Source organism: Micromonospora sp. BQ32, assembly GCF_059358895.1.
Genome location: NZ_JCADBI010000009.1, coordinates 57672 through 272625, shown reverse-complemented (window position 1 = coordinate 272625; position 214954 = coordinate 57672). Strand labels below are relative to the sequence as shown.

General features: G+C 72.0%; 198 protein-coding genes, 3 tRNA genes and 2 pseudogenes (1 of these 203 running past the window's edge). 77 read left to right on the top strand and 126 right to left on the bottom strand.

Translation table 11 applies throughout. The annotated features are described in order from the left end of the window. Nucleotides 1–803: 803 nt before the first annotated feature. Entirely contained in the window at nt 804–1643 is an 840-nt protein-coding gene (locus AC5L30_RS19450; protein ID WP_494868913.1) for a GNAT family N-acetyltransferase, read from the bottom strand. Further along, entirely contained in the window at nt 1573–2913 is a 1341-nt protein-coding gene (locus AC5L30_RS19445) for an MFS transporter (protein ID WP_494868911.1), read from the bottom strand. Before AC5L30_RS19445 ends, AC5L30_RS19450 begins: the two co-directional genes overlap by 71 nt. A 112-nt stretch (nt 2914–3025) precedes the next feature. On the opposite strand from AC5L30_RS19445, the gene AC5L30_RS19440 reads away from it, so the two are divergent. Further along, nucleotides 3026–3613 (top strand): PadR family transcriptional regulator, encoded by a 588-nt coding sequence (locus tag AC5L30_RS19440; protein WP_494868909.1) that lies wholly within the window; start codon nt 3026–3028, stop codon nt 3611–3613. Nucleotides 3614–3833: 220 nt separating this feature from the next. Here the strand turns inward: AC5L30_RS19440 and ispG are convergent, their stop codons facing one another. The 7 genes from ispG to AC5L30_RS19405 all read right to left on the bottom strand — a co-directional run bounded on the left by ispG (nt 3834) and on the right by AC5L30_RS19405 (nt 9740). Next, nucleotides 3834–5006 carry a flavodoxin-dependent (E)-4-hydroxy-3-methylbut-2-enyl-diphosphate synthase gene (ispG, locus tag AC5L30_RS19435; RefSeq protein ID WP_112588507.1) on the bottom strand — a complete coding sequence of 391 codons (1173 nt, stop codon included), beginning with the start codon at nt 5004–5006 and terminating at the stop codon, nt 3834–3836. A gap of 9 nt (nt 5007–5015) precedes the next feature. Next, nucleotides 5016–6266, bottom strand: a complete 1251-nt coding sequence (locus AC5L30_RS19430; RefSeq protein ID WP_494868906.1) for a M50 family metallopeptidase — start codon at nt 6264–6266, stop codon at nt 5016–5018. Continuing rightward, nucleotides 6266–7477, bottom strand: coding sequence for a 1-deoxy-D-xylulose-5-phosphate reductoisomerase (dxr, locus tag AC5L30_RS19425; protein WP_494868904.1), 1212 nt, complete (start codon nt 7475–7477; stop codon nt 6266–6268). Before dxr ends, AC5L30_RS19430 begins: the two co-directional genes overlap by 1 nt. Nucleotides 7478–7520: 43 nt before the next feature. Then, nucleotides 7521–8165 (bottom strand): Uma2 family endonuclease, encoded by a 645-nt coding sequence (locus AC5L30_RS19420; RefSeq protein ID WP_494868903.1) that lies wholly within the window; start codon nt 8163–8165, stop codon nt 7521–7523. A gap of 105 nt (nt 8166–8270) precedes the next feature. Then, a complete protein-coding gene (locus AC5L30_RS19415; protein WP_494868901.1) occupies nt 8271–8450 on the bottom strand; it encodes a hypothetical protein in 180 nt (59 codons plus the stop codon). Between the two features lie 221 nt (nt 8451–8671). Next, nucleotides 8672–8869 carry a DUF397 domain-containing protein gene (locus AC5L30_RS19410; RefSeq protein ID WP_494868900.1) on the bottom strand — a complete coding sequence of 66 codons (198 nt, stop codon included), beginning with the start codon at nt 8867–8869 and terminating at the stop codon, nt 8672–8674. Further along, on the bottom strand, nt 8859–9740 hold the full coding sequence (locus tag AC5L30_RS19405) for a helix-turn-helix domain-containing protein (protein WP_494868899.1): 882 nt from the start codon (nt 9738–9740) through the stop codon (nt 8859–8861). The genes AC5L30_RS19410 and AC5L30_RS19405 overlap by 11 nt, the downstream gene beginning before the upstream one ends. Before the next feature lie 267 nt (nt 9741–10007). Here AC5L30_RS19405 and AC5L30_RS19400 point away from each other — a divergent pair, with 267 nt between their 5' ends. Then, nucleotides 10008–10193 carry a hypothetical protein gene (locus tag AC5L30_RS19400; RefSeq protein ID WP_494868898.1) on the top strand — a complete coding sequence of 62 codons (186 nt, stop codon included), beginning with the start codon at nt 10008–10010 and terminating at the stop codon, nt 10191–10193. A 40-nt stretch (nt 10194–10233) separates the two neighbouring features. Continuing rightward, complete coding sequence (locus tag AC5L30_RS19395; RefSeq protein WP_494868896.1) at nt 10234–10551, top strand: hypothetical protein; 318 nt, start codon at nt 10234–10236, stop codon at nt 10549–10551. On the opposite strand, the gene AC5L30_RS19390 is transcribed toward AC5L30_RS19395, so the two are convergent. Together AC5L30_RS19390 and AC5L30_RS19385 are read right to left on the bottom strand one after the other, a co-directional pair. Then, the gene (locus tag AC5L30_RS19390; RefSeq protein WP_494868894.1) at nt 10541–14509 is read right to left on the bottom strand and encodes a CARDB domain-containing protein; all 3969 of its coding nucleotides are present in this window, start codon (nt 14507–14509) and stop codon (nt 10541–10543) included. The two genes, AC5L30_RS19395 and AC5L30_RS19390, sit on opposite strands and share 11 nt — an antisense overlap. A 446-nt stretch (nt 14510–14955) precedes the next feature. Then, a complete protein-coding gene (locus AC5L30_RS19385; protein ID WP_494868892.1) occupies nt 14956–15507 on the bottom strand; it encodes a GNAT family N-acetyltransferase in 552 nt (183 codons plus the stop codon). Nucleotides 15508–15558: 51 nt separating this feature from the next. Here AC5L30_RS19385 and AC5L30_RS19380 point away from each other — a divergent pair, with 51 nt between their 5' ends. Next, nucleotides 15559–16416 carry a YhjD/YihY/BrkB family envelope integrity protein gene (locus AC5L30_RS19380; protein WP_494868890.1) on the top strand — a complete coding sequence of 286 codons (858 nt, stop codon included), beginning with the start codon at nt 15559–15561 and terminating at the stop codon, nt 16414–16416. Nucleotides 16417–16481: 65 nt separating this feature from the next. Here AC5L30_RS19380 and AC5L30_RS19375 read toward each other — a convergent pair whose 3' ends face one another. Next, the gene (locus AC5L30_RS19375; protein ID WP_494868888.1) at nt 16482–17645 is read right to left on the bottom strand and encodes an alkaline phosphatase PhoX; all 1164 of its coding nucleotides are present in this window, start codon (nt 17643–17645) and stop codon (nt 16482–16484) included. 146 nt (nt 17646–17791) lie between these two features. On the opposite strand from AC5L30_RS19375, the gene AC5L30_RS19370 reads away from it, so the two are divergent. Further along, nucleotides 17792–19387, top strand: a complete 1596-nt coding sequence (locus AC5L30_RS19370) for a phytoene desaturase family protein (protein WP_494868886.1) — start codon at nt 17792–17794, stop codon at nt 19385–19387. Nucleotides 19388–19479: 92 nt separating this feature from the next. On the opposite strand, the gene AC5L30_RS19365 is transcribed toward AC5L30_RS19370, so the two are convergent. Beyond that, complete coding sequence (locus tag AC5L30_RS19365; RefSeq protein ID WP_494868885.1) at nt 19480–21060, bottom strand: Rieske 2Fe-2S domain-containing protein; 1581 nt, start codon at nt 21058–21060, stop codon at nt 19480–19482. A 198-nt stretch (nt 21061–21258) separates the two neighbouring features. On the opposite strand from AC5L30_RS19365, the gene AC5L30_RS19360 reads away from it, so the two are divergent. After that, nucleotides 21259–21480, top strand: a complete 222-nt coding sequence (locus AC5L30_RS19360) for a DUF2631 domain-containing protein (protein WP_130408195.1) — start codon at nt 21259–21261, stop codon at nt 21478–21480. Between the two features lie 85 nt (nt 21481–21565). Here the strand turns inward: AC5L30_RS19360 and AC5L30_RS19355 are convergent, their stop codons facing one another. The 8 genes and pseudogenes from AC5L30_RS19355 to AC5L30_RS19320 form a co-directional block, all read right to left on the bottom strand. Then, complete coding sequence (locus tag AC5L30_RS19355; protein WP_494868883.1) at nt 21566–22744, bottom strand: DivIVA domain-containing protein; 1179 nt, start codon at nt 22742–22744, stop codon at nt 21566–21568. Nucleotides 22745–22775: 31 nt separating this feature from the next. Then, nucleotides 22776–23933, bottom strand: coding sequence for a dual-specificity RNA methyltransferase RlmN (gene rlmN / locus AC5L30_RS19350; protein ID WP_357754494.1), 1158 nt, complete (start codon nt 23931–23933; stop codon nt 22776–22778). Between the two features lie 104 nt (nt 23934–24037). After that, nucleotides 24038–25429, bottom strand: coding sequence for a phosphatidate cytidylyltransferase (locus AC5L30_RS19345; RefSeq protein WP_494868880.1), 1392 nt, complete (start codon nt 25427–25429; stop codon nt 24038–24040). 500 nt (nt 25430–25929) lie between these two features. Beyond that, nucleotides 25930–26487: a ribosome recycling factor gene (gene frr, locus AC5L30_RS19340; RefSeq protein WP_494868878.1), complete on the bottom strand. Its 558-nt coding sequence runs from the start codon at nt 26485–26487 to the stop codon at nt 25930–25932. A gap of 82 nt (nt 26488–26569) precedes the next feature. After that, complete coding sequence (gene pyrH, locus AC5L30_RS19335) at nt 26570–27337, bottom strand: UMP kinase (protein WP_030335195.1); 768 nt, start codon at nt 27335–27337, stop codon at nt 26570–26572. A 161-nt stretch (nt 27338–27498) separates the two neighbouring features. Beyond that, a complete protein-coding gene (gene tsf / locus AC5L30_RS19330; protein ID WP_112588474.1) occupies nt 27499–28326 on the bottom strand; it encodes a translation elongation factor Ts in 828 nt (275 codons plus the stop codon). A 134-nt stretch (nt 28327–28460) separates the two neighbouring features. After that, a complete protein-coding gene (gene rpsB, locus AC5L30_RS19325) occupies nt 28461–29363 on the bottom strand; it encodes a 30S ribosomal protein S2 (RefSeq protein WP_357289459.1) in 903 nt (300 codons plus the stop codon). A 403-nt stretch (nt 29364–29766) separates the two neighbouring features. Continuing rightward, a pseudogene (locus tag AC5L30_RS19320) lies at nt 29767–30883 on the bottom strand (hypothetical protein). A gap of 280 nt (nt 30884–31163) precedes the next feature. Between AC5L30_RS19320 and AC5L30_RS19315 the strand changes: the two are divergent. The 5 genes from AC5L30_RS19315 (at nt 31164) to AC5L30_RS19295 (ending at nt 36858) form a co-directional block, all read left to right on the top strand. Next, nucleotides 31164–31523, top strand: a complete 360-nt coding sequence (locus AC5L30_RS19315) for a YraN family protein (protein ID WP_494868875.1) — start codon at nt 31164–31166, stop codon at nt 31521–31523. A gap of 30 nt (nt 31524–31553) precedes the next feature. Then, complete coding sequence (locus tag AC5L30_RS19310) at nt 31554–33074, top strand: YifB family Mg chelatase-like AAA ATPase (protein WP_494868873.1); 1521 nt, start codon at nt 31554–31556, stop codon at nt 33072–33074. Beyond that, on the top strand, nt 33071–34291 hold the full coding sequence (gene dprA, locus AC5L30_RS19305) for a DNA-processing protein DprA (RefSeq protein WP_494868871.1): 1221 nt from the start codon (nt 33071–33073) through the stop codon (nt 34289–34291). The genes AC5L30_RS19310 and dprA overlap by 4 nt, the downstream gene beginning before the upstream one ends. 324 nt (nt 34292–34615) lie before the next feature. Further along, nucleotides 34616–35602, top strand: a complete 987-nt coding sequence (locus AC5L30_RS19300) for a tyrosine recombinase XerC (RefSeq protein WP_494868869.1) — start codon at nt 34616–34618, stop codon at nt 35600–35602. A gap of 74 nt (nt 35603–35676) precedes the next feature. Further along, nucleotides 35677–36858, top strand: coding sequence for an aminotransferase class V-fold PLP-dependent enzyme (locus AC5L30_RS19295; RefSeq protein WP_494868867.1), 1182 nt, complete (start codon nt 35677–35679; stop codon nt 36856–36858). On the opposite strand, the gene AC5L30_RS19290 is transcribed toward AC5L30_RS19295, so the two are convergent. Beyond that, entirely contained in the window at nt 36779–37453 is a 675-nt protein-coding gene (locus tag AC5L30_RS19290) for a murein hydrolase activator EnvC family protein (protein ID WP_494868865.1), read from the bottom strand. The two genes, AC5L30_RS19295 and AC5L30_RS19290, sit on opposite strands and share 80 nt — an antisense overlap. Before the next feature lie 233 nt (nt 37454–37686). On the opposite strand from AC5L30_RS19290, the gene AC5L30_RS19285 reads away from it, so the two are divergent. Further along, a complete protein-coding gene (locus tag AC5L30_RS19285; protein ID WP_494868863.1) occupies nt 37687–38829 on the top strand; it encodes a sulfite oxidase in 1143 nt (380 codons plus the stop codon). Nucleotides 38830–38892: 63 nt separating this feature from the next. On the opposite strand, the gene AC5L30_RS19280 is transcribed toward AC5L30_RS19285, so the two are convergent. The 12 genes from AC5L30_RS19280 to proS all read right to left on the bottom strand — a co-directional run bounded on the left by AC5L30_RS19280 (nt 38893) and on the right by proS (nt 47156). Then, on the bottom strand, nt 38893–39216 hold the full coding sequence (locus tag AC5L30_RS19280) for a DUF2469 domain-containing protein (protein ID WP_007075222.1): 324 nt from the start codon (nt 39214–39216) through the stop codon (nt 38893–38895). Next, nucleotides 39213–40025 (bottom strand): ribonuclease HII, encoded by an 813-nt coding sequence (locus tag AC5L30_RS19275; RefSeq protein ID WP_494868861.1) that lies wholly within the window; start codon nt 40023–40025, stop codon nt 39213–39215. Before AC5L30_RS19275 ends, AC5L30_RS19280 begins: the two co-directional genes overlap by 4 nt. Further along, nucleotides 40019–40504 (bottom strand): NUDIX hydrolase, encoded by a 486-nt coding sequence (locus AC5L30_RS19270; RefSeq protein ID WP_494868859.1) that lies wholly within the window; start codon nt 40502–40504, stop codon nt 40019–40021. Before AC5L30_RS19270 ends, AC5L30_RS19275 begins: the two co-directional genes overlap by 7 nt. A gap of 47 nt (nt 40505–40551) precedes the next feature. Further along, on the bottom strand, nt 40552–41187 hold the full coding sequence (gene lepB / locus AC5L30_RS19265) for a signal peptidase I (RefSeq protein WP_494868857.1): 636 nt from the start codon (nt 41185–41187) through the stop codon (nt 40552–40554). Between the two features lie 10 nt (nt 41188–41197). Further along, nucleotides 41198–42067 (bottom strand): signal peptidase I, encoded by an 870-nt coding sequence (gene lepB, locus AC5L30_RS19260; protein WP_494868855.1) that lies wholly within the window; start codon nt 42065–42067, stop codon nt 41198–41200. 181 nt (nt 42068–42248) lie between these two features. After that, on the bottom strand, nt 42249–42605 hold the full coding sequence (gene rplS, locus AC5L30_RS19255; RefSeq protein WP_030335223.1) for a 50S ribosomal protein L19: 357 nt from the start codon (nt 42603–42605) through the stop codon (nt 42249–42251). A gap of 143 nt (nt 42606–42748) precedes the next feature. After that, nucleotides 42749–43522, bottom strand: a complete 774-nt coding sequence (trmD, locus tag AC5L30_RS19250; protein ID WP_124817732.1) for a tRNA (guanosine(37)-N1)-methyltransferase TrmD — start codon at nt 43520–43522, stop codon at nt 42749–42751. 11 nt (nt 43523–43533) lie between these two features. Beyond that, nucleotides 43534–44088 (bottom strand): ribosome maturation factor RimM, encoded by a 555-nt coding sequence (gene rimM, locus AC5L30_RS19245; RefSeq protein ID WP_494868853.1) that lies wholly within the window; start codon nt 44086–44088, stop codon nt 43534–43536. Further along, nucleotides 44088–44348, bottom strand: coding sequence for an RNA-binding protein (locus AC5L30_RS19240; RefSeq protein ID WP_172862164.1), 261 nt, complete (start codon nt 44346–44348; stop codon nt 44088–44090). Before AC5L30_RS19240 ends, rimM begins: the two co-directional genes overlap by 1 nt. Further along, entirely contained in the window at nt 44323–44850 is a 528-nt protein-coding gene (rpsP, locus tag AC5L30_RS19235) for a 30S ribosomal protein S16 (RefSeq protein ID WP_494868851.1), read from the bottom strand. The genes AC5L30_RS19240 and rpsP overlap by 26 nt, the downstream gene beginning before the upstream one ends. A gap of 229 nt (nt 44851–45079) precedes the next feature. Further along, entirely contained in the window at nt 45080–45700 is a 621-nt protein-coding gene (locus tag AC5L30_RS19230; protein WP_494868850.1) for a ribonuclease FAU-1 family protein, read from the bottom strand. A 49-nt stretch (nt 45701–45749) separates the two neighbouring features. Next, on the bottom strand, nt 45750–47156 hold the full coding sequence (gene proS / locus AC5L30_RS19225; protein WP_494868848.1) for a proline--tRNA ligase: 1407 nt from the start codon (nt 47154–47156) through the stop codon (nt 45750–45752). Between the two features lie 277 nt (nt 47157–47433). Between proS and AC5L30_RS19220 the strand changes: the two genes are divergently transcribed. Further along, nucleotides 47434–48039 carry a TetR/AcrR family transcriptional regulator gene (locus AC5L30_RS19220; protein ID WP_494868847.1) on the top strand — a complete coding sequence of 202 codons (606 nt, stop codon included), beginning with the start codon at nt 47434–47436 and terminating at the stop codon, nt 48037–48039. Nucleotides 48040–48447: 408 nt separating this feature from the next. On the opposite strand, the gene AC5L30_RS19215 is transcribed toward AC5L30_RS19220, so the two are convergent. The 9 genes from AC5L30_RS19215 to ftsY all read right to left on the bottom strand — a co-directional run bounded on the left by AC5L30_RS19215 (nt 48448) and on the right by ftsY (nt 59894). Continuing rightward, a complete protein-coding gene (locus AC5L30_RS19215; protein ID WP_494868845.1) occupies nt 48448–49527 on the bottom strand; it encodes an amidohydrolase family protein in 1080 nt (359 codons plus the stop codon). A 114-nt stretch (nt 49528–49641) separates the two neighbouring features. After that, a complete protein-coding gene (gene ffh, locus AC5L30_RS19210; RefSeq protein WP_494868843.1) occupies nt 49642–51201 on the bottom strand; it encodes a signal recognition particle protein in 1560 nt (519 codons plus the stop codon). A gap of 114 nt (nt 51202–51315) precedes the next feature. After that, nucleotides 51316–51972 (bottom strand): response regulator transcription factor, encoded by a 657-nt coding sequence (locus AC5L30_RS19205; protein ID WP_124776265.1) that lies wholly within the window; start codon nt 51970–51972, stop codon nt 51316–51318. Beyond that, on the bottom strand, nt 51969–53132 hold the full coding sequence (locus AC5L30_RS19200; protein WP_494868840.1) for a sensor histidine kinase: 1164 nt from the start codon (nt 53130–53132) through the stop codon (nt 51969–51971). The genes AC5L30_RS19205 and AC5L30_RS19200 overlap by 4 nt, the downstream gene beginning before the upstream one ends. A gap of 364 nt (nt 53133–53496) precedes the next feature. After that, entirely contained in the window at nt 53497–55773 is a 2277-nt protein-coding gene (locus AC5L30_RS19195; RefSeq protein WP_494868839.1) for a [protein-PII] uridylyltransferase, read from the bottom strand. Between the two features lie 17 nt (nt 55774–55790). Continuing rightward, complete coding sequence (locus AC5L30_RS19190; protein ID WP_172862163.1) at nt 55791–56129, bottom strand: P-II family nitrogen regulator; 339 nt, start codon at nt 56127–56129, stop codon at nt 55791–55793. A gap of 25 nt (nt 56130–56154) precedes the next feature. Continuing rightward, nucleotides 56155–57567 carry an ammonium transporter gene (locus AC5L30_RS19185; RefSeq protein WP_494868837.1) on the bottom strand — a complete coding sequence of 471 codons (1413 nt, stop codon included), beginning with the start codon at nt 57565–57567 and terminating at the stop codon, nt 56155–56157. A gap of 275 nt (nt 57568–57842) precedes the next feature. Then, complete coding sequence (locus AC5L30_RS19180) at nt 57843–58706, bottom strand: phosphotransferase (protein WP_181539524.1); 864 nt, start codon at nt 58704–58706, stop codon at nt 57843–57845. Nucleotides 58707–58712: 6 nt separating this feature from the next. Continuing rightward, the gene (gene ftsY, locus AC5L30_RS19175) at nt 58713–59894 is read right to left on the bottom strand and encodes a signal recognition particle-docking protein FtsY (RefSeq protein ID WP_494868835.1); all 1182 of its coding nucleotides are present in this window, start codon (nt 59892–59894) and stop codon (nt 58713–58715) included. Between the two features lie 182 nt (nt 59895–60076). Between ftsY and AC5L30_RS19170 the strand changes: the two genes are divergently transcribed. From AC5L30_RS19170 to AC5L30_RS19150, 5 genes are all read left to right on the top strand, one after another. Continuing rightward, nucleotides 60077–61804, top strand: coding sequence for an alkaline phosphatase D family protein (locus AC5L30_RS19170; RefSeq protein ID WP_494868833.1), 1728 nt, complete (start codon nt 60077–60079; stop codon nt 61802–61804). 10 nt (nt 61805–61814) lie between these two features. Further along, entirely contained in the window at nt 61815–62255 is a 441-nt protein-coding gene (locus AC5L30_RS19165; RefSeq protein ID WP_238681244.1) for a MarR family winged helix-turn-helix transcriptional regulator, read from the top strand. A gap of 251 nt (nt 62256–62506) precedes the next feature. Further along, the gene (locus AC5L30_RS19160; protein WP_494868926.1) at nt 62507–64099 is read left to right on the top strand and encodes an MDR family MFS transporter; all 1593 of its coding nucleotides are present in this window, start codon (nt 62507–62509) and stop codon (nt 64097–64099) included. A gap of 9 nt (nt 64100–64108) precedes the next feature. Continuing rightward, entirely contained in the window at nt 64109–64603 is a 495-nt protein-coding gene (locus AC5L30_RS19155; RefSeq protein ID WP_494868830.1) for a universal stress protein, read from the top strand. Nucleotides 64604–64648: 45 nt separating this feature from the next. Beyond that, on the top strand, nt 64649–65179 hold the full coding sequence (locus AC5L30_RS19150) for a DinB family protein (protein WP_494868828.1): 531 nt from the start codon (nt 64649–64651) through the stop codon (nt 65177–65179). A gap of 7 nt (nt 65180–65186) precedes the next feature. Here the strand turns inward: AC5L30_RS19150 and AC5L30_RS19145 are convergent, their stop codons facing one another. The 3 genes from AC5L30_RS19145 to AC5L30_RS19135 form a co-directional block, all read right to left on the bottom strand. After that, nucleotides 65187–65807, bottom strand: a complete 621-nt coding sequence (locus tag AC5L30_RS19145; RefSeq protein WP_494868826.1) for an HAD family hydrolase — start codon at nt 65805–65807, stop codon at nt 65187–65189. Beyond that, nucleotides 65807–69421, bottom strand: coding sequence for a chromosome segregation protein SMC (smc, locus tag AC5L30_RS19140; protein WP_494868824.1), 3615 nt, complete (start codon nt 69419–69421; stop codon nt 65807–65809). Before smc ends, AC5L30_RS19145 begins: the two co-directional genes overlap by 1 nt. A 347-nt stretch (nt 69422–69768) precedes the next feature. Further along, nucleotides 69769–69963, bottom strand: a complete 195-nt coding sequence (locus AC5L30_RS19135; protein ID WP_030487463.1) for a hypothetical protein — start codon at nt 69961–69963, stop codon at nt 69769–69771. Nucleotides 69964–70355: 392 nt separating this feature from the next. Between AC5L30_RS19135 and AC5L30_RS19130 the strand changes: the two genes are divergently transcribed. Both AC5L30_RS19130 and AC5L30_RS19125 read left to right on the top strand, forming a co-directional pair. Further along, nucleotides 70356–71489: a CAP domain-containing protein gene (locus AC5L30_RS19130; protein ID WP_494868822.1), complete on the top strand. Its 1134-nt coding sequence runs from the start codon at nt 70356–70358 to the stop codon at nt 71487–71489. A 119-nt stretch (nt 71490–71608) separates the two neighbouring features. Further along, nucleotides 71609–72454 (top strand): endo alpha-1,4 polygalactosaminidase, encoded by an 846-nt coding sequence (locus tag AC5L30_RS19125; RefSeq protein WP_494868820.1) that lies wholly within the window; start codon nt 71609–71611, stop codon nt 72452–72454. 134 nt (nt 72455–72588) lie between these two features. Here AC5L30_RS19125 and AC5L30_RS19120 read toward each other — a convergent pair whose 3' ends face one another. From AC5L30_RS19120 to rsmD, 9 genes are all read right to left on the bottom strand, one after another. Next, entirely contained in the window at nt 72589–74808 is a 2220-nt protein-coding gene (locus tag AC5L30_RS19120; RefSeq protein ID WP_494868818.1) for an MMPL family transporter, read from the bottom strand. Nucleotides 74809–75028: 220 nt separating this feature from the next. Continuing rightward, nucleotides 75029–75886 (bottom strand): bifunctional DNA-formamidopyrimidine glycosylase/DNA-(apurinic or apyrimidinic site) lyase, encoded by an 858-nt coding sequence (mutM, locus tag AC5L30_RS19115; RefSeq protein ID WP_494868816.1) that lies wholly within the window; start codon nt 75884–75886, stop codon nt 75029–75031. Further along, entirely contained in the window at nt 75879–76802 is a 924-nt protein-coding gene (rnc, locus tag AC5L30_RS19110; protein ID WP_494868814.1) for a ribonuclease III, read from the bottom strand. Before rnc ends, mutM begins: the two co-directional genes overlap by 8 nt. Continuing rightward, nucleotides 76799–77782, bottom strand: coding sequence for a phosphate acyltransferase (locus AC5L30_RS19105; RefSeq protein ID WP_494868813.1), 984 nt, complete (start codon nt 77780–77782; stop codon nt 76799–76801). Before AC5L30_RS19105 ends, rnc begins: the two co-directional genes overlap by 4 nt. A gap of 114 nt (nt 77783–77896) precedes the next feature. Next, the gene (rpmF, locus tag AC5L30_RS19100; RefSeq protein ID WP_030335284.1) at nt 77897–78070 is read right to left on the bottom strand and encodes a 50S ribosomal protein L32; all 174 of its coding nucleotides are present in this window, start codon (nt 78068–78070) and stop codon (nt 77897–77899) included. 5 nt (nt 78071–78075) lie between these two features. Continuing rightward, complete coding sequence (locus AC5L30_RS19095; protein WP_110562455.1) at nt 78076–78639, bottom strand: YceD family protein; 564 nt, start codon at nt 78637–78639, stop codon at nt 78076–78078. A gap of 109 nt (nt 78640–78748) precedes the next feature. Next, complete coding sequence (locus tag AC5L30_RS19090; protein ID WP_030335287.1) at nt 78749–79246, bottom strand: SPFH domain-containing protein; 498 nt, start codon at nt 79244–79246, stop codon at nt 78749–78751. 261 nt (nt 79247–79507) lie between these two features. Next, nucleotides 79508–79990, bottom strand: a complete 483-nt coding sequence (gene coaD / locus AC5L30_RS19085; RefSeq protein WP_357261432.1) for a pantetheine-phosphate adenylyltransferase — start codon at nt 79988–79990, stop codon at nt 79508–79510. Continuing rightward, nucleotides 79987–80550 (bottom strand): 16S rRNA (guanine(966)-N(2))-methyltransferase RsmD, encoded by a 564-nt coding sequence (gene rsmD, locus AC5L30_RS19080; protein ID WP_494868810.1) that lies wholly within the window; start codon nt 80548–80550, stop codon nt 79987–79989. Before rsmD ends, coaD begins: the two co-directional genes overlap by 4 nt. A 397-nt stretch (nt 80551–80947) precedes the next feature. Here rsmD and AC5L30_RS19075 point away from each other — a divergent pair, with 397 nt between their 5' ends. Next, complete coding sequence (locus AC5L30_RS19075; protein ID WP_494868809.1) at nt 80948–81910, top strand: LPXTG cell wall anchor domain-containing protein; 963 nt, start codon at nt 80948–80950, stop codon at nt 81908–81910. A gap of 182 nt (nt 81911–82092) precedes the next feature. Here the strand turns inward: AC5L30_RS19075 and recG are convergent, their stop codons facing one another. Both recG and AC5L30_RS19065 read right to left on the bottom strand, forming a co-directional pair. After that, on the bottom strand, nt 82093–84291 hold the full coding sequence (recG, locus tag AC5L30_RS19070; RefSeq protein WP_494868807.1) for an ATP-dependent DNA helicase RecG: 2199 nt from the start codon (nt 84289–84291) through the stop codon (nt 82093–82095). Further along, on the bottom strand, nt 84288–85901 hold the full coding sequence (locus AC5L30_RS19065) for a DAK2 domain-containing protein (RefSeq protein ID WP_494868805.1): 1614 nt from the start codon (nt 85899–85901) through the stop codon (nt 84288–84290). Before AC5L30_RS19065 ends, recG begins: the two co-directional genes overlap by 4 nt. A 287-nt stretch (nt 85902–86188) precedes the next feature. Here AC5L30_RS19065 and rpmB point away from each other — a divergent pair, with 287 nt between their 5' ends. Next, the gene (rpmB, locus tag AC5L30_RS19060; protein ID WP_007456456.1) at nt 86189–86380 is read left to right on the top strand and encodes a 50S ribosomal protein L28; all 192 of its coding nucleotides are present in this window, start codon (nt 86189–86191) and stop codon (nt 86378–86380) included. A gap of 126 nt (nt 86381–86506) precedes the next feature. Here the strand turns inward: rpmB and AC5L30_RS19055 are convergent, their stop codons facing one another. Together AC5L30_RS19055 and AC5L30_RS19050 are read right to left on the bottom strand one after the other, a co-directional pair. Then, a complete protein-coding gene (locus tag AC5L30_RS19055) occupies nt 86507–86968 on the bottom strand; it encodes a GNAT family N-acetyltransferase (RefSeq protein WP_494868804.1) in 462 nt (153 codons plus the stop codon). 29 nt (nt 86969–86997) lie between these two features. Beyond that, nucleotides 86998–87987, bottom strand: coding sequence for a thiamine-phosphate kinase (locus AC5L30_RS19050; protein ID WP_494868802.1), 990 nt, complete (start codon nt 87985–87987; stop codon nt 86998–87000). A gap of 96 nt (nt 87988–88083) precedes the next feature. Here AC5L30_RS19050 and AC5L30_RS19045 point away from each other — a divergent pair, with 96 nt between their 5' ends. Further along, nucleotides 88084–88317: an Lrp/AsnC ligand binding domain-containing protein gene (locus AC5L30_RS19045; protein ID WP_030487446.1), complete on the top strand. Its 234-nt coding sequence runs from the start codon at nt 88084–88086 to the stop codon at nt 88315–88317. Between the two features lie 9 nt (nt 88318–88326). Continuing rightward, nucleotides 88327–89007 carry a DUF3515 family protein gene (locus AC5L30_RS19040; RefSeq protein WP_494868799.1) on the top strand — a complete coding sequence of 227 codons (681 nt, stop codon included), beginning with the start codon at nt 88327–88329 and terminating at the stop codon, nt 89005–89007. A gap of 72 nt (nt 89008–89079) precedes the next feature. Here AC5L30_RS19040 and AC5L30_RS19035 read toward each other — a convergent pair whose 3' ends face one another. Together AC5L30_RS19035 and AC5L30_RS19030 are read right to left on the bottom strand one after the other, a co-directional pair. Next, on the bottom strand, nt 89080–90180 hold the full coding sequence (locus tag AC5L30_RS19035) for a D-alanine--D-alanine ligase family protein (RefSeq protein WP_355418280.1): 1101 nt from the start codon (nt 90178–90180) through the stop codon (nt 89080–89082). A gap of 196 nt (nt 90181–90376) precedes the next feature. After that, nucleotides 90377–90595: a hypothetical protein gene (locus tag AC5L30_RS19030; RefSeq protein ID WP_145786786.1), complete on the bottom strand. Its 219-nt coding sequence runs from the start codon at nt 90593–90595 to the stop codon at nt 90377–90379. A 278-nt stretch (nt 90596–90873) separates the two neighbouring features. Here AC5L30_RS19030 and AC5L30_RS19025 point away from each other — a divergent pair, with 278 nt between their 5' ends. Both AC5L30_RS19025 and AC5L30_RS19020 read left to right on the top strand, forming a co-directional pair. Continuing rightward, complete coding sequence (locus AC5L30_RS19025; RefSeq protein ID WP_433267623.1) at nt 90874–91719, top strand: helix-turn-helix domain-containing protein; 846 nt, start codon at nt 90874–90876, stop codon at nt 91717–91719. Nucleotides 91720–91724: 5 nt separating this feature from the next. After that, complete coding sequence (locus tag AC5L30_RS19020; RefSeq protein ID WP_494868796.1) at nt 91725–91925, top strand: DUF397 domain-containing protein; 201 nt, start codon at nt 91725–91727, stop codon at nt 91923–91925. A 41-nt stretch (nt 91926–91966) separates the two neighbouring features. Here the strand turns inward: AC5L30_RS19020 and AC5L30_RS19015 are convergent, their stop codons facing one another. The 5 genes from AC5L30_RS19015 to AC5L30_RS18995 form a co-directional block, all read right to left on the bottom strand. Then, nucleotides 91967–93016: an ROK family protein gene (locus AC5L30_RS19015; RefSeq protein ID WP_494868794.1), complete on the bottom strand. Its 1050-nt coding sequence runs from the start codon at nt 93014–93016 to the stop codon at nt 91967–91969. Nucleotides 93017–93201: 185 nt separating this feature from the next. Then, a complete protein-coding gene (locus AC5L30_RS19010; protein WP_494868793.1) occupies nt 93202–93987 on the bottom strand; it encodes a putative protein N(5)-glutamine methyltransferase in 786 nt (261 codons plus the stop codon). Nucleotides 93988–93995: 8 nt separating this feature from the next. Beyond that, nucleotides 93996–95114 carry a cystathionine gamma-lyase gene (locus tag AC5L30_RS19005; protein WP_494868792.1) on the bottom strand — a complete coding sequence of 373 codons (1119 nt, stop codon included), beginning with the start codon at nt 95112–95114 and terminating at the stop codon, nt 93996–93998. A gap of 8 nt (nt 95115–95122) precedes the next feature. Further along, nucleotides 95123–96130: an NAD(P)H-dependent glycerol-3-phosphate dehydrogenase gene (locus AC5L30_RS19000; protein WP_494868790.1), complete on the bottom strand. Its 1008-nt coding sequence runs from the start codon at nt 96128–96130 to the stop codon at nt 95123–95125. Beyond that, entirely contained in the window at nt 96127–96864 is a 738-nt protein-coding gene (locus AC5L30_RS18995; RefSeq protein ID WP_494868789.1) for a lysophospholipid acyltransferase family protein, read from the bottom strand. The genes AC5L30_RS19000 and AC5L30_RS18995 overlap by 4 nt, the downstream gene beginning before the upstream one ends. A 128-nt stretch (nt 96865–96992) precedes the next feature. Between AC5L30_RS18995 and cofC the strand changes: the two genes are divergently transcribed. Genes cofC through AC5L30_RS18970 form a run of 5 tightly spaced genes read left to right on the top strand, consistent with a single transcriptional unit; the run spans nt 96993 to nt 102725 of the window. Further along, nucleotides 96993–97640, top strand: a complete 648-nt coding sequence (gene cofC / locus AC5L30_RS18990) for a 2-phospho-L-lactate guanylyltransferase (protein ID WP_494868788.1) — start codon at nt 96993–96995, stop codon at nt 97638–97640. A 58-nt stretch (nt 97641–97698) separates the two neighbouring features. After that, entirely contained in the window at nt 97699–97896 is a 198-nt protein-coding gene (locus AC5L30_RS18985) for a cold-shock protein (protein ID WP_030335323.1), read from the top strand. Nucleotides 97897–97950: 54 nt separating this feature from the next. Then, nucleotides 97951–100314 carry an RNA degradosome polyphosphate kinase gene (locus AC5L30_RS18980; protein ID WP_494868786.1) on the top strand — a complete coding sequence of 788 codons (2364 nt, stop codon included), beginning with the start codon at nt 97951–97953 and terminating at the stop codon, nt 100312–100314. 24 nt (nt 100315–100338) lie between these two features. Beyond that, nucleotides 100339–101859, top strand: coding sequence for a CYTH and CHAD domain-containing protein (locus tag AC5L30_RS18975; RefSeq protein ID WP_494868785.1), 1521 nt, complete (start codon nt 100339–100341; stop codon nt 101857–101859). Continuing rightward, nucleotides 101847–102725 (top strand): NUDIX hydrolase, encoded by an 879-nt coding sequence (locus tag AC5L30_RS18970; protein ID WP_494868784.1) that lies wholly within the window; start codon nt 101847–101849, stop codon nt 102723–102725. The genes AC5L30_RS18975 and AC5L30_RS18970 overlap by 13 nt, the downstream gene beginning before the upstream one ends. Nucleotides 102726–102753: 28 nt before the next feature. Here the strand turns inward: AC5L30_RS18970 and AC5L30_RS18965 are convergent, their stop codons facing one another. The 4 genes from AC5L30_RS18965 to leuC all read right to left on the bottom strand — a co-directional run bounded on the left by AC5L30_RS18965 (nt 102754) and on the right by leuC (nt 107744). Further along, nucleotides 102754–104700, bottom strand: a complete 1947-nt coding sequence (locus AC5L30_RS18965; RefSeq protein WP_494868783.1) for an endonuclease/exonuclease/phosphatase family protein — start codon at nt 104698–104700, stop codon at nt 102754–102756. 140 nt (nt 104701–104840) lie between these two features. After that, entirely contained in the window at nt 104841–105524 is a 684-nt protein-coding gene (locus AC5L30_RS18960; RefSeq protein WP_196921482.1) for an HU family DNA-binding protein, read from the bottom strand. Nucleotides 105525–105696: 172 nt separating this feature from the next. Beyond that, nucleotides 105697–106284: a 3-isopropylmalate dehydratase small subunit gene (gene leuD / locus AC5L30_RS18955; protein WP_494868782.1), complete on the bottom strand. Its 588-nt coding sequence runs from the start codon at nt 106282–106284 to the stop codon at nt 105697–105699. Nucleotides 106285–106298: 14 nt separating this feature from the next. After that, on the bottom strand, nt 106299–107744 hold the full coding sequence (gene leuC, locus AC5L30_RS18950; RefSeq protein WP_494868780.1) for a 3-isopropylmalate dehydratase large subunit: 1446 nt from the start codon (nt 107742–107744) through the stop codon (nt 106299–106301). A gap of 49 nt (nt 107745–107793) precedes the next feature. On the opposite strand from leuC, the gene AC5L30_RS18945 reads away from it, so the two are divergent. After that, nucleotides 107794–108480, top strand: coding sequence for an IclR family transcriptional regulator (locus tag AC5L30_RS18945; RefSeq protein ID WP_007456408.1), 687 nt, complete (start codon nt 107794–107796; stop codon nt 108478–108480). Between the two features lie 196 nt (nt 108481–108676). On the opposite strand, the gene AC5L30_RS18940 is transcribed toward AC5L30_RS18945, so the two are convergent. The 4 genes from AC5L30_RS18940 to AC5L30_RS18925 all read right to left on the bottom strand — a co-directional run bounded on the left by AC5L30_RS18940 (nt 108677) and on the right by AC5L30_RS18925 (nt 110114). Next, nucleotides 108677–108749 (bottom strand) — tRNA-Glu (locus AC5L30_RS18940). 174 nt (nt 108750–108923) lie between these two features. Further along, nucleotides 108924–108996, bottom strand: a tRNA-Glu gene (locus AC5L30_RS18935). Between the two features lie 134 nt (nt 108997–109130). Then, nucleotides 109131–109202, bottom strand: a tRNA-Gln gene (locus tag AC5L30_RS18930). Nucleotides 109203–109310: 108 nt separating this feature from the next. After that, nucleotides 109311–110114: a fumarylacetoacetate hydrolase family protein gene (locus AC5L30_RS18925; RefSeq protein ID WP_494868778.1), complete on the bottom strand. Its 804-nt coding sequence runs from the start codon at nt 110112–110114 to the stop codon at nt 109311–109313. Between the two features lie 174 nt (nt 110115–110288). On the opposite strand from AC5L30_RS18925, the gene AC5L30_RS18920 reads away from it, so the two are divergent. Both AC5L30_RS18920 and AC5L30_RS18915 read left to right on the top strand, forming a co-directional pair. Continuing rightward, nucleotides 110289–111773 (top strand): hypothetical protein, encoded by a 1485-nt coding sequence (locus AC5L30_RS18920; RefSeq protein ID WP_494868776.1) that lies wholly within the window; start codon nt 110289–110291, stop codon nt 111771–111773. A 34-nt stretch (nt 111774–111807) separates the two neighbouring features. After that, nucleotides 111808–112674 (top strand): 3-methyladenine DNA glycosylase, encoded by an 867-nt coding sequence (locus AC5L30_RS18915; RefSeq protein WP_494868774.1) that lies wholly within the window; start codon nt 111808–111810, stop codon nt 112672–112674. Nucleotides 112675–112697: 23 nt separating this feature from the next. Here the strand turns inward: AC5L30_RS18915 and arfB are convergent, their stop codons facing one another. From arfB to AC5L30_RS18880, 7 genes are all read right to left on the bottom strand, one after another. Next, entirely contained in the window at nt 112698–113123 is a 426-nt protein-coding gene (arfB, locus tag AC5L30_RS18910; RefSeq protein WP_091393146.1) for an alternative ribosome rescue aminoacyl-tRNA hydrolase ArfB, read from the bottom strand. Between the two features lie 34 nt (nt 113124–113157). Next, the gene (locus tag AC5L30_RS18905) at nt 113158–113454 is read right to left on the bottom strand and encodes a hypothetical protein (RefSeq protein WP_494868772.1); all 297 of its coding nucleotides are present in this window, start codon (nt 113452–113454) and stop codon (nt 113158–113160) included. 98 nt (nt 113455–113552) lie between these two features. Then, complete coding sequence (locus AC5L30_RS18900; protein WP_494868770.1) at nt 113553–114422, bottom strand: S1C family serine protease; 870 nt, start codon at nt 114420–114422, stop codon at nt 113553–113555. 38 nt (nt 114423–114460) lie between these two features. Then, complete coding sequence (locus tag AC5L30_RS18895; protein WP_494868768.1) at nt 114461–115420, bottom strand: VWA domain-containing protein; 960 nt, start codon at nt 115418–115420, stop codon at nt 114461–114463. Further along, nucleotides 115417–116430 (bottom strand): DUF58 domain-containing protein, encoded by a 1014-nt coding sequence (locus AC5L30_RS18890; RefSeq protein ID WP_494868766.1) that lies wholly within the window; start codon nt 116428–116430, stop codon nt 115417–115419. Before AC5L30_RS18890 ends, AC5L30_RS18895 begins: the two co-directional genes overlap by 4 nt. Continuing rightward, nucleotides 116427–117476, bottom strand: coding sequence for an AAA family ATPase (locus AC5L30_RS18885; RefSeq protein WP_494868764.1), 1050 nt, complete (start codon nt 117474–117476; stop codon nt 116427–116429). Before AC5L30_RS18885 ends, AC5L30_RS18890 begins: the two co-directional genes overlap by 4 nt. A gap of 412 nt (nt 117477–117888) precedes the next feature. Further along, nucleotides 117889–118395 (bottom strand): hypothetical protein, encoded by a 507-nt coding sequence (locus tag AC5L30_RS18880; RefSeq protein ID WP_494868762.1) that lies wholly within the window; start codon nt 118393–118395, stop codon nt 117889–117891. Nucleotides 118396–118708: 313 nt separating this feature from the next. Here AC5L30_RS18880 and AC5L30_RS18875 point away from each other — a divergent pair, with 313 nt between their 5' ends. After that, complete coding sequence (locus AC5L30_RS18875; protein WP_494868924.1) at nt 118709–119692, top strand: endonuclease/exonuclease/phosphatase family protein; 984 nt, start codon at nt 118709–118711, stop codon at nt 119690–119692. A 203-nt stretch (nt 119693–119895) separates the two neighbouring features. Here the strand turns inward: AC5L30_RS18875 and cimA are convergent, their stop codons facing one another. Then, nucleotides 119896–121479 (bottom strand): citramalate synthase, encoded by a 1584-nt coding sequence (gene cimA / locus AC5L30_RS18870; RefSeq protein ID WP_494868761.1) that lies wholly within the window; start codon nt 121477–121479, stop codon nt 119896–119898. A gap of 316 nt (nt 121480–121795) precedes the next feature. Here cimA and AC5L30_RS18865 point away from each other — a divergent pair, with 316 nt between their 5' ends. The 4 genes from AC5L30_RS18865 (at nt 121796) to AC5L30_RS18850 (ending at nt 123923) form a co-directional block, all read left to right on the top strand. Next, nucleotides 121796–121993, top strand: a complete 198-nt coding sequence (locus tag AC5L30_RS18865) for a hypothetical protein (protein ID WP_494868759.1) — start codon at nt 121796–121798, stop codon at nt 121991–121993. Between the two features lie 2 nt (nt 121994–121995). Further along, on the top strand, nt 121996–122526 hold the full coding sequence (gene ahpD, locus AC5L30_RS18860) for an alkylhydroperoxidase, AhpD family (protein WP_494868757.1): 531 nt from the start codon (nt 121996–121998) through the stop codon (nt 122524–122526). Between the two features lie 127 nt (nt 122527–122653). Then, nucleotides 122654–123112, top strand: a complete 459-nt coding sequence (locus AC5L30_RS18855) for a PRC-barrel domain containing protein (RefSeq protein WP_387379675.1) — start codon at nt 122654–122656, stop codon at nt 123110–123112. A gap of 55 nt (nt 123113–123167) precedes the next feature. Next, on the top strand, nt 123168–123923 hold the full coding sequence (locus AC5L30_RS18850) for a tyrosine-protein phosphatase (protein ID WP_494868756.1): 756 nt from the start codon (nt 123168–123170) through the stop codon (nt 123921–123923). Nucleotides 123924–123990: 67 nt separating this feature from the next. On the opposite strand, the gene AC5L30_RS18845 is transcribed toward AC5L30_RS18850, so the two are convergent. Beyond that, nucleotides 123991–125088, bottom strand: a complete 1098-nt coding sequence (locus tag AC5L30_RS18845; RefSeq protein ID WP_494868755.1) for a branched-chain amino acid aminotransferase — start codon at nt 125086–125088, stop codon at nt 123991–123993. A gap of 164 nt (nt 125089–125252) precedes the next feature. Further along, on the bottom strand, nt 125253–126284 hold the full coding sequence (locus AC5L30_RS18840; protein WP_494868754.1) for a 3-isopropylmalate dehydrogenase: 1032 nt from the start codon (nt 126282–126284) through the stop codon (nt 125253–125255). A 228-nt stretch (nt 126285–126512) separates the two neighbouring features. Here AC5L30_RS18840 and AC5L30_RS18835 point away from each other — a divergent pair, with 228 nt between their 5' ends. Next, nucleotides 126513–127355 (top strand): FAD:protein FMN transferase, encoded by an 843-nt coding sequence (locus tag AC5L30_RS18835; RefSeq protein ID WP_494868753.1) that lies wholly within the window; start codon nt 126513–126515, stop codon nt 127353–127355. A 412-nt stretch (nt 127356–127767) separates the two neighbouring features. Continuing rightward, nucleotides 127768–128124 carry a hypothetical protein gene (locus tag AC5L30_RS18830; protein ID WP_124774447.1) on the top strand — a complete coding sequence of 119 codons (357 nt, stop codon included), beginning with the start codon at nt 127768–127770 and terminating at the stop codon, nt 128122–128124. 75 nt (nt 128125–128199) lie between these two features. Here AC5L30_RS18830 and serA read toward each other — a convergent pair whose 3' ends face one another. From serA to AC5L30_RS18805, 5 genes are all read right to left on the bottom strand, one after another. Continuing rightward, nucleotides 128200–129798 carry a phosphoglycerate dehydrogenase gene (gene serA, locus AC5L30_RS18825; protein ID WP_494868750.1) on the bottom strand — a complete coding sequence of 533 codons (1599 nt, stop codon included), beginning with the start codon at nt 129796–129798 and terminating at the stop codon, nt 128200–128202. 391 nt (nt 129799–130189) lie between these two features. After that, the gene (gene ilvC, locus AC5L30_RS18820) at nt 130190–131203 is read right to left on the bottom strand and encodes a ketol-acid reductoisomerase (RefSeq protein WP_112625850.1); all 1014 of its coding nucleotides are present in this window, start codon (nt 131201–131203) and stop codon (nt 130190–130192) included. Nucleotides 131204–131297: 94 nt separating this feature from the next. After that, complete coding sequence (gene ilvN / locus AC5L30_RS18815; RefSeq protein WP_124815780.1) at nt 131298–131813, bottom strand: acetolactate synthase small subunit; 516 nt, start codon at nt 131811–131813, stop codon at nt 131298–131300. Continuing rightward, on the bottom strand, nt 131813–133693 hold the full coding sequence (locus AC5L30_RS18810) for an acetolactate synthase large subunit (RefSeq protein WP_494868748.1): 1881 nt from the start codon (nt 133691–133693) through the stop codon (nt 131813–131815). The genes ilvN and AC5L30_RS18810 overlap by 1 nt, the downstream gene beginning before the upstream one ends. A gap of 188 nt (nt 133694–133881) precedes the next feature. Continuing rightward, a complete protein-coding gene (locus tag AC5L30_RS18805; RefSeq protein ID WP_494868922.1) occupies nt 133882–136236 on the bottom strand; it encodes a putative bifunctional diguanylate cyclase/phosphodiesterase in 2355 nt (784 codons plus the stop codon). 129 nt (nt 136237–136365) lie between these two features. Here AC5L30_RS18805 and ilvD point away from each other — a divergent pair, with 129 nt between their 5' ends. Together ilvD and AC5L30_RS18795 are read left to right on the top strand one after the other, a co-directional pair. Next, nucleotides 136366–138213: a dihydroxy-acid dehydratase gene (gene ilvD / locus AC5L30_RS18800; RefSeq protein ID WP_357261389.1), complete on the top strand. Its 1848-nt coding sequence runs from the start codon at nt 136366–136368 to the stop codon at nt 138211–138213. Nucleotides 138214–138409: 196 nt separating this feature from the next. Continuing rightward, complete coding sequence (locus tag AC5L30_RS18795; protein WP_494868746.1) at nt 138410–139255, top strand: SCO4651 family lipoprotein; 846 nt, start codon at nt 138410–138412, stop codon at nt 139253–139255. A 117-nt stretch (nt 139256–139372) separates the two neighbouring features. On the opposite strand, the gene AC5L30_RS18790 is transcribed toward AC5L30_RS18795, so the two are convergent. Next, nucleotides 139373–140200, bottom strand: a complete 828-nt coding sequence (locus AC5L30_RS18790) for a DUF3152 domain-containing protein (RefSeq protein WP_494868745.1) — start codon at nt 140198–140200, stop codon at nt 139373–139375. Between the two features lie 112 nt (nt 140201–140312). Beyond that, the gene (locus AC5L30_RS18785) at nt 140313–141485 is read right to left on the bottom strand and encodes an ROK family transcriptional regulator (protein ID WP_494868743.1); all 1173 of its coding nucleotides are present in this window, start codon (nt 141483–141485) and stop codon (nt 140313–140315) included. A 163-nt stretch (nt 141486–141648) separates the two neighbouring features. Here AC5L30_RS18785 and AC5L30_RS18780 point away from each other — a divergent pair, with 163 nt between their 5' ends. From AC5L30_RS18780 to AC5L30_RS18755, 6 genes are read left to right on the top strand one after another with little or no spacing between them, the layout of a single operon-like run. Beyond that, nucleotides 141649–142377 carry an amino acid ABC transporter ATP-binding protein gene (locus AC5L30_RS18780; protein ID WP_494868741.1) on the top strand — a complete coding sequence of 243 codons (729 nt, stop codon included), beginning with the start codon at nt 141649–141651 and terminating at the stop codon, nt 142375–142377. Between the two features lie 19 nt (nt 142378–142396). Next, nucleotides 142397–143365 (top strand): glutamate ABC transporter substrate-binding protein, encoded by a 969-nt coding sequence (locus AC5L30_RS18775; RefSeq protein ID WP_494868739.1) that lies wholly within the window; start codon nt 142397–142399, stop codon nt 143363–143365. A 16-nt stretch (nt 143366–143381) separates the two neighbouring features. Further along, on the top strand, nt 143382–144026 hold the full coding sequence (locus AC5L30_RS18770) for an amino acid ABC transporter permease (protein ID WP_387167925.1): 645 nt from the start codon (nt 143382–143384) through the stop codon (nt 144024–144026). Continuing rightward, nucleotides 144023–144892 carry an amino acid ABC transporter permease gene (locus AC5L30_RS18765; RefSeq protein WP_494868737.1) on the top strand — a complete coding sequence of 290 codons (870 nt, stop codon included), beginning with the start codon at nt 144023–144025 and terminating at the stop codon, nt 144890–144892. The genes AC5L30_RS18770 and AC5L30_RS18765 overlap by 4 nt, the downstream gene beginning before the upstream one ends. Next, entirely contained in the window at nt 144889–145908 is a 1020-nt protein-coding gene (locus AC5L30_RS18760) for an asparaginase (RefSeq protein WP_494868735.1), read from the top strand. Before AC5L30_RS18765 ends, AC5L30_RS18760 begins: the two co-directional genes overlap by 4 nt. Next, nucleotides 145905–146648 carry a copper homeostasis protein CutC gene (locus tag AC5L30_RS18755; protein ID WP_494868734.1) on the top strand — a complete coding sequence of 248 codons (744 nt, stop codon included), beginning with the start codon at nt 145905–145907 and terminating at the stop codon, nt 146646–146648. Before AC5L30_RS18760 ends, AC5L30_RS18755 begins: the two co-directional genes overlap by 4 nt. Nucleotides 146649–146815: 167 nt before the next feature. Here the strand turns inward: AC5L30_RS18755 and AC5L30_RS18750 are convergent, their stop codons facing one another. Together AC5L30_RS18750 and AC5L30_RS18745 are read right to left on the bottom strand one after the other, a co-directional pair. Continuing rightward, nucleotides 146816–147373 (bottom strand): hypothetical protein, encoded by a 558-nt coding sequence (locus AC5L30_RS18750; protein ID WP_494868732.1) that lies wholly within the window; start codon nt 147371–147373, stop codon nt 146816–146818. Nucleotides 147374–147594: 221 nt separating this feature from the next. Further along, nucleotides 147595–150045: a glycoside hydrolase family 2 protein gene (locus tag AC5L30_RS18745; protein WP_494868730.1), complete on the bottom strand. Its 2451-nt coding sequence runs from the start codon at nt 150043–150045 to the stop codon at nt 147595–147597. 138 nt (nt 150046–150183) lie between these two features. On the opposite strand from AC5L30_RS18745, the gene AC5L30_RS18740 reads away from it, so the two are divergent. Then, nucleotides 150184–151203 (top strand): LacI family DNA-binding transcriptional regulator, encoded by a 1020-nt coding sequence (locus tag AC5L30_RS18740; RefSeq protein ID WP_494868728.1) that lies wholly within the window; start codon nt 150184–150186, stop codon nt 151201–151203. Nucleotides 151204–151209: 6 nt separating this feature from the next. On the opposite strand, the gene AC5L30_RS18735 is transcribed toward AC5L30_RS18740, so the two are convergent. Beyond that, nucleotides 151210–153585 (bottom strand): EAL domain-containing protein, encoded by a 2376-nt coding sequence (locus AC5L30_RS18735; RefSeq protein WP_494868727.1) that lies wholly within the window; start codon nt 153583–153585, stop codon nt 151210–151212. 217 nt (nt 153586–153802) lie between these two features. On the opposite strand from AC5L30_RS18735, the gene AC5L30_RS18730 reads away from it, so the two are divergent. Further along, the gene (locus AC5L30_RS18730; protein WP_494868726.1) at nt 153803–154195 is read left to right on the top strand and encodes a PH domain-containing protein; all 393 of its coding nucleotides are present in this window, start codon (nt 153803–153805) and stop codon (nt 154193–154195) included. Here the strand turns inward: AC5L30_RS18730 and AC5L30_RS18725 are convergent. Continuing rightward, on the bottom strand, nt 154189–155115 hold the full coding sequence (locus AC5L30_RS18725) for a 2-hydroxyacid dehydrogenase (RefSeq protein ID WP_494868725.1): 927 nt from the start codon (nt 155113–155115) through the stop codon (nt 154189–154191). The genes AC5L30_RS18730 and AC5L30_RS18725 overlap by 7 nt on opposite strands. Before the next feature lie 187 nt (nt 155116–155302). On the opposite strand from AC5L30_RS18725, the gene AC5L30_RS18720 reads away from it, so the two are divergent. The 3 genes from AC5L30_RS18720 (at nt 155303) to AC5L30_RS18710 (ending at nt 160044) form a co-directional block, all read left to right on the top strand. Further along, nucleotides 155303–157120, top strand: a complete 1818-nt coding sequence (locus tag AC5L30_RS18720) for a SpoIIE family protein phosphatase (RefSeq protein WP_494868724.1) — start codon at nt 155303–155305, stop codon at nt 157118–157120. A gap of 92 nt (nt 157121–157212) precedes the next feature. Beyond that, entirely contained in the window at nt 157213–158385 is a 1173-nt protein-coding gene (locus tag AC5L30_RS18715; protein ID WP_494868722.1) for a PQQ-dependent sugar dehydrogenase, read from the top strand. Nucleotides 158386–158445: 60 nt separating this feature from the next. Further along, nucleotides 158446–160044: a metallophosphoesterase gene (locus AC5L30_RS18710; protein ID WP_494868721.1), complete on the top strand. Its 1599-nt coding sequence runs from the start codon at nt 158446–158448 to the stop codon at nt 160042–160044. A gap of 13 nt (nt 160045–160057) precedes the next feature. Here the strand turns inward: AC5L30_RS18710 and AC5L30_RS18705 are convergent, their stop codons facing one another. The 6 genes from AC5L30_RS18705 to ligA all read right to left on the bottom strand — a co-directional run bounded on the left by AC5L30_RS18705 (nt 160058) and on the right by ligA (nt 171013). Further along, a complete protein-coding gene (locus tag AC5L30_RS18705) occupies nt 160058–162415 on the bottom strand; it encodes a thiamine pyrophosphate-binding protein (RefSeq protein WP_494868720.1) in 2358 nt (785 codons plus the stop codon). A gap of 122 nt (nt 162416–162537) precedes the next feature. Next, nucleotides 162538–164037, bottom strand: coding sequence for an Asp-tRNA(Asn)/Glu-tRNA(Gln) amidotransferase subunit GatB (gatB, locus tag AC5L30_RS18700; protein WP_210781079.1), 1500 nt, complete (start codon nt 164035–164037; stop codon nt 162538–162540). A 13-nt stretch (nt 164038–164050) separates the two neighbouring features. Next, nucleotides 164051–165526, bottom strand: coding sequence for an Asp-tRNA(Asn)/Glu-tRNA(Gln) amidotransferase subunit GatA (gatA, locus tag AC5L30_RS18695; protein WP_494868718.1), 1476 nt, complete (start codon nt 165524–165526; stop codon nt 164051–164053). A gap of 76 nt (nt 165527–165602) precedes the next feature. Further along, nucleotides 165603–165908: an Asp-tRNA(Asn)/Glu-tRNA(Gln) amidotransferase subunit GatC gene (gene gatC, locus AC5L30_RS18690; RefSeq protein WP_238657840.1), complete on the bottom strand. Its 306-nt coding sequence runs from the start codon at nt 165906–165908 to the stop codon at nt 165603–165605. A gap of 145 nt (nt 165909–166053) precedes the next feature. Next, entirely contained in the window at nt 166054–168720 is a 2667-nt protein-coding gene (locus tag AC5L30_RS18685) for a putative bifunctional diguanylate cyclase/phosphodiesterase (protein ID WP_494868716.1), read from the bottom strand. Nucleotides 168721–168877: 157 nt separating this feature from the next. Further along, the gene (gene ligA, locus AC5L30_RS18680) at nt 168878–171013 is read right to left on the bottom strand and encodes an NAD-dependent DNA ligase LigA (protein WP_494868715.1); all 2136 of its coding nucleotides are present in this window, start codon (nt 171011–171013) and stop codon (nt 168878–168880) included. Nucleotides 171014–171239: 226 nt separating this feature from the next. Between ligA and AC5L30_RS18675 the strand changes: the two genes are divergently transcribed. Beyond that, entirely contained in the window at nt 171240–171776 is a 537-nt protein-coding gene (locus tag AC5L30_RS18675; protein WP_494868714.1) for a type II toxin-antitoxin system PemK/MazF family toxin, read from the top strand. Between the two features lie 179 nt (nt 171777–171955). Here the strand turns inward: AC5L30_RS18675 and AC5L30_RS18670 are convergent, their stop codons facing one another. The 7 genes from AC5L30_RS18670 to AC5L30_RS18640 form a co-directional block, all read right to left on the bottom strand. After that, nucleotides 171956–172966: an ADP-ribosylglycohydrolase family protein gene (locus AC5L30_RS18670; RefSeq protein ID WP_494868713.1), complete on the bottom strand. Its 1011-nt coding sequence runs from the start codon at nt 172964–172966 to the stop codon at nt 171956–171958. Nucleotides 172967–173068: 102 nt separating this feature from the next. After that, nucleotides 173069–173434: a VOC family protein gene (locus AC5L30_RS18665; RefSeq protein ID WP_181539234.1), complete on the bottom strand. Its 366-nt coding sequence runs from the start codon at nt 173432–173434 to the stop codon at nt 173069–173071. 36 nt (nt 173435–173470) lie between these two features. Further along, nucleotides 173471–174475: a methionine synthase gene (locus tag AC5L30_RS18660; RefSeq protein ID WP_494868712.1), complete on the bottom strand. Its 1005-nt coding sequence runs from the start codon at nt 174473–174475 to the stop codon at nt 173471–173473. 37 nt (nt 174476–174512) lie between these two features. Then, complete coding sequence (gene mnmA / locus AC5L30_RS18655) at nt 174513–175586, bottom strand: tRNA 2-thiouridine(34) synthase MnmA (RefSeq protein WP_494868711.1); 1074 nt, start codon at nt 175584–175586, stop codon at nt 174513–174515. 188 nt (nt 175587–175774) lie between these two features. Then, nucleotides 175775–176950 (bottom strand): cysteine desulfurase family protein, encoded by a 1176-nt coding sequence (locus AC5L30_RS18650; RefSeq protein WP_494868710.1) that lies wholly within the window; start codon nt 176948–176950, stop codon nt 175775–175777. 104 nt (nt 176951–177054) lie between these two features. Beyond that, nucleotides 177055–177708, bottom strand: coding sequence for a class F sortase (locus tag AC5L30_RS18645; protein WP_494868708.1), 654 nt, complete (start codon nt 177706–177708; stop codon nt 177055–177057). After that, nucleotides 177705–178535, bottom strand: coding sequence for a DUF4397 domain-containing protein (locus AC5L30_RS18640; RefSeq protein ID WP_494868706.1), 831 nt, complete (start codon nt 178533–178535; stop codon nt 177705–177707). The genes AC5L30_RS18645 and AC5L30_RS18640 overlap by 4 nt, the downstream gene beginning before the upstream one ends. Before the next feature lie 230 nt (nt 178536–178765). Between AC5L30_RS18640 and AC5L30_RS18635 the strand changes: the two genes are divergently transcribed. Then, the gene (locus AC5L30_RS18635; RefSeq protein WP_494868705.1) at nt 178766–179368 is read left to right on the top strand and encodes an RNA polymerase sigma factor; all 603 of its coding nucleotides are present in this window, start codon (nt 178766–178768) and stop codon (nt 179366–179368) included. Continuing rightward, nucleotides 179322–180155, top strand: coding sequence for an anti-sigma factor (locus AC5L30_RS18630; protein WP_494868704.1), 834 nt, complete (start codon nt 179322–179324; stop codon nt 180153–180155). The genes AC5L30_RS18635 and AC5L30_RS18630 overlap by 47 nt, the downstream gene beginning before the upstream one ends. Nucleotides 180156–180250: 95 nt before the next feature. Here AC5L30_RS18630 and AC5L30_RS18625 read toward each other — a convergent pair whose 3' ends face one another. The 4 genes from AC5L30_RS18625 to AC5L30_RS18610 all read right to left on the bottom strand — a co-directional run bounded on the left by AC5L30_RS18625 (nt 180251) and on the right by AC5L30_RS18610 (nt 183400). Further along, nucleotides 180251–181210 (bottom strand): electron transfer flavoprotein subunit alpha/FixB family protein, encoded by a 960-nt coding sequence (locus tag AC5L30_RS18625; RefSeq protein ID WP_494868702.1) that lies wholly within the window; start codon nt 181208–181210, stop codon nt 180251–180253. A 15-nt stretch (nt 181211–181225) separates the two neighbouring features. After that, a complete protein-coding gene (locus AC5L30_RS18620) occupies nt 181226–182005 on the bottom strand; it encodes an electron transfer flavoprotein subunit beta/FixA family protein (RefSeq protein ID WP_366613441.1) in 780 nt (259 codons plus the stop codon). Nucleotides 182006–182192: 187 nt separating this feature from the next. Beyond that, complete coding sequence (locus AC5L30_RS18615; RefSeq protein WP_210781064.1) at nt 182193–182606, bottom strand: hypothetical protein; 414 nt, start codon at nt 182604–182606, stop codon at nt 182193–182195. Then, nucleotides 182603–183400, bottom strand: coding sequence for a GNAT family N-acetyltransferase (locus AC5L30_RS18610; protein WP_494868699.1), 798 nt, complete (start codon nt 183398–183400; stop codon nt 182603–182605). The genes AC5L30_RS18615 and AC5L30_RS18610 overlap by 4 nt, the downstream gene beginning before the upstream one ends. A 42-nt stretch (nt 183401–183442) precedes the next feature. Between AC5L30_RS18610 and AC5L30_RS18605 the strand changes: the two genes are divergently transcribed. Genes AC5L30_RS18605 through AC5L30_RS18595 form a run of 3 tightly spaced genes read left to right on the top strand, consistent with a single transcriptional unit; the run spans nt 183443 to nt 184572 of the window. Further along, nucleotides 183443–183835, top strand: a complete 393-nt coding sequence (locus AC5L30_RS18605) for a YidH family protein (protein ID WP_494868698.1) — start codon at nt 183443–183445, stop codon at nt 183833–183835. Further along, complete coding sequence (locus AC5L30_RS18600; protein ID WP_494868696.1) at nt 183832–184137, top strand: DUF202 domain-containing protein; 306 nt, start codon at nt 183832–183834, stop codon at nt 184135–184137. The genes AC5L30_RS18605 and AC5L30_RS18600 overlap by 4 nt, the downstream gene beginning before the upstream one ends. A gap of 27 nt (nt 184138–184164) precedes the next feature. Next, the gene (locus AC5L30_RS18595) at nt 184165–184572 is read left to right on the top strand and encodes a PLD nuclease N-terminal domain-containing protein (protein ID WP_494868694.1); all 408 of its coding nucleotides are present in this window, start codon (nt 184165–184167) and stop codon (nt 184570–184572) included. A 49-nt stretch (nt 184573–184621) separates the two neighbouring features. On the opposite strand, the gene AC5L30_RS18590 is transcribed toward AC5L30_RS18595, so the two are convergent. Together AC5L30_RS18590 and AC5L30_RS18585 are read right to left on the bottom strand one after the other, a co-directional pair. Continuing rightward, nucleotides 184622–186244: an acetolactate synthase gene (locus AC5L30_RS18590; RefSeq protein WP_494868693.1), complete on the bottom strand. Its 1623-nt coding sequence runs from the start codon at nt 186242–186244 to the stop codon at nt 184622–184624. A gap of 121 nt (nt 186245–186365) precedes the next feature. Further along, nucleotides 186366–187139 carry an enoyl-CoA hydratase/isomerase family protein gene (locus AC5L30_RS18585; protein WP_494868691.1) on the bottom strand — a complete coding sequence of 258 codons (774 nt, stop codon included), beginning with the start codon at nt 187137–187139 and terminating at the stop codon, nt 186366–186368. 98 nt (nt 187140–187237) lie between these two features. On the opposite strand from AC5L30_RS18585, the gene AC5L30_RS18580 reads away from it, so the two are divergent. The 4 genes from AC5L30_RS18580 to AC5L30_RS18565 all read left to right on the top strand — a co-directional run bounded on the left by AC5L30_RS18580 (nt 187238) and on the right by AC5L30_RS18565 (nt 189498). Next, nucleotides 187238–187717 (top strand): DUF6232 family protein, encoded by a 480-nt coding sequence (locus AC5L30_RS18580; RefSeq protein ID WP_494868690.1) that lies wholly within the window; start codon nt 187238–187240, stop codon nt 187715–187717. Nucleotides 187718–187853: 136 nt separating this feature from the next. Further along, the gene (locus AC5L30_RS18575) at nt 187854–188336 is read left to right on the top strand and encodes a DUF6232 family protein (protein ID WP_494868688.1); all 483 of its coding nucleotides are present in this window, start codon (nt 187854–187856) and stop codon (nt 188334–188336) included. Next, the gene (locus AC5L30_RS18570; RefSeq protein ID WP_494868687.1) at nt 188333–188722 is read left to right on the top strand and encodes a DoxX-related protein; all 390 of its coding nucleotides are present in this window, start codon (nt 188333–188335) and stop codon (nt 188720–188722) included. The genes AC5L30_RS18575 and AC5L30_RS18570 overlap by 4 nt, the downstream gene beginning before the upstream one ends. A 47-nt stretch (nt 188723–188769) precedes the next feature. After that, complete coding sequence (locus tag AC5L30_RS18565) at nt 188770–189498, top strand: hypothetical protein (protein WP_494868686.1); 729 nt, start codon at nt 188770–188772, stop codon at nt 189496–189498. Nucleotides 189499–189509: 11 nt separating this feature from the next. On the opposite strand, the gene AC5L30_RS18560 is transcribed toward AC5L30_RS18565, so the two are convergent. Together AC5L30_RS18560 and AC5L30_RS18555 are read right to left on the bottom strand one after the other, a co-directional pair. Next, nucleotides 189510–190406, bottom strand: coding sequence for a ribokinase (locus tag AC5L30_RS18560; RefSeq protein WP_494868685.1), 897 nt, complete (start codon nt 190404–190406; stop codon nt 189510–189512). 23 nt (nt 190407–190429) lie between these two features. Continuing rightward, on the bottom strand, nt 190430–191272 hold the full coding sequence (locus tag AC5L30_RS18555; protein ID WP_494868684.1) for an ABC transporter ATP-binding protein: 843 nt from the start codon (nt 191270–191272) through the stop codon (nt 190430–190432). Nucleotides 191273–191403: 131 nt separating this feature from the next. Here AC5L30_RS18555 and AC5L30_RS18550 point away from each other — a divergent pair, with 131 nt between their 5' ends. Further along, nucleotides 191404–192402, top strand: coding sequence for an ABC transporter ATP-binding protein (locus AC5L30_RS18550; RefSeq protein WP_494868683.1), 999 nt, complete (start codon nt 191404–191406; stop codon nt 192400–192402). Then, the gene (locus AC5L30_RS18545; RefSeq protein WP_494868681.1) at nt 192399–193412 is read left to right on the top strand and encodes an ABC transporter permease subunit; all 1014 of its coding nucleotides are present in this window, start codon (nt 192399–192401) and stop codon (nt 193410–193412) included. The genes AC5L30_RS18550 and AC5L30_RS18545 overlap by 4 nt, the downstream gene beginning before the upstream one ends. Nucleotides 193413–193539: 127 nt before the next feature. Here AC5L30_RS18545 and AC5L30_RS18540 read toward each other — a convergent pair whose 3' ends face one another. Further along, nucleotides 193540–194715: an ROK family transcriptional regulator gene (locus tag AC5L30_RS18540; protein WP_238659066.1), complete on the bottom strand. Its 1176-nt coding sequence runs from the start codon at nt 194713–194715 to the stop codon at nt 193540–193542. Nucleotides 194716–194884: 169 nt separating this feature from the next. Between AC5L30_RS18540 and AC5L30_RS18535 the strand changes: the two genes are divergently transcribed. Continuing rightward, nucleotides 194885–196339: a glycoside hydrolase family 3 N-terminal domain-containing protein gene (locus tag AC5L30_RS18535; protein ID WP_494868680.1), complete on the top strand. Its 1455-nt coding sequence runs from the start codon at nt 194885–194887 to the stop codon at nt 196337–196339. A gap of 263 nt (nt 196340–196602) precedes the next feature. On the opposite strand, the gene AC5L30_RS18530 is transcribed toward AC5L30_RS18535, so the two are convergent. Further along, nucleotides 196603–197265, bottom strand: coding sequence for a GNAT family N-acetyltransferase (locus AC5L30_RS18530; protein ID WP_494868679.1), 663 nt, complete (start codon nt 197263–197265; stop codon nt 196603–196605). A gap of 169 nt (nt 197266–197434) precedes the next feature. Here AC5L30_RS18530 and AC5L30_RS18525 point away from each other — a divergent pair, with 169 nt between their 5' ends. Further along, nucleotides 197435–197629, top strand: coding sequence for a DNA repair protein (locus AC5L30_RS18525; protein WP_494868678.1), 195 nt, complete (start codon nt 197435–197437; stop codon nt 197627–197629). Between the two features lie 163 nt (nt 197630–197792). Continuing rightward, nucleotides 197793–198311 carry a hypothetical protein gene (locus AC5L30_RS18520; protein ID WP_494868677.1) on the top strand — a complete coding sequence of 173 codons (519 nt, stop codon included), beginning with the start codon at nt 197793–197795 and terminating at the stop codon, nt 198309–198311. A gap of 10 nt (nt 198312–198321) precedes the next feature. Here the strand turns inward: AC5L30_RS18520 and AC5L30_RS18515 are convergent, their stop codons facing one another. Continuing rightward, nucleotides 198322–199050 carry a Clp protease N-terminal domain-containing protein gene (locus AC5L30_RS18515; RefSeq protein WP_494868676.1) on the bottom strand — a complete coding sequence of 243 codons (729 nt, stop codon included), beginning with the start codon at nt 199048–199050 and terminating at the stop codon, nt 198322–198324. 60 nt (nt 199051–199110) lie between these two features. Next, nucleotides 199111–200121: a glycosyltransferase gene (locus tag AC5L30_RS18510; RefSeq protein ID WP_494868675.1), complete on the bottom strand. Its 1011-nt coding sequence runs from the start codon at nt 200119–200121 to the stop codon at nt 199111–199113. Nucleotides 200122–200221: 100 nt separating this feature from the next. Here AC5L30_RS18510 and AC5L30_RS18505 point away from each other — a divergent pair, with 100 nt between their 5' ends. After that, nucleotides 200222–201061 carry a DUF72 domain-containing protein gene (locus AC5L30_RS18505; protein ID WP_494868674.1) on the top strand — a complete coding sequence of 280 codons (840 nt, stop codon included), beginning with the start codon at nt 200222–200224 and terminating at the stop codon, nt 201059–201061. Between the two features lie 9 nt (nt 201062–201070). Here AC5L30_RS18505 and AC5L30_RS18500 read toward each other — a convergent pair. Together AC5L30_RS18500 and AC5L30_RS18495 are read right to left on the bottom strand one after the other, a co-directional pair. Next, nucleotides 201071–201310 (bottom strand): annotated as a pseudogene (locus AC5L30_RS18500) (glycoside hydrolase family 15 protein); the annotation flags it as partial. Then, nucleotides 201311–201637 carry a hypothetical protein gene (locus AC5L30_RS18495; RefSeq protein WP_494868673.1) on the bottom strand — a complete coding sequence of 109 codons (327 nt, stop codon included), beginning with the start codon at nt 201635–201637 and terminating at the stop codon, nt 201311–201313. 199 nt (nt 201638–201836) lie between these two features. Here AC5L30_RS18495 and AC5L30_RS18490 point away from each other — a divergent pair, with 199 nt between their 5' ends. Beyond that, a complete protein-coding gene (locus AC5L30_RS18490; RefSeq protein WP_494868672.1) occupies nt 201837–202262 on the top strand; it encodes a VOC family protein in 426 nt (141 codons plus the stop codon). 13 nt (nt 202263–202275) lie between these two features. Here AC5L30_RS18490 and AC5L30_RS18485 read toward each other — a convergent pair whose 3' ends face one another. Both AC5L30_RS18485 and AC5L30_RS18480 read right to left on the bottom strand, forming a co-directional pair. Continuing rightward, nucleotides 202276–203490, bottom strand: coding sequence for an FUSC family protein (locus AC5L30_RS18485; protein WP_494868671.1), 1215 nt, complete (start codon nt 203488–203490; stop codon nt 202276–202278). 64 nt (nt 203491–203554) lie between these two features. After that, entirely contained in the window at nt 203555–203851 is a 297-nt protein-coding gene (locus tag AC5L30_RS18480) for a DUF6582 domain-containing protein (RefSeq protein WP_494868670.1), read from the bottom strand. Between the two features lie 144 nt (nt 203852–203995). Here AC5L30_RS18480 and AC5L30_RS18475 point away from each other — a divergent pair, with 144 nt between their 5' ends. The 3 genes from AC5L30_RS18475 to AC5L30_RS18465 all read left to right on the top strand — a co-directional run bounded on the left by AC5L30_RS18475 (nt 203996) and on the right by AC5L30_RS18465 (nt 206055). Continuing rightward, entirely contained in the window at nt 203996–204310 is a 315-nt protein-coding gene (locus AC5L30_RS18475; protein WP_494868669.1) for an amphi-Trp domain-containing protein, read from the top strand. Between the two features lie 139 nt (nt 204311–204449). Continuing rightward, nucleotides 204450–204671 (top strand): hypothetical protein, encoded by a 222-nt coding sequence (locus AC5L30_RS18470; protein WP_238659622.1) that lies wholly within the window; start codon nt 204450–204452, stop codon nt 204669–204671. A gap of 193 nt (nt 204672–204864) precedes the next feature. Beyond that, nucleotides 204865–206055, top strand: coding sequence for a DUF1996 domain-containing protein (locus tag AC5L30_RS18465; RefSeq protein ID WP_494868668.1), 1191 nt, complete (start codon nt 204865–204867; stop codon nt 206053–206055). A gap of 43 nt (nt 206056–206098) precedes the next feature. Here AC5L30_RS18465 and AC5L30_RS18460 read toward each other — a convergent pair whose 3' ends face one another. Further along, complete coding sequence (locus AC5L30_RS18460) at nt 206099–208768, bottom strand: ricin-type beta-trefoil lectin domain protein (protein ID WP_494868667.1); 2670 nt, start codon at nt 208766–208768, stop codon at nt 206099–206101. Between the two features lie 832 nt (nt 208769–209600). Here AC5L30_RS18460 and AC5L30_RS18455 point away from each other — a divergent pair. The 3 genes from AC5L30_RS18455 to AC5L30_RS18445 are packed head-to-tail and all read left to right on the top strand — an operon-like array spanning nt 209601 to nt 213111. Then, nucleotides 209601–210200 carry a DUF4956 domain-containing protein gene (locus tag AC5L30_RS18455; protein ID WP_494868666.1) on the top strand — a complete coding sequence of 200 codons (600 nt, stop codon included), beginning with the start codon at nt 209601–209603 and terminating at the stop codon, nt 210198–210200. Further along, nucleotides 210197–211018 (top strand): polyphosphate polymerase domain-containing protein, encoded by an 822-nt coding sequence (locus tag AC5L30_RS18450; RefSeq protein WP_494868665.1) that lies wholly within the window; start codon nt 210197–210199, stop codon nt 211016–211018. Before AC5L30_RS18455 ends, AC5L30_RS18450 begins: the two co-directional genes overlap by 4 nt. Further along, nucleotides 211015–213111 carry a CotH kinase family protein gene (locus AC5L30_RS18445; protein ID WP_494868921.1) on the top strand — a complete coding sequence of 699 codons (2097 nt, stop codon included), beginning with the start codon at nt 211015–211017 and terminating at the stop codon, nt 213109–213111. Before AC5L30_RS18450 ends, AC5L30_RS18445 begins: the two co-directional genes overlap by 4 nt. Before the next feature lie 52 nt (nt 213112–213163). Here AC5L30_RS18445 and AC5L30_RS18440 read toward each other — a convergent pair whose 3' ends face one another. Then, nucleotides 213164–214954, bottom strand: the 3' portion of a protein-coding gene (locus AC5L30_RS18440; RefSeq protein WP_494868664.1) for a glycoside hydrolase family 3 protein. 1194 nt of this gene lie beyond the right edge of the window; the window shows 1791 of its 2985 coding nt (coding positions 1195–2985); the start codon falls outside the window, past its right edge; it ends in the stop codon at nt 213164–213166.

The window sequence follows — 214954 nt, the reverse complement described above, 5'->3', positions numbered from 1 at the left end:
TCCACGACCGCGTTCCTCAAGGGCCTCAAGCAGGTCGACGGGTGGCAGGACATGCCGCTGACCGACGCCGCGCAGACCGTACAGGTCTCCGCCTACCCCGACGCCTACGCCCAGTGGGAGCAGCAGGCCACCGACCTGGTCGCCCAGCACTGGAACAGCTGACCCCGCACCACGCACGCACCGCACGACCGCACGACCGCACGACACCGACCGCTGGCCGGCACCCCCAACCCGGGGTGCCGGCCAGCGGCCTCTTGCCGCCGTTGACCGCTGACCCTTGACCGCTGCCCCTTAACCGCTGCCCCTTGGCCGCTGGGCCTTGACCGCTGCCCCTTGGCCCCTTGGCCGCTGGGCCGCTGGGCCGCTAGGCCGCTAGGCCGCTGGGCCGCTGGGCCGCTAGGCCGCCGCTGGCCGCTGACGCTGGGGACGCCGCGCTGCGCGGAGCCGTGCGGGAGGCGGATCGCGCCATCTGGTCGGCGGCTGCCCGCAGATCTTGGACAGTTACCGTTCCGCGCGAACGGAAACTGTCCAAGATCTCGCGGCGCATGGCCGAAACGCCACCCGATGCGGAGTAGATGTCATGGTCGAGAGGCCACCCACGGCGCAACGACGGGACCCGGCGGCGCAACGGCCCGGCGCGACGGCCCGGCGGAGGCGGAATGGCCCGGCCCCAACGGCTCCGGCGGAATGGCCGGCGAACAGCATCGCCCAACCAACTTCGCCCGCGAATCTTTGACACCTTCATCCGGCGCGAACGGCAACTGTCCTGCCGGGTGCACCACCCATACCCGCACCTGCGGCGGTCAGAAGAGCACCGTGGCCAGGGTGCCGATCGGCTGGAAGCCGCAGCGCTCGTAGACGCGGCGGGCCGGGAGGTTGAAGTCGTTGACGTACAGGCTGACGGTGGGGGCGACCCGCAGCAGCGCGTCACGGACCACGGCTGCCATGGCGGCGGTGGCGATTCCCCGGCCTCGCCACTCCGGTGCCACCCAGACGCCCTGAATCTGCGCTGTCCGCTTGGTCACCACGGCCAGTTCGGCCTTGAACACGACCTTGCCGTCGACGATGCGGGCGTACGCGCGGCCGGTCCGGACCAGGTCATTGACCCGTCGGCGGTAGCTGCGGCCGGCGTCCTCGACCAGTGGGGAGACGCCGACCTCTTCGGTGTACATGGCCACCGCCGCCGGGAAGAGCCGGTCGACCTCGCCGGAGCGAACCTGGCGTACCTCCGGGTCGGCCGGTACGGGCGGCAGCGTGTCGGTGACCAGCAGCGGCTGATTGGGGCGGACGTCTCGCGCTGGCCCCCAGGTGTCGGAGAGGCGGTCCCACAGCCCGAGGACGGCATCGGCCCGGCCGACGATGGAGGAGCAGAGCCGTTCCTCGCCCGCGAGCAGGTCGGCGAAGGCGGCCACCGCGGCATCGCTGGCCAGCACCGGGGTCAGGTTGCCGCCGAGCCAGCAGAGTGACTCGAGGTTGCGGCGGGCGCCGTACCCCAGGATTCTGCCCTCGGCCCGCCACCAGGAGAGTCCGCGCGCGGCGATCCGCTCGGCGACCTGCGCGCCCGCGAACGGGTCATGGTCGAGCAGTCGCTCGACCGCGCGGCGCTCCGATTCCCCCAGTTGGCGTACCGGCACCGTCAGCACGACTATCAGCCTGCCAGATCGACCCCCCGCTCCGCCGGTCGAGTGGCGAGGCCGGCACCGGTTGTGTGGCCCCGCTGATCGGCCGGGTCCGTTCAGCCCACCGGACGACCGGCGGCACCAGGGCCCCGAGCAGGAGAAACAGGGCACCGAGCACGAGCCAGCCCGGTACGCCCCAGCCGAGCGCGAGGGCGGTCACCACCACCGGGGCGAGCATCTTGCCCAGTTCGTAGCCCATGCCGTACGCCCCCTGGTACTGCCCCTGGGCGTCCGCTGGTGCCAGCCCGAAGGAGATCCCCCAGCCGGCGGCGGAGTGCCACAGCTCCCCGGTGACGTGTGCGACCGCCCCCAGGCCGAGCAGGCCCACCGCGCCGACGGTGGGCAGCGCGCCGCTGGCGGCGAAGAGTACGCAGGCCAGGGCGATGGCCAGGCCGGCTCGACGGGCGGCGCGGGCGGCTCCGGGCAGGGTGGCGGCGGTACCCGCGGCTCGTACCTGAAGGAGCACCACCAGCACGGTGTTGACCAGCGTCAACGCGGAGATCATCCAGACTGGCGCCCGGGTGTGTCCGGCGATCCACAGCGGCAACGCGATGGTGAGCAGGCTGAAGTGCATCGACATCAGCCCGTCGACCAGGGTGAAGGCGAGGAACGGGCGGTCCCGCAGGGCGACCAGCCGAGGGCCGTGCGTCGGGGCGGCGACCGGGGCGATCCTGGGCAGTCGGAGGAGGACCAGCGCTGCGGCCAGTGACGCCGCCGCGGCGGCCAGGATCAGCGCGACGTACCCGGTTCGGGTGTCGGCGGCGATGGCGAAGCCGCCGAGGACGGCGCCGACGGAGATCCCGACGTTGGTGGTGGCTCGCAGGTAGGCGCGGGTGCGGACCCGCTGGTCGGCCGGGATGGCCCCGGCGATCAGCGCACCGCGGGCGCCGCGCTCGACCGCGTCGGCGAGCGCGGTGGCGGCTCCCACCAACACGAAGGTGGGGAACGACCGGACGGCGATCAGGCCGATGGTCAGGGTGCCGGCGACGAACAGCGCACCGACCTGCACACCTCGCGGGCCGACGCGGTCGGCCAGGTAGCCGCTCGGGGTGCTGGCCAGCACGCCGACCAGAGCCGAGATGGTCAGCCCGACACCCACCTGGGTCGCCGACAGGCCGACCGACCGGGTGAGGAAGAGCGCGCTGGCGACGAGCCAGAGACCCCGCCCGACGGTCTTGACCAGGGTGCCGAGGGTGAGAACCCGGGCCGGGCCCGGTGCGGGAAGCAGGCGCATGACCGACACTCTAACAAGACGTACGTACGGTTTGGTAGATGAAGGTTGTCGGCGATGCATTGCCGATATATCGTTGATGCATCAGCGATAGTCCTACGGAAGGAAGAACCCGATGAGGTTCCACCGACAGCACCACCCGCTGCACGAGGCCCGGATGCGGGGGTTCGGCTTCCCGCCGGTCCCGCCCGGTCCGCACGGCCATGGCCACGAGCACGGCGGTCCCTGGGGCGGCCGAGGTCGAGGCCGGGGTCGCGGCCGACGCCCCAACGTCCGAGCCTCCGTGTTGGCACTGCTCACCGAGCGGCCGATGCACGGCTACGAGATGATCCAGGAGATCGACTCCCGCACCGGCGGTGCGTGGCGGCCGAGCCCGGGCTCGATCTACCCCACTCTTCAGCTACTGGAGGACGAGGGCGTGATCGTCGCCAGCACCGAGGAGTCCGGTGGTGGGCGGAAGCGGTTCACGGTCACCGAGGCCGGTCAGGCGGAGGCCGCCGAGGCCGCGCAGACCCCGCCGTGGGCGGACGTCGCCCAGGGCGCGGTGAGCAGCTGGCACGACATCCGCGACTCCGGCGCGCAGGCGATGAACGCCCTGCGTCAGGTGATGATGAACGGCACCGACGACCAGCGCGAGCGGGCCGCCCAGGTGCTCGACGAGACCCGGCGCAAGCTGTACGCGATCCTCGCCGAATCCGAGTGACGCCAGGCCGCACCACAGCGCCAGGCCGCACCAGCGCACGACCACCACGGCGCCAGGCCGCACCAGCGCACGACCACCACAGCACCAGGCCGCACCATGGCAGAGCACGGCACGGCACGCCACGCCACGAGCGGCACAGCGCGAAAACACAAGATCAGCACAAACGCACAGCGGCCGTTCCCCCGCACCGGGGAACGGCCGCTTCGCGTACGGAACGGGATCAGTGCACGGTGACGGTCGGGCCGGTGACCAGCCCGCGCAGCTCCTCGGGGAGCTCGGCGCCCATCTCGTCGGCGATCCGCAGCGCCTCCTCGATCAGCGTCTCGACGATCTGCGCCTCGGGCACCGTCTTGACGACCTGCCCCTTGACGAAGATCTGGCCCTTGCCGTTGCCCGAGGCGACCCCGAGGTCGGCTTCCCGGGCCTCGCCCGGACCGTTGACCACGCAGCCCATGACGGCGACCCGCAGCGGCACCGGCAGCCCTTCCAGGCCGGCGGTGACCTCCTCGGCGAGCTTGTAGACGTCCACCTGGGCCCGCCCGCAGGACGGGCACGAGACGATCTCCAGACCGCGCTCGCGCAGACCCAGGGACTCCAGGATCTGGTTGCCGACCTTGATCTCCTCGACCGGCGGAGCGGACAGCGACACCCGGATCGTGTCGCCGATCCCCTCGGCCAGCAGCGCACCGAACGCGACCGCCGACTTGATGGTGCCCTGGAACGCCGGCCCGGCCTCGGTGACGCCGAGGTGCAGCGGGTAGTCGCACTGCTCGGCGAGCTGCCGGTACGCGCGGATCATCACGACCGGGTCGTTGTGCTTGACCGAGATCTTGATGTCGCGGAAGCCGTGCTCCTCGAAGAGCGAGCACTCCCACAGCGCCGACTCGACCAGCGCCTCGGCGGTGGCCTTGCCGTACTTGCTCAGCAGGCGCTTGTCCAGCGAGCCGGCGTTGACGCCGATCCGGATCGGCACCCCCGCCGCCCCAGCGGCCCGAGCGATCTCCTTGACCTTGTCGTCGAACTGCCGGATGTTGCCCGGGTTGACCCGGACCGCCGCGCAGCCGGCGTCGATCGCGGCGAAGACGTACTTGGGCTGGAAGTGGATGTCGGCGATCACCGGGATCTGCGACTTCTTGGCGATCGCGGGCAGCGCCTCGACGTCGTCCTGGGACGGCACCGCCACCCGGACGATCTGGCAGCCGGACGCGGTCAGCTCGGCGATCTGCTGGAGGGTCGCGTTGATGTCGGAGGTGAGGGTCGTGGTCATCGACTGCACGGACACCGGCGCACCACCACCGACCGGGACCGAACCGACCATGATCTGGCGGCTGGCCCGACGGGGAGCGAGCGGCGGGGGCGGCACGGCGGGCATACCGAGACTGATAGCGGTCACTTCAGGCACTCACCTTGAGAAGAGCGTGATGGGGTTGACGACGTCCGCGGCGATGGTCAGCAGCGTGAACGCGCCACCGATCAGGATCACCACGTACGTGAAGGGCATCAGTTTGAGGTAGTCCACCCGGCCGGGGTCGGTCCGGCCGATCCGCGCGTAGACCCAGGAGCGGGCCCGTTCGAACCAGGCGATGGCGATGTGGCCGCCGTCCACCGGGAGCAGCGGCAGCAGGTTGAACACGCCGATGAAGAAGTTCAGCGACACGAAGAGCATGAAGAAGACCAGCCAGGCGTTGTTCTCCACCGCCTCGCCGCCGAGCCGGCTGGCGCCGACCACGCTGATCGGGGTGTCGACGTCGCGCTCGCCGCCGGTGAGGGCGGTCCACAGGGCGGGGACCTTCTGCGGGAGGCGCTGGAGCGCCTGGGCGGTGCCGACGGCCAGTTGACCGGTGAAGTCGGCGGTGGCGCCGAAGGCGCCGATCGGGCCGTACGTCACACGGGTCGGGGTGCTGGGGACGAGCCCGACGCCGAGCGCGGCGACCGGCGCGGCGGTGCCGTTCGGGTCGTTCAGCGGCGGACGCTGGGTCTGCGCGAGCACCGTGCTGGTGGTGCCCGGCTGCCCGTCGCGGACGTACGCGATCTGCGCGGTGTCGCCCGGCTTGAGCCCGCGCAGCGTGGTGAGCAGGTCGCCGTAGGAGTTGATCGGGGTGCCGTTGACCGAGGTGATCCGGTCGCCGTTGCGCAGTTGCGCCTGGGCCGCCGGGCTGGCCGCGTCGGTGGGGGTGCACGCCCGCACCGCGTTCTCCGGAACCACGCACTCACTGAGCTGGATGACGGCGGGCTCCTGGCGGGCCTGCGCGTCGGTGGTCGGGAAGTCGGGGTTGGGCAGGCCGGCGGAGACGGCGAGGATCCAGATCGTGACCAGGGCGAGCGCGAAGTGCGTGATCGACCCGGCGGCCATCACGATCGTCCGCTTCCAGACCGGGTAGCGCCACATCACCCGCGACTCGTCGCCCGGCTCGACGTCGTCGTCCTGCGGCGTCATCCCGACGATCTTGCAGAAGCCGCCGAGGGGGATGCCCTTGAGGCCGTACTCCGTCTCACCGCGCCGGAACGACCAGATGGTGGGGCCGAAACCGACGAAGTACTTCGTGACCTTCATCCCGAACGCCTTGGCGGTCAACAGGTGACCCGCCTCGTGCAGGCTCACCGAGATGAGAATGGCCAGGGCGAAGAGGACCACCCCGAGCAGGTACGACATCAAGCTCCTTCCACCGAACCCGCGATGATCTCCTGCGCGTGCGCGCGTGCCCACGACTCGGCCGCGAGCACGTCCTCGACGGTACCTGGTTCGTCGAAGTCCGGAGCCTCCTCCAACACGCGTTCGAGGGTGTCGACGATGCCGAGGAACGGCAGCCGACCCGCCACGAACGCGGCCACGCACTCCTCGTTCGCCGCGTTGTAGATCGCCGGCCGGCAGCGCCCGGCCTCCCCGGCGGCCTTGGCCAGGGCGACGGCCGGGAACGCCTCGTCGTCAAGCGGCGCGAACTCCCAGGTGTGCGCGGCCGTCCAGTCGACGGCGGTGGCGGCCCCGGGCACCCGGTCCGGCCAGCCGATGCCGAGCGCGATCGGCAGCCGCATGTCCGGTGGGCTGGCCTGGGCGATCGTCGACCCGTCGACGAACTCGACCATCGAGTGGATCACCGACTGCGGGTGCACCATCACGGTGATGTCGGCGTAGGGCACGTCGAACAGCTCGTGCGCCTCGATCACCTCAAGCGCCTTGTTGACCATCGTGGCGGAGTTGATCGTGACGACCGGCCCCATGTTCCAGGTTGGGTGGGCGAGGGCCTGATCGGGTGTGACCTGCGTCAACTCGTCGCGCCGTCGACCCCGGAACGGGCCGCCGCTGGCTGTGACGATCAGCCGACGGACCTCGCCGCGCGTGCCGGAGCGCAGGCACTGGGCCAGCGCCGAGTGCTCCGAGTCGACCGGGACGATCTGCCCCGGCCGCGTCACCGCGGCCTTGACCAGCGGGCCGCCGGCCACCAGCGACTCCTTGTTGGCCAACGCGAGGGTACGACCACCGCGCAGCGCGGCCAGCGTAGGAGCGAGGCCCAGCGAGCCGACCACCCCGTTGAGCACGATGTCGCACGGCCACTGGGCCAGCTCGGTCATGGCGTCCGGACCGGCCACGATCTTGGGAAGCTTGAAGTCGCCGGTGGCCCACCCCCGCCGGCTCGCCTCGGCGTAGAACGCGAGTTGCAGATCCTGCGCGGCGGACGCCTTGGCCACCCCGACCGCCTCGACGCCCAGTTCGAGGGCCTGCGTGGCGAGCAGCTCGACGTTTCCGCCGCCGGCACCCACGGCGACCACCCGGAACCGGTCCGGGTTGCGCCGGACGATGTCGATGGCCTGGGTGCCGATCGAGCCGGTGGACCCGAGCAGAACAAGGTCGCGGGGGGAAGTCACCCGGCCATTCTTCCCCACCCCCGCTGCACGCCCGCTGGGAGCCTCAGCCCTCCCCGTCCGACGCCTCCGGCAGCGCCTCCTCGCCGAGCAGGTCGGCCGGGTCGATAGAGAACTCGAACGGCTCCCGCATGACGAAGCGCGTCCCGGCCGCAGCGGCAGCCACCGGCCGGTATTCCCCCTCGGTCAGCTCGTACAACGCAATGGTTGGCACCCGATTGCGCAGGTCAACCCGGAGGAAGAACGGAACCCTGGCGGCGGCGTACTCACGCGGGCGGTCGATGATGTCCTTGCGCCGGTTTCCGGGCGAGACGATCTCCCCGAGAAGCACCGCGTGCCTGATGTCCATCGTCGTTCGACCGCCGCCGGGAGCGTCAAGAATGACGATGTCCGGGATGAAGAGATCTTCGCCCGAGACGATGTTCGTCTCAAGATAGAGCCACAGCTTCGCCCGACGGGCCGCCTGCTTGAGGAGATAGGCGAGACCCAGCTCCGCGTCCTGATGGTCGTATCCGGCATGTGGTGTCACGATCACGCTTCCGCTCAGGACCTCAACCTTGGGGCCGTTGGTCTCCGGCAACAGGTCGAGAGCGAGCTGCGCGGTCCACGGCTCGTCGTGCCACCGCAGCACGTCGAACGACGGCTCGGTGTGCTGCGGCGCCGGCTCCGGCGCGAACGCTGCCTGGGCCATCCGGGCTCACCCCCTCAGCGGACCATCCTGCTCAGGTCAGCCTAGCCACCGCCGCCCCGGTTGTGCGTCATCGCACACCCAGTCCGACACCCAAGTGGCTGACGGTCAGCCGCACTGGTCCTGATCAGTGGGCCGGCGCGGCACGACCCCTTCGCCGTAGTTGGCGGCCAGGGTTGCGGCCCACACGTCCGGGACGGTCCGACCGGGGGAGAACAGCGGGATGCCCCGCCCCGGCACCAAGATGCACGAGCGGATCATGCAGATCTTGGACAGTTTCCGCTCCATCGAGGCAGCAGCGCCCCGGGCGCCTCGGCCCGTAGTTGATCGGCACGGGCCGTCTGTCCACTGCGTAACACGGCCACCATGCGTCCGAACCGGTCCACTTTGCACCCTCCCCAGAAATCGCGAGGAGGCTAACCCGGACCTGCGACCGATCTTGGAGAAAAATCGCCCCTCGCGGGGCCGAATTCTTCCAAGATCTCGGTGAACGAGTTGGCGCTAGCCGCTTAGCGGCGGTTGGCCAACTGCTGCGCGCGGGTTGACGCGATGAAGGCGGTCCAGACCGACTCGGTGAAGGTCAGCGTCGGACCCTGAGGGTCTTTGCTGTCGCGTACGCCGACCGTCTCGGCGAACCCCGCCACCTCGACGCAGTCGCCCTCGCTGCCGGACCGGGTTGACGTGCGCCAGACTCCGTCACGCTCCATCGGTCATCTCCTTCCCTATGGCCGCGATCAGCTCGCGGGACTCGTCGGCGCTGAGCGCCCGCTCGCCGAGCGAGCGCCACGCGTCCTCATAGATCTCGATCTCGTGGGTCTTGTCAAGGTAGACCGCACCGCACGGCCCGTCCATGTAGATCGTCGTCGGCTCCGGCTCGCGCACGTCGAACGGGAAGTCGAGCATGGTGAAGGTGCCGGCCTGCGCCCAGCGCACCAGCCCCGCATCGAGCGGCAACACTCGGATGCTGATGTTGTGCTGTCGCGACGACACCACCAGCGACTCCAGTTGGCGGGCCATCGCCGCACGATCGCGCAGCGGGCGGCGCAGCACCGCCTCGCTCAGGATGACGTCGAGGCGCGGAGCACGGGGCACCGCCCGAGCCAGCAGGCGTTGGCGGCGAAGCCGCACGTCGACCTTCGCCTGCCGTTGTTGCTCACCCATTTGCGGCTGGTCGGTAGCAATCAACTCGGCCATGTACTCGACCGTCTGCAACAGACCGGGGACCAGATCGGCTTCGTACTTCCGGATGCGGGTGGCGGCGGCTTCCAGGCCGACGTACAACTTGAACCAGTCCTTGATCGCCTCGCCGTAGCTGTGCCACCAGCCGTGCGCCTTGGTCTCCCTGGCCAGCGCCCGCATCGTCTCGATCGTCTCTGGGGACGCGCCGTAGACCCGGCACATCGCCTCCACATCGTTCGGGTGCATGGGGACCTGACCGGTCTCGTACCGCCAGATTCGGGGTGCCGACCATTCCAATTCCTTGGCCGCCGCGGTAACCGTCACATACGCATTTTCACGAAGCTCTCTCAGGTATCTACCGAGCTGCCTGCGTGGAACTGTGCTGCCGGAGTCGTCCACGTCATCTCCATGGTTGTCGCCGCGTAATACCCCTCGTCCCTTGGTCCGCATTCTGCCGCGAAATATTGCGCTGGGCCAGCAGTGAAACGACCATCGGGGACAGCCAGACGACAGATCGGGACGGTCACTCTCGTGAGCGATATACCTCAGAGTCATATTTATACCTGTGGGGTATACCGCTCATCGAAAGGTCGCCTCCCGGACGGGAGGACCGTGGGCCCTATCGATGATCTACCGCTGCCGCCCTACGTGACCACGGAGGACGTCGTGTTCGCGCTGAGGGCGGTCACCGTGCACGTCCCCGAGCAGCCCGACGGTGAGCGTTGCCGCAAGGACGAGGCAGCACACCCGTGCCGGCTGCACCGCTGGGGCCGTCGCGTCCTGGAGCAGCGCGGCCTGACCGATGAGCAGGTGCAGACGTTGATCGCTGGAGGAACGGTGGCAGTGCGATGAGCCACCGAGACCGGGGAGCACCCGACAACCGAGGGCCGCGATGACCGCGCCGCGGTGGATCATCCATCTGCCGACCACCGTGACCAGCCTCGACGAGGTCACCGCCTTGGCCGTGGCGCTACGCGACTCGCTCGGCCATCTCGGCGTCATCGACTTCGGCGAGACCACGCTCAGCGAGGAGGACGCGCAGTTTCTGCGTACCCGAGTGTTCTGTGACGCCAAGCTCGCCGGTGCCGGCCGCTGCCGGCGGCCTGACGCCCACGACGGACCCTGTGCCGCAGTGCACAGCACGGAAGTCGGGGTGCCCGCAGCATCCGGACACCCCGACTTCACTCAAACCGTGTCGATCAGGGAGTGATGACGAACTGCGAGCCCGGCTGGATGACGATGTTGCCGTCGGCCGAGTTCGTGATGGTCACGTTCGTCAGGTTGGCGTTGCCGCGTGCGCCGCTCATCGCGAGGATGCCGGCGCCGTTGTTGGACTTGTCGATGCGCACATTGGTGATGGCGACGTTCGGCATGTTGCCGCCGCCGTTCTTGAACTGGATGCCGTCGTAGGTGGAGTCGATGATGTCGGTGTCGCGGATGGTGACGCCGACGATGTCCCGGGTGGCGGGGAAGAGGGTGATGGCACCGAACTCCTGGTCCTCGTTCCAGAAGGCGCCGCCGGTCCGGTAGAGCCCGTTGTTGGCGATCAGCGTCGTCCCGGAGAAGGGCAGCGGGTCGTGATCGGTCGCCAGCATGATGCCCGGGTAGTTCGCGGTGTCGTAGATCAGGTTGTTCTCGATCGAGTTGTCGTAGCCGCCGTAGATGGCGATGCCGTTGGCCCGCCAGGGCAGCTGGATGGTGTTGTTGACGAAGTGGTTGTCGTGGGCGATGTCGACGTTGCGATCCTTGACGTACGGGTTGGCCCAGATGGCGAGCGCGTCGTCACCGGTCGTGCGGAAGGACGAGTTGAACACCCGCGAGTTGCGCGTGCCGTTGCTGAAGTTGATGCCGTCGGCGTACGTGTTGCGGATCCGCATGCCGGTGAACTCCAGCCCGTCGGCCGGCCCCCACAGATCGGGGATGTTGTCGTAGTCGCGGCCCACCCAGACGCCCACGTTGGCGTGCTCGATCCAGACGTTGCTGATCCGGGTGCCGGTGCCGAACCGACCGTTCAGACCGACGCCGCCCTCGGCGTTGCCGTCACCACCCCGGATCCGGCCGGAGCCGAAGATGGCGATGTCGGAGATCTGGGTGTTCTTGTCGATGTCGAAGCCGAAGTTGCCCTCGTGCGGGTGGTTGATGCCGCCCACCACGTTCTGTGGCTCGGTCAGCGTGTAGAGCTGCGAGTGCCACATGCCGGCGCCTCGGATCGTGACGTTGCTGATGCCGACCTGGTTGTGCATGCCCCGGTTCAGCGGGTCGTCGGTCAGGATCTTCTGCTCCTGCCGCCACTGCCCGGCGGGGATCCAGACGCAGCTGATGACACCGTTCTGGTCGTCGGTCACCGCCCGCTGGATGGCGGCGGTGTCGTCGAGCCCGTCGTTCGGGACCGCACCGTACGAGGTGATCGAGGTGCAACCGGCCGGCTGGCTCGCCGCCGGCGCCACCTGCTCCAGATCGATCATGTCAATGACGTAGAAGGACGCGGTGTCACCGGAGTCGCGCTGCAACTTGAACCGGGTGCCGGCCGGGTACGACTGCGCCAGCAACGCGTTCGACTCGTCGAAGAGCCGTCGGGCGTCGGCCTGCGGGGTGTTGGTCAGCGCCTCCGGCCCGTCGGTGTTGCCGTAGAGCCAGCTGTGCTTCGACGACAGGGTCAACTTCCGGGAGAAGACGTCGTTGACGTAGAGGCTGATGGTCGCCTCGATGCCGCCGCCACCGGGGGCGTCCGGGATGGAGTTGCGCACCACGATGGAGTTGGCCTGGTTGGCCGAGGTGAACTCGACGAACTGCCCGGTGCTGGTGAGCCGTACCGACTTGCGCCCCGAGGACTCGCTGGCGAAGTTGGTGTGCCCGAAGGTGCGCAGCGGGTCGGCCTCCAGCAGCGTGCCCTGGTAACGGCCAGCCTCCGCCTCGTAGGAGACGTACGGGACGGCCGCCCCACGGCCGACCACGATCGACTGGCTGAACGCGTTGTTGGTCTCGTTGGTCTCGGTGACCACATTGGTGGCGTCGGCGGTGGCGGTGATGGTGGCACCGCCGCTGGTGGCGGTCCAGCTACCGCTGACGGCCACGCTGACCGTCGCGCCGGCGGCGATGGAGGCGGTGTTGGTGTTGAGCGTGGTGCTGCCCGCCACCAGCCGGGTGACCGTGGTCGCGCCGGTCGCGGTGGTGCCCCGGTTGCGGACCGCCACGGTGAAGGTGACGGACGCCCCGACGGCCGGGTTCGGCGGGTTCGAAGCGATGCTGAGCACCTGGAGGTCGGGGCCCGGGGCCTGCGCCACCACCAGCGGCGACGCGGCCGTGAAGCTGTTGTTGCCGTTGTTCTGCTCGACGATCGTGTTCGCCGGGTCGACCACCGCCGAGACGGCGTAGCTGCCCATCGGCCGTGTACCGGCGTTGAACGACACGGTGGTCGAGGCGCCCGCGGCGAGCGCGCCCACCGAGGCGCTGCCGACGACCGCGCCGGCCAGGCTGAAGTTCACCGTGGTCGCACCGGCGGCGGCGGACCCGATGTTCTGCACCACGGCCGAGAGCGTGACCGGGGAGACCTCGCTGGGTGACGTGGGCGACCAGGTCACCGAGCTGACGACCAGGTCCGGGTTGGGCGCCGGGGTGCCGCACACCTCAAGCTCGGCCACCTGACCGGACGGAGCACCGGTGTTGCCGGTGAACCGCAACTGCACGTCCGCCGTGGTCGCGGTGACCGGGATGGTCACCACGTTGCTGCCCTGGACGAACTGGTAGGCCGCCGCCGACACCAGGTTGGTGTACGCGGACGACGCCTGGTCGCGGCCGAGGACCTGGATGGTCTGGGTACGGGTGCCCCAGGCCGAATCCGGGTTGAGCTTCACCGTGACACCGGAGATGGAGTGGTTCGCGCCCAGCGCCACGGTCAGGTTCTGCGGGTAGCTCGCCGCGCCCTCCCAGTAGGTGCCGAGCTGCCCGTCGTTCGCCTTGTCCGGAGTGAAGCTGAAGGTGGATCCGCTCGCCGTCATGCTCTTGCCCTGCGCCACGTTGGTGCAGGCGGGCGGGTTGCTGCCGGTCCGGGTGACGGTGTTGCTGTTGCCGGAGAGGTTGCCGGCGCCGTCGCGGGCCCGAACGTGGTACGACACGGTCGCCGTCGCCGGTTGGGTGTCCTGGTAGGTGAGGACGGTGCCCAGCGTCGCGATCAGGCTGCCGCCCCGGTAGACGTTGTAGCCGGCGAGCCCGCTGCCGCCGGAGTCGGTGGAAGCCCCCCAGTTGAGCGTGATCGTGCTGCCCGACGTGCTGTGCGACAGCGTCCCCGGCACGCTCGGCGCGGTGGTGTCGCCACTACCGGTCCGGGTCACCGTGTTGCTGTTGCCGGAGAGGTTGCCGGCGGCGTCGCGGGCCCGGACGTGGTACGACACGGTCGCGGTGGCCGGCTGGGTGTCGTTGAAGGTGGTCACGTTGCCGACGGACTGGAGGAACGCACCGTTGCGGTAGACGTCGTAGCCGGCGATGCCGCTGCCGCCCGCGTTGTCGGTCGAGGCGACCCAGTGGAGGCTGATGGTGGTGCCCGACTGGGTGTACGAGAGGTTGCCGGGAACGCTCGGCGCGGTGGTGTCGGGGGTGGTGCCGCCGCTGCCGTACACCTCCAGTTCGGAGAGCTGCCCGGCCGGCCAGCCGCTGTTGGCGGTGATGGTGATGCGGACGTAGCGGGTGGCGGCCGAGCTGAAGTTGATCGTGACGGTGCTGCCGCTCGCCGGGTTGAAGGTGTACGTCTGCGACCCGACCAGATCGGTGAAGGACGAACCGTTGGTGCTGCCCCGCACGCTCAGCGTCTGCGTCCGGGTTCCCCAACCGGAGGTCGGCAGCTTCAGCACGACCTGGTTGACGCTCTGCGACGAGCCGAGATCGACCTGCACCCACTGCGGGAACGCGTTGTTGAGGCTCTCCCAGTAGCTGCCCGCGTTGCCGTCGACGACCTTCGACGAGTCGTAGACGTCGGCGTGACCGCTCTCCTGGGTGGGACGGCCCTGGGCGAGGTTGGTGGCAGCCGGGGCGAAGCCGGCGCTCGGTGCGGCTGCCGTGTCGGCGGGGCGGGCGGCGGCGGCCGGGTTCGCGACGGCGGTCGCCCCGGCCGTGGCGATCAGCGCGGCGGCGGCCGTGGCCGCCACCATCCTGAACAGATTCGTTCGTCTCATCACTGTCCTGTCGTCGGGGGACGGTTGCCGCGGTGGCTTGACCACGGGGATGGGGGTGCGGCGGTGCAGCGCCGGCCGGCGCGAGCGGCCGGTGTCGAGAGAGACGGGTGGGACGGGCGGCGCGGGGGCGCCGCTCGTCCTGGACACACCAGGCGGGTACGACCATCAACGGGCCTCCCGAGGAGGCCCGTTGAATCTTCCGAAAGCGTGCACAGAACCGTGCACACGTTTGTCAAAATCTTGCACTACTTTGGCCAAAGGTTACTGACGTGCTACGGGAGCGTCAACACTTCGACCACCGTGACTATTGACGGACTTGTCTGTCCCGGTGGCCGTCAGCCGTGCTGACCTGCCCATAATTTCGGGGAAGGTGCGACCTCCCGACGACTGGAGGCCACACCTTCCCCGGAGCTGCGCGGATCTTGCGTCAGGGCATGCGAGAACGATCAGGCATCTGGTGCCGTCAGGACGAAGGTCTCCAACAGCTCTCCGCCGTACCAGTCGGTGCGCTGACCCACATGGATCATGCCCAACCTCCGAGCGACCGCCATCGACGGCTCGTTGCCCGGTGACACCACCGCGTAGATCTCTCGGGTGCCGGCGGCGAACTCCCGTGCGATGAGCGCCCGAGCGGCCTCGGTGGCGTAGCCGTGACCCCACGAGTCCGGGTGCAGGTGCCAGCCCGTCTCGATGTCCGAGGTACGCACCGCCTCGTCCTGCCCCGGCAGCGGCTTGAGCAGCGCCGTGCCCACCACCTGGCCGGTCTCGCGCACCTCGACCGCCCAGGTGCCGTACCGGCCGCCATCGGCGGCGTGCCGGTCCTGCCCGATCCGCAGCCGTTCGACGGCCTGGGCCGGGTCGGTCATCGGCATGCCCGGCGACACCGCCAACCAGCGGGTGATCTCCGGGCGGGAGTAGATGTCGTAGATCCGGGCCAGATCGGCCGGATCGTCGGTCCAATCGCGCAGGATCAGGCGTTCGGTGGTGAGAACAGTCATGACCGGCGATCTTAAGGAGTGACGGCCCCGACGACAGGGAAGGAGGACCCGATGGGCAACGGATGGCAGCGCGCGAAACGGATCACCAGTGCCGCGTTCCGTCCGGTGCGCGGACGGGACCTGTCGCTGCACGCCGCCGCCATCACCTTCTACGGGGCGATCGCCGTGGTGCCGGTCGCCCTGCTGGCGATCTGGCTCACCGCACTGGTGGCCGGGGCCGACCGGGTACGCCGGCTCACCTCGTACGCCGTGGAGGCCCTGCCCACCGCGATCGGCGCGCCCCGGGCGGTGGAGACGCTGGTCGAGGCCGGGGTGGAGTTGACCCCGCTGCTGGCGCTGGCCTCCCTGCTGCCCGCCTCGCTGTACGGCGAGGGCCTGCGCCGGGCGTTCGTCTCGGTGGCCGCGCCCCGCTCCGACGAGCACCTGGTCGGCTGGCGGGGCCGGCTCCTGCTGCTGCCACTGCTCGCGCCGGCCCCCGCGCTGCTGCTGTCGATCCTGCTGGCGCTCCCGCTCACCACCCGCCTCGTACGCCAGGGCGGTTGGCTCGGCGTGCTCGGGGTGGTGCTGTCGTTCCTGGCGGTCTGGCTGGTACTCACGCCGGTGCTGGTGTGGGTGTTCCGGGTCGTCGGGCCTGCCGCACCGGACTGGCTCTCCACCCTCGGGGTCGGGTCGTTCACCGCGGCGAACCTCTCCGGCTTCCTGCACGGCTTCGTGCTCTTCGCCTCGCTCCCGCTGGATCTGGGAGTGCCCTTCGGCGGCTTCGACGAGATCGGCGCCGGGGTGGCCGTACTCCTCTGGCTCTACCTGTTCCACGTGATCGTCCTGGCCGGCTACTCCGCCACCCTGGCCCTCTCCCGCTGGCGCACGAACCGCACCCCCCGCACGCCCCGCACTTCCCCGGCGGGTTGATCAAGAGGTTTGCGTCATCGGACGGGCGTCTGGTGACGCAAACCTCTTGATCACCGGCACACGGCCTAGCGGCGGAAGGGGCCCTGGATCTCGTAGGTGATGCCGTTGGCGCCGGTGGAAGCGCCGGAGGTGCCGCGCTGGGACGAGAAGTACAGGCGGGAGCCGTCCGGGGAGAAGGCCGGGCCGGTGATCTCCGACGAGGACTGGCCCTGGATCCGCACGATCGGCGCCACCACCCCGACCGGCGTGATCACGTTGATTTCCATGTTGCCGCCGTCCTCGGCCACGTAGAGGTCACCGGCGGCGGTGCCGGTGATGTTGTCCACCCCGGTCAGCGGTGCGGCGCCGGCCGGCACCAACGAGTCGTCGTACGCCAGGTCGAGACGCTGGTTGACCGCGTCGTACGCCCAGACCCGGTTGTCGCCCTTCGTGGTGAACCAGCAGGTGCCCCGGTCGTACCAGCAGCCCTCGCCACCGTCGAAGTGCTTCGCCGCGCCCACCTGGAACCGGGTGGGGATCGGGAAGCCGTCCCGGTCCGGGATGTCCCGCCAGGTGACCGGCCCGGCGACCTGGTCGGTCGGCGCGCAGAGCACCTGTACCCGCCCGGTGCGCAGATCGCCCCAGGTGTCCGGGACAAAGCGGTAGAAGCAGCCGTCCTCCTCGTCCTCGGTCAGGTAGACCACCTTGCGGTCCGGATCGCAGGCTGCGGCCTCGTGGGTGAACCGGCCCATCCGGGTCCGCTCCTCGGCCGACCGGCTACCGTCCGGCCAGGTCTCGAAGACCCGACCGAGGGGCACCTCCTCACAGGAGAGCCAGGTGCCCCACGGGGTGGCGCCACCGGCGCAGTTGACGTTCGTGCCACCGAGGATCCGGTACGCCGAGACGACCGAACCATCCGCGGCGAAGCGAACCGCCGACGCGCCACCGACGATCGGGACCTCGGAGTTCGACACGTAGATCCAGCCGTCGCCGGCGGGGAAGCACGCGCCGCCGTCCGGAGCCCAGTGCCAGAGGTACGAGGTGGCGGCGACCCGTTGGCCGGACCGGGCGATCACCCTGCTGGTGAAGCCGGCCGGCAACTGGATGCCGTTGGCGTCGGCGGCCAGCAGATCCCCGTACGGGCCGGGGCCGGGCTGGGCGGGGGCGGCCATCGCCGCGCCGGCCCAGAGGCTGCCGGAGAAGGCGGCCGCGCCGGCGACGGCGGAACGCAGGACGGTACGACGGTCCATCGGTGAACCTCCCGGAGTGCTCGATGTCCGACCGACGGTAGGGCCCTCAGGGCATCGACCGCAGCCACTGCTCGGTGAACGAGCGGTGACGGGTCGGCAGGCGTTGGGCTGACCGGGCAGCCTGGCGCGGACTAGGCTGCCGCGGCATGAGCAGTGAGATTCCAGCCCGCGCCGACGTCGTGATCGTCGGTGCCGGACACAACGGTCTGGTCTCCGCGGTCCTGCTGGCCCGCGCCGGCCTGGACGTCCTCGTGGTGGAGGCCGCCGACGTGATCGGCGGGGCGACCCGCACCGAGAACCCGTTTCCGAAGGTGCCGGGGCTGCGCCACTCCACCGGTTCGTACCTGCTCGGGCTGATGCCGCCGGAACTGCTCGCCACGCTCGACGTACGGATCCCGGTGCTGCGCCGCGACCCGCACTACTTCCTGCCCACGCCGGGCGGCCTCGGCTCGCCGTACCTGCTCTTCGGCAGTGACACGGCCGCCACCCGGGCGCAGCTCGCCGAGTTCTTCTCCCCCGCCGACGTGGCCGCCGACGATGCCATGCAGGCCGAGCTGGCCGCGCTGCGGGAAGACCTCGCCCCGGCCTGGCTGGCGGAGCCGCTGAACGTCCAGGAGACCGCCGAGCGGCACGTCCGCCCAGCGCTGCGCCAGGTCTTCGTCGACCTCGTGCAGGGCTCCGTCGCCGACTACCTGGCCCGGTTCGAGTTCCGCTCCGAGCTGCTGGTCAGCATGTACGCGGTCACCGACGGCCTGTCCGGGCTCAACGCCGGCCCGGACGACCCCGGCACCGGCCACAACTTCCTCGTACACAACATGTGCCGACTGCCCGGCTCCGGCGGCACCTGGATGATCGCCGAGGGCGGGATGGGCACGGTCTCCCGGACGTTCGCCGAGGCCGCGCGCGCCGCCGGAGCGACGATCCTGACCGGTACGCCGGTGCGCGCGGTGACCCTGGACGGCGGCGCGGCGAGCGGGGTGGTGCTGGCCGACGGTCGGGAGGTCGCCGCCCGGGTGGTGCTCGGCGCGTGTGACCCGTACCGGTTGATGGACCTGTTGCCCGACGGCGCGCTGCCGGCGCGGCTCGGCGAACGGATGGCGGCGGTCCGCCGGCCCGGCACCACGCTCAAGCTCAACCTGGCGCTCACCGGGCTACCGCGGTTCTCCTGCCTGCCAGACGGCACGCCGAGCCCGTTCGGCTCGACCATCCACCTGCTGCCCGGGTCGGCGTCACTGGTCGGCGGGGCGGAGGCGTCGCCGATGACCGCGTTGCGCGCGATGTGGGCCGATGTGCAGGCCGGGCTGCTGCCGGCGGAGCCCACCATCGAGTGGTACCTGCACACCACCGTCGACCCGTCGCTCTCCGACGCGGCCGGGCACCACTCGTCGGCGCTCTTCGTCCAGTCCGTCCCCTACGAGCTGGCCGGCACCACCTGGGACGCGGAGCTGCCCGGCTACGTCGATCGGCTCGTCGGGATCGTCGAGCGGTACGCCCCCGGCACCGCCGACCTGATCGCCGACGCGGTGCCGCTGCCGCCGCCCGGCATCGAGGAGCACTTCGGCATCACCGGCGGGCACATCCACCACGTCGACAACACCGTCTCGTTCACCGACCGGATGCCCTACGCCACCGGCATCGACGGCGTGTACGCCGGCAGCGCCGGCTGCCACCCGGCCGGCAGCGTCATCGGCGCGGCCGGCCACAACGCCGCCCGTCGCATCCTCACCGATCTGGGCCGCTGACCCCGACCCCACCCCAAGACCCCGTTGATCATGAAGTTATTGCCTGCCGCGGCGGCGTGTCGCGGCAAGAACTTCATGATCAACCAGGCGGGTCAGATCGTGGCCTCGCCAGCGGGGGCGGGGGTCTCCGCGTCCACGCGGTGGGCTCTCACCTTGTGGCCGACGCTGGTCAGACAGCGACCGCTGGGCAGGTCGAAGCGCCAACCGTGCAGCTGGCAGGTGAGCTGGTCGCCGTCGACGATGCCGAAGCGGGTCAGGTCCGCCTTCAGGTGCGGGCAGCGCCGCTGCACCACCCAGTCGCCCAACGTGATGTCCTCGGCGTCGGTGCTGCGCTCGTGCTCGTCGTACCAGCCCTCGGCGTACTGGAGCCGCTCCTCGGAGAGGCACTTGAAGAACGCGTAGACGAACTCGTTGTACTGGCCGATCCGGGCCGCCGAGAACCGGCAGGACAGGAAGAGCGAGTTGACCCAGTCCACCTCGTCGATGAAGAGCAGGTGCTCGATCAGCGACCGCTCGGTCCGGAACCGGTAGCGCACCTTCTCGTCCGCGTACGGCCGGATCTCCTTGCCCGGGAAGTCCACCACGATCGACTCGACGCTCTCGCCGTCATACCCCACCAGGTCGAAACGGACCGGGCCGCCGACCCCCTTGGCCAGGTAGATCGACTCGTCGAGCAGCGGCTCGATCCGACGCTTCATCTCGCCGAGCACGTCCACCTCGGGGTGCCGCCAGGACGCCTTCTCCGCCTCGATGATCGGGCGCTTGCGCTCCCGCATCTCCTCCAGGTGAGCGACCTTGTTCGCGAAGAACTCCTCCACCGGCACCGGGTGGGTGGTGCTCGCGCCCTCCGTGGTCACCTCGGCGACGCTGCCCGGCAGCAGCACGATTCCGTTGGTGCCGCCGACCTTGGCGTACTCCGACAGGAAGACGGACTGGTCGGGGAAGATGTTGCCCTCGTCGCCGTGGATGTCGTTGAACTGCCACAGGGCGTCGTCGAGGAAACACGGCGGGCCGGCGATCGGGAAGACGTGCGACGCCTTCAGGTCGTCGATGTACCGCCAGGTCCGGTCGAACTGCCGGTCACGCTTCTGCTTGCCGAACGCGGTCTTCGCCGCCTGCGGCAGCTCGTAGACCATCGGGTACCAGATCGCGCCGGAGAACTGGAGCAGGTGTGCGTGCACGTGCCCCAGCTCGGCGAAGACGCTCAGGTCGGTGGGGCGGGCGTCGTTCTGGTTGAGCAGCCGCACCCCCTCGTACTCGACCCAGAGCGAGGAGTCGCCGATCGGCCCGTCGGTCGGGCTGGTCAACGCCTGAATCATGATCTTCAAGCCGCCGGGCAGCTCCACCACCTGCTCGTTGGGCGCCTTCAGGAACTTGGTGAAGCCCAGCGCCCGGAACTCGTCCTCCATCTCCGAGGTGGGGAACTCGGGGAGCAGGACCGTGGCGTCCTTGGAGACGAAGTCACGCAGGTGCTTCGCGTCGAAATGGTCCCGGTGCAGGTGGGAGACGTACAGGTAGTCGACCTGCCCCAGGCTCTCCCAGTCCAGCAGTGAATTGTCCGGGAACGGAAACCACGACGCGAAGTAGGCCGGATTCACCCACGGGTCGCACAGGATGCTGCCCGCGGCCGTGTCGATCCGCATGCTGGCGTGCCCGGTTCCGGTCACTCGCACCGCACAGTCCCCCTCAAACAGACAATCAGGTGTACGCCAAACGCTACCGGAGCGAGTCTGACCGCCGCCCCGCGACGCCGGTAGTGCCATCCAGCTCAGGTGGGCAGGGGCCGACGGCCAGGAAACCCCCACCCCACCGCGCCGCGCACGAGGCGTGCCAGACTAACCAAAGATCCGATCGCGAGGGAAGGACCGACAGTGGCAGGAAGCGAGCCGGTAACGTCGCCAGACCAGCACAAGCCCGGGCACCGCAAGGCCGGGCAGATCGGCGCCGTGCTGTCCGCACTGGCGCTGCTGGCGATGATCTGCGGCAACCACGAGGGCAGGGTCGAGGACATCTGGCTGATCGGCCTGGCCGCGCTGCTGCTGATCATCGTGATCGGCGACATCGTGCTGCGGCGCAACGGTCTGCGCTCCTGACCCGACCCACCGCCGGACGACCGGCCGAGAACGCCGAGGGCCCGCCCCCACCCGGGGGACGGGCCCTCGTCCGTACGCGTCGGGGTCAGCGCCCGAAGAGGATGTCCTGCACGTCCTTGAGCGCGGCGTCGACCTCGGCCTCGAAGTAGCCACCCGGCACCAGGCCGAACCGGAGCGTGTCCAGGTCCTTCGGGTCGACCGGCATCGGGTTGCGGCGCTGCATGCCACCGAGCAGGGTGTCGAAGAACCGGTCCACCTGGTCCGGGTCGTACCCGCTGCCGAACCGGCGCACCTGGAAACTACGGCGGATCTGGTCGACCCGGTACAGGTCGCTGCCGGGCGGACCGGCCATCGGCGGACCACCCATCGCGGGACCACCCATTTGCGGGCCACCCATCGGCGGACCGGCCACAGCGGGCGGGCCGGCCATCGGCGGACCACCCATACCCTGCTGCGGCAGCGGAGGCGGGCCGGCCGGACCACGGCGCATGTCGCGCAGGTCCCGCTCCGGCATCCGGATCTCGGCCGTCATGTCGGAGCGACCGTGCCGCCCAGCCTCGAAGCCGTCGAAGCGCGGCTCCTCCGGCGGCGGCGGATAACCACCGGGCGCACGCTGGTCGTCGGGGCCGTACCCGCCGCGCTGATCATCCGGGCCGTACCCACCGGGTGAGCGCTGGTCGTCCGGGGGGCCGTATCCACTGGGGCCGGCCGGCAGGCCGCGCTGCGGCATGCCGTGGCCACCCATCGGGCCGGGGCCTATCGGGCCACCGGGACCCATCGGGGGGCCAGCCGGGCCACGTGGTGCGTCGTAACCACCGCCACGGGGGGCGTCGTACCCACCGGCGAAGGCACCGGTCGGCTCGTCGTAGCGACCGTAGGGCGGGCCGGCCTGGGCGGGCATCGGCCGGGGCGGCATCGGCTGCGGAACCATGCCCCGGTCGTCACGCATCGGCGGACCCATCCGGTCCGGTGGGCCCATCCGGTCACCCATCCGGGGGTCGCCACCGCGCCCGGCGCTGTTGCGCTCCTCCAGCTCGGCCAGCTGCCGCTCGACCCGATCCAGGTGCAGGTCGACCTGCCACTCGTCATAGCCGTTGAAGCGGACCCGGAAGACGACGTCATGAACCTCCTGGGAGGCCACCGGGGCACCGACCTGTCGGCCGTCGAGCGTCGCCTCGACCCGGTCGAGGAAGGCATCCACCTCGTCGACCTTGTATCCCCGGCGGAGCGCCTTGCGCCGGAAACGCTGACCCTGACTCGCCACTATGTCTCCTGGTCTCGTTCGCCACGCCCGGTCACGCCGGTGCCTCTCCGGCGCGGTCGGTGTTGGTGTCGTTGTCCTCGGCGGCGGCGAGCTGGCCACACGCGCCGTCGATCTCGCGACCTCGGGTGTCCCGAACTGTGGTGGACACCCCGGCGTCGCGCAACCGCCGGACGAACTCCCGCTCGACCGGCTTCGGGCTCGCGTCCCAGCGACTGCCCGGCGTCGGATTGAGCGGGATGAGGTTCACGTGGGCCAATTTGCCGGCCAGCAGCCGCCCGAGCAGGTCGGCTCGCCACGGCTGGTCGTTCACGTCCTTGATCATCGCGTACTCGATCGACACGCGACGGCCCGTCCGGGCGGCGTAGTCCCACGCTGCGTCCAGCACCTCGGCTACCTTCCAGCGCTGGTTTACCGGCACGAGTTCGTCGCGCAGATCATCATCGGGCGCGTGCAACGACAGCGCAAGGGTCACTGAGAGGTCTTCGCTGGCCAGTCGGTGGATGGCCGGAACCAGGCCGACCGTGGAAACGGTGATGTGCCGCTGGGACAGGCCGAGCCCCTCCGGGGCCGGGCTGACCAGCCGACGAATCGCCGCGATCACCCGGTTGTAGTTGGCCAGCGGCTCGCCCATGCCCATGAAGACGACGCGCGACAGCCTCGGCGGGGAGCCCGCGACCACGCCGGAGGCGGCCACCCCGGCCATGTAGACCGCCTGGTCGACGATCTCCGCCGTCGACAGGTTGCGGGTCAGCCCGGCCTGGCCGGTCGCGCAGAACGGACAGGCCATGCCGCAGCCCGCCTGGCTGGAGATGCAGACGGTCACCCGGTCCGGGTAGCCCATCAGCACGCTCTCCACCAGCGCACCGTCGTGCAGCCGCCAGAGCGCCTTGCGGGTCGCGCCGTCGTCGCAGGCCAGCTCGCGCACCGGGTTGAGCAATGTCGGCAGCAACTGGTCGGCCAGCCGCTCCCGGGTCGCCGCGGGCAGATCGGTCATCGCCTGCGGGTCGCGCACCAACCGCCCGAAGTAGTGGTTGGAGATCTGCTTGGCGCGGAAGGCCGGCTCCCCCAACCCGGTGACCAACGCCTGGCGACCGGCCAGGTCCAGGTCAGCGAGGTGCTGAGGGGGCATGGAGGCCCGGCGCGCGGCAGGGGCGACCGAGATGGCGGGGATCAGGGGCAGGCTCGTCATGGCTGGTCCAGTGTGTCACGCCGTCGGCGGCGGCTGCCGGTCCGGAGGTGTCGAACGGGCCGCGACCGCCGGAGCCCGATGGCCAGGTAGCCGTGATTCATACCTCAGCTCACCACCGGCACGAGGACCGCCAACAGCAGGTAGGCCGTCGGCACCGCGAACAGGATCGAGTCCAGTCGGTCCATCAGACCGCCGTGGCCGGGCAGCAGGTTGCTCATGTCCTTCACGCCGAGATCCCGCTTGATCATCGACTCGGCCAGGTCGCCCAGGACCGCCGCGCAGGAGACGGCCACCCCGAACAGCGCACCCCACCAGGGTGCCACCTCGAACATCAACCACAGCAGCAACGCGCTGCCCAGGGCCGCCGCCGTCACCGAGCCGGCGAAGCCCTCCCAGGACTTCTTCGGGCTGATCGACGGGGCCATCGGGTGACGGCCGAAGGAGACGCCGGCCGCGTACCCACCAGTGTCGGAGAGGACCACCCCGATCAGGGTGGCCAGGATGCGCAGACGCCCGTCGTCCGGGGCCGCCGCCAGCAACGCCGCGAAACCGGCGAGGAACGGCACATAGACGGCGATCAGGGTGGCCGCGGTGAGATCCCGCTGAAAGCCGGCCGGCCCGTCCCCCAACCGCCAGATCATGGTGCCGAGCACCGTGACCAGCAGCCCCAGGCTGAGCGCGTCCGGACCGGCGAACCAGGCCAGGCCCACGGTCAACACGCCACCGGCGATCAGCGGCACCAGCGGCGGATGGGCGCCGCTGCGCCGGACCGCGCGGGCCATCTCCCAGCTGCCGACGGCGACGGCGGCGGCGATCACCGGCAGGAACGCCAACGGGTAGACGACCAACGGCACCACGATCAGCGCGCCGAGGCCGAGCCCGACCCCGATCGCCGCAGGAAGGTTGCGCCCGGCCCGCCCGGTGCCCACCTGCTGGGTGGCCGGTCGGTCGAGGCTGGCCCGACGTCGCCCCTTCGGCCGTCGACCGGTCGTCGGAGCCTCGTCCGGCACCACCTCGGCCCGGACGGGCGCGAGCTGCTCGGTCGGGTACCCCGGGTCGTCGAGGCGGGCGGGCGGGCCGTCGAGGCGGCTCGGCTCGTCGAAGCGCCCACGGTCCGGGCCGTCGTACCGGGGCGGCCCGTCGCCAGCGGCGGGCGGTCGGTCCAGGTACCGGTCAGCGCGACCCCGGTCGTCGTACCGGTCGGGCTGGTTGCGGTCGTCCACGTGCCGGTCCCGGTCGTCGAACCGATCGTGCCGGTCCCGGTCGTCGAAGCGGTCGTCCGGACGGACCGGGCGGCCACGCTCGTCGTACGGGTCCGCGGGGTGCGGGTCGGCGTACGGCCGGGCGTGCGGGTCGGCGTACAGCTCAGGGCCGGCGGCCGGACGGCGGCTCCACTGGCCGGCCTCCAGCTCCTGGTCCGGCCAGGGCAGCGCCACCGGGCGCTCCGGCCGGTCCCAGCCGCGAGGCTCGCTGCCGTAGGGGTCGGGGTGGGACATCACGCACCGCGACGCGGCACGAGAACCACCACATGACGCAAGACCACAAGCATCCCCTACACGTGCGATGTTCCTCCGATTGACCGCCCCGACGGTCGGTCGATCCCCGGTGTTCACCACCCGGTGGCCGGGAATCCTGCCGAGCCTACTGCACACGCCGGACCGGCACGGCGGACGAGGCACGCCAACGGACGTCACCCCTCGCCGCCAGGGCCGCCGGCCAGCGACGCACACCCATTCGGTACGGCAGACCGCGGGCGATCCGCAGCCGTCGATCCGACTCATCCGGTGCGCGACCGAGTGCTGAACCGGACACGCCTGGCGTGGTCCGCTGGTGCGCGCCGGCACGAGACTGCCCGGCCGGGCCATCGCCCACTTCTCGCTGCGTGACTGGGACACCGGCGAGCAGTTCGCCGAGAGCACCAGACCCGTCTGGATCCCCCGCTGACCTACGGCACGAGGCCCGTTCCCGACGTCGGGAACGGGCCTCGGAGCAGGGTTCACACCTCGAGCAGCTCGGTTTCCTTGTGCTTCACCAGGTCGTCGACGCTGGCCACGTACCGCTGGGTCAGGTCGTCGAGTTCCTTCTCGGCGCGGCGGCCGTCGTCCTCGCCGGCCTCCCCGTCCTTGACGATCCGGTCCAGCTCCTCCTTGCCACGGCGGCGGACGTTGCGGATCGCCACCTTGGCCTCCTCGCCCTTGTGCCGAGCCACCTTGATCATGTCGCGGCGGCGCTCCTCGGTCATCTGCGGGAGCAGGATGCGCAGCTGGGTGCCCTCGTTGTTCGGGTTCACCCCGAGGTCCGAGTCGCGGATCGCCTTCTCCATCGCATTGATCTGCGAGTTGTCGTACGGCTTGATGATGGCCATCCGCGGCTCGGGGATCGCGATGGACGCCATCTGCGTCAGCGGCGTGGGCGTGCCGTAGTAGTCGATGATGACCTTGGAGAACATCCCGGGGTTGGCGCGACCGGTACGGATGGCGCCGAACTCCTCCTTGGCGTGCTCAACCGCACGCTCCATCTTCTCCTCGGCCTCGAGGAGGGTGTCGTCGATCACCGGTCTCCTCGCCTCCTTCTGTGCTCGTCGTGGGCTCTGCTGAAAGTCGTCAGACCGCTGCTGTCGTCGCCGTCGGCGGGACTCAGGCGGTGATCAGGGTGCCGATCTTGTCGCCACCCACCGCGCGGATGATGGTGTCGTCACCCTGCGCGCCGAAGACCAGCATCGGCAGGCCGTTCTCCATGCAGAGGCTGAACGCCGCCGCGTCGGCCACCCGCAGGTTGCGGCGCAGCACCTCGGAGAAGGTGATCGAGTCGAGCTTGCTGGCGGTGGGGTCGATCCGGGGGTCGGCGGTGTAGACACCGTCCACGCCGTTCTTGCTCATCAGCACCACGTCGGCCCGGATCTCCAGCGCCCGCTGGGCGGCCACCGTGTCGGTGGAGAAGTACGGCATCCCGGCGCCGGCGCCGAAGATGACCACGCGGCCCTTCTCCAGGTGCCGGATCGCCCGCAGCGGGATGTACGGCTCGGCGACCTGGGCCATCGTGATGGCGCTCTGCACCCGGGTCTCGATGCCCTCCTTCTCCAGGAAGTCCTGGAGGGCGAGGCAGTTCATCACGGTGCCGAGCATGCCCATGTAGTCGGCGCGGGCCCGGTCCATCCCACGCTTCTGCAGCTCCGCGCCGCGGAAGAAGTTGCCGCCGCCGACCACCACGGAGACCTGCACGCCGCGGCGGACCACGGTGGCGATCTGCCGGGCGATGGCCTGGACGACGTCCGGGTCGACGCCGATCGCGCCGCCGCCGAAGACCTCACCGGAGAGCTTCAGCACCACCCGGCGGGCACGCCCCGGCGGCGGCGCCGTCGGATCGTCCAGCTCCAGCGTCCGGTCACTCACAACCTGCGTCATCCGCCCCGCCCTTCCCCACGCGCACGCCCCGTGCGGCGCGTACCGCGAACCTGCCGCTGCCGACCCTATGTGACGAGGAGGCCGCGGTGCCTGTCACGTACACCGGCGGCCTCCTCGTTGATGTCTCCTGCCCACGGGCGCGCGCGGCGCCCGGTGGCGGCTCAGGCCTGGCCGACCTCGAACCGCACGAAGCGGGTGACCTCGATGCCGGCCTCGGCCAGCAGCTGCTTCACCGACTTCTTGTTGTCAGAGACGGACGACTGCTCGATCAGGACGAAGTCCTTGAAGAAGGAGTTCACCCGACCTTCGATGATCTTCGGCAGAGCCGCCTCGGGCTTGTTCTCCTCGCGGGCGGTCTGCTCGGCGATGCGCCGCTCGGACTCGACGACCTCGGCCGGAACCTCGTCCCGGGTGAGGTACTTCGGCCGCATCGCGGCGATCTGCATGGCCACACCACGGGCGTCGGCGTCGCCGGCCTCGTCGGTCTTGCCGGTGTACGACACCAGCACGCCAACGGCCGGCGGCAGATCCTGGGCCTTGCGGTGCAGGTAGACGGCGGTGGTGCCCTCAACCCGGGCGAACCGGTTGAGCACCAGCTTCTCGCCGATCTTGGCGGACTGCTCCTGGATCAGGTCCGCGACGACCTTGCCGTCGAGCTCGGTGGCGAGCAGCTCCTCGGCGGAGTTCACGCCGGCGCGCTCGCCGTGCTCGACCAGCTGCTGGCCCAGCGCGATGAACGACTCGGTCTTGGCGACGAAGTCGGTCTCGCAGTTGAGCTCGAGCAGCGCCTTGCCGGAGTGGGCGACCAGGCCGTTCGCGGCCGTACGGCCGGCCCGCTTGCCGACATCCTTGGCGCCCTTGACGCGCAGGATCTCGACGGCCTTGTCGAAGTCGCCCTCGGCCTCGGTCAGCGCCTTCTTGCTGTCCATCATGCCGGCGCCGGTGAGGTCGCGGAGCTTCTTGACGTCCGCGGCGGTGATTTGGGACATGGCTCTCTCTTCGGTGTTGAGACGGCGTGTGGATGGTCAGAGGTGCCGGTTACCCGGATCCGGGCGGATCGTGCCCGGCGTACCGTCGCTGCCCGCCGTCCGCGAAAACGGACGGCGGGGCAGCGACGGTGCGATCACTCCGCGGTGGCGGCCGCCGGCTGCTCGGTGGCGGCCTGCGCCGGCTGCTCCGGGGTGGCCGGCTGCTCGGTGGCGGCAGCGGCAGGCTGCTCGGCCGGGGCGGCCGACTCGTCGGCCTTCTTCGGCTCGAGCAGCTCGCGCTCCCACTCGGTCAGCGGCTCGTCGCTCGCGACACCCTCGGGCTTCTCGTCGTTGCCCCGGCGACGGCCGGAACGCGCGATCAGGCCATCCGCGACGGCGGCGGCGACGACCTTGGTCAGCAGCTCGGCCGAGCGGATCGCGTCGTCGTTACCCGGGATCGGGAAGTCGACCTCGTCCGGGTCACAGTTGGTGTCCAGCACCGCGATCACCGGGATGCCCAGCTTGCGGGCCTCGTCGACGGCGATGTGCTCCTTCTTGGTGTCGACGATCCACACCGCGGCGGGAAGCTTCTGCATGTCCCGCAGGCCACCGAGGGTGCGGGTCAGCTTGATCTTCTCGCGGGAGAGCTGCAGGGTCTCCTTCTTGGTGTAACCGGCGGCGGTGCCGCTGAGGTCACCCAGGCCCTCCAGCTCCTTCATCCGCTGGAGCCGCTTGTACACGGTCTGGAAGTTGGTCAGCATGCCACCGAGCCAGCGGTGGTTGACGTACGGCTGGCCGACCCGGGTCGCCTGCTCGGCAATCGCCTCCTGGGCCTGCTTCTTGGTGCCGACGAACAGGATGCTGCCACCCTCGGCCACGGTCCCACGCACGAACTCGTACGCCTTCTCGATGTACTCGAGGGTCTGGCGCAGGTCGATGATGTAGATGCCGTTGCGCTCGGTCATGATGAAGCGCTTCATCTTCGGGTTCCAGCGCCGGGTCTGGTGCCCGAAGTGGACACCGCTCTCCAGCAGCTGACGCATGGTCACGACGGCCATGGTTGGGGTACTCCTCAAGGTCCCTGGTTGTCACGCCCGGCCGGTAGCCGGGCGTCCTGGCGCCTGGTCGCCGACCCATGGTGGACCCGATCAAGATCGGGACCAGGGAGGCCGTCGCTTCACGACGATTCGTGAAGAGGGCGCGCGAGGTCGACCGCACGAGGCGGTCGCCAGTTGGCCAGTGTACGCCCCTCACCCCTTCAGCCGCCCCGGGGTGCGCGTGGCGTGCTGCTCCGCCGCTCCGCTGCTCGCCTGCTCGATCGCGCGAGTTGCTGAGGAAGATCACGCTGGTTCGTGGAAATAGTGGCCTCCGCGTCGCCGGAGGCCACTATCTCCTGGTTGTTGTCCGAACCATCAGCGCGTTGTTGTCCGAGCCGTCAGCGCGCGCCAGGGCGGCGGCGGGTCAGCCGGCGGCGAGCGCGGCGGCCACGAAGAGCACCAGGCCGACGGTCAGGTAGGCCGTCGGTGGGCGGAGCCAGCCCCGACCGTTGTCGGCGAGCGCCAGACCACCGGTTCGTAGCCCGTACAGCCCGGTCGCGAAGATCGGCAGCCCGGCGACCAGAGCGATGCCCACCACCACGTTCCCGGCGTCCACCGGGTCGCCGGTCACGCCCGCCAGCAACACCCGCAGCGCGGGAACCTCGAAGATCAACACCAGGAGAGCGAAGAGTACGGCCAGCACCGGTCGACGGGTCCGATAGACACCGTCGGCGGCCGGCGGATACACCGGCGGCTCTCCTGCGGGCAGGTCAGGTCGAGGGCCGATCCCCGGCATCGGGCCGGTCGGCATCTCCAGCGGGTGCGGCGTGTCGCCGCCCCGGGTCGGCTCGATGATCGGGTACCCAGCGAGCGGAGCCGGACGCGCCTGGTCAGTGAGCACGGTGGCCGGCGCTGTCGACGTGCTGTCGCGGGACGTCTCCGGCACCACGCCGGTCACCGGAGGTCCCGCTACGGTGGTCTCGCGGGCGGCCCGGCGTCCGGGCAGCTCACCGGAGGTCTCCGAGGGGTCCCGGTCCGCCCGCCGCGATCGGGTGGCCCGGTAACCGTCCACCTCCGGTCGCGCGGCTCCCAACGGGTCGACCGCGCCGAAACGCCCCGAATCAGCCTCGCTTCCCCCGAACCGACCGGTCTGAGCGTCCAGGGCGCCGAAGCGACCCGAGTCCGACTCCGGCGTACCGAAGCGACCCGTGTCCACCGCGCTCAGGCGACCCGAGTCCGACTCGGGCGTACCGCCGAAGCGGCCCGCGTCGACGGCGCCGAAGCGTCCCGAGTCCGGCTCCCGGCGGCGGCCGACGCCGGTGTCCTCGACGGAGCGGCCGTCTTCCGCACCACGCTGCTCGGCACCACGCTGCTCGGGGATCTCGCTGTCCCGGTACCGCGCTTCGCCCGCGCCGCGCCACTCCGACTCGCCGTAACCGCGACCCCGCTCGTCGGGGTACCAGCGCGACTCCTGATCTTCCGGAAAACTCCGTCGTCCGTCCACGTCAGGCACCGTATGCGACCGGCCACGCCCGCGCCATTTCAGCCCGGCCGACCCCGCGCCACCGATCCCCCGGTAGCGCGGGGCACGAGTCGCGCCCAGGTGGCGCTGGCGCGGGCCGGCACCTTGGTCAGGTGATGAAGAGTAGGTCGGCGGCGGTCCTGACACCTCCTTCTCATCACCTGATCACGGTGGTCCGGCGATAACGCCGCTAGCACAGCGTGGGCATGATCGTCCGGTTGTCCACAGCGACCCCGTTGTCCACAGACGGAACGCCGCCGGGTCGCGGCGATCGGCCGCCGGCGGGCACCGTGCCGGCCATGACGAAGCGGAACCAGGCGGTTGGCGCGTACGGCGAGCGGTTGGCGGCCCGGCACCTGACCGAGGCGGGGCTGCGCCCGATCGCCCGAAACTGGCGCTGCCCGGCCGGGGAGATCGACATCATCGCGTGGGACGGGCCGGTGCTCGCCTTCTGCGAGGTGAAGACCCGCCGAGGGGAGGACTTCGGCACCCCGGCCGAAGCGGTCGTGCCGGCCAAGGCCCGCCGGCTGCGAGGGCTGGCCGCGCGGTGGCTGACCGAGACCGGCACGACCGCCGAGGAGGTGCGTTTCGACGTGCTGTCGGTGCGGCTGCCCGATGCCGGCCCGGCGCAGGTCGACCACCTCAAGGGCGCGTTCTGACATGCGTACCCGGAGGATCGGTGCCGTGTCATGAGCTACGCGAAGGTGCTCTGCGTGGGGCTGGTCGGAGTGACCGGCCACCTCGTCGAGGTGGAGGCCGACCTGGCCGCCGGCCTGCCGGCGGTGGTGATCTCCGGCTTGCCGGACACGGCCCTGCACGAGGCCCGCGACCGGGTCCGCGCCGCCGTGGTCAACTCGGGCCAGCGCTGGCCCAACCGACGGATCACCCTCAACCTGCTGCCCGCCACGCTGCCGAAGTTCGGGTCGGCCTTCGACCTGGCCATCGCCGCAGCGCTGCTGGGCGGCTCGGGTGAGCTGCCACTGCTGCCCCTGGAGGGGGTGGTGGTCCTCGGCGAGTTGGGGCTCGACGGGACGGTCCGGCCGGTGCGCGGCGTACTCCCGATGGTCGCCGCCGCAGCCCAGGCCGGCGTCACACGGGTGGTCGTCCCGGTCGGCAACGCCGCCGAGGCCGCCGTCATCCCCGGGGTACGGGTGCGAGCGGTGGATACCCTGCACCGGCTGGTCGCCTTCGTTCGGGACGGGACCCCGCTGATCGAACCACCGGCAGACATACCGGCGCCGGTGGTCGGTGGGCCGGATCTCGCCGAGGTCGCCGGGCAGCAGATGGGTCGGCGCGCCCTGGAGGTCGCCGCGGCCGGCGGGCACCACGTGGCACTGCTCGGCCCCCCGGGCGCCGGCAAGACGATGCTCGCCGAACGGCTGCCGTCGATCCTGCCCGAGCTGGACGACGACGCGGCGCTGGAGGTCACCGCGCTGCACTCGGTCGCCGGGCTGCTGCCGCCGGGCGGTCGGTTGCTGCGTCGCCCGCCGTTCCAGGCGCCGCACCACACCGCGACCGTGCCGTCGCTGGTCGGTGGTGGCTCGGGGCTGGCCCGACCCGGCGCGGTGTCGCTGGCGCACCGCGGGGTGCTCTTCCTCGATGAGGCCCCCGAATTCAGCAAGGGTGCGCTGGAGGCGCTGCGGCAGCCGCTGGAGCACGGCCGCATCCAGCTGAGCCGCAGCGGGGGCGGCACGGTGTACCCGGCCCGCACCCAGTTGGTGCTGGCGGCCAACCCGTGTCCGTGCGCGAAGCCGGCCGGCGACGCGCACTGCGAGTGCACCCCGCTGGTTCGTCGCCGCTACCTGGGAAGGCTCTCCGGTCCGCTGCTCGACCGGATCGACGTCCAGGTGCGGCTGATGCCGGTGCGGGCGGCCGAGCTGATGGCGGCCGACGGCGACGTCGAGCCGTCGGCGACGGTCGCCGCCCGGGTGGCGGCGGCCCGGCAGGCGGCGGCCGCCCGCTGGGCCGACCTCGGCCGGCGACTCAACGCCGAGGTGGACGGCCCGCATCTGCGCCGACCGCCGTGGCGGCTGCCGGCCCGGGTCACCGTCGAGCTACGTGGCCGGCTCGACTCCGGCTCGCTGTCGGCGCGCGGCTTCGACCGGGTGATCCGGATGGCCTGGACCATCGCTGACCTGGACGGTCGTGAACGGCCGGACCGGGACGACGTCCGAGAGGCACTTCAACTACGCACGGGGGAGGCGACGTGAGCGCCGAGGAGGAACACAAACTGGCCCGGGTCGCCCTGACCTGGCTGGCGGAGCCGGGCACCCGCGCGGTGCATCATCTGGTCGAACGGCACGGCCCGGTGGCGACCCTGGATCTGCTGCTCGACGGCGGCAGCCCGGCCGGCTGGCTGCACACCACGATCGCCGCACGCTCGGCGGCCGGCGACGCGCGGGCGGTGGCGGCGGAGGCCCTGGAGCGGGCGGACCGGCTGGGGGCCCGGCTGGTCACGCCGGACGACGAGGAGTGGCCGGCCCAGGTCGCCGGCCTGGCCACGTTGCGCCTGCCGGACGTCAGCCGCCGGGTGGACGGTGAGACCGCCCCACCGCTCTGCTTCTGGGTACGCGGGAGCTGGCCGCTCGGCGAGGCTCTGGATCGCTCGGTGGCCGTGGTGGGGGCGCGAGCGGCCACCGGTTACGGGCAGCACGTCGCGACCGAGCTGGGCTACGGGTTGGCGGAGCGCGACTGGACGGTCGTGTCCGGTGGCGCGTTCGGCATCGACGCCGCCGCCCACCGAGGCGCCCTCACCGCCGGCGGTCTGACCGTCGCGGTGCTCGCCTGCGGGCTCGACCGCCCGTACCCGATGGGCAACGCCGCGCTCTTCGACCGGATCGCCGAGACGGGGCTGCTGGTCAGCGAATGGCCGCCCGGTGCCGAGCCACTGCGGCCCCGGTTCCTGATCCGCAACCGGGTGATCGCCGCGGGCACCCGGGGCACCGTCGTGGTGGAGGCGTCGGCGCGCAGTGGCGCGACGCAGACCGCGCGGCGAGCCATCCACGCCAATCGGGCGGCCATGGTGGTACCGGGTCCGGTGACCTCGGCGATGTCCGTCGGCGCACACGAGTTCCTGCGCGAGTACTCCAAGGCCCGGCTGGTCACCGGGGTGGCGCACGTGCTGGAGGAGGTGGGCCGGATCGGCGCGGACCTGGCCCCCCTGGCGCGTGGACCGCAGCGGGCCACCGACGCGCTCGACGACGACGCGCGGTCACTGCTGGAGGCGCTGCCCCGCCGAGGCGCGATGGGCGTGGACCGGCTCTCCTCTCGCGCCGGTGTCGACGTACGGACCGCGTTGCGCAAGCTGTCGCTGCTGGAGGAGCTGTCCATGGTGGTCCGTCGCGACGACGGCTACGCCCTCGCCCCGCCCGCCAAGCCCAAGCGAGCGGCGGTGGCGGCGGAGACATCCGGTCGGGCTGGTACCTGAGGTCATGCGTACCGCCGCCCGGCCGGGGTGCCCCACCCCTCGCGTTCGGGACCCCGGCCCGCCGACCCTGCCGGTATCGTGCCCGGTCATGGGTGCAATCAAGCCGTGGCACATCAGCGTGCTCTGCTGTCTCGTGGTGACCGCCGTGCTCGTTGTCGGCTTGGTCGTGTTCCTGGTCAAGAGGCGCAACCGCCGGTAGTCGAGGTGAACACCGGCACCGTCGTTTCCGGTGACGGGCCCGGACCGGCCGTAGGCTGGTGCCGTGCCAGCTGAGAGTGAGGGTGCCCGGGCCGTTGGACCGACCAGCCCGTCGGCGCGGCCACGATGAGCCGGCCGGACCGGGGCACCCGGGCCATGCACCAGGCACTGCCGCCAGCGCTGCGCGACGCGGTCGACGACTTCGCCGAGCACCTGTCCCGGGTCCGTAACCGGTCGGCGCACACCGTCCGCGCGTACGTCACCGATCTCGTCTCGCTGCTCGACCACGCCGTCCGGATGGGCTGCGTCGACCTCGCCGAGCTGGACCTGTCGGTGCTGCGCAGTTGGCTGGCACGACAGCGCACCACGGGTGCGGCCCGCACGTCGTTGGCCCGGCGGGCCGCCTCTGCGCGGGCGTTCAGCGCCTGGGCCCACCGGGCCGGGCTGCTCCCCACCGACGTGGGCGCTTCCCTGGCCAGCCCTCGCGCGCACCGGGAGCTGCCCAACGTGCTGCGCGCCGACCAGGCCGCCGCCCTGGTCGAGGCACCGTCCCGTCAGTCGCCGCCCCCGGACCCGCCCGCGGAGTCGGGCCCGAGCGAAGGGGCCGAGGCGGTGCCACTGCGGGACCGGGTGCTGCTGGAGCTGCTCTACGCCACCGGCGTACGGGTCAGCGAGGCGTGCGGGTTGGACGTCGGCGATGTCGACCACGGCCGGCGGGTGATCCGGGTGTTCGGCAAGGGTGGGCGGGAACGTTCGGTGCCGTACGGGGTGCCCGCCCAGCGGGCGTTGGACGACTGGCTGCGCCGGGGCCGCCCGGCGATGGTGGGCGCCCGCTCCGGCGACGCGCTGCTGCTGGGTGCCCGGGGCGGTCGGCTCAACCCGACGACCGCGCGTCAGATCGTCGGCGCGTACGCCGAGACCGCCGGGCTGCCCCGGACCAGCCCGCACGATCTACGCCACTCCGCGGCCACCCACCTCCTGGAGGGTGGTGCCGACCTACGCGCCGTGCAGGAGCTGCTCGGCCACTCGTCGCTGGCGAGCACCCAGATCTACACCCACGTCTCGGTCGAGCGGCTACGCGCCGCGTACCGGCAGGCGCACCCGCGCGCCTGATCAAGGGCCGGAGGGCACGCAAGCGCCTGATCAAGGGCCGGAGAGCGCGCGAGTGTGGCGGTTACGATCATCAAGTGAGCGTCCCGAATCCTCCTGAGCCGATCCCGGGCGCCCGCCTGCTCTTCTCCCTTGACCCGGCGGTCAGCCACCTCAACCATGGCTCGTTCGGCGCGGTGCCGATCGGCGTGCAGCGCGCCCAGCAGCGGCTGCGCGACGAGATGGAGGCAAACCCGCTGCGCTTCTTCACCCAGGGGCTGGTCGACCGGATCGCGCACACCCGCCGGCACCTCGCCAGGTTCCTGGGCGCCGACCCGGACGGCAGCGCCCTGGTGGGCAACACCACCACCGGCGTCGCCGTGGTGCTCCAGTCGGTGGGCCTCAAGGCCGGCGACGAGGTGCTGAGCACCGACCACGGCTACGGGGCGGTGAGCCTGGCCATCCAGCGCGAGTGCCGCCGCACCGGCGCGGTCAGCCGGGTCCTGCCGATCCCGCTGGCCGCCACCGACGAGCAGATCGTGCAGAGCATCCGCGCCGGCCTGCGCCCCGGGCGGACCCGGCTGCTCGTCGTCGACCAGCTCACCTCGGCCACCGCCAAGCTCTTTCCGACCGCCGCCATCGTCGGGGTGGCCCGCGAACACGGCGTGCCGGTTCTGGTGGACGCCGCGCACGCGCCGGGCATGCTGCCGACCCCGGTGGCCAGCATCGGCGCGGACTTCTGGGTGGGCAACCTGCACAAGTGGGCGTACGCCCCGCGCGGGACCGCCCTGCTGACGGTGGCACCACAGTGGCGGGACCGGATCGAGCCGCTGGTGGTGTCCTGGGAGCAGGAGTCGGGTTTCCCGGCCCGGCTCGAGTGGCAGGCGACTCTCGACTACACGCCCTGGCTGGCCGCCCCGGCGGGCCTGTTCACGATGCGCGGTCTCGGCGTCGACCGGGTCCGGGCGCACAACGCCGCGCTCGCCGCGTACGGCCAGCGGGTGGTGGGGGACGCTCTGGGGGTGGCCCCGGCCGATCTGCCCGACCCCGGCGGGCCGGGGGTGGCTCTGCGCCTCATTCCGCTGCCGGCCGGCACGGGCACCACGATCGACGCGGCGCGCGCGTTGCAGGCGCGGATCGGTGAGCGGCTCGCCGCCGAGGTGGCGGTGATGAGCTGGAACGGCCGGGGGTGGCTGCGGCTCACCGGCCAGGTCTACAACGCCGCCGACGAGTACGAGCGGCTGGGCGCACGGCTGCCGGCACTGCTCGCCCAGCGCTGACCGGACCGACCGGGAGCAGGCGCACCGGGCCGAGGCCGAGCAGGGCCAGCGGGTCGAGGTACTCCTCGCCCCGGCGCAGGCCCCAGTGCAGGCACGCCTCGGTCGGGCAACCCGGATGCCCGGGCAGCAGCTCGCCCAGCGGCGCACCGGCGGTGACCGGCTGGCCGGGGCGTACGGCGGGTTGGACCGGCTCGTGGGTGGTCCGCAACCCGTCGGCGTGCCCCACGGTGACCACCGGTCGACCGGCCACCAGACCGGCGAAGAGCACGGTGCCCGGCCCGGCGCTGCGGACCACCGCTCCGCTCGGGGCGGCCAGGTCGACGCCGCGGTGGCCGGGCAGCCACGGCCGGGGCGGCGGATCGAACCGGCGTACCGGACGGGGCGGCCCGTCGACCGGCCAGCGGAACCGCCCGACGGGCGCTGGGGCGGCGACCGGCACGGCCAGGGCCGCGACCGGCACGGTCGGCGTCGGTGGTTGGCCGGGCACCGCCGCGACCAGCACCGCCAGCCCGCAGAGCTGCACGGTCAGTGCGAGCGGAAGCGCGGTGCAGAGCAGCAGCGTGCGGCGGATCGAACGGACAGGTGGTGGTCGCATGGCGGCAGCCTCCGGCGTGGCCGGGTCGTCCGCCAGCCCGGCCGACGGGGCTGTGGACAACCGGAGGTGCTGTGGACGACCACCCAACGGCTTCGATGATCTGCTATGCCGGCGCTGTCCACGGCCCGACGCACGAACGCCGCCGTACCTCCGGTGCCGTTTTCGGGCCGCCATCGAGGGCCTAGGCTGGGCCGCGTACGGCGGGTGCCGCCGTCTGTACCGGGGAGGCCCGCATGACCACTCTCGATGACCGGACGCCGTCGTCCACCGGGCCGACGGTGGCCGACGTGAGCGGCCCGTCCCGGCTCGCGGAGCCGGACGAGGCGATCGGCGCCGAGGAGTTGCAGCTCGCGGCCCGCAACCACGGCATCCCGTTGGAGGCGCTGCGCTACGACGTCACGCCGGCCGGGCTGCACTACCTGCTGATCCACTACGACATCCCGGAGCTCGACCCGGCGACGCACACGCTGGCCATCGGCGGGGCGGTGGACCGGCCGCTGACGGTCACCCTCGCCGACCTGCGCGAGCGGCCCCGGGTCACCCAGCAGGTGACCCTGGAGTGCGCCGGCAACGGGCGGGCTCTGCTGCACCCCCGGCCGGTCAGCCAGCCCTGGTTGGTCGAGGCGGTCGGCAACGCGGAGTGGACCGGCACTCCCCTCGCTCCGCTGCTGCGGGAGGCGGGCATCGACCCGGACGCGGTGGACGTGGTCTTCACCGGCGCCGATCACGGCGTGGAGCGCGGGGTCGAGCAGGACTACCAGCGGGCGCTTCCGGTCGCCGACGCGCTGCGCGAGGAGGTGCTGCTGGCGTACGAGATGAACGGCGCTCCCCTGCTGCCGCAGCACGGCGCGCCGCTGCGGCTGATCGTGCCGGGCTGGTACGGCATGGCGCACGTGAAGTGGGTCCGCTCCATCGAGCTGCGGACCGAGCCGTTCGAGGGGTACCAGAACGCGGTGGCCTACCGGGTGCGCCGCGACGCCGACGACCCGGGCGTGCCGGTCACCCGGATCGCGCCGCGTGCGCTGGTCCGCCCGCCCGGCTTCCCCGACTTCATGTCCCGCCGTCGGGTGCTGCGGCCGGGCCCGTGCACCCTGGATGGTCGGGCCTGGTCGGGGCACGCGCCGGTGGTCGCCGTGGAGGTGACCACCGACGGCGGGGAGAGCTGGGCACCGGCCGAGCTGGACCCGGCGGGCGCGGGGGACTTCGCCTGGCGGCGCTGGCGGCACGAGTGGGTCGCCACCCCCGGCCGGTACGTGCTCGGCGCGCGGGCGACCGACGCGTCCGGGCGGACCCAGCCGGTCGAGCAACCGTGGAACCGTGGCGGCTTCGCCAACAACATGGTGCAGCGGGTCGAGGTCGTGGTGCCGGCCGAGTGATCGGCGGCGGGTGTCATGCCACGGGTGGGGGGCCCGTGGCGTGGCTCGGCGGCTCGGGTGCGCTCAGCCGCCGAAGCCGGAGTCGGCGGGCAGCGAGATGTCGGGCTTCTCCAACTCCTCGACGTTGACGTCCTTGAAGGTCATCACCCGGACGTTCTTCACGAAGCGGGCGGGACGGTACATGTCCCACACCCAGGCGTCGTGCATCTCGACCTCGAAGTAGACCTCGCCGTCGGAGTTGCGCACGTGCAGGTCGACCTGGTTGGCCAGGTAGAACCGGCGTTCCGTCTCCACCACGTAGGAGAATTGGCGGACAATGTCGCGGTACTCCCGGTAGAGCTGCAGCTCCATCTCGGTCTCGTACTTCTCGAGATCTTCCGCGCTCATCGCACTCCGCCTTCCATGGCCACATCTTCCCCCACCGGCGTCGGAGGCCGAGGCTGCTCGCCCAACGCCACGCCGACGGTACCCCCTGTCGCCCACGAGCGCTCCATCGGCTCATCCGGGGCGTGGCCGCCGGGCCGTCGAGCGCGCGGCGGCCGGCCGTCGCGGCCGGAGACCGCGGCGACATTGACGTACGAGAACCGGTGCTCCCGGCACGGCCCGTGCTCCCGCAGCGCCGCCGAGTGCTCCGGGGTGATGTAGCCCTTGTGCTCGGCGAAGCCGTACGCCGGGTACACCCCGTCCAGCTCCACCATGAGCCGGTCCCGGGTGACCTTGGCGAGCACGCTGGCCGCTGCCACGCACGCGGCCACCCGGTCGCCCTTCCACACCGCCAACCCGGGCACCCCCAGGCCGTCCACGCCGAAGCCGTCGGTCAACACGTACTCCGGGCGGGTGGTGAGCGAGGCGAGCGCCCGGCGCATCGCGGCCAGGTTGCACACGTGCAGACCCCGGGCGTCGACCTCCTCGGCCGGGATGACCACCACGGCGTACGCGAGGGCGCGGTCCACGACCTCCGCGTACACCCGTTCCCGGCTGGCCGGGGTGAGCAGCTTCGAGTCGGCCAGCCCTTCGATCTCGCCGCGCCGCCCCTCGGGCAGCACCGCCGCGGCGGCGACCAGCGGACCAGCGCACGCCCCGCGGCCCGCCTCGTCGGCACCGGCGACGTGCCGGAAGCCACGCCGTTGCAACGCCCGTTCCAGGGCGTACAGGCCGGCCTCGCGGCGCACCACGGTACGTGGCGGGGTCAGCACGACGCCTCGTCCTGGCCGGCGGTGGTCGACTGCCCCAGCCGGGCCAACAGGGCGGGCAGTTCAGGAGGGTAGAACCGGTCACCGCTGGCCGCCAACTCGTCCGGAAGCCACCAGCGGTGGTCGGCGATGCTGCGCCGCTCGATGTCGTTGAAGCCCGTGGTGTCCACCCGCCAGGAGTCCACCCGGAAGAGGAAGAAGTCCTGCTCCTGGCGGTACCAGATGCCGTCGAAGGAGAACTCGGTCGCGTCCGACCAGACCGGCTCGCCCAACTCGGTCGGGTCGAGCCGCAGGCCGGTCTCCTCGGCCAACTCTCGGGCCGCGCCCACCGCCGGGGACTCCAGCGGATCGAGCCCGCCGCCCGGAGTGAACCAGTATCGGTGCCCGGGTCGGGCCGGGTCGAAGCCCTCGAACAGCAGGACCCGGCCGGCCGCGTCGACGAGCAGCACGCGGGCCGCGCGTCGAGGGGTGTAGACGGTCACCGCACCAGCCTGCCAGACCGACGACGGATCGCCCACGCCCCGTCGGCCTACGGCTTGGGAATGCCGTCGAACCCGTCGGGCACGGTCAGCCAGGTGGCCCGGTTGACCGGCCAGAAGACGGTGAACGCCCGCCCGACCACGTCGTCCTCGGGGATGGTGGCCTCGGTGATGTTCTGCTGGGACTGCTGCCAGTGCTCCAGCGAGTCGCCGGAGGCCGAACGGTGGTCGCCCATCACCCACAGCCGGCCCTTCGGCACGGTGATGTCGAACTCCTGGTCGGCGGCCTTGTCGCGAATCCCGTCCATGGAGAAGATGTACGGCTCGTCCAGCGACTTGCCGTTGATCATCAACCGTTCCTCCGGGTCGCAGCAGACCACGTGGTCGCCGGGGATGCCGATCACCCGCTTGATGAAGTCCTCACCGTCGGGGTTACCGCTCCACGCGGTCGGCGCCTTGAACACGATCACCTCGCCGCGATGCGGCGACCGGAAGTCGTAGACCAGCTTGTTGACAAGCACCCGGTCATCGATCTTGAGGGTGTTTTCCATGGACGGGGAGGGGATGAAGAAGGTCTGCAGCACGAAGGCGCGGACCAGCACCGCGACCAGGATCGCCACACCCAGCAGGATCGGCAGCTCCTTCCAGAAGGAGCTGCGCGGCTTGTCGGTCTGCTCGTCAATCACGCCAAGGAGCCTACGTTGCCCGGCTGGACGGCACCGTCCGGAACGCGCGGGAACCACGGAGCGCGGCTGCCAACGGAAGCATCAGCAGCACCCCGCCCTGCGGAGTCGGTCGCACCGGCGGCGCGGCGGGGGCCGCCGTGGCCGGCCCGGAGACGTCCTCGAACGTCGACGGCACCGACAGCGCACTCCACCGCGACGACGGCCAGACCACCATGAAGGCCCGGCCGACCACGTTGTCGATCGGCACCGGCCCCTGGCAACGCGCGTCCTGGGAAACCTCGCGGTGGTCGCCCAGCACGAAGATCTGACCGGGCGGCACGACGATCTCGTCGAAGCGCCGGGAGCGACACTCCGCCGGGTTGGGCGGCAGGTCCAGTGGCGAGTCCCGCAGGACGTACGACTCGTTGAGCGGCGTGCCGTTGACGGTCACCCGCCCCTGACTGTCGCAGCACTTGACCCGGTCACCGGGGAGACCGATCACCCGCTTGATGAAGTCCTTCTCACCGGGGCGGCTCACCCCGACCAGGTCGCCGACGGTGCGGGCGAGCCGGCCGGCGACACCGGGCTTCGGCTGCTCGTCGACCTGCGGCGCCCAGCGGTCGGTGCCCCGGAAGACCACCACCTCGCCGCGCAGCGGGTCACGAACGTCGTAGACGACCTTGTTGACCAGCACCCGGTCACCGACGAGGAGGGTGTCCTCCATCGAGCCGGACGGGATGAAGAACGCCTGGAGCAGGAAGGTGCGGATCAGCACCGCGAGGCAGAACGCGACCACCAGCAGCAGCGGCAACTCCTGCCAGAGGGGCATCTGCCGGCGGGGGCGGCGAGCCCGTCGGCGCCACGGATCGACGGTGCCGTCCTCGTCAAGCGTCTGCACCACGCCACTCCCCGGTCCGCAGAAACACCACCGCCCGGGAGCCTCGTCGAGGCTCCACGGGCGGTAGTGGACAACTGCCCGCCACGTGGGCGGGACCGCCGCCTCGCTGCGCCCGTACGACCAGGGTAGTGCGCTCTGGTCGGTACGGCATACGCGCAGCTCGGGCGGCGTGGCGGGCGGGAAGTCAGCTGGGCTGCTTCTCCCGCTTCTCCTTGATCTTGGCCTTCTTGCCGCGCAGCTCGCGCAGGTAGTAGAGCTTGGCGCGACGCACGTCACCGCGGGTCACGACCTCGATCCGGTCGATACCCGGGCCGTTGAGCGGGTAGGTCCGCTCGACGCCGACACCGAAGCTGACCTTGCGGACCGAGAAGGTCTCGCGCAGACCGTCACCCTGGCGGCGGATCACGACGCCCTGGAAGATCTGGACACGGGACCGGTTGCCCTCGACGACGCGGGCGTGCACCTTGACGGTGTCACCGGCCCGGAAGTCGGGAAGGTCGGTCCGCTTCGACTGGGCGTCAAGGGCGTCCAGGATGTTCATCGCTGCGTCCTCGTAAGGCTCACGGCGCACCGTCACTCGGTGCGCGGGTGGGTGATTCTGATTCCCGGGTGGTGATCGGCGGACCGACCCCGGTCGGGGATCCTCGCAGCCGACCGCGGGCGCGGACGGATGCGGCAACCCCCCTACTTTGCCACATCCCCCGGTGGAGGTTGAAATCCGGCCTGGTCCAGGGCCGCGATGTCCCGTTTGTCGAGCCGATCGGCCGGCAGCGCAGCGAGCAGGTCCGGACGGCGGGCAGCCGTGCGCAGCAGACCCTCCTCGCGCCGCCAGCGGGCGATCTTGCCGTGGTCACCGGAGCGGAGCACCTCCGGCACGTCGTGCCCACGCCAACTCGGCGGCTTGGTGTAGATCGGCGCCTCCAGCAGCCCGTGCGCGTGCGACTCCTCGTCCAGCGAGCCCGCGTTGCCCAGCACCCCCGGCAGCAGCCGGGTGACCGCCTCCAGCATCACCAGGACCGCGACCTCGCCGCCGAAGAGCACGTAGTCACCGAGCGACACCTCGGTGACCGGCATCCGGGTGGCGGCGTGCGCCAGGACCCGCTGGTCGATCCCCTCGTAGCGGCCGCAGGCGAAGAGCAGATGCGACTCGGCCGCCAACTCGTACGCCATGGCCTGGGTGAACGGGGCACCGGCCGGCGACGGCACCAGCAGCCGGGGTGGCGGGGCGTCGACCGGCGCGAGGGCGTCCAGTGCCTCACCCCACGGCTCCGGACGCATCACCATTCCCGGCCCGCCGCCGTAGGGGGTGTCGTCGACAGTGCGGTGCACGTCGTGGGTCCAGGTCCGCAGGTCGTGCACGGCAAGCTGGAGTACGCCGTTGGCCCGCGCCCGTCCGATCAGCGACAGGTCCAGCGGGGCGAAGTACTCCGGAAAGATCGACACGACGTCGACGCGCATGCGGGCTGGTCCTAAAGGTCGAGCAGTCCGGCTGGCGGGTCGACGATCACACGTCCGCCGGCCAGGTCGACCTCCGGAACGATCGCCCGGACGAACGGGATCAACGCGGTACGCCCCTCGGGACGCCGCAGCACCAGCAGATCGGACGAGGGTGCGTGGTCGATGCGGGCGACCTCGCCCAGGCGTTCGCCGGCCGGGGTCACCACGGCCAACCCGACCAGCTGGTGGTCGTGGAACTCCTCCGGGTCGTCCGGTGGGGCCACGTCGGCGCTGTCCACCACGAGCAGCGTCCCGCGCAGCGCCTCGGCGGTGTTGCGGTCCAGGATGCCCTCGAACGCGATCAGCACCCGACCCTGGTGGAAACGGGCTTCCTCGATGGTCAGCTCCGCTGGAACCTGGAACGGCACCCCGGGCTCATCGGTGGCTGGAGGGGGTGTCGCCCCCGGCTCAGTGCGCAGCACTGTACCGGGGGCGAACCGTGCCTCGGGCTCGTCGGTCCGCACCTCCACGGTGACCTCACCGCGGACACCGTGCGGCTTGCCGATCCTGCCGACGACGAGCTGCATCAGTACGAGTCGACGATGTCGACGCGAACCCCGCGACCGCCGATGGAGCCGATCACCTGGCGCAGCGCCTTGGCGGTCCGGCCGGACCGCCCGATCACAGTGCCGAGGTCCTCGGGGTGCACGCGGACTTCGAGCCGCTTGCCCCGACGGGAATCGACCATCCGCACCCGGACGTCGTCCGGGTGGTCGACGATGCCCTTGACCAGGTGCTCCAACGCCGGACGCAGTGGCATGTCAGGCCTGCTCACCGGCGTCGGCAGCGGCCGGGGCCTCGGCCGGAGCCTCGGTCTTCGGAGCCTCGGTCTTCGGCGCCTCGGCCGGAGCCTCGGTCTTCGGCGCCTCGGCCGGAGCCTCAGCCTTCGGAGCCTCGGCAGCCTTGGCGGCCTTCTTGGCCGGCTTGGCCGGGGTCTCCGGGGCGAGCCCGGCGGCGGCCTTCGCCTCAGCCTCGTACGCCGCCTTGCGGTCGGCCCGCTCGGGGGCGACCAGGAGCGGCGGCGGGGCCGGCAGGCCCTTGTACTTCTGCCAGTCACCGGTCAGCTCCAGCAGCCGCTGCACCGCCTCGCTCGGCTGAGCGCCGACGGACAGCCAGTACTGGACCCGCTCCGACTTGACCTCGATGATCGAGGGGTCTTCCTTGGGCTGGTAAACCCCGACGAACTCGATCGCCCGGCCGTCGCGCTTGGTGCGCGAGTCGGCGATGACGATGCGGTACTGCGGGTTGCGGATCTTGCCCATCCGCAGGAGCCGGATCTTTACGGCCACAGTTGTTTCGCTCCTGTTGCGATCTCACCGGCCCAAACGGGCGGTGTGCATGGGTGAGCGCCGACCGGCACAGTGGGGTTGGGCCGGAGACTACTCGGTGGACTGGCGACGTGCCCGGGTTAGAGGGCGCCGGACGCGCGCCGGATACCAGCGACCTATTCTGCCAGATCCGATGCCGATCTCCCGCATCGGACCCGTACACCGCGTTGTCGGTGACCTGGGATACCGCTCAGCGCACCGGCGGACGATCCCATCCCGGCGGCAGCTTGTCCGGTATGCCCCACTCCGGTGGGGGCGTGAAGTCACACCAGGTGCCGTCGAACGGGAACTCGCCGGCCTCGGCGAGCGCGATCACCCGCTCCCCCTCGGCGCGGACCGCCTTCTCGTCGGTCACCCAGTAGTCGGCGCCGAAGGCGAGCCGCTCGACGAACTCGTCCTCGTCCTTCCACTCCCAGCTGAGATCCGGCCACACCACCACGTCCAGGTCCTGATCCACCACGTCGACGCCGGCCACCGGGCCGTCGTCCCAGCGGACACCCGGCTCCTCCAGGTTGACGTACCAGTGGGCGAACTCGCCCTGCGCGTCCCGGAACCACCAGACGGAGTGCGCCTCCCCCGTGGGCAGGAACTTCAGCAGCGGCGGGCCGTTCCAACGGCCCTCCGCCAACCGGTACGCCGACGAGACCCACTCGGCGAACGGCATCGCCCGCATCCCCACCCCGGCCTCGGTCACCTCGTGGGCCACCGGCGAGTCCCGGGCGATCCACACCAGCAACCCTCGATCGTCGTCGCTGACCACGCGAGCCGGCCGGACCCACCCGATCCGGCCGTGCCGCACGTTCCGGTGCATGATCAGCCGACCCGGCTCGAACCGGTCGACAGGGTTACCCGGCCGCACGTCAGTAGGCGCGGGCGAGGATGGCGACCAGATCGGTCTCGTCCTCCGAGTCCGGTACCGAACCGTCGGCGCGCAGCAGGCAGCGCACCGTGACGCCCTGACCGTTCGCCTCCGCCTCGCCGGCCACGCCGACCGCCGACCACGGCACCCGCGCCCAGCCGGTGGCGGCGGCCTCGATGGCCTCGGCCAGGGTGGCCACCTCCACCGTGCGCGACTCCCGGTTGGCCAGCGCCTGGTCGTGCAGCACCTGCTGGTCGGTCTCCAGGGCGGCCAGCACCGCGGCGACCACGTCCGCCACCGGCGTCGGGGTCTTCGAGCCGTCGGTCCGACGCACCACCACCGCGTTACCGGCGGCCAGGTCACGAGGGCCGACCTCCACGCGTACCGGATAGCCGCGCAGCTCGGCGTCGACGGCCCGGCGGCCGAACGGGGTGTCGGTCCGGTCGTCGAGCGCGACCCGGACACCGGCGTCGCGCAGGCCGTCGCGCAGCTTGGCCGCCGCCTCGCCGACGCCGTCACCGTCCTTGACGATCATGACGTACGCCTGGATCGGCGCCAGCTTCGGCGGCACGCGCAGGCCGTTGTCGTCGCCGTGCGCCATGATCAGGCCACCCAACATCCGGGTGGACGTGCCCCAGGAGGTGGTCCAGGCGTGCTCCCGGCCGCCCTCCTTGGAGGAGTAGCTGATGTCGAACGCCTTGGCGAAGTTCTGGCCCAGCTCGTGGCTGGTGCCCAGCTGCAACGCCTTGCCGTCGCCCATCATGCCTTCGCAGGTGTACGTGGCCGTCGCGCCGGCGAAGCGCTCACGCGCCGTCTTCAGGCCGACCACCACCGGAATGCCGATCACGTTGACCATCAGGTCCTCGTACGCCTCGTGCAGAATCCGCCGCGCGTACGCCCGGGCGTCCTCGCGGGTGGCGTGCGCGGTGTGCCCCTCCTGCCAGAGGAACTCGCTGGTACGCAGGAAGATCCGCGGACGGAGCTCCCACCGGACCACGTTCGCCCACTGGTTGAGCAGCAGCGGCAGATCCCGGTACGAGTCGATCCACTTGGCCATGAACTCGCCGATGACCGTCTCGCTGGTCGGCCGCACCACCACCGGCTCGGCCAGGGGCTTGCCACCACCGTGGGTGACGACCGCCAGCTCCGGCGAGAAGCCCTCGACGTGCTGCGCCTCGCGCTTGAGGTAGCTCTCGGGGATGAACAACGGGAAGTACGCGTTCTCCGCACCCGCCGCCTTGATCCGAGCGTCCATCTCAGCCTGCATACGCTCCCAGATGGCGTAGCCGGCCGGTCGGATGACCATGGTGCCGCGAACCGGGCCGTTGTCGGCCAGCTTCGCCTTGGCGATCAGGTCCTGGTACCAGCGGGGGAAATCCTCCGCACGGGGAGTGAGCACGCGTGCCATGACCGCACATCCTATGCGCCACGCGGGCGGACACCGCGTCCGGGAGTCGCCACGCCGTGCCGGGGCCGCACTCCCGCGCCGCGCTGTGCCGCTCCGCTGACGGGCCGCGACGACGCCGGGCAAGCCGACAGCGCGGGGCGAGCCGGCGGCCGACCGCGCCCGGCAGGCCGAACAGGCCGAACCGGCCGGCGATGCTGGGCGAGCCGGCGGGCCGACAGCGCGGGGCGAGTTGGCGAGGCTGGGCGGGCCGAGGGCGCGCCCGTAGAATTCGACCACCATGGCCACATCGACGGACTCCCCGCGCCAGCGGCTGCGGGACACGATCGTCGACGCTGCCCGTGCGCGGACGATCGCCGCCGGATGGGACGCGGTCCGGATGGGCGGAGTGGCCACCACGGCCGGGGTGAGCCGGCAGACCGTCTACAACGAGTTCGGTAGCAAGGCGGGCCTCGCCGAAGCGCTCGCCCGCTCCGAGGTGGACCGGTTCGTCGGCGACGTTCGCGACGCGCTGCTCGCCCACGGCTCCGACGTACGGGCCGGCGCGTACGCCGCCATCGCGCACACCCTCCGCACGGCGGCGGAAAACCCCCTGGTCAAGGCGATCCTGACCAGCGCCCGGGGTGGGTCGAACGAGCTGCTGCCGTACCTCACCACCCGAGCCGAGGTGGTGCTCACCGAGGCGTCCGGCGCGCTGATCGACTGGGCCGGCGACCACCTGCCCGGGGCGGACCAGGCCGCGCTGGCCTTCGCCGCCGACACCATCGTCCGCCTGGTGGTCAGCCATATCGTGCTCCCCCGCGAACCGATCGAGCAGACCGCCACGGCCCTCACCAACCTCGCCGTACGCCTCTTCAGCGCCACCGCCACCCGCCCAGCCCCCTGATTCCGCCCGCCGCACCCCCGTGCGCGCCGCGCCCGCTCGCCCACTGCCCCGCGCGCGTCCGCCCCTGACCGCACCCCGCACCCCGCACCTCGCACCCCGCCTCAAGCACCCGGCACCCGGCACCCGGCACCAAGATCTGAGCAAATTCCCTGATGTTGCGTAGATCTTGGTGATTGGCCCGCATTGATCTCGTCACGCACCAAGATCGTGCTCGATCCTGGATGTAGTGGCATCCCCTCAACGCCGAGGCCACTACATCCTGATTCGAGCGCGATCTTGCGCCGCACACGACGCGGATCAGCACGGCACGCGGCCCGACCCGACGCGGCCCAGCCCGGCAGCCCGGCACAGCCCGGCGCAGCCCGGCCCAGCGCAGCCTGCGGCGACGCCGAGCAGGGCTCGCGGAGGTCAGCGGATGACGCGGCCGCGGAGGATCGTGCGGGACGGGGCGCGGACGACGCGCAGGTCGCGGCGGGGGTCTTCGGGGTAGACGGTCAGGTCGGCGAGGCCGCCCTCGATCAGACCGGGGAAGCCGAGCCATTCGCGGGCGCCCCAGGAGGCGGCGGCGAGTACGTCGGTGGGTGCCATGCCGGCTCGTTCGTGCAGCAGCAGCATCTCCTCTGCGGCCAGCCCGTGGTCGATGCCGCCACCGGCGTCAGTGCCCACATAGATTGGCACCCCTGCCTCGTGCGCGGCGCGCACCACCTCGGGGAAGCCGTCGCGCAGCGCGAGCATGTGCTCGGCGTACCCGGGGAACTTACCCCGCGCCTGTTCGGCGATTCCCCCGAAGGTGGCGATGTTGATCATTGTGGGGACCAGCGCGGTGCCCTGGCGGGCCATCTCGTCGATCAGGTCGAGGCTCAACCCGGTGCCGTGCTCCACCGAGTCGACGCCGGCCCGCACCATGATCTCGACGGCTGATTCGGAGAAGGTGTGCACCGCGGCGCGTACCCCGGCGTCGTGCGCCGCTCGCACGGCGGCGGTGAGGGTGTCCGCGTCCCAGGCCGGCGCCAGGTCGCCGACGCCCCGGTCGATCCAGTCGCCGACCAGTTTGACCCAGCCGTTGCCGGCCCGCGCCTGCGCCGCCACCGTGGCCGCCACGTCCGTGGCGTCGACCTCCACGCCGATGTCGCGCAGGTAGCGCTTCGGCGGGGCGACGTGCTGGCCCGCGCGGGCCAGCCGCGGCAGGTCCGGCTCGTCGTCCAGTTCGGGGTACGGGTACGGCGAGCCGGCGTCGCGGATCGCCAGCACCCCGGCGTCCCGGTCGGTGTGGGCCAGCTCGCGGGCCTGGTCGAGCGAGGTGATCGGAGCGCCACCTCGGGCGATGCCGATGTGGCAGTGCGCGTCGACCAGCCCCGGCAGGACGAAACCGCCGTCGACGACGGTCTCCGCTCCCGGCACCGGGGTGAAGGTCACCCGGTCCCCGACCAGCCAGAGATCCCGGACCTCGTCGTCGGGGAGCAGCACACCGCGCACATGAAGAGCCATGCCCACAGTCCTACCCGATCACTCCCGGTCAGCGGCGAGCAGGTCGTTCAGTGTCGGCCGGCCCACCGAGACCTGCCAGGCAGGGAGGACGTCGCCCGACCTCACCGACACACCTCAGCGGGGGCGGTTGTCGCCGCCCTTGCCGAGCTTGTTGAAGTCGATCTTCGGGAGCTTGAAGCCGGGCGGAAGACCCTGGCCAGCGGCGAGGTCGTTCGGGTCCATCCCCGGCGGGAGCTGCGGCATGCCACCCGGGAACCCACCCGGGATGCCGGCGCCGGCCCCGGTACGCGGACGACCGCCGCCCTTGGTGCCCTTGCGCTTGTTCTTCGGCGACTTGGTCGCCTTGCGGCGGCCGCCGCCGGGCAGGCCCATCATGCCGCCCATCTGCTTCATCATCTTCTGCGCGTCGGCGAAGCGGTTGAGCAGCTGGTTGACGTCCATCACGGTGACCCCGGAGCCGTTGGCGATGCGCGCCCGGCGGGAACCGTTGATGATCTTCGGGTTGGTCCGCTCGCCCGGGGTCATCGACCGGATGATCGCGGTGACCCGGTCGAAGTGACTGTCGTCCAAGTCGGCGAGCTGGTCCTTCATCTGCCCCATGCCGGGCATCATGGCCAGCACGTTGGCGATCGGGCCCATCCGCCGCACCGCGATGAGCTGGTCGAGGAAGTCATCCAGGGTGAACTGCTCACCGCCCATCAGCTTGGCGGTCATCTTCTCCTTCTGATCGGAGTCGAAGGCCTGCTCGGCCTGCTCGATCAGAGTGAGGACGTCGCCCATGCCGAGGATCCGGCTGGCCATCCGGTCGGGGTGGAAGACGTCGAAGTCTTCCAGTTTCTCACCGGTGGAGGCGAACAGGATCGGCTGTCCGGTGACCTCGCGGACCGACAGCGCGGCACCACCGCGGGCGTCGCCGTCGAGCTTGGAGAGCACCACGCCGGTGATGCCGACACCGTCGCGGAACGCCTCGGCGGTGCGGACGGCGTCCTGACCGACCATCGCGTCGATGACGAAGATGACCTCGTCCGGCGAGACGGCGTCGCGGATGTCGGCGGCCTGCTGCATCATCTCGGCGTCGATACCCAGCCGGCCGGCGGTGTCGACGATGACGATGTCGCGAGCGGCGCGCTTCGCGTGCTCGATCGACGCGCGGGCCACCTGCACCGGGTCGCCGGTGCCGTTGCCGGGCTCCGGGGCGTACACCTCGACACCGGCCCGACCACCGAGCACCTGGAGCTGCCCGACGGCGTTGGGACGCTGGAGGTCGGCGGCGACCAGCAGCGGCTGGTGCCCCTGGCCCTTGAGCCAGCGGGCCAGCTTGCCGGCGAGGGTCGTCTTACCGGAACCCTGGAGGCCGGCCAGCATGATCACCGTCGGCGGCTGCTTGGCGAACTGGAGCCGTCGCCCCTCGCCACCGAGCACCTTGATCAGCTCTTCGTTGACGATCTTGATGATCTGCTGGGCCGGGTTCAGCGCCTGGGAGACCTCGGCGCTGCGGGCCCGCTCCTTGACGGCCGCGATGAAGCCCTTGACCACCGGCAGCGCGACGTCCGCCTCCAGCAGCGCGAGGCGAATCTCGCGCGCGGTGGCGTCGATGTCGGCGTCGGTGAGCCGCCCCTTGCCGCGGAGCTTGGTGAAGATCCCGGACAGGCGGTCACTCAAGGTGTCAAACACGCGAACATCCCGTTTGTCAGTGTTCCGGCGGGCACAACGCGGCCGGCACTGCGGAGTCCGGCCACCGCTAGGGTAGCCGCCCGGCCGCAGGGCCGCTGTCGCCCGGCCCGGGCCTCACCCCGACACCAACCCCGACTGGTACGCGAACACGACGAGCTGGGCCCGATCCCGGGCTCCCAGCTTGCCCATCGCCCGGCTGACGTGGGTCCGCGCGGTCGCCGGGCTGACCACCAACTGGGCGGCGATCTCCTCGTTGTTCAGGCCCTCACCGACCAGGCCGACAACCTGACGCTCCCGATCGGTCAGCGTGTCCAGTCGGGGGTGCGGACGAAGCACCCGGGACGGCCGGGTGGCGAACTCCCGCACCACCCGACGGGTCACCGACGGCGACAGCAGCGCCTCCCCCTCGGCGACCAGCCGGATCGCGCGCAGCAGCTCGGCCGGTCTGGTGTCCTTGGTGAGGAACCCGCTCGCACCGTGCCGCAGCGCGTCGAAGACGTACTCGTCCAGCTCGAAGGTGGTGAGCACCACCACCCGGGTACCGGTCAGATCAGGGTCGGCGACGATACGGCGGGTCGCCTCGATGCCGTCGATACCGGGCATCCGGATGTCCATCAGCACCACGTCCGGCCGTTCCCGACGCGCCAACTCGACCGCCCGCAGCCCGTCGGACGCCTCACCGGCCAGCGCCAGGTCGTCCTCGCTCTCCACCAGCGCGCGCAGCCCGAGCCGGACCAGGTCCTGGTCGTCGGCGATCAGCACCCGGATCATGTGGCCGGCTCCACCGGCAGCCCGGCGTACACCCGGAAACCCCCCCCGGCGCGCGGCCCGGTGGTCAACCGCCCGCCCAGCGCCGCGACCCGCTCCCGCATCCCGGCCAGTCCGTGACCGCCCTCGTCGTCGGCCGGATCGGTCCCGGCGCGGCCCGTCCCCATCCCCCGGTCGGTGACCTCGACGGTCACCTCGCCCTCGCGGTAGTCCACGGTCACCTCGGCGCTCGCCACCCCCGCGTGACGCAGCACGTTGGTCAACGCCTCCTGCACCACCCGGTACGCGGCCAGGTCGACCGCGGCCGGCAGCTCCCGGGGGTCACCGAGCACGCGTACCTCGACCGCGAGCCCAGCCCCGGCGAGCCGGTCGCGCAGCGCGGGGAGCCGGGCCAGGCCGGGTACCGGCTCGCGCTCGGCACCCCGCCGCACCGCGCCCAGGGTGACCCGCAACTCGTCCAGGGCCTCGCGGCTGGTCCGGCTGATCGCGGTCAGGGCCACCTCCGCCTGCTCCGGCCGCTTCGGCAGCAGATGCAGGGCAATCTCCGCCTGCATGCTGATCGCGGCGAGTCCGTGCCCCACCACGTCGTGCACCTCCTGCGCGATGCGCAGCCGCTCCTCGTCGGCCTGCCGTCGCGCCTGTTCGGCACGGCTGCGGGCCTCTTCGGCACGGGTGCGCGCGGCCGCCTCCCGAGTCACCCGTACCACCACCCCCACCGCGAACGGTACGACCACCCAGGCCGACGCGGGCAGCACTCCCGCCCAACCCGGCGCCGGCCCCCGGCCGAAGAAGACGTGCGCCAACAACAGGACGAACGCGCCACCGGTGGCGAGCGCCGCCGGGCGCACCGGCAGCCACACCGCCACGGTGTACACCGCGACCAGGAAGATGACCAGAATCGGCCCGTACGGATAGCCGACCAGCAGGTACGTCGAGGTGACCACGGTGACCACGGCGAGGGTGACGACCGGGGCGCGCCGCCGGACCAGCAGGGCGAGCGCGGCGACGGCGATCAGCACCCGACAGGCGGCGTCCACCGGCCTCGACCCCGGCTGGTTGTCCCCGGCCAGACCGGTGGCGAGCAGCCCGAACCCGAGCAGCACCAGGGCGAGCGCGGCATCTGCCGCCGCCTCCGGCCACCGCCCCTGCCCAGCTCGTCGCATGGCCGTCATTCTGCCCGCGCCGACGCCGCTCGACGTGCGTCCACGAGCGGCACCGCTCCTACGCCCCCGGACGTACCCGCCGCCGCAACCCGCCCCGCCGGCCCCGCTGCCTGCCCGGCCGGTTACGGCACCCGTTCACCGGCGGCGCTCGCCGGCAGCGGCCAGCGGAGGTGACAGACGTCGGCGGATAACGGTTGGCGACGGACACCGCGGAGAGCGTTATACCTCAGAGGTATAAATATGCCTGAGCGGTATAACGCTAAAAGGGCACGAGGGCTGGCGGGTCCGCTTCACGGCTCAGGGCCCCGGGCGGCAGGGCCGCGCGGTCGCCGAGGAGAGCCGGTAACCGCAGAGGCAGCACGGATCAGACGGCGGCGAGGACCGCGGCCTCCAGGCGGGCCCGGGTGGCGTCGTCCGGCCAGCCACCGACCAGGTAGAAGGCGTCGACCACGTCGGCGCCGAGGGTGGAGATGCGGGCCGCGCGGACCAGGGCGCCGGCCTCGTCGAGCGCGCAGGCGACTCGGTAGAGCAAGCCGGCGGCGTCGGCGGCGCGCAGTTCCAGCAGTACGGCGTCGGTGGCCGCCTCGCGGTGCCAGACCACTCGTGGAGCCGCGCCACCGCCCCGGCTGGCGAGCGCACGGCCGCGCAGCCGTTGGGTGACCGACACGTCGCCGGCGACAGCCCGGCGCAGGTCGGCGCGGAGCGGGACCGGGTCCGGCGGGAGGCCGTAGCGGGGCTGCACCCGGCATTCGACCAAAGCCCGGCCGTCGACGGCGGAGGCGTCCGCGGAGATCACCTCCAGCCGGTGCAGCGCCAGGCAGCCGGCCACCGTGGCGAGCAGACCCCGCCGGTCGGCAGCCGCGACCGACACCCGGTCGCCGGTCAGGTGGATCACCGGCAGTGGCCCGGCCAGCAGCTCCGGGTCCGGGGCGGGCGGCTCGGGGAGTACGCCGGTGTCCAGCGCGGTGCGAACCCGGGCGACCAGCTCGGCGACGAGCCTGCCCTTCCAGTCGGACCAGGCCGCCGGCCCGGTCGCCGCCGCGTCGGCGCGGACCAGCGCGTGCAGCACGTCGAGGGTGCCGGTGTCACCGACCGCCTCGGCCACCGAGGCGATGGTGACCGGGTCGGCCAGGTCCCGGCGGGTGGCCACGTCGGGCAGCAGCAGGTGCAGCTGGACCAGCTTGCCGATCAACTCGACCTCCGGGGCGGGCAGACCGACCCTGGTGGCCACCGCCTGGGCAACCGGCACACCGACGGTGCTGTGGTCACCGGGGAGGCCCTTGCCGATGTCGTGCAGGAGTGCGCCCAGGAGCAGCAGGTCGGGGCGCTCCACCTCGCGGGCGTGCCGGCTGGCCTCGTGCGCGGTCTGTACGAGGTGGCGGTCGAGGGTGAAGCGGTGCACCGGGTTGTGCTGGGGCAGGCTGCGCAGCCGGGTCCACTCGGGCAGCCAACCGTCGACCAGCCCGTACCGGTCGCAGGTCTCCCAGGCCGGCACCAGGCCGGCACCGGCGCCGAGCAGGGTGATCAGCGCGGCCCGGGCCTCGGCCGGCCAGGGGGCGGGCAGTGGCGGGCAGTACGCCGCCAGCCACTCGCAGGTGGCCCGTGCGATGGGGATTCGGGTCGTGGCCGACGCGGCGGCCACCCGCAGCGAGAGGCTCGGGTCGGGTCGTGCGCCGATCGCCGTGCGGGCGAGCACCAGCTCGCCGTCGTGTTCCACCACGTCGCGGGCGACCGGGCGGCGGGCCGGGCGGCCGTTCCCGCCCCGGGAGCGGCCGGAGCGCAGCCGGTCGGCGGCCCGGAAGGCGTCGTCCAGGGCGTGGCTGACCGTGCGGGCGTCACCGGCGACCCGGCGTAGCAGCGCGTCGCCGTCGTCCTGCCCGAGCAGATTGGCCACACCGTCGCGCTCCTGGGCGACCAGCCGGTCGACCCGTCGGCCGACCTGCTGGTGCAGGGCGTCGCGGGTGTCCAACAGGCGCAGGTGGGCGGCGCGTACGGCGGGACGCAGCGCGTCGGTGATGCCGGCGGCGGAGATCGCCCGCAGCAGCCCCACGTCGCGCAGACCACCGGCGGCCTCCTTGAGGTCGCCCTCCAGCAGGAACGCCAGCTCGCCGTGGGCCTGCCAGCGGGCCTCGGTGACCTCCCGCAGGCCGGGCAGGTGCCGGACCGCCGTGCGCCGCCAGTGATCGGCGGCGGTGCGGATCAGCGCGTCGGCCAGCGCCTGGTCTCCCACGATCAGCCGGGCGTCGAGCAGCCCGAGGGCGACCTTGACGTCGTCCTGGGCCACCGAGAGCGCCTCGGCGACGGTGCGTACCGAATGGTCGAGGCGCAGGCCCGCGTCCCAGATCGGGTACCAGACCGAGGCGGCCAACTCGTCCGTGCCGGGCACCCCGGCGTGCACCAACACCAGGTCGAGGTCGCCGTACGGGGCGCACTGTCGCCGACCCAACCCCCCGACGGCCAGCAGCGCCACCCCGTCCCGCGCAGGCAACAACCCCCGCAAGAACGAGTCGTACGCGGCGGCCCGCCCCCGCCGGGCCGCTTCCCCGATCCCCCCGGGAACGCCGACGACCTCGTTGATCAAGAGGTTCGCGTCGCCGTCATCGGCGGGTCCTGACGCGTTCTTCTTGATCAACGAGGTCATGTCAGTCGTGGCCGAGGTCAGAGTGCGTCGAGGCCGCGCTCGCCGGTACGTACCCGGACGACCTCTTCGACACCGGTGACCCAGACCTTGCCGTCACCGATCTTGCCCGTGCGGGCCGCCCCGACGATCGCGTCCACCACCTTGTCGACGTCGATCTCGTCGGTGAGCACCTCGACCCGGATCTTGGGCAGGAACTCGACCGTGTACTCGGCACCCCGGTAGACCTCGGTGTGCCCCTTCTGCCGCCCGTACCCCTGAACCTCGCTGACGGTCAGCCCGGCCACCCCGAGGGCGTGCAGGGCCTCCTTCACCGCGTCCAGCTGGTACGGCTTGATGACTGCGGTCACCAGCTTCATGTCCAACCCCTCCATCCCAGGAACGTTAACCGGCGACCTTTTCGCTGACCGGCTCGGCGGGCTCCGCCTCCGGCTTGGCACCACTCGTCGCGCCACCACCGGGGGTGCCGATGCCGGCCATCGCGAACGCGCTGCCCGTGCCGCCGCCGGCCGGGGACAGGTCGTAGCTGCTCTCGGCGTGCTCGGCGATGTCGATGCCCTCGACCTCCGCCTCACCCTTGACGCGGAAGCCGATCGTCTTCTCGATGACGAAGGCGAGCACCCAGGCGATGCCGAACGACCAGGCGGTGACGATCAGGCCGGCGAGGGCCTGCCGGCCGAGCTGGGTCGCGCCGCCGCCGTAGAAGAGGCCGTCGGAGGCGCCCACCACGTCGGTGATCGCCGCGTTGACCGAGTTGGTGGCGAAGAGGCCGAGCCAGAGCGAGCCGATCCAACCACCGACGAAGTGCACGCCGACCACGTCGAGCGAGTCGTCGTAGCCGAGCTTGTACTTCAGGCTGACGGCGAGCGCGCACACCGCGCCGGCGACGACGCCGAGCAGGACGGACGCCCACGGTGCGATGAAGCCACACGCCGGGGTGATGGCGACCAGGCCGGCGATGGCACCGGACGAGGCACCGACCATCGTCGGCTTACGGGTCTTGACCCACTCGACCGCGATCCAGCCGAGCACCGCCGCCGCCGTGGCGAGCTGGGTGTTGATGAAGGCGAGGCCGGCGACCGAGTCGACGGTCAGCTCCGAGCCGGCGTTGAACCCGAACCAGCCGAACCACAGCAGACCCGCACCGAGCGCCACCAACGGGATGTTGTGCGGCTTCATGCCCTCACGCGGCCAACCGAGCCGCTTGCCGAGCACCAGCACCACGGCCAGGGCCGCCGCACCGGCGTTGATGTGCACCGCGGTTCCACCGGCGAAGTCCAGTGCGTGGATGTCGCCGCCGATGATGCCGCCGCCCCACACCCAGTGCGCGACCGGGAAGTAGACCAGGGTGGCCCAGCCGAAGGCGAACAGCAGCCAGCCGGCGAACTTGGCCCGGTCGGCGATGGCGCCGCTGATCAGCGCGACGGTGATCACCGCGAAGACCATCTGGAAGGCCATGAACACGTAGAGCGGGACCCCGATGCCGCTGGGGTTCTCCGCCGTGGCACCCCACAGGTCGGTTTCGGCGAGGAAGGTCTTGGTGCCGAGGTACGCGCCCGGGTCGCCCCAGAAGCCGTTCACGTCGGCCCCGAAGGCGACGCTGAATCCGTAGAACCACCACAGAATAGAGATGAGCCCGATAGCGGAGAAGCTCATCATCATCATGTTGAGTACGCCCTTGGCCCGGTTGAGGCCGCCGTAGAACAGCGCCAGTCCGGGGGTCATGAGCAGCACGAGCGCGGTCGAAACCAGCAGCCACGTGGTATTGGCGCCGTCGATCGTCGGTGCTTCAGGCACGCTGGCCTCCTAAAGGTGAAGTCCTCCTTCGCGGCTTTCCGGGGCAGCGTCGCCCGTAGGCCGGTTGCGCGGAAGCTTCGCGGCCGGCTGTTTCACTTTGGGTCCCGTGCGGGTTTCCGTTTCGTGACGGGTTGTTTCGGACGTGTCACGAACTCCGCACAGTCAGCAGCATGGACGAAGGTGGGTCGACCGGACGGCGAACGTCGATGGCTGACCGGTCAGCGACATCGACCGGTGCGTTTGCCGGGCCCGGCCGAGCATCGACCGACCGGCGCTCAGCGGAGGGCGTTCTCCAGGGCGTGCCGCTCGTAGTCGAGCAGCCGCAGATCGCGCATCGGTCGACGCAGGTGCCCCTTGTGCACGATCCGGACGAACGCCGGCTCACCGGCGGCTGCCATCCGGCGGATCCCCTCGACGTGGTCCACGATCCGTTTGCGGATGGTCCGGATCAGCCGGTGCCGGTCCCGTGGGATCAGCCCGTACGCGTCGGCGAAGAGCCGGAGCCGGCGCGGCCGGTCCGGGTGCTTCCAGCCCAGCGTGATCGAGTCGCGGTCCGCGAAGATCGGCACCCAGGTCCAGGCCGCGTACGCCACGTCGTAGATCCGCGCCCCGGGCGAGGCGAGGTCGAAGTCGATCAGCCCGAGGGTGCCGTCCGGACGCCAGATCACGTTGTGCGGCGCGGCGTCGTGGTGGCAGATCACCTCGGTGTCCGGTGGTGGGGGCCCGAACGAGCGCCAGACCGCCGCCTGCGGAGGGGTGAAGCCGTACTGCGCGTCGTGGAACATCCGCAGCATGGTGGCGACGGTGACCAGGGCCTCGTCGGTCACCCAGTGCGGGGCGAGTGGATATTCTCCGCACTCCCCCTCCAGGTACGACAGCACCTCACGGTTGCGTTCGTCCATCCCGAGCGCCCGAGGGGCGCCGGTGAACCCCACGTACTCCAGGTGGCGCAGCAGCGCGTGCACGGACGGGGTCCACGGCCCGGCGTTGCGCCGGACGGTGTCACCCACTCGGACAACGGTGCTCACGTTGCCGCCGTGCAGCGGGATCTCCTGCGAGGTCACGTACGGCCTCCCGAGGCGCTGCGAAGGATGGCCGGGGTCGCGCCAGCCCGCGTACGCGCGATCGTCAGTGGTCACCCGAGACTACGCGTCCCGGCCGGTGGCCTCGGTCCCCAGCAACGCGTCAACGAACTGCGCCGGGTCGAACGGGGCCAGGTCGTCCTTGCCTTCGCCGAGGCCGACCAGCTTCACGGGGATGCCGAGCTTGCGCTGCACGGCGATCACGATTCCGCCCTTGGCGGTGCCGTCGAGCTTGGTCAGCACCACCCCGGTCACGTTGACCACCTCGGTGAAGACCCGGGCCTGCTCCAGGCCGTTCTGCCCGGTGGTGGCATCCAGGATGAGCAGCGTCTCGTCGATCGGGCCCTGCTTCTCCACCACGCGCTTGACCTTGCCCAGCTCGTCCATCAGGCCGACCTTGTTCTGCAGGCGGCCCGCGGTGTCGATGAGCACGGTGTCCACGCCGGTGTCGATGCCGCGCTTGACGGCGTCGAAGGCGACGCTGGCCGGGTCGGCGGCCTCGGGCCCCCGGACGGTCTCCGCACCGACGCGCGAGCCCCAGGTTTCCAGTTGGTCGGCCGCGGCGGCCCGGAAGGTGTCCGCGGCGCCGAGCAGCACGCTGCGACCGTCGGCCACCAGCACCCGAGCGATCTTGCCGCAGGTGGTGGTCTTGCCGGCGCCGTTGACGCCGACGACCAGGACCACCGCCGGCACGCCGTCCTTGGGGGCGGTCCGCAACGAGCGGTCCAGGCTCGGGTCGAGCGCGTTGACCAGCTCGGCGGCGAGCAGTGCCCGCAGTTCGAACGCCGAGCGGGTGCCGAGCACCCGGGTGCGCTCGCGGAGCCGGTCGACGATGTCGCGGGTGGCGTCGACGCCGACATCGGCGGTGATCAGGCTGTCCTCGATCTCCTCCCAGACGTCCTCGTCGAGGTGATCGCGAGCGAGCAGGCCGAGCAGGCCCTTGCCGAACACGTTCTGTGAGCGGGACAGCCGCGAGCGGAGCCGGACCAGCCGCCCGGCGGTCGGCTCGGGGACCTCCACCTGCGGTTCGAGCACCGGTGGCGGTTCGACCAGGACGCCGGTGGACAGATCGGACTCCGGTGCCTCGACCGGCGGGCCGGCGAGATCCTCCTCGGCCCTGGTGTCGACCTCGGTGCGCGGCAGCGGGGGCTCGGGCCGCCGCCGCAATCGCGGCACGACCAGCCCGACTGTGCCGGCGATCAACACACCGAGCAGGACCAGAGCGAGGACGAGATATTCGGCCATGCCGGAATCCTGTCAGATGCGGACGGCGGCGTCCCAGCCACCGCACCCCGAGCGGTGCCCGGAAGCTCAGCCACCGCACCCCGAGCGGTGCCCGGAAGCTCAGCCACCGCACCCCGAGCGGTGCTCGGGGTCTCAGCCACCGCACCCGGTCGACGCCAGGAACCGGCGGTAGGCTCGGCCGCATGCCCGCCGCACACCTCCTCATCGGCCCACTGCTGCGGCGAGTGGTGGACACCCGGGCGACGATCTGGGTGGAGACGGCGGCGCCCGCCGTGGTCACCGTCCGTACCGCCGGCGGCGCCACCGGCACCGCGCCCACCTTCTCGGCGTACGACCACCACTACGCGCTCGTGGTGGTGGAGGGGCTCACACCGGACAGCGAGACCACCTACGAGGTGCTGGTCGACGACGAGATCGTCTGGCCGGTGCCGAGCAGCGGGTTCCCGCCCAGCGTGATCCGCACCCGGGCCGCCGACGACCGGGACCAGCCGGTCAACCTGATCTTCGGCTCGTGCCGGGAGACCACCCAGCACGCCACCACCCGCAAGCTGCCACCGGACGCGCTGGACGCGTACGCCCGGCGGTTGATGGCCGACCCGGAGTCGCAACCGCTACCCGACCTGCTGGTGCTGCTCGGTGACCAGGTCTACGCCGACGTCACCTCGCCCACCGTGCGCCGGCTGCTGCGTCGACGTCGGCGGCGGCCGAAGGGCGCACCGGCGGACCAGGTGGTGAGCTTCGACGAGTACACCAAGCTCTATCTGGAGTCCTGGCGTGATCCGGAGATCCGCTGGCTGCTCTCCACCGTGCCGAGCGTGATGATCTTCGACGATCACGAGATCATCGACGACTGGAACACCTCGGCGGCGTGGCGAGCCGAGGTGCGTGAGCAGCCGTGGTGGCGGGAGCGAATCGGCAGTGGGCTCGCCTCGTACTGGGTCTACCAGCACCTGGGCAACCTCTCCCCCGACGAGATCCTCGCCGACCCCGTCTTCGCGAAGGTCGCCACTGCGGAGGACGCCACCAGCGTGCTGCGCGAGTTCGGCAACCGGGTCGATCAGGAGTCCGACCTGGCGCACGACACCGAGCGCTGGCGCGCCGTGCAGTATCAGTGGAGCTACGCGCTGGACCTGGGCCGGACCCGGCTGGTCATGCTGGACAACCGGTGCAGCCGGGTGCTCGAGCCCGGCAGCCGGGCGATGCTGCCGCCCGGCGAGTGGTCCTGGTTCCTCGACCAGGCGCACGGGGTCTACGACCACCTGGTGGTGGGCGCCTCGCTGCCCTGGCTGCTGCCGCAGGGCATCCACCACATCGAGGCGTGGAACGAGAAGCTGGCGGACTCACGCCGGCCCTGGGTGGCGCGCGGGGCGGAGAAGCTGCGCCGCGCCCTGGACCTGGAGCACTGGGCGGCGTTCCGGCGTTCCTTCGAGGCGCTGGCGGAGACGTTCGCCCGCATCGGCACCGGCACGCCGCGGCAGTCCGGCGCGCGGATCGGGGCCGGCCCGGCGTACGCCCCACCGGCGTCGATCAGCGTGCTCTCCGGCGACGTGCACCACTCGTACGTAGCGCGGGCCCGGTTCGCCGATCCGGCGGTGGTCACCCCGGTGCACCAGCTCACCTGTTCGCCGATCCACAACCAGGTGCCGGCCGGCATCCGCCCGTTGATGCGGCTGGGCTGGTCGCCCGGTCCGGCCGGGGCCACCCGGGCGTTGGCCCGCTCCGCGGGGGTACGACGGCCGGGGGTGCGCTGGCGCAAGCTGGCCGGCCCCTACTTCGGTAACGCGGTCGCCACCCTGACCCACCAGGGGCGCGGGGCCGACGTGGTCATCGAGGGCACCACGAAGGACGGGCACCTACGCCCGGTGATGCGGCGTCGACTCTCCGGCGGCGGCGAGCCGGCCGCGCCGTAGTCTCTACGCCGTGGATGAGCACCTGCCGGAGCCGATCCGAGCGGTTGAGCACGAGTTGACCGCTCTGCTGCGTCGCGGCCGGGCGGTCTCCTGGGAGATCGCCCGGGAGGTGCACCCGAACCTGGAGCCGAACACCTACGGGTTGTTGCTCTGGTTGCGCCGTAGCGGGTCGATCCGGTTGACCGAGCTGGCGGCGCGGCTGGGCGTGGGCAAGGGGACGCTGAGCCGGCAGATCAACGCGTTGGAGGTCCTCGGCCTGGTCCATCGCGACCCCGATCCGAGTGACCGGCGGGCCGCGCAGATCAGCCTCACCGACGAGGGTCAGCGCCGGTTCGATGTCGCCCGGGCGGCCCGGCTGGGCGAGTTCCTGCGCGCCCTGGACGGCTGGCCCGAGCGGGACGTCGAGGAGTTCGCCCGGCTGCTCGGCCGGTTCAACGACTCCTGGCAGTAGCCGCCCGGCGCCAGGGACTCCTGGCTGCAGCCGCCCGGCGCCAGGGACTCCTGGCTGTAGCCGCCCGGTACGGGGGAATAGGGCGCCGGTCCTTCAGGTTGTTGCTTCAGGCAACTAAGGCATACGGTTGCCTTAGGCAACTCTCAGGCGGCCGGTGCGTACCAGCCCGCCGCCCGTTCCATCTCGACTCCGCTCGGAGGCAACAAACGATGAGCCAGGCGACAGTGCCTTCCCAGGCGACCGCCGTGACCATGACCCACCGGCAGATCCTGGAAGCACTCTCCGGTCTGCTGCTGGGCCTGTTCGTCGCGATCCTCTCCTCCACGGTCATCTCGAACGCGCTGCCGCGGATCATCACCGAACTGCACGGCGGCCAGTCCGCGTACACCTGGGTGGTCACCTCGGCCCTGCTCGCGACCACCGCGACCACCCCCATCTGGGGCAAGCTGGCCGACCTCACCAGCAAGAAGACCCTGGTCCAGCTCGCCCTGGGGATCTACGTGCTGGGCTCGGTGCTGGCCGGCCTCGCCCAGGGCACCGGTGAGCTGATCGCCTGCCGGGTGCTCCAGGGCGTCGGGGCGGGCGGCCTCACCGCCCTGGCCCAGGTGATCATGGCCACGATGATCGCGCCCCGCGAGCGCGGCCGCTACAGCGGCTACCTCGGCGCCGTGATGGCCGTCGGCACCATCGGCGGCCCGCTGATCGGCGGCGTCATCGTCGACACCTCCTGGCTCGGCTGGCGCTGGTGCTTCTACGTCGGCGTGCCGTTCGCCATCGTCGCGCTGATCGTGCTCCAGAAGACCCTGCACCTGCCGGTGGTCAAGCGGAAGGCCGAGATCGACTGGTGGGGCGCCACCCTGATCACCGCGGCCGTCTCGGTGCTGCTGATCTGGGTCTCGCTCGCTGGCGACCAGTTCGCCTGGGCCTCCTGGCAGACCGCCGCCATGGTCGTCGGCGCGCTGGTTCTCGGCGCGCTGGTTCTCGGCGCGCTGGCCATCCGGGTCGAGAACCGGGCCGCCGAACCGATGATCCCGCCACGGCTGTTCCGCAACCGCACCATCACCCTCGCCGTCGTCGCCAGCATCGCGGTCGGCGTCGGCATGTTCGGGGCGTCGATCTTCCTGGGCCAGTACTTCCAGATCAGCCGTGGGCAGAGCCCGACCATGTCCGGCCTGATGACCCTGCCGATGATCCTCGGCCTGCTGGTCGCCTCCACGGTCATCGGGCGGGTCATCACCAAGACCGGCCGCTGGAAGCGGTACCTGGTGATCGGCTCGGCACTGCTCACCATCGGCTTCGCGCTGATGGGCACCCTGCGCGCCGACACCAGCTTCACCCTGCTCAGCGTCTACATGCTGGTGATCGGCGTCGGCCTGGGCATGACCATGCAGAACCTGGTCCTCGCCGTGCAGAACACCGTCGGCCCGCACGAACTCGGCGCGGCCAGCTCGGTGGTGGCGTTCTTCCGTAGCCTGGGTGGCGCGATCGGCGTCTCCGCCCTCGGCGCGGTGCTCGCCCACAAGGTCAAGGACTACACCGCCGACGGTCTGGCCCAGCTCGGCATCCCGGCGTCCAGCTCGGGTAGCGGTGGCACCCTGCCCGACGTGCACACCCTGCCCGGCCCGCTGCGGGCGGTGGTGGAGAGCGCGTACGGCCACGGCGCCGGTGACATCTTCCTGGCCGCCGCCCCGTTCGCGCTGATCGCGCTCATCGCGGTGACCTTCATCAAGGAGGTGCCGCTGCGCCAGCACAACGGAAACCCGGTTTCCGACGAGGTCGAGCGGGAATCGACAGTCGCTGCCGGCGCTGGCGCACCCGTGATCCGTACCGGCGAGCAGAGGTGAGGTAGAACCATGGGGGTGGGAGCACCGGACCGCGAGGAGTACGGCCCCCGGACCCGACCGCTGCCCTTCGAGCGCGGCACGGACGGACCTCGGGTGATCATGGTGGGCGTCGACGGCACCCGCACCTCCGAGCGGGCCGGCTCCTACGCCGCGGGCCTGGCCCGTCGGCAGAACGCCGCGCTGGTGGTGGTCTTCGTCAGCTCGCCGAGCGGGCTGACCGCCCTGGTGCCCGGCATGGATGCCGGCGCGGTCCAGCGCACCCACGACGAGTTGGCTGACGAACTGCGCCGGGAGTGCCGGCGCGGGGCCGAGCAGTGGGGCATTCCGGTGACCCTGCTGGTACGGCGCGGCGACGCGTACGGCGAGCTGTGCGCGGCGGCCGACGAGTTCCAGGCCGACATGGTGGTGGTCGGCGCCTCCGAGCAGGCCGGGCACCGGCTGGTCGGCTCGGTCGCCACCCGGCTGGTCCGCGCCGGTCGCTGGCCCGTCGTCGTGGTGCCCTGAAAACCCCGTCGCGGAGTGTCCGAGGTGCCGGGCAGGATGCGCGGCATGACCTGGATCGCACCGGAGATCAACCGGACCCCCGAACCGTACGTCGGCGACGAGCGCACCATGCTCGAAGGCTGGCTCGACTATCACCGACAGACGCTGCTGCTCAAGTGCGCCGGGCTCACCGCCGAGCAGTTGAAGACGCCGAGCGTGCAGCCCTCGGGGCTCACCCTGCTCGGCCTCGTACGGCACATGACCGAGGTGGAGCGCTGGTGGTTCCGCATCCGCGCCGCCGGCGAGCACCTGGACGACCTCTACAACACCGACGCGAGCCCCGACGGCGACCTGGACGACATCGCCGACGCAGACGCCGAGACCGACTTCGCCACGTACGCCGCGGAACTCACGGCGGTCCGGGCCGCGACGGCCAAGCTGTCCCTGGACGACACCTTCCTACGACGCCGCCGTGACGGCAGCGCCGACGAAATGAGCGTCCGCTGGGTCTACGTGCACATGATCGAGGAGTACGCCCGGCACAACGGGCACGCCGACCTGATCCGGGAACGCATCGACGGCGTCACCGGCGAGTGACCCGCGCTCAGTAGTCCAGGGCCGCCCGCAGGTAACGCAGGTCGGCGTGGCCGCCCCAGCGGTGCGCCGACAGCCCGGCGGCGCGGGCACCCCGCACGGCCCAGTCCTCGTCGTCGACGAAGAGCACCCGGGCCGGCGGGGTGGCCAGGGCCACGCAGGCGGCCTTGAAGTATTCCGGGGCGGGCTTGTGCACGCCGATCACCGAGGAGTTGACCACCACGTCCAGCTCACCGACCAGGCCGAGCGCGGCCAGGTCGGCGTCGAGCAGGTCGGTGGCGTTGGTGCCCAGCCCGACCCGGACGCCCGCCGCGCGGACCTCGCGGACGAAGGCCAGCACGTCCTGGTCGACCTCTCCCCGGTAGCTCTGCCACTGCTCGACCGCAGCGCGGGCCCGTTCCGGGCTGCCCACCGATTCGGTCAGGGCGTCCGCCACGCTCTTCATCCACTCGGCGTGGTTGACCTGGCCGGTGAGCACCGGTTGGAGCCGGCCCCACTGCATGGCGATCTCGCCGAGCACGCCCTCGGAGAGGCCGTACTCCCGCTCGACAACGGCGGCCACCGCCGGGTCCCACCGGCGCAGTACGCCGTCGAAGTCCAGCAGGAGCGCCGTCGCGCGTTCCCGAGCCACTACCCGTTCTCCTCGCCGCGGCCGTGCCGCTGGTCGTCCTCGTCGGCCCGGTTGAGCCGTTGGCTGATCACCTGAGTGACCCCGCTGCGCATGGTCACGCCGTAGAGCGCGTCGGCGATCTCCATCGTCCGCTTCTGGTGCGTGATGACGATCAGCTGACTCTTCTCCCGCAACTGTGCCAGCAACGTGATCAGCCGGCCCAGGTTGACGTCATCGAGGGCCGCCTCCACCTCGTCCATGATGTAGAACGGGCTGGGCCGGGCGCGGAAGATCGCCACCAACATGGCCACCGCGGTCAGCGACCGCTCACCACCGGAGAGCAGCGACAGCCGCTTGATCTTCTTGCCCGGCGGGCGGGCCTCCACCTCGACGCCGGTGGTGAGCAGGTCGTCCGGTTCGGTGAGGATCAGCCGCCCCTCGCCGCCGGGGAAGAGCACCGTAAACACCTGCTCGAACTCCCGGGCGGTGTCCTCGAAGGCGCTGGCGAAGACCTCCAGGATCCGCTCGTCCACGTCCTTGACCACGGTGAGCAGGTCCCGACGGGTGGCCTTGAGGTCCTCCAACTGCTCGGAGAGGAACTTGAAACGCTCCTCCAGCGCGGCGAACTCCTCCAGCGCGAGCGGGTTGACCTTGCCGAGCAGGGCGAGTTCGCGTTCCGCCTTCGCGGCCCGCTTCTCCTGCACCGGCCGCTCGTAGCGCACCGGCTCGGGCACCGGCAGACCGTCACGTTCGGCTGCCGCGACGTCGACCTGGGTCGGCGGAACGGGCTGGGTGGGACCGTACTCGGCGACCAGCGTCTCCACGTCCAGCCCGAAGTCCTCGGCGGCCTTCGCCTCCAACTGCTCGATGCGCAGCCGCTGCTCCGCCCGGGCCACCTCGTCGCGGTGCACCTGGCTGGTCAGCCGCTCCAACTCCGCGCCGAGCCGCTTGGCGGCCCCGCGTACCTCCTGAAGCTCCGCCTCCCGCGCGGCGCGCTCCAGGGCGACCGCGTCGCGGTGCTCCTCGGCCGTGGCGATCGAGGTGGTCAGCCGGGTCAGCGCCTCCCGGGCGCCACCGGCGACGGACCGGGCGATGCCCGCGCCCCGGGCGCGGGCGGCCCGCCGGGCCGCCGCGCGTTCCCGGGCGGCCCGCTCCGCGGTGGCCTGTCGGGCGAGCGAGTCGGCCCGGCCGGCGATCGAGGAGACCCGCTCCTCGGCGGTACGCACGGCGAGCCGGACCTCCATCTCGTTCTGCCGGGCCTGCGGCACCATGGCCGCCAGTTGATCCCGTTCCTCGGTGGAGGGCTCGGCGTCGACCGGGGTCTCCTCGGCCAGCCGTAGCCGCTCCTCCAGCTCGGCGAGCGCGGTGAGGTCCCGTTGCCGGGCGGCCTCGGCGCGGGAGCGGGAGTCGCCCAGCCGGTCGGTCTCGGCCTTGGCGGACCGGGCCGCCGCGCCCAGCTCGGCCAGCCGGCGAGCGGCGGCGTTGCGGTGACTCTCCGCCTCGCGCTTCTCGGCGGCGGCGTGCTGCACGGCCTCCTTGGCGGCGGCCACCTCGGCGCGCGCCTCGACCAACTGATCACGCAGCTCCAGGCCAGCGCGTTCGGCGGTGAGCCGGTTGGCCCGGGCCTCCTCGACGGCGGCCTGCACCTCGATGTAACTGGGCGCCTTGGCCGACCCGCCCGCCGCCGCGTACGCCCCGACCACGTCACCGTCCGGGGTGACCGCCCGCAGCTCGGGGTTGCTGGCGACCAGCTCGGCGGCGGCGGCGAGATCATCGACGAGCGCCACGTCGCGCAGGGCCCGGTGCACCGCCGGACGCAGCTCGGCGCTGCACTCCACCAGGTCGGGCGCCCACCGGGCGTCGTCGGGCAGCTTCGGACGCAGCGCGTCCGCGGAGCCGGTCATGCCGGGGCCGGCCGGACTGCCGACCAGCAGGCCGGCCCGGCCGGCGTCGGAGATCTTCAGCAGCCGCATCGCCTCGACGGCCTCGTCCACCCCGCTGACGGCGACCGCGTCGGCGAGGCCGCCGAGCGCGGCGGCCAGCGCGGCCTCGTGGCCCGGCGCGACGGTGAGCAGCCCGGCGAGGCTGCCGAGCAGGCCGGGCACGTCGCCGGCGCGGGCGAGCAGCGCCCCGGCACCGTCCTTGCGCCGCAGCCCGAGGGCGAGCGCCTCCTCCCGGGCCTTCCAGGTGGCGGCGTCCTTCTCCGCCGCCCGCTCGGCATCGGCCAGCGATCGGACGGTGGCCTGCGCCCGCTCCTGCACGGCGACCGCCTCGGCGTGCCGGGCGTCCAGGTCCGCGTTGTCCCGGTCGGCCTCGGTGGACTGGGCGGCGACCGCGTCCAGGTCGGCCTGCGCCTGCTCGGCGCGGCCCAGCGCGTCGGCGTGCGCGATCGCGAGGCGTTCGATCTCCTCGCCGGCGCTGGTGGTCCGAGCCCGGGCGGAGTTGACCTGGCCGGTGAGCCGGGCCATCCCCTCCCGCCGGTCGGCGATGGCCTTGGCCGCGGCGACCAGCTCGCGCTCGGCGGCGGCCAGCTGCCGCTCCAACTCCTGGCGGTGCTCGACCGCCTCAGCCAGTCGGATCTGGTCGTCGGTGAGCGCGCCGCGCAGCTCCTCTTCCTGCTCGCGGACGCGTTCCGCCTCGGCCTCCAGCTGGTCCGGGTCGCGGCCGGGCCGCTCGTCGTCGCCGGTGGCGCTGAGGTGCCGCAGCCGTTCCCGGGCCAACTGCTCGATCGAGCGGAAGCGTTCCTGGAGGGCGGAGAGCTTGTACCAGGTGTCCTGGGCGGCGGCGAGCAGCGGAGCGTCCTCCGCGAGGGCGGCCTCCAACTCGCCGAGCCGGCCCTGCACCTCGGCGTGCTCACCCTCGATCTGCTCGCGCCGCTCACGTAGCGCGGTCTCGTCGGCGATCTCCCGGTCCAGAGTGGTCCGCAGGGTGGCCAGGTCGTCGGCGAGCAGGCGCAACCGGGCGTCGCGCAGGTTGGCCTGGATGGCGGCGGCGCGCCGAGCCACCTCGGCCTGCCGGCCCAGCGGCTTGAGCTGACGACGCAGCTCGGCCGTGAGGTCGGTCAGGCGGTTGAGGTTGGTCTGCATCGCGTCGAGCTTGCGCAGCGCCTTTTCCTTGCGCTTGCGGTGCTTGAGGACGCCGGCCGCCTCCTCGATGAACGCCCGGCGGTCCTCCGGCTTGGCGTGCAGCATGCCGTCGAGGCGGCCCTGCCCGACGATGATGTGCATCTCCCGGCCGATGCCGGAGTCGGACAGCAGCTCCTGGATGTCGAGCAACCGGCAGGAGTTGCCGTTGATCTCGTACTCGCTCTCACCGGAGCGGAACATCCGGCGGGTGATGGAGACCTCGGTGTACTCGATCGGCAGCGCGCCGTCGGTGTTGTCGATGGTGAGGGTGACCTCGGCGCGACCCAGCGGCGCCCGGCCGGCGGTGCCGGCGAAGATGACGTCCTCCATCTTGCCGCCACGAAGGGCCTTGGCGCCCTGCTCGCCGAGGACCCAGGCGATGGCGTCGACGACGTTGGACTTGCCCGAGCCGTTCGGGCCCACCACACAGGTGATCCCGGGCTCCAGCTTCAACGTCGTGGCGGAGGCGAAGGACTTGAACCCCTTCACCGTCAGGCTCTTGAGATACACCTACTCGATCCTCGTCCGGTGGCCGCCGTACCGTCGCCGGCTGTGGGGACCTGGGTGAACTCGCAGACTAACCCGGCGGTGGGAGCGGGCCGGCACGCGACCCGCCCCGGGTCGCGTGGACCGTGGGCGCGCTGTCGTTCCGTCGACCGCGAAAAGACAAGCGCCTTTCATGATCGGCTTATCCGTGGACGCGCTTTTCGGTAACTGCGAGGCACGCTTCCCGGGCGGTCCACCGCAAGATCATGAATCGTCGGCGTCGAAAAGGTGCCGGACAGTGTTACGCGCCGGCACAGAGGTGTCGGCGCGCATTTTTGCGGTGGTGCGATTCAGTTTTTACGACCTGGAGATCAGGTCAGCGCCGGCTCGGCCAGTCGGAGCAGATCGTCCGCCTCCGCCGCAGCCGCCGCGAGCCGATCATTGTCGGCACGCAGACGCGTGATCTCGAACTCCAGTGCCTGAACCCTGGAACGCAGTCGGGTGACCTCGTCGAGCAGACGCCGGTCGGGCGCTGCACCTACGTGGCCGTAGAGGGCCTTCGCCATGCTGACTCCTTGATATGCGCTGCCGGAAAGGCCGGCCAACGCGCGCCCATTTGTACGCGGCTGTCATTCCAGGCTGTATCTGGGCATGACCGGGCGCGACTGGCGACACCTATATATTGAGCCGCAAACCCCTCCTTCGTCAAGTTCTCGCAGGCCGTAGATCATCTCCACGTCGACCTGTCCACTTGTCGGGGGGCTGCCGCAAGGCACGGACACTCTCTGTCCGGACGCCTTTACTGTACGCCCGGATCCGCGGAAGTCCGCACCCTGGCGTCCGACTTCCCCTTAACTCTTTCTTAGCCACGTTGCCGCAGGTCGTAGGCGCGCCGTAGCGTCACCCCGGCTTGCAACCGACCCCTGGAGGCATAGGCGTGTACGGCTGGACCGATCCAATGGACCCCAACGGCGCCCCCCGGCGCGCCGAGGGACCGACCGACGAGCCGGCCTGGCTGCACGACCGCCCGGAGCCCCGCTCGTCCTACCTGTTCGGCGACGAACCCGGCCAGCCGGGCGACGAGTGGCACCGGGAGCAGCCCACCGGCGGCCCGCAGTCGGACCCCTCGACGCCCGCCGACGCCCACACCGCCGCCTGGCCGGCCCACCAGCCGGAAGACCAGACCGGCGGCTGGGACGACAACCGCCCGGCCCAGGACACCACCGGCGGCTGGCACACCGAGACGGCCGGCGGCTGGCACACCGACACCGACCCGGAGACCACCGACGGGTGGCGCGGCACCGCCGAGACCGGGCGGCCCAGCGAGGGACGGCACCGCTCCCCACGGCGCTGGCGCCGGCCGCTGATGATCGGGGGCGCCGCCGCGGCCGCCACCCTCGTGGTGAGCTTCGGCGTCGGCGCGCTCACCCTGCCCGGCGGTAACGACGGGACCGCGCAGCCGACAGCCGTCGACGACACCTTCGCCGCGTCGGCCGCGCCGACCGACGAGCCGGCGCTGGACACCCTGGCCGCGCCCGCCCCGTCCGCCACCCCCGTCCCGGCGTCGCCGAGCCCGTCGCCGAGCAAGGTCGTCAAGCCCACCCCGGCGGCGTCGCGGAGCACCGCCGCGTCGCGCCGCAGCGTCGAGCGCAGCAGCGCGCCGAGCAACACCGGCGGCTCCACCGGTTCCAACGGTTCCAGCGGCTCCGTCAGCGCCCAGGCCCGCGAGGTGGTGGACCTGGTCAACGCCGAACGGGCCAAGGCCGGTTGCAAGGCGCTGAGCATCGACGACAAGCTGATGACGGCCGCCCAGCGGCACAGCCAGGACCAGGCCGACCACCAGGACATGTCGCACACCGGCAGCGACGGCAGCAACGCCGGCACCCGGCTGGACCGGGTCGGCTACACCTGGCGCACGTACGGCGAGAACGTGGCCTGGAACCAGAAGACCCCGGCCGCGGTGATGGACGCCTGGATGAACAGCTCCGGCCACCGGGCCAACATCCTGAACTGCGCGTTCACCGAGATCGGCGTCGGCATCGCCAGCAGCAACGGGCCGTACTGGACGCAGGTCTTCGCCGCGCCGCGCTGACCGCGCGTCGTTCCCGCCCCCGCGCTCGTTTGACCCGGTGAGGTACGTCGGGCCGGAGCGTGGGGGCCGCGCGTACCGGTGCGGGCGGCGACCGGCCGTCCGGGACCCGGGAGCTGCCGATGGGGATCCGGCCGCGGCGACGTGTCGCCGTACGCCCACTGCGCCGCGTCCTGTCCGCCGGCGTCGCTCTCGTGCTGGTGGTCCCGGCGTACGGGTGCCGGCCCGCGCTGACCCCGCCCGGCGCGCCGACCGCGTGGCCGTCGGCACAGGCCCGGCACTGGCAGTGGCAGTGGCAGCTCAGTGGCCCGTTCGACCCGGCGGTGGACGCCGATGTCTTCCTGCTCGACCCGGTGGCCACCACCGCCGCGCAGACCGCCGAGCTGCGCTCCCGGGACCGCCGGTTGATCTGCCAGGTCAACGTCGGGTCGGTCCGCTCCACCGACCCCGACGCCAGCCGGTTCCCGGAGGTCGTCCGGGGCGGAGCCGGGCGTCGACCCGACAGCCAGTGGCTGGACGTCCGGAGTTGGGACGCGCTCCGGCCGGTGCTGGCCGACCGGTTCCGGCTCTGCCGGGGCAAGGGCTTCGGCGCGGTGGCGCTCTTCGACGCCGACGGGTACGCGGCGCGTACCGGCTTCCCGCTCGACTTCGACGACCAACTGCTGTTCAACCGCCGGCTGGCCGAGCTGGCCCGTTCGCTGAGCCTCTCCCCCGGGCTGGTCAACGACGTGCCGCAGCTCGCCGCGCTGGCCCCGGATTTCGACTTCGCGGTCAACGAGGAGTGCGTCCGGCTGGCCCAGTGCGCCAAGCTGCTGCCGTTCAGTGACGCCGGCAAGCCGGTCTTCCACGTCGAGTACACCGGCTCGACCGAGGACTTCTGCGTCACCACCGTCGGCTACGGCTTCGCGTCGATCCGGAAGGACCGCACGTTGGACGCGTCCCGCGAAGCCTGCCCGGCCCTACCCTGACGCCACCCCACCCCGCCCCACCCCACGATCTTGCACTTTCGCTCGCTGATTTGCCGGGTTGGCCCGCTTTGTCGCGACAGAAACCGCAAGATCGGCGGGCGGGCGGGCGAGGCGGGGCGGGCGGGGGGCTGCGGTCAGGGCACCGGCACCAGTTGCGGGGCGGGGGCGGGCGGGTCGGTGGGGGCGGGCGCCGGGCGGGGGCGCAGGAAGCGCGGGGCCCACCAGTTGGCGTCACCGAGCATGGTCATCAACGCCGGCAGCACCACGCCTCGGATGATGGTGGCATCCAGCAGGATCGCCGCCGCCAGGCCGATGCCGAGCTGCTTCATGTCGATCGTGCTCAGCGTGGCGAAGATCGAGAAGACTCCGACCATCACGATCGCCGCGCTGGTCACCACCCCGGCCGACGAGGTGATCCCGTACGACACGGCGTCGCGGTTGGGCAGGCCCGACCGGACACCCTCGCGGATCCGACTGACCACGAAGACGTGGTAGTCCATCGAGAGGCCGAAGAGCACCACGAACAGGAACAGCGGCAGCCAGGACACGATCGCGCCCATCGACGTGAAGCCGAGCAGCCCCTCCGCCCACTCACCCTGGAAGATCAGCACCAGCAGGCCGTACGCGGCACCGGCGGAGAGCAGGTTCAGCGCGATCGAGCTGGCCGCGATCACCACCGACCGGAAGGTGAACGTCATGACCAGGAAGGTCAGCACCAGCACGAAGCCCATGACCAGCGGCAACTTGTCCCGAACGTGCTGGGCGTAGTCCTCGCTGTCGGCCACGCCGCCACCCACCGCGTACTCGATGCCGGGAATGCCCCGTAGCTCGGCCGGGACCAGGTCCCCGCGCAGCTTCTCCAACGACTGCACCGACCGGTCGTCCCGACTGGCGTACGGGGTGGGAACGTCCAGCACCGAAACCCGCCGGTCGGCCGACACCTCGACCTTCGGGCCGTCCGCCTCGGCCGGGGCGAACAGCGGATCGCCGGCCGCCCGGGTGGACAGGTCGATGAGGGCGGCGCGTACCCGGTCGGCCTGGTCGGCGGGCGCCCGGACGGCCACCACGTGATTGGTGCCGGCGCTCGGGAAGGCGGCGGTGAGCCGGTCGTACGCCTGCATGGCCGGGGTGGTGCGCGGCAGGTCCTCCATGCCGGGGAACTTCAGCTTCATGCCGAGCGCCGGCGCGGCCAGCGCGAGCAACAACCCGACCGAGATGACCAGCGTCACCACCGGCGCGCGCAGCGCGGGCCGGAGCACCGCGGGCCACAGCCGGGGCGCGCGGGGCTGACCGTGCCGGCCGGTACGCGGCGCGGTCAGCCGCCAGAGCAGCGGCACCCGGGGCCGGTCCACCCAGCGGCCGAGTCGGGCCAGCAGGGCGGGCAGGACGGTCAGCGAACCGGTGACCGCGACGGCGACCACGAGGATCGATCCGATGGCGAGGGACGAGAAGACCACGTCGCCGGCGAGCAGCAGCCCGGCCATCGAAATGATCACCGCGAAGCCGGAGACCACCACGGCGTGCCCGGAGGTCTCCGCGGCGATCTCCACCGCGTCCAGACCGGACCGACCCTTGGCGCGTTCCTCGCGCTCGCGACGGATGTAGAAGAGCGAGTAGTCGACGCCGACCGCCATGCCGATCAGCAGGATCACCGGTGCCGTGGTGTCGGTGGCCGGTACCAAATGCGAGGCGAGAGTGGACAGGCCCATCGCGGCGGCCACCGAGGAGAGTGCCAGCAGCACCGGCACGCTGGCCGCGATCAGCGCGCCGAACGCGATGATCAGGATCGCCAGGGTGACCGGCAGACTGAGCAGTTCGGCGCGCTTGAAGTCCTTGCCCAGGGTGTCGTCGAGGGCCTGACCGATCGACGGCCCGCCGACCTGCTCGACCCGCAGCTCGGGGTGCGCGGCCTGCACCGTGGCGGTGGCGTCCCGCAGCGGCTGCACCCGCTCCGAGGCCGTCTCCGGGTCACCCGACATGGTGATCGGCAGCAGCAACGCCGAGCCGTCCCGCGCGGTGACCGGCTGGCCCACCCCGGCCACCCCGGCGACCGTACGCAGCCGGTCCGCCGCGTCGCCGGCCGCCGCCTTCGCCGCCGCCTGGTCCAACGCGCCACCCCCGGAGGTGATGAGGACGTTGTCCACGGCGGGGTCATCGAAGTCGCCGGCGTCCACGATCAGGCTGGCCCGCCCCGTCTCGCCGATCGCCTGGTCGCCGCTGGTGGCCTCGTTGAGTCCGGCGGAGTTGCCGCCGACGAAGCACACCGCCACGAACACGGCCCACAGTGCGATCGCCCGCCACGGGTGCTCGGCGCTCCACCGCGCCAGCCGCACCGTCACCGGTCTTCTCCCCATCTCGGGTCCCCCTGTCACGTCAACCCCCTGTCAACGGTGCTGACGCTAGGGGCGTGACGAGGCGGTCACATCGGGGATCGACCCGGGCCCACCCTGGAACCAGCAGACCGGGCGCGGGGGTGCGTTCGTTAGGCCGCGGCCCGCGATCCGGCCGTACACCCGGGTCCAGCCCGGAGCGACCCACCGCGACCCGCCGGCATCGCCCCGAGCCGGCTCCGGGTCATCCCCGAAGGGAACCCCGGGGCCGCGGCTGACAGCGCGGGCAGCTGTACGAGGACCGGTTCATGAACGCCTCGCGGCGGATCGGCGCGCCGCACCGGCGGCACGGCTCGCCCTCGCGTCCGTAGGCGTTCAGCGCCCGGTCGAAGTAGCCACTCTCGCCGTTGACGTTGACGTAGAGGGCGTCGAAGCTGGTGCCGCCCTCGCTGATCGCCTCGGCCAGCACGTCGCGGACGTGGCCGAGCAGGCGCTGCGCGGCCGGGCCGGTCAGCGTGTCGGTGGGTCGGCCGCCGTGCAACTTGGCGCGCCAGAGCGCCTCGTCGGCGTAGATGTTGCCCACCCCGGAGATCAGGGTCTGGTCGAGCAGGGCCCGCTTCACCTCGGTGTGCCGGCGGCGCAGCGCCGCGACGAACGCCTCGTCGGAGAACTCCGGGTCCATCGGGTCGCGGGCGATGTGCGCGATCTCGTCGGGCAGCTCGGCGCCGCCCTCGCTCACCGAGAGGCCGCCGAACGTGCGCTGGTCGACGAAGCGCAGCTCCGGGCCGTCGTCGGCGAACCGGAACCGGACCCGCAGATGGGTCTCGTCCGTCGTGCCGGGTGGCTGGAGCAGCAGCTGACCCGACATCCCGAGATGTCCGACGATCGCGTCACCGCTGTCCAGTGGCAGCCACAGGTACTTGCCGCGACGGCGGGCGTCCAGCACCGTCCGGCCGGCGAGCACGTCGGCGAAGTGCACGTCGCCCGGAACATGTCGACGGACCGCACGCGGGTGGCGAACCTCGACCGAGGCGATCCGCCGGCCCACGACCCACTGGGCCACCCCCTGCCGGACGGTCTCCACCTCGGGTAGCTCAGGCACGCCGGGAACCCGTCTCGTGGCCGTCGGCACCCCCGGCCGGCAGCGCCTGCGCCAGGTGGTCGGCCTGCTCGGCCTGGGCCGTCCGCTCGGCGCGCTCCAGCGGCCCGAACGGCTCGTCGGAGTCGGCCGAGTCGTCCCGGGCGATCGGCTGGTCCTGCCGGTCGTCGCCGGCCCGGCCATCCTGGCCGTCGTCACCGTTCTGGCCGTTCTGCTCGGCGAGCGTCCGCCAGGCGGCCTCGGCGGCCCGCTGCTCGGCCTCCTTCTTGCTGCGCCCCTCGGCGCCGCCGTACCGGTTGCCGGCCACCACCACCCAGGCGGTGAACGTCTTGAGGTGATCCGGGCCGGTGCCCTCGATCCGGTACTCCGGCACGCCGAGCCCGAGCGCCGCCGTCAGCTCCTGGAGGCTGGTCTTCCAGTCCAGTGCGGCGCCGCGACCGGCCGACTCGGCCATCAGCGGGTCGAAGAGCCGGTGAATGACGATCCCCGTGGTGTCCAGGCCGTACTGGAGGTAGATCGCGCCGAGCAGCGCCTCCAGCGTGTCGGCGAGGATGCTCGCCTTGTCCCGGCCACCGGTCGTCTCCTCACCCTTGCCGAGCAGCAGGTACGCGCCGAGCCCGTCCGGGCCCAGCCCTCGGGCCACGTCGGCGAGCGCCCGCATGTTGACCACGCTGGCCCGCAGCTTGGCCAACTGCCCCTCGGGCAGATCCGGGTGGTTGTGAAACAGCGCCGTGGTGATCACCACGCCGAGCACCGAGTCGCCGAGGAACTCCAGCCGCTCGTTGGTCGGCAGCCCGCCGTTCTCGTACGCGTACGACCGGTGGGTCAACGCGCGCTGGAGCAGCTCGGGTTCCAGGCTCACTCCGAAGGCGGCTTCCAGGTGACCGACGGACGCCCGCCGCCGCTTGTCGTTGCTCATGTGCGTACCTCGGTGTCGGTGGAGCAATCGGTGCGATCCGTCGGGGCGTCGCGGTCGAGCAACGCGGAGACCAGATCGGTGGCGCGCCGCCGCCACAGGTGGGCGGCGAGAGCTATGCCGGAGGCGACGTCGTCGGCGCGGGCGGACCCGTGGCAGACGACCACCGTCCCGGCGACGCCCAACAGGGCCGCCGCGCGGGGCGCGCCGCCCTGGGCAGGTGGGCCGCCGGCCATCGCGTACGCGCCCTCAATGGCCTTGAGCAGCACGTTACCGGTGAAGCCGTCGGTGACGACCACATCGGCGCGCGCGCCGAGGGCCACGTCGTACCCCTCGACCAGGCCGATGTAGCGCGCCCCGCCGGGCAGCGGTTCGACGGCGAGCAGAGGGTCGGTGGCGCGGCGGACCCGGTCGCCCTTGCCGGCCTCGGTGCCGACCGAGAGCAGCCCGACCCGCGGCGCGGCGATCGAGTGGGCCACCGCCGCGTACGCGGCGCCGAGCACGGCGTGGCGGGCGAGGGTGGCCGGGCGGGGTTCCAGGGATCCGCCGACATCGAGCAACACGACCGGCCCGGCCACGGCGGGCAGGGTAGCGGCCAGCGCGGGTTGGCGGATCTCCGGCGAGCGGCCGAGGCCGAGCACGGCGGCGGTGACGGTGGCACCGGTGGCGCCGGCGGAGACCAGGGCGTCGGCGGTCCCGTCACGGACGGCGGTGACCGCGGCCCGGACGGTGCTCTCGGCGCGGGCGGCGCTGGGATGGTCGGCCATGCCGACGACATCGCGCACGGGCCGCACCGTGATCCGGGCGCGTTGCGCCGGATCGAGGGCAGCAATCAGCTCGTCGGCGACCTCGGTCGGACCGACGAGAAGCAGATGCAGGTCAGGGTCGGCGCGCATGGCCCGCAGAGCGCCGTCAACCACGACGGCGGGAGCGTCGTCCCCGCCGAGGAGGTCAACGGCGATCCGCGCGGCGCCCGGCTCCACCGGAACGCCGGCCGGATTGGGCCGGCCGGCGTCGGAGGGAGCCGGAGCACCGGGCGAATGCCAGGATGCGCGCGCCGCCCGACCTGGGGTCGGGGGCGTCACTCGGCGTCCAGGTCAGACCTCGAGAACCTGGCGGCCGTTGTAGGTGCCGCAGACGGAGCAGGCGGCGTGCGGCAGCTTCGGGGACTTGCACTGCGGGCACGCAACGGTCGCGACCACGGTCGCCTTCCAGTTCGCCCGGCGGGACCGGGTGTTGCTGCGCGACATCTTGCGCTTCGGGACGGCCACGGTTCTTACTCCTCTGTAACGGTCAGTTGCGACAGGCCCGCCCAACGCGGGTCGATCTGCTGGTGACTGTGGTCGGCCGGCAGATCGTCCCAGTGCGCCCCGCATTCGGGGCACAGTCCTGGGCAGTCCTCCCGGCAGAGCGGGTTGGTCGGCAGTGTGAGCACCAACGCGTCCCGCAGCGCCGGCTCCAGGTCGATCAGATCGCCCTGCATCCGGCCCACCTCGTCCTCGTCGGTCGTGGCGTCCGTGGTGCTGTCCTCGTACGCGTACAGCTCCTGGATCGTCACGCCCATCGAGTCGTTGATCTCGCGCAGGCAACGGCCGCACTCGCCCCGGACGGGACCGGTGATGGTCCCGGAGACGAGCACGCCCTCGGACACCGACTGCAACCTCAGATCGAGGTCGAGGTCCGCGCCCTCCGGCACGCCGATCAACTCCACACCGAGGTCCGCCGGTGCCGGCACGACCCGCTGGACCTCACGCAACGCGCCAGGGCGACGCGGCAGGTCCCTCGTGTCGAGGACCAACGGCGACCTGGGGTTGAGTGTCGATGGCGAGTGCTTGGGCATAGTTAGACTCCGGCCGGTGAGAGGCCGACAAAAAAGGTTACCTGGACGACCGCCGGACCGTCGAACCGGGGGCGACGCCCGCCTGAGAAGTCGGCTGGTGAGGTGCCGCTCAGAAGGGTAGCGGGCGTTCCGCCTCATCCCCAGCGAAGGTGCCGATCTCCCGCAGCGCGTGCATCTTGTCCCGGCCGCGCTCTATCGAGGCCAGCGCCCGGGTGAGGAACTGCTCGAAGTTGGCCAGCGCGGTGTCGACGTAGTCGTCGACCTCCTCACGCAGGCGCTGCGCCTCGGCACGGGCCTCGCCGATGATCCGGGCGCCCTCGTGCTCGGCCGACACAGTGATCTCGTTCACCGAGACCAGGCGGGCGTGTTCTGCCTCACCCTCACTGATGATCCGGTCCGCCTCGCGCTTGCCGGCTTCCATGATCTTGTCGCGCTCCTCCAGGAGCGCGGCGGCGCGACGGAGGTCGGCGGGGAGATCGGCGCGCATCTCATCGAGGGCAGCGATCATCTCACCCCGGTCGACCATGCAGTTGTTGCGCGACATCGGGACGGAGCGGGCCTGCTCCAGGATGGCGATCAGTTCGTCGATGCGATCGAGCGGGTCCACCGGCTACCTCACTCCTGTCGTTCGTCGGCCGACCTCCATGATGCGGGCTACGGCCGTTCCCCGCGCCACCAATCATGTCGTGCCCGCCCCACCGCCGCCCCACTCACCCCAACCCGGCGAGTCGCGACATAGTCACCCCTGGCTCCCGCCGCACCTCCCCCGCGCTGATCTCGCACTTCCGGTTGCGCCGAACCACCCCGAAGGGGCACGACCCGGGAACGACAAGTGCAGGACCGCGGAGGTGAAGGGGGTGAGGTGAGGTCAGTGGCGGGGGCCCAGGCGGGCCTGGAGGGCTTCGCGGACCGGATCGGGAACGTGGGCGGAGATGTCGCCACCCCACTTGGCCACGTCCTTGACCAGGCTCGACGAGAGGAACGAGTAGAGCGGGTTGGTCGGCATGAAGAGCGTCTCGACACCGGCCAGACCGATGTTCATCTGGGCCATCTGCAACTCGTAGTCGAAGTCGCTGACCGCCCGCAGACCCTTGATCAGCACACTGGCCTGCTGGGCCCGGCAGAAGTCCACCAGCAGCCCTCGGAACGACTCGACCCGCACGTTGCCGTACGACGAGGTCACCTCGCGGAGCATCTCGATGCGCTCCTCGACGGTGAACAGGCCACTCTTCGACTGATTCACCAGCACACCGACGATCACCTCATCGAAGAGCCGGCTGGCCCGCCCGATGATGTCGAGGTGTCCGTTGGTGACCGGGTCGAACGAACCGGGGCACACCGCACGTCTCATGATCGGCGACCGTACCAAAGGGTGGTCTCGCCGTAGCGGCGACTGCGCTCGGCGGTGATCCCCTCCACCCAGTCGAACTCCCTGGTGCGGCGGGACCGCTCCACCACCACCAGCGCGTCGGGCGCCAGCCAGTCGCCGCCGACCAGCGCGGCCAACAGCGCGGTGATCTCCTCATCCGGCACCGCGTACGGCGGGTCGGCGAAGACCACGTCGTACGGCTCGCCGTCCGGCCCGGCGGCCAGCACCGTCGCCACCTTGCCGGTGACCAGACGGGCTGCCGGACCGGCGCGGAGAGCCGCCACGTTCTCCCGGATCACCCGGGCCGCCCGCGGGTCGGACTCGACCAGCAGCACGTGCCGGGCACCCCGGGAGAGCGCCTCCAGCCCGACCGCGCCGGAGCCGGCGTACAGGTCGGCGAAGCGGGCGCCGTCGAGATCGACCTCGGCTTGGATGGCGCTGAACAGCGCCTCCCGGACCCGGTCCGAGGTGGGTCGGGTGCCGGCGCCGGGAGGCGCGGCGATCCGCCGGCCACCGAGCGTCCCGGCCACGATCCGGGTCACCGTTTCCTCCTGCTCATGCTCGCGACGCTACGCGATGCGGCGCGGACCCGGTCAGGACGGCGCGGATCCGCGGAGTCGACCGGCCGGCGACGACGCGGAGTACCTGAGCAGCGCCGACAGCGCGGCATCCACCGTGGAGCCGTGGCGGGTGGCACCGTCCCCAGTGACCGGACCGACACCTTCGGTTCATCAAAGATCACGAATCGACTACATTGCCCGATGGCAATGATCTGAACTCCCCTCATTAACCACCCATCAGTACAGTCTCCCCCTGTCCCCGCTTTCGCCGCGGGAACACCACCGCGTCGCGCGACGCCCCGGTGAGCAGGTGACCCCCCGGTCACGATGTCTCCCGGCCTCCCGCCACGCGATCCGTACCCCCTCACCAGGAGCAGGCGTGAACCCTCCCAAGTCTCCGTTCCGGCGCGTCGCGGCCATCGCCGCAGGCGCCTTGATCGGCATCGCCGGCGTCGGCGTCCTCGCGAGCCCCGCGAGTGCCCACCACCCCGAGCCCTCCGGCACCTACTGCCTGACCTCCGACGGCCAGGTCAAGGTGACCTGGACGGTCGGCAACAGCGAGAACATCGACGCGAAGATCACCAAGCTCGAGTCGACCGTCCCGGCCGACTTCACTGGCGGCTTGGCGAAGGACGCCACTCTCCCGGCCAAGGGCGAGGGTTTCCTCACCGGCACCCAGGCCCACCGCTTCGACCAGAAGCGGCCGACGGTCGAGCTGACCGTCGAGGCGCGGTGGGTGCGCTCGGACCGGATCGTGACCGAGGAGCGGACCGTGGCCGCCGAGCCGAAGGGCACCTGCGCGGCAGAGTCCACGCCCTCGCCGAGCAGCCCGACGCCGACCGCCACCCCGTCGGCGACCCCCACCCCGACCCCCACTGTCGCCTCTCCGTCGCCGAGCCAGCCTCCGACGCAGAGCCCGACCCCGACTGCCACCCCGGCTCCGGCCGAGCCGGTGGGCTCGGTCGAGTCGACCTGCGACAAGCTCACCTTCACGATCGAGAACCCCGCCGACGGTGAGACCGTCACGCTCACCCTGACCCCGAACAAGGGCGAGGTGAAGACGCTGGTCGTCAAGCCGGGCGAGACCGGTTCCGTCTCCTTCGACGCATTCGAGGGTCTGGTCGTCACGCCGGCCGCCGAGGGCCTCGACGACACCGCGCCGATCGCCTGGGAGCAGCCGGCCGACTGCGCCCCGGGTCAGGGTGGCGGTAAGGACGAGCCGGCTCTGCCGCTGACCGGTGCTGCCACCGGCGGCATCATCGCCGGCGCCGTGGTGCTGCTCGCTGCCGGTGCCGCCCTGTTCGTGGTGGCCCGTCGTCGTCGGGTTCGCTTCACCGCCTGAGACAACCCGCTCTGACACCTGAGGGCGCGTCGACCACCCGGTCGGCGCGCCCTCAGCCAGGTAATGGCCTTACGTGATCGACTCGACATCACTGAAACCGGGGTATCCCCGTCGGCGGGATACCCCGGTTTTCAGAAAGCCGAGTGGATCAACGGCGAGGCGGCCGGCGGCCCGGCGCGTGGTCAGCCCTTTTCCAGGTACTCCGCGCGGTCCTCGTCCACCAGCGCGGCCACCGAGGCGGCCAGCGCCGGGTTGCGGGTCAGCTCCGGGTCGTCCTCGATCAGGGTGACCGCCTCGGCGCGGGCGTCGCGGATCAGGTCGGCGTCGCGCCGCAGGGACAGCAGCCGTAGGTGCGAGCGGTGCCCGGACTGGGTGGCACCCAGCACGTCGCCCTCGCGGCGCTGCTCCAGATCGAGTTCGGCGAGCTTGAAACCGTCGCTCGTGGACGCCACCGCGTCCAGCCGCTCCCGCGCCGACGAACCCTCGGCCGCCTCGCTGACCAGCAGGCAGAGCCCGGCGGCGGCGCCCCGGCCGACCCGGCCCCGCAGTTGGTGCAGCTGGGAGACACCGAACCGGTCGGCGTCCAGCACGATCATCACGGTCGCGTTGGGCACGTCCACGCCGACCTCGACCACAGTGGTCGCCACCAGCACGTCCAGGTCACCGGCCGCGAAGGAACGCATCACGGCGTCCTTCTCGTCGGCCGGCAGGCGACCGTGCAGCACCCCGATCCGCAGGCCGTGCAGCGGGCCCTCGGCCAGCAGCGGGGCCACCTCGGTCACCGCCAGCGGTGGCCGACGGCCGTTGTCGTCCTCGGGTGGCGGTTCCTCGTCCGACGCAGGCCCGTCCCCGATGCGCGGACACACCACGTACGCCTGGTGGCCGGCGGTCACCTCCTCGCGCAGCCGACGCCAGGCCCGCTCCAGGTAGGCCGGCTTCTCGGCGGCCGGCACCACGTGCGAGGCGATCGGCGACCGCCCCCGGGGCAGTTGGGAGAGCGTGGACACCTCCAGGTCGCCGTAGACGGTCATCGCGACCGTGCGCGGGATCGGGGTGGCCGTCATCACCAGCACGTGCGGCGGCTGGTCGGCCTTGGCCCGCAGGGCATCGCGCTGCTCCACGCCGAAGCGGTGCTGCTCGTCGACGACCACCAGGCCGAGGTCGGCGAAGTCGACCCCCTCGTAGAGCAGGGCGTGGGTGCCGAGCACGATGCCGGCGGCGCCGCTGGCCACCTCGCCGAGCGCCCGACGGCGGGCCGCCGCGCCCAGCGAACCGGTGACCAGCTCGACCCGGGTGGCGTGCTCGGCGGAGCCCAGCTCACCGGCCCGCCCGAGCGGCCCGAGCAGGTCGAGCATGCCGCGGTGGTGCTGGGCGGCCAGCACCTCGGTGGGCGCCAGCAGGGCCGCCTGCCCACCCGCGTCGACCACCTGGAGCATCGCCCGCAGCGCCACCACCGTCTTGCCCGAGCCCACCTCGCCCTGCAACAGGCGGTGCATCGGGTGCGGGGCGGCCAGGTCCGCCGCGATCTCCACACCCACCTCACGCTGACCGGCCGTCAGCTCGTACGGAAGTCGGGCGTCGAAGGCTTCCAGCAGCCCGCCCGGGCGCGCCGGGCGGGGCCGGGCGGGCCAGTCGGCCGCCCGGTGCTTGCGCTGCACCAGGGTCACCTGGACGGCGAAGGCCTCGTCCCACTTGAGTCGCCGACGCGCCTGGTGCAGCGCCTCCTTGCTGGACGGCCGGTGGATCTCGGTCAGCGCGGCGCCCAGCCCGACCAGCTTGCGGCTGGCCCGCACGGCGCTCGGCAGTGGATCCTCCGGCGGGGTGAACGTGTCCAGTACGACGCGCACGCAGCGCGCGATCACCCAGGTCGGCACGGCCGCGGCGGCCGGGTAGACCGGGATCAGCGCCCCGGCGAACTCCTCGATGTCCTCGCTGACCGCCGCCTCGCCGTCGCCGCCCTCGCCGAGCAGGACGTACTCCGGGCCGTTGAGCTGCCGTTTGCTCCGGAACTCGGTGACCTTGCCGGCGAACAGGCCCCACCGGCCGGGGCGCAGCTCCCGCTCGCGCCAGGCCTGGTTGCCGAAGAAGGTCAAGGTCAGCACCCCGCCGGAGCCGTCGCCGACGGTCACCTCCAGCAGGTTGCCCCGCCGCTGGCGCATCGGGCGCACCGTGGTGCGCTGCACCTGGGCCAGCACGGTGACCTGCTCACCGACGTCCAGGGAACGGATGTCGGTGTGCTCACCACGCTCGTCGTAGCGACGCGGGAAGTGGTAGACCAGGTCACCCGCGGTGTGCAGGTCGAGGTGCGAGGCCAGCGCCTTGGCTGTCTTGTCCCCGACCAGCTTCTTCAGCGGAGTGTCCACCGTGGCTGGTTCGCTCATTCGATCCCTACCAGGAGCGGATAAAACGGCTGGCCGCCCGGGTACGCGTGCACCTCGACGAACGGCCAGCGTCGCGCGACGTGCGCGCGGACGGCATCGGTGAGCCCGGTTGGTGCGTCCACCCCGGCCAGCAGGGTGACCATCTCGCCACCACCGCCGAGCATTCGGTCGACCACCGCCGCGCAGGTGTCGGTGAGGTCGGTGCCGATCAGGTGCACCTCCCCCTCCACCAGCGCCAGCACGTCACCGGGACGGCACGGGCCGGCCACGGTCAGCGCCTCCCGGCTGGCGTGGCAGACCTCGGCGTAACGGCAGGCGCCAGCCGCCTCGGCCATCGCGATGACGTCGTCCTCGAATCGGCGGTCACCGTCGCGGACCGCGAGGGCTGCGAGGGCCTGCACCGGCGAACGGGTCGGCACCACGCTCACCTTGATGCCGTACCGATGGGCCTCGCGGGCGGCCGCGCTCGCCACTGCCTCGGTGTTGGCGTCGTTGGGCAGCACCACCACCCGGGCCGCGCCGGTGCTGCGGACGGCGTCCAGCAACTCACCCGTGGACGGGTTGGCCGGCACTACGGTGGCGCCCTCCGCGGCGAACAGGTCGGCGATGCCGCCGCCGGTGGCCACCACCACCGCGGCCCGGCCGGCCACCACCGGGCCGGCGGGCGGCTCCTGCTCGTCGGCGAAACGGGTCACCGAGATCCGGTACGGGCGGCCGGCGACGACACCGGCCTCGACCGCCGCGCCCACGTCGTTGACGTGCACGTGCACGTTCCAGGTGCCTTCCGGCTCACGCCCGTCGCCGACGACGACCAGCGAGTCTCCCAGGGCGTCGAGTGCCCGCCGCAACCCGGTGACCGCCTCGGCTCGGGCATCGAGCAGGAACTGCACCTCGTACGCGTACTCGTCGGAACCGGTCTCGCGGGCGACGGTGGCCGCCGGGCGGGCGGAGCGTGCCGTTGGCGCGGGCTGGGCCGTGCGCTCCCCGGTCAGCACCTCGACCAGGGCGTCGAGCAGCACGCAGAGCCCTCGGCCACCGGCGTCGACCACGCCCGCGCGGGCCAGCGCCGGCAGTTGCTCCGGCGTCCGGGCGAGCGCCTCGGTCGCCGCCCGGGCCGCGACGCCGGCCACCACCGGCAGGTCGTCGCTGTCCGCGCCTTCGGCCGCGGCGGCGGCGGCCGCGACCACGGTGAGCAGGGTGCCCTCGACCGGCCGGGAGACCGCGGTGTACGCGGCGGCGGTGCCGGAGCGCAGCGCGGCGGCCAGCTCCCGGCCGCGCACCGCCGGCACCCCGGCGACCTGGTCGGCGAACCCCCGCAGGATCTGCGAGAGGATCACCCCGGAGTTGCCCCGGGCGCCGAGCAGCGCACCCTGGGCCATCAGCCGCAGCGCGTGCCCGTGCGCGGTCGGCCCGCTGTCGGGAAGAGTGTCCAGATCCATGGCGAGGGCCTGCTGGGCCGAGGTGAGGGTGAGCACCAGGTTGGTGCCGGTGTCGCCGTCGGGCACCGGATAGACGTTGAGCTGGTCGATCTCGCCCTGGTGGCGCTTCAGTGCGGCCAACCCGCTCGCGCACCAGCGGCGGACCGCGGCGGCGTCGAGGGTGTCCAGCACGGGCAGAAGCCTACTGGCGCACGCCGACACCCGTCGGACTCGTCCGGCGTGTCCTCCGCGCCCCGGGCCGGCGCTGGCCGCAGCGGGGACGAGCCCCTCCGGTACCCTTGCCGCCGGGCCGGCCCACCGTTGGGCGGACGGGCCCACGACCAGGCGGGAGCCGGGGCACGGGCGAGCGCCGGACCGGGCCGGTTGGCCGGGTCGGCGAGTCATCGGGTAACCTGACCAGGTTGCCCGGGCAGCACCTGCCGGCGACCTCATGAACGTATCAATCCCAGGAGTATCCCGTGGCTAGCGTGTGCGACGTCTGTGGCAAGGGACCGGGCTTCGGCCACAACGTGTCCCACTCGCACCGGCGGACCAACCGCCGCTGGAACCCGAACATCCAGTCGGTGCGTACCCCGGCCGGTGGCGGCAACACCAAGAAGTTGCAGGTCTGCACCTCGTGCATCAAGGCCGGCAAGGTCACCCGCGCCTGACGCGGTAGCACCCACCTTCTCGTACGGCTCAGCCGGCGGACCCCGAGGGTCCGCCGGCTCTGTCGTGTCCCCGGGGCAGACGCCGCACACCGGCCAGGCCGGGCCCGCCGAGGCCCGGCCCGCAGGTCAGAGGGTACGGCCGAAGGAGACGCAGCCCTCCGCGTCCTTGTAGAAGCCGAAGTTCGGGATCCGCTCGTACCCGGCGGAACCGTACATGGCGATCGCCTCGGGCTGTTTGTCGCCGCATTCCAGGACCACCCGCTTGCGGCCCTGCTCGCGGGCCGAGCGCTCGACGGCCGCCAGCACCGCGCGGGCCACTCCCCGCCCCCGCGCCGCCGGCGCCGTGTACATCCGCTTCAGCTCCGCGGTGTCCGCGCCGTGGCTGCGCCAGCCACCGCAGCCGACCGGCTCGCCGGCCAGGTAGGCGACGAGGAACGCGCCGTTGGGCGGCTCGAACTCGGCCGCGTCCACCGGGGTGTCGTCGCCGGTGCCGCCGTAGCGGGCGCCGAGGTCGGCCAGTGCGGCGTGGATCAGGTGCTGTGCCACCGGTGCGTCGAACCGCACCACCCGGATCTCGATCTCACTCACGGCATCCAGGGTACGGCGGCGCGCGGGCCTCACCGGAAGTGGTCCCAGCCGGCCGGGCCGTCGTAGGCGACGCCGTCGACCGTCACGCCGGCACCGTCCGTGACCAGGCCGATCTGCCGCCAGCCCGGCGGCAGCACCACCGCCGGGGGGAAGGTCGCGGCCAGCGCGTGGTCGTCGCCACCGGCGAGGATCCAGGTGTACGGGTCGACGCCGAGTGCCTGCGCCGCGTCGGCCATCTGCCGGGGCACCTCGAACCCGTCACGGCGTACGTCGATCGCCACGCCGCTGGCCGCCGAGACGTGCCCGAGGTCGGCGAGGAGCCCGTCCGACACGTCGATCATGGAGGTGGCGCCGAGCTGGGCGGCCTGCGGGCCGGCCTGGTAGGGCACCTGCGGTCGCCGGTACGCCTCCACCAACAGCCGGGGGGTACGGAAGCCCCGGGTCAGCACGGTCAGCCCGGCTGCCGCGTACCCGGTGCGCCCGGCCAGGGCGAGCACGTCCCCGGGTCGGGCGCCCGAGCGCAGCACGGGCGGGCGGCCCGCCAGGTCGCCCAGCGCGGTGACCGCGACGGTCAGGGTGGGACTGGCCGACATGTCCCCGCCGACGACACTCGCGCCGACCGTCGCCGCCTCCGCGGCCAGCCCGTCGGCCAACTCCTCCGCCCAGCCGGTGTCCAGGTCCGCCGGCATGCAGAGAGCCACCAGCAGGGCGGTCGGGGTGGCACCCATCGCCGCGATGTCCGCCAGGTTGGCCGCTGCCGCCCGGTGCCCGACGTCGCGGGCCGAGGACCAGTCCCGGCGGAAGTGCCGCCCGTCGACCAGCACGTCGGTGGAGGCCGCCACCCGGCCGTCCGGCGCGGCCACCACCGCCGCGTCGTCGCCCGGGCCGAGCAGGGTCGTCGGCCCGTACGACAGCCGGGCGGTGATCCTTCCGATCAGCCCGAACTCCCCGATCCCGGACACACCGACGCCACCGTGGGCGTTCCGCCCGTGCTGCCCGGCTCCGCCGTGCTCGCTCACCGCTGCTCCTTGACGACCGATAGGGATCAGACCTGGTCCGTAAGGTAGTTTCACCCTTCGGGCCGCTCCCGGGCGGCGACGGACGGAGGTCGAGTCGTGGTACAGGCGTACATCCTCATCCAGACCGAGGTCGGCCGCGCACGTGACGTGGCGGGTCTCATCGCGGACATCCCTGGCGTGGTACGCGTCGACGCCGTCACCGGGCCGTACGACGTGGTCGTCCTCACCGAGGCGAACACCGTCGACGAGCTCGGCAAACTCATCGTCAGCAAGGTGCAGATGGTGCCCGGCATCACCCGCACCCTCACGTGTTCGGTGGTGCGGCTGTAAGTGGACGAGATGACGACCTCCTCTGCTCTGGACGACGACGCGGCGCGCGACGCGGCCGACGGGACGTCCGAGCCGGCTGACGGTAACCGCGAGTCGACCGATCCCGCCGCCGCCGCGCCGGCCGGCCGCGATCGGACCATGCGGGGCGCAGCCCTGCTGGCCACGTTGATCGCGCTGCCGATCACCCTGCTGGTGGCCGTGCTGGCCTTCACCAAGCTCAGCCCGGACGCGCCGGCCGCCACGCCGACACCCTCGGCGACCACCGTCCGGACGCAGTCCACCACCCCGGTGGAGATGGCCGCCCCGGCGCTCGCCGCCCGCCCGGCCACGATCTGCCGGGCCCTGCTCTCCCAGCTTCCGGCGAGCGTCCGCGACCTGGCCCAGCGGCCGGTCACCGCCGGTCCGGAGCAGAACGCCGCGTACGGCGACCCCGCGCTCACCGTGGCCTGCGGCGGCACCGAGCCGGCGTTCCCCAGCACCGACGAGGTCTGGACGGTCAATCGGGTCTGCTGGCACCTGGCCGAGCAGGCCGACGCGGCGGTCCTCTCCACGGTCGACCGGGAGACGCTGATCACCGTGCGCGTCCCGCGCTCGTACGAGCAGCCGTTGCAGTGGTTGCCGGCGATCTCCAGCACGATCGTGGCGAGCGTGCCCTCCGGCGGCGCCATCCCGTCCGGCTGCCAGCGCTGAACTCGAACCGACCCCGCCCGCGCCGACTGACCTGCGCGGGCAGGTCGGACGGCTCAGTGCAGGTCGGACGGCTCAGTGCAGGCCGACGCCGCGCCGCTGGGCGGTACGGATCAGCCGGTTGACCAGCTTCGGGTACTCCAGGCCGGAGGCCGCCCACATCCGCGGGAACATCGACGTCGGGGTGAAGCCGGGCATCGTGTTGATCTCGTTGAGGTAGACGTCCAGCTCGGGGGTGACGAAGAAGTCGGCCCGGGCCAGACCGGCGCAGTCCAGCGCGGTGAACGCGCGGACCGCGTACTCCTGTACCTGGCGGGTGACCTTCTCCGGCAGGTTGGCCGGAATGTCGTACTCGCAGGAGTCGTCGAGGTACTTCGCCTCGAAGTCGTAGAAGTCGTGGTCGGCGACGACCCGCACCTCGGCCAGCACGGACGCCTCGGGCGCGCCACCGGCCTCGCCCTCCAGCACACCGCACTCGATTTCGCGGCCGACGATCGCGGCCTCGATGATGACCTTCGGGTCGAACTGCCGGGCGGCGGCGACCGCCGCGTCCAGCTGCGCCCAGTCGGTGACCTTGCTGACGCCGAACGACGACCCGGCCCGGGACGGCTTGACGAAGACCGGCAGGCCGAGCCGCTCCTTGTCCTGTTCGCTGAGCGTCATCCCGTTGCGCAGCACGGCGTACGTGCCGACCGGGATGCCCTCGACGGCACAGAGCTTCTTGGTGAATTCCTTGTCCATGGCGGCCGCGGAGGCGAACACGTTCGCCCCGACGTAGGGGATGCCGGCCATCTCCAGCATTCCCTGGATGGTGCCGTCCTCGCCGTAGGTGCCGTGCAGCACCGGGAAGACCACGTCCACGTCGGCCAGCGCCCGGGGGCCCTCGGTCGGGTCGAGCACCATCAGTCCGTTGCCGGTGGGGTCGGCGCGCAGCACGATGTCGTCGCCGGAGTCGGCGGTGATCTCGGGCAGCTGACGGGCGTTGATCGCGAGCTGGGCGGGATCGCCGTTGGTCAGTACCCACTGGCCAGCCCGGGTGATGCCCACCGGCACCACCTCGAACTCGTCCGGGTCGAGGGCGCCGAAGACGCTGCCGGCGCTGACGCAGGAGATGCCGTGCTCCGGGCTGCGGCCGCCGAAGACGATCGCCACGCGGGTCTTGCCTGGGGTGGTCACTCCGGTCACCTCTTCGTACGCGACTGCGGCTGGTCGTGCTCGCCGGTGGCGCTCACCCGGTTGACCTTACTGTGCGTGGCGGCAGGGCGAGGCGATACCCGGCGAGCCACGGCGCGACACGGCAATCGGTCAGCAGAGGATATACGGTGCGTGATCGGACGTAGCGGTGTCGCAGGCCGCCGACCTGGGCCTTCGCTCAGTCCCGGGAGTGCCGGCGACCGACCGCGATCACCTTCACCCGCTGCCGACCGGCCCGCACCATGCCCAGTGCCATGAACGCTCCGGCGATGCGGTCGGCGGCCTCCCGGCTGCTGGCTCCGACGACCTGCCGGCGCCGTTCCGGCGCGACCCGCTCGTTGCGGTTGACGCCGTCGACGGGACGCACGTCGGTGAGCACCACGAGGAAGCGGGTCATCGCGTGCCGCCCGAGAGTACGGCGGGGGGCTCCGGGCGGGTTCGCACGTCGTCTCCTTCCGGCAGGCCGGGATGGCGGGGCGGCACGCGACGATCGGGTACGGGGGAGAAACCCGATCGCCGCGCGCCCCATCCCCTCCGGTCGCTCACCACCACCGTCGCCACGACAACCGGCGGTGAGGACGCCATAACAGATTGACACGTGTACAGCCGTGAATGCAACTCTCATCGACGTTCTCTCATGCAGACGTTCCCGCAAATGTGTGCGACCATCGATGCATGGCCCCGAAGACCGCCCGTGCCCGCCGGCTCGGCATCGCCCTGCGCCATCACCGGGAAGCCGCCGGGCTGACGCTGGAGACCGCGGCGGATGAGATCAACAGCACCCGCAGCACCCTCTCCCGGTACGAGAACGCCCAGACCCTGATCAGCCCGGCCACCGTGCGCGCACTGCTCACGTCGTACGGGGTGGGCGCCGAGGAGGTGGCCGCTGCGGTGCAGCTCGCCAAGGACGCCCGCAAGCCCGGCTGGTGGGTGTCGTACTCCTACCTGCTGGATCCGCGCACCATCGACTTCATCGCGCTGGAGGCCGAGGCGACCGCCATCGCCAACTTCGAGCCCTCGGTGGTGCCCGGCCTGTTGCAGACCGCGGACTACATCCGTGGCGTGATGCGCGGCGGGCCGCACACCCTCGGCGACGACCTGGTGGAGCAGCGGGTCAAGATCCGGCTCGACCGGCAACAGCGGCTCACCGCTGACCAGCCGCCCATCCTCGACGCGATCATCGACGAGGGCGCGCTGCTACGCCCGGTCGGTGAGCAGTCGGTGATGAACGGGCAACTACGGCACCTGGTCAAGATGGCCGAGTTGCCGAACATCAGCGTCCAGGTGATCCCGCTCTCCGCCGGCTACCACCGGGGCACCCGGGGTTCCCTGCACATCCTCGAGTTCGCCGACCCGGAGGACCCGATCATCGCGTCGGTGGAGACCGTCGCGGGTCAGATGATCCTCGACCGCGCCGGTGAGACGCGTACCTGCACCAAGATCATGGAGCATCTCCGAAGCGTGGCGCTCAGCCCGGCGGACAGCCGCGAGATGCTCCTGTCAGTCCTGAAGGGACGGTAGGACCGATGACCCCGATGATCACAGCGGCCTTGGCCGCGGCGCCGTGGCGCAAGAGCAGCCGCAGCGGCGACGAAGGCGCCTGCGTGGAGGTGGCCGCGATCCCGCGGCTCGTGGCCGTCCGCGACTCCAAGGACCCGGCTGGCCCGGCCCTGCTGTTCCCAACGGCGGCCTGGGCCGCCTTCGCCCAGGCGCCACCCCGGCGCTGACCAGCCGTGCCGAGCCGGCGCGGGTCGAGGCCCGCGCCGGCTCAGGCAACCAGCGGACGGGGCTCCGGAACGGCGCGTAGCGCCTCCAGCGCCGCGATCGCGACGCCTCGGGCACCGGCCATGTCCCGGTCCGGCACCAACGCGAAGGTGGCCACCGCGGCCTGCTCCTCGCGGAGCACGGTGTGCTCGCGAACCGTCGCCAGGAACCAGTCACGGAACTCCGGTGCCGCCTCCACCACCCCGCCGCCGACGAAGTACGCGTGCGGGTCGGTGAAGTTCGCGGCGACGGTGAAGAGCCGCCCCAACGCCATCGCCTGCTGGGTGAAGAGGTCCCGGGCGAGGGCGTCCGCGCGCTCGCCGTACCCCCGGACCAGCTTGGCCGCCCGGGCCACCGGCTCGGCGGCGAGCGGATGGTCGGGGTACCGGGTCAACCAGTACGGCAGCAGGTTCCGTTCGATACCGGTCAGCGAGGCGACGCTCTCGACATCCCCGGTGAAGCCGCAGGCGCAGGTGGGTTCCGGCTGACCCGGGCCGAGCAGCCCACTCAGCGGGATGTGCACGTGGCCGAGTTCCCCCGCCATCCCGGCCGCGCCGGCGATCACCCGACCGCTCTCGACCACACCGCCGCCGAGGCCGGTGCCGACGATCGCGGACACCGACGAGCGGTTCATCGCGTCGGCGCCGAAGTAGACGTGGTGGGCGTAGAGCGCGGCCGCGTTGCCGTCGTTGTGATAGATCACCGGCAGGCCGAGCCGTCGCTCCAGCGCCCCTCGCACGTCGAAGCCGCGCCAGGCCGGTTGGGAGAAGTTGGTGGAGCCCCGCGACGAGATGACACCCTCGGCGCTGGCCGGGCCGGGAGTGTCCAACCCGACCGCCTGGACCAGGTCACGCGGCACACCGGTCTGTGCCAGGGCACCGTCCAGCGCCCGGGCCAACGCCTCGATCGCCGCCTCTGGCCCGGACCGCACCTCGCTGGGGATCTCCAACAGCCCGTCCACCAGGAAACGGCCGTCCACCGTCAGCACGGTGGCGTTGTTGCTGGTGCCGCCGTTGTCCAGCCCGACGACCACCGGCACCCCTGCGCTGCCCACCGAAACCGCCTCCCGCCGTCATGAGTGTGAGCCGAGGCTAGTGCCAACCCCCCTCCCCCGCCATGCCCGGGCGACCCCCACCCTCCCCGCGATCTTGCACATGCTGTCCCGACGAAAGGGGTATCCCACTCATCCCGACAACCGAAACCGCAAGATCGCGGGGAGAGATGGGGTGGGGCGGGGGTTTAGGGGTGGCGGGCGGATACCGCGGTGGCGTCCAGGTCTTCGTCGTGGTGAACGGTTGGTATCAGGCCGGCCGCTGTGAACGCGTCGCAGAGGGTCTTCACCTGGGTGGTGCCGGCTTCGACCACCAGGTGGCCGCCGGGGGTCAGCCAACCGGCGGCGTCGGCACCGACCCGGCGCAGCACGGAGAGCCCGTCCGGGCCGCCGTCGAGCGCCACCGGGGCCTCGTGCAATCGCGCCTCCGGCGGCATCAGCGCGACCGCGTCGGTCGGCACGTACGGCGCGTTGGCGACCACCAGGTCCAGCCGGCCCCGCCACTGCCCGGGCAGCGGCGCGAAGAGATCGCCCTCGTACACCTCGACGTTCAGCCCGACGACGTTGCGGCGGGCACAGGCCACCGCCGCCGGGTCGATGTCGGCGGCGGCCAGCCAGCGCGGCGCGAGCCGGTGCGCCACCGCGACGGTGGTGGCCCCGGAGCCGCAGCAGAGGTCCACCACGGCCGGCGCCGCACCGACCAGCTCGGCGGCCACCTCGACCAGCAGGGCGGTCCGGGCCCGGGGCACGAAGACGCCCTCGTCGACGGCGATCCGCAGGCCGCAGAACTCCGCCCAGCCGAGCAGGTACTCCAGCGGTTCGCCGGCCACCCGACGGTCGGTCAGGTCGGCCAACGCCGCCGGGCTGCCCGCCGCGGCCAGCAGCAGCTCGGCCTCGTCCTCGGCGTAGACGCAACCGGCGGCCCGCAACCGGCCCACCAGGGCGGCCCGGTCGGTGCCGGAGGGAAGCGTCATCGGAGACGTCAGACCGATCCCGCCACATCCAACGCGGCGGCGATGTCGGCCACCAGGTCCGCGGTGTCCTCCGCGCCACAGGAGAGCCGGACGAAGCCGGGAGCGGTGTCATCGCCCCACTGGGCCCGCCGGTCCGCCGTGGTGTGCAGGCCACCGAAGGAGGTCGCCGCCGCCACCAGCCGGGCGGCCTCGACGAATCGGCCCACCCGGTCGGCGTCGCCCAGGTCGAACGAGAGCACCCCCGGTATCCGCCGCATCTGCGCCGAGGCCACCGGGTACGCGGGGTCGTCCGGCCGCCCCGGCCACCGCAGGCCGGTCACGTCCGACCGACCGGCGAGCAGGTCGACGACAGCGGCGGCGTTCGCGCTCTGCCGTGCCAGCCGCAGGTCGAGAGTGGCCAGTGACCGGTGGGCCAGCCAGGCGTCGAACGCGCCCGGAACCGCCCCGGTGGTGGTACGCCAGGTGGTCACCGCGTCGATCAGCTCGGCGGACCGGCTGGCCAGGTAGCCCAGCAGCAGGTCGGAGTGGCCGGTGAGCGCCTTCGTGCCGGAGGCGACCACCAGGTCGGCACCGAGGTCCAGCGGACGCTGACCGAGCGGGGTGGCCGTGGTGTTGTCCACCGCGAGCAGCGCGCCGGCGGCGTGCGCCCGCTCGGCCAGGGCTGCCACGTCCACCACGTCCAGGCCCGGGTTGGCCGGCGTCTCCACCAGCACCAGCCGGACGCCCTCGAACGACGGGTACGGCCCGACGGTCGGCACGAAGAGCACCCGGACGCCGATGGCCTCCAGCACGCCGGTGGCGAACGCCCGGACCGGGAAGTATCCGTCGGTGGGGAGCACCACGGTGTCCCCCGGCCGCAGCAGGGTGAGCAGCAGGCCGGTGATGGCCGCCTGGCCGGTCGCGAAGACCCGGCAGTCGCCGCCCTCCAACTCGCCCACCGCCGCCTCCAGCAGCCGCCGGGTCGGGTTGTCGGGGCGACCGTAGCCGTTCGGCGACGTGCCCTGCCCCGCAAACGGGTCGAGGTGGTACGGCGCGGCGAAGACCGGCCCGGGCAGGAACGGGTCCCCCGGTGCCGGCTCGGGCAGGCCGGCGCGTACGCAGCGGGTGCCGTCTCCCCACTCGCTCATCGGGTTCCTCACTCGTACGACTCGGGTTTGGCGGTGCGGCTCATCAGGGTCTCCACGGCGAGGCGCGGGTCCATCCCCTCGTGGCAGATCCGCTCGACGTGCTCGGTGATCGGCATCTCCACGCCGTGCGCGCGGGCCAGGTCGCGGATCGCCAGGCAGCTCTTCACGCCCTCGGCGGTCTGCCGGGTGGCGGCCTGGGCCTGCTCCAGCGTCTCGCCCCGGCCCAGGTGCTCCCCGAAGGTGCGGTTGCGGGCCAGCGGGGACGAGCAGGACGCGACCAGGTCGCCCATGCCGGCGAGGCCGGCGAAGGTGATCGGGTCCGCGCCGAGCGCCACGCCCAGCCGGGCCGTCTCGGCCAGCCCACGGGTCATCAGCATGGCCCGGGTGTTGTCGCCGAAACCCATCGCCGTGGCGATGCCGTACGACAGGGCGATCACGTTCTTGACCGCCCCGCCCAGCTCACAACCGATCACGTCGTCGTTGGTGTAGGGGCGCAGGTACGGCGTCCGGATCGATGACTGGACGAGCGTGGCGCGGTCGCTGTTCGTCCCGGCGACCACGGTCGCGGCGGGCTGCTCGGCGGCGATCTCCGGGGCCAGGTTCGGGCCGGACACGACGACCACCCGGTCCGCGGCGACCCCGGCGGTCTCCACGATGACCTCGCTCATCCGCTTGGTGGTGCCCAGCTCGATGCCCTTCATCAGCGACACCAGGGTGGAATCCGGGTGCAGGTGCCCGGCCCATTCGGCGAGGTTGCCGCGCAGGGTCTGCGACGGCACCGCCAGCACCACCACCTCGGCGCCGGTGATCGCCTCGGCGGCGTCGGCGGTGGCGGTGACGCGGGCCGGCAGCAGCAGGTCGGGCAGGTACTCCGGATTGCGGCGCTCGGCCCGGATGCTCTCGGCGACCGGCGCGCGGCGGGCCCACACCGTCACGTCCCGCCCCGCGTCCGCGAGGATCTTGGCGAACACGGTGCCCCAGGAACCGGCACCGAGCACCGCGACGTGACCGCTCATGCCGCGTCGTCCCGCTGCTCGCGGCCGGCGGAGGACCGGGCCGGTCGATCCCACAGTGGCGGCGGGGTACCGCCACGGATCTCGGCGAGCATGTCCCGCAGCCGCAACATGATGGTGTCCGTCATCTCCTCGAGGGTGTCCCGGGTCGGCTGGGCGTCCGCCCACCGGCTCAGGTCGATCGGCTCCCCGGCGGCAACGGTCACCGGGATCCGGGGTCGCAGGCTGACACGGGTCGTCCGCGGGTCGAAGATGCGTTCCGGCCCCCACATCACCACCGGTACGACCGGGGCGCCGGTGGCCAGGGCCAGCCGGGCCGCACCGGTCTTGGCCCTCATCGGCCAGAGCTCCGGCTGTCGCGTGGTGGTGCCCTCAGGGTAGATCACGACCGCGCCGCCCTCGTCGAGCGCGGCGACCAGTGCGTCCAGTGAGCGGACGGCGTCCGCGCTGCCCCGCTCGACCGGGATCTGCCGGCACCGGTGCAGGATCCAGCCGACCACCGGCACCCGGAACACGCTGGCCTTGCCCAGGTACTGCGGCCAACGCCCGGAGTCGTAGATGAAGTGCGCGGACACCAGCGGGTCGGCGTGGGAGATGTGGTTCGCCACGATGATCATGCCGCCGTCGCGGTGGAGATGCTCCTGACCATGCCAGGTACGCCGGGTCCAGACGGTCATCACCGGCTTCACCAGCCCCACGGCGAACCGTTGCCAGAACCCCAGCCTCCGCCGTGCCACTGTGCCTCCTCGTCGCGTCCCAACCCCGCCGCGAAATCCCGCCCGCGACACCCGCAGCGGAAATCATGCCTGCTCGCCCCCGGTACGGCCAGCGAGGGGCCTGTCGTCCGGCTGGCAGGATTACGGACGTGAGTCAGCCGAGGTGGGCCGTGGTGGTGCCGGTGAAGCAGTTGGCCGCGGCCAAGAGCCGGCTGCGGGGCGCGCTGCCCGGCGTACCGCACGAGGAGCTGGCGCTGGCCCTGGTGGCCGACACGCTCCACGCGGTGCTGGCCTGCCCGGCGGTCGCCGAGGCCCTGGTGGTGACCGATGACGCCCGGGTGGCGGCGGCGGCGCGGGCCGCCGGCGCGCGGGTGCTGCCGGACGAGCCTGACGCCGGCCTGAACGCCGCGTTCCGGCACGGTGCGGCCGGGACCGCCGCCGGGTGGGTGGCCGGGATCACCGCGGACGTGCCGGCGCTGCGCCCGGCCGAGTTGGCCGGTGCGCTGCTCGCGGCGCAGAGCGGCCGACCCGCGGCACGCCGGTTCCTGCCGGACGCACCCGGTGGGGGCACGGTGCTGCTCACCGCTCCACCGGGGGTGCCGCTGGATCCGCGCTTCGGGGTGGGTTCGGCGGTCGCGCACGCGGCGAGCGGGGCGCTGCCGCTCGACGGCGACTGGCCCGGACTGCGCCGGGACGTGGACACCGCCGCGGACCTGGCTGCCGCCGCCCGGCTCGGGCTGGGGCCGCGCACGGCCGCCCTCGTGGCCGCCGGTCGCCCCGCCCGCGCCGCCGGCTGAGCCACCCGGTGGGCTGAGCCCGCGCCACGGGGTGAACCCCCGGGTGTACGGTGCCAGCATGCAGGGCACGGTGGCCAGCTACGACGCGGCGACGCGCAGCGGTGTCCTGCTGCTCGACGACGGCACCGAGATGCGTTTCCCCGCCCGGGCCTTCGACGCCTCCGGGCTGCGACTTCTTCGGCTCGGCCAGCGGGTCCGCATCGACACCGATCCCGACGGCGAGGTTGTCCGGGTGACATTGCCGACGATGATCTGAGCCGGCGAGCCCAAGTTCATTTTGCGTTTACCGTAATCGGGTGATTATGAGCGGGTGAGCACCCCTCGCGAGCAACCGGCCCACCCGCCCGCCACCGACCTCCGCAACGGCTCCCGCACGCGCGGCACCGACGGACGCTTCCGCCCGTCCCGCGCCGAACGGGCCGGCGCCGCCCGCGCCGACACGCTCGCCGACGATCCCGGCGCCGCCTCCTCCGGGCTGGACGAGGTCATCGACCCCGTGCCGAAGGTCGAGGCGGACGGCCCGGCCGCCGGTGACGTCCACCAGGTCCTGCCGGGCGACCTGCCCTCCGGTGCCGCACCGGAGGACGACGACGATTCCCCGGCGGCCCCGCCGCTGCCGGAGGACCGGTTCCTCAACCGGGAGCTGTCCTGGCTCGACTTCAACGCCCGGGTGCTCACCCTGGCCGAGGACCAGCGCACCCCGCTGCTGGAACGGGCCAAGTTCCTGGCCATCTTCGCCAGCAATCTCGACGAGTTCTACATGGTGCGCATAGCCGGGCTGAAGCGGCGGCTCTCCGCCGGCCTGCCGGTGCGCGGCGGAGACCGGCTGCCCCTGCGGACGCAGTTGGAGCTGATCGCCGAGCGGACCGGCGCCCTGGGCGCCCGGCACGCCGCCTGCTTCGTCGACGACGTGCTGCCCAAGCTGGCCGACGAGGGCATCCGGATCCTGCGCTGGGGCGAGCTGGGCGACGGCGAGCGGGAGCGGTTGCGCACCTACTTCCGGGAGCACATCTTCCCGGTGCTCACCCCGCTCGCGGTGGACCCGGCGCACCCGTTCCCGTACATCTCGGGGCGGTCGCTGAACCTGGCGGTGGCGGTTCGTGACCCGGACGGCGGTTCGGAGCTGTTCGCCCGGGTGAAGGTGCCCAACAACGTCCCCCGCTTCGTCCGGGTGGACCGGGACCAGCCGGGCGTCCGGATGCTGCCGGTGGAGGACCTGATCTCGGTGCACCTGGGGCAGCTGTTCAGTGGCATGCAGGTGGTCGAGTGCCATCTGTTCCGGGTCACCCGCAACGCCGAGGTCGAGGTCGACGAGGACCGCGACGAGGATCTGCTCCAGGCCCTGGAGCGGGAGCTGGCCCGGCGGCGGTTCGGTCCCCCGGTCCGGCTGGAGGTCGCCGCGTCCATCTCCGACCACATGTTGGAGCTGCTCGTCCGCGAGCTGGACATGGACGACCAGGACGTGCTGCGGGTGCCCGGCCTGCTGGATCTGTCCGCGCTGTGGCAGGTCTACGGCGAGGCGGACCGGCCGGACCTGAAGGACCCGCCGTTCGTGCCGGCCACCCATCCCCGGCTCGCCGAGGGTGAGGTGCCGCGCAGCGTCTTCTCCACCCTGCGCGACGGCGACGTCCTGGTGCACCACCCGTACCACTCGTTCGCCACCAGCGTGCAGCGCTTCATCGAGCAGGCCGCCGCCGACCCGAACGTGCTGGCCATCAAGCAGACCCTCTACCGGACCAGCGGCGACTCCCCGATCGTCGACGCGCTCGTCGACGCGGCCGCCGCCGGCAAGCAGGTGGTGGTGCTGGTGGAGGTGAAGGCCCGCTTCGACGAGGTGGCCAACATCGGCTGGGCCCGCACGCTGGAACGCGCCGGCTGCCACGTGGTGTACGGCCTGGTCGGCTTGAAGACGCACTGCAAGACCGCGCTGGTGGTCCGGCAGGAGGGCAACCAGATCCGTCGCTACTGCCACATCGGCACCGGCAACTACCACCCGAAGACGGCCCGACTGTACGAGGACTTCGGCGTGCTCACCGCCGACCCGGAGATCGGCGCCGACCTCACCGACCTGTTCAACGTGCTCACCGGGTACAGCCGGCAGACCGCGTACCGGCGGTTGCTGGTCGCCCCGCAGGGCATCCGCAGCGGCCTCATCGAGCGGATCGAGCGGGAGATCTCGCACGTCCGCCTCGGCATGCCCGGCCTGGTCCAGTTCAAGGTCAACTCACTGGTCGACGAGGGGGTGACCGACGCGCTGTACCGCGCCTCCCAGGCCGGCGTCCACGTCGACCTGCTCATCCGGGGGATGTGCACGCTGCGCCCCGGGGTGCCGGGGTTGTCGGAGAACATCCGGGTCCGCTCGATCCTCGGTCGGTTCCTGGAACACTCCCGGGTCTTCCGGTTCGGCAACAACGGCGAGGCCGAGTTCTGGATGGGCTCGGCCGATCTCATGCACCGCAACCTGGACCGTCGGGTGGAGGCGCTGGTGCAGGTGAGCGACCCCATCGCCCGCGCCGAACTGGACCACGTGCTCACCACCGCGATGAGCCCCGAAGTGGACGCGTTCGAGCTGGCCGGCGACGGCACCTGGACCCGGCGTACCGGAGGTGACGTCGCCGCCCGGGCCCATCTGCAGGAACTGCTGCTGCGCCGCGTCGGTGGCACGGCCAGCTGACCGCGCAGCGCATAGGCTGAGCTGATGGTCGAGGAGGAGCAGAAGTACGAGGTGGACGACGCCTACGTGCTGCCGGACCTGACCGGCAGCGCCCCGGCGGGAGGTCGGGTCCGGGCGCTGCCACCGGTGACGTTGGTCGCCCGCTACCTCGACACGGTCGACCTGCGGCTGGCCCGGGCCGGTGCCTCGCTGCGCCACCGCCGGGGTGACGAGCTGCCCTGGACGGTGAAGCTACCGACCGGGACGGCGGGCGTCCGGCACGAGATCTCCCGTCCGGGGCCGAAGGGGCAGCCGCCGCCGGAGCTGGTGGAGTTGGTCACCGTCCTGCACCGGGGGGCGCCACTGGCCCCGGTGACGGTGCTCCGGACGGTGCGGCACGCGTACGAGGTGTGTGACCGGGCCGGCACGGTGCTCGTCGAGGTGGTGGACGACCGGGTGACAGTGCTCGACGACGCCGGTGCCACCACCGATACGTTCCGCGAGGTGGAGGTGGAGCTGAAGGCCGGCGACCGGAAGCTGCTCGACCGGGTCGGCGAGGTGCTGCGCGAGGCTGGCGCGCAGGGCGGGTCGTTCACGCCGAAGCACGTGCGGGCGTTGGGCGCGACAGCGCAGGCCGACCCGGACCTGGTCGCGCCGGCCGGGCTGACCGCCGAGCCGAGCGCCGGTGACGTGGTGACCGAGGCGGTACGCAAGGAGGTCCGCCGGCTGTTGGCGCACGACCCGCTGGTCCGGCTGCGCGCCCCGGCCGGCGGTGGCGACAGCGCGGTGCACCAGATGCGGGTGGCCTGTCGACGCCTGCGCAGTGATCTGCGCACCTTCAAACCGTTGCTGCGCAAGACCTGGTCCCGCCCGCTGCGTAGCGAGCTGCGCTGGTTGGCCGGTGTCCTCGGCGCGGCCCGCGACGCCGAGGTGCTGCGCGCGCGGCTGCGTCGCACCGCCGACGCCGATCCGCTGAGCCCGCTCGACCGGGGCGCGGTGGATCGGCTGGACGAGGTGCTCGCCGAACGGCAGCGACGGGCGCTCACCGCCATCGACGAGATGCTGCGCTCCGCGCGCTACCTGGCTCTGGTGGATTCCCTGGTGCTGGCCGCCCGCGCGCCCCGCCTCACCCGCCGGGCGGCCGCGCCCGCCGCGCAGGCGCTACCGGCGCTGGTGGCGCGCCCCTGGCGGCGGTTGACCGGGCCGGACGGCGTCGACGGGCTCGACGCGCAGTCGCCGGACGACCGCTGGCACGCCGTTCGCAAGGAGGGCAAGCAGGCCCGGTACGCGGTCAACGCGGTGGCCCCGACGGTCGGCAAGGGCGCGCGCCGGCTGTCCCGTGCCCTCGCCCGGGTGCAGGACGTGCTCGGCGAGCACCAGGACGCGGCGGTGGCGGCGGACACCTGGCTGGAGATCGCCGCCGAGCGGCCGGACGACCACGAGCTGGCGGTCACCGCCGGACGGCTGGCCGAGCGGGAACGCCTGTCGGTACGCCGGACGCGGGCCCTCCTTCCGGCCGCCTGGCACCGGGCCACCCGGCGACGGCGGACCAGTTGGCTGCCGTGACCGGCATCCGGGCGGCGGGCGGGGTGGCCTGGCGGCCAACCGACGACGGCGTACGCGTCTGCGTGGTGCACCGCCCCCGCTACGGCGACTGGACGCTGCCCAAGGGCAAGCTGGAGCCGGGCGAGCGTGCGCTGGCCGCGGCGGTCCGTGAGGTGGCCGAGGAGGCCGACGTGCGGGGCGTGCCGCAGGTTCGGCTGCCGTCGGTGCGGTACCGCAGCGAGGGGCAGTCCAAGCTGGTCGACTACTGGTCGATGCTCGCGGTGGCCAGCGGCGGTTTCCAACCGGGCACCGAGGTGGACGACATCCGCTGGCTCGCGGTGGACGACGCGATCCGGTTGGTCAGCTACCCCCACGACGCCGAGGTGTTGGCGGCGTTCGCCGCGCTGCCGTCGGTCACGGCGACGGTCGCGCTGGTCCGGCACGCGCACGCCGGTAAGCGGGCCACCTGGTCCGGTCCGGACGTCGGACGGCCCCTGGACGCCGAGGGGTGGGCCCAGGCGAGCGCGCTGGCCGAGCTGATCACCCTGATCCGACCGGCCCGGCTCGTCTCGGCGTCGCCGCGACGGTGCGTGCAGACACTCGACCCGGCCGCCGCGTTGCTCGACCTGCCGATCGAGGTCTGCGGCGACCTGGACGAGCCACAACCCGGCCAGCAGAGCGACGAACAGATCCTGGCCACCGCCGCCCGGCTGCTGGAGTTGGCCGGCACCGGCGGGCAGGCGGCGGTGTGCAGTCAGGGCAAGGTCCTGCCGGGCGCCCTGGAGCGGCTGACCGGCCGCACCGACGAGGACTTCGCCACGCCGAAGGGCGGTGGCTGGCTGCTCGCCTTCGCCGCCGACCGGCTGCTGGCCGCCGATCGCCTGTAGGGCCCGCGTTCGCGCGGGCCCGGCCTTCTCAGCGGGGCGGCAGGGTCAGGGTCACCGCGACCGGCAGGTGGTCGCTGGCCGTGCTGCGCGGCGCCACCGGGTCGCTGGGGGTCAGGCCGGGCGAGACGAAGATGTGGTCGATCTGCTGGCGCGGGTGGTCCGCCGGGCTGGTCGCCAACGGCCGGGCGGCGGCCAGCGCGTCGACCAGACCCGCGTTGGAGAACTCCGCGAACGCCTCGTCGCCCGGCTCGGTGTTCAGGTCACCGGCCACCACCAGCGGCCGACCGGCCGCGTACCGGTTGGCGAAGTCGGCGACCGCGCGGGCCTGGACCACCGGGCCGTTGCCGGGCGGCGGTTGCAGGTGGGTGCTGACCACGGCGGTACGGACACCGTCGCCGAGGTCGAGCGTGACGGCGAGGGCCTGCGCTCCGGTGGGCGCGCCGACGGCGGCCAGCGGCAGGGTCCGCGGATCGCGCACCGGCCAACGGCTGAGCACCGCGTCACCCCAGACGGGGTCGGCGGCCGGCCCGAAGACGTACGGCATACCGAGCCGGTCGGCCAGCAGGTCCAGGGTGTCGTGCCCGCCGTTGAGCAGCCACGCCCGGTCCACCTCGCTGAGCAGCACCACGTCGGGCCGTTGCCGGTCGACGACCTCGGCGAGGCCGGTCAGGTCGAACCGGCCGTCCAGCCCGAAACCCATCCGGATGTTGTAGGCCACCACGGTCAACCGCTCCGGCGGGCCGTCCCGGTTGCTGGCCACCGGCACCTCGTCGGCGAGCACCGGCGCCAGCAGGGCCAGCGCGGTGACCGCGGCGGCGGCCCGGAGCGGCGGAAACGGCCCGGGAAGCCGGTGGACGACAGGACGGGCGGTGAACGCCACGGCGGCGATCAGCACGGCCACCACCACGGGCACCGCGGCGTTGGGGTAGCCAAGGTCGTAGGCCGAGTAGTACCCGACCGCTCCCAGCGCGAAGACGAGCATCCCGGAGGCGACCGCGTACCCCCGCCGGGAGGCGCTGGTGCTGGCGCTCGCGGTGTCGCTGCCCGGGTGGCTGGCGTCGTCGGTCAGGGCGAGGCAGGCGCCGAGGCCGACCGCGGCGAGCAGGACGGCCGGCAGGAGCAGGTCACCCCGGTCGAGGGCGAACAGCACCGCGCCGGCGAGCAGCGCCACCGGACCGTACGCTCGGCCCCACCCGCGCGGCGGCCGGGTCAACGCGGCGCCCAGGAACCCGGCCACCGCCACCGGCACCGGCGCCAGGCCGAACAGCGGCGAGCGGGCCACCCCGTCCCCGGCGACCAGGTACGACATCCCGGTCCGGGCCAGTGCCGGGGAGAGCGCCACCATTCCGGCCAGTAGCAGCGCGGGCCCGGCCAGCAGCCAGGCCCGACCACCACCAGGGCCGGCCGGGGCGTCAGCGGGGCCGACAGGGGCTTCAGCAGGGCCAGCGAGGGCGTCACCGGTGCGCTGGCCGGGTCGAGCCGTGCCGGCCAGGAACGCCGCCACCGCGACGGCGCTGAGCAGCCAGGCCGTCCAGTCGCCCCGCCAGACCAGGTCGACGGTGTCCAGCACCGCGTGCAGGGCCGCGTTGACCGCCAACCCCAACGCCAGCCCCGGGACCGGCCGGTCGGTGTCGGCGGCGACGCCGACCAGCCAGACCAGCCCGGCGAGCAACCCGGCGGTGGCCAACCAGAGCTGGGTACGCCCGCCGGGTGCGGCGGTGAGCGTCAGCCGGGCGACGGCGAGCGCGACAGCGGCGACGACCGTGACCGGGCGGGCTCCCACTCGGCGGACCACGGCGGGTGCGCCCATGGCGAGCACGAACCAGCCGAGGGCGAACGCCCCCATCAGCTCGGCCGGCGTGGACGCCGCCTGACCGAAGATGGTGATGATGCCGGGCAGCCACACCCGCAGCACGTCGATGAGGAGGAGCACGCCCAGCGCGAGCGTCCCGGTGGTGAGCTGGCGGTAGCGCACCGGCGCCCCATTTCCGTCGACGGGCCGGCCCAGGGGTGGCCGGCACGGCGATTCTGCGCGAGCGAGCCAACCGGGTCAACGGTTCCCGTACGCCGCAAGGGCGCCCACCCACGGGTGGACGCCCTTGCGGTGCGGGTCGGTCAGCGCTTGCTGGCCGCCTTCTTGGCCGGAGCCTTCTTCGCCGGCGCCTTCTTGGCCGCCGTGCTCTTGCTCGCCGCCGCGGTGGTCTTCTTCGCCGCGGTCGACCGGGTCGCCGCGGTGGTCTTCTTCGCCGCGGTGGTCTTCTTGCTGGCGGCCGTCTTGGTCGCCGTGGTGCTCTTGCTCGCCTTGGCCGGGGCGGTCTTCTTGCTGGCGGCCGTCTTGGTCGCCGTGGCGGTCTTGCTCGCCTTGGCCGGGGCGGTCTTCTTGCTGGCCGCCTTCGCCGTGGTCGCCTTGGTGCCCGCCGCCTTAGCGGTGGCCGCCTTGGTGCCGGTCGCCTTCGTGCCCGCCGCCTTGGCCGTGGCGGTGCTGGTGGTGGCCTTCTTCGTCGCCACCGTGGCCTTCGGCACCTTGCCGCTGGCCACCATCTCCTTGAACCCGGCGCCGGGGCGGAAGGTCGGGACTGACGTCTTCTTGACCTTCACCGCCTCGCCGGTACGCGGGTTGCGCGCTGTTCGCGCGCCACGCACACGCTTTTCGAATGCTCCGAATCCGGTGATCGCCACCTTCTCGCCCTTGGTGACCGCCGCCTGGACCTCGGTGAGGACCGCGTCGAGCGCGGCCGTCGCCATCTTCCGGTCCCCCAGGCGAACGGCGAGCGCCTCGATGAGCTCGGCCTTGTTCACGACTTCCTCCCGATTGTGCAACTGACTCGTTGCGAGCCATTCTGCGCGCACGGTATGCCCTGTGCTGTCGGGACACAAACATTCGGTAGAAAAAATCCCTTGTGTCGTAACGGATTCACCCCCACCGGTTGGACCGATGGGGGTGAAATCCGCTGCGCGAGCGGCCTAACGGCTATGCCACGGAGGGCAGGAACGGCAGTCGGCGCGCCTCGTAGGAGTCGATGTCGGCGGCGTGCCGGAGGGTGAGTCCAATGTCGTCGAGACCTTCCAGCAGGCGCCAACGGCTGAAGTCGTCCAGCGGGAACGACCAGCTCGCGTCCCCCGCCCGGAGCTGGCGAGCGGTCAGGTCGACGGTCACCGGGGTGGTCGGATCGGCCTCGACCAGATCCCACAACTCTTCGACGGCTTTCAATTCCAACTCGACCGGCAACAGACCTTCCTTGAGGGCGTTGCCGCGGAAGATGTCGCCGAAGCGCGGGGCCACCACCGCGCGGAAGCCCCAGTCCCGTAGCGCCCAGACGGCGTGCTCCCGGGACGAGCCGGTGCCGAACTCCGGACCGGCGACGAGGATCGACGCCCCGGAATAGCTTTCATCGTTGAGAACGAATGTCGGATCTTCCCGCCAGGCGCTGAACAGCCCGTCGGCGAAACCCGTCCGGGTCACCCGCTTGAGGTACACGGCCGGGATGATCTGATCGGTGTCCACGTTGGACCGGCGCAACGGCACGGCGGTGCCGGTGTGGGTGGTAAACTTGTCCATCTCGTCGGTCCCTTCTACAGGTCGGCGGGGGCGGCCAGCCGGCCGACCACGGCGGTGGCGGCGGCCACCGGCGGGGAGACCAGGTGGGTACGCCCACCCCGGCCCTGACGGCCCTCGAAGTTGCGGTTCGAGGTGGAGGCGGAGCGCTCGCCCGGCTTCAGCGTGTCGGGGTTCATCCCCAGACACATGGAGCAGCCGGCGAACCGCCACTCGGCCCCGGCGTCGGCGAAGACCTTGTCCAGCCCCTCGGCCTCGGCGGCCTCGCGTACGGCGGCGGAGCCGGGCACCACGAGCATCCGGACGCCCTCGGCGACCCGGTGGCCACGCAGCACGTCGGCGGCGGCCCGCAGGTCCTCCAGACGGCCGTTGGTGCAGGACCCCACGAAGACCACGTCGATGGGCAGCTCCCGCAGCGGGGTGCCGGGGCGCAGGTCCATGTACTCCAGGGCCCGACGAGCGGCGGTGCGCTCCGAGTCGGTGGTGAACTCCTCCGGGTCCGGCACCGGGGCGCTCAGCGGCGCGCCCTGCCCGGGGTTGGTGCCCCAGGTGACGAACGGGGTGATCTGGCTCGCGTCCAGGGTCACCTCGGCGTCGAAGCGCGCGCCCTCGTCGGTGGGCAGCGTCCGCCACCACGCCACCGCCGCGTCCCAGTCCGCGCCCTGCGGCGCGTTCGGTCGACCCTTGAGGTACGCGAAGGTGGTCTCGTCCGGCGCGATCATGCCGGCCTTGGCGCCCCACTCGATGGACATGTTGGCGATGGTCATCCGCCCCTCCATGGAGAGGGCGCGGATCGCCTCGCCGCGGTACTCGACGATGTGCCCGCGACCCCCACCCGTGCCGACCTGCGTGATCAGCGCCAGCACCAGGTCCTTGGCGGTCACGCCGGGCGCGAGGCGGCCGGTGACGTTCACGGCCATCGTCTTCGGCCGGCTCTGCGGCAGCGTCTGGGTGGCCAGCACGTGCTCCACCTCGCTGGTGCCGATGCCGAAGGCGAGCGCGCCGAAGGCGCCGTGGGTGGCGGTGTGCGAGTCGCCACAGACGATCGTCAGGCCCGGCTGGGTGAGACCGAGCTGCGGGCCGATCACGTGCACGATGCCCTGGTTGTCGTCGCCGAGCGGGTGCAGCCGCACCCCGAACTCGGCGCAGTTGCGGCGCAACGTCTCGATCTGCGTACGCGACGTGGGGTCCGCGATGGTGAGCAGGTCACCACGGCGGAGGCGGAACGCCGGGTCGGCGTACCCGGTCGGGGTGTTGTGGTCCTCGGTCGCGAGGGTCAGGTCGGTACGACGCACCCGGCGCCCGGCGAGCCGCAGCCCGTCGAACGCCTGCGGGCTGGTCACCTCGTGCAGCAGGTGCAGGTCGATGAAGAGCAGGTCCGGCTCACCAGCGGCGGACCGTACGACGTGCGCGTCCCAGACCTTCTCGGCCAGGGTCCTCGGCTCAGGAGTGACTCCCACCATCTGGACATCCTAAATTCTGGGAGGTAAGTTTCGGCTTGTGGGACACAGTATGAGCGGTGTCGGCGTTCTCGACAAGGCGGTGGTCATCCTGGCCGCCTGCGTGGACGGCGCCAGCCTGGCCGAACTCGTTGAACGCACCAAGCTGCCCCGAGCCACCGCACATCGGCTGGCCCAGGCCCTGGAGATCCACCGGATGCTGGTGCGCGACACCCAGGGCAGATGGCGACCCGGCCCTCGCCTGGGCGAGCTGGCCAACGCCGCACCCGACGTTCTGCTGACCGCCGCCGAGCCACTGCTGGCCGCGCTGCGCGACGCCACCGGTGAGAGCGCGCAGCTCTACCTGCGCCGCGCCGACGAGCGGATCTGCGTGGCGGCGGCGGAGCGCGCCAGCGGTCTACGGGACACCGTTCCGGTCGGCTCGGTGCTGCCGATGACGGCCGGCTCAGCGGCCCAGATCCTGCTCGCCTGGGAGCCGCCGGAGGCGGTGATGCCGCTGCTGCCGCGCAGCAAGTTCACCGGCCGCACCCTCGCCGAGGTACGCCGTCGCGGCTGGGCGCAGAGCGTCGCCGAGCGGGAGGCCGGTGTGGCGAGCGTCTCCGCCCCGATCCGCGACCGCACCGGCCGGGTGATCGCCTCGGTCAGCATCTCCGGCCCGATCGAGCGCCTGGGCCGCCGCCCCGGCGAACGCCACGCCATGGCCGTAGTAAGAGCCGGCCAACGCCTGTCCGGCCTCTAACCCCCACCCCACCCCACCCCCGCTCCCGCTCCCGCTCCCACCCCCGCTCCCGCTCCCGGTGATCAAGAGCTTTGCGTCACGACACGCCGGGGGCGGTGACGCAAAGCTCTTGATCACCGGGAGCGGGAGCGGGGGACGGGGGAGGGGTGGGGACGAGAAAGGCTCATCTCGCGGGAGCGAGATGAGCCTTTGGTTGTAGCCCCGACCGGATTCGAACCGGCGCTACCGCCTTGAGAGGGCGGCGTCCTGGGCCGCTAGACGACGGGGCCAGAACTTTTCCGTTCACCGCCCTCGCGGGCGGTGCGAATGTAGTCTAGCGGCACCGTACCCGGGCACGAGCGCGGGGTACGCGGTCGCCCGTGGGCCCGGCAGCGGACCGGAACGGGCCCGGCGGCGGACATGAAACAGCCCGCCTCACCAGGTGAGACGGGCTGTGCACGGTGTAGCCCCGACCGGATTCGAACCGGCGCTACCGCCTTGAGAGGGCGGCGTCCTGGGCCGCTAGACGACGGGGCCAGAACAACTTTTGCTCCCCCACCTCAGCGGCGGAGGAGCTGCACTCTACCGAAGACCGCCCTCCGCCCCCGGAGGGGCGGAGTCGAACTCCGTCAGAATCCAGCGTCTGGAAATTCTCGCGAATTCCAGCAGCGCTGGGGTACCAGGACTCGAACCTAGACTAACTGAACCAGAATCAGTCGGGCTGCCAATTACCCCATACCCCATTGGCCCCTTGCGGCGCCGGGAGTGAACTTTACCCTCCCGGTGCCGGCAGGCCAAATCCGATCCCCCCGAACCACCCGTGAGCTGCGGAAACAGGGGCATCAGACGGATCAGGCGACGGGAACCACCGGGTTGGTGAGCTCGCCGATGCCGTCGATCCGCACGGTGACCGTATCCCCCTCGACAAGCGGGCTAACCCCGGCCGGAGTGCCGGTGAGAACGACGTCGCCGGGCAGCAGAGTCATCACGTGCGAGATGTACGACACCAGGCCCGGCACGTCGAAGACCATGTCCTTTGTCCGACCGAGTTGGCGTACCTCCATCTCCTCCGGATTGCGACCCACCTCACACCGGATCTCCAGGTCGGAGACGTCGAGCCCGGTGGTGATCCACGGGCCGATCGGGCAGAACGAGTCGAAGCCCTTGGCCCGGGTCCACTGCCCGTCCGAGCGCTGGAGGTCCCGAGCGGTCACGTCGTTGGCGCAGGTGTAGCCGAAGATGGCGCGCTCGGCGGCGGCCCGGTCGGCGCGGCGCGCACCCGGCGCCCCGATCACCACCGCCAGCTCCGCCTCGTGCTCGACCTGCTTGGAGAAGATCGGCAGCCGGATGGCGTCCCGGGGACCGATCACCGAGGTGGACGGCTTGAGGAAGAGCAGCGGCTCCTTGGGCACGTCGTTGCCGAGCTCGGCGGCGTGGTCGGCGTAGTTGCGACCGACGCAGACGACCTTGCTGGGCAGGATCGGCGAGAGCAGCCGAACGTCGGAGAGGGCCCATCGGGCCCCACTGAAGGAGAGTTTGCCGAACGGGTGGCCCTCGATCTCGGCGATGGTCAGGCCCTCCGGCCCGGCCCCCGATTCGCCTTCGACGGCACCGAACGACATTCCCTTGGCATGGGCGAAACGAGCGATACGCACCCGGCCAATCTAGCGCCGCCGGTGCCCCGACCGCCCACGACCGGCGGTCGGGTGTGCTCAACCCGTCAGCGCGCGGCACTCTACCGGAGCTGGAGGTGACCGGGGCGGACTTCTCGACTTCGTACCCGCACGGAGGCGGCTCGCCCCTAGCGTCGGCTCCGGAGGTTCGTTCGTATGCCTGCATCGACACGACACCACAGAGCCCTCGCAGTGTTCGTGCACTGCCTCGGCATCCTCGCCGCCGTGCCGGCCCTGCCGACGGCGGCTCCGGAGGCGGCGGCCGCGCCACGACCACCAGCGGCCACGCCACAACCACCGGCCGCCACAGCAGGGCCGACGGCCGCCACACCAGGGCCGACGGCTGCGACACCAGGGCCAACAGCTGTCACACCAGGGCCAACAGCTGTCACACCAGCACCCGCGGCCACCGCGTCACCGGTGGCGATGGTCGCCCGGGTGACCGAGCCCACCCCGCCCTCGGCACCACCGGCGATGGCACCACCGACCCGGGCACCGGCGTCGGCGCCCCCGCAACAGGTCACGGTGGCGGTCGCGACGGAAAGCAGCCCGGCACCGCGGTACCGGATCCAGGTGCGCAACGTGAGCAACTCGCCGCTGGAGACCACGGTGCGTCAGGAATTGCCGCCCGGCTCGTCGACGACCGCGATCAGCGGTGGTGGCCGGTCCACCCCGGCCGGCGGATCGGCCACCGAGGTGACCTGGCGGTTGCGGCTGCCCGCGCACAGCACCACCACGCTGGGCACCGCGCTCGCCGCGACCGCGCCGGGTCAGCCGCTGACCGCGCCGACCTGCGCGTTCACCAGCGACGGCAGCCGGCCGTACGACTGCGCCACGGCCACCTGGCAGGCGGCACCGGCACCGGCGGCCGAGGTGACCGAGGCGCCGCCGTGGCGCCGCTACCCGGTGCTGCTCGCCGGACTGGCGGTCCTGCTGCTGATCAGCGCAGCCCTGGTCTGGGTGTGGCGACGTCGGCGCGGGCGTCGGGTGACGGCCGCCGCACTTGCCACCGGCGGCGGAGCCGAGGGTGGCCGCGGGACGATCTATCCGCGACCGGCAGCTCCGAGCCCGGTGCGGCGTCGGCGTACCCCGCCGGTCTGGATGTTGGTGGGCGCCGCCGTCGTGGTGCTGGCCGCCGTGGTCGGCACCGCGGGCTGGACGGCCACCCGGCAGGTCGCGGCGATCGACACGCAGAAGCAGCCGACCAGCGGCGCGTGGATGGGCACCGGGGTCAACGGATCGTTGGGCGTGCCGCTGCGCGAGTCGGCGTTCGAGTTCACCGTCTACCGGATGACCTGCGGCGCGGCCGGCACCGCCGCGAAGTCCGACGGTGGCCGCGCCGCACCGCCCAACGGCCGACGCTGCGAGGCCACCGTGGGCGTGCGCAACGTCACCGGCGAACACCAGCCCTGGCACAGCGAGCTGCAACGGGCGTACCTGCCCGGCGGACGCTGGGTGAGCACCGACGAGTCGGCCACCCGGACGGCGAACCTGGGTCGGGACGTCTTCGCCGACCCGATGGCGGCGGGCACCCGGATGGTGCTTCCGCTGGTCTTCACCGTCGACGGGCGGGACCCGCCCCAGCAGTTGGAGCTGCGCAGCGGGGTGTTCTCCGCCGGGGTCCGGGTGCAGATGCCCTGACCGGCTCGCGGGCGGCGGTCGTACCCTGGGTGGGGTGACCGCCGCCCTCGCCCCCGCCGTGCTCGATGTGGCGCAGTGGCAGGCCCGCCGGCGGGCCCACGAGGAGCGGGTGGACGTCTGGCTGACCCCGCACCTGGCCCGGCGACGGCGTGGTGAGCGGCATCCGGTGGCCGACTTCCTGTTCACCTACTACTCGCACCGCCCGGCCCAGCTGCGTCGCTGGCATCCGGGGCCCGGGGTCGAGCTGCGTGACGCCGATCCGGCCGAGTTCGGTCGCGACTACCGCGCCAGCACCGCCGGGGTCACCCTCGACACCGACGGGGTACGCGCGCGGCGCGGCGAGTCGATCGCCTGGATCCGCTCCCTGCTGGCGGCGACGCGTGGACGGGCGCCGCACTTTGGCTGCTTCGGGATGCACGAGTGGGCGATGGTCTATCGACAGACCCGGGAGGAGCTGCGGCACAACGCCTGGCCGTTGCGGCTGAGCGCGGAGCACACCGCCGCGGTCGTCGAGGAGCGGGGCGTGCGGTGCAGCCACTTCGACGCGTTCCGGTTCTTCACCCCGCCGGCCCGCCCGTTGAACCTGCTCACCCCGACCCGGGAGACGCAGCACGCACACGAGCAGCCGGGCTGCCTGCACGCCAACATGGATCTGTACAAGTGGGCGTACAAGTTGTCGCCGTTGGTCTCCTCGGAGCTGGTGGCCGACGCGTTCGACCTGGCCCGGGACATCCGCACGCTGGACATGCGAGCCAGCCCGTACGACCTGGCGGCGCTCGGCTACCCGCCGGTGCGGGTGGAGACTCCGGACGGCCGGGCGGAGTACGCGACGGCGCAGCGCGGGTTCGCCGAGCGGGCCGCGGTGCTGCGCGACCGGCTGCTCGCCGCCGTCCCGGGCTAGGGCCGGTTCTTACGAGACAGGCCCTAGTCGTCGTCGGCGCGGCGGTCCCGCTTGCGCTGGGATTGGCGTTTCTTCTCGGCCAGCCGGCGTTCCTTGGCCCCACGGGACGGGCGGGTCGCTCGGCGGGCCGGCGGTGGGGGCGCGGCGGCCTCCCGCAGCAGGGCGGTCATCCGCGCCCGGGCCGCCTCCCGGTTGGCCAGCTGGGCCCGGTGCTCGCTGGCGGCGATGGTCAGCACCCCGTCCACCAGGCGGTTGGCCAGTCGGGCCAGTGCCCGTGGCCGCAGCCATTCGGGCACGGCCGGGGAGTTGGCCACGTCGTAGCTCAGCTCGACCCGGGAGTCCGCGGTGTTCACACCCTGCCCGCCCGGCCCCGACGAGCGGGAGAAGCGCTCCCGTAGCTCCCCGGCGGGGACGACCCACCGGTCGGTCACCCGCAGTCCGTCGTCCACGCCCCGAGGCTAACCCGCCACGAGCCGCCGGGGGTCATCGGTGCGGAGGCTTACTCCCCGTCGGGGACTGGCTGGGCACCGGCCCGGCGGTCTCCTCGTCGGAGCCGACCGCCGCGTACGCCACCGCGCCGAACAGCAGCACCCCGATGACCGCGGCCTTCACGACGACGCCACGGATCAGCGACCAGGCGCCCCGGCGGGCGCCTGGCACCGATTTCTTGACGGTCTGGTAATCGTTCCACCCGCGTCGTGCCCGGGCGTACGCCGACCCCACTGCACATCCGATGATCAGGCCCACCAGCAGGAGGACCGTGAGAAGAGGACGCTCCACCTCCGCCAGTATCCATACCGAGCGTAATATTTCCATGGTCCGATGCCGTCCGGCCGGATATCTGACAGTGGTGGCCCTGGTAAGGGCGTTCGGGCAGCTCAGCCGCCCTTGCCGATGATTGTGTCGGCGGTCTGCTGCACCTGGTCGATCGGGATGGCGAACCCGATGCCGATCGAGCCGTTTCCGTCGATGGTGGCGATGGCGGTGTTCACCCCGACCACCTCCCCGCGGGCGTTGACCAGTGGCCCCCCGGAGTTGCCGGGGTTGATGGACGCGTCGGTCTGCACCGCGCTGTGCCGGTTGTTGCCGAGCCGCACCTGACGGTCCAACGCGCTGACGATGCCCGCGGTGACCGTTCCGGCCAGACCGAGCGGCGAACCCACCGCGAGCACCGGCTCACCGACCCGGGTCGCGCCCGGCTTGGCCAGCGGCAGCGGGGTGAGACCGGCCGAGGCCGGCACCTTCAGTACCGCCAGGTCGCTGCGCGGCTCCCGTCCGACCACCTCGGCGGCGAACCGGCGGCCGTCGGGCAGTTCCACAGTCACCGGCCCGCCACCCGCCTTGGCCAGGATGTGGTCGTTGGTGATCAGGTGCTGCTGGTCGTCCACCGCGAAGCCGGAGCCGGTCGCGGACCCGCTGGTCGCGGACCCGCTGGTCGCGCCGCCGGCCAGCACCGACACCACCCCGGGTACGGTCCGCTCGGCCGCGGTGACCAGCTCGGCCGGCACCGGTGCGGCGGACGCCGCAGCCGGGCCACCGGCCCCGTCCCGACTGGCCACCACGCCGCCGGCGAGAGCACCGGAGACGGCCGAGACCGCCACCACGGCCAGCACGGCGAGTAGCCGCCCAGGCCGTCGCCCGCCCGGGTCGCGCTCGGGCGCGTCCCACCACCCGCGCCCGTCCGGGTCGAGTTCCGGCGAGATGAACCAGGGACCGCGCGGTTCGCCCAGTCCGGTCTGTACTGCCATGCGTACTCCTCACGGTCGACGTCGGTTGTGCGCGGCGGTCAGGGCAGTCGGGAGAACCAGCGCATCGAGCCGGCGGCGGCGCCCATCGCGAACACCAGTCCGAGGCCGATGAACCGGGCCGAGACGTCCTGCCGCTCGGTGCGGTAGCCGACCGAGCTGCCGATGTCCTCGTAGACGGCGCGCAGCTCGTCGGTCGTGCTGGCCTCGTGGAACATCCCGCCGGTCTCCTCGGCGACCGCCTTGAGGGTCTGTCCGTCCACCGGCACCTGGATGGGCCGTCCACCGCGGTCGACGAACCCGGACGGTGTGCCGAACGAGATCGAGTGCACCGGCACCTCCGCCGTCACCGCCTCCGCCGCAGCCTCCATCGGGTCCATCCCGGAGGTGTTGGCGCCGTCGGAGAGCAGGATGATCCGGGCCGGTGGGGTCTCCTTCGCGGCCTCGCTGTCCAGGCTCTTGACCGCGCCGAGTGAGGTGTTGATGGCCTCGCCGATCGCGGTGCCCTGCACCCCGGTGATGCCCTCGGCGAGCCGGTCGATCCCCTCGTCGAGGGCCTCCCGGTCGGTGCCCGGGGGCACCAGCACGGCGGCGCTGCCCGCGAACGCGACGAGACCCACGTTGAACTCGTCGGGCAGGCCCTCGACGAAGCGCCGGGCGGCCTCCTTCGCCGCGGCCAACCGGTCCGGTTCGACGTCGGTGGCGAGCATCGACGTGGAGACGTCCACCGCCACCATCACGGTGGCCCGTTCCCGGGGCACCCGGACCTCGGCGGTCGGCCGGGCGAAGCCGACCACGAGCAGCGCCAGCATGGCCAGGAAGAGCCCGGCCGGTACGTGCCGACGCCAGGCCGGCCGCTCCGGCGCCACCCGGTCCAGCAGTCGCAGGTTGGTGAAGCGGACCGCGTACCGGCTGCGTCGGCGCTGCAGCACCAGGTACGCGACGACCAGAGCGAGCACGCCGAGCAGCAGCCAGAGTCGCAGCGGCGACTGCCAGATCACGCGGCACCTCCCCGGGGCTGGCCGACCGGCGCGGCGGCCAGCCGACGCTGGGCGTGCACGTGCCGGACGATGTCCGAACTCCAGTCCCCGTCGGTGCGCAGCGGCAGGTGGGTGGCCCCGCTGCGGCGCAACGCCTGGTGGACCTGTTCGCGCTGGGCGGCGGCGGCCTCGGCGTACCGCTCGCGCAGCCGACGGTCCGATGTGCACACCTCGCGGTGCCGGCCGGTCTCCGAATCGACGAGCGTGATCAGGCCGACGTCCGGTAGTTCCAGCTCACGCGGGTCGGTCACCTCGATCGCCAGCACCTGGTGCCGGACGGCCAGCCGGCGCAGGGTCCGCTCCCAGGGCGCTGCCTGGCCGGGTTCGTCGGGCAGTCCGTCGAGGAAGTCGGAGACCACCACGACCAGCCCACGCCGGTTGGCGATCCGGTGCAGCGCGTCGAGTCCGTCCGCAAGGTCGGGCGGTCGGGGCGTCGGGCCGCGCCCCGGCCGGTCGGTGGGCGCGGTGGCCCGGGGGGCGGCGAGCAGCGCGCGGAGCAGAGCCAGCAGATGGGTACGCCCGCTGCGGGCCGGGAAGCGGCGTACCCCGTCGGCGCGCAGCACCTGGGCGCCGAGGCGGTTGCCGACGCCCGCGGTGAGGAAGCCGACGGCCGCGACGGCGGCCACCGCCAGTTCCCGTTTGTCCAGCTCGGCGGTGCCGAACTCCATGCTGGCGCTGCCGTCGACGAGCAACCAGGTGGTCAGTTCCCGGTCGGCGTCGACCTGCCGGACGTGCGGCACGGCGGTCCGGGCGGTCACCGCCCAGTCCATCCGCCGGACCTCGTCCTCGCCGGGCCGGTACTCGCGGCTGCCGGACGGTTCACTGCCCGGCCCGGGCAGCAGACCGCGGTACTGGCCGTGCAGCAGGCCGTTCAGTCGGCGGGTGACGGTCAGCTCCAGGCGGCGCAGGCGCTGGTCCGGGGCCAGCTCGGCCAGGCCGGGGTCGGCGGGCGCGGCGGTGGCGCGTCTCATGCCGCCGCCAGGTCCGGTGTCTGCTGCGGGTGCCCGGTGGCCAGCCGGGGCGGCGGCACCGCCTCGACCAGCCGTCGCACCACGCTCTCGGCCGACACCCCGTCGGCCACCGCGTCGAAGGAGAGCACCAGCCGGTGGGCGAGGACGTCGACGGCCAGCTCACGGACGTCCTCCGGCAGCACGTACTCCCGGCCCCGCAGCAGGGCCTGTGCCCGGGCGGCCGCGACCAGCCCCAGGGTGGCCCGGGGGCTGGCCCCGTACGCCAACAGTGGGGCGATCTCCGGCAGCCCGAACCGGCCCGGGTCGCGGGTGGCGAGGATCAGCCGCACCACGTATTCGGCCAACGCGTGGTGGACGAAGACCCGCTCGGCGCGGGTCTGGAGGTCCCGCAGCCGTTGCGCGTCGAGCACCCGGCGAGGGCTGGGCCGGTCGGTGCTCATTCGGTAGAGGATGGCCAGCTCATCGGCGTCGCTGGGGTAGTCGACCACCACCTTCATCAGGAACCGGTCACGCTGCGCCTCCGGGAGCTGGTAGACCCCCTCGGACTCGATCGGGTTCTGGGTGGCCAGCACCAGGAACGGCTCCGGGACCGGCCAGCTGCGCCCGCCGATCGAGACCTGCCGTTCGGCCATCGCCTCCAGCAGCGCCGACTGGACCTTGGCCGGGGCCCGGTTGATCTCGTCGGCCAGCACCAGGTTGGCCATGATCGGGCCCAGCTCGATGTCGAAGGTCTCCTTGGAGGCCCGGTAGATCCGGGTGCCGACGATGTCGGAGGGCACCAGGTCCGGGGTGAACTGGATCCGGGAGAAGGTGCCGCCGACCACTGTCGCGAGGGTCTGCGCGGCTAGTGTCTTGGCCACGCCGGGCACCCCCTCCAGGAGGCAGTGTCCGTTGGCGACCAGGGCGGTGAGCAGGCGTTCGACGAGGCGATCCTGCCCGACGATCACGCGTTTGACCTCGAAGAGGGTCTGTTCCAGCTCGATGCCGGTCGGCTCCGGATCGACCGGGCTGGGCATGCTGGCCAGGGTGTCCGAGATGTCCGTCACGGTGCTTGCTTCCCGGGCACAGGCTCGGCAAACGTGGGATTGTCCGGCCCGGACCGGCCCGGAGTGGCCGGAATGGGGATGAGCCGCGCGGAAGGGTGACGACTGTCGCGAGCCGTCCGAGGGGCGGACAACCGGCGAGTGACCGGCCATGGAGCGGCCTACCGGGTACGAACCGGTCGAGGACGGCCCTCGCGGCCCGCCTACCTCGCGGCGGCGCCCGTCGACCGCGCTGATCCACTCGGGTTTACGGAAGTCGGGGCGTCCGCATACTCAGGACACCCCGACTTACCGAAAGCCGAGTGGATCAATTACCCGGCCGGGTTGGCCGAGGTAGCGGCCGGAGGGCCAGCGCGCTGAGCGGACGGGGTCCGGCCCCCGCGCCGGAGGCGACGGGGGCCGGGTGTCGGTTCGGTCAGGGTGTGTGGGTGAGCAGGGTGAAGCCCAGGTCGGACGGGGTCCCGGCCGAGTTGCGGGTCTGCACGAAGACCCCGTTGGGTGTCTGCAGCCGCGGGGCGACGGAGACCTCGCCACCCGGCGGGATGCAGCAGGCGTCGGAGCGGGAAATGGTGGCCAGGAAGGCACCAGCCGACACGGTGTGACCGAAGATCACCTCGTACTGGCCGACGCCGTACTTGACCACGGTGCCCCCGCCGCGAGCCTTGGTGCCGTTGGAGTTGACGACGGTGAAGACATTGGTGGCCACCAGTGGGGTGGCCGCACTCGCCTTCAGCGCGGCTTTCGCGATGCGTGCCGACTCGGCGCTGACCGGCGGCTGGGAGTTCGTGCCGCGCGCCGGCTGAACCGTTTCCTGCGGCGCCAACGCCTGCGGCTGGGCGATAGCGATGCCCCCGCCAGCGAGACTGAGCCCCAGGACAGCGAACGTTACCGCCGCCACCTTACGTCGGAAGGATGTGCTCATGACAGGTCCCCCTTGTGTGACCGTGCGAATTCGGCCGACCCGCGGGGCGGGACGGATGACTGCCCATATAAATAGGCGGACGACGACACCTGACGAGATTGATTTCTTAGCAATCCACATCCCCTCTGAGCTGGGATTACTACTCAGAGTTGCGTCGTTTAAGCCAGATGGAACGTAGCACCGGAAAAAGCCGCCAGTCAATAGTTGATCTCGCTTTTTCGGGGTGTAAACCAGCTGTCAGATAATTGTGAAATGTGAGCGCTCCACCATTCATGAAATGGCTTCGCCGGGCCCGACTAGGATCATCGTCGTGATCGTCGACGCATCGCCCGCGCACCGGAACGCTCGGCTCGGCACGGTGCTCTGCTGGCTTGCCGTCGTACCCACCGCCCTCTGGGCGGCCGCCCGACTGCTCGGCCTGGACCGGGGGCCGTTGGTGCAGGCGCTCGCCTTCACGCCGTACGTCGCGGGCGTCAGCGTGCTGGTCCTGGCCCTCGCGCTCGCCCTGCGGCGCTGGTGGCCGGCGGCGCTCGCGGCCCTGGCGGCGGTGGCGTTGCTCGGCACCGTCGCCCCTCGGGCGCTGGCCAACCCGCAGCCGGCGGCGGCCGGGCCGACCGTGCGGCTGCTCACCGCCAACCTGCTCGCCGGCGCGGGCGACGCGCGGACGCTGGCGGAGCTGGTCCGGCGGCACGACGTGGACGTGCTCACCGTGCAGGAGTTCACGCCGGACGCGCAGGCCGCCCTGGATCGGCTCGGCCTCGACACGCTGCTGCCGCACCGGCAGCTCAACCCCGAGATCGGCACCCCCGGCTCCGGGCTCTACTCGCGGTGGCCGATCACCGACGTCGGCGTCCGGCGCAACCTCGACGGCTGGGGCTTCACCCAGGCGTACGCGACGGTGTCCGTCCCCGGCGGGCCCCCGGTCCGCGTCGAGTCGGTCCACCCCTCGGCGCCGTACGCGCTGGACCAGGTGGGCGCCTGGCGTGCCGACCTGACCGCCCAACCACCGGCCACCCCCGATGGTGGCCTGCGGATCCTCGCCGGGGACTTCAACGCGACCCTCGACCACAGTCCACTACGGGCCCTGCTGCGCACCGGTTACGTCGACGCCGCCGACGCCACCGGACAGGGGCTGACCGGCACCTGGGGTCCGTACGACGGCGACCTCATCCCACCCGTCGCCATCGACCACGTCCTGGTCGACCACCGCATAGCGGTCCACTCAGTACGGGTGCTCGCCCTACCCGGCAGCGACCACCGCCCCGTCCAAGCCACCCTCACCCTCCCCACCCCCTAACCCCCCACCCCCACCCCCTAACCCCCCACCCCCACCCCCGCCCCACCCCGCCCCACCCCGCCCCGGTCGATCATGGACTTCTGGTGGGCGTTTTGGGCACCGAAGCCCGGTACGCGCGCCACCACAACTCCATGATCGACGCCGGGGGGGTGGGGGCGGGGGTGGGGTGGGGGGTGGGGGGTGGGGGGTGGGGAGGCAGCGGGTTAGACGGAGGTGGGGGCTAGGCCGTAGGTGAGGGCGTCTACCAGGGCGTGCCAGCTGGCCTCGACCACGTTGGGGTGGACGCCGACCGTCGTCCAGTCCCGGCCGCTGCCGTCGGAGGTCTCCAGCAGGACCCGGGTCACCGCGCCGGTGCCGTGGCTGCCCTCCAGGATGCGCACCTTGTAGTCGGCCAACTCGAAGTCGCGCAGCTGCGGGTAGTGCCGCGTCAACCCCACCCGCAGCGCCTCGTCGAGCGCGTTGACCGGGCCGTTGCCCTCGGCGGTGGCGATGACCCGCTCACCGCGTACCCGGATCTTGACGGTCGCCTCGGAGACCACCGCGCCGTCCTCGCGGTGCTCGACCAACACCCGGTACGACTCCAGGGTGAACGGTCGGGCCGGGCTGCCCTCCGGCAGCTCGGAGCGGACCAGCAACTCGAAGGAGGCATCGGCCGCCTCGAAGGACCAGCCACCCGCCTCCAACTCCTTGACCCGCTTGGTGACCCGGGTCAGGGCGTCCGGGCTGGCGGCCAGGTCCAGGCCGAGCTCGCGACTCTTGAGCTCGACGCTGGCCCGACCGGCCATCTCGGTGACCAGGATCCGCATGTCGTTGCCCACCACCGACGGGTCCACGTGGTTGTAGAGCAACGGGTCGACCTTGATCGCGCTCGCGTGCAACCCCGCCTTGTGGGCGAAGGCAGCGGCCCCGGCGTACGCCTGGTGGGTGTCGGGGGCGATGTTGGCGATCTCGGCGATGGCGTGCGAGACCCGCACCATCTGCGCCAGGCAGCCCTCCGGTAGGACGGGCATCCCGAGCTTGAGTTGGAGGTTGGCGACGACCGCGAAGATGTCGGCGTTGCCCGGGCGCTCGCCGTACCCGTTGGCGGTGCCCTGCACGTGACGGACGCCCGCCTCCACGGCGGCGATCGTGTTGGCCACCGCGCAGGCGGTGTCGTTCTGGGCGTGCATGCCGAGCAGCCCGGCGTCGATCCCCAGCCTGTCGGTCAGGTCGAGGATCACGGCGCTCACCTGGGACGGCAGCATGCCGCCGTTGGTGTCGCAGAGCACCATCCGCTCGGCGCCGGCGGCGAGCGCGGTCTGCACCACCGCCGCGCCGTACGCGGGGTCGTGCCGGTAGCCGTCGAAGAAGTGTTCCCCGTCGACGAAGACCCGCCGACCCTCGCGGACGAGGTGGCTGACGGTGTCGTGGATCATCGCCAGGTTCTCCGCGCCGGTGGTGCGCAGCGCGCGCTCGACGTGCCGGGTGTCAGCCTTGGCGACCAGGGCCACCGCCGGGGTCTGCGCGTCCAGCAGGGCGCGCACCTGGGGGTCGTCCGCGACCGGCACGCCGGCTTTGCGGGTGGCGCCGAAGGCGACGAGTACGGCGTGCCGCAGGTCCAGCTCGGTGCGGGCGCGGCGGAAGAACTCGGTGTCCTTGGGCACCGCGCCCGGCCAGCCGCCCTCGATGAAGCCGACGCCGAACTCGTCGAGCAGCCGGGCCACGGCCAGCTTGTCGACCACCGAGTAGGTGAGCCCCTCGCGCTGGGCGCCGTCGCGCAACGTGGTGTCGAAGACCTGGAACGTCATCAGGATCCTTTCTCGGAGCAACAAAAAGACCTCCCGCGGATGCGGGAGGTCTGCGCGCTCGGCAGAGGGGAGGGCCGGCGCGCTAGGTCGCAATAATCAGGACGGTGCTGGTCACGCTCGTCACTCTGCCACCCCTCACCCGGATTTGGGAGGGACAATCCACATAGCGGGACGGTGACGGAGGGTTCGTTCGCCCCGAACCGCCGCTCGTGATCGGCTTCACAAGCCACCAGGCCGCTCATCGGCAGAAACAGGCATGCGGAAGCATCTGGAACGGATCCGATGATGGCCACCGCGCCATCTGCAAGGAGGACCTGTGCTCACCGTCAGTGACCGCTTACCTGAGCACCGGCTCACCGCCTGCGTATCGCTGGACGCCAACAACGCGCCCAAGACGATCGACCACACGTCCCACGAGGGCAAGTGGCGTGTGGTCTTCGTCGGGCCGATGGACTTCGTCTCCATCAGCCCGACGGAGATCGCCGACGAGACCCCCGCCATCGCCGGGGTCTGACCGTGGGCCTGGACGCGATCACGGCAGCCCTGCCCGGGTACGCCAAGGACATCAGGCTCAACCTCAGCTCCACCATCGGCACCTCGACGCTGACCCCGGCGCAGACCTGGGGCACCGCGCTGGCCTGTGCGGTGACCGCCCGCAACCCGGTGGTGCTGCGGGAGATCGCGGCCGAGGCGCTCGGGCACCTCGGGCCGGAGGGGGTCGAGGCGGCCAAGGGCGCCGCGGCGATCATGGCGATGAACACCATCTACTACCGGGCCAAGCATCTCATCGGCGACGAGCAGTACGCCTCGATGCCGGCCCGACTGCGGATGCAGATCATCGCGAGGCCGGGGGTGGACAAGGGCGACTTCGAGCTCTGGTGCCTCGCCGTGTCGGCCATCGCCGGCTGCGAGGTGTGCCTGGAGTTGCACGAGAAGAAGCTGCGCGGCATCGGCTTCACCCGGGAGCAGCTGCACGACGCCCTGCGGATCTCCGCCGTGGTGCACGCCGCGGCGGTCACCCTGGACGCCGAGGCGGCACTGGCCTGAGCACGTACGCCCCCGACGGGCCGATACCGTGCGGCGCGGCCTGGGCCCGTCGCCGTTTCCGACACCCGGCGGCCGGGTAGCTCCTGCGGAGACATGAGCTGATCGGTGACAGTCAGGAGTGAACGGCATGGACAGGATCGATCCGCACGCCACCCACGCCGGGCCGGACCCGCTGCGCGGCGGCGACCAGGGTGCGGTGCCCGGCGGGGCGCCGGCCGGCACGTTCGACCCCTGGCGTTACCGCGACCAGGCCGGCGTGGCCGACGCCGACCTGGTGGGCTACAAGGTCGAGGCCACCGACGGTGGCATCGGCAAGATCGATAGCGCCAGCCACGAGGTGGGCGGCAGCTACCTGGTCGTGGACACCGGGCCCTGGATCTTCGGCAAGAAGGTGATGCTGCCGGCCGGCACCGTCAACCAGGTCGACCACGACCAGCGCACCGTCTCCGTCGACCGGACCCGGGACCAGATCAAGGCCGCCCCGGAGTACGACGAGACCAGCCACAGCGACCCGAGCTACCGGGATCAGCTGGGCGGGTACTACGACGAGACGTACGGCGCGCTCCCGCCCGGCACGGCACGCTGACTGTTCGACCCGACGGCCGGTGGGGCGCTGCCCCACCGGCCGTTACGGTGTGAACGTGGACACCACCGAGGACAACCCCCAGCTCTCGCTCCCCGCCACCTTCAACTTCCGCGACGTCGGTGGCTACCTCGGCCACGCCGACCGACCCGTACGCCGGGGGCGGCTCTACCGCTCCGACTCGCTGCACCGCCTCACCGAGCAGGACCGGGACGCGTTCGCCGCGATCGGGATCCGCACCGTCATCGACCTGCGCCGCCCCACCGAGGTGGAGCGGGACGGCCGGGTGCCGGCGTACCAGGGGCTGACCTACCGGCACATCCACCCGGAGCACGCCGACTGGGCGGGTACGCCACACGAGGAGGGCGCGAGCCTGGCCCGGTACCTGGCGGACCGGTACGCCGACCTGGCCCAGACCGGCACCGCCGGGCTGGCCGAGGCGGTCGGGCTGATCGCCGACTCCGCCAACGCCCCGGTGGTGGTGCACTGCGTCGCCGGCAAGGACCGCACCGGCATCGTCTGCGCGCTGACCCTCGCCGTGCTCGGGGTCGACGACGCGGACATCACCGCGGACTACGCGTTGAGCAGTGTGGCGTCGGCCCGGTACAGCGCCTGGCTGGCCTCCGTCACCCCGGGCGGGGTGGACGTGCCGGCGCCGTTCTTGAGCTCACCCGCCGAGGCGATGCAGATCTTCCTGGACGAGCTGCGCGCGGGGCACGGCTCGATCGAGGCGTACCTGCGCCACGCCGGGGTGACCGACGAGCAGCTCGCCGCGCTCCGCGACCACCTGCTCGACGAGCCCACCGAGGCGTAGGCCGCTGCGGCCTGAGAGCCGACTGCGCCGGCCCGTCCGGGTGGACGGACCGGCGCAGCGACGAAGGTCAGAAGACCCGCTGCACCCAGCCGTGCGGGTCGGCGGCCTTGCCCCGCTGGATGTCGACCAGCTGCTGACGCAGGGCCATGGTCACCCGGCCGGGCTCGCCCCCGCCGATCAGGAACTCACCGTCCGGGAAGCGGACCCCACCGATCGGGGTGACCACCGCGGCGGTGCCGCAGGCGAACACCTCGCGGAGGCGACCGCTGGCGGCGTCGGCCTGCCAGTCGGCGAAGCTGACCGGCCGCTCCTCGACCTGGTGCCCGGCCGCGCCGGCCAGCGCGAGGACGGCGTCGCGGGTGATGCCCGGCAGGATCGTGCCGGTCAGCGGTGGGGTGACCACCGTGCCGTCGTCGTAGACGAAGAAGACGTTCATGCCGCCGAGTTCGTCGACGAACCGGCGCTCCACCGCGTCCAGGAAGACGACCTGGTCGCAGCCGGCCTCAATGGCCTCCGCCTGGGCCGCCAGCGAGGCGGCGTAGTTGCCGCCGCACTTGGCCGCGCCGGTGCCACCCGGCGCCGCCCGGGTGTAGTCCGGAGAGACCCAGACGGTGACCGGCTTGACGCCACCGGTGAAGTACGCCCCGACCGGTGAGGCGATCACCATGTAGAGGTACTCGTTGGCCGGGCGGACGCCGAGGAAGACCTCGCTGGCGAACATGAACGGCCGCAGGTAGAGGCTGCCGTCCTCGCCGGTGGGGATCCACTCCCGGTCGATCTCGATGAGCTTGTGCAGCGAGTCGACGAACACCTCCGGCGGCAGCACCGGCATCGCCATCCGCTGCGCGGAGGTGGCGAAGCGGGCCGCGTTGGCGTCCGGCCGGAACATCGTCACGCCACCGTCGGCCGTGCGGTACGCCTTGAGCCCTTCGAAGATCTCCTGCGCGTAGTGCAGCACCGCGCTGGCCGGGTCCATCGGGATCGGGCCACGGGCCTCCACCCGGGCGTCGTACCAGCCCTTGCCGTCGGCGTAGCGGACGGTGACCATGTGGTCGGTGAAGACACGGCCGAACCCGGGGTTGGCCAGCAGGGCGGCCCGATCGGCGGCGGATACCGGCGCGGGATTCGGACGGATCTCGAAGTCGAGCTTGTCACCACCGCTCATCGCGCTGACCTCCCTGCGGGACAACGGCATGCGGAACCGCACACCGACATGGCTGTGCCAGAAACTTACCCCGAACGGTCGTTCAGCGGGTAGCGCCGGTCGGGCGGGACGGACTGCCCCGGGCAGACCGACGCCGGGCCGGTCGCCACTCGGGGCGGGAGGGATCAGGCTACGGCGTTGGCGGCGAGCCGGTCGCCGACCTCTTCGGTACGCAGCGTTACGCCCGGAGCCCGGCTGGCCAGCTCGGCGGCGACCGCCGCGTTGACCCGGGCGGCGGACTCGGTGTGCCCGAGCTGCTCCAGCAGCAGCGCGGCGGAGAGCACCGCGGCGACCGGGTCGGCGACGCCCTGCCCGGCAATGTCCGGCGCCGAGCCGTGCACCGGCTCGAACATCGAGGGGTACGCCCCCTCGGGGTTGATGCAACCGCTGGCGGCCAGCCCGATGCCGCCGGTGACGGCAGCGGCGATGTCGGTGAGGATGTCGCCGAAGAGGTTGTCGGTGACCACCACGTCGTAGCGCTGCGGCTGGGTGACCAGGAACATGGCCGCCGCGTCGACGTGCTGGTACTCGGTCTCGATGTCCGGGTGCTCGGCGGCGACCGCGTCGAACGTACGCGCCCAGAGCGACCCGGCGTGGGTGAGCACGTTGGTCTTGTGCACGAGGGTGACCTTGCGCCGCTCCCGGCGGCCGGCGCGGGCGAACGCGTCGCGGATCACCCGCTCCACGCCGTGCCGGGTGTTCAGACTCTCCTCGGTGGCGACCTCGGCGGGGGTGTCCCGGTGCAGTGAGCCACCGGCACCGGCGTAGAGCCCCTCGGTGCCCTCACGCACCACCACGAGGTCGACCTCGCCCGGCTTCACGTTGCCCAGCGGGCCGGCGACCCCGGGCCAGAGCCGGGACGGGCGCAGGTTGACGTACTGGTCGAAGGCGAAGCGGAGCTTGAGCAGCAGCCCTCGCTCCAGCACACCCGGCGGAACCGTCGGGTCACCGACCGCGCCGAGCAGGATCGCGTCGTGCCCGGCCAGCTCGGCCAGCACCGAGTCGGGCAGCACCTCTCCGGTACGGTGCCAGCGGGCGGCACCGAGGTCGTACTCGGTGGCCTGCACGTCGGGCAGCACCGCGTCGAGGACCTTACGGGCCTGCGCGACCACCTCGGGCCCGATGCCGTCTCCGGCCACCACCGCGATCCGCGCCACGACCGCACTCCTCTGCTCAACGGTTCCGTTCGGGCAACGGTACGTCGCCGTCCCGCCTCCCGGTACGCCGCGTCCACAATCTGGGATGCGGGAATACACAGGCCCCTCTCAGCTGGGACTCATGGGGCGGTCATCTCCGCTGCCTACCGTAGTGGGCAGTGGGTCGCGGGGGCCCGCTGACCAACGGGGTCGCGATGCCGCGGCACCATGTGCGAGGGGGCAGATGCGATGCGCATCGACGAGCAGCCACGGACCCGCTGGCCGGACCCGTCCGCGTTCCGCAACCGCCGGCCGGACCTTCGACTCGGCAGCCGCCGACACCGGGTCGACCCGGCCGCCGCCACCGAGGGCCGGATCGCGGTGCAGCACACCGTACGCACCGCGACCGCCGAGTACACCCTGCTGCTCAACGCTCCCGAGTGGCTCGGCCGCCGGGGCGTCGGCGAGGCGCTACGGGACAGCGTCGCCGAGCTGCGCGCCATCGACCTCACCTACGGCCCCAACCGGCCGGAGAGCCTGGTCTCCCGGCTACGTCGGGACGAGATCAGCCCGGAGTCGTACCCGCCGCTCGCCGATCTGGTGGACCGCTGCGCGGCGATGCGGGCGGCCACCGACGGATGGTTCGACGCCTGGGCGGTGCCCGGCGGCTTCGACCCGGGCGGCCTGCTCGGCGGTTGGGCGGTGGAACGCGCCGCGGAGCGGCTGCGCGCCGCCGGCATCCACGACTACGCCGTCCTCGCCGGCGCTGACCTCGTCGTCCGGGGCCGTGCGCCGCACGGCGGGCCCTGGCGGGTCGCGGTGCACCACCCGACCGCACCCGAGCGCGCGCCGCTGGTGCTGGAGATGACCGCCGGCGCGGTCGGTACCTCCGGGGTGACCGGGCGGCGGGGGCACGTGGTGGACCCGCACACCGGCGAGCCGGCCGATCACCTCGTCGCCGCCACCGTGGTGGGCCCCGACCTGACGATCGCCGACGCCTACGCCACCGCGCTCTACGCCGCCGGCCCCACCGGCCTGGCGTGGTTCCGCGGCAACTCCGACTATCGCGCGCTCTTCGCACACCGTCGCTGAACGGAACGTCGCCGCACCGAGCCCGTCTCCCCGCGGTGCTCCGGCCCGATTCGCACCTCGGCCGCCTTCTGCCGGCGAACCCAGCCGTTCCCGGTGATTGTCGGCTGGTCGGGCCCGCGATCGGCCCCCACGGTCTCGGCAACGACCGTGGGGGCCGGTCAGCGACGAGTGCGCGTGGCTCGCACAACCGAGGGGTGCGGACCGGTCGGGCCGGACGTCGACCGCGCCACCCGAAGACGGGCCGGCGCCTCGACCTCGGCCAGTGACCGCAGTGCGTACGCTAGCGAATCGACGCAACTCGACGCAAGAGTCTCCACACCGGACCGTCGTGACCGGAGACCGCGGTGGTCGGTTGTTGACTGGCGGCGAGGCAGTTTCGACATGGTGAACGGCGGATGGCACGCTATCCGCCGTGAGTTTCGATCTGAGCGTGTGGGCCCTGGAGGACGGGGCGACGCCCGAGGACGTGCGGACAGCGGTCGACGGTTGCCGGCAGGGGCGACACGTGGACCGCTACCCCGACCCGCGGGTGGTCAGCTTCTACCGGGCGATCACCGCCTCCTATCCGGACCGTCACCCCGGCCCGAACAGCCCGTGGGCGGTGGCGCCGCTGCACGCGGCCCACGACCACGTCGAGCTGAACCTGCACCCGACCTGCGCGGACCAGGTGCTACTGGACATCGAGCGGCTGGCCGGCGAGCACGGGCTGATGCTCTTCGACCCGCAGGACGGCTCGGTCTACCCGCCGCCGGCGCGGCTGCCCGGCTGACCTGACCGGCGGCGCGGACGGGAAATGACGAGGGGCCCGGCGGATCGCCAGGCCCCCCACGGTGCTTGTCGGCTACTACTCGTCGCGCAGGTCGGCGGCGCTGGCCGCCGTGGCGCCGATCGACTCGGCGGCCGAGGTGAGCAGGTCGGCGCCGAGCGCCTGGTCGACGGTGAGCGTCATCAGCGTCTCGCCGCCCGCCTCCCGACGAGCCACCTGCATGGCGGCGATGTTGATGCCCGACTCGCCGAGCAGGGTGCCGACCGTGCCGACCACACCGGGTCGGTCGGCGTAGCGCAGGAAGAGCAGGATGCCCTCCGCCCCGATCTCCACGTCGAAGCCGTCCACCTCGGTCAGCTTCAGGACGTCCCGAGCGCCGGAGTGGGTGACCGTGCCGGAGACACTGACCGTCCGGCCGTCCGGCAGCGCGCCGCGCACCGTGACCAGGGTCGGCTGCTCGGCCGTCTCGGCCAGGGTGGCCAGGGTGACCTCGACGCCACGCTCGGCGGCCAGGTGCGGGGCGTTGACGTAGGTGACCTGCTCCTCGACCACGGAGCTGAACAGGCCCTTGGTGGCGGCGAGCTTGAGCACCGACACGTCGTGGCTGACGATCTCACCGCGGACCTCGACCGTGACGCTGGCGGCGACCCCACCGGCGACCGCGGTGAACGCCCGGCCGAGCTTCTCCGCCAGTGGCAGCAGCGGCCGAACGTCCTCGGCGACCACACCGCCGGCCTGCACGTTCACCGCGTCCGGGACGAACTCGCCCTGCAACGCCAGCTTGACGCTCTTGGCCACGGCGAGACCGGCCTTGTCCTGCGCCTCGTGGGTGGAGGCGCCCAGGTGCGGGGTGGCCACCACGTTGTCGAAGGCGAACAGCGGCGACGAGGTGCACGGCTCCTTGCTGTACACGTCGACACCGGCGCCGGCGACCCGGCCCTCGGCGATGGCGTCCGCGAGCGCCTGCTCGTCGACCAGCCCACCACGGGCGGCGTTGACGATGCGAACGCCGGGCTTGACGATCGCCAGCTCCTTCTCACCGATCAGGCCCACCGTCTCCGGCGTCTTCGGCAGGTGGATGGAGATGAAGTCGCTCTCCCGCAGCAGCTCCTCCAGCCCGACCAGGCGGACGCCGAGCTGCGCCGCGCGGGCCGGCTGGATGTACGGGTCGTACGCGATCAGCCGGGTGCCGAACGCGGCGATGCGCTGCGCGAAGAGCACCCCGATACGACCGAGCCCAACCACGCCGACCGTCTTGCCCTGCACCTCGACACCGGTGTACTTCGACCGCTTCCACTCCCCCGCCTTCAGCGCGGCACTGGCGCTCGCGGTGTTGCGGGCGACGGCGAGCAGCAGCGCGACGGCCTGCTCGGCAGCGGAGACGATGTTGGAGGTGGGCGCGTTGACGACCATCACGCCCCGCGCGGTGGCGGCCGGCACCTCGACGTTGTCCAGCCCGACGCCCGCCCGGGCGACCACCTTGAGTCGCGGCGCGGCGGCGACCGCCTCGGCGTCGATCTTGGTCGCGCTGCGCACGATGACGGCGTCGGCCTCGGAGAGCGCCGAGAGCAGGGCCGGACGGTCGGTGCCGTCGACGTGCCGGACGTCGAAGTCGTGGGCGAGCACCTCGATGGCGGCGGGGGCGAGTTCTTCGGCGATCAGTACGACAGGATTCATCGGTCCTCGTAGAGGTCGTGTTTGCGATCGGCGCGGGCGGCCGGGCGCCGCACTGCGCCCTGCGCTGATCCGTGCCGTGGCCGTCAGGTGCCGGCTGCTGCACCTACAGGCGATCGTAGGGGCCCCGCTGGTCGGCGTGTTCCGGTCTTCAGGGTGAGTGCCCTCACACGCCCGGTCGAGCGGCGGACATCGGCCGTTCACCGGACCGACACGGTTGCTCCGGCCCGCGTCGGGCACTGGCGGCGCCGGTCACCCGGCCACTCGGGGAGGGGCGTGGCCAACGAGCACTGCCGCCCGACGTATCGACGGGCGGCAGCATGCCGGGCAGCCCCGGGGCGGCGCTGGGGAGAGCGCCAACCCAGGGGCTGTCGGTAGATCGTCGTTCGGGTGGTCAGGCGGTCTCGGTGATCGGGCGGTCGACCCAGCTCATCATGCCGCGCAACTTCTTGCCGGTCTCCTCGATCGGGTGCGCCGCACCCTCGGCCTGCCACTTGGTGAAGTTGGGCCGGCCGGCCTCGTCCTCGGCGACCCACTCGCGGGCGAACTCGCCGGACTGGATCTCACCCAGGATCTTGCGCATCTCGTCCTTGACCCGGGAGTCGATGATGCGCGAGCCACGGGAGAGGTCGCCGTACTCGGCGGTGTCGGAGATGCTGTAGCGCATCTTCGCGATGCCGCCCTCGTACATCAGGTCGACGATCAGCTTCAGCTCGTGCAGGCACTCGAAGTAGGCGACCTCCGGGGCGTAGCCCGCCTCGGTGAGCACCTCGAACCCGGTCTGCACCAGCGCCGAGGCGCCGCCGCAGAGCACCGCCTGCTCGCCGAAGAGGTCGGTCTCGGTCTCCTCGGTGAAGGTGGTCTTGATCGCGCCGGCGCGGGTGCCGCCGATCCCCTTGGCGTACGCGAGGGCGAGGGCGAGCGCGTTGCCGCTGGCGTCCTGCTCGACGGCGACGAGACAGGGCACGCCCTTGCCGTCGCTGTACTGGCGGCGGACCAGGTGGCCGGGGCCCTTGGGCGCGACCATCGCCACGTCCACCTCGGCCGGCGGCTTGATCAGGCCGTACCGGATGTTGAAGCCGTGGCCGAAGAAGATCGCCTTGCCGGGGGCGAGGTGCGGGGCGATCGACTCCGCGTAGATCCCGCGCTGGGCGGTGTCCGGCGCGAGCACCATGATCACATCGGCCTCGGCGGCGGCCTGCGCCGGCGTGACCACCCGCAGGCCCTGCTCCTCGGCCTTGGGACGGCTCTTCGAGCCCTCCGGCAGACCGATCACCACGTCGACGCCGGAGTCCCGCAGCGACAGCGCGTGGGCGTGGCCCTGGCTGCCGTAACCGATCACCGCGACCTTCTTGGCCTGGATCAGGCCGAGGTCGGCATCGTCGTCGTAGTACACCTCAACGCTCATGAGAACTTCCCTTTCGTACGACGACCGGGGCGGCCCGTCGTGGTCTGTGCGGATGGATTCGCCGGACGGCCCGCCGGGGCCGACCGGCGGCGGGTCAGGCGGCCCGCAGCGCGGGACCGGCGGTGATCGAACGCGAGCCGCGCCCGATGGCCACCAGCCCGGACTGCACCATTTCCTTGATGCCGAAGGACTCGAGGTCGCGCAGGAGCGCGTCGAGCTTGTCCGGGGTGCCGGTGGCCTCGATGGTCAGCGTGTCCGGTGCGACGTCGACCACCCGGGCGCGGAACAGGTTGACGGTCTCCAGCACCTGCGACCGCGCCGACCGGTCGGCGCGAACCTTCACCAGCAGCAACTCCCGGGCAACCGAGACCTGCGGATCCAGCTCAACGATCTTGAGCACGTTGACCAGCTTGTTCAGCTGCTTGGTGACCTGCTCCAGCGGCGACGACTCCGCGTTGACCACGATGGTGATCCGGGAGACGTCCGGGTTCTCGGTCTCGCCGACGGCGAGGCTGTCGATGTTGAACCCGCGCCGGGAGAACAGGCCGGAGACCCGGGCGAGCACGCCGGGCTTGTTCTCCACCAGCACGGACAAAGTGTGCATCGTCATTAAATGTCATCCTCGTCGAAGGTCGGGCGGACGCCACGGGCGAACATGATCTCGTCGTTGCTGGTGCCGGCGGCGACCATCGGCCAGACCATCGCGTCCTTGCCGACCACGAAGTCGATCACCACGGGCGCGTCGTTGATCTCCATGGCCGCGGCAATGGTCTTGTCCACGTCAGCCGCGGTCTCGCACCGCAGCCCGACGCAGCCCAGCGCCTCGGCGAGCTTGACGAAGTCGGGGATGCGGTGCTTGTGGGTGCCGAGCTCGGTGTTGGAGTAGCGCTCGTTGTAGAAGAGGGTCTGCCACTGTCGGACCATGCCGAGATTGCCGTTGTTGATGACGGCGATCTTGACCGGGATGCCCTCCAACGCGCAGGTGGCCAACTCCTGGTTGGTCATCTGGAAGCAGCCGTCCCCGTCCACCGCCCAGACCACCGTGTCCGGCTTGCCGACCTTGGCGCCCATCGCCGCCGGCACCGCGTAGCCCATCGTGCCGAGGCCGCCGGAGTTCAACCAGGTGTACGGCTTCTCGTAGGAGATGAACTGCGACGCCCACATCTGGTGCTGACCCACCCCGGCCACGAAGATCGCGTCCGGGCCGACGATCTCGCCCAGCCGCTTGATCACGTACTGCGGGGACAGGGTGCCGTCCACCGGCTCGTCGTAGCCCAGCGGGTAGCGGTTGCGCAGGTCGTTCAGCTGCGTCCACCAGTCACCGAGGTCGGCGGTGCGCCCCGCCGACCGCTCGGCGGTGACCGCCGTGATCAGCTCGTCGATGACGTGCTTGGCGTCGCCGACGATCGGCACGTCCACGTGCCGGTTCTTGCCGATCTCGGCGGGGTCGATGTCCGCGTGCACCACCGCCGCGTCCGGGGCGAACGAGTCCAGTTTGCCGGTGACCCGGTCGTCGAAGCGTGCGCCCAGCGCGACGATCAGGTCCGCCTTCTGCAAGCCGTAGACCGCGGCGACCGTGCCGTGCATACCGGGCATCCCCAGGTGCTGCTGATGCGAGTCGGGGAACGCCCCGAGCGCCATCAGCGTGGTGACGACCGGGATGCCGGTCAGCTCGGCCAGCCGGCGCAGCCCGTCGGTGGCACCGGCCTTGAGCACCCCGCCGCCGACGTAGAGCACCGGCCGTCGGGCTGCGGCCATCAACCGCGCCGCCTCCCGGATCTGCTTGCCGTGCGGGTGCAGGGTGGGCCGGTAGCCGGGCAGGTCCAGCGTGGGCGGCCAGGTGAAGGTCGTCGGCGCCTGGAGCACGTCCTTGGGGATGTCGACCAGCACCGGGCCGGGCCGCCCGCTGCTGGCCAGGTGGAACGCCTCGGCCAGCACCCGGGGGATCTCCTCGGCGTTCTGGACGAGGAAGTTGTGCTTGGTGATCGGCAGGGTGATGCCCTGGATGTCGGCCTCCTGGAAGCCGTCGGTGCCGATCAACGGGCTGGCCACCTGCCCGGTGATGGCCACCATCGCCACCGAGTCCATGTACGCGTCGGCGATCGGGGTGACCAGGTTCGTCGCGCCCGGGCCGGAGGTGGCGATGCAGACGCCGACCTTGCCGGTGGCCTGCGCGTAGCCGGTCGCCGCGTGCCCCGCGCCCTGCTCGTGCCGGACCAGGATGTGCCGGACCGTCGAGTCGTAGAGCGGGTCGTACGCCGGCAGGATCGCGCCGCCCGGGATGCCGAAGACGACGTCGACGTCGAGCGCCTCAAGGGACCGCACGAGCGAGCCGGCCCCGGAGACCTGGGTCGCGGCGACGGGTCGTACCGCCGGGGCGGCCGGGGTGGCCGTGCGCGGGGCGGCCTGGTCGACGTCGAGGGTCGGGTCGGCGGCCGCTCGGGCCCGGCGGGCGGTGTGGGCGAGGGTCTCGGGCGTGGGTCTCGTCATGGCGGTTCTGGCCTTCGGCTGGAGTGGCTGGTGGCTAGTCAAGCGATGCGACGCGGGCGGGGCCCGCTTCGCCAGGTTCCGATGGCAATAAAAACGGCCCTCGTGCAGATGCACGGGGCCAGCGCACTCTCGGTGAGGGAGAGTGCGCTCAGGTAAGTACTCGCAGCGACCGGTACGACGACATGCGGCTAAGCCTGACGCATCTCACGCGATGAGTCAACTGATCCCACATGTTGGTTAACGGAGGTCGGCGCGTCGGCCGGCGACGCGCCACCGGCAGGCGGGGTGAGCTGCCCAGACCCGCCCGGAGCACGACGTGGCGCGGGCACCTGAGCGGGACGCGCACCCGGGGACGTGGCCGCCTCCAGCATCGCCTCCAGGTGCTCCGCCGGCACCCCCCAGCCGAAGAGCGCGCCCTGGCCGAACCGGCAACCGGCGGCCACCACCGCGGCCAACTCGGTCGGGGTGGTCACCCCCTCGGCGATCACCTCCAGCCCCAGTTGGTGGCCCAGTCGCATCACGATGTCGACCATCGGGGCGAACGCCGGGCCGTCCTGGCCGACCGGGCGCACCGGCTCGTGCTCGGCGACCAGACTGTGGTCGATCTTGAGGATGTCGATCGGCAGCCGGCGCAGCTGCCCCAGCGACGAGTAGCCGGCCCCGAAGTCGTCCAGCGCGATCCGGACACCGGTCAACCGCAGCGCGGTGAGCCGCCGGATCAGCTCGTCCAGGTCGGTGGCGACCGCGTGCTCGGTGACCTCCAGCACCAGCCGCTGCGGCGGCACGTGGTGGGCGCGCAGCGCCTCGGCGACCTGGACCACGTACTCCGGGGCGTGCAGCTCGCGCGGGGAGACGTTGACCGACACCCAGACGTCGTGCCCGTCCGTCAGCCAGCGGGAGAGCTGGTAGCAGGCCTGGTGCAGCACCCAGGCGCCGAGCGGGGCGATCATGCCGCACTCCTCGGCCAGCGGGATGAACTCGTCCGGACGGACGTTGCCCAGCTCAGGATGGTGCCAGCGGAGCAGTGCCTCGGCGCCGACCGGCCGCACCGACGGCAGCGACGCCACCGGCTGGAAGGCCAACCGCAGCTCGTCACGGTCGATGGCCCCGCGTAGCTCGTGCTCCACCGTCGTACGCCGGCGCAGCAGCAGGTCGTACGCGGCGTCGTACCGCTCGATCCGGTTCTTGCCCCGCTGCTTGGCGTAGCGCAGCGCCAGGTCGGCGTGGCGCAGCAGCAGCTCCACGTCCGGCTCGTCGCCCCAGTCGGCCACCCCGATGCTCACCGACAGGAAGACCGGCCCCTCCGGCTGGTCGTACGGCCGGTTGAGCACCCCGAGGAGCCGTTCGGCGACCCGGTCCGCCTCGACCGGCCGGCCCTGCATGAGCACGGCGAACTCGTCGCCACCCAGCCGGGCGGCCACGTCGCCAGGGCGCAGGTTGCCGCGCAGCCGCCGGCCGACCTCGGCCAGCACGGCGTCGCCCACGTCATGGCCGCGCATGTCGTTGACGTTCTTGAAGCCGTCCAGGTCGAGGCCGAGCAGCACACACGGAATGCGGTCCGCGGCGTTGCGGTGCAGCGCCCGGAGCAGCCCGCGCCGGTTGGCCAACGACGTCAGCGGGTCGGTGTGCGCCAGCTCACGGAAGTGCGCCTCCCGCTCGGCCAGGCGGCCCGCGTACCCCCGGACGTCGCGCAGGGTGAGGTACTGCCGTGCCACCAGGGCGAAACCCTCCACGCTGCCGGCCACGATGCCCGCCGCGGTGAACCGACCATCCTGGGCGAGGTGGTACATCGCCGAGGCGGCCATCGCCAGCATCGGGGCGATGGCGTACTCGCTGTCGCGACCGACCAGATCCAGGTCGACCTGCCCCGGCCGGTCGGCCCGGTACACCGCGAGCGCGACGGTCAGCAGGCCGGCGGCGAGCACCGCCGCACCGGCCAGCGCCATGGTCGGCCCGGCCTGGCAGAGCCCGGCGCTGAGACCCAGCCCGCCACAGCTCACCGCGCTGATGCCGGCGCAGAGCGCGGCGAGCCGTCGACGTGGCGTGGCGGCCCGGAAGACGACGATCACGGCGAGCCCGGCACCGAGCGCGGCGCTCACCGTGGCCAGCAGGATCGCCGGGCAGGCCATCGGGGTGGCGGCACCGAGCAACCGGGTGGGCTCGGAGAACAGCACCCAACCGACGAACCACAGCGCCGCCGCCATGACCAACCCGTCCAGGGCGAGCCGGGCCGTTCCGGCCGCGGTGGCGGCCACCCCGGGCAGCCGGAGCAGACCAGCCGCGAAGGCCAGCCCACTCACCGCCGCGCCGATCGCCACCAGAGTCGCCCAACCGGTGCGCTGCCCCTGCTCGTGGGCCCAGTGGTCGTTCGCGCTGAGCGCGGCGAACACCCCGGCCAGGAGGCTGAGCAGAGCGCCCCCGGCGGCCGCCGCGAGCAGCACGTGCGCCGGTCGACGCGGCCCCGTCCGCCGCCGGGCGACGACGGTCAGCAGCACCACGGCCACCGCGGCGACGAACCCGCTGAGCGCCGCGACAGCGACCATGCCCGGTGGAAAATGCACGCCTCCAAGAGTGCCGGATGGGCGCACCTCTTGGGGGGCTGAGTGTGCATCTGTTGGGACACGGCAGATACCCGGGTGGGCCGGCGGGCCGACGGTGTCATGCTGGTATGTATGCCTGAGCTGCGGTCGAGGACCTCCACACACGGTCGGACGATGGCCGGCGCCCGGGCCCTCTGGCGGGCCACCGGGATGACCGACGACGATTTCGGCAAGCCGATCGTCGCCATCGCCAACAGTTTCACCCAGTTCGTGCCTGGTCACGTACACCTCAAGGACATGGGTGGCCTGGTCGCGGACGCGGTCGCCGAGGCCGGCGGGGTGGGCCGGGAGTTCAACACCATCGCGGTCGACGACGGCATCGCGATGGGCCACGGCGGCATGCTCTACTCGCTGCCCAGCCGTGAGCTGATCGCCGACGCGGTCGAATACATGGTCAACGCGCACTGCGCGGACGCCCTGGTCTGCATCTCCAACTGCGACAAGATCACCCCCGGGATGCTGCTGGCCGCGTTGCGGCTCAACATCCCGACCGTCTTCGTCTCCGGCGGCCCGATGGAGGCCGGCAAGACGATGGCGATCGAAGGCGTCGTGCACAGCAAGATCGACCTGATCGACGCGATGATCGCCTCCTCGAACGAGGCGGTCACCGACGAGCAGCTCGGTGAGATCGAACGCTCCGCCTGCCCGACCTGCGGCTCCTGCTCCGGCATGTTCACCGCCAACTCGATGAACTGCCTCACCGAGGCGATCGGGCTCGCACTGCCCGGCAACGGTTCCACGCTGGCCACCCACGCCGCCCGCCGGTCGCTCTTCGTCGAGGCCGGCCGGACCGTCGTGGAGATCTCCAAGCGGTGGTACGACGGCGACGACGACTCGGTGCTGCCGCGCACGGTCGCCTCCAAGGCCGCCTTCGAGAACGCGGTCGCCCTGGACGTGGCGATGGGCGGCTCCACCAACACGGTGCTGCACCTGCTCGCCGCCGCCCGCGAGGCGGAGATGGACTTCGGCGTCAGCGACATCGACGCGATCTCCCGGCGGGTGCCGTGCCTGGCCAAGGTCGCGCCGAACTCGCCGAACTACCACATGGAGGACGTGCACCGGGCCGGCGGCATCCCGGCTATCCTCGGTGAACTGGACCGGGCCGGGCAGCTCAACCGGGACGTGCACGCCGTGCACTCCCCGTCGCTGGCGCAGTGGCTGACCGACTGGGACGTGCGCGGTGGCTCCCCCACCCCGACGGCGGTCGAGCTGTTCCACGCCGCCCCCGGCGGCGTGCGTACCGTCGAGCCGTTCTCCACCACCAACCGGTGGTCGTCGCTGGACACCGACGCGGCCGGCGGCTGCATCCGGGACCGCGAGCACGCCTACTCCGCCGACGGCGGGCTGGCCATCCTGCACGGCAACCTGGCGCCCGAGGGCAGCGTGGTGAAGACCGCCGGCGTGCCGGACGACTGCCTGACCTTCCGTGGCCCGGCGAAGGTCTACGAGTCGCAGGACGACGCGGTGACCGCGATCCTCGCCAAGCAGGTGGTCGCCGGGGACGTCGTGGTGATCCGGTACGAGGGGCCCAAGGGCGGCCCCGGCATGCAGGAGATGCTCTACCCCACCTCGTTCCTGAAGGGACGCGGGCTGGGCCGCTCCTGCGCGCTGCTCACCGACGGCCGTTTCTCCGGCGGCACCTCCGGGCTCTCCATCGGGCACGTCTCCCCCGAGGCGGCCTCCGGCGGGCTGATCGCCCTGGTCCGCGACGGCGACGAGGTCGTCATCGACATCCCGGCCCGGTCGATCGAGCTGAACGTGCCCGCCGAGGAGCTGGAGGCACGACGGGTGGCCGAGGAGAAGCGCGACAAGCCGTACACCCCGACCGATCGGCAGCGCCCGGTGTCGGCGGCGCTGCGCGCGTACGCCTCGATGGCCACCTCGGCCAGCGACGGCGCCTACCGCCGCGTCCCGGAGTAACCAACCGGTTTCGCCCACACCGCCGACATCCGCGATGTCGGGGTATCCCGTCGACCCGGATACCCCGACATCAACGATCGCGTCTCGATCAGGGGCGGATTGGCGAGAACGCGGTGCCCCCGGATCGATCACATGGGCTAGCGTGTCGTCGGTCTACTGGGGATCTTCCCAGCTTCTTACGGGGAAAGGCGTGTACGTGTCATTTTGGAAGAAGCCGGCTCTGGTGGCTGTCTCGGCGCTCGCCGCGCTCGCTGTCTCCGCGTGCGGCACGACGCCCGGCGGGTCCGGCGGGTCCGACGCGCCCAAGCAGCCCGGCGTCCTGGAGCTGCTGGCCAGTGATCTCAAGGGGTCGCTGCTGAAGACGGCCGAGGCCACCGACAAGAGTGACTCGGTGACCGTCTCGATGACGGGCACGGCGGGCGGCGAGACGGTCTCGATGAAGGGCGTCCTGGACCTCGGCGACCCGGTCAAGGCCGAGATGACGACGACGGACGCGAAGGGCGCCGCGACGGTCGTCCGGATGGTCGGCGCGGTCATCTACGTCGAGATTCCGGCGGAGGACCGCGCGGAGATGGACGGCAAGCGCTGGATGAAGATGGACCTGGGCGCCGCCGGCAAGCAGGCCGGGATGAACTTCGGCAAGCAGTTCGAGGACATCGACCCGACCAAGCAGGTCAAGACGCTGCTCGCCACCGAGGGCACGAAGGTGGTCGGGCAGGAGACGGTGAACGGGGCGGCCACCGTCCACTACACCGTCACCACGCCGATGGCGACCTACCTTCAGCAGATCGACGCGAAGCTGCGGGCGGGCGTCGAGCAGCAGATGACCAAGATGGGCGTCAAGGACATCACCACCGACCTGTGGGTCGACGAGCAGTACCGGCCCCGCCGGGCGGCCCTGAAGATGGGCCCGCTGGGCGACCTGGTGATGGACTACACCGACTACGGCAAGGCGGTGACCATCGAGACGCCGCCGACGGCGGAGACCCTCGACTTCGCCGAGATGCTCAAGGGTCTGCAGGGTCTGACCACCGCCAGCTGATCAGTCCCGTGTTCGGGCGGGCTCGGCGTCACGCCGGGCCCGCCCGTTTCGTTCCGGCGCTGCCGGTGCGCGTGCCGAGCCGGCCGCCAGGCAATGATCACCACGAGATCCGTGCCGTCAGGACGGCGCCCACGGGCCGCTGACGAACTGCCCGTTGCCGACGAACGGACTGACGTTGGGCACGCACCCGCCCAGGCCCATCGTCTGGGTCATCATGACCGGGGCCGGCTTGCCGCGACCGCCGCACTTCATGTGGGCGAAGCCGAGGAAGTGGCCGAACTCGTGATTGATCACGCCGGCGTGGTACTCCTCGAGGCTGACCGGGTATCCCGGTGAGCCCTGGAGCCAGCGCCTCAGATTGATCATGATGGTCTTGCCGTACTTGCAGGAGTAGACCCCCTCGGTGTCGACGCCGCTCGCGCCGCAGAGTCTGTCCACTGTCCTCGGTGTCGCGAGCCGTACGTCGACGTCGACCTTCGAGGTGCCGACCCGCTGGAAGGACCACGACGCCCGGGTCAGGTTCACGGCGGCGTTGGTGACCGGGTGCTGTGCCGAGGTGGCCCATCCGTTCGGTGCCGCCAACACCTGCTCGATGCTCGCGGCGAAACGGTCCGGCTTCCAGGCGGGGAGGTCACCCCAGGCGATGCCCTTCTCCACCGAGACGCTGTAGCGCACCCGCTTCTTGCCCTTGCCGATCACGCGACCGTTGCCGGTGGCGGTGGTGAAGGTACCGGCGGCTCTGGTGGGGATCTGCGCGTCGGTCGGGATCTCGGGAGTCGGGCTGGAGGTCGGCGTGTCGCTGGGGCTCGGAGTTGAGCTCTGCGCACTCGGGGCGGAGCGTGGGACTTCGGCTTGCCCGGCTGCCGGTGCCGACAGGCCACAGGCGGCGGTCGCCAGCACCGCCGCCAACGAGATCGGCACGAGCAGCCGTCCGTTGATCCGCACGTCGAAACCTCCAGGAGCGATCACGGGTCAGTGAGAAACACCGGAAGGCTACGTGACTGGGGGTAAGGAAATTGTCAGGACGATCGGCGGTGGGAAGCGGTCAAAGGCGAGGTCAGGCGGCCGCCACGACGTGATCGATCACCAGGTGGGCCGCACCGGTGATGCCGACGTCCTGGCCGGCGGCGACCCGTTCGATCAGCAGGGTCTGGGTGGCCAGCGGGAGACACCGCTCGTAGAGGGTGGCCCGCATGCTGGCCAGCAGCGGCTCACAGTCGGCGAGCCGACCGCCGATGGCCACCACCTGCGGATTGAAGAAGTTGACCACGACGGCCAGGATCTCGCCGACGGCGCGGCCGGCCTGCCGGGCCAGGGCGGTGGCCTGCCGGTCACCGTCGTCGATCAGGCGGATCACACCGGTCAGGTCGGAGACCGGTACGCCCTGACCACGGAGCGCGGTGACCAGTGCGGCGCCGCTGGCCACCGCCTCCAGACAGCCGGCGTTTCCGCAGGTGCACGGTGGCGCGGGGTCCGCCACCACCCGGCAGTGGCTGATGTCCCCGGCCGAGCCCTGTGCGCCCCGGTGCAACCGTCCACTGGAGATCACGCCGGAGCCGATCCCGGTGCCAGCCTTGATGTAGACGGCGTGGTCCAACTCGGGATGCGCGGTGCGGTGCGCACCGAGCGCCATCAGGTTGGCGTCGTTGTCCACGATGACCGGCACGTCAATCCGGTCGGCGCAGAACGCGGCGACGTCGAAACCGTTCCAGCCAGGCATCCGCGACGGGCTGACGATCCGCCCGGTGGCGTGCTGCACCGGGCCGGGGATCCCGATGCCGACGCCGCGGAGCGCACCTGTCGCCGAGCCGCCGGCCGCCGGATCGCCGCCCACCAGCGTGCCGACCTCGGCCAGCAGTGCGCCGAGCACCGCCTCCGGGCCGTCCTCGATGCGGACCGGCAGGGTGCGGGCCTGGACCACCCGCCCGGAGAGATCCAGTGCGCCGACGCGGGCGTGATGTGCGCCCAGGTCGATGGCGCCGACCACGGCACCACCGGTGGGCACGGCGAGCTGGCGGGGCCGTCGCCCACCCCGGGACCGCCCGGCGCCGGTCTCCTCCAGCAGCCCTTGGCTGATCAACGCCTCGACCCGCTGGGAGACCGTCGACGGGGACAGCCCGGAGAGGCGGGACAGGTCGGCCCGACTGACGGCCGCACCGGTGGCCACCCAGCGCAGTAGCTCCCGCGGGCCGCCCCGGAGGGCTTCGCGTGGCGCGTCGTCAATCGTCACGTCAGCTTCTTAGCACCCGGAGTTTGTTCAAGCAACTGGTTGACTTAGTTTGCTCGCTACCTTTAGATGGCGCTGTTGGTTCGATATGAAGCCGACTTAGTTTTGTGGTCGAAGAAAGTGAGGCCGTCTGGTGGCACCGGGAACGACGGGTGCGGACCGACCGATGGTGTCGGTACGCGGCCTGCACAAGTGGTTCGGTCCGCTGCACGTGCTCAAGGACATCGACCTCACGGTGGCCGCCGGCGAGGTGGTCGTGGTGGTGGGGCCCTCCGGCTCCGGCAAGTCGACCCTGTGCCGCTGCCTCAACCGGCTGGAGACCGCCGGGCAGGGCAGCATCGAGATCGACGGTGAGCCGCTGCCCGCCGAGGGCCGCGCGCTGGCCCGGCTGCGCGCCGACGTCGGCATGGTCTTCCAGTCCTTCAACCTCTTCGGCCACAAGACGGTGCTGGACAACATCACCCTCGGCCCCACCCGGGTCCGCCGGATCCCCCGCCCCGAGGCGCGGCAGCAGGCGATGACCCTGCTGGAGCGCGTCGGGATCGCCGACAAGGCAGACCACCACCCGGCGCAACTCTCCGGCGGGCAGCAGCAGCGGGCCGCGATCGCTCGGGCCCTGGCGATGCAGCCGAAGGTGCTGCTCTTCGACGAGCCGACCTCGGCCCTCGACCCGGAAATGGTCAACGAGGTGCTCGACGTGATGGTCTCGCTCGCCGCCGAGGGGATGACCATGATCGTGGTGACCCACGAGATGGGTTTCGCCCGTCGCGCCGCCGACCGGGTGGTCTTCATGGACGACGGCCGGATCGTCGAATCCGGCGCCCCCGACGACTTCTTCGCGGCTCCGCGCACCGAGCGGGCCCGCGACTTCCTATCCAAGATCCTCCAGCACTAGCCCCCAACGGGAGGGTGTCATGTCAATCCTCAAGATGAGCTTCACCGGGCGGCGGTCGCTCGCCCTCACCGCCACCGCGGTGGCGGTGACCCTCGCCGCGGCCGGCTGCGGCGGCGACGGCGGCGGCGGCGCTCCGACCCTGCCCGGCAACCCCGGCCTGGGCGGCGACGGCGTGGTCGCCCAGTCGGTGTACGACGCCGCCCCGGTCGCCAGCGACGCGGACATCCCGGCGGGCTCGACCATGGACGCGATCCGCAAGCGCGGCTACCTGAACATCGGCGGCTCCCTGGACGCGCCGCTGCTCTCCCAGCAGAACCCGGTCAGCGGCACCATCGAGGGCTTCGACGCCGACATGGCCAAGCTGCTGGCGAAGTACATCATCGGCAAGCCCGAGGTGAAGACCACGACCATCGGCACCCAGACCCGGGAGGCCATGCTTCAGGCCAAGTCGGTGGACGCGGTCTTCCAGACGTACACGATCACCCCGCAGCGGGCCACCCAGGTCGCCTTCGCCGGGCCGTACCTCACCTCCGGCCTCGCGGTCGGGGTCCGCAAGGACGACACCTCGATCAAGAGCGTCAAGGACCTCGCCGGCAAGACCGTGATCGTCGGGGCGAACACCCCCGCCGTCACCGCGCTGCCCTCCGCCGCGCCCGGCTCGAAGCAGATCGCCTTCGGCACCGACCCGCAGGCGTTGCAGGCGCTGCTCCAGAAGCGCGGCGACGCGTACGTGCAGGACTTCACGCTGCTCGCCTCGGGCGCCAAGGCCAACCCGGGGATGAAGGTGGTTGGCGAGCCGTTCACCACCGAGGCGTACGGCATCGGCCTCAACCGGGAGGACGCGCAGTTCAAGGAGTTCGTCAACAACTGGCTGAAGAAGATCCAGGCCGACGGCACGTGGGCGAAGGTCTGGGAGGGCACCCTCGGCTCGGTGGTGGAGGGTGGCGCGCCCACCCCGCCCGCCCTCGGTTCCGCCGACGGCTCCTGAGCAGTCTCCCGTACCGATGGAAGCCCTCACCGCCCACCTGAGCCAGCTTGGCCACGGCCTGGTCACGACGGTCGAACTGACCGTCGTGACCACCCTCGGCGCGATGCTGCTGGGCATCGTCGTGGCCACCCTGCGGATCGCTCCCGTCCCGCTGCTGCGCGCCATCGGCACCGCGTACGTCGAGGTGTTCCAGAACCTGCCGCTGCTGGCGCTGCTGGTGCTCTTCGTGTTCGCGCTGCCGACCATCGGCATCACGTTCCCGCTGTTCACCTCAGCCGCCATCGTCATCGCGGTGTACGAGGGGGCTTACCTGGCCGAGGCGATCCGCGCCGGGATCAACACGGTGGGTGTGGGCCAGGCCGAGGCAGCCCGTGCCATCGGGCTCACCTTCGGCCAGTCCCTGCGGCACGTGATCCTGCCGCAGGGACTGCGGGCGGTGATTCAGCCGATCGGCAACATCTGCATCGCGCTGCTGATGAACACCTCGCTGGCCGCCGCCGTCGGCGTGGTCGAGCTGACCCAGGCGGCCAACAACGTGAACCTGGTCGAGGCTCAACCGATCGCTGTCTTCACCGGCGCGGGCCTCGCCTACATGCTGCTGGCGCTGATCATCGGTCAGGTCACCGGCCTGCTCGAACGAAGGCTGGCGATCGTCCGATGAACAAGACGCAACAGATCCTCTTCGACGAGCCCGGCCCCCGCGCCCAACGGCGGATCCGGATCGCCACCGTGCTGGGCGCGATCCTCCTGGCCGGCGCCCTGGTCGCGGCCGTCTACCAGTTCGCCAGCCACGGTGAGTTGGCCGCCGCCCGGTGGGAACCGTTCACCACCTGGCCCATCTGGCGGTACCTGCTCAACGGCCTGTGGGCCACGCTGCGCGCCGCCGCCGCGACCGCCGTGCTCAGCGCCGCGCTCGGGCTGCTGCTGGCGCTCGGCCGGCTGTCGACGCATCGACCGCTGCGCTGGCTGGCCGGCGCGTACGTGGAGATCTTCCGGACCGTACCCACCCTGCTGCTGATCTACGTGACGCTGTTCGCCCTGCCACAGTACGGGCTGAACTTCCCGCTGTTCTGGAAGCTCGTGGTGCCGCTGGTGGTCTCCAACTCGGCGGCGTTCGCGGAGATCTTCCGGTCCGGCATTCTGGCGCTGGACCGTGGGCAGACCGAGGCCGGCCTCGCGATCGGGCTGCGCCGCGGGCAGGTGATGGCGCTGGTGGTCCTGCCGCAGGCGCTGCTCCAACTCGCCCCGTCCCTGGTCAGCCAGCTGGTCGGGCTGCTCAAGGACACCTCGCTCGGCTTCGTGGTCAGCTACACCGAGCTGCTCTACAGCGGGCAGGTGCTCTCCTCGTACACCCACCTGCTGATCCAGACGTTCCTGGTGGTGGCGCTGATCTACCTGGTGGTCAACGCCTCGCTGTCGAAGTTCGCCCGCGTACTCCAGGCCCGCAACGGCCGCTTCGGCGGCCGGCGCGGACGGCGGACCGCGGAGCTGCCCCCACCGCTTCTCGAAGGGAACACCCCCCGGTGACCATCTTCCGCTACGCCGAACTGGCCCGGGTCGTGCGCAACGGCTTCGTCGAGAGCCGGCACTACGGCAGCGTCGTGGTGCTCGCCCCGGACGGGAAGGTCGCCCTCGCCGCCGGCGTACCCGACGAGCCGGTGCTCCCCCGCTCCACCCTCAAGCCGGTGCAGGCGTTGGCCTGTCGGATCGCGGCCGACGACGAGCTGACCGGCCCGGCGCTGGCCCTCGCCGCCGGCAGTCACACCGGCGACGACCGGCACGTCGAGGTGGTTCGGGCGATGCTGGCCGGGGCCGGCCTGACCGAGGACGCGCTCGGCTGCCCGGTGGACTGGCCGGAGGACGAACCGACTCGGGACCGGCTGATCCGCGCCGGCGGACAGCGCGACCGGATCCGGATGAACTGCTCCGGCAAGCACGCCGCGATGCTGGTCGCCTGCGTCGCCCGGTCCTGGAGCACCCACGACTACCTCGACCCCGACCACCCGCTCCAGCGGGAAACCGCCGCCGCCGTCGCCCGCCTGGCCGGCACGCCGATCGCGCACCACGCGGTCGACGGCTGCGGCGCACCGCTGTTCGGCCTGCCGCTGACCGGCCTGGCCCGCACCTTCCAGGCGTTGGTCACCGCGCCGGCGGGCAGCGACGAGGCGCTGGTCGCGCAGGCCATGCGCCAACACCCGGAGTACGTCGGCGGCTGGCACGGGCACCCGAACACCGACCTGATGCGGGCGCTGCCCGGCGTCCTCGCCAAGGGCGGGGCCGAGGGCGTGCTCGCGGTGGCCGCACCGGACGGTCACGCGGTCGCGGTGAAGGCGATCGACGGTTCGCCCCGGGCCACCACCGCCATCGCCCTCGCCGCCCTCGACGCCGTGGGCGTACCGGTGGGTGGGGCCGACGCGCTGCGCCAGGTGCCGGTGCTCGGCGGCGGCGTACCGGTCGGCGCCGTCACGGCCGTCATCGACTGGACCACAGCATCGTCTCGCACCGAAGCGGCATCGCCTCGCACGGAAAAGGAAGAATCATGAACACATTCGAGATCTGCATCGACAGCGTCGAGGGGGCGGTCGCCGCAGAGGAGGCCGGCGCCGACCGGGTGGAGCTGTGCTCCGCGCTCTTCGACGGGGGGCTGACCCCCAGCCTGGGCACCATCGAGACGACAGTGCGCGCGGTCAGCCGGATCCGGGTACACGTGATCGTCCGTCCCCGGGCCGGCGACTTCATCTACTCGCCGTTCGAGATTGAGGCGATGGAGCGGGACGTCCGGGCCGCGGTGGCGGCCGGGGCGCACGGCATCGTGATCGGCGCGTTGACCGCCGAGGGTGACGTCGACGTGCCGACCACCCGCCGGCTGATCGCCGCCGCGGGCGACGCCAGCATCACCTTCCACCGGGCGTTCGACATGACCCGCGACCCGTACGCGGCGCTGGAGCAGCTCATCGAGCTGGGCGTGCACCGGGTGCTCACCTCGGGCCAGGAGGTCAGCGTGCTGGAGGGTGCCCCGCTCATCGCCGACCTGGTGCGCCGGGCCGCCGGCCGGATCGTCATCATGCCGGGCGGCGGCATCACCCCGCGCAACATCGCCCGGATCGTCGAGGCGACCGGTGCCGACGAGTACCACTTCGCGGCCCTGGTCAGCTCGGACAGCCCGGCCGTGCACCGCAACCCGGCGCCGCTGATGGGCGGCAGCCTGAACCGGCCCGAGTACGAGCGCTCCGGCACCTCCGGCGCCCTGGTGGGCCAGGTGCTCGCCGCCGCTCGCGCCTGACAGCCTGATCGCGCCCCCGGGGGCGCGATGATCGTGCTCGAACAGGGAAGTAGTGGCCTCCCCACCGTGGGAGGCCACTACTTCATGGATCGAGCACGATCATCGGACGTCAGCCCCTTCGTGACCACCGCTCGCGCCGCGGTCGGGCCATCATTCGGGCTCCGTCGCTAACCGGTGGCCAGGTTGATGGCGACGCCGATCGGGATGGACGCCGCAAGCCCCGCGACCAACCACCACAGCTGCTCCCGCCTGGCCCTTCGCTGTGCCGACTGAAGGCCGCCCTGGATCTGGGTCAGGGTGTTCGCCATCATCATCAGGTCATTGTCGCCACCGGCGTGCTCGCCAGTGAGCGACCGCCGCATGCCGTACCGGCGAAGCCGGCTCGTCGTCGACAACGTCAGCTGATGCCTGCGCACGCGACGCGACGTGGACACCGCCGGCTCAGGATCCCCGAAGTCGTCGTCGGCGTCGCCATAGTCACCGTCGTCGTCCGGATCTTTCAGAGGCGCGATGGTGAGGTAGACAAGGGTCCGACGCAGGCGCGAGAAGCGTCGCCTCGGGCGGACTGCCCACCACCAGAGGCCACCACCGCTGCCGAGCAGAACGAGGTTCGCGACGATCGCGCCGATCGCCCACTGGTCCGTGACGAGGAAACCGACGGCACCGACGGGAACGGCCGCCAGGATGAGTGCCTTCGCCGCGGCCGTACCGCTGATCCCCCGCATCGTGTCATTGAACCGGTCCTGCCCGGTCGCCAGGGTCTGTGCTATCCGGAAGGCGACAGAAGTGGGCCCCGTATCCTACGGCCGCAAGGTTGACGCGACCTGACGTGATGTCGGCCCCCGTTCCGCTCCGAGCGGTATACCTCAGAGGCATAGATATGCCTCTGAGGTATACCGCTCAACGGACGATGGCCCCCAAGAGAGGCGACCGCCGGCCGGCGACGCTAACTCGACGTTAGGTCGTTGACGCAGCGCAGCACCGGGCGGGTGACGAGCGCCGCCGGGTCCAGCACCCCGTCCGCGTGCACGGTGAAGATCGTCGACTCACCGGGCAGCAGCGTGACCAGGGCCGTGTCCACGGTGGCGGAGTCGTCGAGGCGGTCCGCGAACAGCGTCAGGTCGCGCAGCACCGTGCGGGCCGTGACCCGGACCCGCTGCCCACCGACGACCGGCTCGACCGTGGCGTCCCAGGCCGCCACCGGCCAGTCCACCTCCCGGTCCTCGGCGAAGAACCACAGCGCCCGCTCAGCGGTGCCACCGGCCTCCGCGACCAGCAACTCGCGCCGGGCATCCTCCGGCCGCGCCAGGTCCGTCGGCAGCGCCAGCACCACCGAGGAGTACGCCGAGACGTCGAGGTCCACCGAGGTCTTCGCCCTCGGCTCCCCGGTGAGGGTGAACCGGGTGACCGCGGCCGGGGCGGTCCATGCCTCGGCGCTCTCGTTGACCGCGACCAGGGCCAGTCCACCGTCACGGGGCTGCACGGTGAGGAGCCGATCGGCGTACGCGTGGCGCAGCGCGTACCACAGGGGTTTGCGGCGGCCGTCGCCGTCGACGGCCGACCAGGAGGTCACCGGCCAGCAGTCGTTGAGCTGCCAGACGATGGTGCCCGCGCAGACGTCCCGGTGCGAGCGGAAGTGCTCCACCCCGAGCTGGATCGCCCGGGCCTGGTTGAGCTGCGTCAGGTAGTGCCAGTCGTCGAAGTCCGCCGGGGCGGGCAGGTGCGCGTCGAGGCCACGCTGGAGCTTGGCGTCACCGCCGGCCGCCTTCTGGTGGTGCGCCATGCCCGGTGAGTCGTGCGCCAGCGGTTCGTCGCTCAACGCCCGCCGCAGCGTGGCGTACGCCGGTGGTGCCTGGTAGCCGAACTCGGCCACGAAGCGCGGGACGTACTCCCGGTATTTGGTGTAGTCGTCGGTGTTCCACACGTCCCAGATGTGGGTGGTGCCGTGCGCCGGGTCGTTGGGGTGGATCGCCTCGCTGCCCGACCACGGGCTGCCCGGCCAGTAGGGGCGGGTCGGGTCCAGCTCGCCCACGATCCGGGGCAGCACGTCGAGGTAGTAGCCGCGCCCCCAGGTGCGCCCGGCGAGGGCCGGCTGCCAATCCCAGTCGTGCCAGCCCCAGATGTTCTCGTTGTTGCCGGTCCAGAGCACCAGCGACGGGTACGGCGCGAGCCGGGTCACCTGCTCGGCGGCCTCGGCGGCCACCTCGGTGCCGAACGGCTCCTCCTCCGGGTACGCGGCGCAGGCGAAGAGGAAGTCCTGCTGGACGAGGAGGCCGCGCTCGTCGGCGAGGTCGTAGAAGTCCGCCGACTCGTACCGGCCGCCGCCCCAGACCCGCAGCAGGTTGACGTTGGCCGCGACCGCCTGGTCGAACCGCTCGGCCAGCCGGGCCCGGGTGACCCGGGTGGGAAACGCGTCGTCCGGGATCCAGTTGACCCCGCGGACGAAGACCGGGACGTCGTTGACCGACAACGAGAACGGGGTGCCGTGCTCGTCGGGTGTGGTGTCCAGTCGCACCGAGCGGAAGCCGATCCGGTGCGACCAGCTGTCCAGGGTGTCCCCGTCCGGGTCGTGCAGGGTCACCTCGATCGGGTGGCGCGCCTGGTCGCCGTACCCCCGGGGCCACCACAGCGCGGGCTCGCGGACGGTGAGGGTCAGCACGGCCGCGCGCTGCCCGGCCGGGACCACCACCTCGGCGCGGACACTGGCCACGGTGGCGCGGACGGTCAGCGGGACGTCCGCTACCCGCTCGACCTCGACGTGCAGCTCGACCCGACCGTCGCGACCGTCCATGGTGACCAGTGGACGGACGGTGGCCAGCCGGGCGGTCGACCAGGCGTGCAGGCTGATCTCCTGCCAGATGCCGGCGGTGACCAGCGTCGGGCCCCAGTCCCAGCCGAAGTTGCAGGCCATCTTGCGGATGAAGTGGAACGGCTCCGGGTAGGCGTTGGGCCGATCGCCGAGCCGCTCCTGCTGCGCCTCGGCGTAGCGGTACGCGGAGTCGAACGTGACCACCAGGTCGTTGTTCCCGTCGCGCAGCAGCGGTCGGACGTCGAACCGGTAGCCGCGGTGCATGTTCGCGGTGCGGCCGACCTCGACACCGTTGAGGGTGAGCGTGGCGACGGTGTCCAGGCCGGCGCAGACCAGGTCGACGCGCTCGTCGTCGCCCGCCCGGTGGACGAAGGTGGACTGGTAGACCCAGTCGGTGCGCCCGATCCAGGCCAACGCCCGCTCGTTGTCGTCGAGGTAGGGGTCGGGAATCAGCCCGGCGTCGCGCAGGTCGGTGTGCACGCAGCCGGGCACGGTCGCCGGCACGGACCGGCCGGCGACCTCCTCCGGCACCTGCGCTCCGGGGGCCGCTCGCAGGGTCCAACCGTCGTAGAGTGCCTGTCGGCGCAAGACCTCACCGCACCTTCCGCATCGAAAGACGTTTACTGAACCGGATAAGCTAAGCAACCGTACGTTTGGGCCCTTCGCACTGTCAACGGCCGGTTGACGCCCGCAGCAGCACGCCCGCAGCAGCAAAGGAGCACGCCGGTGAAGCGGCCGACCATCGCCGACGTCGCCCAACGCGCCGGGGTGTCCAAGGGCGCCGTGTCCTACGCGCTGAACGGGCAGCCCGGCGTCTCCGAGGCCACCCGGCAGCGCATCCTGGCCATCGCCACGGAAATCGGGTTCAGCCCGAGCAGCGCCGCCCGCGCCCTCTCGGCCGCCACCGCCCGGGCGATCGGCCTGGCCCTGTGCCGACCGGCCCGGACACTCGGCGTCGAGCCGTTCTTCATGGCGCTGATCAGTGGCGTCGAGGCCGAACTCTCCGCCCGCTCGTACGCGCTGACCCTCCAGGTGGTGGCCGACCACGACGCCGAGATCGCCGTCTACCGGCGCTGGTGGGGCGAACGACGGGTGGACGGGGTGCTCGTCTGCGACCTGCGCACCGACGACCGGCGCATCCCCGCACTGGAACAGCTGCAACTGCCGGCGGTGGTGATCGGCGGCCCCGGTGGCACCGGCGAGCTGGCAAGTCTCTGGTCCGACGACGCCGCCGCGCTGACCGAGACGGTGGAGTACCTGGTCGCGCTCGGGCACCGGCGGATCGCCCGGGTCGCCGGCCTGCCCGATCTGCGGCACACCGAGATCCGCACCGACGCCTTCGCGGCGGTCCGCCAGCGGCTCGGCCTGGTCGACGCGGTCACCGTCTGGTCCGACTACACCGGCGAGGAGGGCGGCCGGGCCACCCGCCGGTTGCTCAGCTCGGCCAACCGGCCCACCGCGGTCATCTACGACAACGACGTGATGGCCATCGCCGGGCTCTCCGTCGCCCAGGAGATGGGCCTGACCGTGCCCGCCGATCTGTCCATCGTGGCCTGGGACGACTCGCCGCTGTGCCGCCTGGTGCACCCGCCGCTGACCGCGCTGGGCCGGGACATCCCGGCGTACGGCGCGCACGCCGCCCGGCAACTGCTCGCCGTCGTCGCCGGGCAGCCGGCCGGCCGGGTGCAGGACGAGACGCCCCACCTCACCCCGCGCGGCAGCACCGCACCACCCCGGGACAGATGAACCGGTTCAGCGAGATGCTGAGGGAAACTCCTCGAAGTACGCCTCGACGCGTTCAGCCGTCGCCGGGCGGGCCAGCGCGAACCCCTGCCCGTACCGGCATCCACCCCGGCGTGCCCCCTCGACCTGGGTCGACGACTCCAACTCCTCGGCGACGACCTCGACGCCCAGCCGGTCGCCCACGTTGACCACCACGTCGATCAGCGGTGGCTGCCCGTCCGGCCGCGCGCCCACCAACTCCGGGCCCACCTTCAGCAGGTCGATCGGCAGTCGGCGAAGCTGGGCCAGTGAGGCGTGCTCGGCCCGGAAGTCGTCCAACGCGGTGCGGACGCCCAGCGACCGGAGCCCGGCCAGCCGGGCCACCACGGTCGGCAGGTCACCGGCGACCCTCGGCTCGCTCACCTCCACCACCAGTCGCTCCGGCGGCACCCCGTACGCGGCCAGCACGGCCGCGAGCCGCTGGACGAAGTCGGGAGTGGTCAGCTCCCGGGTCGTGACGTTGACCGCCATCCACAGCTCCCGGGCGCCCACCGACCAGTCGGACAACTGCCGGCAGGCCCGGTCCAGCACCCACCACTCCAACTCGCCGACCAGGTCCAGGTCCTCGGCGACCGGCAGCAACTCGGCCGGGAGCACCGTGCCGAGCACCGGGCTGCGCCACCGCAGCAGCGCCTCCGCGCCCACCGGCTGCCCGTCGGCCAGGTCGACCACCGGCTGGTAGACGAGATCCAGCTCGCCGCGCGCCACCGCACCGGGCAGCTCGCGCTCCAGGTCGAGTCGGCGCACCAACTGCTCCTCCAGGAACGCGTCGTACCACTCCACCCGGTCCCGACCCAGCTGCACGGCCCGTCGTCGGGCCAGCTCGGCCTGCCGGAGCACGTCCGCCGGGCCGGCGCCGCCCACCTCGGCCAACCCGATGCTCGTCTGCACCCGCACCATCGCGTCGGCCAGCCGGTAGGGCGGGCTGAGCGCGCTCAACAGTCGGGTGCTCAGCGCGTACGCCACCACCGGGCCGGCGGCGGTGACCACCGCGAAGCCGGTACCCGTGCAGCCGGTGACCAGATCGTCGGGGGCGATGACCGCGCGGGCCCGGTGCACCGCCTCGGCCAGCACGTCCTCCCGGGCCGTCGGGCCGATCCCCTCGGTGCCGTGCAGGTCCACCAGCAGCAGCGCGCCGGCCGGCGCCGGAACGTCGCCGATCGCGGCCAGGGCGTCCAGCAGGGCAGCCCGGTCGCCGGGGGTGCCGCTCGCCGCCGCGGCGGGTCGCCGGTCGAGCCCCGACCACCCGGGGCCGTGATCCGGCGACCAGGTCGCGCCGGCACCGATCGCGGTGGCCGGACCCTCCGGGCCGCCGGGGTCTCGCGCGGGCGGCGGCTCCGGCGTACCCGGCCAGCGTGCCGGGGCCGCGCGGCGGTGCCGCAGCGACCGACCGGCCGGTCGGCGATGAGCGGCCCGCCGGACGGAGGTGGGCGCGTCACCCGCGCGCAGCAGCTCGCGCAGCACCAGGGGCGGCACCGCCGCCAGGGCCAACAGCACGCTCGTCCGATCCGGTGCGCGGCCGGCGCCCAGGTGCAGACCCGACGCCAGCAGCAACACCGCCGCGGGGAGCACCGATCGGGGCCAGGCCGCGGCGACCGGCTCCACCGACGCCGCGTCGTCCGCCGCATCCGCCGCGCCGACCGCGACGAGCAACATTCCGAACACCAACGGGGGTACGGCCAGCAGGGCCAACCGCCCGGCCGGCGCGGACGGCACCGTGGCCAGCAGCACCAGCCCGCCCAGGGTGAGCAGGACGCCGCCCCGGCAGACCGCCGCACCGCAGCGCCGCCGCGGCCCCGCGAACGCGTTCAACGCGGCCATGCCCAACCCGCCGAGCGTCAACGCGGCGACCAGCCGAACCGGAACCGGCAGGCCGTCCCCGGGCAGCAGCAGCCAGCCGGCGAGGGCCAGACCGACGGCCGGGCCGGTCGACTCGACCAGCCAGCGCAGCCAGACCGAGACCGCCGGCCGGGAGCGGCCGGGGAGCCGGTACAGACCGGCCGTCGAGAGCGCCGCCACGGCCAGCGACCCGATCAGCACGGCGAGGGTGTGCCCGGGGGCGGTCAGAGGCAGCACGACGGCGGTCAGACCGGCCGTCACCACCGCCGCGTCGAGCAGCACGCCCGCCGCACGCGGGGTCGGGTCGGTGCCGCGCCGGGTGGCCAGCCGGGAGAGTCGCAGCCCGGCGAGCGTGGCGCCGGCACCGGCGGCCAGCGCGATCACCACCGAGGTCGGGACCAGGCCGGCGGCACCGGCGAGGAGGAGCAGCGCCACCGCCATGGACGTGGCGGCCTCCGGTGCCGCACGGCGGGGGACGAGGACGCGGAGCGGGTAAGCGAGGAGCACGGCGGTCGCCTTCGTGAGGGGGCACGGGGGCGGTGCGGCGGTGCGGGACATCGGACGTTGCGAGTCCGCTACCCACGATTGGCAACGATGGACGGCCGAATTGGTTACTTGTCGGTCACTCAGGGGAGACAACGACCCGTGTCACTGTACGGCGTACCGCTCGCTACTGGCACCGCCCGCCGCGAGCCGAAACGACCGGGAGTGGGATCATCGGAGGGTGAGTAAGCCCGACACGGTCCGCTTCCGGTACAACCAAGCCATCCTGGTGGCCGCGATCATCGCCTTCGTCGGCGCCCTGCCGCTGGCCAACGCCCGGGACTACCTGCTGCCGGTGCTGCTCGTCCCACTCGCCGTCGGGGTGTGGGCCTGGCGGGCCGGCACCGACGCCGACGCGCGGGAGCTGCGCATCCGGGCCCTGTTCGGGCAGCGTCGGATCGGCTGGGACCAGGTCCTCGAACTCGCCACCGACCAGCGCGGACGCGCGGTCGCCCGGCTCGACGACGGTCACCAGGTCACCCTGCCGGCCGTCCGTGGGGCAGACCTGCCCCGGCTGGTCGCGGCGACCGGCCAGCCGCTGCCGGGCGCTCCGGCGGACACGCCCGGTCAGTAGCCGTCGACCACCGTGTTGATCAGCGGTTGCCCGGTGGCGAAGCGGCGTACCTGATCGCCCACCAGGCGGTAGGCCCGTGGCAACAACCCGCGCACCGACCCGCCGACGTGTGGGGTGAGCAGCACGTTCGGCATGGCCCAGAGCGGGGAGTCGGCGGGCAGCGGCTCCGGGTCGGTGACGTCCAACGCCGCCATGATCCGACCGGTGCCCAGCTCGGCGACGAGCGCCTCGGTGTGCGCCACCGGGCCCCGGGAGGCGTTGACCAACAACGCCCCGTCCGGCATCGCGGCCAGGAACGCCTTGTCGATCAGGCCACGGGTCTGGTCGGTGAGCGGCACGAGCACCACCACCACGTCCGCGTCGGGCAGCAGTCGGGGCAGCTCCTCGACGGCGTGCACCCCCTGCTCCGGGCGGGCCGTCCTGGCCACCAGGGTGAAGCTCACGTCGAAGGGGGCGAGCCGGTCGCGCACCGCGGCGCCGATCGAGCCGGCGCCGATGATCAGCACCCGCTTGCCGGTCAGCTCGTCGGTCGGGGTGTTCTCCGCGTACGTCCAGCGCCGCTCGGCCTGCGCGCGGACGAACGCCGGGAACGCCCGCAGCTGGGCGAGGATCGCGGTGACGACCCACTCCGCGGTGGAGGGGTCGTGCACGCCCCGGGCATCGCAGAGCGTGACAGCCGGCGGTGTCCGGCCGGCCCAGGCGTCCGCCCCGGCGGAGAGCAACTGCACCACCGCCAGGTCGGGCAGCTCCCGCAGCACCGTCGTCGCGTCCGAGCCACCCAGGAACGGCGGCACCCAGAAGCGGACGTCGGCCGCCTCGGACGGCATCCGGTCGGTGTGCTCGAAGACCTCCACGGACACGTCCGCGGGCAGCTCGCCCAGGAGGTTCAGGCCGGCCTCGTGCGGAATCCATACCTTCACGTCCGCCGACGATAGTCCCCGGCGTCGCGGCCGGTGCGGGCACGGCGGCGAACCGACGTCCCGGGGGATGGCGCGCGGCACCGGGGGCGGGCGAGACTCAGCACACCGATGTTCGACTCCGACCCGAACGAGGTATAACGAAGGGTCGGAGGGCCGGTCGGCCTCCGCCCCGGCAGACAGGTGCTCGATGACCGACGGCTCCTCCGGCCCCGCCCGGCGTTCGATCGCGCCACCCTCGGTGCTCGGCGACCCGGCGCGGTTGCGCGCGCTCGCCGACACCGGGCTGGACGCCGCCCCGGACGAGGCGTTCGACCGGTTCGCCCGGCTGGTCAGCGACCTGTTGGACGTGCCGGTCGCGCTGGTCTCCCTGGTCTCCGCCGACCGGCAGTTCTTCCCGGGCGCGGTCGGTCTGCCAGAGCCCTGGTCGCAGCGCCGGCAGACCCCGCTGAGCCACTCGTTCTGTCAGCACGTGGTGGACATCGAGGTGCCGATGGTGCTGCCGGACGCCCGGCTCTACCCCCGGGTCCGGGAAAACCTGGCCATCGACGACCTCGGCGTGGTCGCGTACGCCGGGATGCCGCTGACCGATCTCTCCGGCCGGGTGCTCGGCTCGCTCTGCGCCATCGACAGCAAGCCCCGCGCCTGGACGGCCGCGCAGCTGCGGACCCTGGCCGACCTGGCCGCCGCCTGCTCGTCGGAGCTGCGACTGCGGATCGCGCTCGACGGCGCGCAGGAGGCCCGCCGGCGGGTCGTGCAGGCGCACGAACGGCTGGAGTTGCTGGCCGGGGTGAGCGAGACGCTGGCCGGCACCCTGGACGTGGGCACCGCGCTGCGCCGGCTCGCCGCCACCATGGTGCCGCTGCTCGCCGACTGGTGCCTGCTCACCCTTGTCGGGCCGACCGGCCTGCCTCGCGAGGTGGTCTCGGTGCACCGGGACCCGGCCCGCGCGGCGGACGTCGACCGATTCGGCGAGCTGCTGCGCACCGGGCTGAGCTCCGAGTCGATCATCCGGACGGTGCTCCGGACCGGCCAGCCCCGGCTCGGCAGCGCGGCGTCCCTGGCCGACGTGACGAGGGGCACCACCCACCCGGAGATGGCCTCCATCGCCAGTCGACTGGGCATCGCCTCCTACCTGAGCGTGCCGCTGCGGGGCGTCGGCGGCACGGTGCTGGGGGCGATCACCCTCGTCAACGGCGGCCAACGTCAGCAGTTCGACGACCGGGACCTGCTCACCGCGGTCGACATCGGCCGCCGGGCCGGCCAGGCCGTCGGCAACAGCTCGATGTACGGCGAGCAGCGGCACGTCGCCGAGGTTCTGCAACACAGCATGCTGCCCCGACTGCCCGTGGTGGCGGAGCTGGAGCTGGCGGCCCGCTACCAGCCGGCGGCGGACCGGGTGGAGGTGGGCGGTGACTGGTACGACGCCTTCGTGCAGCCCGACGGCGACGTGATCGCGGCGATCGGCGACGTGGCCGGGCACGACATCGAGGCGGCGGCGACCATGGGCCAGCTGCGCAACCTGGTGCGGGGTAACGCCTTCGGCCGCCCGGACGCGGTCGGGGCGTTGATGAGCAACCTGGATGGCGCCATCCGTGGCCTGCGGCTGCCGATCGCCGCCACCGCGACACTGGTCCGGATCTGTCCGCAGCGCGCCGGTGTGCACGAGGTGACCTGGTCCAACGCCGGGCACCCGCCGGCCCTGGTGGTGCGCGTCGGCGGGGCGGTCGAGGCCCTGGAGGCGACGCCGGAGCCGCTGCTCGGCCTGGCCCGCCCGTCGCCGCGGAGCAGCCGGTCGACCAGCCTGGCCACCGGCGACACCCTGCTGCTCTACACCGACGGGCTGATCGAACGGCGGGACCGCTCCATCGACGAGGGGTTGGCCGAGCTGGTGGACCGGCTGGCCGGCACCGACACGTTGCCCCTCGACGACCTGTGCGACCTGCTGCTCGCCTCGATCCGGCACCGCGAGGACGACACCGCGCTGCTGGCCGTACGGGCGCGGTGAGTGGTCCACCGGGGACCATCGAGCGGGTGCGTCGGCATCCGTTGGATCTCGACGGGCCCGGCCGGGCCGCGCGGCGGGCTACCCTGGGCCGGGTGAGCGCCCGTCCCCCGTACCCTCGCATCCGCCGCCTCCGGGTGGTCCTCGCGGCGTCCTGCGCGGCGCTGCTGTTCGCCGCCGGTTGCAGCTTCGGTGAGCCGGAGCCCGACCCGGCCGGTGAACCACCCAACCTGCCGACCCCGTCCGCGTCGGCGAGCCCCGGCGGCGCCGGCCAGCAGGCGGTGGCGACAGTGCTCGCCAAGGGTCTGCGGGTGCCGTGGGCCATCGCGTTCCTGCCGGACGGCGGTGCGCTGGTCACCGAACGGGACAACGGCCGGATCCTCCAGGTCGGCCCCGAGTCCGGGCCGGACGGGCTGCGGGTCCGCCCGGTGCAGACCATCCCCGACGTGGCGGCGGCGGGCGAGGGTGGCCTGCTCGGCATCGCCGTCTCCCCCGACTACGCCCGAGACCGGACGGTGTTCGTCTACTACACGGCCGAGCGGGACAACCGGGTCGCCCGGCTGCAACTCGGCGGGCAGCCCACCCCGATCCTCACCGGCATCCCCAAGGCCAATGTGCACAACGGCGGTGGGCTGGGCTTCGGCCCGGACAAGCAGCTCTACGTCAGCACCGGTGACGCCGGTCAGCGCCCCCTCTCCCAGGACGTGAAGAGCCTCGGCGGCAAGATCCTCCGGGTCACCCCGGACGGCAAGCCCGCCGCCGGCAATCCGTACCCCAACTCCCCGGTCTGGTCGATGGGGCATCGCAACGTCCAGGGTTTCGCCTGGGACGCCGGTAAGCGGATGTACGCCGTCGAGTTCGGCCAGAACACCTGGGACGAGATCAACCAGATCACCAAGGGCGGCAACTACGGTTGGCCCGAGGTCGAGGGTCAGGCCGGCGACAAGCAGTTCACCGACCCGATCGTGCAGTGGCCGACGTCGGACGCGTCCTGCTCCGGTCTGGCCGCCACGGACCGGCTGCTGGTCACCGGCTGCCTGCGCGGCAAGCGCCTCTGGGTGATGGAGTTGACCGACACCGGCACGCTCCTCGGTCAACCCAATGAGCTGCTCACCAACCGCTACGGTCGGCTGCGCGCGGTGGCTGCGGCACCGGACGGGTCGCTCTGGGTGAGCACCTCCAACCACGACGGGCGGGGCGACCCGGCGGGCGACGACGACCGGCTCCTGCGGGTGGTCTTCGCGGGCGGTGACGGCGGGCGCAGCTGATTCCGTCACCATCCGTTCAGGTTTGCCAAGATCTTCCGATGGGCAGGTCAGACTTTCAGCATGGACGGACAGCGCGACGAGCGGCACGACGACGCCGATGACCCGGACAACCCGGTGACCGGCGACGATCGGCCGCGCCCGACGGGTTGGCGGGTCCGCACCGCCGGCCCGCTGCGCCGGCTCGGGTTGATCGTCGCCGTCCTCGCCGTGGCCCTGGCCGGGGCGGTGCTCGGGGTGGTGGCCGGCGGCCAGGTGAGCACCGACATCGGCCCGTTCCGGGCCAACCTCAGCATCTCCCCCGCGCGGGACGGCGGCACCACCGTCGACATCCCGCCGCTCGGCGCGCTGCTGCTCGACAGCCACGACGGGCCGACCCACCTCACCGTCCGGCTGGGCGCGCTCGACCAGGGGCGCACCGAGGCGCTGATCGACGACCCGGCCAGCATCAGCCGGGCCAGCCAGAGCGCCGTGGAGGACGTCCGCTCCGGGGTGATGCGCCTCGGCCTGCGTACCCTCAGCGCGTCGGTGCTGGTCACGTTGATCCTGGCCGGGCTGATCTTCCGCGACGTCCGGCGCACCGCCTGGGCGGGTGGACTGGCGCTGCTGGTCACCGCGGGCAGCCTCGGCACGGCGGCGGCGACCCTGCGGCCGCAGGCCATCGAGGAACCCCGCTACGAGGGGCTGCTGGTCAACGCGCCGGCCATCGTCGGTGACGCCCGCCGGATCGCCAACGACTACACCAAGTACGCGGAGCAGTTGCAGCGCCTGGTCGGCAACGTCAGCCAGCTCTACACCACCGTCTCGGCGCTTCCGCTGTTGGAGCCGACCCCTGGCACCACGCGGGTGCTGCACGTCTCCGACATGCACCTCAACCCGACCGGCTGGCAGCTGATCCGGACGGTCGTGGAGCAGTTCGGCATCGACGTGGTGATCGACACCGGGGACATCACCGACTGGGGCAGCGAGCCGGAGGCATCCTTCGTCGCCTCGATCGGCCTGCTGAAGAAGCCGTACGTCTTCATCCGGGGCAACCACGACTCCGGCAAGACCGCCGCCGCGGTGGCCCGCCAACCGAACGCGATCGTGCTGAACAACACGACCACGACGGTCGCCGGGCTGACCATCGCCGGCATCGGCGACCCGCGCTTCACCCCGGACAAGAACACCTCCCCGGCCGGCAGCGGGTTGACCCCACAGGTGGCCGACCAGGTGATCGGTGTGGGCAACCAGCTCGCCGCGACGGTCCGCAGCTCACCGCGACCGGTCAACATCGCTCTCGTGCACGACCCGGCGTCGGCCGGGCCGCTCGCCGGCACCTGCCCGCTGGTGCTGGCCGGGCACACCCACTCCCGGCAGGTCTCCAAGCTGCCGCAGGCACCCGGGCAGCAGCCCACCACGCTGATGGTGGAGGGCTCCACCGGCGGTGCCGGGCTGCGCGGCCTGGAGGGCGAGAAGCCGACCCCGCTGTCGATGAGCGTGCTCTACTTCGACCAGCAGAAGATGCTCCAGGCGTACGACACCATCACCGTCGGCGGCACCGGGCAGGCCCAGGTCAACCTGGAACGACGCCTGGTGGAGAACCCGGCCGGCGCAACGCCCCCCTCGGGCACCCCGACCCCGACCCCGACCCCGACCCCGACGCCGACACCGACCAGCTGACGAGCGGGGCGGGTCAGCGGAGGGCGATGGCGGCCAAGGCGGCGTTGACGATGCTGCCGGGCAGCAGGTCGTGCAGCTCGTACAGCTCGGCGACGCTGCCGGACTGGCCGAACTCGTCCACGCCGAGCGGCACCGCCGGCGCGCCGACCGCCGAACCGAGCCAGGCCATCGCGTGCGACGCGGCGTCGTGCACGGTCACCACCGGCACCCGATCGGCGAACGCGGACCGCAGCGCGCCCGGCACGCTGGGCACCGTGGCCGTCCGTACGCCCTGGCGCAGGGTGCGCTGCCAGGCCCGGTAGAGCCGGTCCAGCGAGGTCACGTCCACCACGTGTGCGGCGATGCCCTCGTCGGCCAGTTCCACCGCGGCGGCCAGCACCTCGGGCAGCACCGCGCCGGAGGCGGCCAACTGCACCACCGGGGCGTCGGCCAGGTGTGGGTACGCCTGGTGTGCGTCGACCAGCCGGTACGCCCCGGCGACGACCTGCCGGCGCAGCACCGCGTCGCCGAGCCGGGCCCGGGCCGCCTCGAACGGCACCTGGTCCAACGGTCGGGTGCTCAACCGGAAGTAGTACGCGCCGTCCTCGGCGGGCGCGGCGGTCGCGGTCGGGGACGAACCGCCGGCGATCTGACCGAGCGCGTCGCAGAGCAGCCAGTCGAGGGTGGCCGCGTACGCCGGCTCGACGAAGGTCACCCCGGGCAGCTCCAGGCCGACCGACGCCGTGATCGTGGACTGGTGGGCGCCGCCCTCCGGGGCGAGGGTGATGCCGGACGGGGTGCCGGCCACCACGAACCGGGAGCCGGAGTACGTGCCGTACAGGAACGCGTCGAGGCCGCGCAGCACGAACGGGTCGTAGACGGTGCCCACCGGCAGCAGCGGCTGCCCGGACAGGTCCCAGGACAGCCCGAGCTGGCCGAGCAGCAGGAACAGGTTCATCTCCGAGATGCCCAGCTCGATGTGCTGCCCAGCGGGGCTCTCCGTCCAGCGCAGCATCCGGTCCTCGGTCCAGGAGCGCTGCTCGGTGGGGGCGAAGACGCCGGTCTTGTTGATGAACCCGGCGAGGTTGGTGGAGGTGGCCACGTCCGGGGCGGTGGTGACCAGGTAGCGGCCCACCTCCCGGTCCCGCGCCAGGTCCACCAGCACCCGACCGAAGACCTCCTGCGTGGAGATCGGCTTGTTGGCGCGTACTCCCGTGCTCTCCGGGACGGTGACCCCCAGCGCGCGCTGGCGCGGCGCACGGGACAGCGCCTCCCGGCGGGCGCCGGCCTGGATCCCGGCGGGTGACGCGGGGTCGAGGCGGTCCCACTCGGTCTCCGCGGTCAACCCCTGCGCGGCGCGCAGCGTGTCGACCTGCTCGGAGCTGAGCAGCGCGGAATGGTTACGCGGGTTGCCGGCGATGGGCAACCCCCAACCCTTCACCGTGTACGCGAAGACAACGCTGGGCCGGTCGGTGACCGCGTCGCACTGGGCGTACGCGTCCAGCATCGCCTGAAGGTCGTGCCCGCCCAGGTCGGTGACGAGCGGGCCGAGTTCCTCGTCGTCGACGTGGGCGATCAGCTCGTCGATGCCGGCCGGCGCGCCGTCCAGGAACTGCTTGCGCAGCGACGGCCCGGTCAGCCCGAACAGCGACTGGTACTGCTCGTTCGGCATCGCGTCGATCCAGTCACGCAGCGCCTCGCCGCCCGGCCGGGCGTACGCCTCGGCGAGCCGGCGGCCGTACTTGACCTCCACGACGTGCCAGCCGGCCGCCTCGAACTGGCCCCGCCACTGGTTGATCCGGATGCCGGGAACCACCCGGTCCAGCGACTGGCGGTTGAAGTCGACCAGCCACATGACGTTGCCCAGCCCGGTGGTCGCCGGGTCGGCCACCGCCTCCCAGATGTTGCCCTCGTCCAGCTCGGCGTCGCCGATCAACGCCACGAACCGGGAGTGCGGGCGGGCCCCGAAGTGCGCGTCGACGTACCGCCGGGTGGCGGCGGCGAAGAGCGGCGCCGCCGCGCCCAGGCCGACCGAACCGGTGGAGAAGTCCACCTCGTCCGGGTCCTTGGTGCGCGACGGGTACGACTGGAGGCCGCCACGGGCCCGCAGCCGAGGCAGGTACGAGCGGTCCAGGTTGCCGAGCAGGTACTGGATGGCGTGGAACACCGGGGACGCGTGTGGCTTCACGGCGACCCGGTCCTCGGCGTCCAGGTGCGCGAACCAGAGCGCGGTCATCGCCGTGACCAGGGAGGCGCTGGACGCCTGGTGGCCGCCGACCTTCACACCGTCGCCGGTGGCCCGGTCATGGTTGGCGGCGTCCACGATCCGGGTGGCGAGCCAGAGCACCCGCCGCTGGATCTCGTCGAGGACATCGAGGTCGTGCTCGGTCACGGTGGCTCCATCCAGGCGTCGCCGTTGACGCCCTCGCGAGGGGTGCGGGGTGGCCGCGTAGTCGACGGGGGGTGGCGGCAGGCCGCCGCCGGGTCGCGGCGGCGGCCTGCTCCGGGTGGGTCTCAGCCCTGGACGCCGAGGCGCTCCAGGATCAACTCACGGAGGGTCTTCGCGTCGGCCTGGCCCCGGGTGGTCTTCATGACCGCGCCGACCAGCGCGCCGACCGCCGCGACCTTGCCGCTGCGGATCTTGTCGGCGATGCCCGGGTTCGCGGCGATCGCCTCGTCCACGGCAGCGGTGAGCGCGCCGGTGTCCGACACGACCTCCAGGCCCCGGTTGGTCATGATCTCGGTGGGCGAACCCTCACCGTCGACCACGCCCTCCAGCACCGTGCGGGCCATCTTGTCGTTGAGCTTGCCGGCGTCGACCAGCCCCTGAAGCTCGGCGACCTGGGCGGGGGTGGCACCGATCTCGGCCAGCTCCACGCCGCTCTCGTTGGCCCGGCGGGACAGCTCACCCAGCCACCACTTGCGGGCCGCGGCCGGGGTGGTGCCGGCGGCCACGGTGGCCTCGATCAGCTCGACCGCGCCGGCGTTCAGCACCGACTGCATGTCCAGGTCGGAGAGGCCCCACTGCTCCTGGAGCCGACGCCGGTGCACCCGGGGCAGCTCCGGAAGGGCGGCCTTCAGCTCGGCGACCCAGGCCGGGTCCGGGGCGATCGGCACCAGATCCGGCTCGGGGAAGTACCGGTAGTCGGTGGCCGTCTCCTTCGAGCGCCCCGGGGTGGTGTCACCGGTGTCCTCGTGGAAGTGCCGCGTCTCCTGGGTGATCCGGCCGCCCGCGTCGAGCACCGACGCCTGCCGCAGCATCTCCGAGCGGACCGCCCGCTCCACCGACCGCAGCGAGTTGACGTTCTTGGTCTCGGTACGGGTGCCCCACTCGGCGCCCGGCAGGTTGAGCGAGGTGTTCACGTCACAGCGCAGCGAACCCTCCTCCATCCGCACGTCGGAGACGCCGAGGGTACGGATCACGTCGCGCAGCTCGGCGACGTACGCCTTGGCCACGTCGGGGGCGAGCGCACCGGTGCCCGTGATCGGCTTGGTGACGATCTCGACCAGCGGGATGCCGGCCCGGTTGTAGTCGACAAGCGACTCCGTCGCGCCGTGGATGCGGCCGGTGGCGCCACCGACGTGCAGCGTCTTGCCGGTGTCCTCCTCGAGGTGCACCCGCTCGATCTCGATCCGCACCGTCTCGCCGTTGACCTCGACGTCCAGGTAACCGTCGACGCAGATCGGCTCGTCGTACTGGCTGATCTGGAAGTTCTTCGGCATGTCCGGGTAGAAGTAGTTCTTCCGGGCGAACCGGCACCACTCGGCGATCGAGCAGTTCAACGCCAGGCCGATCCGGATGATCGCCTCGATGGCCGCCTTGTTCGCCACCGGCAGCGAACCGGGCAGGCCCAGGCACACCGGGCAGACCCGGGTGTTCGGCTCGCCACCGAAGTCGGTCGGGCAGCCACAGAACATCTTGGTGTTCGTGCCCAGCTCGACGTGGGTCTCCAGGCCGATCACCGGTTCGAAGCGCGCAACGACCTCGTCGTACGCGGGCAGTGTCGTCGTCATCGGGGCTCCTGCCTCACAGCGTCGGTGGGGTGAACGTGCCGACGGCGGACTCCAACGCGGCGGCGACCCGGTACATCCGGTCGTCGGCCATCGTCGGTGCCATCACCTGCAGACCGACCGGCAGCCCGTCGGAGAGCCCGCAGGGCACCGAGATGCCCGGCCCGCCGTACAGGTTGGTCGGAATCGTGTACAGGTCGGCCAGGTACATCTGGTACGGGTCGGCGGTCCGCGCCCCCATCGGGAACGCCACCGACGGGGTGGTCGGCGAGATCAGCGCGTCGACCCGCTCGAACGCGGCGGTGAAGTCCCGGGTGATCAGCGTCCGGACCTTCTGCGCCTGCCCGTAGTACGCGTCGTAGTAACCCGACGACAGGGCGTACGTGCCGATCATGATGCGGCGCTTGACCTCGGGGCCGAAACCGGCCTCGCGGGTCAGCGACATGACCTCCTCCAGCGACCGGTTGCCGTCGTCGCCGACCCGCAGGCCGAACCGGACACCGTCGAACCGGGCCAGGTTGGAGGAGCACTCGCTCGGGGCGATCAGGTAGTACGCCGGCAGCGCGTACGCGAACGTCGGGCAGGACACCTCGACGACCTCGGCGCCCATCTTGGTCAGCGCGTCCACCGACTCGCGGAACGCGGCCATCACGCCCGGCTCGGCGCCCTCGCCGACGAACTCGCTCACGATGCCGAGCCGCACACCGGTCAGGTCGCCGGTCGCGCCGAGCTTCGCCGCCGCCACCACGTCCGGCACCGGCTGCGGGATGGAGGTGGAGTCACGCGGGTCGTGCCCGCCGATCACCTGGTGCAGCAGGGCCGCGTCGAGCACCGTACGGGCACACGGGCCCGGGGTGTCGAGCGACGAGGAGAAGGCGACCAGCCCGTAACGGGAGGTGCCGCCGTAGGTGGGCTTGGCGCCCACCGTGCCGGTGACCGCGCCGGGCTGGCGGATCGAGCCGCCGGTGTCCGAGCCGATCGCCAGCGGCGCCTCGTACGCGGCCAGCGCGGCGGCGCTGCCACCACCCGAGCCACCGGGGATCCGGCTCAGGTCCCACGGGTTGTGCGTCGGGCCGTACGCCGAGTATTCGGTGGAGGAGCCCATTGCGAACTCGTCCATGTTGGTCTTGCCGAGCATCACCGTGCCGGCCTCGCGCAGCCGCTGCACGATCGTCGCGTCGTACGGCGGGCGCCAGCCCTCCAGGATCTTCGACCCCACGGTGGTCGGCACGCCCCGGGTGGCGAGCACGTCCTTGACCGCGACCGGCACACCCGCGAGCGGGCCCAGCTCCTCGCCGGCGGCCCGGCGCTCGTCCACCGCGCGGGCCGCGGCGAGCGCGCCGTCGGTGTCGACGTGCAGAAAGGCGTGCACCCGGTCGTCGACCGCGGCGATCCGGTCCAGGTGCGCCTGGGTCACCTCGACGGCGGAGGTCTCGCCCCCAGCGACCAGGGCCGCGATCTCCGTCGCGGTCATCTTGATCAGATCGCTCATGCCGTCACTCCGCTTCGCTCCGCGACGCCATGAGGCACCACGGCGCTGCACTGCTGATTCGCTCGCTGGCGCTCGCTCATGAGGCCACATCCTCGCTCAGGATCCGCGGTACGCGGAACCGCTGGTCCTCGGCGTCGGGCGCGCCCGACAGCGCTTCCTCCGGGGTCAGGCACGGCGTGACGACGTCCTCGCGGAAGATGTTGGTCAGCGGCACCGAGTGCGAGGTCGGCGGGATGTCCGCGGCGGCGACCTCGCCGACCTGGGCGACCGCCTGGAGGATCACGTCGAGCTGGCCGGCGAACGTGTCCAGCTCCTCCTCGGTGACGGCGAGCCGCGACAGGCGCGCCAGGTGCGCGACCTCCTCGCGGGAGATGGCGGCCATCCGTGCCCCCTTCTGAATTCCTGCTGGTCGGGCGATGTGCCGGCCGCGCGACAGGTGGAGCGTGACACGCGGTGACCGGAGCGAGTCTATTGTTCCGCTCCGGTGCCGCGTCCCCGACTCCCCCTCCGGCGGCCCTCGTGCCGGGTCAGCGGGTGGGGCGGCGAGCGACATCCGGCTGTGGGAGCCCGCCGGTCGGGCGGACCGGCCGGTACCGGGCGAGCCAGGTGACCAACTCCTCGGCCGGCATCGGCCGGGCGTAGAACCAGCCCTGAGCGGCATCGCAGCCGGCGGCGTGCAGCATCCGCCAGGTCCGTTCGTCCTCGACACCCTCGGCGACCACCCGCAGCCCCAGCGCGCCGGCCAGCTCGATCATCGATCGGACGATCGCCGCGTCGTCGGCGTCGTCGGCCATGCCGAGGACGAACGACCGGTCCACCTTCACCTCGGACAGCGGCAGGCGGCGCAGATGCTGGAGGGAGGAGTAGCCGGTGCCGAAGTCGTCCAGCGCGATGGCCACCCCGATCCGGTGCAGCCGGGAGATGGTGGCCAGCACCCGACGCGGGTCGGCCATCAACGCGCCCTCGGTGATCTCGACCTGAAGCCGTTCGGCCGGCACCCCGTGGCGGGCCAGCCGGTCGGCGATCTGGTCGGCGATCTCACCGGTGTGCAGGTCACGCACGCTCACGTTCAGCGCCGCGCGCAGACCGATGCCGGCCGCCGACCACCTGGCGAGCTGCTCCACCACGTCGTCGACGACACGACGGGTGAGCAACCGCATCACGGCGCTCTGCTCGGCGACCCGGATGAGTTCCTCCGGGTCGACCATGCCCCGCCGGGGGTGCCGCCACCGCAGCAGCGCCTCGACGCCGACCACCTCGCCGGTCGCGATGGCGATCTGGGGCTGGTAGTACATGGTGATCTCCCCGGCGTCGTCGGCCGGCTCGTCTTCCGGGTGCGCCCACCCGGTCGGTTCGAGTGGCTGCCCAGGGGTACCCGGCCCGACGTCCCGCCGCGCCCCGGTGTGACCCTTGCCCACCGCGCTCCCGTTCGCGGACCGCCGGCCGTTCCCGCCCCCGGCGCGCCGCTCGCGGGCCGGGCCGGAACGGGTGCCGGCGACCGTGGCACGGGCGTTGCGGCCCCGGATCGGGTCGGCTCCGGTGGCGATCCGGTTGATCAGCTCATCGGAGTGCACCAGCCCGGCGTCGGTGCGCCGACGGCGTGCCCACCACCGGGGAGCGCCCGGCGGTGCCGTGGCGACCGCCGGCGCCGCGTCCGCCGCTGGCGCGGACCGGCCCGACGCCGCGCTGGGCAGCGCGCTCTCGGCCGGCGCCCCGGTGGGAAGCGCCGCCCCGTCACCGCCGCGCACCTCCCCCGTCGCGACAAGGGGTACGTCGGCCGTCCGCTCGGCGTCGCCCGGCACACCGTGCCGGCCGTCCCCGTCCGGCTGCGCCGCCGCGCCCCGACCCTGACCTGCCTGCTCGGCCTCAAGCGGAGCCTCGGCCGATGGGCTGGCCTCCAGTACGCGGCGCAGGTCGGCGAGGAGACCGAGTCGCTCGGCCGAGTTGTGGTCGGACTCCGGGGCGTACACGGCCACCGTGTCGTTGCGGTGCTTGGCGTCGTACATCGCCACGTCGGCGTGGCGCATCAGGGTGGCGAAGTCCTCGCCGTGCTCGGGGAAGAGGGCAATGCCGATGGACCCGCCCACGTCCAGCGGCAGCCCGTCGAGCGGCACCGGCTCGGCCAGCGCCTGGACCACCCGGTCGGCCAACTCCCGCGCCTGACCGACGTCGGTCAGCCCGGTCATCACGATGGCGAACTCGTCACCGCCGAGCCGGGCGATCATCTGTGGTCGGGGCTGCATGTTGGTGAGCCGGGCACTCACCTCGACCAACAGCCGGTCGCCCACGGCGTGCCCGAGGGCGTCGTTGACGTTCTTGAACCGGTCCAGGTCGATCAGCAGGAGCGCGAGCTGCCCGTCGGGTTCACCGCGGGCGGTCCGCTCGGCATGCAGGTGCACCTGCTCCGCCACCTCGGTCAGCAGGGCCTTGCGGTTGGGCAGCCCGGTCAGCGGGTCGGCGGCGGCGAGATGCTGCTGTTCGTTGGTCAGCCGCGCCATCCGGTAGACGGCGAAGAGCGGCACCAGCACCAGCGGGATCAGCGCGGCGCTGACCCGCGCCGCGGCGACCAGCACCGGGGCGAGCAGCAGCAGTGAGCCGGTGGAGAGCAACTCGAAGCCGAGGCCCTGGCGGACGGTGGGCCACCAGCGGTCTCCGAAACGCAGCCGCACCGCCCAGCTGACCAACCCGTAGTTGACGACGAACCAGGCCAGCGCGGCCCCGCCGACGGCGGCCACCTCGGTCCAGTGCAGCCGCCCACCGGAGAAGATGGTGCCCGAGCCGAGCTGGATCACCCCGTACGCGGCGGCGAGCGCGCACGCGTACTGGCCGACGTTGAACGCCGTGCGCCAGGCGGCGTGCCGCATCCGCCAGCCGGACACGACCACACCCACCGCCTGCACCACCACCGCCGGGCCGAGACCCCAGCCGAGCAGGATCGCGAAGGTGAAGCAGGTGGACGGGAACACCGCCGACGTCTGCCGGCGCCCCGGTGGAACGAACGGGCGCGCGTCGCAGACCACGGCGAGCGCGGCCATCGTCCAGAACGCCACCGGCAACTGGGACAACTCGCCGGGGAGCGTCGCGAGTGGAACGGCAGCGGTCAGCGCGGCGACCGCGAGGATGCCGGCGACGAAGGCGGCGAACGGTGCGACCCGTCCCGCAGGAAGCGAGTTGCGTGGGTCGGCGACCTCCACCACACCTCCCGACCGACCATCGGCGTGCCGGTGCGCGCGCCGTGACCCAATGAAACGCCCTCGGCCCCCAGTTTCCCGGTATGACAGTCACGAATCGGTCGTAGTCGTAATTAAGTTGGTATACGCGGCCAGTCGCCGTGGCCGGCCGCCGGCGGGGTCACCCGCCCAGCTGAGCGACCCCCCGGGCGGCGTCCGGGCCGGCGTCCAACAGGAGGCGGAACCCGTCCTCGTCGAGCACCGGCACCTTGAGACTGGCGGCCTTGTCGGCCTTCGACCCGGGGTTATCCCCCACCACCACGAAGCTCGTCTTCTTGGAGACCGACCCGCTGACCTTGCCGCCCCGGCTCTGCACGGCCTCGGCAGCCTGGTCGCGCGAGAAGCCGGCGAGGGTGCCGGTCACCACCACGGTCAACCCCTCCAACGGGCGCGGCCCCTCGTCGACCGCCTCCTCAGCCATCCGTACGCCGGCCTCGGCCCACTTGCGGACCACCTCGCGGTGCCAGTCCACCGCGAACCACTCCCGGATGCTGGCCGCGATGGTCGGCCCGACCCCGTCGACCGAGGACAACTCCTCCTCGGTGGCCGCGTCGATGGCGTCCATCGAGCGGAAGTGCCGGGCGAGGGCCTGGGCCGCGGTCGGGCCGACGTGCCGGATGGAGAGCGCCACCAGCACCCGCCACAGGTCCCGTTCCCGGGCGACGGCGAGATTGTCCAGCAACTTGGTGGCGTTGCTGCCCAGGCTGCCGTCCTTGTTGACGAAGAACGGCGACCGGGACAACTGCTCGGCGTCGAGGTGGAAGAGATCGCCCTCGTCGCTGATGATCTCCGCGTCGAGCAGGGCGGCCGCGCCCTTGTAACCGAGCACCTCGATGTCGAACGCGCCCCGGCCGGCGAGGTGGAACACCCGCTCCCGCAGCTGCGCCGGGCAGCTGCGGGTGTTGGGGCAACGGATGTCGACGTCGCCCTCCTTGGACGGCGCGAGCGGGGTGCCGCAGGCGGGGCAACTGGTCGGCATGACGAACGGCCGGGCATCGGCGGGCCGCAGGTCGACCACCGGGCCGAGCACCTCGGGAATCACGTCGCCGGCCTTGCGCAGCACCACCGTGTCGCCGATCAGCACCCCCTTGCGCTCCACCTCGCGGGCGTTGTGCAGGGTGGCGAGCGCGACGGTGGAACCGGCCACGCGCACCGGCTCGAGCACCGCGAACGGGGTGACCCGGCCGGTACGCCCCACGTTGACGTCGATGTCGAGCAGCTTGGTGGTGACCTCCTCCGGCGGGTACTTGAAGGCGATCGCCCAGCGCGGGGCCCGACTGGTCGACCCGAGCCGGCCCTGGATGGAAACCGGGTCGACCTTGACCACCACGCCGTCGATCTCGTGCTCGACGTCGTGCCGGTGCTCGGCGTAGTAGGCGATGAACTCCGCCACGCCGGCCAGATCCGGGACGACCCTCCACCGGTCGCTGGTCGGCAACCCCCACGACTTCAGGGCCGCGTACGACTCGGACTGCGCCGTGGGCTGGAACCCACGGCGGGCGCCGATGCCGTGCACCACCAGCCGCAGCGGCCGGGTGGCGGTGATCCGTGGATCCTTCTGTCGCAGGCTGCCGGCGGCGGCGTTGCGGGGGTTGGCGAAGGGCGCCTTGCCCTGCTCCACCAGACCGGCGTTGAGATCGGCGAACGCGGCGATCGGGAAGTAGATCTCGCCACGGACCTCCACCAGCTCGGGAATGTCCGGGAATTCGGCGGACGGGGCGAGCTGACCGGGCACGTCCCGGATGCTGCGCACGTTTGCGGTGACGTCCTCGCCGGTGCGCCCGTCGCCCCGGGTGGCGGCCCGGACCAGCCGGCCGTTCTCGTAGGTCAGGTTGATCGCCAGCCCGTCGACCTTCAGCTCGCACAGGTAGGGCACCGGGCCGCCCGCGTCCCGTTCGACCCGGTCGGCCCAGGCCGCCAACTCCTCGTCGGCGAAGGCGTTGTCGAGCGAGAGCATCCGTTCGGCATGGGTGACCGGGGTGAAGTCGGTGGAGAACGTGCCGCCCACCCGCTGGGTCGGCGAATCGGGCGTCCGCAGCGCCGGAAACTCCTCCTCCAGTGCCTCCAACTCGCGCAACTGCCGGTCGAAGTCGGCGTCGGGGATGGTCGGCGCGTCCAGGACGTAGTAGCGGTACTGATGCTCGGTCAACTCCTGGCTGAGCGCGGCATGCCGCTCCCGGGCCTGCGGCGTCGGCTCAGCCCCGGCCGCCGCCTCCTGCGCCGGGCTGACCTGCTGACCGATCTGCTCCTCGGACACACCGCCACCTTCGGACACGCCTGCGACCTCCCTGATCACGCTACTCCGGCACGGTATCGGGCCGGTGGGACAATCCGTCGCCCGCCCGCGCCCGGAGCGACCTCGCCCTCAGCCGCATCCAGGCAGTGGGGCGGCCTCGGGCATGGTTGGCGGGCGGCCCGGACCGCGGCGTGCGAGGATCGCCGGACGATGGCGGCCCCTGGGCTGCCGAAAGACGGAGGTACGGATGCCCGAGGCAGTGCTCTGGGCGGTGGCGATCGTGCTGGCGGTGGCCGCCGGCTGGGCGTGGAACAGTTGGCGGCACCGGGTGGCCAACCGACGTCCGGGCACCCGGCCGGGTCGGGGCAGCACCGGCGGCCGTCGTCCCGCCCCGCCACGGCCCCGTGGCGGCGAACGGCCGTCGACCACACCCCGCTCGCGCGACACCGACCGGCACGACGCCACCCCGGCGCCCGGTGAGATCTGGTGGGCCGACGTGCCGTACGCCGACGGCACCGGGTCGAAGGTGCGCCCGTGTCTGGTGCTGCGCGCCGACTCCCGGGGCGCCGACGTCCTGAAGATCACCAGCCAGGACAAGAGCGACCGGGACGACCACGTCCGGATTCCCACCCGGGACTGGGACCCGGGCGCGGAGCACGACAGCTACCTCAGCCTCACCGAGCCGATCCGACTCAGCTCGGCCGCCTTCGCCGACCACGCCGGCCGCTGCGACGCCGACCTGTGGCGAAAAGTCCGCAGCCTGCGCCACCTCCCCACCCCCTGACCACCCTCGGTCACCCCGGGGCCACCCTCGACCGCCTTCGTGGCCGCTCGCCGACCATGATCGACTCGCCTTCCTGAAAGTCGCGGTGTTCTGAAGTCCCGGACACCCCGGTTTTCAAAACCCCGAGTCGATCAAGCCGGACCAGGCCAGGGCCGGACCAGGCCAGACACGGACCAGGGTCAGTCCCAGGCCGCGCCGAGCGTGGCCAACTGGTCCGCGTACTCGATGCGGTTGGCCCACTCGCGCGGCCAGGCGGTCATGCCGACGGCCGCGCCCACGAAGGCGCCGGCCAGGGCGGCGATCGAGTCGGAGTCGCCGGCGGTGGTCGCGCCCCGAGCCAGCGCCGCGACCGGATCATCGGCGTGGCGTACGGCGCAGAGAAGCGCGGTGGCCAGCGCCTCCTCGGCCACCCAGCCCTCCCCGGTGGCCTGACACGGGTCACCGCCGTCGTCCGGCCGCGTGAGGGTGTCGGTCAGTCGGCTCAGCACCGCCAGGCACTCGTCCCAGCCCTGGGCGATGAAGTCCTGCGGAGAACCGAAACCGGCGCGCTGCCAGAGGTCTCCCAGCCACTGCTCCCGGTAGACGAGGCGCTGGGACAGTGCTCGCTCGGTGAGCAGCGCGGGAAGTTCGGGCAGCGAGGCACCCGCGCGCAGCGCGAAGACCGCGTACGCGGTGAGTTCGCTGGCGGCCAGCCCGGTCGGGTGGCCGTGGGTCAGCCCGGCCTGCAACTGGGCCAACCCGGCGAGCGTGTCGAGGTCCGTGTCGAGCAACCCGACCGGGGTGACCCGCATGTTGGCCCCGCAGCCCTTCGAGCCGACCACTGTCGCCTCCTGCCAGCGCACCCCACGGCTCAGTTCGGCGCAGGCGCGCAGGCAGGTCATCCCCGGGGCACGGTTGTTGTCCGGGCTGACCGCCCAGGCCAGGAAACGGCGCCGCAGCAGCGGCTCCACCGCCTCCGGGGTGCACGACGGCGCCTCGTGCAGCGCCCAACCCACCGCCAGCGCCATCTGGGTGTCGTCGGTGACCAGCGCCGGCTCGCCGGACAGCTCACAGGGACCGGCCGGGCCGTACCGGCGCTCGATCTCGGCGACGGTCAGGAACTCGGTCGGCTTACCCAGCGCGTCACCGTAGGCGAGGCCGAAGAGCGAACCGGAGGCGCGCAGCGCGGAGGTATGGATCACGGCGGCCATGATGCCCGGCCGCCGCAACCCACGGCGGGCTCAGCGGGTTTCGGAAGTGCTGGCGCGACCTGCGCCGAGCCCAGGCGCGACCGCCACTTCCGAAAGCCGCTCCTAGTCCCAGCAGAGGCAGAACGGGTGGCCGGCCGGGTCGGCGTAGACCCGGAAGCCCTCGCCCTCACCCGGCAGCCGCCGGGCACCCAGCGCGAGCGCCGCCTTCTCGGCGGCCTCGATGTCGTCCACCGTCACGTCGAGGTGGAACTGCTGTGGGCGCTCGGGATCCGGCCAGGCGGGCGGGCGCAGGTTGAGCGCCTGTTGGAAGGCGAGGCGCGGCTGATGGCCGGGCGGACCGCCCAGCACCACCCAGTCGTCATCGGAGTCGCCCTCGGCGAGCGGTACGCCGAGCAGCTCGGCGTAGAACGCCGCCAACGCCCGTGGGTCCGGGCAGTCGATCACCACTGAACGCAGCTGTCCAATCATGACCGTCATCCTGCCCACCGGGTACGACAGGAAACCTCAGTCCTCGGCGAAGCGCCGGCCGGCGTCCCGGCACGCGGCGAGCACCGCCCGGGCGTACTGCGGGGTCGCGCCGGCGAGGCCGCAGGCCGGGGTGACCACCACCTGCTCGGCGAGCTGCCGACGGGGAAAGCCGAGCCGGTCCCAGAGCTGGCGTACCCGATCGGCGATCTGTGCGGAGGTCGGCGCGCCACCGGCCGACGGCGGTCGGGTCGGCGCGGCCCCGGCCAACAACCCGAGGCCGGCGTCGAGCGCCTCGCCCAGCGGGTCGAGCTTGGTGACCAGGTCCAGGTCGAGGGCGACCGCGACGGCGCCGGTGGAGCGGATCAGCTCCAGCGGCACGTCCGGGGCGCAGCAGTGCACCAGGGTCGGCACGCCGACCGCCTCGACGATCGTGCGCAGCAGGGCGGCGGCGTCCACCGACTCGACCGCCCGGTACGCGCCCAGCCCGCTCTCGGTCGGCACCCGCCCGGCCAACACGGTCGGCAGTGACGGTTCGTCCAGTTGCAGCAGCACCGACGCCTGAGGCAACCGGCGGGCGACCGCCGCGACGTGCGCGCGCAGCCCTTCGGCGAGGGAGCCGGTCAGGTCGCGGACCGCGCCGGGATCGCGCAACAGTCGGCCACCGATCGGCAACTCCAGGGAGGCGGCCAGCGTGAGCGGGCCGGCGGCCTGCACCTTGATCGGCCCGGCGTACCCCTCGGCCTGCTCGGCGAGCTGGTCCAGGTCGCGTTCCATCAGGTCCCGGGCCCGGCGCAGGTCGCGGCCGGGGCGGGGGGCGACCCGCCACCGCCCCGCGTACACCTCGACGGGCAGCTCGACGAGCAGCCCGGCGGACCGGCCGATCATGTCCGCGCCGGGGCCACGGGCCGGCAACTCGGGCAGGTGGGGCAGCTCGGGAAGCTCACCGAGGACCACCCGCTGGGCCTCGCCGATGTCGGTGCCGGGCAGCGAACCAATTCCGGTTGCCGCGCCGGCCGGCCAGGGCCACGCCTGATCTGTCACGGGCGAAGGTTATCCCGCGAACACCCGGGCCGTGCGGTCAGCCGGTGATGGTTGCGGAGCCGAGGACCACGTCGCCGGCCGGGTCCGGTCGGTACGCCACCACGGCCTGACCGGCGGCGACGCCGCGTACCGGTCGGCGCAGCTCGGCGTGCAGTCGGTCACCGTCGAGGGCGACGGTCGCCGGCACCACGTCGCCGTGCGCGCGCAACTGCACCTCGCACTCGACCGGCGCGTCCGGGCGTGCGCCGCCGGTCCAGACCGGACGTACGGCGTGCACGTCGGACACCTCCAGCGCCTCGGCCGGGCCGACGGTCACCGTGTTGGTCTTCGGGGTGATGGAGAGCACGTAACGCGGCCGGCCGTCCGGGGCGGGCCGGTCCAGGTGCAACCCGCGCCGCTGCCCCACCGTGTACGCGTACGCGCCGCTGTGACTGCCGACCACCGCGCCGGTGGAGGCGTCCACCACGTCGCCGGGCGCCTCACCGAGCCGGCCGGCCAGGAAGCCGCGGGTGTCCCCGTCGGCGATGAAGCAGATGTCGTGCGAGTCCGGCTTGTCGGCCACCGCCAGGCCACGCTCGGCGGCCTCCGCGCGGACCTGCGCCTTGGTCGAGTCGCCGAGCGGGAAGATCGACCGGTTGAGCTGCTCGCGGGTGAGCACGGCGAGCACGTACGACTGGTCCTTGGCGAGGTCGACGCTGCGCCGCAGCAGCCCGTCCGCGCCGAGGCGGGCGTGGTGCCCGGTCACCACCGCGTCGAAGCCCAGGGCCACCGCCCGGTCCAGCACCGCCGCGAACTTGATCTTCTCGTTGCAGCGCAGGCAGGGGTTCGGCGTCCGGCCGGCGGCGTACTCGGCCACGAAGTCGTCGACCACGTCCTCGTGGAAGCGGTCGGCCATGTCCCACACGTAGAACGGGATGCCGATCACGTCGGCCGCCCGCCGGGCGTCCCGGGAGTCCTCCAGGGTGCAGCAGCCGCGCGCGCCGGTCCGATAGGTCTGTGGGTTACGGGCCAGCGCCAGGTGCACGCCGGTCACGTCGTGCCCGGCCGCCACCGCCCGCGCCGCCGCCACGGCCGAGTCAACCCCACCCGACATCGCCGCCAGAACCCTCACCGACCCACTCCCTTTCCCCGTCCCCGCGACAACCCTATCCACCAGCCCCGAAAACCCCCGAGACCCGCGCCCTGCCCCGCCCACCCGCCCGCGCGATCTTGCAGTTTCTGCGGTGACATATGCCGCAGAAGGCGCGAAGGGCCAACCGAAAGTGCAAGATCGCGGGGGTCAGCGAGGGCCAGCGGGGGTCAGCGGGGGGTGCGGAGGGCGGCGGCTCGGCGGGCTCGGTCGACCGCTGCCGGGAGGGCTGCGATGAGGGCGTCGATGTCGGCCTGGGTGCTGGTGTGGCCCAGGGTGAAGCGCAACGAGGAGCGGGCGCGGTCGTCGTCGGCGCCCATCGCGAGCAGCACGTGCGAGGGTTGGGCCACCCCGGCCGAGCAGGCCGAGCCGGTCGAGCAGGCAATCCCCTGCGCGTCGAGCAGGAGCAGCAGCGCGTCGCCCTCGCAGCCGGGGAAGGAGAAGTGCGCGTTGCCGGGCAGCCGGTCGGTCGGGTCACCGTTGTAGATCACCTCGGGCACCGCCTGGCGAACCCGCTCGATCAGGTCGTCACGCAGTGCGGCCACTCGGCCCGCGTACTCCTGCTGGCCCTTCACGGCCGTCTCCACGGCGACCGCGAAGGCCACGATGCCGGCGGTGTCCAGGGTGCCGGAGCGGATGTCGCGTTCCTGGCCGCCGCCGTGCAGCAGCGGCGTGGCCGGCACGTCCCGGGCGAGCAGCAGCGCGCCCACCCCGGTCGGGCCGCCCAACTTGTGCCCGGTGACGGTCAACGCGGCCACCCCGCTGGCGCCGAAGTCGACGGGCACCTGACCGACCGCCTGGATGGCGTCGGTGTGGAAGGGCACGCCGTGTTCGGCGGCGACGGCGGCCAGCTCGGCCACCGGCTGGACGGTGCCCACCTCGTTGTTCGCCCACATCGCGGTGACCACGGCCACCTGGTCGGCGTGCGCGGTCAACTCGGCGCGCAGGGCCTGCGGGTCGAGCCGACCGGCGGCGTCCACCGGCAGCCAGCCGACCTCGGCGCCCTCGTGCTGGGCCAGCCAGTCGACCGCGTCCAGCACCGCGTGGTGCTCGACCGCGCTGGAGACCACCCGGCGGCGGTCAGGGCCGGTGCCCCGGCGGGCCCAGAAGATGCCCTTGACCGCGAGGTTGTCGCTCTCCGTGCCACCACCCGTGAAGATCACCTCAGAGGGTCGGGCGCCCAGCACCGCGGCCACCCGCTCGCGGGACTCTTCGACCCGGCGGCGGGCACGGCGGCCCGCCGCGTGCAGGGAGGACGCGTTGCCGACCTCGCGGGCGGTGGCGACGTACGCCTCCAGTGCCTCGTCGAGCATCGGAGTCGTCGCCGCGTGATCCAGGTAAGCCATCGTCGTTCAGCGTACGGCCGACGCCTTGGGGACCGGATGCCGGAGGGGACCGCACGCAACGGCCGGGGTGGCGCTCCACCCCGGCCGGATGCGCGCGGACCTGGTCAGGCGGGCACCGCGGTGACGACGATGTTGTCGCGGTACCTGCGCGCCTTGGCGTCGAACGGCCCACCACAGGTGATCAGGGTCAGCCGCGGCTTGCCGTCGCGGGCGAAGTACCGGTCCAGCGGGATCTTGGTCTTGGCGTACTCCTCCCGGGCGACGACCCGGTAGCGCCGAGCCTCACCGTCGCTGCCGGTCGCGGTCAGGGTGTCGCCCTGGTCCAGCTCACGCAGCCGGAAGAACGCCCCCTTGCCCTGCTTGGCGCTGTCCACGTGACCGGCGATGACCACCGAGCCGACCTCCGCCTCCAGGCCGGGGCCGTAGCGGTACCAACCGATCTGGTCGACGCTCGGCGGCACCTCGAACTCGTTGGTCCGCTCGTTGATGCCGACCGCGTTGACGGTGGCGGTGACGCCGATCTCCGGGATCAGCAGCCGTACCGGCGGGATGATCTTCGCGTCGGCGGGCAGCTCACCGGCGGTCACCGGCACCGACGGGGCGCTGGCGGCGGTCGGCGCGGGACTGGCCAGCGTGCTCGCCTCGTCGGCACCCACGGTCCCGGCCGGCTGGGCGGCGCACGCCACCAGCGCGGCGACGGTGAGCGCGGCAACGCCGGCGGCCAGGGCCGCCAGCGCGCCGCGGTTGCGCACCGTCACTTGCGGCCGGTCCGCGCGGTCGCCATCCGCACCCCACCACCAAGCAGCAGGAGTACGCCGGCACCGGTGAGCACGTACCACCAGGTGTCCACGCCCGTGCCGGCCTGACCGCCGTCACCGCTGGGCACGCCGCCCGGGGCGGAGTGCAGACCGGTGATGGTCTGGGCCACCACGTCGAGCGTCTTGCCCTCGGCGGAGCCGATCGCGTAGACGATCGTGGCGGTGCCCTCCTTGAGGTTGAGGTCCGCCGGGCCGATGGCCACGGTGTCGGTGCCGGCCAGCACCACGTCCGCCTTCACGTTGCCCGCGTCGACGTCGCCCTTGGCCTCGTTCGGGTTGGTGAGGTCCTCGAAGTCCGGGGTGCCACCGGCGCGGACGTCGACCGCCGGGGCGGCGGCGGTGTGCCGGACGATCAGCCGGGCCTTGCCGGCGTCGACCTTCGAGACGTCGTTCACGAACGGGGTGATCTTCGGCTGGCCGGCGGCGTCGAGGTGGGCCGCGATACTGATGTTCGCACCGCCCGGCACCGCGGCATTGTCGACTGTGAGGATCGCGCTGCCGACCGGCTCGCCCGGCTTGGTGAGCGCGATGTCGTAGTCGCCCTCCTCCAGGTTCAGCGGGCCGGCCACGTCGCCGGGCTTGAAGTTGTCCAGCGTCTTCTTGCCGTTGACGTAGACGTCGACCGGGGTGTCTGGGATGCCGTGCACGACGGAGACCTTCGACGTGGCGGCGTACGCGGGGCTGGCGGTGAGGGCACCGACGCCGGCGAAGGCCAGCGCGGCGACCGCGCCGCCCGCGGCGACCCGACGGAAGTACGAGAGCTGCATGTCTGCCTCCTGATATTTGGTGCTGATTCGTCAGGCCTGGCTTGCAGAACGGGTTACGCCGGCTCTCGGACGGGCGGATGCGCCCCGGAGGCACTTTTCTTTTTCGGCCCCGCCTGCATCCGGAGCGGGTTCGGGGGACGAAGAGCTGGTGAGATGACATCGACCGGGGAAGTGGGGCGGAGACTGTGGCAGCTACAGTCGGGCATGCCCCATCGAAGGCGAGCCGCCCGATGACGGCGCTACGGCAGGAACCGGACCCTCCGGTGGACGACCTCGACCGCAGGTTCCGCGCCGGCGACGACGTGGCGCTGCGCGAGGCGTACGACCGCTACGGTCGTGCCGTGCTCCACCTGGCCACGTCCATGCTGGCGAACCGCAGCGACGCCGAGGACGTCACCCAGGCGACGTTCGTCGCCGCCTGGCTGGGCCGCGACACGTTCGATCCGGCCAAGGGGTCGCTGATCGGTTGGCTGCTCGGCATCGGCCGGCGGAAGGTGATCGACCGGATGCGCGCCTCGGCCCGGGAGACCCGGGTGGTGGAGACTGTCCGGCAGCTGCCCGAGCCGGCGCAGACCGGCCCGGACCCGGACCGCGTGGTGGACCGGTTGGTGATCGCCGACGAGCTGGCTCGCCTTCCGGACGACCAGCGACGGATGCTGGAGTTGGCCTTCTACGACGACCTGACACACCAGCAGATAGCTACGGTGACCGGCGTGCCGTTGGGCACCGTGAAGAGTCACATCCGACGCGGCATGGCGAGCTTGAAACGCAGATGGGAGGTGGACGGTGCAGCACCTGGACCACGACCGGCTGGTATTTCTGGCGCTCGGTGAGAGCGAGGCGGACAACGGGGAGAGCACCCACCTCGGCACCTGCGCGCTCTGCCGGGCGGAGGTGGCGACCCTCCAGCAGGTGGCGGGGCTCGGCGTCGAGACGCAGGGCCTGGCCGATCTGCCCGACCCGCCGGAGCACGTCTGGCTGGGCATCGTCGCCCAGGTCAGGGCGGCGGAGGCTCAGCCGGCACAGACTGAGACCCGTCCGCAGCAGGTCCCGGGCCAGGCCGTCGGCACTCCGGCCGAGCAGACCAACGACACGATGACCAGGCAGGCCACCGGCACGACGGCCGAGTCGACGGTCACCCGGCTGGACTCGGCGCGCCGGTCCCGTCGGGGCTCCGGCTGGTCGCGCTGGGCGGCCACTGCCGTGACCGCGGCGGCCGCCGCGGCGGTCGGCGTGGTAGGCACCGTCTCGGTGCTCCGACCGGACGATCCGACGCCCACCCCGACGCCGGTGGTGGTGGCGAGCGCGCCGCTGGCGGCGTACGGGGCGACGCCGCCGACGGCCAAGGGAGACGCCCGCGTTCTCCAGGACGGCCAACTACATCTGCATGTGGCGAATCTCCCGAGCGTCCCGGGGTACTACGAGGTCTGGCTCATCAATCCGACGACGATGGAGATGTTCTCGGTCGGCACCCTCGGGGGCGGCCCGGACGCTCTGCTACCCCTGCCCCCGAATGTCGACCTCAAGAGCTACTCGGTGGTCGACGTCTCCGCCGAGCAGTACGACAACAACACCCGCCACTCCGGCGACAGCCTGCTGAGGGGCACCCTGACGGGCTGATCGGCGGGCCGGCTCAGCTCCCCGGCTCGCCGATCAGCTCCCCACATGGCAGTGGCCGCCCGTGCGAACGGGCGGCCACTGTCCTGTCGCAGGGATCACTTGCGCTTGCGGATCTCCTCGGCGGCCTGCGGGACGATCTTGAACAGGTCGCCCACCACTCCGAAGTCGGCCAGCTCGAAGATCGGTGCCTCGCCGTCCTTGTTGACCGCGACGATGGTCTTCGAGGTCTGCATGCCGGCCCGGTGCTGGATGGCACCGGAGATGCCGAGGGCGACGTAGAGCTGCGGGGAGACCGTCTTGCCGGTCTGGCCCACCTGGAACTGGTGCGGGTAGAAGCCGGAGTCGACGGCCGCCCGGGACGCGCCGACGGCGCCGCCGAGCAGGTCGGCCAACTCCTCGACCAGCTTGAAGTTGTCGGCGTTGCCGACGCCCCGGCCGCCGGAGACGACCACGCCGGCCTCGGTGAGCTCGGGGCGGGAGCCCTTCTGCTCGGCGACCCGCTCGACGACCTTGGCCAGCTTGTCGGTGTCGGTGACCGACACACTGAGCTGCTCGATCGCCGGGGTGGCCGCCGCCGGGGCGGGGGTGACCGAGTTGGGCCGGACGGTGACCAGCGGCAGGCCCTTGGTGACCTTGGACTTGACGATGGTGGAGCCGGCGAAGGCGACCTGGGTCGCGGTGCCGTCGGCGTCCAGGCCGACCACGTCGGTCAGGATGCCGTTGTCGAGCTTGACGGCGAGCCGGGCGGCGATCTCCTTGCCCTCCTGGGCCGACGCCAGCAGCACGGCGGCCGGCTGCACCCGCTTGACCAACTCGGCCAGCACGGTCGCCTTGGGGGCCACCAGGTAGCCGTCGATCTCGTCACCCTCGGCGGCGTAGATCTTCTCCGCGCCGTACTCGCCCAGCTTGCCGCTCAGCGCCTCGGCGGCGCCAGCGCCGCCGAACACCACCGCGCTCGGGGTACCCAGCTCGCGCGCGAGGGTGAGCATTTCCAGGGTGACCTTCTTGACGCCGAATTCCTTGGTGGCTTCGACGACGACGAGAACCTCAGACATGTCAGAACCCCCCTCTCACACGAACTTCTCGGTGGCGAGGAACTCGACCAGCTTGACGCCGCCCTCGCCCTCATCAGTGATCTTGGCGCCGCCGGAGCGCGGGGGGCGCTTGGTGTGCTCGACGACGGCGCTGGTGGCGCCGTCGAAGCCCACCTCGTCGGCCGCGACCCCGAGGTCGGCCAGCGAGAGCGTCTGCACCGGCTTCTTCTTGGCGGCCATGATGCCCTTGAAGGAGGGGTAGCGCGGCTCGTTGATGGTGTCCCAGACGGAGACCACGGCCGGGGTGGCGGCGGTGACCACCTCGTAGCCCTCCTCGGTCTGCCGCTCGACGGTCAGCGTCGCGCCGTCGACGGTGAGCTTGCGGGCACCGGTGAGCGCCGCGACGCCCAGCCGCTCGGCGATCATGTGCGGCATGACCTGGACCCGACCGTCGGTGGACTCGGCACCGCAGATGACCAGGTCGGCACCGAGCTGACCGAGCGCGGCGGCGAGCACCTTCGAGGTGGCGACGGCGCACGAGCCGTGCAGGGCGTCGTCCAGCACGTGCACGGCCTTGTCGGGGCCCATGGAGAGCGCCTTACGGATCGACTCGGTCGCCCGGTCCGGACCCATCGTCAGGATGGTGACCTCACCACCGTGCGCCTCCTTGATCTTCAGCGCCTCCTCGATGGCGTACTCGTCCATCTCGTTGATCACGTTGTTCGCCGAACCGCGGTCGACGGTGTTGTCGTCATTGCGCAGGTTGCGGTCCGCGCCCGAATCAGGCACCTGCTTGACGAGTACGACGATGTTCATCGCGCTTCGACGACCCTCCTGTGTGGTGTTGCGATTCGCTCGCCCGGTCTGGGGCGCAGCGTCGCGCGTCGGTCGACGCCAGGTCAACCGAGGGCGGTTGTGCAGTTGCCCACGGCGCAATGTTACCTGCCAGTAGGTTGCGCTCCGGCAGCACTCAGAGTGACACAGCTCACCGACCCGCGGCCGGTCAGGCCGGCTCGGCCAACGCGACCCGGATCTGGTCGATGGCCGCTGCCTCGGCGGGCGCCACCCCGTCGTGCGCCCGGGCCACCTGGTCCGCCGCGGCCAACACCAGCTCGCGGTACGCGTCCACGTCCCGTGGGGACTTCTCCCGCAGGATCCGCACCGCCTGCCCCAGCGCCGGCAGCACCACCGACTCGATCTCCAGCTGCGAGTCCCGGGGAAGTCGCGGCAGCGGGCCGGTGGTCAGCGCCTCCTTGACCGTGCCACTGGCGTCGGCCAGCGCGCCGGACGCGGCGATGCTCTCCCGGATCACCCCCAGGACTCCCGGGTCGGCGTTGGAGACCAGGAAGACGGCGCCGAAGGCACCGGTCTTGAGGGTCAGCCGCTCCTCGTCCGTCAACCGCTGCTCCATGATCACGGAGTGTAGACGTACGGGGTGGTGGTGGTGATCGGGACAAGGCCGAGTCGCTCCAGGATCGGCCGGCTGTCCTCCGACGCGTCGACCTGCAACAGCGTCCGGCCCCGCTGATCGGCCAGCCGGGCCCGGTAGGTGACCAGCGCCCGGTAGATGCCCTTGCGACGCCACTGCGGCAGGGTGGACCCACCCCACAGGGTGGCGAAGCCGGTGTTCGGTGGGAAGCGCACCCAGCCGGCGCTCACCACCGTCGCGTCCGCCTCGGCCACCACCACGGTGATCGAGTGCGGGTCGGCGTCGATCTCCTTGGCCAGGCCCCACACCAGGTGCGAGCGGTCCTCCTGCCAGACCTCCTCCTCCATGGCGGCGATCCGCTCCAGGTCCTCCCGGGAGGTCACCTCACGCAGGCGTACCCCCTCGGGGGCGACCGGCAGCGCGGCGGCCAGCGGCGCGACCGGGCCGACCACGACGGTCTCCCGGTCCTCCGGCACGAAGCCGGCGGCGCGCAGCCGGTCCGCCAGGTCCGCCGGTTCGTCGTGCTCGTTGAGCTTCCACTCGACCGACTGGCCACGCTCGCGGAACAGCTGCACCTGCCGGGCGATCAGCTCGTCCAGCGCGTCACCGGTCAACCCACCCAGGTCGCGGTAGGTGAGGAACCCTCCGGAGTCGAGCCCGAGGATCCGGACCAGCGGCCCGTCCCGCTCCACCGTGACCCCGGCCGGAACCGGGTCGGGGATCTCCGGGCGGAGTTGGTTGTCGTAGGCGGTCCGCAGCGTCTGTACGTCGAGATCAGTCACCGGCCCAGGCTAAGCGGGAGGGGAAGCGGATAATCTCCCACTGTGTGGGAGGCGATCAGGCGGTGGTTCGACCCGGCGGAGCTGGGCTCGGTCGGTGAGACGCCGGACTACCGGTTCTCCCTGGCCAACGAACGGACCTTCCTCGCCTGGCTGCGCACCGGGTTGGCGCTGGTCGGAGGCGGGTTGGCCGCCGCGCAGTTCCTGCCACCGCTGCCGATGAGCCACCTGCGGGAAGTGATCGCGGTGGCGCTGCTGCTGCTCGGCGCGGCGGTCGCGATCCGCGCGGTGGACCACTGGGCGCGTACCGAGCGGGCCATCCGGCTCGGTCAGGAGCTGCCCGCGTCCCGATTCCCCGCCGTCCTGGCGCTCGCCGTCGGCGTCGGCGCGTTGCTGCTGGTGGTCGCCGTCCTGATGCGGGCGGTCGGCGGGCGGTGAGCGCCGGACGCGACCCGGGGCTGCAACCGGAGCGGACCCGGCTGGCCTGGCGGCGCACCCTGCTCACGATGACCGTGGTGACCGTGCTCGCCGTCCGGTTGGCGTCGACGGGCGACCCGGCCGGTGCGCTGATCGCCGGCGGGACCGTGCTGGTGTGGGGCGCCCTGCTGGTGCTCTGCTGGCCCCGTGGCACCGGCACCGGTCCGGCCCGCACCGGCGGCCGGACGCTGCCCCTGGTCACGGCGGGCACGGTGGTGCTGGCGTTACTGGGAGTGCTGCTGGTGCTGCGCGGACTTCGGTGACGCGCGTCGGTGCGCCATGATGGGTGGATGGCCCGGCTTGGCGTACTCCTCTTCCTGGTGCAGATTGTCCTCGCCGTCTGCGCGCTCATCAGCTGTCTCTCCGCCGAGGAGGGCAAGATCCGCGCCCTCCCCCGGATCGCCTGGGTGCTGATCATCTTGTTCTTCCCGCTGGTCGGCTCGATCGCCTGGTTCATCGTCGGCCGGGAGCCCAGCCCGTCTGCCCGCAAGGGCTGGCCGGGCGGCGGCGAGCGGCAGCGCCCCCGGCCGGTCGCCCCGGACGACGACCCGGAGTTCCTGCGCTCCGTGCAGGAACGCGCCCAGCAGCAGGACCAGGAGCTCTTCCGGCGCTGGGAGGAAGACCTGCGGCGACGCGAGGACGACCTGCGCCGCCGCGACGGTGAGCCGCCGCGTGAGGGCGACCGGCCGGAGGTGTGAGCGCGCCGCCGCCGCCGGGCGCAGGGGCGACGGCGGCGGCGGGTGCGACTCAGGCCAGGTTCGACGACCGGGGGTACGCGTCGGTCGGGTCGGTGAGCACGTTCACCAGGTACGGCACTCCGGAGTCGAACGCGCGCTGGAGGGCCGGGCCCAGGTCGGCCGCCTTGGCGACCGTCTCCCCCGCCCCGCCGAGCGCGCTGACCACCGTGTCGTAGCGCAGCTCCGGCTGGAGGTCGGCGGCCACGTCGTAGCCGTACATGGCCCGCATCGGGTGTTTCTCCAGCCCCCAGATGCCGTTGTTGCCGACGACGATCACCACCGGCAGCTTCTGGCGGACCAGCGACTCGACGTCCATCAGCGAGAAGCCGGCCGCGCCGTCGCCCATCAGCACGCAGATCTGCCGGTCCGGGTGACTGACCCGGGCGCCCATCGCGTAACCCATGCCGGTGCCCAGGCAGCCGTACGGGCCCGGGTCCAGCCAGGTGCCGGGCTGGGCCGGCTCCAGGTACCGCCCGGCGTACGACACGAAGTCGCCGCCGTCGCCGATGGTGATCGCGTCCGGGGCGAGCGCCCGACGCAGTTCGCCGTAGATCCGGGCCGGGCGGATCGGGTCGGTCTCGGCGGCCATCTCCGCGGCGTCCCGAGCCTTCGCCGCGTCCTCGGCGACGCGCAGGTCGGCGATCCAGTCGGCGTGGTCGGCCCGGTCACCGGAGTGGTCGGCCAGCGCGGAGAGGATCAGGCGCAGGTCGCCGGTGGGGGCGACGGCCGGCTGCACGTGCGTCGCCCGCTGGCTGGGCGCGTCGACGATGTGCACCACCTTGGCCTCACCGAAGTCACCGAAGCTGAGCCGGAAGTCCAGCGGGGTGCCCACCACCACGACCACGTCGGCGCCGGAGAGCGCGGCCCGGCGGGCCTTGGCGAACGCGAGCGGGTGCTCCGGCGGGAGCGAGCCGCGACCCATGCCGTTGGTGAATACCGGCACCTGCAACGCCTCGGCCGCCTCGCGCAGCGCGGCGACCGCATCACCCGCGTACACGTCGGAGCCGGCGATGATGACCGGCCGCTGCGCACCGGCGATGAGCAGCGCGGCGCGTCCGACCTCCTCCGGGTCCGGCGCGATCGGGTCGACACCCGTCACGGTGGGCAGCTCGGCCTCGGCGACCGAGAAGACCGTCTCCAGCGGAAAGTCGAGGAAGGCCGGGCCGCGGTGCGGGGTGAGCGCGGCGTGCAGCGCCGCACCCACCGCACGCGGGATGTCGTCGGTGCTGAACACCGTCTCGGCGTGCTTGGTGACCGGGGCGACCAGCGGCAGGTGGTCCATCTCCTGGAGGCTGCCGGAGCCCCAGCGGAACGCGGGCGCGCGGCCCCCGAGCACCAGCACCGGCGAGGCGTTGAAGAACGCGCTGGTCATGCCGGAGATGCCGTTGGTGACGCCGGGCCCGGCGGTGAGCACGGCGAGGCCGGGGCGGCGCTGGAGCTTGGCCACCGCCTCGGCGGCGAAGACCGCGGACTGCTCGTGCCGGACGTCGTAGATCGGGAAGTCGGTCTTGTACGCGGCGTCGTAGAGCGGGAAGACGTGCCCGCCGGACAGCGTGAACATCTCCCGTACGCCGTGCGCGCGTAGTGCCGCGAGCGCCAACTCGCCGCCGTGACCCTCGATCCGCTCCGTCATGTCGCTCCCATCGTCCGTGGCCGGGATCACAGGTTACCGGCCAGTCACTTGGCCCTTCGACCGTGGCCCCGGCCACTGGACGTTGCCGAGGTCAACGGCCGTCGAGCCGGGGAGCGACGGATCAACGGCCGGTGAAGCCCGGCTTGCGCTTCTCGACGAAGGCAGCCATGCCCTCCCGCCGGTCGTCGGTGGCGAACAGCGCCGCGAAGAGCTGACTCTCCCAGGCCAGGCCCGAGTTCAGATCCATGTCCAGGCCGCCGTCGACGGCCAGCTTCGCCGCGCGCAGCGCCTGCACCGGCCCGGTCAGGTACGGCGTGATCAGCGCGACGGCCGCGTCGTACACCTCGGCGGCCGGGGCGACCCGGTCGGCCAGGCCGATCCGCAGCGCCTCCTGCGCGTCCACCATCCGCCCCGACATGATCAGGTCCTTGGCCCGGGCCGGGCCGACCAGACGGGCCAACCGCTGGGTGCCGCCCGCACCCGGGATGATGCCCAGCTTGATCTCCGGCTGGCCCAGCTTGGCGTCCTCGGCAACCACCCGCCAGTCACAGGCCAACGCCAGCTCACAGCCACCACCGAGGGCGTACCCGGTGATCGCGGCGACCACCGGCTTGGGGATCCGGGCGATCGCGCCGAGCGCGCTGGACAGGTTCGCGGCCCGGTCGGCCATGTCCACGTAGGACATCTCGGCCATCTGCTTGATGTCCGCGCCGGCCGCGAAGACCTTCTCCCCGCCGTACACGATGACGGCGCGGACCTCGGGATCGGCGGTGGCCGCCGCGGCGGCGGCGCGCAACTCCTCCTGCACCTGGGTGTTGAGCGCGTTCATCGGCGGCCGCTCCAGCCGGATCGTGCCGATGCCGTCCTTGGTCTCCAGCCGAACGAACTCGCCCACGCTGCCCTCACTTCCTCGTCGAAGTCGCGTGCCAACCTTACGACCCGGCTCGTTTGGGTAAGTAGTGTGGTGTCAGCCCCGTGGGCGGGAGTCCAGCCATGATCACGTATTACGACGACAGGTCGGTGCAGGTCACCTCCAGCACCGTCCGCGTCGACGGTCGCAGCTACGCGCTGGCCGACATCACCATGATCTGGCACCGCCGGGGCACCCGTTCCTGGCGGGTGCTGGTGGGGAGGGGTGCCATCGGCGCCGCGCTCGCCGGTCCACTGGTCGCGGCGGTGCTGGGCATCGGCGTGGCCGTGTGGCTGCACCGCTCACCCACCGTGACGATCGCGATCGTCGGCGCGTCGGTGCTGGTCGGATTGGCCGTCGGCCCGGTCGCCGACTTCCTCTTCGAACACCTGGACCGCTCGTACGCGCGGGGCAGCCGCCAACTGGAGATCTGGGCCCGTTGGCGGGGCCAACCGGTGCGGCTGCTGCGCACCGGTGACGCGCTACGTTTCGGGCAGATCTACCGGGCGGTGCAGCGCGCGGTCGAGCACGGCCAACCGGCCCGCCCCGGCAACCGCCGCTAGCCACCCTGCTTTCTTCCACGCCGCACCACCCCAGCCTTGAACGGCCCCGTCGGATGCGACGAAGGCCGAGCGACGAGGGCCGAGAGAGCCGAGCTCCGAGGCAGGCGGGTTTGCCTGACGGTGGTTAGGCTTAGTGATGACCCTCTATTACCGGGACGACGCGGTGCAGGTGACCTCCGAGTCGATCCGGGCGGGCGGGCACGTGATCGCCCTGTCCGACGTGACGTTCGTCTGGCACGACCGGGGGCCGAAGACCCTCGCCGTACGCGGCCGTGTGCTGGGGCGCGGTGTCCTGGTCCTGCTGCTCTCGCTGCCGCCGCTGGTCGCCGTGGTCTGCGTGGTGTCACTGGCGTGGTCTGCTCAGGACCGGGGCAACTGGCAGCTGGCGCTGATCATCCTGGCCGCCTGCGCGGTGGGGGCGCTCGCGCTGGCACCGTTTTTGGAGATCCCCCTCGGCTGGCTGGACCGCTCCTACGAACGTGGCAGCCACGTGCACGAGCTGTGGGTGCAGCACCACGGTCGGGAGGATCTGCTGGTGCGCACCCCGGACGCGCTACGGTTCGGGCAAATCTACCGGGCCGTGCAGCGCGCCGTCGAACAGCAGGGGGACCATCGATGACCACCCGTCGCGGCGAGGCCGTCGCCCTGGCCGGCCTGCTCGCCGCGGCCGGCGTCACCCACCTGCTGCGCCCCGGTGTCTACGACCCGATCGTGCCGCGCGCGTTGCCCGGCCCGGCCCGTTTCTGGACGTACGCCAGCGGGGTGGCCGAGCTGGCGGTGGCGGCGGCGGTGGCACGACCGTCCACCCGGGCGGCCGGCGGTCGGGCGGCCGCCGCCCTCTTCGTCGCCGTCCTACCGGCGAACGTGAAGATGGCCGTGGACTGGCGGCACCGACGCCCGACGAAGCGGGCCATCGCCTACGGTCGGGTGCCGTTGCAGGTGCCGCTGATCTGGTGGGCGCTGCGGGTTGCCCGCGCAGACGCCGGCGGCCGGCGCTCACGCTGACCGGCTCCGTCGGGCGGTTATGGCGCGGCCGACGCACACTTGACCCCATGGCGATTCCCCTCCCCACCCCGGCCGCCGTGGTCGGCCTGACCCGCTCCGCTCTCGACCAGGCGCTCGGCTCGGCCGCCTCGATGGCCGCCGTGCCCGCCCGCGCGTTCGCGGTGCTGGACGGGGTGGAGGCGCTGCTGGCCCGGATCAACGGCGTGGTCGACCGGATCGAGACGACCCTGGACCGGACCGACCAGGTGCTCACCGACGCCGAGGTGGCCGTCCGCGAGGTTGCTGTCATCAGCGCCGCCGCGACCACCGCCATCGACACCGCCACCGAGGTGGCCACCGCCGCCGCCGTGGTGGTCGCCGAGGCCGACCGGGTCTCCCGGGCGGCGGGCACCGTGGTCGCCGCTGCCGACCGGGTCGCGGGCCGCGCCACCGCCACCGTGGGCACCGCGACGGAGGCCGCCGCCACGGCGGCCGAGCTGCTGGCGGCGTACGAGCCGGCGCTGCGCCGGGCCGCGCCGATGGCCGGGCGGTTCGTCGAGGAGCTGAGTCACGAGGAGATCAGCGCGGCCATCCACCTGATCGACGAGCTGCCCAAACTCAAGGAACACCTGACGGCGGACATCCTGCCGATCCTGGCCACCCTGGACCGGGTCGGGCCCGACCTGCACGACCTGCTCGACGTGACCCGCGACCTCAAGCTCGCCGTGGCCGGCATCCCCGGGCTGGGCATGCTGCGCCGACGCGGCGAGAAGCTCGCCGACGAGCCCGTCGGCTGAGCAGGCGGCGGTCAGCCCGGTACGTACAGTTCGTCGATCTCGGCGCGTTGCGGAAGCGCCACCGAGGCGCCGAGCTTGCGGACGCAGGCAGCGCCGGCCGCCGACGCCCAGCGCACCGCGTCGACCAGGTCGCGCCCCTCGCCCCAGCCGACGGCCAGCGCGGCGGTGAACGCGTCACCGGCGGCGGTGGAGTCGACCACGTCGACCCGTACCGCCGGCACGTGCACCTCGGCGCCGTCCCGGTCGACGTACCAGGCGCCCTCACCGCCGAGGGTGAGCACGGCCCGAGGGGTCAGGTCGAGCAGCGCGCGGGGCTCCTCCCGGCCTCGACCGGCGAGGGCCTGCGCCTCGCCCTCGTTGACGACCAGCAGGTCCACGGCGGCGAGCAGTTCGGGCGGGAGGTCCCGGGCCGGGGCGGCGTTCAGGATGACCCTGGTGCCGGCCTCGCGGGCGGCCACCGCGGCGGCGGTCACGGTCGGCACCGGGATCTCCAGTTGGGCGACCAGGACGTCCGCCCCGCGGACCGTGGCCAGCTCCTCCTCGGTGAGGCCGACCAGGGCGTCGTTCGCGCCGGGGGTGACCACGATGGCGTTCTCCCCCTGGACGTTGACCATCACCAGCGCCACCCCGGAGGCGCCGTAGACCACGCGCAGCTGACTGGTGTCCACGCCGGCCGCGGTGATGCGGGCCTTGAGGGTGACGCCGAAGGCGTCCGAGCCGATCGCGCCGAGGAAGGCACAGGAGGCGCCGGCCCGGGCCGCGGCCACGGCCTGGTTGGCGCCCTTGCCGCCGGGCACCATCACGAAGTCGGTGCCGAGCATGGTCTCGCCCTGTCGCGGCAGCGCGGGTGCCATCGCGACCAGGTCCATGTTGGCGCTGCCCACCACGGCAACCCGGGTCTGCGGCACGGTCGGCTCCGCCTTTCCGACGCTCAGGCGGCGCGAGCCGTGAAGCGGCCGCCCGACCGCTCGACCACCAGTGGCAGCCCGAAGGTCTTGGAGAGGTTGTCACCGGTCAGCGTCTCGGCGAGCAGGCCCTGAGCGACCACCCCACCCTCGCGCAGCAGCAGCGCGTGGGTGAACCCGGGCGGAATCTCCTCGACGTGGTGGGTGACCAGCACCATCGCCGGGGCGTCCGGGTCGTGCGCCAGCTCGGCCAGTCGGGCGACCAGGTCTTCCCGGCCACCCAGGTCGAGCCCGGCGGCGGGCTCGTCGAGCAGCAGCAGCTCCGGGTCGGTCATCAGGGCACGGGCGATCTGCACCCGCTTGCGCTCACCCTCGGAGAGCGTGCCGTAGCGGCGTTCGGCGAGGCCACCGACGCCGAGTTGACTCAGCAGTGCCAGCGCCCGCGCCTCGTCGCCACGGTCGTAGTTCTCCCGCCAGCGGCCGACCACCGACCAGGCGGCGGTCACCACCACATCGCTGACCCGCTCGTCGGCGGGCAGTCGCTCGGCGACCGCGGCGGTGGTGAGCCCGATCCGGGTACGCAGCTCGTTGACGTCGGTGCGCCCGATCCGCTCGCCGAGCACGTGCGCGACACCCGTGGTGGGGTGCAGCCGGCCGGCGGCGAGGTTGAGCAGTGTGGTCTTGCCGGCGCCGTTGGAGCCGAGCACGACCCACCGCTCGTCCAGTTCGACGCGCCAGGTCAGGTCCTGTAGGAGGGCGGTGCCAGAGCGGCGTACGCCAACGCCGTCGAGGCTGACCACCAGATCCGGGTCCACGAAAGCGGCGGCAGGCGCGGCGCCGGCAGCGCCGGGGATCAGGTCACCAGTCACCGCTCCATCCAACCACGCAGCGCCGGGGTGCCCCCCATGGGCGGCACCTCGGCCATAGGGTGAAGCGCCGTGTCGTTGATCACCAAACCCGAAGGACGGCCCATGCCCCGCCGACGTACGGAGCCGCGCGGATGAGCGCGGTCATCGAGATCGAGGGTCTGCGCAAGACCTTCCACAGCCTGCGCAGCGGCCGACGAGTGGCGGTGGACGGGTTCGACCTGCTGGTCGAGGCGGGCCAGGTCCACGGCTTCCTGGGCCCCAACGGCTCGGGCAAGACCACCACCCTGCGGGCCCTGCTCGGGCTGGTACGCGCCGACAGTGGCCGGATGACGGTGCTCGGCGAACCGTCACCGGAACTGCTGCCCCGGGTGGCGGGCCAGGTCGGCGCCATCGTGGAGAGCCCGCAGTTCTTCGGCAACTTCACCGGCTACCGCACGCTGCGGCTGTTGGCCCGCGCTGGTGGAGTGCCGGTCTCGCGGGTGGACGAGGTGCTGGATCTGGTGGGCCTGCACGACCGGGGCGATGAGCGGGTGAAGGGTTACTCGCTGGGCATGAAGCAGCGCCTGGCGGTGGCGTCCGCGCTGTTGAAGGACCCGCGGTTGCTCATCCTGGACGAGCCGGCGAACGGGCTGGACCCGGCGGGCATCCGGGAGATGCGGGACCTGATGCGGTCGCTGGCGGCCAGCGGGGTGACCGTGCTGGTGTCCAGTCACATCCTGGGCGAGATCCAGCTGATCTGCGACCACGTCACGATCATCTCCCGGGGTCGGCGGGTCGCGACCGGTCGGGTGGACGAGGTGCTGGCGGGCCACGACCGGCACGAGTTCCTGGTCCGGGTGGCCGAGCCGGAGCGGGCCGTCGAGCTGCTGCACGCGGCCGAGCTGACGGCGGTCGTGGACGGTGACGCGTTGGTGGTGGGCGGGGTGAGCGACCCGACGATGGTCAGCCGGGTGCTCGGTGAGCAGGGGTTGTGGGTGGGCGAGCTGACGCCGCTTCGGCCGGACCTGGAGAGCGTCTTCCTGGAGCTGACCGGCGCGTACGAGCATCCGTCGGTGCCCCGGCAGATCGACGACTCGTCGGTGCCGCAGGGCGAAGCTGTGATCAACCTCGATCGGGGAGTGGACGCGTGAACCTGGTGCGTGCCGAGTTGGAGCGACTGTCCGCGCGTCGCTTCGTGCAGCTCATGGTCGTCCTGTTGGTGTTGGCGTTCGCAGTCACGGCGGCGACCACGCTCGCCGGTTCCCACAAGCCGACCGCGAGCGAGCTGAACCGGGCCCAGGCGCAGGCTTCCGAGGCGCGACAGAGCATGGAGGCCTCGTACCGGGAGTGCCTGGCCCGCCGGGGTGGCGCGCTCCCGACGGAGGACGGCGGGCTCTACCTCCCCGCCGACTGTGCGCAGCTCGACCCGGTCCTGCAGGACCGGCTGCCGATCGCCGCCGACTTCCTGCCGGGGGTGTTCAACTTCGCTCAGCAGGCACAGCCACTGCTGTACTTCCTCATCGCGTTCCTGGTGCTGTTCGGGTTCCTGGTCGGCGCCTCCTACATCGGCGCGGACCTGACCTCGGGCGGCGTAGTGAACCTGCTGCTCTGGCGACCGCGCCGGGTGACGGTGCTCGCGGCCAAGTTGGGCACCCTGCTCGGCACGGTGTTGGTGCTGGCCCTGCTGGCGTCGGTGGCCTACCTCGCCACGTTCTGGGTGATCGGGCAGGCCGCCGGGTTGCCGGGCCGGCTGGACGGTGACTTCTGGCGTTCGCTCGGCGCGGTGCACGGCCGTGGCCTGGTGCTGGTGCTGCTGGCCTCCGCGCTGGGCTTCGCGATCGCCACGCTGGGTCGGCACACGTCGGCGGCGCTCGGCGCGTTCGCCGCGTACGCGGTGGTCTGGGAGTTGGGCGCCCGGCTGGTCCTGGAGATCGTCGACGCGCGGAAGCCGGACCTGTTCATGCTCTCCAGCCACATCGGGGCGTGGCTCAACGGCGATGCGCGGTTCTACGAGGAACAGCTCTGCATGGGCAGCACCGGCCTCGACTGCGACGCGTTCTACACGATTACCTGGGAGGCGTCGCTGCTGGTGCTGCTCGTGCTCGCTGGCGGGCTGACCGCGGCGGCGTTCGCCGTGTTCCGTCGCCGCGACCTGATCTGAGTCGAGGTCCCGTCGGGTCGCCCGAGTCCGGGCGGCCCGACGGACGGGGTACGGCCGGCGCGTGGCAAGAGCTTGCACCGTGCGGACGCGCGGTGAAGTATTCCTTCACATGACCGCCGCAGCGGGCTCAGCCGACGGTGGAGCCGAACACCTCGTCGCGCACCGCGTCCAGGGCGGTGCGCAGCGCGCCGTGCAGGATCGGCTCCTCGGTCAGCCCGGTCGGCACCACTCGCGGCTGGACCAGGGTGATCGCCGCGACCTCCTGTTGCACCCGGTCGGCGAGCGCCGCGCCACCGGCCTGGCCCACCTCGCCGGCGAGCACGACCAGCGGTGGGTCCAGCACCACGCAGGTGCTGGCCACGCCGAGCGCGAGCCGACGGGCCAGCTCGTCGAGCATCGGACCGCCGTCGGCGCCCGCCGCGACGGCCGCCCGGACCGCCTCGGCGGCGTCGGCGTCCGGGTAACCGTGCTCGCGGGCCACCGCGCGCACCGAGTCCGCACCGACCAGCTGCTGGAAGGCCGGCTTGGCGCGCCGGGAGACGTCGCGCGGGATGGGCGCGCCGGGCACCGGCAGGTAGCCGATCTCGCCGGCCGCACCGCTGCTGCCGTGGTGCAGCCGCCCGCCCAGCATGATCGCCAGGCCGACGCCGGCGCCCACCCAGACCAGCACGAAATCCGACAGCCCCTGGGCGGCACCGGACTGCGCCTCCGCCACCGCGGCCAGGTTGACGTCGTTCTCGAAGACCACCGGCGTGTGCAGGTCGTCCCGCAGGGCGGCGAGCAGACCGCTGTGCCAGCGGGGCAGGTTGAAGGCGAAGGTGATGTCGCCGGTGCCGGGGTCGACCAGGCCCGGCGTGCCGAGCACGATCCGCCGTACGCTGCTCAGCTGCGCCTGGGCGCTGCTCGCCGCCTGCACCACGGCGTTGTGCACCACGCCCACCGGGTCGTCGGTGTCCCGGGTCGACTGCTCCACCCGGCCGATGACCGCACCGGTGATGTCGGCGCACGCGGCGACCACCCGGTCCGGCCCGACGTCCACGCCGACCACGTGCGCGCTACCCGGGCGGACGGCGTAGAGCTGGGCGTTCGGCCCTCGCCCGCCGGCCTGCTCGCCGACCCGCGCGACGAGGCCGCGCTCCTCCAGCCGCTCGACCAGTTGCGAGGCGGTGACCTTAGACAGCCCGGTCAGCTCGCCGAGTCGCGCCCGGGTCAGCGGGCCGCGTTCGAGGAGCAGCTCCAGCGCGGCACGGTCGTTGAGCGCCCGCAACAGGCGGGGGGTGCCGGGCAGCCGGGTCGCACTCATGACACGTCCTCTAGTTTTAGTAAACTTTGCTAACTGTAAACCGACCTGCGAACGGGTAGCCGTAGCGTAACGGCCACCCGGCGGTGGGACGCTCCGCCGACTCGGCAGGGCCAAGACCACCACCGGTACGACGTTTCGTACCCGCGGGGCACCGAAGGGGGAAGATCACGTGGGGTTGGATCCAGGACTGCGCCGGCTGGCGCTGGGCACGCTGCTGGCCGCGTACCCGGGACCGGTCCCGCCGGACTGGGCGGTCGACCTGCTGGCCGACGGGCTGGCCGGGCACACCCTGTTCGGCACCAACGTGCACAACCCCGCGCAGGTGGCGGCGAGCACCGCGGCGCTGCGCACCGGTCGGCCGGACGCGCTGATCGCCATCGACGAGGAGGGTGGCGACGTAACCCGGCTGGCGCACGCCACCGGCAGCCCGTACCCCGGCAACGCCGCCCTGGGGGCGATCGGCGACGTGGCCCTCACCCGACGGGTCTACCAGGCGATCGGTGCCGAGCTGGCCGCGCTCGGCATCACCGTCAACCTCGCCCCCACGGTCGACGTCAACACCGCCGACGACAACCCGGTGATCGGCACCCGGTCCTTCGGCGCGGACCCGGTGCGGGTGGCCGCCCACTCGGCCGCCGCCGTGGCCGGGTTGCAGGCCGCCGGCGTGGCCGCCTGCGCCAAGCACTTCCCCGGGCACGGTGCCACCGTCACCGACTCCCACCACGAGCTGCCCACCGTGGACGCTCCGCTGAGCCTGCTCCGCCAGCGGGACCTGCCGCCGTTCGCGGCCGTCGTCGCCGCCGGGGCGCGCGCCGTGATGACCGCGCACATCCGGGTGCCGGCGCTCACCGGCGCCGACCCGGCCACCTTCAGCCGGGCCGTCCTGGTCGACCTGCTGCGCACCGAGTACGGCTTCACCGGCACCGTCATCACCGACGCGCTGGAGATGAAGGGCGCCGCGGTGGCCGCCGGCGGGGTCGGGCCGGCCGCGGTCCGGGCCCTGAGCGCGGGCGCCGACCTGCTCTGCATCGGCGCGAAGGTCGACGCCGACCTGGTCGAACGGGTGGCCGCCGAGATCGTCGACGCGCTCGCCGACGGCCGGCTCGCGAAAGCGCGGGTCGAGGAGGCGGCCGGCCGCGCCGCCGACCTCGCCGCCTGGACCCGGGCCGCCGGCCGGTCACCGGCCAGCGAGAACACCGAGCTGGGGTACGCCGCGGCGCGCCGCGCGGTCCGGGTGGACGGCCTGCTCACCGGCCTGGACCAGCCACTGGTGGTGCAACTGCACACCGAGTCGACGATCGCCGAGGGCCGGGTGCCGTGGGGCCTCGGTCCACACCTGGACGGGGTGCCGGAGATCCGGGTGATCGCCAGCGAGACCGACCCGGCCACGCTGCGCGGGTTGGCCGGCGACCGTCCCATCGTGCTGGTCGGGCGACACCTGCACCGCCTGCCCGGTGGCCCGGAGCTGATCGCCGACCTGGCGGCCCAGCACCCGGTGACCGTGGTGGAGATGGGCTGGCCGGCGCAGTGGCGGCCAGCCGGCGTCCGCGCCTTCGTCACCACCTACGGCGCGAGCCACGCCAACGGTCGCGCGGCGGCCGAGGCGCTGGGCCTGGCCGGCTGACCACGGCGTTCTCCGGCCGGACTCGCACGCTCCGTCACTGATCCGGCCGGCACCCCTCGACCGGCGAAGGAGCAGGTCAAGTCCACTTTTCGACACTCCGAACCGACAGCTTCAGCCTTGCCCCGAGCCGGTTAGATACGTAGCGTGATCGACACGTAGCGACTCGCCCACGGCGGCGGCCGTTACACCCGGAATCGGGGCCTGGGGGGAGGTTGCGGACCGTGGATCCGGCCCGGGATCCACGGTCCGCGCCCAATGCCCGCTCAGCGCGGATAGACCCCGTACGCGCGCCAGCCCCGGTCCGGGAAACCGGCGGCTTCGGCGACCCGGGCCGAGGCGTCGTTTCCCCGCTCGTGCAGGTAGGTGGGCACCGCCCCCTCGTCGAGCACCCGCCGCGCCGCCTGGGCCACCAGACGACGGGCGAGGCCGCGCCCCTGGGCGGCCGGCACGGTGCCGACGGCCAACTCGTGCCCGTACGCGTCGTGCCGTTTGATCCCGGCACCGGCCAGGTAGGCGCCGTCCGGGTCACGGACCACCAGCACCGGCCGGTCGAAGAGTCGCAGCCACGGCGGCAGCCCGGGAGCGGTCGGCGCGGTCCACTCCCCCACGTCGGGCAGCGGCGCGGGTGCCACGCTCCACCGGAAGGGTCCGTCGTGTACGCACCATTCGGGCCGGCCGACGGCCTGCGGCAGCGCGGCGAGCAAACGAGCCGGCGTACGGCTGATCAACGCGCGGATCGCCGCGACGCGGTCCGGCGCGACGGAGAGCACGGCGCTCTGCCCGGTGTCCACCGCGAGCGCGGGGCGCAGCCGGCCATCCCAGGCCGGTTCGGCTCGCCGCTGCGAGGCGACCACGTGCAACCCCGGCCCGGCCGGCCACTGGCCGAGCCAGGTGGCCAGGTGCAGGTGAAGTCGCCGGTCGAGCATGCGCACCTCCCGGTCACCCGACCCGTCGTGGATCACCGTACGCCGGACGGCAGGGCCGGGCGCAGGATACGTCAGAGCCGAGCGGGCCAGGGGTACGGGAACCAACCGCACGAATCGACCGTCATATGTATTTCCATACCTGGACACCTTTGTTTGGGACGGTGAACGCATGCCGATTCAGCCGAATGACCACTACCAGCAGGACCCCGAGCGACTCTGGCAGGCGGCGGAGGCCGTCGGAGGCAATCCGCCTCAGCCGCGCTACCGGAACCCGCGGACGATCGGCGGCGGCGCCCTGTCGTGGGCCGGGCTGAACAAGCTGGCCGTCGGCAGCTCCAGTCGGCACCGCCTGAACACCCACTGACCCTGTCACCGGCCAGCCCACCGAGTGGGGTGGCACCGAAGGAAAGCCTCTGACGGTCGCCCGGGGCGACACACCGGAGGAGGTCCAGCGGCAGCTTTCGCACACCTGTCGGGTAATTTCTTGTGGTCCGTCATCCCGGCCTACGACAGGAGAAGCTCCGCGCATGGGCAAGAAGACGATCCACGTCTCCGACTTCACCGGCACGGTTCTACAGCAGGACAACGAGGTGGTGCGCGTCGTCGTGCTGGAGCACCCGGACCTGGTCGCCGGGCCCGTGCAGTTGGACGCCACCCCGGGCGAGGTGGAGAACATCGACGACGCCGCGCTGGACGTGGCGGTCGTGGAGATCCACGACCGGCACGGTGGCGGCGAGCCCCGACGGGTGGTGTTGACGGCCAGCGAGTTCGACGCGATGGCCACCGACGTGCCGATGGCGCAGCTGTTGAAGACGGCCGAGCGGGTCCGCCCACCCAAGGCCCGCAAGAGCACCGAGAAGATCGACTACGGCACGCTGGCACACGCCGGCAGGCCGCACCGGGGTCGGGTCACCGAGGAGGAGGCCCGCCTGGTGCGTGAGCAGCTCGACGAGGTCAACAAGCGCCTCGCCGACGCGGGCGTGCGCCAGATCGACCCGGCCGACCCGGAGCACGCCCTGCGCTACGGCTTTCCTGAGGCGTCCTGACCCCGGGTTCTCACTTCTTTCCGACGGCGGCGGCGAGGGCGGCGGCCAGGTCGGCCTCGACCGTCGCCTTGTCCAGGCCGAGGTTGGTGAGCACACCGGCGCCGTCCTCCTGCTCCAGCAGGGCGAGCAGGAGGTGCTCGGTGCCGATGTAGTTGTGCCCGAGGCGCAGCGCCTCCCGGAAGGTCAGCTCCAACGCCTTCTTGCCGCGCGCGTCGTACGGGACGAGGTCCGGGACCTGCTCGGCCCGCGGTGGGAGGACGGCACCGACCGCCTCCCGTACCGCCTCGGGGGTGGCGCCGCGACCTGCCATCACCCTGGCGGCCAACCCCTCCGGCTCGGCCAGCAGGCCCAGCACCAGGTGCTCGGGGCCGATCTCGGCGTTGCCGCTGGCACGGGCCTCCTCCTGCGAGGCCATCACCACGTTGCGGGCGCGAGGGGTGAACCGGCCGAAGCCGGCGTTGGGGTCGAGCGCGGCCGCGTCGGTCGCCTTCGGCACGAAGCGCTTCTGGGCGGCTTGCTTGGTGACCCCCATGCTGCGGCCGATGTCGGTCCAGGAGGCGCCCGAGCGCCGGGCCTGGTCGACGAAGTGCCCGATCAGGTGATCGGCGACCTCACCGAGATGATCGGCGACGAGCACCGCGTCAGTGAGCTGGTCGAGCGCGTCGGTGTGCAGCTGCTTGATCGACTGAATGAGGTCGTCGAGCTTCAGCGTGTTACTCATCTGGCTGGGTTCCGTCATGCGTCAACCATAAGTTGACACATCCGTCGCGTCAACCTGGAGTTGACGACTTGTCCACTGTCAGGCGGCGTACTCCGGTAGGCGCCGGGCGACGGCCGCCGGAGACGGCATGGCGGCGATCTCCTCGGCGACCGCGCGGGCCGCGTCGCGCTGCTCGGCGTTGCCATGCTGCGGGAGCAGGCGGTGAGCCTGCTCGGCGATGGCGCTCGCATCCACCTGCCCGGGAAGGAGCCGCAGGGCGACCCCGGCGGCGGTGAGCACCTCCGCGTTGGCGAACTGGTCCGCTCCCTGCGGCATCATCAACTGGGGTACGCCCGCCGCGAGCGCGCCGAGGGTGGTCCCGCTGCCCCCGTGGTGCACCACCAGGTCGACGAGCGGCAGCAGCTCCGCCTGCGACACCCACGGGTGCACGCTGACGTGGTCGGGGATCTCGCCCAACTGTTCCAGGGGCACCCGGCCCGCCGCGACCACCACCTGGGCGTCCAGCGTCGCCAGCCCGGCGATGGCGGTACGCAGCAGCTCCGGCGTGCCGAACGCGGTGCCGAGGGTCAGGTAGATCGACGGTCGGGACGTTCGACGGCTCACCCGTTCTGGCAGCGGGGCCGCTGTCGAGAAGGCGACCGGTCGCAGCTCGATCCGAGGTTCAGTGGTGAGGAAGTCCCTGTCCTGGAGCGAGGGCGGCCAGATGTCCAGGTGCGGCCGACCGACGACCTCGGCGTTCCTGGTGGGGAGTTCCAGGCCGATGCCCTCGGGAAACATCCGGCCGAACCCGTGCCACAGGCCCGGAATGCCGGCCCGGTGAGCCGCCACCGCCGCCCCCGGCAGCCCCCACTCGTGCACCACCAGATCGGGTCGCAGCCGCGCCAACTCCGGTGCGAGATCCTCGGCGTACACCTCGTAGAAGGCGTCGCCGGGACGGAACGGCCGCAGGCCGTGCGCGGCGAGTGGCGCGTGCACCTCCGGACCGGCCGCGAAGTGGACCTCGTGACCGGCATCCCGGGCGGCGATCGCCAGCGGGATCAGCGGATAGGTGTGGCCGACGGACGCAAGACTGGCGAACAGCACACGCATGGCGTCGGACCCTACCTGCCACACCGCGGGCCCGGCCGGATCCGCTGGCCGGTATACGGTGGGCGCCGGTCGAGCGCGGTCACCGGCGGGAAGGGCGGTCATGCGTCTGCACGTGGGATGCGCGATGTGGAGTCACCGGTCGTGGCCGGGCCACCGGCTGCCACCCGCGGAGCGCCTACGGCACTACGCCAGCTGGTGCGACGCCGTGGAGGGCAACACCACGTTCTACGCGACCCCGGCCCGGGACACCGTGGCCTCGTGGGCCGCCCAGACCGATCCCGACTTCCGGTTCGTCCTCAAGCTCCCCAAGGTCATCACGCACGAACGCCGGCTCACCGACGTCGGCGAACCACTGCGCGCCTTCCTGGACGCGATCGAGCCGCTCGGCCCGCGCGCCCACGCCCTCTGGGTCCAGCTACCCGGCTCGTTCGCGCCCGCCGACGTCCGGGCCCTGGGCCGTTTCCTGGAACAGCTTCCGCGGTCTCACCGGTACGCGGTGGAGGTCCGCCATCCCGCGTTCTTCACCGACGCCCAGGCGGCCCGACTGCTCGGGGCGACTCTCGCCGCCGCCAACGCCGAATGGATTCCCTTCGACACCACCGCCTTCTTCGCGAGCCGGCCGACCAGCGACGCGGAGCGGGACGCCTGGACCAAGAAGCCGCGGCTGCCGTTCCGGTCCCTCGCGCTGACCGACCGGCCGATCGTCCGCTACCTGGGTCGCGACGACTCGACGCGCACCGTCGAGGGGTGGCAGCGCTGGATCGACGTGACCGTCACCTGGCTACGCGAGGGGCGCTCGCCGACGATGTTCATCCATACCCCGGACAACGCCGACGCGCCGGTGCTCGCCCGCCAGTTCCACGACGAGGTACGGGCGCGCGTGCCCGGGCTCGACCCGTTGCCCGAGCCGATCCCGGTCGAGCCGCTGACGCTGTTCTGACCGGTCCGGTCAGCCCTGCTGGTCGAGCAGATCGTCGAGGTGGGCGGCCGTGCTGATCAGCGAGAGGTGGCTGAACGCCTGCGGGAAGTTGGCGATCTGCTCACCGGTCGGCGCGATCTCCTCGGAGTAGAGGCCGAGCGGGTTGCTGTAGGTGCGCATCTTCTCGAAGGTCAACCGGGCGTCGTCGATCCGGCCCGGGACGGGGCGTACCGTCAACGTCTGCTCCGTCCCGGGAACGCGGTCGGTCGCTCAGATCGCGCGGAAGCTCGTGTACTGCCCGGCAGGATAGGTCCGCAGCGTGCCCACACCCGTCGCCTGCCCGGAGCAGTCCGCGGTCCGGTAGAAGGTGACGTCCCGGAAGCCGCTCCAACCAACATGACTGTCGGCGGTCGAGGGCAGTGGCGCGCAGCCGCCGGTCGGTGCCGGGACGTTCAGGACAGCCGTGGTGAAGGTCCCGCTGTAGAAGGTCAGGCCGGACTCCTGAGCCGAGGCCGGCGAGGCCAGGGCCCCGAGCCCGGCGGTCATGATCGCGGACATGGTCAACACCGCGCCGGCCCGGGCTGCTCTTGCTCGCATGCGCGCACACTCCAATGCGTCGATGGATCTCCCGACCATCGTCGCCGCGCTTTGTTGACATCGCAAGCATTTAGTTGAGGTGTTCACTTATTTCGGTGAACCAGCTCGACATCGTCGAGACCCGCCGTCAATTGCGGAAGCAAGCCTTCCGCAATCGTCGATAGCGTCAACACCAACGACATCGACGAGGGGACACCTGATGAGCCTGCGAGGATTTGCCACTCTGAACATCTGGGCGGACGACGTGGCAGCGGCCACGGCCTGGTACGCGGACTTCCTCGGCGTCGAGGCGTACTTCATGCGCCCCGGCCCCGACGGACGCCCCGCCTACACCGAGTTCCGCATTGGGGACTACCAGGCCGAGCTGGGCATCATTGACCGCAGGTACGCACCGGCCGGCGCGGCGACCGGGCCCGGCGGCGTGGTCATGCACTGGTGCGTCGACGACCTCGACGCGACCGTCAAGCGGCTGTTGGCGATGGGCGCCACGGAGTACCAGCCCATCACCCCGCACGGGGACGAGGGCTTCATCACCGCGGCGGTGGTCGACCCGTTCGGCAACGTGCTGGGGGTCATGAAGAACCCGCACTACCTCGACGTCCTCGCCTCGCTGAAGGCGACCTGACGGGTGATCGGGCTCAGTCCCACTCGTCCCGGTCCACCGTCCGCCGCACCAGCGCTGCCGCCTCGTCGGCGTCCAACCCGCTGGCGACGAGCAGGTCGTGTGCCGCCGTGCGGAGCTCGCCTGCGGCAATCATGCCCGAGTAGCCCAGTCGGTAGGTCTGCGGGCGAGTGGGGTCGGGCGGGGCCTCCCCCTGCGCTCTGCCGACCAGTTCGACGGCCTTCAGGATCTGCTCGCGGGCCTCCTGCGGCTGCGCACGCGCGCGGATGGCGCATCTCAGGGTTTGCACACTCGTCGCCAGCAGGTCGATGGCCGCGGGAAACTCCTCCGGTACCGGCTCATCGTCCCGCAGAGCTTTGGTGAGTCTCCTCGCGAGGGCCCGGCAGCCGTACAGGCTGCGCTCCATGTATCGGACCGCATTGGTGTAGAAGGCCAGGGACGTGCGTTCGCGCCATCGCAGTGGCGCCAGTCGGACCACTTCCTGGGCAGCGTCGAGACCCTCGTCCAGTGCGGTCAATCGGGACCCGAGGATGCGCAAGCTGTCCAGACTCCCCTGGGCACCCACGAGATCGCGGCGACGCAGGGCCTCGGCCAGGTCGTGCAGGGCGGCGATGGCCGGGTCGAGGACGGGTTCGGCCAGCCGCCGCACGGTCCGCTGCGGGTGGATGGGCACCACCAACAGGCCAACCGCCAACCCGATGACCCCGCCGACTGCGGCGTCGACGAATCGGGGGACGGACAGCTCACGCACGGGCGGTTCCAGGGTGGCGATGAGGACGGCGGTGCCACCGGCCTGGGTGAGCAGTGAGCCACCGCCCTTGAGCAGGATGGCGACGAGGATCGCCAACACGACGACCACGCCGGTCTGCCAGGCCCCGATACCGAACAGCGGCATGAGCGTGTCACCGACGGCGAGCCCGAGAACGACCCCGACCAGCAGCTCGACGGTGCGCCGCAGGCGCGAGCCCATCGCGGCGGCCACGATGCCGACCGCGGTGGTGGGCGCGAGCACCGGGGCGGGATTATCCAGGAACTGGTACCCCACGAACCAGGCGAGCGCCGCCGCGATGCCGGCCTGCACGGCGAGCAGGCCGTAGAGGCGCAGGCGCCACGCGCGGGAGCGCAACCCGTGCCGCATCCGCTCGCGCAGGCCGGCCCAGGTTCGGTCGACCCGGGACACCGCACGCGAGGGCGGGTCGTGGTCAGCTGCCGGCTCCTGCGTGGCGGGCATCCGCGCCGTTTACCCAGCGGATACGAACCTATCCGACGAGCGAGCCGAATCGTGTGGTGTCCCGTCAGTGGGCGGGGTTCGGCGTGTGCGGGAGTTTGCCTAGTTGACGCCAGTTCGTCTCGGCGACGTCGACACCGTAGTGCGCGGCGGCGGCGAGGATGTTCTGGAACGCCAGGTCACGGTCCTTGTCGGTGACGCCCTGCACCTGGTCGAACCGGGCGATGGCATTGCGGACGTGGCCCGCATCGGTCATCGGTTCCTTGCGTTTCTCGGGGAACGCGAAGACGCTCTCCGGCAGCTCGCGCTTGTCCTTGTCCGACAGGGTGCCGTGCTTCTCGTGGGGCTTCCAGGTCGACTTCATCGCCCAGCCTTACCCGCACGCTGTCCGACGGCACCTCCGAAGCCGACATTTTCCGGACGATCGCCGCCGGCAAGATCCATATCATGCCGGCCGGGCCGCCCGACGCCGAAGCCCTGCGCACGCTGTCCTTTGTGGAGTGCGAGCATGGCCGACATGGATATCTACGAGGACGCCCGTACGGTGTCGCGCTCCGACCTGGCAGCCTGGCTGCGTCAGCTGGCCCACCAGCTGGAGTCTGATGGCCGGCTCTTCTACGGCGCGGCGGGTGCGGTGGCGGTCGCGGACACGGTGCGGTGCGAGCTGGAGATCGAACGGGAGAGCGAGACGGAGGTGTCCGTCGAGATCGAGTTCTCCTGGACCGAGCCTGCACGCGTCAAGGTGGCGAACGAGGAGGAGCCCTCGACGGACGACGAGGCCGCCGAGCCGACCGAGACGGCCGAGGCCACGCCGGAGGCGTGACCGCCTGACGAGCGCCCGACGGCCCCTCGTCGGTGCTGTCCCCTGTGGATCCCGATCCGCACATGATGATCTAATCCCGCCGGAAGTTTCAGTTTTGGGCGAGTTGCGAGTTGCCCGCCCCGTAGATCAAGGAGAACGGATGACTGTCGCCGCCGATTTCAGCAAGCTGGTCGTCAAGGCATACCAGGAGAAGACCCTCGCCGAGCTGGTCGACTCTCCGGTGGACGCGCTCACCGGCGTCAGCGCCGGCGATGCCAAGCTGCTCAAGGAGGCGTTCAACATCATCACCGTCGGCGACCTCGGTCGTAGCCCGTACTTCCGTACCGCCCAGGCCCTGGTGGCCCTGAACGCCGCCAAGTAACGACGCCGGTCGAGTCGGCAGCAGGTGTGGGCATCGACCATCGAGTCCGACGGTCGATGCCCACAGCCACACCGGTCGGTCCGCGTACTTTAAGGAAGGTTTAGAGACCTTCCGAGCGCGGGCCGGAAGCGCCTACCATTCGGCCGCCGTGGCCGTTCGGGTCATCCTGGCGTCTACTCGTTGGGAGCGACCCGTGTCGTACGAAAACCCGCCACCGCCCCGTCATCGCGTTCCTGGCTGGCTCGCCCACAACCGGCTGGGCGTGGCCGTCGGCGCGGCGGCCGTACTCGTCATCGTGGCGGGAGGCGTGTACCTGGGCAACGGCGCGCCGCAGCCCGAGCCGTCGAACGCGGCCAACGCCCTCGAGTACCCGTCGTCACCGACCGGGCAGCCGGCGTCGCCCGACGCGGCGGTGCCCTCCTCCGCGATGCCGTCGGCCGCGACGACCCCGTCGACCGGCGCGACGCCGTCGACCGCTGCCGCGCCGAAGATCCCCGCGACCGGCTGGGTTCCGGTCGACCGGGCGGCCTGGAAGGCGCAGGCCGACGCGTACCGAGCGTTGACGATCGACCCGGTCCCGTCCGGTGTGGGTTACCTCCCGGAGTTCCGGGCGGACTGCCAGTACAGCCACCGGCTACCGGACGACCCGATCGTCGCCCCCGGCCTACCGGGCGCGTCACACATGCACTCGTTCGTCGGCAACAAGGCCGTCGACGCGAACACCGTCGCCGGGGACCTGACGAGGTTCACGGCCACCTCCTGCAAGCCGGCCCAGGACCACTCCGCCTACTGGGTGCCCACCCTCTACGACAACGCGACGGGAAAGCCGGTCGAGACCACCGGGTTCCGGGTCTACTACCGCTCCCTCGCGAAGAACTCGACCGGCCAGATGCCGATGCCCAACGGCCTGCGCATGATCTCCGGCGACGCCAAGAAGAAAAAGCCGACACCGCGCGGCGCGACCGGCCAGTTCTACTGCGCCTTCTACGGGCCCGGTGACCTCGACGGCATCGCCCGCAGCACCAACGGCAACTGGCCCATCTGCGGGGGCGACGCGACGCTGCACTTCATGATGCAGTTCCCCGACTGCTGGGACGGCAAGCACCTGGACAGCCCCAACCACAAGGACCATGTGGCGTACGGCAGCGGCAACTCCTGCCCGACCAGTCACCCGGTCCGGATCCCGGCGATCACCTTCGACATCCAGTACCCGGCGAAGGGCACCCCGGCGGGCTACTACCTCTCCTCCGACAAGGAGGGCAAGAGCGCGTCGTCGATGCACGGCGACGCGTTCGTGATGTGGGACGTCACCACCATGAACAAGCGCACCAGGAACTGCGTCCAGGGGCGCCGGACCTGCGACAACTACGGCTACCAGAGGTAGCCGGGGCCAGGCCCGTGTCGGCCTGGCCCCGGAGTCTGGTCGGTCAGCTACGCAGTGTCCACTGCTGGTTCGTGCCGCCGTTGCAGGACCAGAGGATGAGCTTGGTGCCGTTGGCGGTGGCGGCTCCGTTGGCGTCGAGGCAGAGCCCGGACTGGGCGTTCGTCACGGTGCCGTTGGCGTTGACGTTCCACTGCTGGTTGAGCCCGCCGTGGCAGTCCCAGATGATGGCCGCGGTGCCGTTGGCAGTGCCGGCCCCGGAGGCGTCCAGGCACTTGTTGCCGTACACGGTCAGCTGCTTGCTGGCGGTGTGGGTCCACCGCTGGTTGGTGCCGCTGGAGCAGTCCCAGAGTTGGGTCTGAGTGCCGTTGGTGGTCGAGGAGTTGGGCACCTCGGCACAGCGGCCGGACTGGGCACCGACGAGTTGCCCGTTCCCGGTGCCGCCGCCCTGCTGCTGCCGGACGATCGAGGTCGACTCGGCCGATCGGTTGCCCTGTGCGTCGACGACGTAGAGCCGGTACTCGCCCTGGGTGGCCGGCACGGCGATGGACGTGGCGGTGCCGGCCGCCCTGGTCATCGTCGCCCCGGCGGTGAAGGTGGTCGTGCCGTACGGAGCCAACCAGACCGACTTGGTGGCGTCGCCAATGCTCCGGATCGGGATCGACGCGGTGGCACTGGTGACGAAGGTACTGGCCGGCAGCACATAGTTCGGCGCGGAGAAATTGCTCGCCGGAATGATGTCCCGGTACGCGTCCTCAAGGCCGGAATTCGCGGCGATGCCGTACGCCGCCGCCGGCCAGACATAGTCGGAGGAGACGAGGATGTCGGCGACCGTGCTGTTCGGCAGATTCTTGTTCGAGACCTTGTTGATCGGGCCGTAGATCTGCGTGATGCTCAGGTCGTGCTTCCGCCCGAAGTCGTCCGAATTGATCATCCAGGTGACGTTCTTGTCGATGCTCAGGACGTTGTCGCGGAAGGTGATGAACGCCGATCCCTCATCCGGGTGCAGTCCGTACTTGTGGCCCGACGGCACGCCCTGGAGGTAGTTGTTGGTGATGGTGGTCCCGGGCTGACTCCCGAGTGTGTAGATGGGGGCCGTGTCGCTGAGGCGCTGCACCGTGTCGATGATGTGGTTGTAGCTGATGGTGTTGTTTCTCGCCGTCGTGGTCGGCCGGTTGGGCACGATCGAGCCCGACGATCCGTCGAAGTTCCACCAGCCCCAGCCGAGCGTGATGCCGGACCACGGGGTCTTCTCGATCCGGTTGCGCTGGATGGTGAGGGTGTCGGCGAAGTACGCCGAGATGGGGCTGTGCCCGTTGAACAGGACCGCGCTGTCGTAGAGGTAGTTGTTCTTGATGTCGATGTTCTTCGGTAGCCCCTCGACCGACGCGGAATACTTCTCCCGGTTGGTCGACGTGCCGTCCCCGATGTAGACGTGCTGAGGATGGCCGACGGTGATGGCGGACCCGGCGATGTCGTTGGTGTGGTTCCCGACCAACTGTGTGCTCTGCACATCATTGATCATGTTAATTCCGTCGGCGCCGGTGTGCTGGATCCGGTTGCGTTGCAGGATGATCCCGTCGGCGTTCTGCAGGTGGATGATGCCGGGGGTCACGTCGACGTTGCGGTAGTGATAGACGTGGAAGTTTCCCTTGGCGTACACGTTCGCGCTGAGATTGCCCTGCTGCGCCTGCTTGAAGGACGATCCGGCGACGTTGACCAGGTTCCAGTCGGAGTGCTGCACCGTGAGGCCGGAGAAGGTGATGTTGCGCGCGTGGCTGCTCGTCGAGGTGCCGGCCACCCGCAACACGGTGGTCACGTTGTTCGGCGCGTAGACCGTCGCGGTCGACATGTTCTCGGCGCTGGCCTTGTAGTAGTACAGCGTCCGGCTGGTCTTGTCGAAATAGAACTCACCGGGGGCGTCCAGGAACTCGTAGGCATTCATCACCTTGTGGGTTCCGCCAACCTGGGCGTTGCCGTTGAACGCGCCCTGCGCGATGGCCGCGCCCGGTTGCTGGAAGAGGGCGACCCGGTTCGCGCCGTCGGAACTCGTGGTCACCTGGCGGACTCCCACGATGGCCGTGGTCCAGGTCGTTCCGGTCTCGATCTCGATGTCGTCCTGATTGTTCGCGACGGCCGGGAAGTCGTTCAGGCTGTATTTCGCGCCGTCGCACTGCGAGCCCGACTCCCAGGCCCAGGCGGCCTGGTTGGCCGTGATGTTGTACGTCCCGTAACACCCCGCCGAGCCGATCGTCTCCGAGGCCATGTACGCGCGCTTGTCATTGACGTAGAGCGCCCGCAGCTTGTTGGCGCGATTGAGCGGCGCTTTCCAGATGTTGCCGGTGTGCTGGCTCCACCCGGTCACCTGGACGCCGCCGTCAAGAACTGGCTTCTCATTGGGGTAGGCCGCGTAGCTGACCCGGAATCCGTTGGTGCCGGAGTCGCTCGACCCGAATTCGACAGTGCTGCTCACCGGATAGGTTCCACCGCGGAGGTAGACGTTCACGTCGCCGGTCATGTTCGTGTTTATCGTTCGAACGATGTCCCGGGCGCGTTGCAGAGTCCGGAACGGCGATTGCAGGGTTCCGGGGTTGGCGTCGTTACCGTCCGGGGCGACATAGTAGGTTGCCTGGACTGCGGCCGAGGCCGGTAGCTGGTTTGTCAGCACTGCCGGCAGCGTGGCGGCGACGAGCGCCGCCACCGCCAACAATGACATTCGAGCGGTGGATATGGCTGACCTCACGTCTGTTCCTCTCACTGGTCGTCGATGTGTTGCCCAAAGTGCGTATCGAGCGACGAGTACGGAACAGCGACGCCACTAAGGGCCGGCGGGGACTTCCGTCGCCCCGACCGCACTCTTTGTTAACCGCCCCGAAATTCTTACTGGGAGCGTAGGTCACACGTCTGACCAATGCAACCGTCAATTGGAGGGCGTCTATGCAGAAATGCCGTCGGATCGGGCAGATCAGCCATGTCGACCGCACACCCTCGCTTGCGTCGTCCGACGAATCCGCAGCGACGAGGCAGGGCTCGGGGCGTTGACCGTTGCGAGCGCCCTCGGGCAGGACCAGTCCACGCGGCACCCTGCCCCTGAGTCGGCCCGGTTCGGGCGCGCGAACGGTGCGGACCGGGATGATCCACTCGGTTTCCTTGACGTCGGGGCATCCCCGGCGCCACGGACACCGCGACTTTCAGGAACCCGACTGGATCAATGATCACCCCGCGACCCGGTGAGCCTCGATCACTGACCGCAGGCCCCACCTCGTCGCCGAAAGACTCCGAAAGTTTCGGCGAGCTCACGACCCGAGGCGGCGTCCCGGCCATGCCCACGTCAGCCGCGTCGAACCCTCGCCAGGCGGCCCGGAGACCCGGGTGACCGCACGGACCGCACATTGACTTACATTGATGTTCTGCTTACAGTCACCAACGAAATACCGAAAGTTTACCGATAAGTAACCCGGAGGTCCGGCCACCTTCCGTAGGCCGCCACGCAACGACGGCGGCCTGGCGTCGGTCCGTTCCGGCGGCAACCAGGAGGAACCCCAGCGATGTCGCAGCTCGTCCTGTTCGCGATCGACATCTGCGCGGTGGCGCTGCTCGTCTTCGGGCTCTACTTCCCGCGGCACCGCCGGCGCGACCTGGTCGTCGCCTACCTGGGGGTCAACGTCGGCGTCCTCGCGGTGGCGAGCGCGCTGAGCGCCAGCGACGTCGGGGCCGGGCTCGGGCTGGGACTGGCGCTGTTCGGGGTGCTCTCCATCATCCGACTCCGATCGACGGAACTCGACCAGCACGAGGTCGCGTACTACTTCTCCGCTCTCGCACTGGGCATTCTCGGCGCGCTCAGCACCACCTCGATCTGGCTCAGCGGGGGCCTGATGGCGCTCATCGTCGCGGTGATGTTCGTCGGTGATCACCGACGGCTGCTCCGGCACTACCGGCACCAGATCATGGTGCTCGACTCCGCCGTCACCGATCACGTCGCCCTCGTCGCCCAGCTGGAGCAACTACTCAATGCCCGGGTGCACAACGCCACCGTCCAGCGGCTCGACATGGTCAACGAGACCACCGTGGTCGACGTCCGATACTCGGTCGCCAGCAGTTCGGCGGCCGGCACCAGAAAGCCGTCACGAGCCGGGGCGCTCCGATGACCGCGCCACCGCTGGCGGGGCTGGCGCCCATCGCACTCGCCGAGGTGATCGACCTGGCGGCGCTGCAGAGCAGGGTGGACCGCAAGTACGTGGTCGCGGTGGACGAGCTGCCGCACCTGCTGGACCAGCTCACCGCGTACGCCCGGGTGCTGGACATCGGTGGCGAGCGCACCTTCCGGTACGAGTCCGTGTACTTCGACACGCCCTGCCTGGCCAGCTACCACTGCGCCGCGTACCGGCGGCGCAGGCGCTTCAAGGTACGGACCCGGACCTATCTCGACTCAGCCCAGTGCTGGCTGGAGGTGAAGATCAGCGGAGCGCGCGGGCGGGTCACCAAACACCGACTGCCGTATCTCGCCGAGAACCGCCGCACCGTCCGGTCCGGACGCGGGTTCGTCAACGATGTGCTCCATCGGGAGTCGATCCTGTCCAATCTCGCGGGCAGCCCGCTCGAACCGGTGCTGGTCACCAGCTACCGTCGCTCCACTCTGCTGCTACCGGCGTCCGCGAGCCGGGTCACCATCGACACCGAGCTCACCTGGCAGGACGGTGACCGCACCCTGCGACTGCCCGGCATCGCCGTGGTCGAGACCAAGACCAGCTCGGCTCCCTCGCTGGTCGACCGCGTTCTGTGGCAGCGCGGGACCCGGCCCGTACGCATCTCGAAGTACGCCACCGGTCTTGCGGCTCTCCGCCTGGACCTGCCAGACGTGCCGTGGCGACGGACACTACGCCGCCATTTCCGCGCCGACCCGTCCTCGGCGCTCCCGGAGTTGACCGTTCCCATCCGATCAGAACAGGAGGCATCGTGCGGATGACCACCCGCAACACCGGTCTTCCGGTGGTGGCCCTTCGTGCCGCCGGGATCGCCGCCACCACCGTGTTCGTCGCAGGTCTCCTCGTGGTGTCTTCGCCACCGGCCGGTGCCGAACCCGTCGCCGCTGCCCAGGCCGCCCAACCGGTCACCGAACTCCTCGCCGGCACCCCTGCCGCCGATGCCGCCGCGGCACCGGCCGCGGCAGACGACCTGGTCGGCGACATCACCTTCTCGGTGCCCAGCGGCACCTTCCAGGGCGAGGTGGCGGTGACGCTGAGCAGCACGGTCAGCGGCGCGCAGATCCGCTACACCACCAACGGGCAGCCGCCCACCGCCCAGTCGTCGCTCTACTCGGGCTCGGCGCTGCGCTTCACCCGCACCACCCAGCTGCGGGCACAGGCGTTCGTCGGCCAGACACCAACGGGTGCGCCCGGCACCGCCATGTACGCCGCGCAGAACGTCACCACCGCTCACGACCTGCCGGTGGTACTGATCGACTCGTACGGTGCCGGCCGGCCGGACCGCGAGTACTTCGACGCCACCACCATGATCTTCGAGCCGACAGGGGGCGGCACCACGTCACTCTCGGCCGCCCCGACGCTCAGCACCCGAGCGGGATTCCGACTGCGCGGCAACTCGTCGGCGACGTTCGAGAAGACGCCGTTCCGCGTCGAGTTCTGGGACAACGAGAACGACGACGCCGACCACCCGGTGCTGGGCATGCCCGCCGACTCCGACTGGGTGTTGCGCGGTCCGTTCCCCGACAAGGCGCTGATCCGTGAGGCTCTCGTCTACGACCTCGGACGCGAGATGGGGCTGCCCGCCCCGCGCTACGCGTTCGCCGAGTTCTATCTGAACACCGACGCCGCACCGGTGGGTGCCGGTGACTACATGGGTGTCTACATGTTCATGGAGACGATCAAGAACTCCAAGGATCGCCTCGACCTCAAGCAGTTGGACTCCGACGACGTGACCCTGCCGAAGATCCAGGGCGGGTATATCTGGAAGTTCGAGTGGATGGCGGCCGAGGAGCCGACGCTGCCGTGCACCGGGCCGGCGGCCACCTGCTGGAACTACCTTGAGGTTGCCGACCCGTCGCCCCTGCAACCGCAGCAGCGGGACTGGCTGCGCGGTCACCTCCAGGAGTTCAACGACGTGCTGCACTCGTCGAACTTCGCCGACCCGAACACCGGATACCGCAAGTACATCGACGTCGACTCCTTCATCGACCTCATGATCGTCAACGAGCTGAGCCGGGAGATGGATGCCTACGTCCGCAGCTCGCACTTCTACAAGGACCGGGACGGCAAGATCTTCGCGGGTCCGCTGTGGGACTTCGACCTCAGCTTCGGCGTCGGTGGATTCTTCGCCAACGACCAGGTGTCGGGCTGGCAGCACCAGCAGACCCGGCAGCCGTCGGCCAACGACTGGTTCGCCCAGTTGCTGCGCGACCCCGCGTTCGTCAACCAGGCCCGATCGCGCTGGCAGACGCTGCGACGGGGCCTGCTCTCCGACGCCGCGCTCCAGACCCGGATCAACGCTCTCGCGACCCCGCTGACCAACGCGGCCCAGCGCAACTTCCAACGCTGGCCCAACCTGACCTCACCGACGGTCAGCTTCTTCCGCACCCCGACCTCGCCCACCTGGCAGGGGCAGGTCCAGGTCATGCGGGACTGGATGCTGCGACGCGCCGCCTGGCTGGACTCCACCGCCGGCTGGGGTGGTTCCGTCACCACCCCACCGCCCACCACCCCGCCGCCCACCACTCCGCCGCCCACCACTCCGCCGCCGGCGGCCGGCTGCACCGCGACGTACGCGGTGACCAGCCAGTGGACCGGTGGCTTCCAGGGCGAGGTACGGGTCACCGCGGGGACCGCGGCGATCAGCAACTGGACCGTGACGTGGACCTTCGCCGGTGGCCAGAGCGTCACCCAGGCATGGAACGCGACCGTCACGAGCCAGGGATCCGCGGTCACCGCCCGCAACGTCGCCTACAACGGCGCACTCGGTGCCGGCGCCAGCACCGCCTTCGGGTTCCTCAGCTCATCCGCCGGCACGCCCAGTACACCGACGCTGACCTGCACGGCGAGCTGACCAGCCACAGGCCCGGGGCCGGGTCGACGATCGACCCGGCCCCGGGCTCCGGTCACCTGATGGAGAATTCCGCCAGCCGCAGCGGGGAGTCGAACACCAGGTACACGTTGTGGGTGCCGACGGCCCGGGCCAACTCGGTGCTGGTGCTGACGTACCGGTAGTCGTCGCCGGTGCTGGGCACGGTGGCCGTGCCGAGCAGCCGGCCGGTGGGCGATCCCAACCGGATCTGGATGGCACCGGCACCCGCGCCGGCCTTGGCGACCTTCGCGGTGAAGGTGCGCGCGCCGGCGCGCAGCGCGGAACCGTCGAAGGAGATCCACTGACCGGCCGCGGTGGCACCGACAGCGGTACCGCTGGGCTTCGACTCGTCGACGAGCCGGACCCCCGCGTACCGGTCGAAGTTCTCCGCCCTGGTGGGCCGGGACAGGTCACGGGCCGGGATCGTCTCACCGCGGACCCGAACCGCGGCGCGGGCCCGGATGTCCTCGACGGACGCCCCGACCATCAGGTCGTGGACGGACGACTCGACCACCCAGCGGCTGCGGGTGACGTCCCAGTGCGCCAGGTCGGCGGCGGGCAGGCGCAGGGTCACCGTACGAGTCTGCCCAGGCGCGAGCTTCACCTGCTGGAATGCCTTGAGTTGGCGGATCGGGGTGGTGTCCCGCGAGGTGCGTTGGTGGGTGTAGAGCTGGACGACCTCCGTCCCGGCGCGGCTGCCGACGTTTGTCACGTCGACACTGGCCGTGATGGTGCCGTCGGCCGCAACCGACTGGGCTCCGGCACGCAGCTGGCCGTACCGGAAGCGGGTGTACGACAGCCCGTGGCCGAACGGGTAGAGCGGCTTCGCGCGGCTGTACAGGTAGGTCTGCCCGGACGAGATGATGTCGTACTCCAGCAGGTCCGGCGGCAGTTGCGAGTCCGAGCGGTACCAGGTCTGGGTGAGCCGGCCGGACGGGTTACGGTCGCCGAAGAGGACGTCGGCGACGGCGTGACCGGTCTCCGCGCCCGCGTGGGTGGTCCAGACGATGGCCGGTACGTGCTCCTGCTCCCACCGGATGGTGACCGGGTAGCTGGTCTGGAGCACCAGCACGGTCCGCGGGTTGGCCCTGGCCACGGCCTTGACCAGCGCCTCCTGACCCGCGCTCAGCGCCGTGGAGGTCCGGTCGTGCGCCTCGCGGCCGTTGATGAACGGGTTGCTGCCGACCACCAGCACAGCGGTGTCGGCCGCCTTGGCCGCCGCCACGGCCCGGTCGATTCCGCTGCTGATCACCTCGCGGCTGAAGTGGGTCGCGGCGGCCGGGGTCGATGCGCCGAGCTTGAGGGCGCCGTCGTCGCCGATCGTCACGTACGTGTCGGCGCCGAACCAGCTCTCCTTGGTCTCGTAGCCGACGTAGCGCAGCACCACCGTTCCGTCGGCCTGCGGCTCCAGCTTGAACTGCTGCTGGACGTACCAACCGTTCGGCTGTTCGTCGCGGGTGAGGAACGGCCCCCAGTTGTAGCCGAGGTAGCGGCCGTTGGCGGCGTTGCGCAGCGTCACCACCTCCTGGCCCCAGTCGACCACGTCGAACTGGGCGACGAGCGCCGGGGTGGCGCCGGTACCGAGGACACGGTCGGCGTCGGTGGTGCCGGTGGCCGAGACGTATCGGCCGGTCGACACGTCCTTCAGCGCGATCCGGTCCGCCCCGTCGAGCCCGCTCACGCTGGCCGAGTTGCCCAGCCGTTCGCGGATGCCGCCGAGGGCCGTCACCTGGTACGGCAGGTCGCCTCCGTACCAGTCCGAGTAGAGGGTGTCGGCCAGCGGGCCGAGCACCGCCACCTTGCGGGTCCGGGCCGGGTCAAGCGG

Coding starts and splice junctions, on each gene's coding strand:
- AC5L30_RS19445 (WP_494868911.1), bottom strand. CDS start 2,913: ATGCGCCTGCTTCCCGCACCGGGCCCGGCCCGGGTTCTCACCCTCGGC.
- AC5L30_RS19440 (WP_494868909.1), top strand. CDS start 3,026: ATGAGGTTCCACCGACAGCACCACCCGCTGCACGAGGCCCGGATGCGG.
- AC5L30_RS19430 (WP_494868906.1), bottom strand. CDS start 6,266: ATGTCGTACCTGCTCGGGGTGGTCCTCTTCGCCCTGGCCATTCTCATC.
- AC5L30_RS19420 (WP_494868903.1), bottom strand. CDS start 8,165: ATGGCCCAGGCAGCGTTCGCGCCGGAGCCGGCGCCGCAGCACACCGAG.
- AC5L30_RS19415 (WP_494868901.1), bottom strand. CDS start 8,450: ATGGAGCGGAAACTGTCCAAGATCTGCATGATCCGCTCGTGCATCTTG.
- AC5L30_RS19410 (WP_494868900.1), bottom strand. CDS start 8,869: ATGGAGCGTGACGGAGTCTGGCGCACGTCAACCCGGTCCGGCAGCGAG.
- AC5L30_RS19395 (WP_494868896.1), top strand. CDS start 10,234: ATGACCGCGCCGCGGTGGATCATCCATCTGCCGACCACCGTGACCAGC.
- AC5L30_RS19390 (WP_494868894.1), bottom strand. CDS start 14,509: ATGAGACGAACGAATCTGTTCAGGATGGTGGCGGCCACGGCCGCCGCC.
- AC5L30_RS19385 (WP_494868892.1), bottom strand. CDS start 15,507: ATGACTGTTCTCACCACCGAACGCCTGATCCTGCGCGATTGGACCGAC.
- AC5L30_RS19380 (WP_494868890.1), top strand. CDS start 15,559: ATGGGCAACGGATGGCAGCGCGCGAAACGGATCACCAGTGCCGCGTTC.
- AC5L30_RS19375 (WP_494868888.1), bottom strand. CDS start 17,645: ATGGACCGTCGTACCGTCCTGCGTTCCGCCGTCGCCGGCGCGGCCGCC.
- AC5L30_RS19370 (WP_494868886.1), top strand. CDS start 17,792: ATGAGCAGTGAGATTCCAGCCCGCGCCGACGTCGTGATCGTCGGTGCC.
- rlmN (WP_357754494.1), bottom strand. CDS start 23,933: ATGACGAGCCTGCCCCTGATCCCCGCCATCTCGGTCGCCCCTGCCGCG.
- AC5L30_RS19345 (WP_494868880.1), bottom strand. CDS start 25,429: ATGTCCCACCCCGACCCCTACGGCAGCGAGCCTCGCGGCTGGGACCGG.
- pyrH (WP_030335195.1), bottom strand. CDS start 27,337: ATGACGCAGGTTGTGAGTGACCGGACGCTGGAGCTGGACGATCCGACG.
- tsf (WP_112588474.1), bottom strand. CDS start 28,326: ATGTCCCAAATCACCGCCGCGGACGTCAAGAAGCTCCGCGACCTCACC.
- rpsB (WP_357289459.1), bottom strand. CDS start 29,363: ATGGCCGTCGTGACCATGCGTCAGCTGCTGGAGAGCGGTGTCCACTTC.
- AC5L30_RS19315 (WP_494868875.1), top strand. CDS start 31,164: ATGACGAAGCGGAACCAGGCGGTTGGCGCGTACGGCGAGCGGTTGGCG.
- AC5L30_RS19310 (WP_494868873.1), top strand. CDS start 31,554: ATGAGCTACGCGAAGGTGCTCTGCGTGGGGCTGGTCGGAGTGACCGGC.
- AC5L30_RS19300 (WP_494868869.1), top strand. CDS start 34,616: ATGAGCCGGCCGGACCGGGGCACCCGGGCCATGCACCAGGCACTGCCG.
- AC5L30_RS19290 (WP_494868865.1), bottom strand. CDS start 37,453: ATGCGACCACCACCTGTCCGTTCGATCCGCCGCACGCTGCTGCTCTGC.
- AC5L30_RS19285 (WP_494868863.1), top strand. CDS start 37,687: ATGACCACTCTCGATGACCGGACGCCGTCGTCCACCGGGCCGACGGTG.
- AC5L30_RS19280 (WP_007075222.1), bottom strand. CDS start 39,216: ATGAGCGCGGAAGATCTCGAGAAGTACGAGACCGAGATGGAGCTGCAG.
- rplS (WP_030335223.1), bottom strand. CDS start 42,605: ATGAACATCCTGGACGCCCTTGACGCCCAGTCGAAGCGGACCGACCTT.
- trmD (WP_124817732.1), bottom strand. CDS start 43,522: ATGCGCGTCGACGTCGTGTCGATCTTTCCGGAGTACTTCGCCCCGCTG.
- rimM (WP_494868853.1), bottom strand. CDS start 44,088: ATGCAGCTCGTCGTCGGCAGGATCGGCAAGCCGCACGGTGTCCGCGGT.
- AC5L30_RS19230 (WP_494868850.1), bottom strand. CDS start 45,700: ATGCACCGGAACGTGCGGCACGGCCGGATCGGGTGGGTCCGGCCGGCT.
- proS (WP_494868848.1), bottom strand. CDS start 47,156: ATGGCACGCGTGCTCACTCCCCGTGCGGAGGATTTCCCCCGCTGGTAC.
- AC5L30_RS19220 (WP_494868847.1), top strand. CDS start 47,434: ATGGCCACATCGACGGACTCCCCGCGCCAGCGGCTGCGGGACACGATC.
- AC5L30_RS19215 (WP_494868845.1), bottom strand. CDS start 49,527: ATGGCTCTTCATGTGCGCGGTGTGCTGCTCCCCGACGACGAGGTCCGG.
- AC5L30_RS19205 (WP_124776265.1), bottom strand. CDS start 51,972: ATGATCCGGGTGCTGATCGCCGACGACCAGGACCTGGTCCGGCTCGGG.
- AC5L30_RS19200 (WP_494868840.1), bottom strand. CDS start 53,132: ATGCGACGAGCTGGGCAGGGGCGGTGGCCGGAGGCGGCGGCAGATGCC.
- AC5L30_RS19195 (WP_494868839.1), bottom strand. CDS start 55,773: ATGACCTCGTTGATCAAGAAGAACGCGTCAGGACCCGCCGATGACGGC.
- AC5L30_RS19190 (WP_172862163.1), bottom strand. CDS start 56,129: ATGAAGCTGGTGACCGCAGTCATCAAGCCGTACCAGCTGGACGCGGTG.
- ftsY (WP_494868835.1), bottom strand. CDS start 59,894: ATGGCCGAATATCTCGTCCTCGCTCTGGTCCTGCTCGGTGTGTTGATC.
- AC5L30_RS19170 (WP_494868833.1), top strand. CDS start 60,077: ATGCCCGCCGCACACCTCCTCATCGGCCCACTGCTGCGGCGAGTGGTG.
- AC5L30_RS19160 (WP_494868926.1), top strand. CDS start 62,507: ATGACCCACCGGCAGATCCTGGAAGCACTCTCCGGTCTGCTGCTGGGC.
- AC5L30_RS19155 (WP_494868830.1), top strand. CDS start 64,109: ATGGGGGTGGGAGCACCGGACCGCGAGGAGTACGGCCCCCGGACCCGA.
- AC5L30_RS19150 (WP_494868828.1), top strand. CDS start 64,649: ATGACCTGGATCGCACCGGAGATCAACCGGACCCCCGAACCGTACGTC.
- AC5L30_RS19135 (WP_030487463.1), bottom strand. CDS start 69,963: ATGGCGAAGGCCCTCTACGGCCACGTAGGTGCAGCGCCCGACCGGCGT.
- AC5L30_RS19130 (WP_494868822.1), top strand. CDS start 70,356: ATGGACCCCAACGGCGCCCCCCGGCGCGCCGAGGGACCGACCGACGAG.
- AC5L30_RS19125 (WP_494868820.1), top strand. CDS start 71,609: ATGGGGATCCGGCCGCGGCGACGTGTCGCCGTACGCCCACTGCGCCGC.
- AC5L30_RS19120 (WP_494868818.1), bottom strand. CDS start 74,808: ATGGGGAGAAGACCGGTGACGGTGCGGCTGGCGCGGTGGAGCGCCGAG.
- rnc (WP_494868814.1), bottom strand. CDS start 76,802: ATGAGCAACGACAAGCGGCGGCGGGCGTCCGTCGGTCACCTGGAAGCC.
- AC5L30_RS19095 (WP_110562455.1), bottom strand. CDS start 78,639: ATGCCCAAGCACTCGCCATCGACACTCAACCCCAGGTCGCCGTTGGTC.
- coaD (WP_357261432.1), bottom strand. CDS start 79,990: ATGAGACGTGCGGTGTGCCCCGGTTCGTTCGACCCGGTCACCAACGGA.
- recG (WP_494868807.1), bottom strand. CDS start 84,291: ATGAGCGAACCAGCCACGGTGGACACTCCGCTGAAGAAGCTGGTCGGG.
- AC5L30_RS19040 (WP_494868799.1), top strand. CDS start 88,327: ATGACGACCTCCTCTGCTCTGGACGACGACGCGGCGCGCGACGCGGCC.
- AC5L30_RS19030 (WP_145786786.1), bottom strand. CDS start 90,595: ATGACCCGCTTCCTCGTGGTGCTCACCGACGTGCGTCCCGTCGACGGC.
- AC5L30_RS19025 (WP_433267623.1), top strand. CDS start 90,874: ATGGCCCCGAAGACCGCCCGTGCCCGCCGGCTCGGCATCGCCCTGCGC.
- AC5L30_RS19020 (WP_494868796.1), top strand. CDS start 91,725: ATGACCCCGATGATCACAGCGGCCTTGGCCGCGGCGCCGTGGCGCAAG.
- AC5L30_RS19010 (WP_494868793.1), bottom strand. CDS start 93,987: ATGACGCTTCCCTCCGGCACCGACCGGGCCGCCCTGGTGGGCCGGTTG.
- AC5L30_RS19005 (WP_494868792.1), bottom strand. CDS start 95,114: ATGAGCGAGTGGGGAGACGGCACCCGCTGCGTACGCGCCGGCCTGCCC.
- AC5L30_RS19000 (WP_494868790.1), bottom strand. CDS start 96,130: ATGAGCGGTCACGTCGCGGTGCTCGGTGCCGGTTCCTGGGGCACCGTG.
- AC5L30_RS18985 (WP_030335323.1), top strand. CDS start 97,699: ATGCAGGGCACGGTGGCCAGCTACGACGCGGCGACGCGCAGCGGTGTC.
- AC5L30_RS18975 (WP_494868785.1), top strand. CDS start 100,339: ATGGTCGAGGAGGAGCAGAAGTACGAGGTGGACGACGCCTACGTGCTG.
- leuD (WP_494868782.1), bottom strand. CDS start 106,284: ATGGACAAGTTTACCACCCACACCGGCACCGCCGTGCCGTTGCGCCGG.
- leuC (WP_494868780.1), bottom strand. CDS start 107,744: ATGGTGGGAGTCACTCCTGAGCCGAGGACCCTGGCCGAGAAGGTCTGG.
- AC5L30_RS18945 (WP_007456408.1), top strand. CDS start 107,794: ATGAGCGGTGTCGGCGTTCTCGACAAGGCGGTGGTCATCCTGGCCGCC.
- AC5L30_RS18920 (WP_494868776.1), top strand. CDS start 110,289: ATGCCTGCATCGACACGACACCACAGAGCCCTCGCAGTGTTCGTGCAC.
- AC5L30_RS18900 (WP_494868770.1), bottom strand. CDS start 114,422: ATGGCAGTACAGACCGGACTGGGCGAACCGCGCGGTCCCTGGTTCATC.
- AC5L30_RS18890 (WP_494868766.1), bottom strand. CDS start 116,430: ATGAGACGCGCCACCGCCGCGCCCGCCGACCCCGGCCTGGCCGAGCTG.
- AC5L30_RS18880 (WP_494868762.1), bottom strand. CDS start 118,395: ATGAGCACATCCTTCCGACGTAAGGTGGCGGCGGTAACGTTCGCTGTC.
- cimA (WP_494868761.1), bottom strand. CDS start 121,479: ATGACGTTCCAGGTCTTCGACACCACGTTGCGCGACGGCGCCCAGCGC.
- AC5L30_RS18855 (WP_387379675.1), top strand. CDS start 122,654: ATGGACAGGATCGATCCGCACGCCACCCACGCCGGGCCGGACCCGCTG.
- AC5L30_RS18845 (WP_494868755.1), bottom strand. CDS start 125,088: ATGAGCGGTGGTGACAAGCTCGACTTCGAGATCCGTCCGAATCCCGCG.
- AC5L30_RS18835 (WP_494868753.1), top strand. CDS start 126,513: ATGCGCATCGACGAGCAGCCACGGACCCGCTGGCCGGACCCGTCCGCG.
- serA (WP_494868750.1), bottom strand. CDS start 129,798: ATGAATCCTGTCGTACTGATCGCCGAAGAACTCGCCCCCGCCGCCATC.
- ilvC (WP_112625850.1), bottom strand. CDS start 131,203: ATGAGCGTTGAGGTGTACTACGACGACGATGCCGACCTCGGCCTGATC.
- ilvN (WP_124815780.1), bottom strand. CDS start 131,813: ATGACGATGCACACTTTGTCCGTGCTGGTGGAGAACAAGCCCGGCGTG.
- AC5L30_RS18810 (WP_494868748.1), bottom strand. CDS start 133,693: ATGACGAGACCCACGCCCGAGACCCTCGCCCACACCGCCCGCCGGGCC.
- AC5L30_RS18805 (WP_494868922.1), bottom strand. CDS start 136,236: ATGGTCGCTGTCGCGGCGCTCAGCGGGTTCGTCGCCGCGGTGGCCGTG.
- ilvD (WP_357261389.1), top strand. CDS start 136,366: ATGCCTGAGCTGCGGTCGAGGACCTCCACACACGGTCGGACGATGGCC.
- AC5L30_RS18780 (WP_494868741.1), top strand. CDS start 141,649: ATGGTGTCGGTACGCGGCCTGCACAAGTGGTTCGGTCCGCTGCACGTG.
- AC5L30_RS18775 (WP_494868739.1), top strand. CDS start 142,397: ATGTCAATCCTCAAGATGAGCTTCACCGGGCGGCGGTCGCTCGCCCTC.
- AC5L30_RS18770 (WP_387167925.1), top strand. CDS start 143,382: ATGGAAGCCCTCACCGCCCACCTGAGCCAGCTTGGCCACGGCCTGGTC.
- AC5L30_RS18765 (WP_494868737.1), top strand. CDS start 144,023: ATGAACAAGACGCAACAGATCCTCTTCGACGAGCCCGGCCCCCGCGCC.
- AC5L30_RS18755 (WP_494868734.1), top strand. CDS start 145,905: ATGAACACATTCGAGATCTGCATCGACAGCGTCGAGGGGGCGGTCGCC.
- AC5L30_RS18750 (WP_494868732.1), bottom strand. CDS start 147,373: ATGCGGGGGATCAGCGGTACGGCCGCGGCGAAGGCACTCATCCTGGCG.
- AC5L30_RS18720 (WP_494868724.1), top strand. CDS start 155,303: ATGACCGACGGCTCCTCCGGCCCCGCCCGGCGTTCGATCGCGCCACCC.
- AC5L30_RS18710 (WP_494868721.1), top strand. CDS start 158,446: ATGGACGGACAGCGCGACGAGCGGCACGACGACGCCGATGACCCGGAC.
- gatB (WP_210781079.1), bottom strand. CDS start 164,037: ATGACGACGACACTGCCCGCGTACGACGAGGTCGTTGCGCGCTTCGAA.
- gatA (WP_494868718.1), bottom strand. CDS start 165,526: ATGAGCGATCTGATCAAGATGACCGCGACGGAGATCGCGGCCCTGGTC.
- gatC (WP_238657840.1), bottom strand. CDS start 165,908: ATGGCCGCCATCTCCCGCGAGGAGGTCGCGCACCTGGCGCGCCTGTCG.
- AC5L30_RS18675 (WP_494868714.1), top strand. CDS start 171,240: ATGCCCGAGGCAGTGCTCTGGGCGGTGGCGATCGTGCTGGCGGTGGCC.
- AC5L30_RS18670 (WP_494868713.1), bottom strand. CDS start 172,966: ATGGCCGCCGTGATCCATACCTCCGCGCTGCGCGCCTCCGGTTCGCTC.
- AC5L30_RS18665 (WP_181539234.1), bottom strand. CDS start 173,434: ATGATTGGACAGCTGCGTTCAGTGGTGATCGACTGCCCGGACCCACGG.
- AC5L30_RS18650 (WP_494868710.1), bottom strand. CDS start 176,950: ATGGCTTACCTGGATCACGCGGCGACGACTCCGATGCTCGACGAGGCA.
- AC5L30_RS18640 (WP_494868706.1), bottom strand. CDS start 178,535: ATGCAGCTCTCGTACTTCCGTCGGGTCGCCGCGGGCGGCGCGGTCGCC.
- AC5L30_RS18635 (WP_494868705.1), top strand. CDS start 178,766: ATGACGGCGCTACGGCAGGAACCGGACCCTCCGGTGGACGACCTCGAC.
- AC5L30_RS18625 (WP_494868702.1), bottom strand. CDS start 181,210: ATGTCTGAGGTTCTCGTCGTCGTCGAAGCCACCAAGGAATTCGGCGTC.
- AC5L30_RS18620 (WP_366613441.1), bottom strand. CDS start 182,005: ATGAACATCGTCGTACTCGTCAAGCAGGTGCCTGATTCGGGCGCGGAC.
- AC5L30_RS18595 (WP_494868694.1), top strand. CDS start 184,165: ATGGCCCGGCTTGGCGTACTCCTCTTCCTGGTGCAGATTGTCCTCGCC.
- AC5L30_RS18590 (WP_494868693.1), bottom strand. CDS start 186,244: ATGACGGAGCGGATCGAGGGTCACGGCGGCGAGTTGGCGCTCGCGGCA.
- AC5L30_RS18580 (WP_494868690.1), top strand. CDS start 187,238: ATGATCACGTATTACGACGACAGGTCGGTGCAGGTCACCTCCAGCACC.
- AC5L30_RS18575 (WP_494868688.1), top strand. CDS start 187,854: ATGACCCTCTATTACCGGGACGACGCGGTGCAGGTGACCTCCGAGTCG.
- AC5L30_RS18570 (WP_494868687.1), top strand. CDS start 188,333: ATGACCACCCGTCGCGGCGAGGCCGTCGCCCTGGCCGGCCTGCTCGCC.
- AC5L30_RS18565 (WP_494868686.1), top strand. CDS start 188,770: ATGGCGATTCCCCTCCCCACCCCGGCCGCCGTGGTCGGCCTGACCCGC.
- AC5L30_RS18550 (WP_494868683.1), top strand. CDS start 191,404: ATGAGCGCGGTCATCGAGATCGAGGGTCTGCGCAAGACCTTCCACAGC.
- AC5L30_RS18540 (WP_238659066.1), bottom strand. CDS start 194,715: ATGAGTGCGACCCGGCTGCCCGGCACCCCCCGCCTGTTGCGGGCGCTC.
- AC5L30_RS18530 (WP_494868679.1), bottom strand. CDS start 197,265: ATGCTCGACCGGCGACTTCACCTGCACCTGGCCACCTGGCTCGGCCAG.
- AC5L30_RS18525 (WP_494868678.1), top strand. CDS start 197,435: ATGCCGATTCAGCCGAATGACCACTACCAGCAGGACCCCGAGCGACTC.
- AC5L30_RS18520 (WP_494868677.1), top strand. CDS start 197,793: ATGGGCAAGAAGACGATCCACGTCTCCGACTTCACCGGCACGGTTCTA.
- AC5L30_RS18515 (WP_494868676.1), bottom strand. CDS start 199,050: ATGACGGAACCCAGCCAGATGAGTAACACGCTGAAGCTCGACGACCTC.
- AC5L30_RS18510 (WP_494868675.1), bottom strand. CDS start 200,121: ATGCGTGTGCTGTTCGCCAGTCTTGCGTCCGTCGGCCACACCTATCCG.
- AC5L30_RS18505 (WP_494868674.1), top strand. CDS start 200,222: ATGCGTCTGCACGTGGGATGCGCGATGTGGAGTCACCGGTCGTGGCCG.
- AC5L30_RS18495 (WP_494868673.1), bottom strand. CDS start 201,637: ATGCGAGCAAGAGCAGCCCGGGCCGGCGCGGTGTTGACCATGTCCGCG.
- AC5L30_RS18490 (WP_494868672.1), top strand. CDS start 201,837: ATGAGCCTGCGAGGATTTGCCACTCTGAACATCTGGGCGGACGACGTG.
- AC5L30_RS18485 (WP_494868671.1), bottom strand. CDS start 203,490: ATGCCCGCCACGCAGGAGCCGGCAGCTGACCACGACCCGCCCTCGCGT.
- AC5L30_RS18480 (WP_494868670.1), bottom strand. CDS start 203,851: ATGAAGTCGACCTGGAAGCCCCACGAGAAGCACGGCACCCTGTCGGAC.
- AC5L30_RS18475 (WP_494868669.1), top strand. CDS start 203,996: ATGGCCGACATGGATATCTACGAGGACGCCCGTACGGTGTCGCGCTCC.
- AC5L30_RS18470 (WP_238659622.1), top strand. CDS start 204,450: ATGACTGTCGCCGCCGATTTCAGCAAGCTGGTCGTCAAGGCATACCAG.
- AC5L30_RS18460 (WP_494868667.1), bottom strand. CDS start 208,768: ATGTCATTGTTGGCGGTGGCGGCGCTCGTCGCCGCCACGCTGCCGGCA.
- AC5L30_RS18455 (WP_494868666.1), top strand. CDS start 209,601: ATGTCGCAGCTCGTCCTGTTCGCGATCGACATCTGCGCGGTGGCGCTG.
- AC5L30_RS18450 (WP_494868665.1), top strand. CDS start 210,197: ATGACCGCGCCACCGCTGGCGGGGCTGGCGCCCATCGCACTCGCCGAG.
- AC5L30_RS18445 (WP_494868921.1), top strand. CDS start 211,015: ATGACCACCCGCAACACCGGTCTTCCGGTGGTGGCCCTTCGTGCCGCC.